We start from the raw sequence: 230,686 nt of genomic DNA on the forward strand, positions 1-230,686 counted from the left end.
CTTTGCAACTTCAACCACTTGCGCTGCGATCAACTCTTGAGATGCTCATCAGCGGGAGGCGAATTCTACAGCGTTACAACCGCGTGTCAAACTCTTTCTTCTCACCGCTGTCGATCAATCCAGACCCGACCTCTTTCCTCGCTGACTCTTAACTCTAAAACCTTGCAAACTATTGATCTACAAGGCTTTTTCGTTTCCGTCTGCGCCGGAAGTGGGGCGAATTATAGACACCTGACAGAGGGCGTCAACCGTTAATTTCAAAATCGCCGAAATTAACCTTAAAGGCCCCTTGGCTATATAGAAGAGCCCCTCGCAAACGCTTTCTTCTATATAGCTACAGCACCCCTGCCTCGCGCAGCAGAGTGAGCTCTTCCTCGCCAATCCCCAGCAGCGCCTGCAGCACTTGCACCGTATGCTCTCCCAGCAGCGGCGGCGCCCTTGTGTATTCGACCGGCGTCTCAGACAGCCGTATCGGGCTGGCTACCTGCGGAACACGCCCGGCCAGCGCATGAGGAAGCTCTATGGCCAGGCCACGCGCCACCACATGCGGATCGGCAAACACCTGGGCCAGGTCATTGACCGGCCCGCAAGGCACGCCGGCTGCCTCCAGCTCACTGACCCATTGCACAGTGGTCTTGAACACCGTCACCTGGCGAATCAACGGAATCAGCTCGGCACGATGAGCCACTCGCAGCTTGTTGGTCAGGAAGCGTGGATCCTCCGCCCACTGCGGCTGCCCCGCCACAGCGGCAAACTTCCTGAACTGACTGTCATTGCCGACGGTAAGGATCAGGTCGCCATCAGCCGTGGGGAAGTCCTGATAGGGCACGATGTTGGGATGAGCGTTTCCCAAGCGCTTGGGCGCTACCCCCGTCGTCAGGTAGTTCATGGCCTGATTGGCCAGGCAGGCTACTTGTACATCCAGCAGCGCCATATCGATGTACTGGCCGATATCGCTTTGATCACGATGCGCAAGAGCCGCGAGAATGGCCGTCGTCGAATACAGCCCCGTCAGAATGTCAGTCAATGCGACGCCGACCTTCACCGGCCCGGCTCCCTCTTCACCGTCCGGCAGACCGGTAAGGCTCATCAAGCCACCCAGCGCCTGGATCATGAAGTCGTAACCCGGACGCCGCGCATACGGCCCGCTTTGCCCGAAGCCGGTAATGGAGCAATAGATCAGCTTCGGGTTGACCGCCTTCAGCGACTCGTAATCCAGTCCGTAAGCCGCCAGCCCGTCGACCTTGAAGTTTTCGATCACGATGTCGGACTTTGCCGCCAACTCGCGCACCAGACTTTGCCCTTCAGGACGCGTGAAGTCGATGGTCACAGACTGCTTGTTGCGATTGGCGGACAGGTAATAAGCCGCCTCGCTGGTGTTCTGCCCCGCAGCATCCTGAAGGAATGGCGGCCCCCACGAGCGAGTGTCATCGCCACACCCAGGGCGCTCGACCTTGATGACGTCAGCGCCAAGGTCAGCAAGGATCTGCCCGGCCCATGGCCCGGCGAGGACTCTCGACAGGTCGAGCACCCGGATATGCGAAAGCGCCCCCATGATCAGTCCTCCTTAATAGAAAGCCTGAATGCCGGTCTGCGCACGCCCCAGAATCAACGCATGCACGTCGTGCGTGCCTTCGTAGGTATTCACAACCTCCAGGTTGACCAGATGCCTGGCGATGCCGAACTCGTCCGAGATGCCATTGCCGCCCAGCATGTCGCGGGCCAGACGCGCGATATCCAGCGACTTGCCGCACGAGTTGCGCTTCATGATCGAGGTGATCTCCACGGCAGCCGTACCTTCGTCCTTCATGCGCCCCAGACGCAGGCAACCCTGCAAGGCCAGAGTGATTTCGGTCTGCATGTCTGCCAGCTTCTTCTGGATCAACTGATTGGCCGCCAGCGGACGGCCGAATTGCTGGCGATCCAGGGTGTATTGCCGCGCGGTGTGCCAGCAGAACTCTGCGGCACCCAGCGCGCCCCAGGAGATACCGTACCGTGCCGAGTTGAGGCAGGTGAACGGCCCCTTCAGACCGCGCACATCGGGAAAGATGTTCTCTTCGGGCACGAACACGTTATCCATGACGATCTCGCCGGTGATCGATGCGCGCAAACCGACCTTGCCGTGAATGGCCGGAGCGCTCAGGCCTGCCCAGCCTTTTTCGAGAACGAAACCGCGAATATCGCCGGCATCGTCCTTGGCCCACACCACAAACACATCGGCGATCGGACTGTTGGTGATCCACATCTTGCTGCCGCTCAAGCGGTAACCACCCTCGACGCTCCGGGCACGGGTGATCATCGCTCCAGGGTCGGACCCATGATCGGGCTCGGTCAGGCCGAAGCAGCCGATCCATTCGCCAGAAGCCAGTTTGGGCAGGTACTTCTCTTTCTGGGCCTGCGTGCCGAACTCGTTGATCGGCACCATGACCAGCGAGGACTGCACACTCATCATCGAACGGTAGCCCGAATCGATACGCTCGACTTCACGCGCGATCAGCCCATAACACACGTAATTCAGGCCGCTGCCACCGAACTCTTCCGGGATGGTCGCCCCCAGCAGCCCCACCTCGCCCATCTCGCGAAAGATGGCCGGGTCGGTTTTCTCGTGACGGAATGCTTCCAGCACGCGCGGGGCCAGCTTGCTCTGGGCGAACTGCTCGGCCGTGTCGCGGACCATGCGCTCTTCTTCAGTGAGCTGTTGATCCAGCAACAAGGGGTCAATCCAGTTGAAGCCTGCCTTACCGCTCATGCCAGTTCCTCGCGCTCAGATGAAATCCTGCAGTGATCCTAGTCCTGGCCCATGCCAGCGACAAACGAGGTTTTATCAAGCATGTGTGGTAATTTCTCACTCCGTGACACAGAACTGCGCTCTAAAACAAAAATATCAGTGAGAATAAAGTACATGAGACGCAAGATACCCAGCACCACTGCACTGGTCAGTTTCGAGGCAGCCGCCCGTCACGAGAGCTTCACCAAGGCCGCTAACGAGCTCTCCCTCACGCAAGGCGCTGTGTGTCGGCAAATCGGCGGGCTGGAAGAGTTTCTCGGCGTCGAGTTGTTCCGGCGTTCGCGCAGGGGCGTAAAGCTCACGGAAGCCGGGCTGTCCTATAGTCGTCGTGTGTCCCAGCAACTGGACGCGGTCGAGCGCGACACACTGTCGGTCATGGGCCAGCAAGGTGCCAACGCCATCGAACTCGCCGTGGTGCCGACCTTCGGCACTCAGTGGCTGCTGCCGCGCCTGAAGGACTTCCAGCACAAACACCCCGACGTCACGGTCCACCTGACCAACCGCACCCGCCCGTTCCTGTTTGCCGACACCGACTTCGACGCCGCCATCTATTTTGGCGATGCCGACTGGTCCGGCACCCAGTCGCATCGTTTGATGAGCGAAAACTCCATGCCGGTCTGCAGCGCCTCTTTTCTTGAAGGTCGCGACAGCCTGACAGCACGCGAGCTGGCCGAACTGCCGCTGCTGCAACAGACCACCCGGCCCTACGCCTGGCGCCAATGGTTCAATGCGCAGGATCTGGATATCGCGCGCGACATGACCGGCCCGCGCTACGAACTGTTCTCCATGCTGGCGCAGGCGGCCATGCACGACATGGGCGTTGCTCTGATTCCACCCTTCCTCATTCAACGCGAACTGCAGGAAAAGCGTCTGGTGATCGCAAACCCCCGCTCACTGCCCGGCAGCAAGGCCTATCACCTGATGATTCCTGAGCGCAAAGTTGAATCGGCATCGCTGACTGCGTTTCGTGACTGGCTGATCGAACAGGCCCGTGCTTACCAGTTGCCCCAGGAAAAATTCGACCAATATCTCAGGTAGCCCATAGCTGCTGACACCTACAGATATAACCTTATGTCGCCCTGAAGTAACTTCCGATCGCTCACAAAAAACGGGACACAACCCTTTATTTATAGGGCCTATGGGTCGATACGGCGCATTTATCGGATTTTCGGCAGAAAAACTTTTATCACCTGTTTTTCGTAAGGAATATCACCACAGCCCTTACAGATAAAGGGCTCTATCGAATAAGTGCGACAATAGGTCACAGTGTGACTTGTAGTTCATCTATAGTTTCGTTACAGAATGTATTGAAGCCCGCAAACTTCGCCTGCAAAATGCCCCGCCCCTGCTGCAAAGGGGTGTGCTGATTGGCCAAGCCAGACGCACCAGCCGTAGTGCACTGGCCTACATACGAACGATAAAAAATCGCGCAGGAGATTTGTCGTGCACATTGGCGTTCCTCTCGAAACACAAGCGGGCGAAACCCGGGTAGCTGCTACCCCGGAAACCATCAAAAAGCTGATCAGCCAGGGTCACCGGGTTACCGTGCAAAGCGGCGCGGGCCTTCATGCCAGCGTTCCAGACAGCGCTTACGAGGCTGCTGGCGCAGTGATCGGTGACACCAACGAGACCTATGCGGCCGAACTGATTCTCAAGGTCGTCGCACCTGACGATGAGGCGCTGAACCTGATCAAAAGCGGCTCGGTGGTCGTCGGCATGCTCAACCCCTTCAACAACGAACTGATCGGCAAGATGGCCGCACGTGGCATTACCGCGTTCGCCCTGGAAGCCGCGCCGCGCACATCGCGGGCGCAAAGCCTTGATGTGCTGTCTTCGCAAGCCAACATTGCGGGCTATAAGGCAGTACTGCTCGCCGCGCATCACTACCCGCGCTTCATGCCCATGCTGATGACCGCTGCCGGTACCGTCAAAGCAGCACGGGTGCTGATCCTGGGCGCCGGCGTTGCCGGTCTGCAGGCCATTGCCACCGCCAAAAGGCTGGGCGCCGTGGTGGAAGCGTCGGATGTGCGTCCGGCAGTGAAGGAGCAGATCGAGTCGCTGGGCGCAAAATTCATCGATGTGCCCTACGAGACCGACGAAGAGCGCGAATGCGCCGAAGGCGTTGGCGGCTACGCACGCCCCATGCCGGCCAGCTGGATGCAACGCCAGGCCGCCGCCGTGCATGAGCGCGCGAAACTGTCGGACATCGTCATCACCACCGCGCTCATTCCCGGCCGCAAGGCCCCGGTACTGCTCGGCGCAGAAACCGTGGCGCAGATGAAGCCCGGCTCGGTGGTGATCGACCTGGCCGCTGCACAGGGCGGCAACTGCCCGCTGACCGTTGCCGATCAAGTGGTTGTCGAGCACGGCGTGACCATCGTCGGCCACACCAACCTGCCCGCTCTGGTCGCAGCCGATGCATCGGCGCTCTACGCCCGCAACCTGCTGGACTTCATGAAGCTGCTGTTCGACAAGGACGGCACATTCTCGATCAACCTCGAAGACGACATCGTCGCCGCATGCCTGATGTGCCGCGACGGGCAAGTTGTCCGCAAGAACGGCTGAGGACACACCAATGGAAGAGCTGATTTCCCCCGGCGTCTACAACCTGATCATTTTCGTATTGGCGATCTATGTCGGCTACCACGTGGTCTGGAATGTCACGCCTGCGCTGCACACGCCGCTCATGGCGGTCACCAATGCGATCTCCGCCATCGTCATCGTTGGCGCCATGCTCGCCGCTGCGCTCACGGTCACCCCGCTGGGCAAGACCATGGGCACGCTGGCGGTCGCACTGGCGGCCGTGAACGTGTTTGGCGGGTTTCTGGTCACTCGGCGGATGCTGGAAATGTTCAGGAAAAAGGCCCCCAAGGCAAAGGATGAGGCGCCCAAGTCATGAGCATGAATCTGGTTACCCTGCTGTACCTGATCGCATCGATCTGCTTCATCCAGGCACTCAAAGGCTTGTCGCACCCTACCACTTCGCGCCGTGGCAACCTGTTCGGCATGCTCGGCATGGGCCTGGCGGTCATCACCACGATCGGCCTGGTGTTCAAGCTCGCGGTGCTGTCTACTGCTGAAGGGACCAGCGCAGGCATCGGCTATATCGTAGTCGGCCTGCTGGTGGGCGGAACCGCTGGCTCGATCATGGCCAAGCGCGTCGAAATGACCAAAATGCCGGAGCTGGTGGCGTTCATGCACAGCATGATCGGCCTGGCGGCAGTGTTCATCGCTATCGCGGCGGTCGTCGAGCCTCAATCACTGGGCATCGTTCGCAATCTGGGCGATGCGATTCCGGCCGGCAACCGTCTGGAGCTGTTCCTCGGGGCAGCCATCGGTGCGATTACCTTCTCGGGCTCGGTCATCGCTTTCGGCAAACTCTCGGGCAAGTACAAATTTCGCCTCTTTCAAGGCGCACCGGTACAGTTTGCCGGCCAGCACACGCTCAATCTGGTCCTCGGCCTGGCCACGCTGTTCTTCGGCCTGACCTTTATGTTCACCGGCAGCCTCACTGCCTTTGCGATCATGCTGGCGCTGGCCTTCGTCATCGGTGTGCTGCTGATCATCCCGATTGGCGGGGCCGACATGCCGGTGGTGGTCTCGATGCTCAACAGCTATTCAGGCTGGGCAGCGGCCGGCATCGGCTTTTCGCTGAACAACTCGATGCTGATCATCGCGGGCTCACTGGTGGGTTCCTCGGGCGCGATCCTCTCCTACATCATGTGCAAGGCGATGAACCGCTCGTTCTTCAACGTGATCGGCGGTGGCTTTGGCGGCGCAACGGACTCGGCAGGCCCGGCGGGTGCGAAGGAAGCACGCCCGGTGAAATCCGGCTCGGCAGACGACGCCACCTTTTTGCTGACCAACGCCGACACCGTGATCATCGTGCCCGGCTACGGCCTGGCAGTGGCTCGTGCCCAGCACGCACTCAAGGAACTGACCGAGAAGCTCATCCACCGCGGCGTCACCGTGAAGTACGCCATTCACCCGGTGGCCGGACGCATGCCCGGGCACATGAACGTGCTGCTGGCCGAAGCCGAAGTGCCTTACGACCAGGTGTTCGAGATGGACGACATCAACTCCGAATTCGGTCAGGCCGATGTGGTGCTGGTGCTCGGTGCCAACGACGTGGTCAACCCGGCCGCCAAGAACGATCCGAAATCCCCTATCGCCGGGATGCCCATTCTGGAGGCGTTCAAGGCCAAGACCATCATCGTCAACAAACGCTCGATGGCCAGTGGTTACGCAGGTCTGGATAACGAATTGTTCTACCTGGATAAAACCATGATGGTCTTCGGAGACGCCAAAAAGGTGATCGAGGACATGGTGAAGGCCGTCGAAAACGCCTAGCCTGACCACGCTCCATTGAAGCCCCGGCTCGCTTGGCGACCGGGGCTTTTTACATTCCGCGTAACAGTGTTTTGCGCTGGAACCCGCTAATTAGAGCGGTCAAATGCGACCTTGGTAGCAGGACGAAGCTCGACCAAGGCTCTAGACTTGTCGTTCGCTTCTATCTACGAGACAGACCCATGTACCGTGACCGTATCCGCCGGCCCTCCCTGATGAGCAAGGTTATGAGCGCAGCCGACGCTGCCGCCTTGATTGAAGACGGCATGACCGTCGGCATGAGTGGCTTCACCCGTGCAGGCGAAGCCAAGGCCGTACCCCACGCGCTGGCCGAGCGCGCCAAAGTGACGCCGCTGAAAATCAGCCTGATGACCGGCGCCAGTCTGGGCAATGACCTGGACAAGCAACTGACCGAGTCCGGCGTACTGTCCCGGCGCATGCCCTTTCAGGTCGACAGCACGCTGCGCAAGGCGATCAACAACGGCACGGTGATGTTCATCGATCAGCATTTGTCCGATACGGTCGAGCTGCTGCGCAATCGGCAGATCAAGGCGGTGGACCTGGCTGTGATCGAATGCGTGGCGATCACTGAAGAGGGCCATCTGGTGCTGAGCACCTCCGTCGGTAACTCGGCCAGCTTCGCCATCCTGGCCAAACAGGTCATCGTGGAAATCAACCTGTCCCAGCCACTGGAGCTGGAAGGCCTGCACGACATCTATATACCCAGCTACAGGCCGACACGCCTGCCGATTCCGGTCCTGGAGGCCGATTCGCGTATCGGCAGCCACGCGGTGAAGATCGACCCGGCAAAAATAGTCGGCATTGTCATCAGCAACCAGCCTGACTCGCCCTCCACGGTCACACCACCTGATGCGGACACGCAGGCCATCGCCAATCATCTGGTGGAGTTCTTCAAGAAAGAAGTGCGCGAAGACCGGCTGACCGACAAGCTGATGCCACTGCAGGCCGGGATCGGCAACATTGCCAACGCGGTGATGCACGGTCTGCTGGCGTCGCCCTTCACGGACCTGACGATGTACTCCGAGGTGCTGCAGGACTCGACATTTGACCTGTTCGATGCAGGCAAACTGACCTTTGCCTCGGGCAGTTCCATGACCTTGTCGGCGGCCAAGCATGCCGAGGTCTTTGCCGACTTCAATCGCTACAAGTCCAGGCTGGTACTGCGCCCGCAGGAAATCTCCAACCACCCCGAGGTGATCCGTCGCCTGGGTATCATCGGGATCAATACCGCGCTGGAGTTCGACCTGTATGGCAATGTGAACTCCACCCACATCTGCGGGACTCGCATGATGAACGGCATTGGCGGCTCCGGAGACTTCTCGCGCAACGCGCACCTGGCGATCTTCGTCACCAAATCGATCGCCAAAGGTGGCGCGATCTCCAGCGTCGTGCCGATGGTCAGCCATGTCGACCACACCGAACACGATGTCGACATCCTGGTCACCGAGCAGGGCCTGGCGGACCTGCGCGGTCTGGCACCTCGCGAACGCGCCAGAGTAATCATCGATAACTGCGTGCATCCGGATTATCGCGATGCGCTGAACACCTATTTCAGTGCCGCTTGCGCCGTGGGCGGGCATACCCCACACATCCTGCGCGAAGCACTGAGTTGGCACATCAACCTGGAAGAAACCGGGCGCATGCTGCCAGCCTGAACAGGACAGTTGGAAGTGAGCAAGCGCTTTTCTGATTCACTTTCAGCTGGCACCCAAGGGCTTATGAAAAAACTGTACTGCTGTACCGGTCATAAAACTGTCTTGAAAGGTCAAAATCACCACAATCGATCACAAAATGCACCCTTAAAGTGCAGACCGGTACAGTTGCCCCATTTATGAACAAAACAGTGCCCAATCACAGTTAACTGAACCCTCACAATACAGGTGAACTGTGTCTATGGAAGCTGGACGCGCACGAGGAAAATGGGCACCAGTCAAGCAACTCACTTATCCCGCCACAAGCGGAAGGAAGTCACACCATGGAACGTACAATCAGTTCCGATCTGTTCAGCGAAAGCACCGTTACCACCGCAAAAGCCTCTCTGCCTCTGCGCGTATTCGCCAACCTGATGCTCTGGCAGCGTCGCCTGTCCAGCCGCCACCAGCTGGCCCGTCTGGATGCACGCCTGCTGGCTGACGCCGGTATCAGCGAATCCCAGCGTTACGAAGAGCTGAGCAAGCCGTTCTGGCGCTAAACAAGCGCCCGCTGGTCCTTGACCGTCAGGTCTCCTGCCAGCAATCCGAATTGCTTCATACAAGACCCGTCTCAGGCAACTGAGACGGGTTTTGTCGTTTCAGGGGGCGGATTCAGAGAGCCTTGGCTAAACCAGTACAGATTTAACAAAATCAAAATACGGCAGGTACAGTCATCAAATATTGCAAACTGTGTAAGTCGAAGCCGTCGACCTTCATGACAACTGCAGTATGGGTGGGATAGTCTAGCGCTCTACCTCAGCCCTTCGGCTTCGCAGGCAGTCTGTGCCCACTTGTCCACAACGGAACTCGATCATGTCTCTGCTACGTAACCTTGGCGCTGTCTTTCTGTTGACCGCCGCAGCCGGTGCAAACGCCTCCAGCTTCATCGTCACCACCGACGCAGTGGTCGATGCCGTCAATGCATCGACCCGCGCGACCTCCAACGTGTCCTCTTCCCTGAAAGACGACAAGATCGTTCTTGCCGCCCGTGACGACGCCGCCAGCTTCGTGGCCAGCTCCGGCGACATCCGCAGCGCTCGCCTTGAAGGCGCGTTGCAGCACATCCGCCAGGTCCTGCCTGAACTGCAAGCCAGCGACAGCCAGCTGGCTCAGGCCATTCTGGCCATCTGACCGCTGCGCCCCGGCTACGTGCCGGGGTAGCTCTGGCCCGCGCATTGCGCTAGCCTTGGAGCCTGTTTTGCCGGTTCGTGAAAGTCATGCGTTTAGTGCACCTTCTGTATATCGCTCCCTTTGCCAGCCTGACGTACGTCAGTCAGGTTCAAGCGTTCGATACGACCACGCAAGGCCTGGTCAAGACCGCCTATGCCACCAGCCAGGTCTCGACAGGACCGTTCGATAACAAACTGATCATGGCTGCCCGTGACGATGCTGCTGCATTCATCGCCAGCGACGGAGAAATGCGTGGCGCCCGGCTTGAGTCAGCGCTGCACGCCCTGCGTCAGGCAGATGCAAAACTTCATGCCAGCGACCTTGAACTGGCGCAGGCAATCCTCGTCCAATAGCCACTTTCCCCTCTTCGCGTAACTGGAGACGTCACTACATGCGTACCCCGCTGATTGCTGCTTCCCTTGGCCTGCTCTTGCTGGCCGATTTTGCCCAGGCCCAGACTGTTGTGGCCACGAGCAACATCATCGTTCGTGCGTTCGGCCGTACCATCGATTTCACTTCCGACACCACCACATCGATCCGCGACTCCAAGGTCGTTCTCCAGGCCAAAGACGATGCTGCCAGCTACGTTGCCACTGGTGGTGACATCCACGGCGCCCAACTGGATGCTGCGTTCGATACGCTGCGTACCCGCGTGCCGGAAGCGCGCAATGCAAGCGATCAGACCCTGGCTGAAGCAATCCTCGCATTGTGAGGCGGTTTCGCGCCTGGCTGCTTGCTGGCGCGCTGTCGCTGGTCGGTACGCATGCCTTTGCCAGCCTGAAGCTGGAACTGCACACCGACGGCCTCGATGCGCCCCAACAGCAAGCCAGCCAGGCGCTGCTCGACGAAGCCCTGCACGCACTACCGCCCAGCTTCGTCGAAGCACTGGACCGCACCGTCGAGGTAAGCTGGTCCGCTGACATGCCGCAGAACGCCTACGGTCAGGCCGCCGGGCCCTATCAGCTGTACCTCAACAGCCACCTGCTGGCCTCGTTGACGGACGGCTCGGCAGCCACGGCCCAGACCGGCCGGCCACACGGTACGGTGCGTCGTGAGTTGCTCGCCACTGTCCTGCATGAGCTGACCCACGTCTACGACCGCGCCCGCCTGTGGTCGCCCAGCGAGCGAGCGGCGATTTTTCGCTGTACCTCACGCAGCAGTTCGCTGGGCAAGGTCGGCCTGCCTGACAACTGCCGCGGCCAGACCGAGCGACGCTTCACCCTGAGTGACGATCCACGCCTGCTGGACCTGGCGGGATGGCAGCAATATGTCGGACGTCGCGGCGACCGCGAGGAACATAACGGCCAGGTCGCCCGCAGTCCGGACATCTACGAAACCACCAGCCCGCTGGAATTCGTGGCGGTGAACATGGAGTACTTTCTCCTTGATCCGGCCTACGCCTGCCGTCGCCCTGCCCTGTATGCGTATTACAAGGAGCGTTTCGGCTGGGCACCTGCAGCCCATAACGAATGCCCGAAGTTCTACCCCTACCTGAACGCCGGCAGCGACTTCGGCCGAGAGCCATTGGGCAAGCTGGACCCGGAGCGGGTCTATGCGGTGGATTATCTGCTGGCCGAGGCGAACCAGAACTGGGCAAGCCGCTGGGGCCACAGCATGTTGCGCCTGGTGATCTGCAAACCCGGCCGCCCGCGTGGTCCGGATTGCCGACTGGACCTCGATCAGCACCTGGTGCTGTCGTACCGGGCGTTTGTCGGCGACGTGCAGCTGTCCAGCTGGGACGGCCTGATGGGTGCCTACCCGTCGCGCCTGTTCGTCCTGCCACTGGCGCAGGTCATCGATGAATACACCAAGACCGAACTGCGCAGCCTGGCGTCGGTACCGATCAAGCTGTCGCGTCCGGAAATAGAAGGGCTGGTGCAGCACGCCGCCGAGATGCACTGGAGCTACGACGGCAACTACTACTTCCTCTCGAACAACTGCGCCGTTGAAAACCTCAAACTGCTGCGCGCCGGTACGCACAACCCCAAGCTCGTCGGCCTGGACAGTATTTTGCCCAACGGTTTGCTTGAAGTCCTCGAAGGCCGAGGGCTGGCTGATACCAGCGTACTGGACGATCCCAAGGAGGCGCTGCGTCTGGGCTATCGGTTCGACTCCTACCGCGACCGCTATCAGGCGATGTTCGAAGTGCTGAAGAAGCACTTGCCGATCAAACAGAACACCGTGGAAGACTGGATGGCGCTACCCGCCAGTGAGCGCAGCCAGTGGTTCGGCAAAGCCGATCTGCGTACCAGCGCTGCGATTCTGCTGCTGGAGCAGGCCAGCCTGCGCAGGCAACTGCTGTTGGCCCAGGATGAAGTGAAACAGAGCTATCTGGGTGCACGGGAATTGAAAGACGGCAAAGTCTCCAACGCCACCAAAACGCTGCAGGAAATCCTCGCCAGCAGCGGGTTCCTCAGCCGGCCTGCCGAGCTGCTGGGCAGCGACGGGTACGGTTTGCCACAGGCGGGTGAATGGCAGCGTCTTGAAGCAGAAAGCAGTCAGCGCCAGAAACAGCTCAAGCGCCTGACCGGCGATCTCGACAAGGAAGTGCGAGCCCTGCTGGAGCCTGAGCGCGCCAAAGAGATTGCCGCCAACGAAGCCAACCTCAAACAGGTGTCCGAGCACCTCAGGGCGTTGCACAAGGCTGCAGGCGGGCTGCAGTTGCCGTGATCAGGCCGCTTTCTTTCTCGGTTTAAGGTATTTGACCAGGCCCTGGAACCAGATCACCAGGGCCGGGTTGCCCTTGATCTGAATATCCTTGTCCTGAATGCCTTTCATGAACGCCAGCTGCTTGTTTTTCGCCTGAAGGGTATCAAAGCCGAAGGCTGCATCACGAAACACGATGGCAAACGCCGGCTCTGCAACCGTGCCGCTTGCACTGCGGATCCGCTGATCGTGGACCACGAAGTGACGTGCAACCTTGCCATCTGCCGTCTGCAGCTGAAAGGTCAGGTCTTTGCCAGCCAATTGCTGCTGGAACGCCGGATTGTTACGACTGGCGCGGGCCATCAGCAGGCCCAGCATCCACAACAGGAAACGAAATTTCATACATGGCCTCTGAACACGCAGGTTCCGACTCGGAATCGGCGTGGCAGTGTAGCGGGTTATCGGCGCAAAACCTTTAGGAAAAGAAAGGATTTCGAGGGAGATCGGCACAAAACAGTTACCGAACATGAGGATGCTGCTCCGCGTGGGAAGCAGCATCCCACTGGCATCAACGAATGCTGTTGATGCTGCCTTTGTTACCCGTGACCTTTACATCGACCTTCTTGAAGATGAAGTAGTCTTTGACGCTGACTTCGTAGCGCGGCGCGACGATCAGATCGGCGCCGGAGGATTTAACCGCCTTGAAAGCGGCTGCCGCTTTGGTCGTCGAGACCGGATCAGGCAACGCCAGACCCAGGCCGCCACCGCCACTTGCGCCACCGTAGGTCACGCCGTCGGCGAACTGATTATCGCCGCCGAAGCTCAGGAAATTGAACAGCACGTTGGTGGACGACTCGCCGCTGATGGTGCCGCCAACCTTGACGTCAGCCTTCAGGTCGGTTTTGACCGTGCCTTCCAGCGGTGCGCTTGGCTGGCTGACGTTGTAGCTCACACAACCGCTGGTCGTGGCGATCAGAGCCGCAACAGCAGCAAACTTCCATGGCTTTTTCATTCTGGATTTCCCAAGAGTAATTGAAGGGGTGCAGCAGGAACGGCACTCTAAGGGAATCAGCAACAAGAAAAAGTCAGGCAAAGCTGTGGCTTTGGAAGGCAATTACATGGAATGGAGTAGGACAATTCTCACAGGGAGCGAGAGGCATCATCGACGTCATACGACAGAAACAAGAAACGGGCACCCAATCCGATTGGTGTGCCCGCCTGTGGGTTGTGCGTCTCCCGCCGAGGCGCACAACAGGGTGTCAAGGATTGACGCTGTCTTTCAGGGCTTTCCCCGGTTTGAAGGCAACCGTGTTGCTTGCCTTGATTTTGACCGGCTCCCCGGTCTGTGGGTTCTTGCCAGTGCGGGCGCCACGGTGGCGTTGCAGAAAAGTACCGAAACCTACCAGCGTGACACTGTCCTTGCGGTTCAGTGCGCCAGTAATCTCTTCAAGGATGGCATTGAGAACGCGATTGGATTGTTCTTTGGTGAGATCCGCCTTTTCAGCGATGGCGGCTGCAACTTCTGGTTTACGCATATGAAGCCTCTTTTACGGTTTTTTGTTTTTATGTCCCGCGCCGCTTTTGTAAAAAAACGGCAACAAGGCGCCGCGACAGCTCTACGTAGCGGCAGACAAGACCGAGGATGGCATGCCGAACTGACCCGCGCCAGTGCATGAATGCGGTTTATTGGCAGAAATACAGGGTCAATCCGACAAAATGACGTGAAATCACGCCAATAACGCAGGTAACACCTTGTTGAGTGCGAGTTTTTCCATAACCGCTGCGCCTGTCAGGGCATAGCCCAGCAGATGGCCGTCGGCGTCGTGACACAGCGCCTTGATATCAGCGCCCTGCCCTTCGACACTCCAGTGGCCATCGCTGCCACGCGGCGGCGGCGAAACCACCAGCGGGCAGGCGGGCGTCTTCACGGTGATCGGCATGGGCCCGTATTTGACGGAAGTCGGGTTTCCGGCCAGCGTCTGGGCCAACGCACGAGCGCAGCTCATCAACGGCATCACGTAGAGCAGGTTCAGGCCATCGACTTCAGCGCAATCACCCAGCGCGTGGATGTTGGCGTGGGAGGTTTGCAACAGGCGGTCGACCAGAATGCCGCGCCCGGTCTGCAGGCCGGCAGCAGCGGCCAGCTCGATGCGAGGACGCAGGCCGATGGCTGACACCACCAGGTCGCAGTCCATCACCTGCCCGTCCGACAAGTGCGCTTGCAGGCCCTCACCATTGCGGTTCAGGCGGGTCAGCACCGGCCCCAGATGGAAACGTGCGCCCAGGCTTTCAAGACCGGACTTCACCGCAGCCGCCGCCTCAGGGGGCAACAGGGTCGGCATGACCTGTTCGCACGGCGCCACCAGGTCCACTTCATAGCCGCCCAGGATCAGGTCGTTGGCGAACTCACAGCCAATGAGTCCTGCGCCGAGAATCAACACCCGACGCTTGCCCGCCGCAGCCGCGCGGAAACGGGCGTAATCCTGAAGATCGTTGATCGGGAAAACGGCGTCGCCGGCGTCGCCGGCGTCGCCTTCCACCGGTACACGAATGGTTTCGGCGCCCCAGGCCAGCACCAGATCGCGGTAATACACCGCCTCTTCGCCGATCCACAGGCGTTTGTGACCGGCATCGATCCCGCTGATGCGCGTGTGCGTGCGGATCTCGGCCTTGAGCTGATCGGCCATGGCGCCGGCTTCAGCCATGCTCAGGCCGTCGGCTTCCTTGTTTTTGCCAAAGCCGGTAGAGAGCATCGGCTTGGAGTAGGAACGGCCATCGTCGGCCGTGATCAATAACAGCGGCGTGTCTGCGTCCAGCTTGCGAAACTCTCGAGCGAGGTTATACCCCGCAAGGCCGGTGCCGATGATGACGACAGGTGCGCTCATTGTTCTTCCCTATTTCACTGTGCCTGGTGCTCGTTGTTGCCAGCCCTTGTCTACGGGCAGCAATCAAGCGATTTCGATCATTTCAAAGTCCATTTTGCCCACGCCGCAATCCGGGCAGAGCCAGTCTTCCGGCACATCCTGCCAGAGGGTGCCGGGCGCAATTCCGTCATCCGGCCAGCCATCGGCTTCGTTATAGATCAGGCCGCAGACGATGCATTGCCACTTCTTCATGTCAGGTTCTCTCGTTTATCAGGCTCAATAGCGTACGACGGTCAGTTGCCGTCTTCTGAAGGGCGTTGTACTGATCGGCAGGCGCGGATGCAAGTCTGATTCTATAACCTGAGGTTCTGCCGACCGTCGGTCGAGACCGGCAATCATGCTAAGCTCGCGGCCTCGTTGGCTGCCGGAACTGGCTTATCGTGACCCAGCAATCCCCCGCATTCATTGGCCCTGCCTGGCTCGAGCGCGAGCAATTGATCGACGCGCCGGACCCGGTAATGCTCGACTGGTTGTTCAATCAGGACTCCCTTACTCGTCGCCTGGACCGTTTGTCTGACGGTCGTTTCAGCGTATTTCCGCAGTTTGAAGGCTGGCAGCCCTTGCGCCCTGACGAGTGCCTGGCGCTGGGCCTGCCAGAGGCGGGCGAAGGCTGGGTGCGCGAGGTGTACCTGCGCGGTAACGGCAACAACTGGGTGTTCGCGCGCAGTGTCGCTGCCCGCAGCGCCCTGCTGGATGGCGGCCTGAATATGGATGAGCTGGGCACTCGTTCGCTGGGTGAGTTGCTGTTCAGCGACCCGGCGTTCGTGCGCGGCACGCTTGAAGTGTGTCATTACCCCGAGGCCTGGCTGCCCGCTGCCGACGCAGCGCGCGGGCTGTGGGCACGCCGCTCGCGCTTCGATCGAGGCGCGTTGAGCGTGCTGGTCGCCGAAGTTTTCCTGCCCGCCCTGTGCACTGCGATTCACGACAAGGACCACGTCTGATGTACCTGTCCCTCCTCAAATCCCTCAATCGTCTGAGCCCACGCGCCTGGGACTTCATCCAGCTGACACGCATCGACAAGCCCATCGGCGTCTACCTGCTGCTGTGGCCGACCCTGTGGGCGGTCTGGATTGCAGGCAAGGGCGCGCCGTCGCTGCAGACCGTGTTCATTTTTGTGCTCGGCGTCTTTCTGATGCGGGCGGCAGGCTGTGTAATCAATGACTTCGCCGATCGCAAGGTGGACGGCCACGTCAAACGCACCGAGCAGCGTCCGCTGGTCAGCGGCAAAGTCAGCTCCCGGGAAGCGCTGGTGCTGTTTGCGGTGCTGGTCGGCCTGAGCTTTGTGCTGGTGCTGTTTACCAACGCGGCGACCATCTGGCTGTCGTTCGGCGGTCTCGCCCTGGCGGCCAGCTATCCGTTCATGAAGCGCTACACCTATTACCCGCAAGTGGTGCTGGGTGCTGCGTTCTCGTGGGGCATGCCGATGGCCTTCACTGCCGAAACCGGTGAGCTGCCCGCTGCAGCCTGGTTGCTGTACATCGCCAACCTGCTGTGGACCGTGGGCTACGACACTTACTACGCCATGGTCGATCGCGACGACGATCTGAAAATCGGCGTGAAATCCACGGCCGTCCTGTTCGGCGATGCCGACCGGGTCATCATCCTGACCCTGCAGGGGCTGGCACTGGGCTGCCTGATGCTGGCCGGTGCGCGCTTCGAACTGGGCGCGTGCTTCTACATCGGCCTGCTGGCAGCGGCGGGCTGCTTCGCCTGGGAATTCTGGAGCACCCGAGCGCGCGAGCGAGACGCCTGCTTCAAGGCCTTTCTGCACAATCACTGGGCCGGGCTGGCGATATTCCTGGGCATCGTCGCCAACTACGCGGTGCGCTGAGTACAGCCACCGCCAGCCTGCGCACGACTGAAATAAATTCAGGATCGCGAGGCCTGCGGGCCCCCACGGCCCGTCAGCGTGCTAGCCTCATTCAGACCTGTCACACGACTGCAATAATTCCGTTATCTAATGCGCCCCAAGACAGTTAAATGACAAGAGGTTCGAGCATGGCTGGCAGGAGCATCCTGATCGTTGACGACGAAGCGCCAATTCGCGAAATGATCGCCGTTGCGTTGGAAATGGCTGGATACGACTGTATTGAAGCCGAAAACTCTCAGCAGGCCCACGCGATCATCGTGGACCGCAAGCCTGACCTGATTCTGCTCGACTGGATGCTGCCAGGCACGTCCGGCATCGAACTGGCCCGGCGCCTCAAGCGTGACGAACTGACCGGGGACATCCCGATCATCATGCTCACCGCCAAGGGTGAAGAGGACAACAAGATCCAGGGCCTGGAAGTGGGCGCCGACGATTACATCACCAAGCCTTTCTCGCCGCGCGAGCTGGTGGCACGCCTCAAGGCCGTGCTGCGTCGCGCTGGCCCGACTGACGGCGAAGCGCCCATCGAAGTCGGCGGCCTGCTGCTCGACCCGATCAGCCACCGGGTCACCATCGATGGCAAACCCGCCGAAATGGGCCCGACCGAATACCGCCTGCTGCAGTTCTTCATGACCCATCAGGAGCGCGCCTACACACGCGGTCAGTTGCTGGATCAGGTGTGGGGCGGCAACGTCTACGTCGAAGAACGCACCGTCGATGTTCACATCCGCCGCCTGCGCAAGGCCTTGGGGGATGCGTATGAAAATCTGGTACAAACCGTGCGCGGCACTGGCTATCGTTTCTCGACCAAGAGCTGACAACCGCTGCGTCGACGCAGGGCAATGGCCGGTGCAGACCAGACAAGGATTTACCCCTAATTGAATCAAAATTGGCACGGCACTCTGATACGCCACATGTTGTTGCTGGTCACTGCCTGCCTGTTGGTCGGCCTGATCAGTGGGCAGTATGCCTGGAGCCTGGCCGCCGGGCTGGGACTGTATCTGGCCTGGACCCTCAAGCAGCTGTTACGCCTGCACGACTGGCTGAGCAGCCACAAGGCTGACGAGCCGCCTCCGGACGGTTACGGTCTGTGGGGCGAAGTCTTCGACAGCATCTACCACCTGCAACGTCGGGATCAGCGTGTCCGTGGCCGCCTTCAGGCCGTCATCGACCGCGTGCAGGAGTCCACCGCCGCGCTGCGCGATGCCGTGATCATGCTCGACAGCGACGGCAACCTGGAGTGGTGGAACCGTGCCGCTGAAACCCTGCTGGGTCTGAAGACGCCGCAGGACAGCGGGCAGCCGGTGACTAATCTGGTGCGGCATCCACGCTTCAAGGAATACTTTGCGCTGGGCGACTACAGCGAGCCGCTGGAAATCCCGTCGCCGACCAACGATCGCCTGCGCATTCAATTGCTGATCACTCGTTATGGCAACAATGAGCATCTGATGCTGGTGCGCGACGTGACGCGCATTCATCAGCTGGAGCAGATGCGCAAAGACTTCGTCGCCAACGTGTCTCACGAGTTGCGGACACCGCTCACAGTGATCTTCGGCTACCTGGAAACGCTGCTCGATAACGTGGACGAGGTCAATCCACGCTGGGTCCGTGCACTGCAACAGATGCACCAGCAAGGCGGGCGCATGCAGACGCTGCTCAACGACCTGCTGTTGCTGGCCAAGCTCGAGGCCACCGATTACCCCTCGGACAACCACCCGGTGATCGTCAATTCCCTGCTCAAGACCATCACCGCCGATGCCAACGCGCTGTCGGGCAGCAAGAACCAGCAGATCCACCTCAGCCTGGAAAGCAACATGCGCCTCAAGGGCAGCGAAAGCGAACTGCGCAGCGCGTTTTCCAACCTGATCTTCAATGCCGTCAAATACACCCCGGCCGAGGGCGTAATCCGTGTTCGCTGGTGGGCCGACGAACGGGGTGCGCACCTGAGCGTGCAGGATTCGGGGATCGGCATCGAGACCAAACACCTGCCGCGCCTGACCGAGCGCTTCTACCGGGTCGATACCAGCCGCGCGTCCAATACCGGCGGTACAGGGCTTGGTCTGGCCATCGTCAAACACGTGCTGCTGCGCCATCGGGGCAACCTCGAGATCAACAGTGTTCTTGGCAAGGGCAGTGTTTTTACCTGTCACTTTGCCAGCGGTCAGTTGTCCAAACCCGCGAGCGACGATTCAGACTACTAGGCAATCCTGCTTCGAGCCGCTACATTGCCGGGTTCATGGCGTCTTCTCTGGCGTGACACGACCCTCTTCCTGATTAATACGGACCCTGCAAAACCCCATCATGGACCCTTCCCCTAGCTTTAACCTGTCTTCACTCTTCGCCGATTTCGGCATGATTCTGTTTGCTTTGTTCCTGGTCCTGCTCAACGGTTTTTTCGTTGCGGCAGAGTTCGCCATGGTCAAACTGCGCTCGACCAAGGTTGAAGCCATTGCCGACAAGAACGGCTGGCGCGGGCACATTCTGCGCAAGGTCCATGGCCAGCTGGACGCCTACCTTTCGGCCTGTCAGCTGGGTATCACCCTCGCCTCTCTGGGCTTGGGCTGGGTCGGTGAACCGGCCTTCGCGCACCTGCTGGAGCCATTGCTCGCAGCGGTGGGCGTGGACACTCCGGAATTGATCAAGGGCGTGTCGTTCTTTACCGCCTTCTTCATCATTTCCTATCTGCACATCGTGATCGGCGAGCTGGCCCCCAAATCCTGGGCGATCCGCAAGCCGGAGCTGTTGTCGCTGTGGACGGCGGCGCCGTTGTACTTCTTCTACTGGTTGATGTACCCGGCCATCTACCTGCTCAACGCCAGCGCCAACGCCATTCTGCGCATCGCCGGCCAGGGTGAGCCCGGCCCGCACCATGAACACAGCTACAGCCGCGACGAACTGAAACTGATCCTGCACTCCAGCCGTGGCCAGGACCCAAGCGATCAGGGCATGCGCGTGCTGGCGTCGGCGGTGGAAATGGGCGAGCTGGAAGTGGTCGACTGGGCCAACTCCCGCGAAGACATGGTGTCACTGGACTTCAACGCGCCGCTCAAGGAAATCCTCGCCTTGTTCCGCCGTCACAAATTCAGCCGTTATCCGCTGTATGACGCTGAACGTGGCGAGTTCGTCGGCCTGCTGCACATCAAGGACCTGCTGCTGGAGCTGGCAGCGCTGGACCATATTCCGGAATCGTTCAACCTCGCCGAGCTGACCCGCCCGCTGGAACGTGTTTCCCGGCACATGCCGCTGTCGCAGTTGCTTGAGCAGTTCCGCAAGGGTGGCGCGCACTTCGCCGTGGTGGAAGAAGCCGACGGCAAGATCGTGGGCTACCTGACCATGGAAGACGTGCTCGAAGTACTGGTGGGCGACATCCAGGACGAACACCGCAAGGTGGAACGCGGCATTCTTGCCTATCAGCCGGGCAAACTGCTGGTGCGCGGAGATACGCCATTGTTCAAGATCGAGCGCCTGCTGGGCATCGACCTGGATCACATCGAAGCCGAGACACTGGCCGGCCTGATCTACGACACGCTCAAGCGCGTGCCGGAAGAAGAGGAACAGCTGGAAGTCGAAGGCCTGCGCATCATCATCAAAAAGATGAAAGGCCCGAAAATCGTCCTGGCCAAGGTGCTGAAACTGGACTGACCGATCAGCGCCGCCTGTTCAGGATCGGACGCAAGGTGTCCTCCCGGACGACTATCGTTCCTCACGCTCCAGCGTGGGAATGCATTTCGTGACGCTCCGCGTCACAGATCTGCGCCATACCACACAATCAGGAGAGGACGCAGAGCGTCCAGAACGGCATGCCCACGCTGGAGCATGGGCACGATGGTGATCTACCTGCCGCCTATCGTTCCTCACGCTCCAGCGTGACAATGCCTTGCGTGACGCTCCGCGTCACAGATCTGCGCCATACCACACAATCAGGAGAGGACGCAGAGCGTCCAGAACGGCATACCCACGCGGAGCATGGGCACGATAGTCATCTACCTGACGACTATCGTTCCTCACGCTCCAGCGTAGGAATGCCTTGCGTGACGCTCCGCGTCACAACTCTGTGCCGCGCCCCATGTTCAGGATAGGACGCGGAGCGTCCAGAACGGCATACCCACGCGGAGCATGGGCACGATAGGTGTTCTCCCGGACGACTATCGTTCCTCACGCTCCAGCGTGGGAATGCCTTGCGTGACACTCCGCGTCACAGGTCTGAGTTGCGCCCCATGCTCAGGATAGGACGCAGGGCGTGGGAGCAATGAATGGCCCCCTGCTCAATTCCCGCCGACGGCGAAGTTGGGCAGGCTCTGCACCGGTGTGGCGAATTCATAGGGGATCGAGATCAGTTCATTGCCCGAGTTGCGCTGCACGACGAAGTGCAGATGCGGGCCGGTGCTGTTGCCGGTGTTGCCCGACCGCGCCAGCGCTGTTCCGACGCTGACCCGTTGACCTTCCCTGACACTCACTGAGCCGCGCATGAGGTGCAGGTAGACGCCCATGGTGCCGTCGTCATGCAGGATGCGCACAAAGTTGCCTGACGCATTCGAGCCCCGCCCTGACTGGCTGTTTTCGATCTTCACCACCGTGCCGCCGCGCGCGGCAATGATCGGCGTTCCCTCGGGCATGGCGATGTCCATTGCATAGCGCCCCTTGACGCCGTAATGGCTGTATCTGCCATTCGGGCCCTGAGTCAGGCGAAACGGTCCACCAATCCACGGCAGCGGGTATTTGTAGGCCTGCACCGAGCCTCTGGGATCACCCAGGGTTGAACTCAGCACCGAGGCGTAGTTCATCGGCTTGCTGCCCACCTTGGGGCTCAAGACCACCACGCGCTGGTTGCTGCGCGCAGGGATCGTACGGCGTAGCGTCGCTGACGAGCCAGATACCCCCAGCACATTGGTCACACTGGAAAGCTTGAGTTCGACTTCAACCGGAGCGTACAGATCGTTGCGCACATACAGGCTGTGTACGCCCTTTTCCCGCCTGACACTCAAGTGCACCTGGCCGTCGATACGCTCGACCATGCGGTCGCGAAACACCATGACCGAAGCGCCGGGCGTCGGCCGGTCTGAAAAGGACACCACGCCATCGGCATCGGTGAACTTATAAATCGTGACAGCCCCGGCCGACTGCACAGTCAACGTCAGGGCAAACAGGATAAGCAGGCGTTCAAGCATCGGAGAGGGTCGGGTTCAAGGGCACTGGGTGCCAAGCCTAGCAGCCTTGCAGGCAGAAGAGGATGCAAGGGTATCAATCGGACATCAATGAAGCGTCAAGGAAGGCACGCCAGAGGCCCGGTACGCGGTGTCGTATGACACCGCGCGAGGCTGACTCGGTCAGGAGGCCTGATAAGGCTTGAGGTACGTCACGGAAAAGTGCGCCTCGGGAAAGTCGAGTTTCAAGCGGGGCAAAACGAATCCGCCACAAGAGCGGCAGGTTTCCATCACGGTGAACACCTTGATATGCGTCAGTCTGGTAGACGCCATATCTTCCTTGAAGATCGTCGCAATCAGCCTTTCAGAATCGAGGTGACGCCCGAATTTCCTGACCACCAGATGATCGACGTCCCTGATGACCGGCAAACTGGTAAAACCCGGATCAGGCTGACGCCCGGCCATGCGGGCCCTTGCATCACGGTAGATCACCCCGTCGATGACCCGCTCGGTTTGCTCGGCGACATCCGGCTGCAGCTTCAGGTCCCGGGCTTTTTTGCCTCCGGAAAGCGCGTAGTAGACGATCCGCTCGCCCGACTCGGTGTAAGCCTGCAGGAAAGACAGATTGGCGCCCCTGACCTGCTTCATTATTCGTTTGGGTGCATTGGGCATCACGATAGTTTCCAGGTTCAACCTCTCCCATTTGATCGGAGAACCCTGTGTCGGCAGCAGGTGATTGAGCACTTCGACAATATGCTGCTGTTCCGGCAGGCTTCGCTGGGTGATTTTTTTGAAATCTGGAATGCTGTTCCTGGCCAGCTCAACGAATTTCTTCTGAATATCCTCGCCAGACATGATATTCGCGGCAAATCGCAGGAGATCATTCGGCTTCTGATTAGCCATGCACCACTGCACATAGTCGTCGTAGTTCTTGACGGGTTCTGCCCAGGACACAAGCCATTCGTCGCGCGTGGAATCGTCCAGCAGGTCAAACAGCAGACGTGCAATATTTTCCTGGTCCTGCTCGGCATCGGGAAGCTCACGAACCAGTCGATACTGTTCGGAAACTCTGATGTACTCGTTGATCTGCGCCACATCGGTCACACGGGAAAACTTCAACTCGAGCCCACTCCCGGTGATGGCAGCCTTGTAGAAAACGCCCGTATCCGGCTCGATATAAATCCAGGGCACGCTCTCCGTATCCAGCCGGATACCACGCAGGGTTCGGGCATCTGCGATGCCCGATGCGATAGGCCCGAGCTCGATGACAGGTATATGCACATATATCCAGAAGGCGTCTTGCAACGGGAAGTTTTCCGGCAGCCCCAAAAGCCCTTTCTCCGTCAGCGCACCAGAAAACTCTGACAAGTAAACTGGCGTCTCGGGCAACGCAAAGAGCGCTCGCTCGGCGTCGGAAAGCGCTACGACCCCTTTTCCCGCAGGTGCTTGCGTCGAGGTGGAGGCGGAGGGTTCAGCGGTATCAGCCCATTTGCAGAACTTGCCTTCGTTGACGAAGACATCGATGTCCGGAATCGTGGAGTCGGCACCCAGCGACAGTCGGGCCAGGCCGAATTCGCGGGCGTCCATCGCATTACTCGGATATTTGCCAGTGCGTGTGGGGGACGTAGAGCCTTCGCTTATCGGCTCTGGCGCAGGCGTTATCAGCTTCACACCGTGGCTGCAGGGAGCCTGTATCAGGTTACGTCGAACCCGACAGACCGCTTCGGTTTCCTGCAACGAAGCGGAACGTCGAGAAAGCCTCTCGACCGCCAACGTGCGCAGCGCCGCATCGGGCGCGTGGGTGTCGAGGTGGTAGATCCGCTGATCCACGAGGATATCGAATACCCCCTCCTCCCTCTCGATGGCCTGCACCTTACAGCCTTCGACGATTCGTATCTCACAGGCCCCCTCACCGACCGGGATAACCGGCGCGATGGCCGGGTAATGCTCGGGGCCTATATGCTCCTGCGCTGAAAAAACTGAAAACTCCGTGAGATTGTTCTGCGACAGGGGCGTCAGTCTTTTCCCGAATACTGCGTCGGATCGCGGATCGCAAAGCCTGAAGTCCGGCTGTTGCGCAGTACCGACATCGCGTACAGCCACATCGCGTCTGCCATCGACCATCACGACCCTGTCCACAGACTCCACGTTCACCGGCCGTGGCGTGGCCACGCTGTCGGCGAGTCGATACATGCCTTTGTCCAGACCGAAGACGGTATCGAGCAGTGACTGAGATGAAAACACGGTGCGCAGCGACGGCACCTCCTCCAGCAGTGCAGACCAGCCACGCACGCCCAGTTTCAATCCACACCGCCCCAGGTCTCGCACGGCGAACACGGCACTCTGCTCTGCCAGGCCGCCGATCAATGTGCTGACCGCCTTGCCGGTGAGTCTGGCGACTGACTCGACACTCATTTCGCTAGCCCGCAGGATGATTCGAGCCGTCGAGCCGGCGAACTGTCCAAGCGGAATCAGCGCGAAAGCCAGATCCGTCACGCAGTCGAGGATCACGCTGCCAGACCGATCACCGCTGGCCAGGTCCTTGATGCAGCCATAAAAAGGAATGATCAGCCGCGCAGCCATGTCAGCGAACTCGCGCTCCCTGGCCCAGATTTTTTCCCATTCCGTCTCATGTAGATGCAGCGCCTTGCTTTGCTCGAGAAACCGGTCAAGCAAATGTGCTGCGGCCTTGTTCGCCAGATGTTCCAAAGCGCTTTGCTGATCGGCATCGGCCTGGAAGATCAAGTCGCCGGAGGGCACCAGCGTTCCTGGCTGCGGTCGGTGATAAGCGATCGCGGAGCGTGAAACGGTGCCGTTGAGGTAAGCGTCGCTGTCCATTGGCCATAAGGGCGTAACGCTGGCTTTTTCGATACGCCGCTGGTGAGCCTGTTTGCGGCTGAGCGCTTCGGTAATCGGAATAGTGCCCGACCACGTGACACCCTCGACCTCATAGGTGAAGGCTTGATGCACCTCACCGGCTACACCGGCTGCCGGTATCAGCTCGAAAAAACGCTCGTTCACCGAGTGACCGTGAAAGTCGCTGCGGTGGTCGCCTTGCTGGCATCGAATGAAGAGCCCCTGCGTGCCCTCTTGTGCGCCGAATCGCACCCGACTGACCTCGCAGGTCGAGTTCGACAGGGTATTTCGATGCTGCGCCTGCATTTCGGACAACAGTCGCCTGATGATGCTGGCTTGTGCACTGACCAGCGATTGCTGAAACCGATCAAAAGCACTGGCGTAGGCGTCGGGAATCGTCGGCTGCCCCTCGATATACACCTCGCCCATCATCAGCAGCTCGACCACCGTCGCTTGCGGCTTGCCAGCGGCTATCAAACGATCCAGGGAGTAGGATGCTGCCACCGTAAACCCGTGCGCCTGCAATATTGGCCAGTGATCGATCTTGATGCTCTGATCCCACAGCCGCTGATCGACGCCTGCTTTCTCCAGCATCTGGTGCGCCAGCTTCTTTCGGTCCGCAGGCTTTATTCCCAGCAGGCTGTTCAACTCCTCCGCATGCAACGACTGCTGAGTATTTAGAAAAGCCAGCGCCTGACTGATCTGCCCGGCGGTTGCCTGATGTACATCGTCAGTGCCAGCCCCTTGAATAACGCCCTGCGCAGTGGCGTAGCGCAAGGCCGGGACCACCAGCGTGCGCGCCCACAAGGCATGAATCCCGGCATCGCTCGACTGAGCCAGACCCGCACTGACCCTGACCAGCTCATCATAAGGTGCGATTTGCGACTGACCTGGCGTCAGCGCCTCGACCAGCGCAACGCTGTGAATCAGCGCCACACTTTGCAACGAGCGCCCGTATTGAAGATGATCGGGGACACTCGCCACCAGAAGCTCAGGCATCACCTCGCGTAAAAACAGGTAACACAGCATGTCGAGGGTGCTGGAACGCGCCTGCGGATAGTGCGCACGAATCAACTGACGAACCCTGTCGTAAAGCTGGACATGGCTGTATTCACACACCCAGCCGCGGCGCAGGGCAACGTCCAGCGGCTCGCCATCGAGCTGCACAGTCGCCGCAACCCGATCAGCGATCACTCGCCCGGCGAGCGCCTGCGTGATGCGCGGCGACGCCTGTTCTCCAGGCCGCCCTCCGTACCAGTCCATGTAACCCAGCAGCGGTGCGAAGAGCGATTTGAACTGGGCGGTCTGGCTCAAGGCAGACCAGGTGTCGTGGGGGCTGAACCGCAGATAGCTTTCCGTGGCATCAAGCTCGCACAGCAGCTCGATACCTGATTGTTGAAACAGGTAATCGAGATGCCGCACCGTGCTCCAGACCTCAAGCGCCGGGACATCCACATCAAGGCTATGAGCGCTGGGCAGCGACTTGTCCGGCTCGCTGCTTGAATGCAACGCCGGCATCAGCAAAAGCGCAGCAAGCGCTATCAGCGACTCGAATGATAATCCTGAATGCTCGGACCTGAGGCTGATCGCCAGAGAAAGCGTGCGCATGCCCGGTACCAGGGTGGCGTCGCGGATAGCGGCGTCCAGCCAGCGTGCGTTAACGGGATTGACCACATGGGCCGCGAGCCGGCGCAGATACTCGCCACGGGTAGCCAACGACATTGCCGTCGAAGGATCGACCTGCAGGTCACTGTCGGGCCATTCATTGGCGGGTATCGCCGCGAGTCTGAGCGCTACCGAGGCCTGTATGTCGGGCTTGGCCAGTCGCTCATCGAGCGAACTGAGCAGTGCGTTATCGCGGTATTCGGCATCCGGTGTCAGCCCGACAAGGGCTTCGCAGAACAGACGCAAGGCAGAGCGCCTGGTCACGACAGATGCGGGGTGGGCAGTTGCAGTGCCTGGGGTTGATTGCAGCGGGTTGAGCGTCATTGGGGGTTTTTCCAGTAGGTATTTGCATTTTCATGCGACTGGAAAAACTAAATAGAACCCTGCGCCACTGCGAAAGAAGCACATCTGTATCGAACAGGCAGGAAACAACGTCGCTGACTGTAAGCTGCACGCCAACGCAGCGTCGGCATGCCATTCAGATCAGCGGCAGGTGGAGGTCAGGCACCCGGGATGAAGTGCTTCTGCGCCGTACCACGAGCGATCAGACGCGACAGGTAATCGAGCTTCTGCGCGTCGTGATCGACAAAGCGGAAGGTCACTTGCAGCCATTCGCTGTCGGGCTTCTGCTCGAACGCGGCGACGGAGTGCAGGTAGCCGTTCAGGCGCGCAACCTCGTTGTCCTCGCCCTGCTCAAGGTCCAGCACCGCGCTGTCGAGTACCTGGGGCAGGTTTTCGCTGACGCGAATCACCAGTGTGGCGTCTTTCAGGGTGAGGGCCTTGATCACACACGACTGAGTGCCGTTGGGCAGGCGCAACTGGCCCTGGCCGCGACCGGTCGGCTCTGCCGATCTGACGGGTGCAGGAGCAGGCCTGGGGGCTGCGGCAGCGGCTGCAACAGGCCCGGCACGAACCACTTCGGCCTTGCCACCGGTCAATGCACTCAGGGAGTCATTGAGCGGCGAGTTCATGCGCGCCGGAGCTGTGGACATGACGGCGTCGAGCTTGCCGACTTTTGCCAGCGCTTTCTTGACCTTGGTCAGCAGCTGTTCATTGGTGAACGGCTTGCCGACAAAATCGGTCACACCGGCCTGAATGGCCTGCACGACGTTTTCCTTGTCGCCACGGCTGGTCACCATGATGAACGGAACGGTTCTCAGGTAATTGTCCTGCTCACGGCACCATGTCAACAGCTCCAGGCCGGACATTTCTGGCATTTCCCAGTCGCACAGAATCAGGTCGAACGCCTCTTTGCCCAGCAACGTCTGAGCCTTGCGACCATTGACCGCGTCCTCGGTATGAATCCCGGGGAAATAATTGCGCAGCCCTTTCTTGACCAAGTCGCGAATGAAAGTCGCGTCATCCACCACCAATACACTGACCTTACTCATCGACGCTCCTGCGGGCGTGTTCACCTGGAGGCGAACTGCGGTATGCCAACACGCCCTTTGTTTCGGCAAGCATAGCGTTGACTGGTAGCCAACTGCCATATTGATTGACTGCGCCGCGACATTTAATCCGCAGGCGACGGGAAATACTGATCTGCGCAACGAAAAACGCCCAGCGCGTGCTGGGCGTTTTTCTCGCAGGCAATCTTACTTATCGTCAGCGTTGCCCGGAACATTAGCGGTTTCGCTCGATATACCCTGCACTTCTTCCTTCATGCGCTTGAGGCCCATGTGCCGCACGTCGGTCCCGCGCACCAGATAGATCACCAGCTCGGAAATGTTGCGTGCATGGTCGCCGATTCGCTCCAGAGAGCGCAGCACCCAGATGACGTCCAGTACCCGGGAGATCGAGCGTGGATCTTCCATCATGTAGGTCGCCAGCTCGCGCAGGGCCGTCTTGTACTCGCGGTCGATGGTCTTGTCGTACTGCGCAACCGACAGGGCTAGTTCGGCGTCGAAACGGGCGAACGAGTCCAGCGCATCGCGCACCATGTTGCGCACCTGATCGCCGATATGACGCACTTCGACGTAGCCGCGCGGTGCCTCGCCCTCTTCGCAGAGCTTGATGGCACGGCGCGCGATCTTGGTCGCTTCATCACCAATGCGCTCCAGGTCGATCACCGACTTGGAAATGCTGATGATCAGGCGCAGGTCGGACGCTGCAGGCTGGCGACGCGCCAGAATGCGCAGGCATTCTTCGTCGATGCTGCGCTCCATCTGATTGATCCGGTCGTCGACCTCGCGAACACGCTGGGCAAGACCGGAGTCGGCCTCGATCAGCGCCGTGACCGAATCGTTCACCTGCTTCTCGACCAGGCCACCCATTTCGAGCAAATGGCTGCGAACGTCTTCGAGTTCAGCGTTGAACTGTTGGGAAATGTGATGCGTATGGCTGTCTTTGTGGATCATGCTGGGTGTCCTTGGAACGTCCGGTTAATTGCGAAAACGCAGCGGTGGTTCAGGGCTGACGAAGCACGTACTACCCGTAACGACCGGTGATGTAGTCTTCTGTCTGTTTTTTTGCCGGATTGGTGAACAAGGTATCCGTATCACCGAACTCGACAAGTTTGCCCATGTACATAAACGCGGTGTAATCCGACACCCGAGCCGCCTGCTGCATGTTGTGGGTAACGATCACAATGGTGTATTTCGATTTCAGTTCGTAGATCAGTTCTTCGACTTTAAGGGTCGAAATCGGATCGAGTGCCGAACAGGGTTCGTCGAGCAGCAGGACTTCCGGCTCCACGGCGATCGTTCGGGCAATGACCAGACGCTGCTGCTGCCCCCCGGATAAACCCAATGCCGACTCATGCAGTCGATCCTTGACTTCATCCCAGAGCGCAGCGGCTTTCAGCGCCCACTCGACAGCTTCATCGAGCACGCGCTTCTTGTTGATCCCCTGAATGCGCAGCCCGTAGACCACGTTTTCATAAATTGTCTTGGGGAACGGATTGGGCTTCTGAAACACCATGCCGACGCGGCGACGCAACTCGGCGACTTCCTCGCCCTTGGTGTAGATGTTGTGCCCGTACAGGTTGATCGCGCCCTCGACCCGGCAACCATCGACCAGGTCGTTCATGCGGTTGAAGCAGCGCAACAACGTCGATTTGCCACACCCGGACGGACCGATGAACGAGGTCACCTTCTGCTTCGGGATATTCAGGGCAATGTCGAACAGCGCCTGTTTGTCGCCATAGAACAGATTCAGGCCCGGCACTTCGATGGCCACGCTTTCGTCGGCCAGATCCAGGCGTTGCTTGTGACGCCTCAGGGCCGACATGTTCATGCCACTCGTCGGGCTTTCATGCTGCATGGATTGCTCCTGTGCGAACGGTTCGCGCCAGCGAACGGCCGCGTTTGCCAAAGGGCGAATTCGGGATCAATTGTCGAGCGCCTTGTACTTTTCCCGCAAATGGTTACGGATGCTCACCGCCGACAGATTGAGCAAGGCGATGACCAGTACCAGCAGCAGCGCGGTGGCATACACCAGCGGGCGTGCGGCCTCGACGTTGGGGCTCTGGAAGCCGACGTCGTAAATGTGGAAACCCAGATGCATGATCTTCTGATCGAGGTGCAGATAAGGATAGTTGCCGTCCAGCGGCAGCGACGGCGCCAGCTTGACGACGCCCACCAGCATCAAAGGCGCAACTTCCCCGGCCGCACGCGCCACCGCGAGGATCAGCCCGGTCATCATCGCCGGGCTGGCCATCGGCAGTACGATTTTCCACAGCGTCTCGGCCTTGGTTGCACCCAGTGCCAGCGAACCTTCACGCAGGGTCAGCGGAATGCGCGCCAGGCCTTCTTCCGTCGCCACAATCACCACCGGCACGGCGAGCAGTGCCAGCGTCAGCGAAGCCCATAACAGGCCCGGCGTACCGAACGTCGGAGCCGGCAGCGCTTCAGGAAAGAACAGCCGGTCCACCGAGCCGCCCAGCACATAGACGAAGAACCCCAGACCGAACACGCCGTAGACAATCGCAGGCACACCGGCGAGGTTGTTCACCGCGATGCGAATCAGCCGGGTAACCGGACCCTGGCGCGCGTACTCACGCAGGTAGACCGCCGCCAGCACACCGAACGGCGTGACGATCACGGCCATGATCAGGGTCATCATCACCGTGCCGAAGATCGCCGGGAAAATACCGCCTTCGGTATTGGCTTCGCGTGGGTCGGCGCTGAGAAACTCCCACAGCTTCTCGAAGTAGAAGCCAAGCTTGGTCACCGTGCCCATCGAATTGGGCTGATAGGCACGCACCACTTTGCCCAGGCTGAGTTCGATCTCTTTGCCGTTGCCATCACGCGCGGTCAGGCTGTCGCGGTCAAAGGCCTGATGCAGTCCGTCAAGACGCGCCTCGATGACCTTGTAACGCGCATCCAGCTCGGCCCGCTCGGCAGCCATGTCCGCTTGCGCGGCGGCATCCAGTCGGCCATCGAGTTCCAGCTTGCGGGCCTGCAGACGCAGGCGCTCGATTCCGTGATTAATGGCACCAATGTCTTTCTTTTCCAGGGTGTAGAGTTCGTCAGCCAGCTTTTCGACGCGCTCGATGCGCTCTTGCAGGGCCGGCCAGGCCGCGTCGCCTTCGGCCACGACCCGCCCGCCTTCCTTGACGTTGACCAGGTAGCCGTAGAAATTGCCCCACTCGCGACGCTCCAGCGTCATCAGGTCTGCAGGCCGGCTCTGCCCGGTCAGCCATTCGCCTACCACCCAGTTGAAGTCACTGGGGTTGATATCGCGATTGCCGACCTTGAACAGCTCGCGGGTCATGAACTCCGGCCCTTGATCAGGCACCGGCAGGCCCGCGCTTTTCAGGCGCGCACGAGGCACTTGCTCCTGCTCGACCCGCTCACCGACCAGAACGCTCGACTCCTGATTGGGGACTGCATACTGCGCGCTCACCAGATCGGCGGGCCAGAAATGCCCAAGGCCACGCACGGCGATCACCGCCAACAGGCCGATGGTCATGATCACAGCGATGGATACGGCACCCGCACTCATCCAGACGCCGGGGGCGCCACTTTTGAACCAGTTCCTGAGGGAGTTCCGCTTCACCAACGCCTACCTTCCTTACAGCGACGAGTATTGCTTGCGCAGACGCTGACGAATCAACTCTGCGAGGGTGTTCATCACGAAGGTGAACATCAACAGCACCAACGCCGCCAGAAACAGCACCCGATAATGGCTGCCGCCCACTTCCGACTCCGGCATCTCCACCGCGACGTTGGCCGCCAGCGTGCGCATGCCTTCAAACAGGTTCATGTCCATGATCGGCGTATTGCCGGTCGCCATCAGCACAATCATGGTTTCCCCCACGGCCCGGCCCATGCCGATCATCAAAGCGGAAAAGATGCCCGGGCTGGCGGTCAGGATCACCACCCGCGTCAGGGTCTGCCACGGCGTCGCGCCCAGTGCCAGCGAACCCAGCGTCAGGCTGCGCGGCACGCTGAACACGGCGTCTTCGGCAATCGAATAAATGTTGGGGATCACCGCGAACCCCATGGCGATGCCGACCACCAGCGCATTGCGCTGATCGTAGGTGATGCCCAGGTGGTCGCGAATCCAGGTGCTCATGTCCCCGGCGAAGAACCAGCTCTCCAGGTGCGGGCTCATGCTCAGCGAGAACCAGCCCACCAACAGCACGACCGGAATCAGAATCGCGCCTTCCCAACCATCGGGAATACGCAAGCGAAGCGAATCAGGCAGGCGGGTCCAGAAAAAGCCCGCCAGCAAAATGCCGATCGGCGTGAGCAGCAACAGGCTGAAGATGCCGGGCAGATGCCCTTCCAGATACGGGGCCAGAAACAATCCGGCAAAAAAGCCGAGAATCACCGTCGGCATCGCTTCCATCAATTCGATTACCGGCTTGACCTTGCGGCGCATGCCCGGGGCCATGAAGTAGGCGGTATAGATGGCGGCAGCCACGGCCAGCGGCGCGGCCAGCAGCATGGCGTAGAACGCCGCTTTCAGCGTGCCGTAGGTCAACGGCGCCAGGCTCAGCTTAGGTTCGAAGTCGGAGTTGGACGCCGTGGACTGCCAGATGTACTTGGGCTCATCGTAATTCTCGTACCAGACCTTGCCCCACAGCGAACTCCAGGAGACTTCCGGGTGCGGGTTGTCCAGCGTCAGCGGCAGCAGCTTGCCAGCACTTTCAATCAGAATCCGGTTGGCGCGTGGCGATAACGCCAGAATACCGGGCCCCTCGGCGACCTTGTCGATCAGCAGGGTGCGGTGCGCGGTGCTGTGAAATACGCCCAGCTTGCCGGAAGCATCCAGAGCGATGAAGCCCTTGCGGCGCTGCTCGGCCTTGATCTGCATGATAGGTGCGCTGCCCAGGCTGAAATCGCGGATGCGCATCAGGCGCTGCTCGCCGTCAGTGTCCCGGGCCATGAACCACTGGGACATACTGCCCTTGGAGTTGCCGATGATCAGCGAAATGCCGCCGACCAGTTGAGCGCTCGCCGTGATCTCGGCGTTGCCGTCTTCCAGCAATTTATAGCGGCCATTGAGGCTGCGATCGCGCAGGCTGAACACATCCGCCTGCGCGCGCCCGTTGATGACATACAACCATTGCTGGCGCGGGTCGATGTAGATCGCCTTGACCGCCGCGGACATCTGCGGCAACTCGACACGCGTCTGCTCGCGGGTCATCTCGCCGGTCATCATGTTTTCTTTCTGTTCAAGCGAGATGACATGCAACTGAGTGCCGGTCGACCCTGCCAGCTTGAGGCTGTCGCCATCCGAGCTGACGGTGACATGCTCGACCGCACGCCCGGCCTCATCCAGTACCAAAGGTGTTTCGCCGTAGGGCCAGGCCACGCTTGGGGTGATGGTTTTCTGATCGTTCGGGTAGGTCGTCAGGTACGAGTGCCTGAACACCAGCACCTGGCCGTTGGACAAACCCAGGGCTATCAATGGCGCGCCGGGCTGATCCTTGCCGATGGACGCGACGGACACGCCCGCGGGGAGCGGCAAGGCAATGCGCTGCAGCTCTGCGCCGTCCTCGATGTTGAAGAAGACCACTTCGCCCTTGTCGGAAATGCGCATGCCGATCTGGTTCTGCTCTTCGATGGTGATCATCAGCGGCGCACCAGCGTCCTGCAGCCAGGCAGCATTCAGTGCTGGCTCGGCGGTCAGGCTGGCGCCTTTGAAAAGCGGCGCAACCACATAGGCAAGGTAGAAGAAGATCAGCGTGATGGCCGCCAGCACGGCAAGGCCGCCGATGGCGACGTACCAGTGAGTGAGCCGGTCCTTCAACGCACGGACACGACGCTTTCGCACCATCGCTGGCGTATTGAAATCAATACGCGCTGGAGGCGAGCTCAGGTCCATCGTCGATTTGAACAGCTCATTCATGCGCACACACCGTAGACGCGTTGTATGACAGAAACATTACAGCAAGGTGACGCAAGAAAGCCCGCCGCCTGCGAAACCGGCGGCGGACTGTTCAATTTGTGTGCAGGCCAGTCCATTGAGCCTCACTCGCAACGCGTACGTGACTACTTTACCGCCACGCCGCTTGCGCCCTGCAGGCCAAGATCGGCCAGCGTCTTCTCCACGACCCGGGCGGGCAGCGGGATGTAACCGTCCTTTATCACCACTTCCTGGCCCTGTCTCGACAGCACCAGCTTCACAAATTCGGCCTCCAGCGGCGCCAAGGGCTGGTTCGGCGCCTTGTTCACGTACACATAAAGGAAGCGCGACAGTGGATAACTGCCGTTCAGGGTATTGGCTTCGCTGTCTTCGACAAACTCGCCCCCTTCCTTCTTCGCCAGCGGGACCGTCCTGACGTTTGATGTCTTGTAACCGATGCCCGAGTAACCGATGCCGTTAAGCGAATTGCTGATCGCGCTGACCACCGAAGCGGAGCCGGGCTGCTCGTTGACGTTGGCCTTGAAGTCGCCTTTGCACAGGGCTTCTTCCTTGAAGTAACCGTAAGTGCCCGACACCGAGTTACGACCGAACAACTGGATCGGTTTGCCTGCCAGATCGCCGGTCACGCCGACATCACCCCAGGTTTTCGCATCTGCCCTGGCGCCGCACAGGCGGGTCGCGGAAAAGATCGCGTCCACTTGCTGCAGGGTCAGGCCCTTGATCGGGTTGTCCTTGTGCACGAAAACCGCCAGGGCATCCACCGCGACCGGGATGGCGGTCGGCTTGTAGCCATGCTTCTGCTCGAAAGCCGACAGCTCGCCGTCTTTCATCTTGCGGCTCATCGGGCCCAGATTTGCCGTGCCCTCGGTCAACGCGGGTGGCGCCGTGGAGGAGCCGGCCGCTTGAATCTGGATGTTCACGCTCGGGTATTCTTTCTTGTAGGCCTCGGCCCACAGGGTCATCAGATTTGCCAGGGTATCGGAGCCGACACTGGAGAGATTGCCCGACACACCGGAGGTCTTGGTATAGGCCTTGATGGCAGGGTCGACCGCAGCCAGCGTATTGGCTGCCGTCACTCCGGCGGCAACCAAGGTCAGTGCAGTCATCAAACGCTTGAGTGTCATCCTTGCGCTCCTGGCAGGGTATGTAGGTGTCCACGAGCCTTTTTCGGCCAGTCTTATGACTACTCTATGAATTGATTATGACAATAAGATGAAAAGGCTATCGACCTGCGCAGGTAGATAGCCTTTGGCTGTAGCGGTGCCCGAGCGATTCAACAGCGGACGATGATCAGCGCTTTCGGCTCAGCAGAAACACACCGATGGCCATGCCAAGGCCGCAGAGGATCGCGACGTACCACGCAGGCCCCATCGGACTGCTCTTGAGCATGAAGGTCACGACCATCGGCGTCAGACCACCGAAGATCGCGTACGCCAGGTTGTAGGAGAACGACAGCCCCGAGAAGCGCACCACAGGCGGGAATGCCTTGACCATGACGTAAGGAACCGCGCCGATCGTACCGACGAACAGGCCCGTCACCGCATACAGCGGGAACAGCACATCCGGATGGCTGCCGAGGATGTGATAGAACGTCCAGGAACTGATCAGCAAACCTGCGCTGCCCAGCAGGAACACCCAGCCTGCGCCGAAACGATCCGCCAGTGCGCCCGCAGCGATACAGCCCACGCTCAGGAAGACAATGGCCAGGCTGTTGGCTTTCAGCGCCGTAGCAGCCGGAAAGCCATAAATGGTTTGCAGAATGGTCGGCGTCATCAGGATCACGACGATGATGCCGGCAGACAGCAACCAGGTCATCAGCATCGACAGCGCGACGGCGCCACGATGATCGCGCAGTACCGCCTTGAGCGGCACCTCCTCGGCCAGTGCCTTGCGCAGTTGCAGCTCGGCAAACACCGGCGTTTCATGCAGCAGGCGGCGCAGATACACCGACATCAGGCCGAACACGCCACCCAGCAGGAAAGGGATACGCCATGCGTAATCCGATACCTCGACCGGGGTATAGATGCTATTGATCGCCGTAGCTACCAGCGAGCCCAGCAGGATGCCCGCTGTCAGGCCGGCGGTCAGGGTGCCGCAGGCATACCCGACACGACGTGCAGGCACATGCTCGGACACGAACACCCAGGCGCCCGGCACTTCACCGCCAATGGCGGCCCCTTGAATAACGCGCATCAACAGCAGCAGAATCGGCGCCCACATGCCGATCTGCGCGTAGGTCGGCAGCAGACCCATGATCAGCGTCGGCACCGCCATCATGAAAATGCTCAGCGTGAACATTTTCTTGCGCCCCAGCAGATCGCCGAAGTGCGCCATGATAATGCCGCCCAGAGGCCTCGCCAGATAACCGGCGGCGAAAATGCCGAACGTCTGCATCATGCGCAGCCAGTCGGGCATGTCCACCGGGAAAAACAGTTTGCCGACCACCGCCGCGAAAAACACGAAAATGATGAAGTCGTAGAACTCCAGCGCACCACCCAGGGCCGACAGCGAAAGGGTTTTGTAATCGCTGCGAGTCAGAGGCCGCGCAGGCTGCGTGGAACTTGGAGGAACAGATGACATGACAAGGCTTCTCTTTGCTTGTTCTTTGAAAAGGGGCGAGCGACAGCAACGCTGGCTGCTGCGGGGTGCCGTGCAGAAGCGATTGTCGGGAGCAAAGGCGCAGATAGGCACCAAAATTGCGTGTACAGGCAGTCTTGTCACCTGTAGAGGTCCAGCAAGATAGCAAATTGCTACAAAAAACACATGGCAGAACTGCCACTGACACAAAATGAAGACCCACGGTCGTTCTATGACGCAACGCCCGATATACTCGCAAGTCGTCAACAGCCTTGGGAAGTTGTGCGAAAACGTCTGAATCAGCGGGTTTCGCAGAGTTTCCCTTTGGGCCACACCGGCGCTGAACACATAATGTTCATGCTCATGGTTTTGAATGGCACCTGTTAACCGCGACATACAATAATGAGAGTCATGGGTCAGAGGCACCCTAGGCATGATCGAGCTCGAACAAGAAGATCCAACCCCGCAAGGCGACCTTGCACTGCAAATCACCGCCCTTCCCCGCGAAACCAATGGCTTTGGCGACATCTTTGGCGGCTGGCTGGTGTCCCAGATGGACCTGGCAGGCACAGCGATGGCCAGCAAGGTCGCGGGTGGCCGTGTGGCGACCGTCGCCATCGATCGCATGGCGTTTCTGGTCCCGGTCGCGGTCGGCGAACAGCTTTCCTTCTATACCCGCACCCTGGAAGTCGGACGCACCTCGATCAAAATGATGGTCGAAGTGTGGAGCGACGACCCGCTCACCAGCGAATGGCGCAAGGTCACGGAGGCTGCGTTCGTGTTCGTCGCCATAGATGCCAGCGGCCGGACGCGCTCGGTTCCCGCGCGACGGTAATTTGTCGCTCGGTCACGGATTGGCTGCCGGTTAAACTCGTCTTGCGTGAAGCGGTCTATTTTCGTCACGGTCATTGAGTGAGAACTTTGCATGCCAACATCCCCGGTTGAACCCACCGTTGAATCCATCCTTTACGATGAGCTGAACTGCTGGCGTATTTGCCACGGCGAAGCTGAGCTGCTGGTTGCGCAACAAGGCGCACACATCCTCAGCTATCAAGTAGCCGGGCAGCCGCCGCTGGTGTGGCTGAACGAAGAGGCCGTTTTCAAACGCGGCAAACCCATTCGTGCAGGCATGCCGATCTGCTGGCCGTGGTTCGGCAATCTGGAGCGCAACCCGCAAAGCGTGCAGGCGATGCGCGACAGCAGCGAGCCTGCCAAGGCGCATGGCGAAGTGCGAGCGCTGGACTGGCAGTTGCTGGGTATTGGCGCAGATGGCGATGCACTGCTGGTGGAGTTCGTGCTTCCCGAGGCCGAAGGCCACTTGCCGGGCTGGCCGCACAACGTCGCCCTGAAACTGAGCATTCGTCTGGACCATGCACTGAATGTCAGTCTGGTCAGCTACAACTGCGGCACTGAACCTGTGGTGATCAGCCAGGCGCTGCACACCTATTTCGCCGTCAGCGATGTACGTCAGGTCAGCGTCGAAGGGCTCGACGGCCTGCGCTATATCGAAACCCTGGCAAACTGGGAAGAACGCGAGCAAGCCGGCGACCTGACCTTCACAGGCGAAACCGACCGCATCTACAAGGACACGCCAGGCGTGCTCAGCATTGTCGACCCGGAGTGGCAGCGACGCATCCACATCCGCAGCACGGGCTCTAACTCAGCCATTCTGTGGAACCCGTGGATCGAAAAGACCGGCAAGTTCACCGACATGGCAGCAGACGGCTGGCAGCGCATGGTCTGCGTCGAAACCGCCAACGTGCTGGACGACGTGGTCACGCTGGCACCGGACCAGATGCATGTTCTGGGTGTGAGCATCTGGAGCGAGGCGCTCTGATCAGTTATTGATCAAACCTATCAAAGGTCCGACTCAACCACCACGCGGACCTTTGAGGCATCCATCGCGTACGCTGCATCGGCCAGGTCATTACTGACCTTCTCGATTTTCAGGGTGCCTTCTACCCACAGCGGTGTGTAGATGTCATCCAGTTTCAGCCCCTTGGGGTAACGCACCAGCACCAGCTGGTTGGGCGGCGGTGGCGGCACGTGGATGCAGGCGCCTGGGTAAGGCACGATGAAGAACAGCGTGCTGCGGCCCTTGGCGTCGGTTTCGAGAGGCACAGGGTAGCCGCCGAGACGAATCGTCTTGCCGTTCATTGCCGGGACGGTTTTGGTCGAATACATGACTGCAGGCAGACCCTTGCTCTGCTTCAGCCCACCCTTGCTGTCGAACGTGCCCATGGCTTCCGGAGAATTGTGGTCAATCTCGGGCATGGCTTCGAGGGCTTTTTGATCGGACTTGGGCATCAGCTCAAGCCAGTCGGTTTCCGGCAACTGGGCGTATGCGGGACCGCAGAGCGCGAATAACAGCAGAAGAGTCATCAACAGGAAGCGACGCATGATAAAGCTCGGCAAAGGGGTGGACAGTTGCCGAGCATTCTAGCCCTCTGCGCACTGTAAAACAGAGGGCTGACGCATAAGCGTTATTTCTTTTTGATCATGCCGTAGATAACCAGCAGGATGATTGCACCTACCAGCGCGCCGAGGAAACCTGCACCCTCGCCTGCCTGATAGATACCCAGCGCCTGACCACCGTAAGTGGCTGCGAGCGAACCGGCGATACCCAGCACGATGGTCATGATCCAGCCCATGCTGTCGTCGCCCGGCTTCAGAAAGCGAGCCAACAGACCAACGATCAGGCCGATAAAGATGGTTCCAATGATACCCATGCCATTTCCCTCTGTATTAAGTGAATATGCCCGGGCTAATAGCAGCCCCGACCTACTGCTATCTGAGAACAGCGGCAGGGAATGGTTCCGGCGAAGTGGCCAGTTTGCTTCGGGGTGGAGAATTCTTCATGAATGACGGGGCTGAACCTACCTGAACCGAGGCCAGGCGTCTCGAACAGTGCTTCAACGCGAAACATAGGCACGACAGTTAGAAACGCTCGTTCCGCACGCTCTGCGTGGGAATGCAGTTCTCGACGCTCCGCGTCGCAAAAGGACGCGGAGTGTCCTGAAACTGCGTGCCAACGCGGAACATCAGCACGCTAGCCGTGGGCCTGATCAGCCCTTGATCAGCGCCTCTACCAGCTTCACCTGACGATCCAGCGTTGCGCGGTCTACGCTGCGGACCGTGGCGTGTCCGACCTTGCGGCCAGCCTTGAACGCCTTGCCGTAATGATGCAGGTGGCAGTCTTCGACGGCGACGACCTTGTCCACTGCCGGCACTTCGCCAATGAAGTTGAGCATGGCGCTTTCGCCGACCTTGGCTGTGGAGCCCAGCGGCAGACCGGCAACCGCCCGCAGGTGGTTTTCGAACTGGCTGCACTCTGCGCCTTCGGTGGTCCAGTGACCGGAGTTGTGCACGCGCGGCGCAATCTCGTTGGCCTTCAGGCCACCGTCGACCTCAAAGAATTCGAATGCCAGCACGCCCACGTAATCCAGCTGCTTCAGGACGCGGCCGGCGTAGTCTTCGGCCAGTGCCTGCAAAGGATGATCAGTGCTGGCGACGGACAGGCGCAGGATGCCGCTGTCATGCGTGTTGTGCACCAGCGGGTAGAACCGGGTCTCGCCATCACGCGCACGCACGGCAATCAACGACACTTCACCGCTGAACGGCACGAAGCCCTCCAGCAGGCACGGCACGCTGCCCAGCTCGGCGAATGTGTCGACCACATCGGCCGCTGAACGCAGGACCTTCTGGCCCTTGCCGTCATAACCCAGGGTGCGGGTCTTGAGCACGGCAGGCAGACCGATGCTGGCTACTGCGGCATCCAGGTCGGCCTGCGACTGGATATCGGCGAATGCCGGCGTCGGGATACCGAGGTCCTTGAACATGCTTTTTTCGAACCAGCGATCACGCGCAATGCGCAACGCTTCGGCGCTAGGATAGACCGGTACGAACTGTGACAGAAACGCCACGGTCTCGGCCGGAACGCTTTCAAACTCGAAGGTCACCAGATCGACTTCATCCGCCAACTGACGCAGATGATCCAGATCGCCGTAATCGGCACGCAGATGCTCGCCAAGTGCCGCAGCACAGGCATCCGGCGCGGGATCGAGAAAGGCGAAGTTCATGCCCAGCGGCGTACCTGCCAATGCCAACATGCGGCCCAGCTGGCCGCCACCGATTACACCGATCTTCATGGAAAAACCTCAGGCGTGGCGTGGGTCTGGATTGTCCAGGACGCTGTCTGTCTGTTCAGTGCGAAATTTCTTCAGCGCTGCGTGGAATTGCGGGTGCTTTGCGCCGAGGATGCTTGCTGAAAGCAGCGCTGCGTTGATTGCACCCGCCTTGCCGATGGCCAGGGTCGCGACCGGAATACCGGCCGGCATCTGCACGATCGACAACAGCGAATCGACACCCGAGAGCATTGAAGACTGCACCGGAACGCCCAGCACAGGCAGGTGGGTCTTGGCAGCGCACATGCCCGGCAAGTGAGCGGCACCGCCGGCACCGGCGATGATCACTTCAATGCCACGGCCTTCCGCTTCGTCGGCGTACTGGAACAGCAGATCCGGTGTGCGGTGAGCTGACACCACCTTGACCTCAAAAGGGATGCCGAGCTTTTCCAGCATATCGGCGGTGTGGCTAAGGGTGGACCAATCGGACTTGGAGCCCATGATCACGCCAACCAGTGCGCTCATCGTCGTGCCTCTCATCGGGCGCCCGCAGGCGCGTCTGAAAACAACAAGCCACGCGGGGGAACCGGCGTGGCTTGTTGTACGAATAATGACCGGCTTAACCGGCCAAAGGCCGCGCAGTATACCGCAAAGTTGCCTTTTTAAAGCACCCGCAATCACCTTCTGTCAGCGCGACGCGCAGGACGCGGGTGTCAGCAGCGCGGGCGGGTTTGAAGAGCGCCGGATAGCGGGCTCCGTTCGTCGATGCCTCTTACATCAAACCAGCGCCTGCCCTACTGCCTTTATCGCAATCGTCGGCTATTACGGCTTATCAGTATTTGCTTAACTGGCGCTGCGACATTGAAGTCGCCCTATCCATCCATATCTCAAGGACGAGAACGTATCAATGAAAAACACACTTAAAATCTGGCTGTTACTGGCGGCCTTTTCTTATCTGCCGTTTGCCAGCGCAGGTGGCCCGAACCTGGGGTTATTCCTGATCATGCACGACCAACTCACAAGCTATGAGCGCGCCGAACTGGCGGAAAAGTACCTGAATCCCCTGCTTGCCCAACTGGAAGAAATCACTGGGCGCAGGACAACCGTCACCTTTATCAAGGACGAACCCGGCCTGACCGACTTCGCCTATCGCGGGGACGACCTGGACAAGCTGCTATACCGGTTGTCAAAAGAGAGCATCCAGTATGCAAACGCAAAAAACCTGCCGGCACCATCGGAGCGGCATAAATATGTGCTGGTGACGTCCAATAAAATCAACGGTTCGGTACACGGCGTTACAGCAACCAACTATCACGTCGCAATGGCGTCCCTTAAAGCTTACAACACGCTGCCACACGAAGTCGGCCACCTGTTTGGTGCTGAGCATGAGGCGGCAACCGGTTTTCCATGCCAGACAACGATGTGGGAAAAATCCCATTCAACGATTATCCCCTGCTATTACTTCAGCGACGCCAACAAGCAACTGATTCGCGACTACGTCGACAACATACCCGGCGTTGAGTGAATGATCGGCCGGGCATGAATCATCATGCCCGGCCATCTTATGCTCAGCCCGCTGCCGCAGGGCTTTCAAGCTTGCGCCACAACAGGCGCACGTTGGCCTTGCGTACCAGTGCGCAGCGGTACAGGCGGATCTCCAGTGGCACATGCCACTGCGGTCCGCCACACACCACCAGTTCACCGCGCGCCAGTTCGGCGCGCACACTCAGTTGTGGCACCCAGGCAATCCCCAACCCTTCAAGCGCCATGCTTTTCAGGCTGTCGGCCATGGCCGTCTCGTAGACTGTGGTGAAGCGCAGATTACGTTGGCGCAGCAACAGGTTCACCGAACGCCCCAGAAAGGCCCCGGCGCTATAGGCAAGCAGCGGCACACTGCCCTCGCCTTCCATATCGAATAACGGCCGCCCCTCGGCATCGGCGGCACAGACCGGCAACATCTCGGTATGCCCCAAATGCAGCGAGGGAAAGATTTCGGCGTCCATCTGCAGCGCGGCATCGGGATCGTAGAACGCCAGCATCAGATCACAGCCACCTTCACGCAACGCATGCACCGCGTCACCGACGTTGGTCGCCACCAGCCGGGTCGCAATGTTCAGCCCTTCGTTGCGCAACTGGGCGATCCAGCGCGGAAAGAAGCCCAGCGCCAGGGAGTGCGCCGCAGCCACCTGCATGACCTCGCCCTGCCCGCCTTCCAGATGATGCAGATGGCGCACGACTTCGCCCAACTGCTCGACCACCGTCCGGGCCGTGACCAGAAACAATTGTCCGGCAGCGGTCAGCTCGATGGGTGTCCGCGAGCGATTGACCAGCGTCAGCCCCAGTGCCGACTCCAGACTGCGAATACGCCGGCTGAATGCCGGCTGGGTCACGAAGCGACGCTCGGCGGCCTGAGAAAAGCTGCGAGTGGCCGCCAGGGCGCTGAAATCCTCCAGCCATTTGCTTTCCAGATTCATCAGGTCCTCCCGGACAATGGATGACGGCTTCGACAGGCCATTGCGCATGCCCAATGGCACCGATTTGCAGCGTCCCGATAGGACGCCCGTCGAAGCAGTGCGGATACATGCCCGGGCGGCGCAGCAGCAGCGATCGAAGAAAGGCACCGGTGCGACATTTTGCCCCCTTTACGCACTGAACGGAATCCAGGTCACGCCCTGATTATGCCGTTCTTGCATAGGCCAGCGTTTAACAGCATTGGTCAATCGAGGGCGGCAAGCCCACTATTCGTGGCGTTCCGGCATTGTCCGTGCCTTTTGAGACTTTTTTTATCATGTCCTCGTCTGCATCATCGCGCATCGAAAAAGACCTGCTTGGTGTTCTCGAAGTACCTGCCAACGCGTATTACGGCATCCAGACCCTGCGAGCGGTGAACAACTTTCACCTCTCCGGCGTGCCGCTTTCGCACTACCCGAAACTGGTAGTCGCGCTGGCCATGGTCAAGCAGGCGGCAGCGGATGCAAACCATCAGCTCGGACACCTCAATGACGCCAAGCATGCGGCGATCAGCGAGGCCTGCGCCCGCCTGATTCGCGGCGACTTCCACGATCAGTTCGTGGTCGACATGATCCAGGGCGGCGCTGGCACGTCTACCAACATGAATGCCAACGAAGTCATCGCCAACATCGCTCTGGAAACCATGGGTTTCGAGAAAGGCGAGTACAAACACCTGCACCCCAACAACGATGTCAACATGGCGCAATCGACCAACGACGCCTACCCCACCGCGATCCGCTTGGGTCTGCTGCTGGGTCACGACGCTCTGCTCGCCAGCCTTTCCAGCCTGATTCAGGCCTTCGCCGCCAAGGGCGAAGAATTCAACCATGTGCTGAAGATGGGCCGCACCCAGTTGCAGGACGCCGTTCCAATGACCCTGGGTCAGGAATTCCGCGCCTTCGCCACCACCCTGACAGAAGACCTCAACCGCCTGCGCAGCCTGGCGCCGGAGCTGTTGACCGAAGTGAACCTGGGCGGAACCGCCATCGGCACCGGCATCAACGCCGACCCCGGCTATCAGAAGCTGGCGGTCGATCGTCTGGCGCTCATCAGCGGCCAGCCTCTGGTGCCTGCAGCCGACCTGATCGAAGCGACCTCCGACATGGGCGCCTTCGTGCTGTTCTCGGGCATGCTCAAGCGTACTGCGGTCAAGCTGTCGAAAATCTGCAACGACCTGCGCCTGCTGTCCAGCGGCCCACGCACCGGCATCAACGAGATCAACCTGCCGGCACGCCAGCCAGGCAGCTCGATCATGCCCGGCAAGGTCAACCCGGTGATCCCGGAAGCGGTCAATCAGGTTGCTTTCGAAATCATCGGCAACGACCTTTCGCTGACCATGGCTGCCGAAGGCGGACAATTGCAGCTCAACGTGATGGAGCCGCTGATCGCCTACAAGATCTTCGACTCGATCCGCCTGCTGCAGCGCGCCATGGACATGCTGCGCGAGCACTGCATCGTCGGCATCACAGCCAACGAACAGCGCTGCCGCGAGCTGGTCGAGCATTCGATCGGTCTGGTCACCGCACTGAACCCTTACATCGGTTACGAGAACTCCACCCGTATCGCCCGCATCGCGCTGGAAACCGGCCGCGGCGTGTTGGAACTGGTGCGTGAGGAAGGTCTGCTCGACGACGCCATGCTCGACGACATCCTGCGCCCGGAAAACATGATCGCTCCGCGTCTGGCCCCCTTGAAGGCCTGACCGGAATGACCTGCGCAACCTGCTCACCAGATTGAGGGCCTAGACACCCCTCAATTTTTTGAGGGTCTGGGAGTGATTCTCCAGACCCTTTTTTTTGCCTGCAGCAAAGGGCTCCGACACTGGACCCAGAGCCTTCGGCACCCCACTTTTGCGGAGCAACCCGTGGAAGTATTCATTCATCGTCGCGAATGAAGAATCAGCCGTACAAGAAAGCGACTACAGACGTAAAAACTTTGCACCGGTATAGTGCGCCCCCTCAAAAGTAGCGAGGAATAACAAAAATGCTGGAAATGATTAACGACTTTCTCTCCGGTAAGGTACTGATCGTACTTATCGTAGGCCTGGGTAGTTACTTCACGATCCGCTCGCGTTTCGTTCAGTTTCGACACTTTTTCCACATGTTCTCGGTTTTTCGCGACAGTCTGCGCAGCAGCGCCGGCCAGTTGAGTTCGTTTCAGGCCCTGATGCTCAGCCTTGCGGGCCGCGTCGGTGCCGGTAACATTGCAGGCGTCGGCATTGCCGTCACGCTCGGCGGTCCGGGTGCCGTGTTCTGGATGTGGGTGACCGCACTGGTCGGCATGGCCAGCAGCTTCATCGAGTGCTCACTCGCTCAGCTGTACAAACGCAAGGATTCCGAAGGCCAGTTCCGTGGCGGTCCGGCGTTCTATATTCAGTACGGCCTGGGCAAGCGCTGGCTGGGCATGGTCATGGCGGTATTGCTGCTGGTGACCTTCGGTTTTGCCTTCAACGGCCTGCAATCGCACGCGGTGACCGACTCGCTGAAAAGCGCGTTCAACGTCGACACCCGCACCACCGGCATCTGCCTGGTCGTGCTGCTGGGCCTGGCCTTCGTCGGCGGCATCAAGCGTATCGCGGCTATTTCCGACCTGCTGGTTCCGGTCAAGACCCTGATCTATATCGCGGTCACCATCTACGTCATCGCCCTGCAGATCGACCACGTTCCCGGCATGCTGATGACCATCGTCAAAAGCGCCTTCGGCCTTGATCCGGTATTCGGCGGCCTGATCGGCAGCGCGATCGTGATGGGCGTCAAGCGTGGCGTCTTCGCCAACGAAGCCGGTCTGGGTAGTGCGCCCAACGTGGCTGCCGTGGCACAGGTCGAGCACCCGGTGGCACAGGGCGTGGTTCAGGCATTCAGCGTGTTCCTCGATACCTTCGTAATCTGCACCTGCACCGCCTTGCTGATTCTTCTGTCCGGTATCTACGATATCGGCTACGACGGCAACGGTATCGTTCTGGCACAGAACTCGCTGGCAGCCGTGGTCGGTGACTGGGGCAGAGTCTTCATCAGCGTAGCGCTGGCACTGTTCGTCTTCACCTCGATTCTCTACAACTACTACCTGGGCGAAAACAGCCTGCGGTTCCTGTTTGGCGAGAAGATCCAGACCATCATCATCTACCGCATCGCGGTGCTGGTACTGATCATGTGGGGTGCAGTCGTCGACCTGAAGGATGTCCTGGCGTTCGCCGACATCACCATGACCATGCTGGCGTTCGTCAACCTGATCGCCCTCGCAATGCTGTTCAAAGTCGTCAAGCGCATTTTGAATGACTACGATGCGCAACGTCGGGCCGGGGTCAAGACGCCGGTGTTCGATTCCAGCCAGTTCCCTGATCTGGACCTGGACCGCAATGCATGGCCGGCCAATCCGACCCGTCAGTCGACACAGGATGCCGAAGCGGCAGCCAAGTCTGTACCCGAAGCACGATAATCACCGCGACACTACGCCGGAGAAGAGCCATGCCGCATGACGCACAACAACCCGCACAACGCGTGATGGTTCTTTACACCGGCGGCACCATCGGCATGCAGGCCAGCGCCAACGGCCTGGCACCGGCCTCCGGTTTCGAGGCGCGAATGGCCGGGCAACTGGCCGAGCATCCGGAACTGGTAGTGCCGCAGTGGCGCTTTCGCGAGATGTCGCCGCTGATCGACAGCGCCAACATGACCCCTTCCTACTGGTTGCGCCTGCGTGAGGCCGTGATCGAGGCGGTGGAAGTCGAAGGCTGCGATGCGGTGCTGGTCCTGCATGGCACCGACACCCTGGCGTACAGCGCAGCGGCGATGTGTTTCCAGTTGTTGGGGTTCAGTGCGCCGGTGCTGTTCACCGGGTCGATGCTGCCTGCCGGCGTGCAGGACAGCGATGCCTGGGAAAACGTCAACGGCGCCCTGCTGGCGCTGGGTTCGGGTCTGGTGTCAGGCGTGCAGCTGTATTTTCACGGGCAACTGATGACACCCGTACGCTGCGCGAAAATTCGCAGCTTCGGTCGTCAGCCGTTCGCACCGCTGCAACGCTCGCGTGGCGGCCATGCGGTGGTTTCGCTCCCTGACGCACTGAACTATCGCCAGACCAAGACACTGGCAGAGGTGGCGGTATTGCCGCTGTTTCCCGGTGTCGGTGCTGCCCAGCTGGACGGTCTGATCAACAGTGGTATCCGCGGTCTGGTGCTCGAATGCTTCGGCAGCGGCACCGGCCCGAGTGACGATCCGCAATTTCTGGCCAGTCTGGAGAACGCACGAGCGCTGGGTATCTGTGTGGTCGCGATTACCCAGTGCCATGAGGGCGGTGTCGAGCTGGATGTCTACGAAGCGGGCAGCCGTCTGCGCGGTGCAGGCGTGCTCTCCGGTGGTGGCATGACCCGTGAAGCAGCGCTGGGCAAACTGCATGCGCTGCTGGGCGCAGACCTGACGACCGAGGAAGTACGGCGCCTGGTCGAACTGGACCTGTGCGGCGAGCTGCGTTAAGCGGCTGCCTCTGCTTTACCCGAGGCGTCACGCAATCGCGCGACGCCTCACCCCTTCATGAAGCCTTGCATTCCTCCTGCGCGCCCCTGAGCATCGAATCCAGATTGCGCTCGATGTTTTCGCACAACGCCGTCATCTGAATCTCATGTTCACTGGCACGGAACGGGCTCTGCAGGTCAGTACCGATCTTCTCGATCGCCAACAGCATGAAACCCACCACTGTCGACGCCAGAGGCGTGAACCAGCCAAGGGTCTCCACCAGGCCAATCGGTACGATCAGGCAGAACAGCGTGATGAACAGGCGCGGAAAGGCCACGTACGGATAAGGCAACGGTGTATTGGCAATACGCTCCATGCCACCCTGGCAATTGGAGATATCCACCATGGTCGACTCCAGACGCGCCAGACGAATGCTGTCCAGCCGCCCGGCCTGATACTCCTTGGCCAATAGCGCAGCCGACGTATTGAGCAGGTCGTTAGGGAAGTTATTGGTGTCGTTACGACGTTCAAATTCCTCGCGAGGAATCAGCATCTGAACCTCATCACCACACTTGGCGCCCTTCAGGTGCGCAGACAGGCACTTCACATACGCGACATGGCGACGCAACAGTGTGGCCTTGACCGGGTTGATCCCGTCGTCATCCTCGACCAGCGTCAGCACTTGCCGAGCGAAACTGCGTGAACTGTTGACCAGCGCGCCCCATAGCGTCCGGGCTTCCCACCAGCGGTTATAGGCACTTGAATTGCGGAAGCTGGTCAGCACCACCAGCGCCGAGCCCAGCAGGGTCAACGGCATGGACGGCAAGGTGATCTTGCGCTCCAGGTAGAGCATGAAGTCGACGGTGACAATCACGTCCCAGATCAACAGCCAGAAAAGCGACCATCCTACATAGCCGATGGTCTTGCCGAGAAAACGGATTTTCGAAATGATCGTTTGCTGCAAAAGAACCACCCCATCGAAAAATAAGCGAACCGCATACGCACAGTTACCGCATGGCCTTTGAATACGAAACCGGCAGTTGGTTCGCAAGCGGCCCGCTTATCTCGGGGGATTAGACGTTTTCAGCAGCCATTAAGAGCCACCTGCGGACGCTCGCCGGTGAAGAAAATCGGCCGCAGGCGGACACCAACGACGTTGCCGGCGTAGGCCGCTATCAGCCACAGCCAGCCGTGCAGGCTGCCGGATGCGATACCACTGAAGTACGCACCGATGTTGCAGCCGTAGGCCAGGCGCGAGCCGTAGCCCAGCAGCAAGCCGCCGATGACCGCCGCCACCAGCGAGCGCGTGGGGATCTCGAGGCTGGGTGCAAAACGACCTGCCAGACCTGCAGCCAGCAAGGCACCGAGCATGATGCCGATGTCCATCACACTGGTGATGTCTTCCCACACCGGAGCCGCCAGCGCCTTGGCGTTCGCAGCGCTTTGCCAGAACACCCAACTGCCGACGTCCACGCCCAGCCCGCTGGCCGCTTTCGCGCCCCACAGCGCGAACGCCGAGGTGATGCCCCACGGACGACCGGCCAAGGCCAACGTTGCGTAATTGAGCAGCGCCAGCGCGACAGCGCCCCAGACCAGAACCCACGGCCCGCGCAGCACGCGACTCAGGCCGCGATGATCCGTGACTGGCGGCGCTTCAAGCTGGCCATGACGGCGCTTTTCGAGCTTGACGGTCACCAGCGCGATCAAGCCGAACAGCGCCAGATTGACCAGCAGCGCAGGCAGCACGCCGAAGGTCTTGACCACCGACACCGCCGGGAACGAAGGCAGGGCAAACCACCAGTCGACGTGATGGGTGGCAATCAGCGAGCCGAGGATGAAAAACAGCAGCGTCACCAGCATCCGCGCATTGCCACCACCGGCAGTGAACAATGTGCCGGACGCACAGCCGCCACCCAGCTGCATGCCGATGCCGAAAATGAACGCGCCGACGACGACCGAAATCCCGACCGGGGCAACCAGGCCAGTGACTGGCTGGCCGAACAGAGTGCCCGCACCGAGTGCCGGGAAAAACAGCACCACAGCGACCGCCAGCATGACCATTTGCGCACGCAGGCCAGCACCCCGCCGCTCGCGGATGAACACCCGCCACGCCGAGGTGAAACCAAATGCCGCGTGATACAGCGTTACGCCCAACGCCGCGCCGACGATCCACAGCATTACCTGGCGGGTGCCGACACTGAGCAGAAGGAACTGGGCGCCCATCAGCAGCAGGAACAGCGCGGCCAGCGGCGCGCCGAACTTGCGTCCGGGTGTTGCAGTAAGAGAGTTGTTCATGGGTATCTCAAGGACAGGTAACAGAAAGCGCAGATTATACGCCTGCCAACGGGACTACTCGGACCAGACCTCGCGCAGCCTGTTCAATGCCTCGACCATCTCGTCCTCGGGCACTGCGGCAAACCCAAGCACCAGCCCGGCGCGGTTATCCACAGGCTCGGTGGGATCAGGCAGCCAGTAATCACTCAGGGCATTCATTTCGACCCCGACGCCATTGGCCTTGGCAATCAGCGCCTGCTCACGCGCCACGCTGTCGAGCTTGACCATGACATGCAGCCCGGCAACCACTCTGGGCATTGCCGCGCATCCCGGAATATCGGCCGGCCAGTTATCCAGCAGCACATTGCGACGACTGAGCGCCGCGCGGCGCATGCGACGTATGTGTCGCTGGAAATGACCCGACGCAATGAATTGCGCCATGACCGCCTGAACCCCTACTTCGGTATGACGCATGTCCACGGCCTTGCGCTGACTGAACACCGGCACCAGTGGCTCTGGCAAAACCAGATACCCGAGGCGCAGCGCGGGAAAGGCGATTTTGCCGAACGTCCCGACGTAGAGCACACGCGCGTTGCGGTCGAGCGCAGCCAAGGGCGCCAAGGGTGAACCGCTGTAGCGATACTCACCGTCGTAATCATCCTCGACAATCCAGCCCTGGTGTTTCTCGGCCCAGGCCAGCAATTCCAGACGCCGCGCCAGGCTCATCACCACGCCGGTCGGGTATTGGTGCGAAGGCGTCACGTAGGCCAGCCGGCAGTCTGCCTGCTCAAGGTCTGCGCAACGCATGCCGTCGTTATCCACAGCCACGCCGTGCAATCGAGCACCTGCCAGGGCAAACGCATGACCGGCCGCCCGATACCCCGGATTCTCCACGGCGACGCCCTCGCCCGGAGCAAGAAGCAACTGTGCACAAAGGCTGATCGCGTGCTGTGCGCCACTGGTGATCACAATTTGCTCAGCACTGCAATGCAGCCCACGCGATGAGCGCAGGTAGACTGCAATCAGTTCACGTAACCGCGAGTCTCCCGCCGCCGACCCATAACCGAGCTGAGCAAGGTCCGGCTTGCGCCAAAAAGCGGCATACAGCTTGCCCCACAAGGCAAAGGGGAAAAGATCGAACGCCGGTACGCCTACCCGAAAGGCCCGCGGACGACCCGTCGGTGGTTCATGCAGATGATGTTTTTCCAGCAGCGCGAGCACCGGGCTGTGGATAACTTCACAGGAGGAATCTGACGGCATTTCAGCCGCGATTGTGGACAAACCTGTGCATAACCCTGTGGATACAGCTGTGGGTAAGTTGGTGGATAGTTTTTTGCGACCGGTCCGCCGAGGCGCAGCGCCTGGTTCAGAGAGCTGCGCCACATACGTACCGTCGCCGACACGTCCCTCGATGAAACCCTCGGCATACAGCTGGTCGTAGGCCCGGATCACGCTGTTACGGGAGATGCCGAGTGAATGCGCCAAATCGCGACTGGCTGGCAGGCGCGTGCCACTGCTCAGACGCCCATCGAGGACCTGCTGGCGCAACAGGCCATAAAGCTGCTTGCTCAGGCCCTGATTCGGGTCCAGCACGATACCGGTGAGTGTGGACGGAAACGCGACACTGAGATCAGGCATGCATTGGCCCTGTTAAAACGATCAAAAATGGATCTTACATCAGACCAATGCCTTGCCTACGATCCTGTTATCAGCCAAGGACATTCCCCATGTACATCCCTGCCGCTTTCAAGGACAACGACACACCGAGCCTGCACCAGCAGATGGAGCAGACGCGCCTGGCGATTCTGGTCACCGACGGCGCAGAGGGATTGCAGGCAACCCACCTGCCGCTGCTGTTGCGCCGCGATGAAGGTTCGTATGGCACGCTTTACGGGCATCTGGCCAAAGGCAATCCGCAGTGGCAGCAATTGAGCGCCGGCGCCGAAGCACTAGTGATTTTTCCTGGCGGCGATGCCTACGTGAGCCCCTCGTTCTATCCGAGCAAGAGGGAGCACGGCAAGGTCGTACCGACGTGGAATTATGTGGCCGTGCATGCTTATGGGCAGGCCGAGGTTTTTACCGATGCTGCGCAATTGCATCAGTTGCTGACTGACCTGACCCATCGCCATGAATCCGACCGGGCGCAACCCTGGTCCATTGACGATGCGCCGGCGGACTACATCGCAAAAATGCTCGGAGCGATTGTCGGCTTCGCCATTCCGGTACAGCGGCTACAGGGCAAACGTAAACTCAGTCAGAATCGCAGCGCTGCGGACATGGCCGGTGTGCGCGACGGCCTCGCCGCAAGCCAGGATGCAAATGACCAACACGTCGCTCGCTTGATGAGCGAAGGGAGCAGCTCATGACCGATGTGCGTATTCGCCCCGTTAATGTCGACGACCATCACGCGTGGCTGCCTCTGTGGCAGGCCTATCTGCGCTTCTACAACACCGAGCTGGCCGAAGGCGTCAGCGCCATCACCTGGCAACGCCTTGTGGACGCGAACGAACCGACTCACTCGGCGCTCGCCTGGCGGGGTGACGAGGCGGTGGGCATGGTGAATTTCATCTACCATCGCTCCAACTGGAGCATCAACAACGCCTGTTACCTGCAGGATCTGATCGTCGCCCCCGAAAAACGCGGGACAGGCATCGGCAGGCAACTGATCGAGTTTGTCTACGCCACGGCCAAGGCAGACGGTTGCGACAAGGTGCACTGGCTGACCCACGAAACCAACGCCACGGCCATTCAGTTGTACGAGCGAATCGCCGAACGGCCCGGCCTCATACAATTTCGTAAAGCACTCTGAAACAGGAAGTGACTGATGTCCGACACCCTGCTGGACTGGCAAGCCGCTGCAATGCCCACGGCCCATACACTGACAGGCCGTTTCATACGCCTGGAAAAACTCGATGCAGCGCGTCACGCCGATGACTTGTGGGCGGCACTCGAAGGCCCGAATGCGGACCCTAAGCTGTGGGATTATCTGCCCTACGGGCCGTTCAGCGACCGTAGCGCCTTCGATAGATGGCTGGCCGGGCATCAGGCGGCCACCGATCCGTGGTTTTACACCGTGGTCGATCAGCAGACCGATAAGGCCGAAGGCGTCATCAGCCTGATGTCGATCGTCGCTGCCCATGGGCGTATCGAGATAGGTCATGTGACCTTCAGCGCGGCCATGCAACGCACGCCCAAAGGCACCGAAGCCATTTACCTGCTGGCCAGAGAGATTTTCGCACTGGGCTATCGTCGCCTGGAGTGGAAATGCAACGCCAACAACGCCCGCTCCAAACGCGCTGCCGAGCGATTCGGCTTCAGCTACGAAGGCACCTTCCGCCAGCACATGGTGGTCAAAGGCCAGAGCCGGGATACCGAGTGGTATTCGATCCTCGACAGCGAATGGCCTGAGCGGCAGAACGCCTTTGAGCGCTGGCTGGGTGTGGATAACTTCAAAGAAGGGCAACAGATCAAGGGGCTTGAGGCGTTTCGGTGAACAAATGGGCCGGGCTACGCTGGATCAGTATGACGTCCGAATAACCACCATCGTGCGACGCAGAGCGTCGAGAACGGCATTCCCACGCTGGAGCGTGCGGAACGATAGTCGTGACCACTGGCCGCGCCTGCACAGGATAAAAAAAGGGAAGCCACGAGTGCTTCCCTGAGGTAAACCTTTGGAAGATGCGCAGGTGTCAGCTCAACCTTCGATCTCGATCAGCACTTCGCCCGGATTGACGCGGTCGCCCTTGGCGACGTGGATGGCGACGACCTTGCCTGCGACCGACGCCTGAACCTCGGTCTCCATCTTCATCGCTTCAGTGATCAGCACTGCCTGACCGGCCTTGACCACATCGCCCTCCTTGACCAGCACATCGACGATGTTGCCGGGCATGGTCGTGCTGACGTCGCCCGGTGCGTGAGCTTGTTTGCGTTTGCTGGCCCCGCCGCCGACGAATTCGTTGAGCGGCTCGAACACCACCTCTTCCGGCATGCCGTCTATGGTCAGGTAGAAGTGGCGCTTGCCCTCGGCCTTGACGCCCACACCGGTGATGTCGACCCGATAGGTTTCGCCGTGCACATCAATGACGAACTCGGTCGGTACGCCCTCACCGCCTGCCTTCGCCACGCTTCCGGCTTCGGGAATCGGCAGCAGCACTTCCGGCGCCAGTGTCCCGGCTGCACGTTCCTCGAGGAACTTGCGGCCAATGTCCGGGAACATGGCGAACGTCAGCACGTCCTCTTCGGACTTGGCCAGCGCGCCGATATCGGCCCGTAGCTTGGTCATCTCCGGCTTGAGCAGGTCGGCCGGACGCACATCGATCAGTTCTTCATTGCCGATCGCCTGACGACGCAGTTTTTCATCCACCAGACCCGGCGCCTTGCCGTAGCCGCCTTGCAGATAAAGCTTCACTTCATTGGTGATGGTTTTGTAACGCTCCCCGGCCAACACATTGAAGAACGCCTGAGTACCGACGATCTGCGAGGTCGGGGTTACCAGCGGCGGATAGCCGAGGTCTTTGCGCACGCGCGGAATTTCAGCCAGCACTTCGCTCATGCGGTTGAGTGCGCCCTGCTCCTTCAACTGATTGGCCAGGTTGGAAATCATCCCGCCCGGCACCTGATTAACCTGCACCCGAGTGTCGACTGCAGTAAATTCGCTCTCGAACTGATGGTATTTCTTACGCACCGCGTAGAAATACAGACCGATTTCCTGCAGCAGCTCCAGGTCCAGGCCGGTGTCGAATTCGCTGCCCTTGAGCGCAGCCACCATCGATTCGGTGCCCGGATGGCTGGTGCCCCAGGCAAAGCTGGAGATCGCCGTATCGATATGGTCCGCGCCGCTTTCGATCGCCTTGAGCTGACACATCGCGGCCAGACCGGCCGTGTCATGCGAGTGGATGAACACCGGCAGCGACTGCTCGGCCTTCAGCGCCTTGACCAGCTCACCCGTGGCATAAGGCGTCAACAGGCCGGCCATGTCCTTGATCGCCACCGAGTCACAGCCCATGGCTTCCATCTGCCGGGCCTGCGCCACGAAGGCCTCGATGGTGTGCACCGGGCTGGTGGTGTAAGCGATGGTGCCCTGTGCGTGTTTGCCCGCCGCTTTCACCGCCTCGATGGCAACCCGAAGGTTACGCACATCGTTCATGGCATCGAAAATACGGAACACATCAATACCGTTGACCGCCGCCTTGGCGACGAACGCCTTGACCACGTCATCGCTGTAATGCCGATAGCCCAGCAGGTTCTGGCCGCGCAGGAGCATCTGCAACCGGGTATTGGGCAAGGCCGCACGCAGCTGGCGCAGACGTTCCCACGGGTCTTCCTTGAGAAAACGCACGCAGGCATCGAAGGTAGCGCCGCCCCAGACTTCCAGCGACCAGTAGCCGACCTGGTCGAGCTTGTCGCAGATCGGCAGCATGTCTTCGGTACGCATGCGCGTCGCCAGCAACGATTGGTGAGCGTCACGCAGGATGGTGTCGGTTACGAAAATCTTCTTGGTCATGGGTAGTCCTTTCGAGCTGCAAGTTGTCAGCTGCAAGCTTCAAGTAAGAGCGACTCGGCTTTTACTTGCAGCTTGTAGCTTGAAACTTGCAGCTGCTTATTCATAAGCCTGCATGTGCGGCAATGGCGGCGGCGATGGCCAGGGCCAGCTCTTCGGGTTTGCGTTTGATCGAATAATTGGTCAGCTCGGGGTGGCTCTCGACAAAGCTGGTGTTGAACTCACCGCTGCGAAACTCCGGGTTGCGGAGGATTTCCTGGTAATAGGCAGCCGTGGTCTTGACCCCTTGCAGGCGCATGTCATCTAGCGCACGCAGGCCGCGGTCCATGGCCTCTTCCCAGGTCAACGCCCAGACAATCAGCTTCAGGCACATCGAGTCATAGAACGGCGGAATGGTGTAGCCGGTATAGATCGCCGTGTCGGTACGCACGCCAGGCCCGCCGGGCGCGTAATAACGGGTGATCTTGCCGAAGCTGGGCAGGAAGTTGTTCTTCGGGTCCTCGGCGTTGATCCGGAACTGCAGGGCAAAACCGCGATGGATGATGTCTTCCTGCTTGACCGACAACGGCAGACCGGAGGCGATACGGATCTGCTCGCGAACGATATCGATGCCGGTAATTTCTTCGGTGATGGTGTGCTCGACCTGCACACGGGTGTTCATTTCCATGAAGTACACCTCGCCCTCCGCGAGCAGAAACTCCACGGTGCCGGCGTTCTCGTAACCGACTGCCTTGGCCGCACGTACCGAAAGATCGCCGATGTAGGCGCGCTGTTCGGGCGTCAACTGCGGGCTTGGAGCGATTTCGATGAGCTTCTGGTTGCGTCGCTGAATCGAACAGTCGCGCTCGAACAGGTGCACCACGTTGCCGAAGCTGTCGCCCAGAATCTGCGCTTCAATGTGCTTGGGATTGACGATGCACTTCTCAAGAAAGACTTCTGCCGAGCCGAAGGCCTTGGTCGCTTCGGAAATCACGCGCGGGAAGGCCTGCTCGAGTTCTTCGCGGCTGTTGCAGCGACGGATACCCCGTCCACCGCCCCCGGAGGTGGCCTTGAGCATCACCGGGTAACCGATACGCTCGCCCTCGGCCAGCGCCTCGTCGATATCTGCCACGTTGCCTTCAGTACCGGGCGTGACCGGCACACCGGCCTTGATCATGCTGCGCCGGGCCTCGGTCTTGTCCCCCATGCGGCGAATCACTTCTGCGGAGGGACCGATGAATTTGATCCCTCGCTCGGCACAGATATCGGCCAGTTCGGCATTCTCGGAAAGAAAGCCATAGCCGGGATGCAACGCATCGCAGCCGGTTTCCACTGCCAGATTCACCAATTTACGCGGGTTCAGGTAACCCGCCAGAGGTTCGGCACCAATGCTGTAGGCTTCGTCGGCACGTTTGACATGCAAGGCATGCCGGTCCGCTTCGGAAAAGATCGCCACCGAGCGAATGCCCATCTCGGCGCATGCACGCACGATGCGAACGGCAATCTCCCCGCGGTTGGCGATCAGAATTTTTGTTATCACTGGCGTTTCCCTCGACCCACACTTGTAACCGTGTATGTGACTGAATGTCGCAGGGCCACCCTATGCCGAATCGAGGATTAACAAAAATGAGTAAAAGTTGGGAGGTGCATAAGTAAAAGCTTATAGTTGGCGCTTCAGTCGGATCGCGGAGCCGTTATAAATGCGTAAGTCATTGATGCGTATGACATTGCGTCAGCTGCGCATTTTCAATGAAGTGTGCGATCTGCGCTCATACAGCCGCGCGGCCGAAGAGATGTCGCTGACACAACCCGCTGTCAGCCTGCAGATTCGCCAGCTTGAAGAGCTGATCGGCCAGCCGCTGTTCGAATACGTCAGCAAAAAGCTCTACCTGACCGAAGCGGCGCAAGCGCTGCAACAGGCCAGCCGGGATATTTTCGGGCGCCTGGAAAGCCTCGACATGCAGCTTTCCGACATGCAGGGCTCGCTGCAAGGCCAGTTGAAGCTAGCCGTCGAGTCGAGCTGCAAGTACTTCATCCCTCACCTGTTCGCCGCCTTCAAGCGCCAGCACCCGGAAGTCAGCCTGAGCCTGATGGTGGTCAATCGCGCTCAAGTCATCAGACGCCTGGCGGATAACCGCGATGATCTAGTGGTGATGTCGGCAGTGCCGCTGGACATGGGCCTGGAGTTCTTGCCGTTCCTGAATAACCCGATTGTCGCCGTAGCGCCGCCTGACCATCCGCTGAGCAGCCGCGCGACGCTGAACCTGCAAGATCTGGAGCCATGGCCGTTGCTGACCCGGGAAACAGGATCGGGCACGCGTCGGGCCTGCGAGGAGTTTTTCAAGGAGAAGCGCGTGCATTTCACGCAGACGCTGGAAGTGTCCTCCAGCGAAGCACAACGTGAATGCGTGGTAGCCGGGCTGGGCCTGGCGGATGCTGACCCGACACGCAGTCTGCCAGGAACTCGCCACAGGCGCCCTGGTTGAGCTGCCCGTGGCGGAGTTGCCACTGTATCGAAGCTGGTGCGTGGCTCAGGCCGGGGACAAACGCCTTTCACCCGTGGCACATGCGTTTCTTGCGTTCATCCGCACCGAACGTGCGCAGATCAGCCAGCTTGTCGAGCGTTTCGACGGTCGACCGCGGGCAACTTGATCGTCTGCCAGACGGCGTTATCCATGCCATCCATGTAGTCACACAACTCCTGATTGAGCTGACGTGCCTCGCTGTAGCTTTCAATTGCCCGACGAAACTCCATGCGACGCTGATCTTCCTGCTGACGGCGGGTTTTCACGGTGCTGGTAGGTGAATCATCGTAATGCCGAGCCATGTCCTGTCTCCCAATACGTTTTGTGGGAGCACCAGAATGGATCGGGGCAATGACAATCAGGCGGCGGACACATGACAGCTTGGTTAAATTTTGAAACGTGACGGCCGGCCCGGACATGCGGAAAATATATATTTACCGCATCAACGTCGCCCCCTTCATGGAAACTGGCCCCGCAGGACGCAATTCATTCAATCAATGAAGTTATGGCAAGGAGCCAAACAATGACTATCGAAAGCAAAAACTGGCAGGCCCGCGACAGCCGCGTCAGCACTCTTCAGGTTTTCGGGACCGTAACCGTTCCTCAGACGAATTCGGTTCCAGTGCTCGTCAAAAGCGCCAGGCCAGCAGCCTTCAACCATCTGAGTCTGGATCTGATGGTCGAAACCCAGGGCATTGGCCTGCAGGTACTGACCGAGAAAGCAGTTGCTTATACCCAGCCAAGTGGCGCTGACATCACGGGTATCAGCATCTACTACAAGGACGAGTTGCTGGCGTCTATCGATACCGTAGAAGTTCCGATGTTCGCTGCTGAATGACGTAGCCTCTATGGACGCCTGCCAAGTGCCACAGGGTATTTGGCGGGCGTTTTGACGTCGCCGTTCAAATACAAACGGTGTCAGTCTTCGTGGGTCTTGATCGACTTTGGTGACAGGCGCAAGCCGCGCAGGCTGCGCTTGACGCTCTTGAGGTGGTTGACCAGGCCCGGGCCGCGCGCCATGGCGACGCCCATTGCCAGCACATCAATGACCACCAGGTGTGCAATACGGGAAGTCAGCGGCGTGTAGATTTCGGTGTCTTCGTGCACATCGATGGCCAGGTTGACCGACGACAGCTCGGCCAGCGGTGTCTGGCTAGGGCACAGAGTGACCAGCGTCGCGCCGCTCTCGCGAACCAGATTGGCGGTGATCAGCAAATCCTTCGAACGGCCTGACTGCGAAATGCACACCGCGACATCCGTCGGCTTGAGCGTAACGGCCGACATAGCCTGCATGTGCGGATCGGAATACGCCGCAGCGGTCAGCAGCAAACGAAAGAACTTGTGCTGCGCATCGGCGGCTACTGCGCCGGACGCGCCAAACCCGTAGAACTCGACCCGATTGGCACCCGCCATGGCCGTAACTGCCAGTTGCAAAGAATGGGGGTCGAGGTTTTCGCGCACTTCCATGAGCGTGTGCAGCGTAGTGTCGAAAATCTTCAGGCTGTAGTCGGCGACCGAATCGTCTTCGTGAATCGCGAACTGCCCAAAACTTGCGCCCGCTGCAAGGCTCTGCGCCAGCTTGAGCTTGAGATCCTGAAACCCGGTGCAGCCGATGGCGCGACAGAAACGCACGATGGTCGGCTCGCTGATACCGACGCTGTGCGCCAGGTCTGCCATGGAACTGTGCATCACGGCCGCAGGGTCGAGCAGCACATGGTCGGCTACCTTGAGCTCCGATTTGCGCAGCAAATTACGTGACTGGGCGATGTGTTGCAGCAGATTCAAGGGGCAGACTCGGCAAAAGAAGAGATGGGCTGGTTGTAGCTTTCTTGTAGTTATACTACATGACCCGCCAGCCGCCCAGTTAAACGAAGCTGGAACGTGCCGTGCGGGCGTTATCCGCGGCAATTGTGGGAATAATCCTACATTAGGCCCATTCGCCAGTCAGACCCTGCCTGTTCACCCATAAAGGTAGACGCAACGCATTCGCGCCCGACAACAGGCGACGACCGGTCGTCAGCGCCCCCGCTATTTTTATTGGCTGACGCAAAGCATGGTTTGCCCGTCATCGCGCGGCACCCTAGAATGCGCTGATGCGCGATGATCTCTCTCTTCTTCTGAATTCCCTCAACGATGCCCAACGTCAGGCCGTAGCCGCCTCTCTGGGTCGTCAGTTGGTCCTGGCTGGTGCTGGCTCCGGCAAAACCCGTGTGCTGGTGCATCGCATCGCATGGCTGATGCAGGTCGAGCAAGCCTCCCCGCATTCGGTCCTGTCGGTGACGTTCACCAACAAGGCGGCTGCCGAAATGCGCCACCGTATCGAGCAACTGATGGGCATCAGCCCGGCTGGCATGTGGGTGGGCACCTTCCACGGTCTGGCCCATCGACTGCTACGTGCGCACTGGCAGGAAGCCGGGCTGGTACAGACCTTCCAGATTCTCGACAGCGATGACCAGCAGCGTCTGGTAAAGCGCGTGATGCGCGAGCTGGGTCTGGACGAACAACGCTGGCCTGCACGTCAGGCCCAGTGGTTCATCAATGGTCAGAAAGACGAAGGCCTGCGCCCGAAACATATTCAGGCCAGCGGCGACCTGTTCCTGACCACCATGAAAAGCGTCTACGAAGCCTACGAGATCGCCTGCCAGCGGGCCGGCGTCATCGACTTCTCCGAACTGCTGCTGCGCGCACTCGACCTGTGGCGCGATAACCCGGGCTTGCTGGCGCATTATCAGCGCCGCTTCCGTCACGTCCTGGTGGACGAGTTCCAGGACACCAACGCTGTGCAGTACGCCTGGCTGCGCCTGCTCGCCCAGGGGGGCGACAGCCTGATGGTGGTCGGCGACGACGATCAGTCCATTTACGGCTGGCGCGGCGCGAAGATCGAGAACATCCACCAGTATTCCTCGGACTTCCCGGACACCGAAGTCATCCGCCTGGAGCAGAACTACCGCTCCACGGCGAGCATCCTCAAGGCCGCCAACGGCTTGATCATCAATAACAGTGGTCGCCTGGGCAAGGAATTGTGGACCGACGTCGGCGATGGCGAGCTGATCAATCTGTACGCGGCGTTCAACGAGCACGATGAAGCGCGTTACGTGGTCGAGACCATCGAAAGCGCGCTGAAAACCGGTATTTCGCGCAACGACATCGCCATTCTGTACCGCTCCAACGCCCAGTCGCGGGTGCTTGAAGAAGCCCTGCTGCGTGAGCGTATTCCGTACCGCATTTACGGCGGACAGCGCTTCTTCGAACGTGCCGAAATCAAGAACGCCATGGCCTACATGCGCTTGCTGGAAGGCCGTGGCAACGATGCGGCACTGGAGCGGGTGATCAACGTTCCGGCGCGCGGCATCGGCGAAAAGACCGTCGAAGCGATTCGCGAACATGCGCGCCATGCCGATGTGTCCATGTGGGAAGCCATGCGCCTGCTGGTTGCCAACAAGGGCCTGACCGGACGCGCCGCCACGGCCCTGGGCGGTTTCATCGAACTGATCGAGAACCTCGCGGCCAAGGTCATGGAAATGCCGCTGCACCTGATGACCCAGACGGTGATCGAACAGTCCGGGCTGATTACCTATCACGAGCAGGAAAAAGGCGAGAAAGGTCAGGCGCGGGTAGAAAACCTTGAGGAACTGGTCAGCGCTGCCCGTGCTTTCGAGAATCACGAAAGCGAAGAAGACCTGACGCCACTGGCAGCGTTTTTGGGGCATGTCTCGCTGGAAGCGGGCGACACCCAGGCGCAGGAGCATGAAGACAGCATTCAGCTGATGACCCTGCACAGCGCCAAGGGCCTGGAATTCCCGCACGTGTTCCTGGTAGGCATGGAGGAAGGGCTGTTCCCGCACAAGATGAGTCTGGAAGAACCGGGCCGTCTTGAAGAGGAGCGGCGTCTGGCCTATGTCGGCATCACCCGGGCCATGAAACAGCTGGTGATGACCTATGCCGAAACGCGTCGTCTGTACGGCAGCGAAACCTACAATAAGGTCTCGCGTTTCGTACGCGAGATCCCGCCGGCGCTGATTCAGGAAGTCCGGTTGTCCAACAGCGTCAACCGTCCGTTCGGCGGCACGCCGAAATTCAACAGCAGCAGTCTGTTCAACGGCACCGGCATTCCGGAAACCGAGTTCACCATGGGCCAGCGTGTCCAGCATGCGGTGTTCGGCGAAGGCGTGATCCTCAACTTCGAAGGCGCTGGCGCCCAGGCCCGGGTGCAGGTCAACTTCCCCGAGGGCAGCAAGTGGCTGATGATGGGCTACGCGAAGCTGGTACCGTTGTAGGATTCCGGGTTTGGGAAACGGTGCTCATACCACCATAGTTCCTGCTCCCCCGCTCAGCGTCATACACAAGTACGACTGAGGCATGCCTCTAAAGCGCTTTTCAACCGCGCTGGCACAGACGACGCAGAATGCGACGTAAGTGACGGCTGAGTTCTGGCGCTGATTCGGGGGTAGCCTGGCAGGACGCCAGGCTAGCCGCACCGCGCCATGGATGGCGCGTTGCGGCGCCCCCCGGATCAGTGACAGGGCGAAGGAACCCGACGAAGTCGGGCCGGAAACGGAGCCAGGGGCTTTGGTCACTTTGGCCCCTTCAAAGTGACTCGCCGAGGGGCGAAAAGGTGATCTGAGCCGTGCGCCAATCCACCTGACATCGCAGAACCGCTGTGTGACGCGGAGCGTGGGAACGATAGTCACGCCGTAGCGTGAGGAACGATAATCCTCGTACACATCTTACGAAGCGCGTAGAAAAGTCCTACGCTGTTTATGTAAAAGTCCGAAACACTAACGCGCTGGTCATGTCGCCATCCGCTGTGCAACATGGCGCGCGTGCAATCACAAAACGGGAATACCCTTATGCAACGTTTTCTAAGCATCGCGATGGCGCTGTGCATCGGGCTCACCATGAGCCTGGATGTGAACGCCGCGCGCTTCGGTGGCGGCAAGAGCATGGGCTCGGCGCCTACGCATCAGACACGTCAGGCCGCGCCTTCCACACCTGCGGCGGCGCCTAACGCTGCGGGTCGTCCTGCCGCTGCGGCAAGCGGTGCTTCGCGCTGGCTGGGCCCATTGGCCGGTATTGCTGCCGGTGGCCTGCTGGCATCGATGTTCATGGGTGACGGCTTCAACGGCCTGCAACTGTTCGACATCCTGATCATGGGCCTCATCGCCTTTCTGATCTTCCGCTTCATCGCGCGTCGTCGTCAGCAGCAACAGCCGAAAATGGCCGCTGCCGGTGCGCCGCCGTACCAGCGCGAAACCAGCCAGCCTGCGCAGAACCCGATCTTCGGCAGTTCTTCCCCGGCCTCCGCTGCGCCAGTGATCAATGCACCTGCCTGGTTCAATGAACAGCGCTTCCTGGACGCTGCTCGCGGCCACTTCCAGTCGCTGCAGCAGCACTGGGACGCCAACGAGATGGACAAGATCGCCGAGTTCGTCACCCCGCAAATGCTGCAGTTCCTGAAAAAGGAACGTGCGGACCTGGGCGACGGCTTCCAGTCGACCTTCATCGAAAACCTTCAGGTCCAGCTGGACGGTGTGGATGATCGTGCCGACAAGACCATCGCCACGCTGACGTTCTCGGGCGTGTCCAAGACGTCGCGTTTCGACCAGGGCGAAGTGTTCAGCGAAAGCTGGAACATGGAACGCCCGCAAGGCGATAACCAGCCCTGGCTGGTGGCAGGAATTCGCCAGAACGGTTGAACCAGAACCCGTTCTCGCGTTCAGAACCCCGGACATGTCCGGGGTTTTTGTTTATCCGTTCGGATAGTTATTTTGAGAAAGGCTTTACGCTACTGTATAACCCGCGCCATCAAGTGAGAGGATCTGTGTCGTGGAAGAAGTCATTGAACAACTGCGTGAAGCAAATGAACCGGTTCCGGTTCCGCTTGAGCTGCCTGACGAAGACCAGCTGGTCGAGATCGAGGAACAGCTGTTCATCAACATTCCGTTTGTCTTCAAGGAATTTCTCCTGACAGTCAGCGATGTGGTGTACGGCAGCCTTGAACCCGTCACCGTGACCGACCCGCAGTCGCACACTTACCTGCCAGACGTGGCCGCCACGGCATGGGATCTGGGCGTGCCACGCGAGCTGATCCCGATCTGTCAGGACGGTGACGACTACTACTGCGTCGAGGAAGACGGCACTGTATTGCTGTGGTCCGCCGAGGAAGAACTGGTCACCGAAGACAGCTGGGAATCGGTCTGGCACTGGGCTCGGGATGTCTGGCTGGAAAGCTGAGACACCTCTGCTGCGCAGTATTCAAGAATCTCCGGGCCTCAGTGCCCGGAGTTCTCTTGATGGTTACCCAGTGTTTCCAGTAACGCAATCTGCATCCGGGTATGCACACGGATCAGCCAGCGCCACAGCAATGCAGCGACCAGTGCAGCAACCAGAGCAACCACCAGCAGCAGTTCGTTGGCCGGCAGAATGCTTGCCGACAGCGCCGCCAGCATCACGAAAATCACCATCAGCGATAACAGCGGAATCACCTCGGCCACGACCTTGCGCACGCGCACGGTATGCCGGCCCGCCATCTCGGGCTTCACGCCCACCTCGGCCAGCAGCATCGACAGCGCCTTGAGCTTGCGATACGCGGCAATCAGAAACGGCAGTGACAGCAGCAGCGCCGCGCCGCAGACCCAGGCTTTCTGATGGCTGACATCGCCCACCCATTCGCTCATGTAGCCGCCAAGACGCTCGGCAAAATAGCCACCGCTGAAAAAGATCGCCATCACCAGTGCCAGGTTGACGCCGACCTGCAAGAGAATCCGCCTGATCATCCCGGCCAGCACTGCACTCTGGCCTTGCGGCTGAATGCTGCGCAGCCACTCGCCGTACATGCCGAACACCCGTGCAACGCGCCGGGGCATGATCGCCGCCAGCTTGAGCGACAACGGGTCTGCGCCGCGAATCAGATACGGTGTCAGCAGGGTGGTGATGGCGGATACGGCGACTGCCACCGGGTACAGAAAGTCGCTGGTGACCTGCAGGGTCATGCCCAGCGCCGCGATGATGAAGGAAAACTCGCCAATCTGTGACAGCCCCATGCCCACGCGCAGCGAGGTACGGCCATCGTTGCCTGCGATAAAGGCGCCCAGGCCGCAGGACAGCATCTTGCCCAGCACCACGGCAACGGTAATGACGGCGATCGGCCAGGCATATTGCAGCAGAATGCCCGGATCGATCATCAAACCGATGGCCACGAAAAAGATCGCGCTGAACATGTCGCGAACCGGCTCGATCAGGCGCTCGATCTTCAGCAACTCACGCGACTCGGCCATGATCGCGCCGATCAGGAAGGCGCCCAGGACCATGCTGTATTCCAGCTTGACCACCAACAGACAGAAGCCGAAACACAGGCCCAGCACAGTGATCAGCAGCATCTCGTTGCTTTCGAATCTGGCGACATAGGACAGCAGTCGAGGCACCACAAGGATGCCGACCACCAGCGCCACGATCATGAACAGCGACAGCTTGCCGACGGTGGAGAACACTTCCCCGGAACTGACCGAGCCGCTGACGGCGATGCCGGACAACAGCGCGATGATGCCGATACCGAGAATGTCCTCCACGATCAACACGCCGAAGATCAACTGGGCAAAGCGCTGGTTCTTCATCTTCAGGTCGTTGAGCGCCTTGACGATGATGGTGGTGGAGGAGATCGCCAGAATCGCGCCGAGAAACAGCGAGTCCATGGTTTTCCAGCCAAAGAACTGCCCGATCTCGTAACCGATCCAGATCATCAGGGCAATTTCCAGAAAGGCCGCGATGAACGCCGTGGCGCCGACCTTGAACAGCTTGCGCAGGCTGAACTCCAGCCCGAGGCAGAACATCAGGAAGATCACCCCCAGTTCGGCCAGAATTTTGATGGTGTCTTCGTCGTGGATCAGACTGAATGGCGGGGTGTGCGGACCGATGATGAACCCGGCAACGATATAGCCCAGTACGACCGGCTGCCGGAGGCGATGGAAGAGAATGGTCACCACACCGGCCACCAGCATGATCACTGCCAGATCCTGAATGAAATTGATGGCATGCATGATGGCGAAGCTCCTTGTGATGATGACGTTGCAAGCCGATATCGCCGTGCCCTTCAGGGCGACAGCTATCCTTTTCGTCACTAAAATCCGATAAAGACGTAGGAAAAAACCCGATCCACAGATTTTTGCAGGTTAACACCGCCCCCTTCGACATAAAGGCGGTGCAATATATGGAAACAGATAGTTATGACGCGTGACGGCCGCCTGCTGGCCAGCGTCCCGATAACTGTCGCAAGCCCCTTGAGCGCCAGCATAGGCGCCCCTTGAACACCTTGACCGTGTGAGTACGCTATGGAACCCGGAAACGCCCAGCTGTCGATGACTGTATTGATGACCCCGGACATGGCCAACTTCTCTGGCAACGTACACGGCGGCACGCTGCTCAAGTACCTGGACGAAGTGGCCTACGCGTGTGCCAGCCGCTACGCCGGACGCTACGTGGTGACGCTGTCGGTAGACCAGGTGATTTTCCGTGAGCCGGTGCACGTCGGTGAACTGGTGACCTTTCTCGCCTCGGTCAATTACACCGGCAACACCTCCATGGAGGTGGGCATCAAGGTGGTCACCGAAAATATCCGCGAGCGCTCGGTACGTCATTCCAACAGTTGCTTCTTCACCATGGTTGCCGTGGACGACAATCGCAAGCCCGCCAGCGTCCCGCCCCTGGAGCCCGAATCGGCCGATGCCAAGCGACGTTTCATCCAGGCGCAGCAACGCCGCCAGATTCGTCAGGAACTGGAAAAGCGTTATCAGGACATCAAGGAAGAAGCGTTGTAATTACCCGGCTCGGGCATTGATGCCCGAGCCTTTGATAGCAGATCTATTACAAACGCACGGCTTCGAACTTTACCCGTGGATGCGCGATGCGATCCTGAGCGCGCACCAGTTCCAGCTCATAGCTGCCACAGGCCTGGGTTTCCAGCAGCACTTCGTGGACGGCGGCCGCAGCGAACTCGAACGCTGCAACCAGATCGTCGCCGAGCAGCACACGCGACAGAAACAACCCGGAGGTCAGATCACCCACGCCGACCGGCTGACGCGGAAACGCCAGTAACGGGCGGCGCAGATGCCAGCTGGCCTCGGCAGTGACCAACAGCATTTCAAAACCATCGGCGGCCTTGCCGGGGTAATCGAGGTGTTTCACCACAATCGCCTTGGGACCACGCGCCAGCAAGGCCCGCGCCATCGCCAGGCAGTCGTGCAGTGATTCGGGCTTGCGCCCCGAGAAGCTGTCCAGCTCCAGTTGATTGGGGCACATGAAGTCCGCCATGGCCGCCGCTTCCTGCAGCAGGAAATCACTGACTTCGGGCGCAACGATGCAGCCTTTTTCAGGATGGCCCATCACCGGGTCGCAGAGGTACAGCGCTTTCGGATTGGCCGCCTTGATGCGTGCCACGCCCGTTAGGATCGCCCTGCCCTGCGCCGCACTGCCCAGATACCCCGACAGCACCGCATCGCAGTTGCCCAGCTCGCCGATGGCGGCAATCCCGTCGATCAGCGCAGGAATCTGCTGCGGAGCCAGCACTTCGCCGGTCCACTGCTTGTATTGCGTGTGGTTGGAGAACTGGACCGTGTTGAGCGGCCAGACGTTGACCCCGATACGCTGCATCGGGAACACCGCTGCGCTGTTGCCGGCGTGGCCGAATACCACATGGGACTGGATAGCGAGCAAATGAGGCGTACGTTTCATGGGGGGCGGAATCCTGAACACGATGCAAATGCAATAATGAGAAATATAAGTCGCGCAGTATGGCTGTAAATCACTCAGGACAGTTAAGCTGACGACTCCTACGCTGGAGCACTCCGTCATGCTGACCCTGGGAAACATCTTCGTGCTGATGCTGTTCGCGAGCGCCGCGGCCTGGTGGTGGCACGCCCATGGTCTGCGCGAAAAGGCGCTGGCACGCGTCAAGCAGCACTGCGAACGCCTTGAGCTGCAACTGCTGGACGACGCGGTGGCGCTGCGCCGCCTGACCTTCGCCCGCGACGCTCAGGGCCGCAAACGCCTGGCCCGCGTGTATGGCTTCGAGTTCACGGTGACCGGCGAGCAACGTCACCCTGGCACGATCACTATGTTCGGCGCGCACACTGCGCAAATCGAACTGGCACCCTACCCGTTTGAAATCAAAACACCACCGCCCAGCGCTGAAGTTATTCAGATGAGCGAATGGCGTCAATCGCATCAGAAATGGAAGCAGTAGCCGCGCACGACTCTTGTTGCCGCGATTCAGCGCTCATGTCCATGCGTAAGCCCGACTGACCATCGTGCCAATGCTCCGCGTTGGCATGCCGTCCCGGATGCTCTGCGTCCTGCCCTCAGCTATCAACTGGCACCTGTCACGCCAGACACTCCAGCATCTGCGCCTGCAACTTATCCACATCCTGCGCAGTGGAAAAGATCAACTCCAGGCGAGAGTCCTGACGCCATTCGCTGATGTGCCAGGCCAGCGGAGCCCCGTCGACCACGTTGCCGGAATACCAACCGCCCTCGCTGTGGATAACCATCTTCGCCCGCCGCCAATCAAGGCTTTCCAGCCAGTGCAGGATGCGCTGCAGATCGAAGCGCTGCGAGGGATGCCAGCGCCAGCCGATGCTCCAGCCTTCAGCACTCACCTGACTCAGACAGATCGGCACCTTCGGGTCGGTCCATAGCGCGGGCAAGTGGCCGACCCCGTTGGGCAGCATCAGCTTATCCACAGCCTGTTTATCCACAGCAGTACCGCTGGCAAACCCCGGCACACGGCTCAGAGGCAGCTCGCCGTGTCGGGTCCAGATCAAGGCATGCGGCAGCAACTGTTCGGTCAATGCCTGACGAGCCACGTCATCCAGTTGCTCGGACTTGTTCATGACCACCAGCCCTGCATGCGCCAGGGCTTCCTGCTGAGTACTCGGCAACGGTTGTCCGGCGAGCATTGCCTGCGCGTCCAGCACCACCACGCCGGGCTGGACATCCAGCACGCCGCGCCACGGCGCTTCGCGCAATTGCGTCATCAGTTGCGCGGGATGGCCCAGACCCGAAGGCTCGATCAACAGACGGTCCGGCCGCGCCTTGCGCAACAAACGCCCCAGGCCGATCTGGAATGGCACGCCATTGACGCAACACAGGCAGCCGCCAGCCACTTCGCCAAGTGCGATACCATCGGCATCCGTAGTCAGCAGCGCGGCGTCCAGGCCGATCTGCCCGAACTCGTTGATCAATATGGCCCAGCGCTCATGGGCAGGTTTCTGCGCCAGCAGGCGCTTGATCAGGCTGGTCTTGCCGGCGCCCAGCGGGCCACCGATGACATGCGTCGGTATGTTCTGCAGCATGAGATCACTTTTGGCGAATGCGTTGTTCATTGAAGAGCAAGGAAGGATAACGATGCAAGTAATGCGGCTGTCTGCCCGCCTGGCGTTGATGCTGCTGACAGTGTCTTCCAGCTCGGCGTGGGCCGAAGCGTGTCTGGTCCACAGCCAGGCCGAAAGGCTCGACGTGAAGGTCTGCCAGGAAAATATCAACATTCCGGCAAACCTGTTTCACGACAGCTTCTGCCAGCCGCAGCTCGCCGGGCAGAAGACCGAGACCACCTATTCGCAACAGTGCCCGGCAGGTGCGTTCGGCGTCTGCCGCAATGCGCAGGTTGCCAATATGCCGTATCGCGAGCACATCCACTATTACGGCGTCGCCGGTGACGCGCTGTACCTCAAGCCCTTTTGCGAAGGCCAGAGCAAGGGGCAGTGGATGACGCCTGACTGAGCATCACGCCAGCCAGTCCAGCGTCAGAATCAACCTGCGCTCGTTGCGCAGCAATTGCGGCGAGCGATGGATCAGGCCGAAACCCTCATTGCCGTGCCAGCGCTCGCCCTTGAGCAGCGCCACTTCACCACTGTTGATCTGCTGGATATAGGCAGCATCCGTCGGCTCGGCGTCCAGACGCCCCAGTTGTTTGCGGTCCATCACCCCTTCATGCAGCCATTGACTGCCCACCCCGCCGTAAGTGGTGATAAGACGCACCGGCACGTGGTCGACATGGAAGCGCGGGCACATGGCCTTGTCGAGCACCCGCAAGCGCAGACCAACGCATTCGGCACCCAGCAGACAGGCATAGGCGCCGACCAGCCAGGAAACGTCGGCAATGAAACCCTGATAGCCCAGCAGGTCGGAATAGCCCGATGTCAGCGCGCTCAGGTCAGGCTCGAGCTCGCCGCCCTGCACCTCCAGGGTCATGGATTCGGCTAAAGGCTCACCCATCGACAGCAGCAAGGCACCGAAGTCTTCTATGTGCGCAGGCAGTTGACGCTGCCAGAGCGCCAGGTTGACGCCGTCCTGCAGAATATCGCCCAACACGTCGGGTGTATCGCCCTGCGCCTGTCGAACTGCGGTTTCAGGTTTAAAACGATAAGCCAGCATCAGGCAGCCACCTCTTCATGCCAATCGCCAAACGGATCGGCCAGCGCACGCCAACGCTCGACACCCGCCTCCATCTCCGCATCAGTGAGCAGGCAGTTGTCCAGCTCTGCGGTCAGCCGCGCAAAATCAATGTTCTGGCCGATGAACACCAGCTCCTGCCGACAGTCGCCGGTTTCACTCGTCCAGTTCTCCAGAATGGACTTGACGCTCTCCTTGTCCTCGGGCCAGCTGTCGCGGTTCACGAAACGCCACCAACGCCCGGCAAAGCCATGGCGCATCAAACCGCCTGCTTGCGACCAGCTGCCCGCATCCTTGTATTTACTGGCCAGCCAGAAGAAGCCTTTGGAGCGCAACAGCTTGCCGTTGCTCCAGGGACGATTGATGAAATCGAAAAAGCGCTCCGGATGGAACGGTCGACGAGCACGATAGGCGGTTGATGCAATGCCGTACTCTTCGGTTTCCGGCATGTGTTCGCCGCGCATTTCCTTGAGCCAGCCCGGTGCCTGGGAAGCGCGCTGGAAGTCAAAGCGCCCGGTGTTGAGAATCGTCGCCAACGGCACCTGGCCCATCACCATCGGCACAATCTCGGCCTCCGGGTTGAGGCGCTTGAGGATCGCCATCAGCTCTTCACGCTCACTGGAGCTGATCAGGTCGATCTTGCTGAGCAGGATGACGTCGGCAAACTCGATCTGCTCGATCAGCAGGTCGGTAATCGAGCGATCATCGTCTTCACCCATGGTTTCACCGCGTGTGGACAAGCCTTCTGCCGCCTCGTAATCGAGCAGGAAGTTCACGCCGTCGACCACGGTGACCATGGTGTCCAGGCGCGCCAGATCCATCAGGCTTTTGCCGGCCTCGTCGCGGAAGGTGAAGGTTTCAGCCACGGGCAACGGCTCGGAGATTCCTGTGGATTCGATCAATAAGTAATCAAAACGACCATCCTGAGCCAGACGGCTGACCTCTTCGAGCAGATCCTCGCGCAGGGTGCAGCAAATGCAGCCATTGCTCATCTCGATCAGCTTTTCTTCGGCACGGTTCAGGCTGACATCACGCTGAACTTCGCTGCCGTCGATGTTGATCTCGCTCATGTCGTTGACGATCACCGCAACCCGCAGGTTTTCACGGTTGCGCAGTACGTAATTGAGTAAAGTGCTTTTTCCGGCGCCGAGAAAACCGGACAGTACGGTAACGGGTAGAAGATTTGCCATCAGGATTCTCCAGGCAGCTGCAAGGTTTGAACCTTGTTCATGTCGGCTGCGACGAATCCCTCTGGCAGCCAACTCTAATCACAACAGGATGTTATAGTATAACAACCGTAAATAGCTATGGCCTTGCTGAAGGGATCTTCATGAGAAGGGTTTCGACAGGTTTGATGGCGATGCTGATCAGCGCGCATTTGCTGGCTGCACCACCAAAGCCCTCCGCCGATCTCGCCACCTGCACGCGCAGTGCGACGCTGCTGGCGTGCAACGATGCGCACGGCAATAGCTACAGCGTAGCCACCGCCGGCTCAACGACCTGGTTGAAGGGTTACGAGGTACTCGACAAGCGCCGCTGGGCACAGACCAACAGTCGCTATGGCCAGTTGACGTTTTTTACCGGGCTGGCGTCTGATGGCGAGGCTTGGGTAGGCACTGTGCAGCGTGTGGGCTGGACGACAATCACTCGGGTATCCAGCTCAAGCGGCACGCGCAGCAAGATCACCTGCAGCCGCTTGAACGGCTGCCGCTAAGCCGGTCAGACCGGCTGTTCCTGCTTCTGCGCCTGCAGCCAAGCCATGTGCGAATCCACTGGCGGGTTACGCTGGAAATAGCGCTGCAGGCCATCGAACAGGCCATCGGCAACGGCCTGTTGATGACGCGCAGTGACCAGACGCTGGCTGTCGCGGCTGTTGGAGATGAAACCGGTTTCGACCAGAATCGACGGCACGTCCGGTGATTTGAGAACGGCGAACCCGGCCTGTTCAACACGCTTCTGATGCAGCGTGGTGATGCCTTCCAGACTGCCCAGCACGGTGTGACCCAGTTGCAGACTGGCCGCAATGGTGGCGTTCATCGACATGTCGAGAATCACCCCGGCAAGCATCGGGTCCTTGTCCTTCAGATTGAGCAGCGACGTGGCACCCAGCAGGTCCGCGCCGTTTTCCCGCTGAGCCATGAAGCGCGCCGTTGCCGAGGTTGCACCACCTTCGGAAAGAGCGAACACCGACGCACCCGAGGCCGTCAGACGAGGCGCAGCATCGGCGTGCACGGAAATGAACATGTCGGCGTTGGACTTGTGCGCGAACTCAACACGCTTGCGCAGCGGTACGAAAAAGTCATCGTTGCGCACCAGACGTACGTCGAAGCCTTTCTCGCGCTTCAAGCGTCGGGCCAGCAATTGAGCGATGGACAGCACCACATCTTTTTCGCGCTCACCCCGCGAACCCACGGCGCCAGGATCCTTGCCGCCATGACCGGCATCGACCACCACCATGATGTCGCGTCCGGTGTGCGCCTTGCTGGTCGGGATCGGCACAGGCACCGGCGGCGGCAACTCAGCCATCTGCACAGGCGCATGGGCCGTGGAGCTCATGTCCAGCACCAGCCGATGCCCCTGCCCGCCTTCCGGACCAAGCAGGAAACTGTTGAGCTGTACCGGGGCGGTGAGGTCCAGCACGATGCGCGTGTCGTCACCCTGGCCGTAGTGCCCGGAGCGAATCGATTTTATGACGGTACGGTCCAGCGCCAACTGGCTGAAGTCGCCGGTCAGCCGCGAACCGCTGACGTCGATGATCAGGCGGTCGGGGGCTGTCAGGGTGAAGGTCTTGTATTGCACCGGGCCGCTCAGGTCGAGAACCAGTCGCAGCTTGTCGTTGGTACGCCAAAGGCGGGCGTTACGAATCTGCGTGGCGAAGGCACCCAACGGCAACGTCAGGGCCGCGCTGGCCAGCAGCATGTTGAGCAACACTTGGCGTCGGTGCATGGAACGTCTCAAAGAGCAAATTGAGCATCCCGGCTCACGAAGGGTTCATCCACATCATTAGTAACAATATAACATGCAGTTACGGACGAAAGATGAGGCCCTTCATGAAGATTAAGTCATCTGAAACCTCGTCAGAGGTGACAAAAAATCATCACCTCTGCGCAGCGTGTTCCACGTGGAACATAACTCCATGAATTTGATCAGGTACGCGGGGCGACGTTGCCACATTGTGGCCCCAGCCACACGGCGCGGGTGTCCATGCTGCCGTTCTGTTGCTGACCGGTAGCGTTGAATGTACCCACAACATTGGTGGTGAACTCGCGATCACTCAGGAACTGCGCCTGCCCGGTGCCCTTGGCTTTCGGGCAGCTGAATTGGAAATTCCAGGTCTTGCCGTTGCGCGCAGTAATCTTTTGCGTGCATCCGGAGGCCGGGTCAGTCAGCGGAATGTCGTCCGACTGCACCTGCGCCTGAGTCAGGCAAGCCCTCACACCTTTGCCGCCCAGGGTGACGCCTTGCTTCTTCATCATCTGTTCCATCATTGCACGCTGCTCGGGCGGCAGATTCTGCAGCTGCCCCAGCATCAACTGCATGTCTGGCAGCTGCTGCCCGTCCACTTTCATATTGCTGGACGTCAGCTCCCACAACCCCGGTTGCAGCATCTGCGCCTGAGCCAAAGGAGCCGCCAGACAAAACATCCAAGCCAACATGCGTTTGTTCATTTCAAGATTCCTGATCGGGCATTGCGGATGAAAACGAGACTGGAATAATCCAGCCAAAAGATAAACCTTAGACGGCAGACATGTTGCCCAGTTGCACCCGGAATTAAATAGCGACATTCCTGTTCAGCTGTGGTCTGTTAGGCAGCAAAGGCGAGGAGCATTGTTCCACATGGATTATCACGACCCGTACTTTTTCGGTTACGTCCTGGGTTTCATTCATTTACTCGGTACAGGTGCCGCCATCCATGCATTGCTGACGGTGCGGACTTCCCAAGGCGCAATTGCCTGGGCGATGCCGCTGCTGTTCATTCCCTATTTCACCTTGCTGCCTTATCTGGTGTTCGGCCGAAGCTCATTCGACGCGTACATCAAGGCGCGCCGCCAGGCCAACCAGGAAATGCGGATCGCGATCGGCAGCCTCAACTGGCGCCCATGGATGGAAGAAGCTGTGGCTGCGCGTCGATCAGATGCCTATGCGGCACTGCGTGCGATGCCCAAGCTGGGCAACATGCCGGCGCTGGCCAACAACAAGGTCAAGTTGCTGATCAATGGCGAGGAAACCTTCGGGGCCATTTTTCAGGCCATCCGTGAAGCGAAAAAGACCATCCTGATTCAGTTCTTCATCATTCATGACGACAAACTCGGGCGCGAGCTGCAATCGCTGCTGCTGGAAAAAGCCGCCGAAGGCGTGGCGATCTTTGTACTTTACGACCGCATCGGCAGCCACGCTCTGCCAGGTGCCTATATCGATAAGCTGCGCGACGGTGGCGTGCAGATAAAAGCCTTCGCCACACGCGGCGGCTGGCTCAATCGCTTTCAGATCAACTTCCGCAACCACCGCAAGATCGTCGTCGTCGATGGCCTGAAAGGCTATATAGGCGGTCATAACGTGGGTGATGAATACATGGGCCTGAAGCCGCCGCTGGCCCCATGGCGCGATACTCATGTGCAAGTCATCGGCCCGGTGGTCGCCTGCTTGCAGGAGTCGTTCGCCGAAGACTGGTTCTGGGCCACCCGCGAACTACCACCGCTCAGCCTGCCTGATGAATTTCCCGAAGACGGTGTGCTTTGCCAGTTGCTGACCAGTGGCCCGGCTGATGCGCAGGAGACCTGCTCGCTGTTCTTCGTGGAAGCCATCCACGCGGCCGAAGAACGCGTGTGGATCACCAGCCCCTACTTCATCCCTGACGAAGCCGTCACCGCTGCGCTGACCCTGGCAGTGTTGCGCGGCGTGGACGTGCGCCTGCTGCTGCCGTCGCGCCCCGACCATTACGTGGTGTATGCCGCTTCAAGTCTGTACGCCTTCGATGCTGTGCGTGCCGGAGTGCGGGTATTCCGCTACGAACCGGGCTTCCTGCATCAAAAGGTCGTCCTGGTCGACAACGAGATTACCGCCATCGGCAGCGCCAACCTCGACAACCGCTCGTTCCGCCTCAACTTCGAATTGATGCTGCTGACGGTCGACAGCGACTTCTCCAGCCAGGTGGAATCCATGCTCACCGCTGACTTTAACCTCGCCCGCGAAATCTCCGTGCAGGAAAGCCACGAGACGCGACGTCTGCATCAACTGGGTATGCGCGTGGCGCGGCTGATTTCACCGATTCTGTGAAGATTAAGGCGTACGACTTGTTGCACCTCAACCATTGGATAACCAATGAGTTTTCACTAGAATTTTGGTAACCACGCGCATCGACGGATTTTACGAGGCTCAAGATGAAGGCGTCACTGCAGCAGGTGTTACAAGCTGATCGAATCGACGACCTGCAAAAACTCGGAACATTTATTGAAGTGAAGAGATGCATCGAAACTCAGTTGATGTTGAAGCTCGGGGTCAACGGCTGGGTTGCGTTATTCTCGAAACTGAATGTTCTGAAAACCGCACTCTGGACGAGTAAGACCTCCGTTCACATGGCTGCCCACGAGAACACCTTCAGGGACGCAAAACGTAAAATTTCAAAAAGCCTGGGTTTTCAAATAACGGCACACAATCAAGCGGAGCTCGACCGGCTGATACAAACATGCTCACTGTATGTTCTCGGTTTTACGGTCGACCCGCATAAGCGCTTTGAAGAGAAGAAACACAGAAATTTCATAAACAGTTCGAAACTGGAAGGAATCCACATACCCCCCACGGACGAGAAAACGTCTTTGGAGATGATACTGGCCAAGCACAGAAGATGATCAATGGACAGATACGATGCTTGTCATGACCACTATTGCTATCCCGCCTCACCGGTACTGAAAAACAAGCTGAACATTCAAGACATGGATGACCTTGAAGCAGCAGAACGAGACATCACGGCCATTACCGTTAATCGCGTCAAGTACGTCGCACCGCCTTACAGTCTCGATAATTTAAAACAGTTGCATCACCTGCTATTTTCCGACCTCTACGAGTGGGCCGGAAACCTCAGAAGTGTCGATATTTCAAAAGGTGGAACTCGCTTTTGTACCTGTGCACGAATTGAGGCGGAGGCGGCAAAAATTTTTGCCAGCCTTCAGAATAACAACTGGTTAGGCGCATTGGACAAAGACGCTTTTTGTGGAGGCTTGGCAGAGTATTACTGTGAGCTCAATATGATCCACCCCTTCCGCGAAGGCAACGGCAGGGTTCAGCGCATTCTCTTTGAGCACCTTGCCTTGTCTGCAGGCTATGAGCTCGATTGGGCAACCGTTAGCCAGGCGGAATGGGTAAGCGCCAATATCGATGGCGTCAACGTGAACTATGGCCCCATGAAAGACATATTCGAGCGCATCGTAACCCTCTGCTAATCGGCTTACGGAGGACGGACGCCGCCTTGCATGCTCAACACACTGAGTACTCTCAGATCCACCAGCCTCGGCGCTCGTAACTAAAGCTCACCCATAAATATCCTCACGCGTCAGCGGTAGCCCGGTCTTGCCGTCGGCGAAGGGTTTTACGGCGAGTATCTGGTGCAGGTTGATCCAGCCTTTGGTGAATCCATAGGCACAGCCTGCGAGGTATAGCCGCCAGATCCGCAGGGTCTGTTGGGGCACGATGCGCGCGGCTTCGTCGAGCCGGGCTTCCAGTCGTGCGCTCCAGTGCTCGAGGGTTTTCGCGTAGTGCGGGCGCAGGCTTTCGACGTCGACCACTTCAAGTCCGGCTTCGCTGATCTGGGCGCTGATCATGGCCAGGTGCGGCAGCTCGCCATTGGGGAAAACATAGCGGTCGATGAACTCGCCGGCACCACGCCCGACAGGACGACCGTCGGTGTGCCGCGCGGTGATGCCGTGATTCATCACCAGGCCGCCCTCCTTCACCGCGCCGAACAGGCGTTGCGCGTACAACGGCAGGTTGGCATGCCCGACGTGCTCGAACATGCCGACACTGACCACCTTGTCGAAGCGCGCATCCTGCGGCAGGTCACGGTAATCGAGCAGTTGCAGGTCGACCTTGTCCTGCAGACCTTCGGCTTGAACCCGCTCGCGGGCCAGCGCCAATTGTTGCTGGCTCAGGGTGATGCCGAAGACCTTCACGCCGTATTCGCGAGCAGCAAAACGCGCCAGCCCGCCCCAGCCGCAGCCAACGTCCAGCAGGTACTCACCGCGCTGGAGCCGCAACTTGCGGCACAGGTGGTGGAATTTATCCTGCTGCGCCTGCTCCAGCGATTCGTCGCCGGTCTTGAAATACGCGCAGGAGTAGACCATCTCTCTGTCGAGCCAGAGCTGGTAGAAGTCGTTGGAAACATCGTAGTGATAGGCAATCGACGCCGCATCAGTGTCCTTGTCATGCTCGACCCGGACCGGATTGCCTGCGCTGTCGTCATCGTCCACCAGCGCGTGGGTCAGTTCATCGCAGACCCGGACCACTTCGCTGATTGACCCCTCCAGCTCCAGCCGTCCCTCCACGAACGCGCTGCCGAGCAGGCCCAGGCTGGGGTGGCTGAAGTCGGAGACCAGTTGCGGATCCTTGACGACTATCGTGACGCTGGGCGAAGGCCCGAGGTCCATCTGATGACCGTCCCAGAGCCGCAGCCGCAACGGCAGATGAAGGTTCTGCAATGTCGTTGGAAGTTGTGTAAGCATTTCAAAATCACCCCCTTATCCAGAAACTCAAAAAAGAGTAATCCAGCAAGGGCCCCGCAAAAGGGCCCGAAAAGGCATTGGCGACGGCAAAACTGCTATGAATCAACTGCAGGGGAACAGCCTTGTGCCCTCTGATTCGAGCCGAGAGTCAGCCTGAATTTGGATCACGCAATGAAACATAGCGCTTAATCTGTAACAGAATTCGTCAAAGCTCAAGCCGTTTGACGCACTGATCATCAGCGCAGGCGTGAGACCTGATGCTGCACACCCGCGTCGTCGAGCTTGAGCAATGGCTCCTGAAAGCGCAGCAAACGTCCGGCGTTGCCCAATACCAACAGGGTGCTTAGATTGTGCAGGATAGCTGCGACCATCGCACCCGCAGCACCAAGCAGACCAAAGGCGGCCAGTGCCACGATCGCCAACGTCCAGCCCAGCCCGATGATGACGTTGACCTGCAGGGTCTGACGACACTGGCGGCTGAGTCGCACGCAGGTGCCCAGGCGGCGCAGATCGCTGCCGATCAGCACGATGTCGGCGGACGCCAGCGCGATATCCGCGCCACCCGCGCCCATCGCCACGCCGACCACGCCCGCCTTCAAGGCCAGCGAATCGTTGACCCCGTCGCCCACCACCATCGGCCGGAACCCGCTGGCAATCTCACCCATGACGCGATTGAGTTTGTCTTCAGGCAGCGCCTGCGCCTGCACGTCAGCGATGCCGATATCGTGCGCCAGGTTGTCGGCCACGCTCTGCCGATCACCGGTCAACAGCAATTGCCGCCCCAGGCCCAGGCCGCGCAACTCAAACAGTGCCGCCTGGGCTTCGGGTTTGACGCTGTCGGCCAGCAGCAGCCAGGCGAGAAAAACACCGTCCAGCGACAGCCCGGCCAGCGGGCCGTCATGTGCAGGGACGGCAGGCGTGACGATGCCCATCTGTGCGAACAACTCCGGGCGGCCCAATGCCGCATCGCCCTGCTCCGTCGACGCCACCACCCCCAGGCCCTGACGCTCACGGGTGTCGGTCAACGGCAGCAGCCGGGCGTTGTCCACCAGCCCGGCCAAAGCCCGGCTCACCGGGTGGCTGCTGGCCGACCCGAGGCTCGCGGCCAGCGCCAGCAATTGCGGATGCTGTGGACCGTCGGCCTGCACAGACTGCAGGCGCAGACGACCGTAGGTCAGGGTGCCAGTCTTGTCCACAACCAGTGAGTTGAGGTCAGCCAGTTCTTCAAGAAACGCCGAACTGCGGATCAGAATTCCGTGCCGTGCCGCAACCGCAATACCAGCAATGGCAGTGGCGGGTGCCGAAAGCACCAGCGCGCAGGGACAGGCCGCAACCAGCACCGCCAGCATCGCCTGCGCATCCTGAGTGATAAACCAGGTCAGCGCCGCGATCAGCAAGACCAGCACCATGTAACTGCCCGCGTAACGCTCCAGCAGACGCGTGATAGGCGGCTTGGAACGCTCTGCGCTCTGCATCAGCGCGATGACCTTGCCCAGCGTGGACTGATCGCCGATGCGGGTCACTTCAATGCGCAGCAGGCCGTCCAGATTGATGGCGCCACCGAACACCTCGACCCCGACGATGGCTTCCAGCGGGACCGATTCGCCGGTGATCGACGACGTATCCAGACTGGCTTGCCCGGACAGCACCCGACCGTCCGCCGGAACGCGGTCGCCCGCCCGTACCTCCACCTGATCGCCGGCTTTCAGCGTCGCGTTGTCGACCTCGCGCACACTGCCGTCGGCGCTCAGCAAACGCGCCTGGCTGCGGGTCAGGCGCCCCAGCGCTTCGATGGCCTCTTGCGAGCCGATCACACTGCGCTCTTCCAGCACATGGCCGAAGATCATGATGATCGGCAGCAAGGCGGCGGTCATCAGGTCACCGGTGGCCCAGGCACCGAGCATCGCCAGCGCGATCAACTGGTCGGTGATGCCGTGCAGGCTCGGATGCCGCAAGCTGTGCCAGCCGGCGCTGATCACCGGTATTGCCACCAACAGTGATGCAGCGCCCAAGAGCAACTGGCTGACACCTTCCTGCTCCGAGGCAAAAAACCGCCAGACCAGTCCCAATCCCAGCAAACCCAAGGCCAGCATCGCGAGGGTTAGCTGCCGGGCGGCACTGCGCTGTTCTGCGCTGCTCAGCAGACTGCCAGGCGCTTGCGGCTGGCCGGCTTCGTGGGTGTGAACGGCTTCGCCACTCATTGTGGTGCTCCCTGAATGATCAGGCGGGAATCGTCTTTGGGGTCGACCGTGGTTACCGAACCCGCCTGATGCAGAATGACCGGTACGCGTTCACGGTAGAGGCGTTGCATCAGACCGGGGTCGCTGCGGGTTTCGGCTGATTGGGTCAGGCTGACGACCGTTGCAGTGGCCGCCTGCGCCTTGGCCAGACGCTCGGACGCTTGTGCGTGCGCCACTTGCAGGGTTCGGTCGGCCTGTTGATTGGCGGTCTGGGTCAGCTTTTCGGCATCAGTCCGCGCGTTGGCCACGGCCTGATCGGCCTGCTGACTGGCCGTCAGCACGGCATTGAACGCATTGACTGCGGAGGTCGGCAGGCTCGATTGCACATCCACCCGAGCGACCTCGACACCGATGCCCATGCCGGTCGCCTTGAGCTCGGCCAGACGCTGATTGATGCCGCGCACCAGGTCACCACGCAGCCGCTCACGGCGCTCGGCAGCCTGGCTGTCAGCACCGATCAGCTCGGGACGGGCAACCAGAATGGTGTCCAGATCCCGCGCTGCCGTCAGCGCCACAGCGCTGCGATTGACCAACCGGTCCAGCGCGGGCAGTACATGCTCGCCTTGCAACACGAAGGCAGTAGGGTCAGTCACTTTGTAAAACACCGTGACGTCCAGTTGCACCACACCGGCATCGCCAGTCAGCAGAAAACCGGAGCCTGCCAGTGCATCGCTCATGGGTGCCGACAGGGTCGCGACTTCATCGGCCTTCAACGCGGCAGGCGAACGCAGCAGGGTTTCCACGCGCCGCTCGATCACCCGATCAGCCGAAGGCAGCAGCACCACCTGTTCGAACGGCTGTGGCCAGGCGACCAGCAATCCTGCGTTCTGAACCCGCTCGATCGCGCCGAAGTGCATGACCACCGCGCGGTTCTGTGGGTCGATCTGGCGCACGTTGGACGTCGCCCAGGCCAGCGCGGCGAGCAGTGTCACGCCATACAGCCCCATAAACGCCAGACGACTCGCCTGCAACCAGGGGCTGTTCACTGGCGGGCGCTGCGCCACGGCTTCGTCGACCGGCTGGCTCATGGCTGCGTTCCGCTCTTGCCATCCAGCGTCGGCGGGCCGTCCACCAGCACGCGGAACGGCGCGGCGTCGGTACGCAGTATCAGACGCGTGCCGGGCGTTACGATGGTGCCCAGCGTGTCCAGCGAGCGCAGCAGGTTGTAGAGCTGCGGCGAGCCCGCATAGGCACGGCCATAGATCTGCGCGGCTTCAACCCGCGACTGTGCTTCGATATCGGCCGCCTTGACCGTGGCATCGGCTTCGACAATCCGTGCGTCGCGCTCGGCGGCCGAACGAATCTGCGCCGCCTCTCGCTTGCCCACGGCGGTGCGCTCGGTGGCGATGGTCTCGCGCTCGGCGCGCATGCGGTCCACGGTAGCGTTGAGCGTCACCGAAGGCAGGGTCAGTCGTTCCACGCCGACCTGCAGGACACGCACCCCGTAAGTCGCCAGCAGTTGCTGATCGATCTGCTGGCGCAGCTGATTTTCGAAGGCGGTGATATTCACCTTGCTGGCGTCGGTATTCACCAGGCTGGAGAGGTCGAAACTGCTCGCCGTGGTTTCCAGCGCCGAACCGACAAAAGTGCGGATCTGCCGCGCCGCTTCGTCGGGCTGGTTCTGTACCGCGCGCATGAAGCGCTGCACGTTGTCGGCGTCGCCCTGCACCTGCCACGCCACGTAGGCCTGAACGATGATGCGCAAGCCATCGCGGGTACCGACGTCCTGCAGACCGCTGGAGGTGGTTCGCAGGCGCAGGTCCACCGGGATGGTCGCCTCGAACGGTGCCGGCCAGCGCCAGTTGAGGCCCGGCTCCAGCAGGACGCGGGACGGGTTGCCGAAGCGCGTGACGACAGTCGCCTCGCCCGAACGCACCTGCACCAGGCTCGCTGCCGCAATCGCAAACGCGATCAGCAGCGCAGCCAGGCTTGCCCGGCGCCAGGGGAACGCTGCCGGGCCGCTCGCGCCATGATGATGGTGGTGATGACCGTGGCCGCCATGGCCGTGACTGTCATGGCTATCGTGGTCGGCGTGATCGTGATGATGATGAAACAGACTCAAGGGACGACTCCTTACTGAACGGCTTTACGCGGCGCCGTTGGGTCTGCCGGTGGGGTGAAGGTACGCAGGTCGATGGTCGGCGCACTGTCGCCGCCCAGACGATGATCCAGTATCAGCAACTTCGCATTGCCCAGGCCCTCGGTCAGTTGGGCCAGGTATTGCTCCAGCAAAAACGCCTGGCCTGCCTTGGCATAGGCCTGACGTTCAGCACTGAAGCGCAGGTCTGCACCCTGTGCGCCGGCCAGAATTTCGCGGGCGGCGGCACTGGCCTGATCACGCGCCACGCTGGCATTGAGTTGCGCCTGATTGGCCTTGTCGCTGGCCGCGCCGCGTTCGCGGGAGATCAGCGCCTGTGCACCGATCTGCGCAGCCTGAACAGCATGATAGGCGTTGGCAGCTCCGGCGGGCGGGTGGATGGCTTCAACCACCGTGGCGAGCAATTCGACGCCGCTGTCCAGACGCTGCAAATCGGCCTGCACGGCCTTGCCGATGTCATCGGCCAGCTCGCTACGCTGTTCGCCGAGCAGTTCATCCAGCGTGCGCGAAGCAAAATCATGCACCAGCACCCGGCTGGCCGTGCTGCGAATCAAGGCCGGAATGTCAGCGCTGTTATAGGTCGACGCCATGGCTGCGGCATCTGTCAGGCCGATGCGATAGACGAACCGCACGTCCATGTTGACGATCTGAAAGCTCTGCTTGTCGCCGGCACTGCTGGCAATGACCTGGGATTTTTCGTTGATATGGCTGGCATCCCACAGACGGTTGGCGCTGCCCGGTGGCGGGCCTTCGGCCGGGTCCAGCGTTTGCTCGAAAGTGTCGGCGGCAGAAACGCTGGTCGCCAGCTCATGAACCACGCCGTTTTCAACCGCCAGCACGCGCCCGAACGGCCAGGGCAACCCCACATGCAGACCGGGACCGAATACGTCGACCGGCTTGCCAAAGCGTTCATAAATGCCCCGTCCCTGCATGGGGATTTCATGCACGCCACTCAGCACCCAGCCCAGCGCTGCGACCACCGCCAGCACCGGCAAAAAGGCGCGACGCATGTAGGTAAAGGCCCAGATCTGGCGCAGATCGATGCCGAAACGGTTGTGCAGTTCGTGCTGCAGGGCGAGCAGCGGGCGCGGCGGCCAGCGCAACAGGTCAGCGATGAAACTGGCGGCCAGCAGGCGCGGTTCGCTGCGTGGGTTGCGCGGGCTGAACACCGACAGCACAGCGCGCAGCAGGAACTCCAGCGCCACGCCAAGCGGCAGCAGGCCCATCAACACCGCCAGCCGCGCGGGCCAGACACGTTCTGCACTGGAGAAAAACAGGCACAGCGCGCCGATCAGCAGGACGATCAGCGTCATGCGCACCAGTTGCGCCAGCGCACCGGCCTCCGGCGACTGACTGTCGGACTCGCTGCTCAATTGCCGCTCGATGACCAGCAGCCCGAACGCCAACAGCAGCATAACGCTGCCGGCCAGGCTACCGGCGGTGGAGAGGTCGGCGCCGGACAGCGCCAGGTTCCAGAAGGCGCGAACGACGATCAACGCCAGCACCGCCCAACCGGCAAGCCACAGGGCCGAGCTGCCCACGTGCCTGACCAGCGATTTGCCGGAGTCACTCAGCCGTTCAAGCAGGCGCTCGTACCAGCCGCTCTCGTCGCCAGCAGACAGGTTTTCATTGAGCGTGTCCGCATCCGGCGAACGCAGCGCGCGAGCCCGCCACAGCGCGACATGCCGCGCCGACTGCAAGCCCGCCGTGAGCAGAAACAACGCCACCGAGGCGTTGCACAGCACAGCCATCCACAAAGAGCCGGGGGAAAACAGATCGATGGACAACGCCAGCAGCAGCCCGAACGCTCCTGCCCCACCGGTCACATACATCAATCGTCCCAGACGCCGAACCTGTTGCACCGCCATTTGAAAACGCGGCAGGCCTTCAAGGCCTTCGTGCTCATCCAAATCAACCCGCATCACTACCCCGGCACCCGCTTATTTATCGCCCTTTGGAGAGCCCTGCATTGGCATCTGAATGCCAGTGAATCATAGCGTTACGATATAACACGCGGAGTGAAACTTTCGTCAGGACTATTAGCTGAACGAATGTGCGATAGCGGCGCTGCCCAACGGGAAAATCGAGCTGAAGTCGTGCAGGTCGTGGGCCCGCACGCCAGCAAAATGATTGCTGAATATTGCTTGGCAAAAAAGTTTTTAGCGTCGGCCGAAGGCATCGAGTTGATCGGTGCTTCTGGCCCCGATCGTCTGAAAGCCTTGCGCCAAGCGGCGATGCGCTTAATCGATTAGTCTAAAGCGAGGAAAAAAACAGCGTTATAGCCGTCAATACGCCGGATTCATTACCCATGATCGGCGTTTTTTTTTGGCCGATTTCCGAACCGTATCTCGTCTTTGTTATCTGTTGTGGGTAGTTTGCGTTCGGCAAGGAGTCGTTGGCGCGCCATTTTTTGTGCAGGACGCACAGAATTACTCAGAGGCTTCACCTTTATGAATCGCAGAAATCTCCTGAAAGCGTCCGTGGCGTTGGCCGCCTACGGCAGCGTATCGGCCTCAGGGCTTTTTGCTGCGCGCGCACTGGCCGCCGCAGCCGATGGCGAGATCGAACACTTCGATTTTGCAGAGTTGCAGGCGCATGCCAAGAAGCTTGCGAGCAAAGGGTATGTGAGCAACAAGCAGGTGCTGCCACCGGTACTTGCGAACATGACGCCGCAGCAATTCAATGCCATCCGCTACGACCCGAATCACTCGCTGTGGAAAGACGTCCATGGCCAGCTCGACGTGCATTTCTTCCACGTCGGCATGGGCTTCAAGACGCCCGTACGCATGTACAGCGTCGATCCGCAGAGCAAGCAGGCGCGCGAAGTGCACTTCCGCCATGACCTGTTCAACTACGAGAACAGCGGCATCGACAAGAACCTGGTCAAGGGCGACCTGGGCTTTGCCGGTTTCAAACTGTTCAAGGCGCCTGAAATCGCCATCAATGACGTCGTCTCGTTCCTCGGCGCCAGCTACTTCCGTGCTGTGGACAGCAACAAGCAATACGGCCTCTCGGCCCGCGGCCTGGCCATCGACAGTTACGCCAAGCGTCAGGAAGAATTCCCGGACTTCACCAAGTTCTGGTTCGAAACGCCGGACAAGAACGCGACACGCTTCGTGGTTTACGCACTGCTCGATTCGCCGAGCGCGACCGGTGCCTACCGTTTCGATATCGACTGTCAGGCTGGCCAGGTGGTCATGGAAATCGACGCGCACGTCAATGCGCGTACCGATATCCAGCAGCTGGGCATTTCACCGATGACCAGCATGTTCAGCTGCGGCACTCACGAACGCCGCATGTGCGACACCATCCACCCGCAAATCCACGACTCGGATCGCCTGTCGATGTGGCGCGGCAACGGTGAGTGGATCTGCCGTCCGCTGAACAACCCGGCCAAACCACAATTCAGTGCGTTCTCCGACACCGATCCGAAAGGCTTCGGGCTGGTGCAGAGCGATCACGAATTCTCCAGCTATCAGGACACGGTCGTCTGGTACAGCCGCCGTCCAAGCCTGTGGGTCGAGCCGATCACGGCGTGGGGCGAAGGCGAAGTCAGCCTGCTGGAGCTGCCGACCACCGGCGAGACGATGGACAACATCGTGGTGTTCTGGACACCGAAGACGCCGGTCAAGGCCGGGGATTCGATGAACTACGGCTACAAGCTGTTCTGGAGCCCGCTGCCGCCGGTGAGCACGCCGCTGGCACAGGTCCACGCGACACGTTCAGGCATGGGCGGCTTCCTCGAAGGCTGGGCACCGGGCGAGCATTACCCGAAAACCTGGGCCCGCCGCTTCGCGGTGGACTTCAACGGCGGCGGCCTGGATCGCTTGCCGGAAGGCACCGGGATCGAACCCATCGTCACGGTCACTCATGGCAAGGTGCAGGACTTCAACATCCTCGTGCTGCCGGACATCAAGGGCTACCGCGTCACCTTCGACTGGGTACCGGACAGCGACTCGGTCGAGCCGGTCGAAATGCGCATGTTCATCCGCACTGGCGACCGTACGCTGAGCGAGACCTGGCTCTATCAGTACTTCCCGCCTGCACCGGACAAACGTAAATACCCGTAGTCCGCAGATGGGTGACGGAGAGCGTCACGAAGGGCACTCCCACGCGGAGCGTGAGGAACGATAAGTGTCTGGGCTGGAGCGTGAGGAGCGGTAGGGGTTCTCAGGAACACTATGGTGCCCATGCTCCAGCGTGGGCATGCCGTTCCGGACGCTCCGCGTCCTGTCCCGGGCACCGGGCGTGCGGCGCATAACCACTAATCCTGACTAATTAATTGACAGTTGCCCCAACTGCGACTGATATACCTGTTGTCATGCCGTTGCGAGCGTCCGCTCCAGACCCCCATCTCCCAAAGCCTGCCTGTGTCGACACGTTCCCGTGATCGTCGGGCGGTAGCTTTGTCCGCGCAATTCCCCTTACGTATTTCACAAGGCAGCCAGCATGGCGATGAATACTGCGAACGGCGTCGACGCCAGGTCGTCGTTGATGTCCTTTGACAAGTCCACGGTGGTGGTGTGGGTCGCCATCAGCCTGATGCTGGTCGAGACCTTCTCTGGGGCCTTGCGCTTCTACTTCGATCAGGCAGGCCTCAGTCCCCTGCTCTATCTGCCCAAAGCCGCCTGCATCCTGCTGTTTGCGCTCGAACTGCGCACCTTCAGGGCAGGAAAGCTGTTCTGGACATTCACGATCCTGTGGCTGCTTTCCGGGCTGCTGGCCATGCTGCATCGCGCCAGCGTGCACAACCTGGCGTTCAGCCTGTTCGCGCTGAGCCCGCTGGTGTTCGGCCTGGTATGTGGCCGGCACCTGCTGTATCGCCGCAAGCTGTTGTACCGCGCCATTGCGTTCTGCCTGCTGGCTTCGCTGCTGGGGATTGCCCTGGACAAGCTCACCTCTGTGCCATGGAAGGGCTACAGCTACAGCGTCGGTGAAACCCAGTTGAGCGCCAATACCTCATGGAGTGCGGACGAGGTGGATCGCATTGCCGGTTTCGCCAGAGTGTCCAACGTGCTGTCGATCATGATCGCCTTCTACACGCTGTACCTGATCATGTTCCTGCGCTCGCGCCTGATGATGTTGTTGCTGAGTGCGGTGGCGCTTTACGCCATCGTGCTGACCACCAGCAAAGCGCCAGCCGCGGCCTTCGCGCTGACCATGGTGCTGCTGTTGTTGCGGAGGATGAGCTGGACCTGCAGGACAGTGTGCACCGTGGTGGTAGGCATCGGTCTGCTGTTGCCGGCACTGGGCCTGATTGTGAGCCCTGATGCCTACGCGGTCAGCAGCGGCGGCTCTCTGGCCTCGCTGTATGACCGGATGATCAACACCTGGCCCGGCCTGATCAATGCGATGAGTCGCGAAGGCTGGATGATCAGCGGCGCAGGCTTCGGCATGGTCGGCAGCACGATGGGGCTGTTTCCGGTGGACGGTGCCGGGGTCTTTCTCGGTATGGACAGCTCCGCCCTGTACCTCTGGGCAATGCTGGGCGTGCTCGGTTTGCTGCTGTATGCGCTGCAGATTCCGCTGTTGTTCCGACTGATCGATGATCAGACCCGTGTCGGCCATATGCTGCTGGCGATCAGCTTCTGCTGGTGCCTGATCAGCTGGACCACCGACATGTTCGAGGTCGCTGCCGCCAACCTGTTCATCGGCCTGGCCATTGGTCATGTGATTGCCGGCAGACAACCTTCTGCGAGCCATACGCCCGGACTGTCATCGACTGCCCGCTGACCGCCACCGCATCACCACCACGCTGGCCGCCGACAAGTTTCGGCTGATCTCCGGCCCCTCTTCCTCACGATCAGTCAACGGATGGCTTTCTCCAATGGACTTCAGAAAAGACATCAATGGCCTGCGCGCCATCGCGGTGATTGCGGTGCTGCTCTTCCACTTCCACCCTGACTGGCTGCCTGGCGGCTTTGCCGGTGTGGATGTGTTTTTCGTGATCTCGGGGTATCTGATCACAGGGATCATCCTGCGCGGCTTGAGGAGCGGTAAATTCAGGCTGGCGGCGTTCTATACGTCACGGGCCAGACGCATCGTCCCGGCCCTCGCTGTGCTGTGTTTTGCCTTGCTGCTGCTGGGCTGGTTTTCCCTGCTACCGCTGGACTACCGCGCGCTGGGCACACACGTGGCGAGCAGCCTGGGGTTCGTTTCCAACATTGTCTATTGGCGTGAGGCGGGGTATTTCACCGCCAGTGCCCATGAGAAATGGCTGCTGCACACCTGGTCGCTGTCGGTGGAATGGCAGTTCTACCTGCTGTACCCGATTGCGCTGCTGATGCTCAGTCGCTTCGTCGCGCTGCACAACCTGCGCTGGTGGGTACTGGGCGCAAGCCTGACAGGCTTTGTGGCGTGCGTGTCGGCCTCCTCGCAATGGCCGGAGGCAGCGTTTTACCTGCTGCCGACCCGCGCCTGGGAGTTGCTGGCAGGTGGCGTCGCCTGCCTGTTCCCACTGCAATTGAAGGCCCTGCAGCAGCGCGTTCTGGAACACATCGGACTGACGCTGATCGTGGCCGGTTTCTTTCTGCTGTCCGTGCAGGACACATGGCCGGGTTATCTGGTGCTGATGCCGGTGCTGGGGACGTTCGCGGTGATCGTCGCCGCACGCAACGACTCGCTGCTGACCTGTAACCCGCTGGCCCAATGGACCGGCACACGGTCGTACTCGCTGTACCTGTGGCACTGGCCGGTGGTGGTGTGGATGAATGACGCCGGGTTACTGGGCGAGACCCGCACCGTGTTGGTGGGCATCGGCGTGGCCGTGACGCTGGGTATGGTTTCATGGCGGCTGATCGAGCAGCCCGCCAGCAGACCGTCGTCTGATCAGCGCAGCAGACGTAACGCGTTCGGCACGCTGATCGCTCTGCTGTTCGTCGGCGGAACACTGGTGAGTGCGACTGGCGGCGTGGTATCGCCCCTGCGCCCGGTCAGCGTTTCGGACAAGGCACGTTTCATTCAGGAATACGCTGATCGCCAGCACAACCTGTACGAGCCTTACTGGCTGAAATGTGATGCCTTCTCTGCCCTGACCCAGCGCGGCCAGTCAGCCATCGACGAAGCCTGCACCCGCAAACAGGGGGTGGGTGGCGTGTTCCTGTGGGGCGATTCTCACGCACAGGCGCTGTCGCTCGGCTTGCGTACCTTGCTGACGCACAGTACGCCCTTCTATCAGGTCGCCTCGGCCAGTTGCCGCCCCGCTCTGAGTGACCATCAAGGACGCACATCGGCGACCAGCAGGGCCTGTGACTATTCCAACAGAACGGCCCTGCAGGGCATCGGAAGGCTGCGTCCGGACATCGTGGTCATCGCGCAGAAGGACGGGCACGACAAGACCGACTGGACGCAGATCGCGACCCGGCTCAAGAGCCTTGGCGTGAAGCATATCGTGCTGATCGGCCCGGTCCCGCAGTGGAACCCGTCGCTGCCCAGTGTCATCGCCAACCGTCATTGGGGGCTGAGCGAATCGCACATCCGCGATCCGGCTCTGGATCAAAGCGTCATGCTGGTGGATCAGGCAACCCGCGCACTGGCCGCATCGGCAGGCATCCAGTTCGTGTCACTGATCGACAAACTGTGCGTCGCCGATGCCTGCCGGGTACGCCTGGAAGACAACCGCTCTCTGCTGCAGATCGACTCGGGGCACTTGAGCGCAGAAGGCTCGTTGTACGTGGTGCGCAACTACGTACTGCCGCAGTTGGTGAACTAGTGAGCTGCTGAGTACAAACGTCCTGTTTATGGAGGCTGTAGCGGCCTCCGGCCAGAATCAAAAGCGGACTTGTGTATAACGATGAGGGCTCGGTGTGAGTCGTCGATCAGTGCAGCTCTTTGAGGCGCTCGGCGAACTTGACGAGGTCGGCCAGGGAATCGGCTTCCATCTTGCGCATCACCGAACCACGGCGGACCTTGACGGTGATTTCACTCACGTTCAGCCGGGCTGCAATCTGTTTGTTGAGCAGGCCGCTGACCACCAGCTCCATCACCTGGTGCTCACCGAGATTGAGGCTGGCGTGGCGGCGCTGCAATTCGGCTTCGACGGCGGCACTCTGGCGCCGGCTGCGATCCTGCGCCAACCCCTGCTGAATGGCGTCGAGCAAGTCCTGATCACGGAAGGGCTTGGTCAGAAACTCCACCGCACCGGCCTTCATGGCCCGCACGGACATGGGAATGTCGCCATGCCCGGTGATGAAAATGACCGGCAGGGAAATCCCTGACCTGGCCATATGCTCCTGAAAATCCAGGCCACTCATGCCCGGCATGCGGATGTCCAGAATCAGGCAGCCCGGCGCATCAGGGCGCGGGGTGTCCAGAAACTCGCGGGTCGAGCCGAACAGCATGCTGCGCAATCCGACCGAGGCCAGCAGGTCCTCCAGCGAGGAGCGCACCGACAGGTCGTCATCGAGGACGTAGATGATCGGCTCTTCGGTCGGTGAGGCGGTGGCGGCTGTGCTCATCAGGTTTCCATCTTTCCGGTGGGCAGGGTGAAGTGAAACGTAGCACCGATTGCAGGGTTGGGCGTGACCCAGATGCGTCCGCCATGAGCTTCGATGATCGAACGACTGATCGCCAGACCGATCCCCATGCCTTCCTCCTTGGTGGTGTAGAACGCGTCGAACAACCGATGGATGTTTTCCGGCTGCACGCCGATACCACTGTCGCTGACCGCAAATCCGATATCGCCGCCGTCATGCCAGCCCACCCGAATCTCCAGTTGCGCCTGATCCGCCTCGAGCTTTTTCATCGCATCGACGCCGTTGAGCATCAGGTTCAGCAACACTTGCTGGATCTGCACCCGATCAGCCAGCAGCGGCGGCAGGCCCTCCGGAACGTCGACCAGAAGTGCGACGCCCTGCCCCTCTATCTCGCTGTGTGCCAGCGCCACGATCTCGGCGACGGTATCGGCCACGCTGATCCACTCCTTGTGAGTGGACGAACGCTTCGCCAGGGCGCGCACCCGCACGATGATGTCGCCTGCGCGGTTCGCGTCACTGATCATGCGGTCGACGGCCTGCCGGGCCTTTTCCAGATTGACCGGCTCGGTGGCCAGCCAGCGCTGACAGGCATTGCCGCTGGTGACAATGGCCGACAGCGGCTGATTGACCTCGTGGGCAATGGACGCCGTCAGTTCACCCAGTTGATTGACCCGTGCGATCCGCGCCAGCTGTGAGCGCGCCTCATGTACCGAGCGGATGGCCAGCGCCATGCGCAGCGCCAGCCAGGTGGTCATGGCGATGGCCGCCAGGCTGATAATGCAATTGATCAGCCCGGACGCCTCACTGCCTCTGGAGGTCGTCATCTCGTAACTGATCACGGTCAGCACCATGCACAGCAACGCCATCGCGATAACGCCTGTGGCCGGCAGGAACCTGACCGCCAGCAGCACCACAACAATCTGGAATACGCCCACGGCGATTTCCAGGTCGGTCAAGGTGTCGGCAACCGCAATGACCAGCGCCAGCATCAGCAACGCGATCAGCCGCACCGCCATAGCGGCCTTGCCGTAGGATTCCGGTTCACGCATGCGCATCATCCCGCTGGTTGCAAAAGGCCCGTTGAGTATGTCCTACAAACCTCAGGACGGGTTGTCCAGGCTGAACTGATCGGCCAGTTCGTCATAGGCAAACAACTCCGCGTAGCGCCCCCATTGAATCACTGCGTTGAGGGTCTGCATGGCATCGCTTTCAGACATGAAGTCTTCGAGTTGATCGCGAAAGCGCCGTGCCGGTGCTGTGTGCGTGGGACGATCATCCAGCACCCGCCGAATGTGCGCCACCAGCGGCACGAAGCTCAGCAGGTGCTGGGCGAACAGTTGCTTGCGCTCGTCGACATCCGCCAGCGCATAGCGATTGGCGGCTGGCAGCAGGCGAATGTCGCCGCCCTTCAGTTCAGCGAAGCGCAGTAGTTGCAGCACCTCGGCAATCGGGAACAGCTCGTCGGCATTGTAGTGCAGCGCAGCGGCCAGTTCCGGCAGGTCGGCCTTCAGGCTGTAGGGCGGCGCGTGAATCGCCTCGATCAGCCCGGCCAGTGCGTTGGTGGAAACCTGCGGCAACACCATTCCCAGCCCGGTGCCCGGAAACACGCCCTGACGAATCTCGCCGGCGTCGTTGTCCTGGGTCATCAGCACGTAGATTTCTTCCACCAGCGCCCGGAAGATCGGGTCCTGGCGGTTGCGCGGTTGAGGCAGGTCGACTTTTATCTCGCTGATTACCCGCCCAGGATTGGAGGAGAACAGCAGGATGCGGTCGCACATCAGCACGGCTTCGGCGATGTTATGCGTCACCATCAGGATCGACTTGATGGGCATGCGCCCTTCGCTCCACATGTCCAGCAAGTCAGTGCGCAGGGTTTCGGCGGTGAGCACGTCGAGCGCGGAAAACGGTTCGTCCATCAACAGCACGTCAGGATCGATGACCAGCGCGCGCGCCATACCCACCCGCTGACGCATGCCTCCGGAGAGCTCCTTGGGGTAAGCGCTCTCGAAACCGTCCAGGCCGATCAGATCGATGGCCGCCAGTGCGCGCTTGCGGCGTACCGCAGCGGGCACACCTTGTGCTTCAAGGCCGACTTCGACGTTTTCCAGCACGGTCAGCCAGGGAAACAGCGCAAAGCTCTGGAACACCATGCCCACCGACATCGCCCGCCCTTGCGCACGACGCGGGAAATTCACCTCACCTTCGGTGGGCACCACCAGCCCGGCGATGGAGCGCAACAGGGTCGACTTGCCCGAGCCGGACCGGCCCAGCAGGCCCACTATTTCGTTCTCGTTGAGCGTCAGTGTCACGTCATCCAGCACCAGGCGCTCTTTGCTGCCTTTGCCGTACACATGTCGGACTTTCTGAACATCTACCAGGCAACGCGTTTCGACAGCCATCATGATGGCGCCCTCCCCTTACACAAGATCAGACAAGACTCAGACGTCGCTCGGCAAACCCGTACAGCGGGCGCCACAGCAACCGGTTGAACGCAATCACGAAGACCGACATGACCACGATGCCCAGCGCAACGCGCGGAAAGTCACCCGCCTGGGTCGCATTGGCGATGTATGACCCCAGGCCTGCCGCTTCCAGATGCTGATCGCCCCAGGAAACCGCTTCGGCGACGATACTGGCGTTCCACGAACCACCCGACGCGGTCAGCGCACCGGTGATGTAGTAGGGAAACACGCCGGGCAGCGCGACACGGCGCCACCACTGCCAGCCGCGCATGTTGAACATGGTCGCCGCTTCGCGCAGGTCAGTCGGCAAGGCACTGGCCCCGGCGATCACGTTGAACAGGATGTACCACTGGGTGCCGAGCACCATCAGCGGCGACAGCCAGATGTCCGGGTTCAGGTGCAGGCCGACAATCGCGATCACCGCAAAAGGAAACAGAACGTTGGCCGGGAACGCCGCCATGAACTGCGCGATTGGCTGCAAGCGTTCAGCCCAGACCGGACGCAGGCCGATCCAGATACCGACGGGGACCCAGATCAGGCTTGCGATAACGATCAGTACGATCACACGCACCATCGTCGCCAGGCCCAGACCAAAGGCCGTGACCATGTCGCTGGCGCCCAGTGACGCCTCGATGAACCTGAACAGGTACACACTGCCAGCCAGGCAGGCAGCCATGACCAGCCCCAGCCACACGTAGTCGAGCACACGGGCGACGCCTGGGGTGAGCTTCACTTTCCACAGCCGGGAGAACACGCGCCAGTCGATCAGCATCAGGCACTTCCACGGTGCAGCCAGGACCGAACCCAGCATCGGTGCCACACGGGAACGGCCCAGCAGGCTGTACATCCATGAGCGCGGACGCTTCGACGATGCGGTTTGCTCGAAGCGGAATTTGTCCGCCCAGGCGACGATAGGCCTGAACAGCAATTGGTCATAGGCCAGAATCACCAGCGCCATTGCGCCCACTGCCCAGGCAATCGCGGTCAGGTTTTTCTGCTCGATGGCCAGCGCCAGCCAGGAACCGATACCCGGCAGATTGACCGTGGTGTCGCCGACCGAAATGGCCTCGCAGGCGACCACGAAAAACCAGCCGCCGGACATCGACATCATCATGTTCCACACCAGTCCCGGAATGGCGAATGGCAGTTCCAGGCGAGTGAAGCGCAGTACTGCAGACAGCCCGAACTGACGGCTGACTTCGTTCAGGTCACTGGGCACAGTACGCAGTGACTGATAGAAACTGAACGCGAGGTTCCAGGCCTGGCTGGTGAAGATGGCAAAGATCGCTGCGCATTCGACGCCCATCTGCCGACCGGGGAACAGGCCCATGAAGAAGGTCACGGTGAACGTCAGAAAACCCAGCACCGGCACCGACTGAAGAATATCCAGCGCCGGGATGATCACCTGCTCGGCCTTGCGACTTTTGGCGGCCAGCGTGGCCACGACAAAAGTGAAGATCAACGAAGCGCCCAGCGCGATGAACATACGTAGCGTGGTGCGCAAGGCATATTCGGGCAGGCGCGCCGGGTCGAGGCTCATGGGGCTGGAATTCAGCACGGTCAGCGGCTGCATCATCTGGCCAAGGCCATAAATGAACAGGCCAATGAACAGCGTCAGAATGGCCAGGCAAATACCATCGGCCCAATAAGGCGTGCGTGCACCGGGTTTTACGAAACGGGGCGTCCGCAGGCTTTTACCGAATTCAAATATCGAATGCATTGCTCACCTCGAGCCGGCCGCGCAGACGCAGACCCACCCGTTTTATAAGCAAACAGGCAGTCAGCGATAACAGATAAAGGCCGTGAGTTAATAGTTGCCGGACAGTGAGGTAAAGCTTATAGCGTTTCGATCAACAGTAGAAACCTGCAAAAGTAGCTCATGTTTATCTGTAAGTATGAGTGAGGTATACCAACGTATAGTTATATAACTATCGCCCCGTTATTCAGGCCAGTTTAGCGTCGCGCAAAAGAACATTATCGTGCCCACGCTGGAGCGTGAGGAACGACAGGTGTCCGTTCCACCATCGTGCGACGCTCCGCGTCGCATGCCGTTCTGGACGCTCTGCGTCCTCTCTTGAGAAAGCGGTGCGGCCTGGAGATGTAACGCGCAGCGGCACGAAATACATCCCCACGCTGGAGCGTGCGCAACGACAGTGTCCGTCTGCTCCGCGTGGGCATGACCGTCAGATGGATCACACCCGGAAGTGGCTGACCATCATCTGCAGCTGGCCACCGAGGCGTGCCAGTTCGACGCTGGAGGCTGCGGTTTCTTCGCTGGCTTCGGCGGTCTGTTCGGAGACGTCGCGAACGTTGACGATGCTGCGGCTGATTTCGTCGGCCACCGAGCTTTGCTGTTCGGCGGCGGCGGCGATCTGCTGGTTCATCGCCTGAATGCTCGACACCGTACGGGTGATGCTCTCAAGCGACGTACCGGCCCTGCGCGTCAGTTCGACACTGCTGTCTGTCAGCGTGCGGCTGCCGAGCATGATGCCCGACACCTGACGCGTGCCATTCTGCAATGCCGACACCAGCCCTTCGATTTCTTCGGTGGACTGCTGGGTACGTTGCGCCAGACCGCGAACTTCGTCGGCCACCACGGCAAAACCCCGGCCGGCTTCCCCGGCGCGCGCGGCTTCGATGGCGGCGTTGAGGGCCAGCAGGTTGGTCTGTTCGGCGACCGCCTTGATCACATCCATGACCTTGCCGATCTTGTCACTTTCCTGCTCAAGCACGTTCATTGCGTCAGATGAGCGAACCACCTCGGCGGCCAGTCGTTCGATCTGCTGGATGGCCTCGCCTACGACCTTGTCGCCTTCACGCGCCTGCTTGTCGGCATCGGAAGCCGCCACGGACGCCTGCTCGGCATTGCGCGCCACTTCGTGCACGGTCGCCGACATTTCATGCATGGCGGTGGCCACCTGGTCGGTCTCGACCTTCTGGCTGTTGACCCCTGCACTGGTCTGCTCGGTAACCGCCGACAGTTCTTCGGCCGCGCTGGCAATCTGCGTGACGCCATCGCGAATACCAGAGATCAGTTCACGCAGCGTCGTACCCATGCGCTGGATGCCTTGCTGCAAGACGCCCAGTTCATCGCGTCGGGTGACCGCTTCGGTATGGGTCAGGTCGCCGGAGGCAATACGTTCAACGATGGCCAGCGTATCGCGCAATGGGCGAGTGATCTGACGCGTGATGACCACAGCGGCGAGAATGCCCAGCAGCATGACCAACACCACACACCCCATCTGCAGGCTGCGCGCGTGAGCGGTGTCTTCCTTGCCCATCTGCATCTGCAGGCCGTACAACTCTTCGCCCAGTTTGACGATGGTGGCGCCTTGAGTGGTCAGATCCTTGCGCACGCTCGCAGCTGTCTGAGTGGTTGCCTTGAAGGCATCGACCGAGCTGCGGTAATTGCGCAGAGCGCTTTCAAACTGTGCGATCTGTTCGCGGTTGGCAGTGCCAAAAGCGGCTTTGAGCCTGTCCAGATGACTGATCGCGCTATCGAGCTGCTGGAAGGCTGCTGTCTCGGTCTTGTCGTTCGGATTGCCGGTATAACCGCGCACTTCATAACGCACCAGAACCAGGTCTTGCCGAGCGCTGTTTGCCAACTGGGCCAGATCGAAGCGTGCCGGATCAGAAGGATCGATCTGCATGACCGCATTGTTCAACGACTCGACGGCCTGCATCGCTGCTGTACCATTGGCGGTCATCTCGTTGCGCACTTTGGCCCCGGCCTGGTACGCCGCGCGCATGCTGTTCAGGGATGCTTCATAGTCGCGAGTGACATCGGCCAGTTCGCGCAGCGGCTTGAGGTTGACCGGGTTGTTGAAGCTGACGAGCAGTGATTGCTGCTGCGCCTTGAACACATCCAGCTTGCTTTGCATGTTCTGTGCTGCGGTTTCATCGCGGTCCGTCAGCATGTATTGCAGACGCGCGACTCGCAGAGTGGTCAGGTTGTCACTCAGCCTGGTGATATCGCCGATTCGGTCGGTGCGATAGATGAGCTTGTCGAGGCTGGTCCAGCCCACAAGGGCGAGGACAGCCGTGAAGAAAAGAACGGTCCCAAAGCCCAATGCCAACTTCATGTTGACGCTGATATTCGCAAATCTGCTGTTCATAAAATCTCCTGAAAATGCTTTTTTGTGCGCAACGAAAGAGCTGAGATTTGTTTTTATGGACAGCAAACCCGCGCGCCAGAGCTATCGGCCGCAGAAGAGCAAAACTTGATCGGAAAAAGGCAATCCGCGCGAGCGCGCCGATTAGGGAGGGAAATCGGGGGCTGAACAGCCCCCGATTCAATCAGGCAGTCAGCTTGAAACGCGCCACGACATTGCGCATGTCGCTGGCGACCCGCGCCAGCTCATCGGCGGTGACCGCATTGTTATCGATACCCAGCATCAACGTCCCGGAGCTGTTACGAATCTCCATGACATTGCGGTTGATGTCTTCGGAAACCGCATGCTGCTGCACGGCAGCACTGGCGATCTGCGTGTTCATCTCGACAATACGCTCCACGCCCTGACTGATGCTCGACAGGCTGCCCGAAGCATCACTGGCGGCACTGATGCACGCATGAGCCTTCTGCTGGCCGGCCTGCATCTGCTGCACGGCAGCATCGGTCGCACCTTGCAGTTGCTGGATGATGCCGCGAATTTCTTCGGTCGACGCCTGAGTGCGCGAAGCCAGCGTGCGGACTTCATCAGCCACCACGGCAAACCCGCGACCCTGCTCGCCCGCCCGTGCAGCTTCGATGGCGGCATTGAGGGCCAACAGGTTGGTCTGATCGGCAATGGTGCTGATGACCTGGATAACGCCACCAATCGACTGACTGTGCAGGGCCAGCGCCTGGACTTTCTGGGCACTGACTTCGACTTCTTCGGCCAGCGCCTGAATGGTCGAGTGTGCCTGGTGCATGATGCGCAGACCGTTACGTGACGCGGTGTTCGCTTCATCGGCGGCCAGTGCGGCACCTTCGGTGTTCTGCGCCACGTCGGCGACGCTCGCGGTCATCTCGTTGATCGCGGTCGCCACTTGCTCCGTTTCAGCCTGCTGCGCGTTCATGGATTGCTTGGCCAGGCCGATGGATGCGCCCAGCCGGGACGCGACATCAGTCAGTTCGTAAGAGGTACGGTCCATGTGCGAGATGGAACTGGCGAAGGCGTCGGCCATCAGGTTCAGGCCGTTGGCGATATCCGCCACTTCGTCCTTGCTGACGACCGCTACGCGTGCACTCAGATCGCCCTCGCCCAGACGGCGGGTTACGCCCAGCAGGCTGTCGATGGTCAGGCGCAAGGCGCGGTAGATACTGCAGAACGCATAGAGCAGCAACAAACCCATAACCACGCACATGGCAATGACGATTTCGCGTTGCAGCACCAGGGCGTCGTAGCGCGTATTCAACTCATCCTGAAGCGCAGTCTGAATTTCGTCCTGAGCCTTGTAGAGGCCCGAGACAACGACGTTGCCGCGCGCACTCAGCGCCTGCCCCTGCTGCACCGAAAACTCTGTGCCTTTTACGTACGCGTGCAGGTCGCCGCGAAAGCTGTCCATCGCTGCAGTAGAGGCAGTGATCGGATCACTGATGCGCGCGGCCAGTTCTGGCGAACGGCGCTTGAGCAGTCGAATGCTTTGCTCCAGCTCCGCACGAAATTGCAGTTCGATCTTCAGCAGGCTCTCCAGCGAGCCAAGCATCGATACACTCAGCCCCTGACCGGTTATCAAACCTGCCGTAATACCACGGATCTGACCGGCAACGTTGATTTCCCGGGGCATACGTATGGTGCTCAGGTCGATCAGAAACAGCGAGGCGTAATCTTCGTCCAGCACCATGCCCGAGGTCGCCGAGACGTAGTAGATAAAGTTGAGTGTCTGGGCCAGTTGCTCATTCCACTGGGCGAACACTTCATCCTGCGACAGGCCTGGCTTGATACTGTCCATCAGGGAGCGGGTGCTTTCACGCAGGCGCTGTACGCGGTTCTCGGTTTCCAGCTGCTGCCCTTGTCGCGCATCCATGTCGGCAAGGTTAGCAAGAGCAGTCTCGAGCTGAGCGCGGTTGCTGGTTATATCCTGAGCGGCAGAGGCATCGCCGGCCAGCAGACGGTTACTGGCCGCACGCTGGAGCATGGAAAGTCGCAGAACGGGCGTGGTCAATTGCAGGTACTCACGGCCAACGCGCTCTTGCGCGACCGTGTCGATGCTTGCATTCAGGCTGTTGAAAACCCGAAGACCGAGAACGATCAGCGGGATGACGATAATGATGGCTAAAACGGCAAACTTGGCAGGAAAACGCAGGCGGTTGGTCAGGTAGATACCAGGCGAAAGGATGTTCATAGTGTTCTCTTTTTAATTAGGGTGTCCGATCCGGGCGGAAAAGCTCCTTTCTTTGCATCACGGGTAGTACGGGGCAGCTGTGCCGTGCTGAACGAGGTCATCCATTCAGATAGAGGCACATTGACATCACTTGAGAGCAGTGGGCTATCAGGAAGTTCAATGGGTGCTATAGCCTGATACTCGGGCTATCGACCAAGCCACGGTTAACGTGAGGTCAGAATCCTCGGGCGAATCGCGGGCGAGAGCGCTTTGCCGGCATGACGCTTGCGGCAGGCATGATTCGAATGAGGGTGTTAAGGTCAATCAGGCGGGAAACAACCGTTCATCTGACAGTCGGGCGACCGTAGACTTTGCAAAAGGGTAATACCGTCGTGCGGCATCGTGACGCACGACGGTAAGCGTCGTATCGAGGTGATCGAGGGCTATTCAAGCCCTCGCCCACTCCACGTTCGACAGACCGAGCTTTTCAGCCTGAGGCTTGCTCAGCTTCGGCACCGGATCGGAACGGTACTTGGGGATCGCACCGAACCCGGCATCCACTGAAGCCCAGTGCCAGGCCTCTTTATTATCCATGGCGCCTGCCCTTATGTAGAACGTCTTGTAACTGCCATGCAGCAGGTAATCGATACGGTAGTGTTTTTCATCAGCCATTGTGGTGCTCCTGCTTTGTCGACTCGCAAAACAGATCGCAGCAGTTTCAAAAAATTCAAAATATTAATGCCATAATCTAAATGATGTCATGTGGCCACATGTTGATGTATCCTTATAACTGTACTCTAGGGTTTAGTGATTGATAGAGTTTGTTTATAACTGCACTTTTCAGCCTGTTTCCTGTGTAAAACAGTGATGGTCGCCAGGCCGGTTCAAGCAGGCTTCTCCGCGACGATGAACGAACATTCAACCACGCAAGGGGAATAATAAAATTCTATTGAACTGCCGTTTAAACACCGTCGGTCCTCTTTAAAAAAGTTAGCAGTAACGATCATGTTCCACAGTCCCTCATAACCTGTGACTGCGTTGAATCGAGCCCATGCACATGGGTTGACGCTTCCCGAGAGATCAAAGCCTGAGGATACGACATGTTCATGTATAACAAGCGACTTCAATATACCGTACGTGTAGCAAGACCCAATCCTGGACTGGCCAACCTTCTGCTTGAGCAGTTTGGCGGGGCTCAGGGTGAACTGGCTGCAGCCGGACGCTATTTCACTCAAGGGTTGAGCGAAGAAGATCCAGGCCGTAAAGACCTGCTGATGGATATCGCCACCGAAGAACTGAGCCACCTTGAAATTGTGGGGTCCATTATTGTCATGCTCAATAAGGGCGCCAAAGGTCAATTGGCTGAAGGCATCGAAGAAGAAGGCGAGTTGTATCGCTCTATCAACGGTAACGGCAATGACTCACATATCACCAGCCTGCTCTATGGCTCCGGTGCGCCATTGACCAACTCTGCCGGCGTGCCCTTTACAGCGGCTTATATCGATACGATCGGCGAGCCGACAGCGGACTTCCGTTCCAACATCGCCGCAGAATCCAGAGCCAAGATTGTTTACGAGCGATTGATGAACGTGACGGATGACCCGGGCGTTAAAGAAGCGCTGGGCTTTCTCATGACTCGCGAAATTGCACACCAGTTGTCTTTTGAAAAAGCCCTGCACGCCATCCAGCCCAACTTCCCGCAGGGCAAACTGCCGGGCATGCCGGAATTCACCAACAAGTACTTCAACATGTCCGGCGAACCCAATGTACGCGGCGCCTGGAATCAGGGCGGTGACTGGGAGTATGTGGAATCGCCACAAGCGGCTGTCGATGGCGGCGATGGTACGGCCTCGGTCACGCTGGATGAAAAAGATACAGAAGTGCTGGAAATGATGAAGGAACGGACCCAGTCCGACCCGGCCGCCAACCCGATTACCGGTGCCGACCTGGGCTCTGGTTTTGTCCAGGGCAAAGACGCCTGAAACGGCAACCCTTGTTTTGATCAGGAGAATGGAATCATGAAAAAACTCAGCTCCAGTCAATCTCTCACGCCCCGCGACCAGCTGGATAGCGCGTTGACCAACAGGGTGTTTGTAAAAGGACTTCGTGCCTTCGAGGCGCAGGCGCTGCTTGCACGCCGAGGTTTCGAAGCGGGGATGGCGACAAGGTCCTTCGGGGCTGGAAGCTCGCTTGACAATGACCCGTCGAAGCGCTGATGGCTTGATCGCTTGATCGTTGTTGCATCACGAAATAACGGCCTTAACCAAGAGTGCCGCCGATCAGTGCCCTAAAAAATACGCTGAATTTACCCGGGTCGCGGCACTCACTTATCTACGTTGCATAGAAAAACAGAAAGCCCCGAATGACCGCGTCAACGTGATGTTCAACTGCCGAGGTACGATTTTCATGACGTCTCTTCAAGTGATGACCGGCGATGCCGTCGTCAAAACCGTCGTTGAAGAAGCCTGTTCAAAAACCGTCTATCAATCATGGATGAATGAACGTGCTCCTGAACATCAACACGATGCGGTCCTGTTTCTGAATCACTGCCTGGCCCTGGCCGAGCGCGAACACTGCGACCTTCCGGCACAGCCTGAAGCGCTTGAACAGTGGATGGAGCAGAACGTAGGGGTCGTGGCTGATCAATACGCGCTCTATCTCGAGCAACGCCGCGCCGGAAAACCACGACGGTTTTTCAAGAGCAAAGCGCACGCCATGTATTTCATTCAGCAGGTCGCACCGACCAAAATGGTCGACGGCGCCTGGCTATACGGATTGCTGCCACGCTGGGCAGACTACCGCTTTCACGGCCTGATTCGTACGTACCTTGAAGAACTCGGTGACGGCGAACAGGCGCAGAATCACGTCTCTCTGTACCGGAAACTGCTGGCGGATCTGGACTGCGATACCAGCGCGCCACTGGCAGACGACGCCTACCTGCAAGGCGCCATTCAGCTCTCACTGGGGCAGTTGAGCGAGCAATACCTTCCCGAGGTCATTGGTTACAACCTGGGCTATGAACAGCTGCCACTGCACTTGCTCATCACATCATTCGAGCTGAATGAACTGGGCATTGACCCTTACTACTTCACCCTGCATGTGACGATCGATAACGCCAGCACCGGTCATGCGCGCAAGGCTGCGCAGAGCGTCCTTGAGTTGATGCCGGTCGGCCAGGAGCGCGACGAGTTTTATCGTCGTGTCGCCAGTGGTTATCGCCTCAATGAGCTGGGCATGGGCTCAACTCAGGTGATCCAGTCGTTCGACCTGGAGCAGGAAGTGATCGCCATGCTCGAGCGTAAGCGTACGTTCGGTCAGCACATGCATTCCGATTACTGCCGTCTCGACGGCAAGACCGTCAACGAGTGGCTCGCCGAGCCCGATCAGATCCCGGAATTTCTTGCCGTACTGGAGAACAGAGGCTGGATCAAGCGTCACGAAGACCCTCTGCACAGTCGCTTCTGGAAACTGTTCGAAGGCGCCGGTGCACCGATGTTCGGCGTCTTCAACGGTTATGAAAAGCAACTCGTGCACGATTGGATCGCCGGCGAGTGGCTGTCGGATGGCAGCGCTCAACCCACAGTCGGCAAACGGCTTCCGGAAGCCTTTCGCGCGCGCTTCCGCAACCTGCAGGACGGCGCTCAGCCCTCCCCCGCGCTTGCGGTGCCTGCCTCGGCGGATGCTGATCCGGACGTGCGCGAACTGCACATGAAACTGGAATCTGCGCCCGCCTCGGAGAAGATGTCCACGTTGATCGAAAGCATGTCGCCAGCAAGACACGCAACGGCCGCCGGCCTGCACGCGACGCGTCTGTTTGTGAGCAGCATGGCCGAGCGTATGACAGGAGCCCACGCATGAGTCTTCCCCTCCCCGACAGCGCCGCGCTGATTGCCCTGGCGCAGCGCCTTGAGACCAGTGGCTATCGCTTTGTCACGCCCACACCTCTGACCCATCGACACGTCAATCAACGCCCGGAAAACCGTACTGCCGCATCACTGCGCGATGTCTTTGGCTGGAGTCGGCTGATACCGGAGTCCATGCTGCCGGTCGAAGAGGCTCAAGGGCTGCTGGCTGCCGGTATTCTGGAACGCAAGGAAGACGGCCTGAAAAGCCGGGTGAGATTTTCCAGCCTGAATGACCTGCTGCTGGTGCATTCCGCGTTCCCTACCGCAGATGAAGACTCGGTATTTTTCGGTCCGGATACCTATCGCTTCGCGCAGTCCATCAATCGTCATCTGCAAGGCACGTCGCACCCGATCAACCGCGCCGTCGACATCGGCTGCGGTACGGGCGCCGGTGCCATGTTGATCGCGGTCGCCCGTCCGCAGGCTCAGGTGCATGCCGTCGACATCAACCCCAAGGCGCTGCATTTCGCGCAGACCAATGCCGCGGTCGCCGGACTGAAGAATATGGAGTGCTGCCACAGCGATATTCTCTCGGGCCTGAGCGGAAATTTCGACCTGATCGTCGCCAACCCGCCCTACATGAAAGACACCAAGCGCCGCGCCTACCGCCACGGTGGTGATGCATTGGGCGCGGACCTGTCCGTGCGCATCCTGCGCGAATCACTGGACCGCCTCACGCCGGGCGGCTCGCTGGTGCTTTACACCGGCGTGGCCATGGTGGGCGAGCACGATCCGTTTTTCGAGGCGGTGCAAGCCGATATCGACCATGCGGCACTGGCATGGACCTACCGTGAACTGGACCCGGATGTCTTCGGCGAAGAGCTGCTTGAAGAGGGCTATGAGGACGTCGACCGTATTGCAGCGGTGGAGCTGGTGGTCACCCGACGGCCCGCATGACCCACCGAAATATCTTCAATAGTTCATGCTTATAGCGCGCATAAGAACCGAGCATTGGTCAGCCAGTCAGCATCCCGGTGAAACTTGCCACGAGCCATCGATCAACACCTTGCTGTTGATCGATGCAGGCTCGTAGCGCACCGAAAAGGATGACGACACATGCCACGCCTGAACAGGATTATCGAAACAGCCCTCTACGTAGAAGATCTGGCGAACGCCAGGAAATTCTATTCCGACACCCTTGAACTGGAAGTGATGTTCGAAAGCGCGACATTGGTGGCCTTCAATGTCGGCGGCGTGAGCACTCTGTTGCTGTTCAAGCGCGGCGCGTCACTGCAGACGCAGTACCTGAGCGGCGGAGAGATACCACCCCACGATGCACAGGGCCGGATTCATGTGTGCTTCGCCATCAATGCCGACGAGATGCAACCCTGGGCTGATCGCCTTGCCAAAGCCAGCGTCGCCATAGAAGGCCGCACCGAATGGCCCAAGGGCGGATCAAGTATCTACTTCCGCGACCCTGACGAAAATCTCGTCGAACTCCTCACGCCAGGCTGCTGGGCGATTTACTGAATCGCCAAGGTCACACGTTGTTCTGCAAAGGTGGGTCAATAAAGCGGGCAATCGAATGTTGATACGCTAGTGTGCTGGGCCTCAATTGTTATGTTATAACAATTGAGCGTTTTTAACTCAGCCTTCCCTAGCGATCTTCCCACGCCATGATCAAGCCTGTTTCCCAATCCTTTCCAGTCACCACAAAGCACGCCTTGCAGGTCGGTCAGCACGCTTGGCAATGGATACCGGGTGAGCCGCCCTCGCGGCACGTCACTGTAGGCCCGCGTGTTTGATGCTGACGCTAGAACGCCTCGCGTGGGCACCGGAACAGACGTCAGTCTGCACGCACGAACACTTTGCCTTGAAGGATATCGACCTGCAGATCGCCGCAGGCGAGTTCGTCGGCCTGATCGGACCCAATGGCAGCGGCAAAACCAGCCTGCTGCGTTGCGCATTCCGCTACAGCCGCCCGCACAGCGGCAAGGTCGCCATCAATGCCCGCGATATCTGGTCGTGCAGCCCGCGCTGGTGCGCCCGGCACGTGGCAGTGGTTGCCCAGGAGTTTCCCGATGCATTCGGCCTGACGCTGCTGGATGTGGCAAACATGGGTCGCGCGCCCCATCAAGGGTTCTTTGCCGCAGACAGTGACCACGACCGCGCGATTGTACAAAACGCGCTGAACGCTGTTGGGCTGGCGGGCTATGAGCAGCATCGGTTCGACACGCTTTCCGGCGGCGAAAAGCAGCGTTGTCTGCTGGCGCGGGCGCTGGTGCAAGAACCCCGATTGATGGTGCTGGACGAGCCCACCAACCACCTCGACCCGCGCCATCAACTGGAATTGCTCGGGCTGGTCAAACAGCTCGGCATGGCCACGCTGGCCAGTATCCATGACCTGAACCTGGCGGCGGCATTCTGTGATCGCCTGTGTGTCATTCATCACGGCCGGCTCATTGCGCAAGGCACGCCCCGGGAGGTGCTGACCCCGGAAATGCTGCTCAACGTGTTCGGCGCCAAGGCGCTGGTCGACAGCCACCCTCTGCGTGACTACCCACGCATCACCTGGATACCCTGACATGAACTGCCTGTCCGTCCGCCTGGCTTTTGCCGCGTTGCTATGCAGCCCGATGGCGCATGCCGCCTACCCCGTCACCGTGCAAAGCTGCGACCGCTTGGTGACGTTCACGGCTGCGCCGCAGCGTACCGTCAGCAACGATGTGAACCTCACCAAAATGATGGTTGCCCTGGGTTTGCAATCGCACATGGTCGGCTACAGCGGCATCACCGGCTGGAACAAGCCCGACCAGGCGCTGTTGCGCGAGCTGGGCAAGCTGCCCGAGCTGTCCAGTAAATATCCGTCTCTGGAAACGCTGCTCAATGCCAACGCCGACTTCTATTTTGCCGGCTGGAACTATGGCATGCGCGTGGGTGGAGATGTCACGCCGCAAAGTCTGGCACCGCTGGGTATCCAGGCCTATGAACTGACCGAATCCTGCGCCCAGATAATGCCCCGCGCCGAGGCGACGCTGGAGGATGTCTACAACGACCTGCTCAATCTGGGTCGGATATTCGATGTGCAGACCCGCGCCGAAAAGCTGGTTGCACAGATGCGCCGCAGTGTGAGCGACGTCGAGAAAAGCGTGGCAGGCAAATCGCCGCCCAGGGTATTCCTGTATGACAGCGGCGAAGACCGGCCGATGACCGCCGGGCGCCTGGCCATTCCCCAGGCGCTGATCAGCGCTGCGGGCGGCCGCAATGTCATGGGCGACGTCGCGGCCAGCTGGACCCACGTCAATTGGGAGTCGGTCGTGCAAAGCGATCCCGAAGTGATCGTCATCGTTGACTACGGCGAAGTCAGCGCTGCGCAGAAACAGCACTTTCTTGAAAGCAATCCGGCACTGCAAGCCGTCGACGCGATCCGCAACCGGCGTTATGTCGTGCTGCCCTATGTGGCGGTGACGCCCGGCATCGACAATGTCACGGCCATCGAGACGCTTGCAGCGGCATTTCATGACGTGAAGCGATGACGCTGGCGCAGTGGCTGACCGAACGGCCGCGTCGTTACCTGGGCCTGTTGATCGCTCTGACGCTTTTGCTGCTGACGTCGTGCCTGGTGTGCATCACCTTCGGCGCGGCCCCCGTGCCCTTGAGCCGGGTGATGGGTATCCTGATGTTCAAGCTCTCCGGTACTGCCGAACACTCACCGCTCTGGACAGCGGGTCAGGAAACCATCGTCTGGCTGATACGCACGCCCCGCGTACTGCTGGGCGCGCTTGCAGGCGCAGGGCTGGCGCTGATTGGCTGTGTTCTGCAAGCCGCGACCCGCAATCCGCTGGCCGATCCGCATTTGCTGGGAGCGACCTCGGGCGCCACGCTTGGCGCAGTGATCGTGGTCATGCATGTGGGCGAAGTGTTTGGCATGCTGACATTGCCACTGGCCGCTTTTGTCGGCTCGCTGGTCAGCCTGTGCCTGGTGTTGTGGCTGGCCAGTCACCAAGGCCGCCTGGACAGCCAGCGCCTGCTGCTCGGCGGCGTGGCCGTGTCCTTCGTGATGATGGCAATCGCCAATCTGTCGTTGTTTCTGGGCGACCACCGCGCCAGTTCCTCCGTGCTGTTCTGGATGCTCGGTGGGCTGGGTCTGGCCCGCTGGGAATTGCTTGCGGTGCCGTTTATCACGGTGCTGTGCGGTTGGGTCCTGCTGCAAGGGCTGGGTCGCTCACTGAACGCGCTGATGGGCGGCGACCAGACCGCCGTGAGCCTTGGCCTGCAAGTGCGCAACGTGCGCCTGCTGGTTTTTCTGATCGCCTCACTGATGACCGGCGTACTGGTCGCCCTGTGCGGCTCCATCGGTTTTGTCGGCCTGATGGTGCCGCACATGGCCAGACGTCTGGTGGGCTCGGAGCATCGACGATTGTTGCCTGTCGCCACCCTTCTGGGCGCATTGTTGATGGTCTGGGTCGACGTCATCTCCCGCACGCTGATCGCCCCCGAAGACCTGCCGATAGGCATTACGACCGCCTTGTTAGGAGGGCTGTTTTTCATTTTCATGATGAAGCGCGGTCAGTAATTGGCAACGTGTTTGCTCCAGGCAAACAGGACTGACCGCGACCCTTCTGGCTACATGACAAACTCGTGTCATCGTTTCTTAACACCTTTATGACATTTATTTTGCGCTGGTTATTTCAGGCTGCCGAGGCACTTGAATACAAACTGGCTCATCCATTCATGTCATGAAGCGGAAGGAGCGGCACTTGAAAGTGACAGTGTTCGGAACCGGTTATGTGGGACTTACCCTTGCCGCCTGCCTGGCGGAAGTAGGCCATACCGTTTGTTGCATGGATGTCGACAGCAAGCGCATTGATGCGCTGCGCGAAGGCATATGTCCGATATTCGAGCCCGGTCTTGGCGAACTTCTGCGCAATGGTCTGGACTGCAAGAGACTAAGTTTCACGACCGATGAAGTACACGCCAGTCGCTTTGCAGAGTTGCTATTCATCGCCGTCGGTACGCCAGCGCAAGCCGACGGCAAGGCGGACCTGAGCCAGGTGCTTGCCGTACTGCGCTGCGTGATCAGACACGCCGAAAGTGCCCCGATCATTGTCAACAAATCGACCTCGCCAGTCGGCACCGTTGACCGCCTGCTCGTTGAGATCGCTGCCAGTGCGCGACGCGATGACGGCTTTGAAGTGATCAGCAACCCTGAGTTTTTCAAGGAAGGCTGCGCGGTCAGCGATTGCCTGCGTCCGGATCGCATTATCGTCGGCGGGGCCAGCCCGCGAGCGCTGGAGCAGATGCGCGAGTTGTATCAGCCGTTCAGTCGCAACCGCGAGAAGTTCGTGGTCATGGATGCGCGCAGCGCAGAGCTGTCCAAATACGCTGCCAACTGCCTGCTGGCGACCAAGATTTCGTTCATCAACGAGATCGCCAACCTCGCTGAACAAGTAGGTGCCGACATAGAACAGGTGCGGCTAGGCATCGGCTCCGACCCGCGCATTGGCTATGACTTCATTTACCCGGGCTGCGGCTTCGGCGGCTCATGCTTTCCCAAGGACTTGCAGGCGCTGATCGGCACAGCCAGCGAGCACGGCGTGGAAACGGCGTTGCTCAATGCTGTGGAACAAGTCAATCGCCGTCAGAAGCACCGCTTGTTTGAAAATATCCATACGCATTATCACGGTGATCTCAGGGGCAAGGTCTTCGCCGTCTGGGGACTGGCCTTCAAGCCCAATACCGATGACATTCGCGAAGCCTCCAGCCATACCCTGCTCAAAGCACTCTGGGCAGCCGGTGCCAGGGTTCAAGCGCACGACCCTCAAGCAATAGAAGCGGTCAGGCATCATTACGGCGAGCGAAACGACCTGCAACTGGTGCAGTGCAAGCATGATGCTCTGGAAGGCGCAGACGCTCTGGTGGTGGTGACCGAGTGGCAGGACTACCGGGTGCTGGATCTGGACGCGCTCGGCGAAAAGCTCGGTGATCGCGTGGTGTTCGATGGCCGCAACCTGTTCGACCCGTCGCAGCTGCGTGAAGCGGGCTTTACCTACTACGGCATTGGTCGTGGCCAGGCGACGCCGCCATGACGGTACTGGTGACAGGTGCTGCGGGGTTCATCGGCTTTCATGTCGCCAGGCGTCTGTGCGAACTCGGTGTGGAGGTCGTCGGTATCGACAACCTCAACGATTACTACAGCGTCGAGCTCAAGCAATCGCGCCTTGCCATACTGCAGCGCCTGCCAGGTTTCACGTTCCACAGGCTGGACATCACCGATGCCGAAGGTCTGTCCGCGCTCTTCGCGCAAAATGGCTTCGAACAGGTCATTCATCTGGCGGCGCAGGCCGGTGTGCGTTATTCGCTTGAACAGCCGAATGTTTACGCCCAATCCAATCTGGTCGGCTTTATCAACGTGCTTGAGGCCTGTCGGCAGTATCGACCCGCGCACCTGATCTACGCGTCGAGCAGCTCGGTGTACGGCGCCAATACGCGCATGCCGTTTCAGGTAGAGGATGCCGTCGACCGGCCGCTGTCCCTGTATGCCGCCACCAAGCGCGCCAACGAACTCACCGCCTACAGCTATTGCCACTTGTACGGCCTGCGCGCCACAGGGCTGCGCTTTTTCACCGTCTACGGCCCCTGGGGCCGGCCGGACATGGCGCTGTTCAAGTTCACAAAAGCCATGCTCGCCGGCCAGCCTGTGGATATCTACAACCACGGCGAAATGGCGCGGGACTTCACCTACATCGACGACATTGTCGAAAGCATCCTGCGCCTGCGTCTGCTGCCTCCCGACAACGTTGGTAGAGAGCCGCCCCATCAACTCTTCAACATCGGCCGGGGTCAGCCCGTCAAGCTGCTGGAGTTCGTCGATTGCCTGGAGGCCGCGCTAGGCCTGCGCGCAGAGCGGCGCTACCTGCCCTTGCAAGCGGGCGACGTGCTGCAAACCTGGGCGGACGTCAGTGCGCTGAGCCAATGGATCGACTTTCAACCACAGGTCTCGGTCGACACCGGCGTCAGGGCCTTCGTCGACTGGTATCGGGAGCACTATCAGGCCCGGATCTGTGCGCCACTTCAATAACAAGGACTTCCATGACCACGCCCACTTTTCTCTCCGTCGTGATCCCGGCCAAAAACGAAGCCGACAACCTGCCCAGCCTGATAAAAGAGATTTGCACAGCGCTGGACGGGGAACGCTACGAGATTCTGGTCGTTGATGACGGCAGCACAGACGACACCTTGAAAGTGCTGACTCACCTCAAAGACAGCGGATTGACCTTGTTGCGGATCCTGCACCACGAGCGATCGCTCGGGCAGAGCACCTCGGTCTATCACGCAGCACTGGCGGCCAACGGCACCTGGCTGGCGACCCTGGACGGTGACGGTCAGAACGACCCGGCGGACATTCCGGGGATGTTGGCGCTGGTACGCGCTCACGCAGCAGGCTCCGGGGCGATTCAGCTGGTGGCCGGTCACCGGGTGAATCGGCGCGATACCGCCAGCAAACGCTGGGCCTCGCGCTTTGCCAACGGCTTGCGCAGCCGGCTTCTCAAAGACTCGACTCCAGACACCGGGTGCGGCCTGAAACTGATCGAGCGGGCCGCGTTTCTGCGCCTGCCGTACTTCGACCATATGCACCGGTTCATTCCAGCGCTGATTCAGCGACATAACGGCCGTATGGTCACGCACCCCGTCAACCACCGCCATCGCCAGGCCGGTGTGTCCAAGTACGGCAACCTGGACCGCGCGCTGGTGGGCATTCTTGATCTGGTCGGCGTCTGGTGGCTGATCCGCCGAACTCGGCTGGAGGTTCAGGCACAGGAACTGCGGCCATGAAGCCGGATAACGAGACTTTCTGGCTGATCCTCGGCTTTGTCGGGCAGGCGGTTTTTACCGGCCGCTTTGTCCTGCAATGGCTGTACAGCGAATTCAAGAAGCGCAGCATCATCCCGGTAGGCTTCTGGTACCTGAGCATGTTGGGCAGCACGATCCTGCTGGCCTACGCCATTTATCGACAGGACCCGGTTTTCATCGCCGGCCAGGCCTTTGGCCTGCTGGTGTACATGCGCAACCTGCAGCTGATCAGCCGACAAGCCAAGACACCAGAGGAGCAATGACGGTGCGAACTCACCTTTCGCCTCGCCTCGAGGGATGGCTACTGGTCGCGCTGGCCGTTTTACTGGTCGGGGGCGGCCTGGGCTTGCGTCTGCCGCAGAACGTGGACGAAGAGCGGTTTCTCGGCGTTGCCTTGGAAATGCTGCAGAACGGCTCATGGTTCGTCCCGCACCGGGCCGCGCAGATCTACGCCGACAAACCGCCGCTGTTCATGTGGGCGACGGCATTCTTCATTTGGCTGACGGGCAGCCCGAACATCGCGCTGTACCTGCCCGGGCTGCTCTCCGCAGGCGCGACCACCGCAGTCCTCTACGATCTGGGCACCCGCCTCTGGAACCGACGCATCGGTCGGTACGCCGCACTGTTGTTCCTGGCCACCTATCAGACCTACAGCATCCTGCGCACCGGGCAGATCGACAGTTTTCTGTGCCTGTGGATTGCGCTGGGCTTCTTCGGTCTGGTTCGCCACGTGTTGCTCGGGCCGGCCTGGGGCTGGTTCTATTTCAGCTGTGCGGCCATGGGCCTGGGCATTATCACCAAGGGCGTCGGTTTTGTTCCCGCGTTGATGTTGATCCCTTACGCCTATGCCGCGCGTAAAGGTTGGCACGGTGTGGTGGCCATGCCTGGACAGGCCGCGCGCTGGGCGCTGGGTCTGCTGGTGTTATTGCTGGCCTGCTGCCTGTGGCTGGTGCCGATGATTATCTCGGTCGTGCGTGACGGCGGCCCGGAAGGGTTCGCCTATGTGCAGGAAATACTCTTGCACCAGACGGCCAATCGCTACGCCAGCGCCTGGGACCATCGCGAGCCCTTCTGGTATTTCTTCGTCAAAGTCATCCCGCAGTATTGGCTGCCGCTGGTGTTGGTGCTGCCCTGGCTGATCCCGGCCTGGCGCCGACAGTTGAGCAAGCACGATGGCCGGGTGTTGGTACTGCTCGGCTGGGTGTTGCTGGTGCTGCTGTTCTTCAGCCTCTCCAGTGGCAAACGCAAGATCTACATCTTTCCGGCGCTGCCCGGCCTGGTATTGGTGGCTGCCCCCTTGCTGCCCTGGTTGTTGAAACGCTGGTTCCATGACCGCGTCAGGGCCCGGCAAATCGTCCCGGTGGTGGTGGTTGTCTGGCTTGGTCTGTGGTTCGCCAGAGGGTTCGTCGAACCCGTCATAGAGGGCCAAAACCCACACAAGGAACTGATGGAACAGGCCGCGTACGTCACTCAAGGTGCCGATCTGGTGCTGGTCAACTGGCGCGAGGGGCACTGGCTCTATGCACGCCAACCCATTGTGCATTTCGGTTTTGCCAAGCCGTCGGCAACCGAACAGGCCGCCCGTTGGCTAAGAGAACACCCCGGCACCTTTGCGCTGGTGCCAGGCGAGCAACTGGTCAATTGCTTCTTGCCGGAAAAAGCCCGGCCGCTGGGTCAGACCTCCAGAGCTGACTGGTTCATCGTCGATGCCGATGCCGACAACGGCCTGTGTAAACCGGAAAGTCCGATGCAGGCCTATCGCTTCGCCTGGCAGCAAAATGTTGATTAATCCCCCGCCCAGCCGCCCAACACGCGGGAGTGAATGAAACCATGCAGCTGGAAACGATCAAGGCAAAGCGCCTGACGTGGTCGAACGTCGCACGAAAGCAGGTATCACTCGCACAACTCGTGCTGAGTGCAGCTGCTCTCGGGCTGCTGATCCTGGCCTATGCCGTGTCGACACACTTCCAAGTCCACCAACAGCTGTACCAATACGGTCGCACCTGGTTAAAGGGCAATACGGCAGCCGACAAGAATATCTGGCTGCCGGATTTCCATGTGGTTATCGACGCCAAACCACTTGCCCCGGACGTTGCCAATATCTCCGGGATCACCTACGACTACGACAATGACCGACTGCTGGCAGTGACCAACAAAGGCCCCATGCAACTGCTGGCGCTGAACGTGAACGGCGACATAATCGCCCGCTACCCATTGATCGGTTTCGACGACACCGAAGGTGTGGCTTATCTGGGCAACGGTCGCATCGTGCTGTGCGATGAAGATCTCCAGCAACTGGACATCATCACGTTGCCGCCGCAGGCACGCCCCATCCACGTCGAAGAAGCTCAGTTCATTGCGCTACTGATCAACCCCAGTATTCATAACAAGGGATTCGAAGGCGTAACCTACGATCCCGCCAACGACCGCCTGTTCGCGATCAAAGAGCGCGATCCACGGCAGATGTTCGAGGTTTCCGGCGTCCTGCGCTCCATCGATCAGGGCCGCTTGCAGATCAAAATTGCCGACCGGCTGGACTGGATCACGAAAAGTGTCGCTGCACGCGACCTTTCAGACGGCTACTACGACCCGCGAACCGGCCATTTACTGCTGCTCAGCGACCAGTCGCGCTCGATCACGGAACTGGACAGCAAGGGACGATTCGTCAGCATTCGATCACTGCTGGGTACCTTCTCCGACCTCAAGCACAGCGCCCCCCAACCCGAAGGCCTGACCATGGATCGTGCAGGCAACCTGTACGTCGTGAGCGAGCCGAATCTGTTTTACAAGTTTTCGAAAGTGCCGGAATAGGTAGTGAAGAAACCTGGTCTTGAGGATGACTTTCGGGGAGTGGGGGCAGGGTCTGTTTTGGGAGTATCGCTGGTCGAGTTGATCAGCGAGTTGCGAGGGTTTATCCACAGGGGGTGGTTTTGAGTTTTGAAAAGCCAAAACCTCACCCCTGTGGATAACTCACTCCACCGTCACAGACTTCGCCAGATTCCGCGGTTGATCCACATCCGTCCCCTTCAACACAGCCACGTAATACGAAAGCAACTGCAGCGGGATGGTGTAAAGAATCGGTGCCAGGGCATCGATAATGTGTGGCATGGCGATGACGTGTGTGCCTTCGCCGTTCTTCATGCCGGCTTGCTCGTCGGCGAATACGATCAACTCGCCGCCGCGTGCGCGCACTTCCTGCAGGTTGGATTTGAGTTTCTCCAGCAGTTCGTTGTTTGGTGCGACGGTGACGACTGGCATGTCGGCATCGACTAGCGCCAGCGGGCCATGCTTGAGTTCGCCGGCCGGGTAGGCTTCGGCGTGGATGTAGGAGATTTCTTTGAGCTTGAGCGCACCTTCCATTGCCACCGGAAACTGTGCGCCGCGCCCGAGGAACAGGGTGTGGTGCTTCTCGGCGAACAGTTCGGCGATTTTCTCGACCGTGCCATCCATTGCCAGCGCTTCGCCGAGGCGGGTTGGCAGGCGACGCAGTTCTTCGACGAGTTGCGCTTCGACGCCCTGCTCCAGCGAACCCTTGACCTGACCCAGCGACAGGGTCAGCAGCAACAAGGCGACCAGCTGGGTGGTGAAAGCTTTGGTCGATGCCACGCCGATTTCCGGACCGGCCTGGGTCAGCAGGGTCAGGTCGGACTCGCGCACCAGTGAGCTGATGCCCACGTTACAGATCGCCAGGCTGGCCAGAAAGCCCAGTTCCTTGGCGTTGCGCAGCGCTGCCAGGGTGTCGGCGGTTTCACCGGACTGCGAGATCGAGACGAACAGGGTGTCCGGCTGAACCACCACCTTGCGATAGCGGAACTCGCTGGCCACTTCGACCTGGCAAGGGATGCCGGCGAGGCCTTCAAGCCAGTAACGCGCGACCATGCCGGCGTGGTAGCTGGTGCCACAGGCCACGATCTGAACATTTCGTACTTTGGCGAACAGCTCGGCAGCCTGTGGGCCGAATGCGTGGACCAGCACTTGCTGCTGCCCCAGACGACCTTCGAGGGTGCGCTGTACGACCTTGGGCTGCTCGTGAATTTCCTTGAGCATGAAGTGGCGGTACTCGCCCTTGTCGGCGGCTTCGGCGCCTTCGTGGTATTGCACCACTTCGCGCTCGACCGACACCCCGTCGACGTTCCAGATCTGCACGCTGTCGCGACGGATCTCGGCGATGTCGCCCTCTTCCAGGTACATGAAACGGTCGGTGACCTGACGCAGCGCCAGTTGGTCAGAGGCCAGGAAGTTTTCACCCAGGCCTATGCCGACAACCAGCGGGCTGCCGCTGCGGGCGGCCAGCAGGCGGTCCGGCTGCGCGGCATTGATGACCGCAAGACCATAGGCGCCGTGAAGTTCTTTCACCGCAGCCTTCAGGGCAACCGCCAGATCGGCGGTGTCCTTGAGCTTGTGGTGCAGCAGGTGGACGATGACTTCAGTGTCAGTATCGGATGCGAATACGTAACCCAGGCCTTTCAGCTGTTCACGCAGCGCTTCGTGATTCTCGATGATGCCGTTGTGGACAACTGCCAGCGTGCTGGCCGAGAAATGTGGATGGGCGTTACGCTCACACGGGGCACCGTGGGTCGCCCAACGCGTATGGGCAATACCCAGACGGCCGATCAGCGGCTCGCCGGCAAGTGCCTGTTCCAGCTCACTGACCTTGCCGGAGCGACGACGGCGCTCAAGGGTGCCTTCGTTACTGAAGACTGCTACGCCCGCGCTGTCATAACCGCGGTATTCAAGGCGCTTGAGGCCTTCGAGCAAAATGGCCGTGATATTACGTTCAGCAACGGCGCCGACGATTCCACACATGGTTATCTCCTAGCTGACAGCAGCACAAATCAGATTGATGCCGCGGGCCTGTATCTGATCGCGTGCCTCACTGGACAGGCGATCATCAGTAATAAGGGTGTGGATACTGCTCCAGGGCAGCTCCAGATTGGGGATCTTGCGACCGACCTTGTCGGCTTCGACCATGACCACCACTTCCCGGGCGACTTCCGCCATTACCCGGCTCAAGCCCAGCAGCTCGTTGAAAGTGGTGGTGCCACGAACCAGATCAATGCCGTCGGCACCGATGAACAACTGATCAAAATCGTAGGAGCGCAGTACCTGCTCCGCGACTTGCCCCTGAAAGGACTCCGAGTGTGGGTCCCACGTTCCGCCCGTCATCAACAGGACCGGTTCGTGTTCCAGCTCGGTCAGGGCGCGCGCAACATGCAGGGAATTGGTCATGACCACCAGGCCGGGTTGCTGGCCCAGCTCAGGGATCAATGCAGCCGTGGTGCTGCCGCTGTCGACGATGATTCTGGCGTGCTCGCGAATTCTCGAGACCGCAGCGCGAGCGATGGCCTGTTTGTAACGGGAAACCGGCTGACTGCCGTCGTTTATAAGCTCGTGAGGAAGCGGCACTGCGCCCCCGTAACGACGCAACAGCAGACCGTTGGTTTCAAGCGCAGCCAGGTCCTTTCGAATCGTAACTTCAGAAGTTTCAAAGCGTCTGGCCAAGTCGTCCACACTGACTTCGCCTTGCTCGTTGAGCAGGGCGAGAATGTTATGGCGGCGTTGTGGTGTATTGCGCTTCGACATGACTGCCTTAAGTTTCGTTTCGAAAGATAACGAAGGCAATCAAAACCTATTTTGGGGGTTTGGTCAAGGTTTCGGGATGGGGCGGCGCAATTTCTATCGGATACTCGTGACACCGGCTTTTGAGCCTGGGGTTTGACGCGGAGCGTCAAGAACGGCATTCCTACGCTTGAGCGTGAGGAACGATAGGTGTGTGAAGGAACGCTCGTACCCATGCTCCGCGTGGGTATGCGGTTCTGGACGCTCTGCGTCCTGGCTTGAGTGTCAGGTGTGGATAGTTATGGACGCGTGCCAATGTTGAGCATTGGCATGCGGGTCATAAGGGCTGTGGATAACTCAGTCTTTCCTGATTTTCACCGGCCGCTTCCAGCCTTCGATGTTTCGTTGGCGGGCGCGGGCCACACCGAGTTGTTCAGCAGGCACGTTCTGGGTGATGGTCGAACCGGCTGCAGTCGTCGCGCCGTCCAGGATATCCACAGGCGCAACCAGAGAGTTGTTGGAACCGATGAAGACGTCTGCACCCAACGTGGTCTTGTGCTTGTTGGCACCATCGTAGTTACAGGTAATGGTGCCGGCACCGATATTGGTGCGCGCGCCAACTTCGGCGTCGCCCAGATAAGTCAGGTGGCCGACCTTAGCACCCTCGCCCAGGTTCGCATTCTTGAGCTCGACAAAGTTACCCACATGCGCCTTGGCACCCAGCACGCTGCCTGGTCGCAGGCGTGCAAACGGACCTGCGTCACTGCCCTCACCCAGAATTGCGCCTTCGATGTGGCTGTTGGCTTTAACGACGACACCCTTGCGCAAGGTGCTGTCCTTGATGACGCAGTTCGGACCGATGACCACGTCATCCTCGATCACGACCTTGCCTTCAAGAATCACATTGATATCGATCAGCACGTCGCGCCCGACGCTGACTTCACCGCGCACATCGAAGCGCGCAGGGTCGCGCAGGGTCACGCCAGCCGCCATCAGACGACGGGCTTCGCGCATCTGGTAATGACGTTCCAGCTCGGAAAGCTGCTTGCGATCATTGGCGCCCTGCACTTCCATCGCGTCGTGGGGCTGCTCTGTGGCAACCACCAGGCCGTCGTTAGCCGCCATGGCGATCACGTCGGTGAGGTAATACTCACCCTGGGCATTGTTGTTGGACAGCCGCCCCAGCCAGTCAGCGAGATGAGCGGCAGGCACCGCGAGAATTCCGGTATTGCCTTCGGTGATAGCCTTCTGCGCGTCGCTCGCGTCCTTATGCTCGACGATGGCACAGACACGATTCTGATCGTCGCGAACGATACGGCCGTAACCGGTAGGGTCATCCAGCGTGACGGTCAGCAGACCCAGTTGCTGCGGGTTAACCAGTTCGAGCAGACGCGAAAGCGTTTCCACTTCGATCAACGGTACATCGCCATAAAGAATCAACACGGTGTCAGCCGTCAGCGCGGGCAGCGCCTGAGCAACCGCATGGCCGGTACCGAGTTGCTTGTCCTGCATCACGAAATTCAAGTCATCGGCTGCCAGCTGTTCACGCACGGCATCAGCGCCGTGGCCGATCACGACGTGTATTCCACTTGGGGATAACTGACGTGCGCTGTGGATAACATGACCCAGCATGGAATTGCCGGCCACGGGGTGCAGAACCTTCGGCAGCGCGGAACGCATCCGGGTACCTTGGCCAGCAGCGAGAATAACGATATCGAGAGACATGATAGGACTACCAACTGAGCGGCAACCGGACCGAAGACGGGCTGACTTGAAAGAGGAAATCTGAAAAAAGAAAAAGGGTAGCCGAGGCTACCCTTTTTCTCAATCGCGCATCGAGTGCAGCAGGGTTAGCCGCCGAACTTCTTGCGAATTTGCTGAACGGTGCGCAGCTGAGCTGCAGCCTCGGCCAGACGAGCAGTTGCAGATCCGTAATCGAAATCTGCGCCCTTCTCGTTCAGGGCCTTCTCTGCAGCCAGTACGGCCGCCTGAGCAGAAGCTTCATCCAGGTCGGCAGCACGTTGCACAGTATCGGCAAGCACCTTGACCATGTTCGGCTGAACTTCAAGGAAACCACCGGAGATGTAGAACACCTCGGCTTCCCCACCCTGCTTGATCAAGCGGATCGGGCCCGGCTTCAGATCAGTGATCAGCGGCGCGTGGCCTGGAGCGATACCGATATCACCCAGGTTGCCGTGCGCAATCACCATCTCGACCAGACCGGAGAAGATTTCCCCTTCCGCGCTGACGATGTCGCAATGGACTGTCATAGCCATTTGCTTGCCTCAACCTAATAGCGCCCGTTGCCGGGCGCCGGGATTACAGTTTCTTGGCTTTCTCGATCGCTTCTTCGATGCCGCCGACCATGTAGAACGCTTGTTCTGGCAGGTGGTCGTAGTCACCGTTGAGGATGCCTTTGAAGCCAGCAATGGTGTCTTTCAGGGAAACGTATTTACCCGAAGCACCGGTGAAGACTTCTGCCACGAAGAAAGGCTGGGACAGGAAGCGCTGGATCTTACGAGCACGGTTAACCAACTGCTTGTCGGTCTCCGACAGCTCGTCCATACCCAGGATCGCGATGATGTCTTTCAGCTCTTTGTAGCGCTGCAACACGTACTGAACGCCGCGAGCGGTGTCGTAGTGTTCCTGGCCAATGACGTTCGGGTCCAGCTGGCGCGAAGTCGAGTCCAGTGGATCTACCGCCGGGTAGATACCCAGGGAGGCGATGTCACGGGACAGTACGACGGTGGCGTCCAAGTGGGCAAACGTGGTCGCTGGCGATGGGTCAGTCAAGTCATCCGCTGGTACGTATACGGCCTGGATCGAGGTGATCGAACCATTCTTGGTGGAAGTGATGCGCTCTTGCAGAGTGCCCATCTCTTCAGCCAGGGTCGGCTGGTAACCTACTGCGGAAGGCATACGGCCCAGCAGTGCGGATACTTCAGTACCGGCCAGGGTGTAACGATAGATGTTGTCGACGAACAGCAGAACGTCGTTACCTTCGTCACGGAACTTCTCGGCCATGGTCAGGCCGGTCAGTGCTACGCGCAGACGGTTACCCGGCGGCTCGTTCATCTGACCGTAAACCAGTGCCACTTTGTCCAGAACGTTGGAGTCCTTCATCTCGTGGTAGAAGTCGTTACCCTCACGAGTACGCTCACCCACACCGGCGAACACGGAATAACCGCTGTGCTCGATGGCGATGTTACGGATCAGTTCCATCATGTTTACGGTCTTGCCGACACCGGCACCACCGAACAGACCGACTTTACCGCCTTTGGCGAACGGGCAGACCAGGTCGATAACCTTGATGCCGGTTTCCAGAAGGTCGTTGCCGCCTGCCTGCTCAGCGAAGGACGGTGCAGGACGGTGAATGCCCCAGCGCTCTTCGGTGGCGATCGGGCCAGCTTCGTCGATCGGGTTGCCCAGCACGTCCATGATCCGGCCCAGCGTCGCTTTACCGACCGGTACGGAAATGGCTGCGCCAGAGTCTGTTACTTCCAGACCACGCTTCAAGCCCTCGGTGGAGCCCATCGCAATGGTACGAACCACGCCGTCGCCCAGCTGCTGCTGAACTTCCAGAGTGGTTCCTGCCGCGCTCTGAACTTCCAGCGCGTTGTAGATACTCGGTACGCTATCGCGTGGGAATTCCACGTCGATCACGGCGCCGATGATTTGAACGATACGTCCGCTACTCATTAGCTGGTTCCTCTAATATTTGAACCGTTAAACCGCGGCAGCGCCGCCGACGATTTCCGAGATCTCTTGGGTGATCGCTGCCTGACGCGCCTTGTTGTAGATCAGCTGCAAATCGCTGATCAAATCACCGGCGTTGTCTGTGGCGTTCTTCATCGCGATCATCCGCGCTGCTTGTTCAGCTGCGTTGTTCTCGACCACCGCCTGGTACACCTGCGATTCCACGTAGCGAACCATAAGGCCGTCTAGCAGCTCTTTGGCATCGGGTTCGTAGAGATAGTCCCAGTGGTGCTTGAGCCCTTGATCCGGGGTTGCCACCAGCGGAATCAATTGCTCCACTGTTGGTTGCTGGGTCATGGTGTTGATGAACTTGTTGGATACCACGGACAGGCGATCAATACGGCCATCCAGGTAGGCATCCAGCATCACCTTGACGCTGCCGATCAAGTCGTTGATCGACGGCTCTTCGCCCAGGTGGCTGATCGCAGCGACGACGTTACCGCCGAAGTTGCGGAAAAATGCCGCACCTTTGCTGCCGACCACGCACAGATCGATCTCTACACCGTTTTCACGGTTCACCGCCATGTCCTTGACCAGAGTCTTGAACAGGTTGGTATTCAAGCCACCACACAGACCACGGTCACTGCTCACTACGACATAACCGACGCGCTTCACAGGGCGCTCGATCATGAACGGGTGGCGGTACTCCGGGTTGGCGTTTGCCAGATGACCAATCACCTGACGAATGCGCTCCGCGTAAGGACGGCTAGCAGCCATGCGCATTTGAGCCTTGCGCATTTTGCTGACCGCCACTTTTTCCATGGCGCTGGTGATCTTTTGCGTGCTTTTGATGCTCGCAATCTTGCTGCGAATCTCTTTTGCGCCTGCCATGTAACACCTATCAGGTTAGCAAGCGGGAGCCTTGCGGCCCCCGCTGCGGCTTACCAGGTTTGGGTGGCCTTGAACTTCTCGATGCCGGCTTTCATGCCAGAATCGATTTCGTCATTGAAGTCACCCTTCACGTTGATCTTCGCCATCAAATCGGCGTGATCGCGGTTGAAGTAAGCAATCAGCGCTTGTTCAAAGCTGCCGATCTTGGTGATTTCGACGTCAGTCAGGAACCCACGCTCAGCGGCATACAGCGACAGCGCCATGTCAGCGATCGACATTGGTGCGTATTGCTTCTGCTTCATCAGCTCGGTAACGCGCTGACCATGCTCAAGTTGCTTGCGGGTCGCCTCGTCCAGGTCAGAAGCGAACTGGGCGAATGCCGCCAGTTCACGGTACTGAGCCAGAGCGGTACGGATACCACCGGAAAGCTTCTTGATGATCTTGGTCTGAGCGGCACCACCCACACGGGATACCGAAACACCGGCGTTCACAGCCGGACGGATGCCGGAGTTGAACATGGCCGATTCCAGGAAGATCTGACCGTCGGTGATGGAAATCACGTTGGTCGGAACGAACGCGGAAACGTCGCCAGCCTGGGTTTCAATGATCGGCAGTGCGGTCAGGGAACCGGTTTTGCCGGTCACTGCGCCGTTGGTGAACTTCTCTACGTACTCTTCGGAAACACGCGATGCGCGCTCCAGCAGACGGGAGTGGAGATAGAACACGTCGCCTGGGTAAGCTTCACGGCCTGGTGGACGGCGCAGCAGCAGGGAAATCTGGCGGTAAGCCACTGCTTGCTTGGACAGATCGTCATAAACGATCAGCGCGTCTTCACCGCGGTCGCGGAAGAACTCGCCCATGGTGCAACCCGAGTACGGTGCAAGGAACTGCAGCGCAGCGGATTCGGAAGCACTTGCAGCCACGACGATGGTGTTAGCCAGTGCGCCGTTTTCTTCGAGCTTGCGAACAACGTTGGCGATGGTCGATTGCTTCTGACCGATCGCTACGTAGACGCAGAAGATGCCGCTGTTCTTCTGGTTGATGATTGCGTCGATGGCCAGAGCGGTTTTACCGATCTGACGGTCACCGATGATCAGCTCACGCTGGCCACGGCCGACAGGAATCATGGCATCGACAGCCTTGTAGCCAGTCTGTACAGGCTGGTCTACCGACTTACGCCAGATCACGCCTGGAGCAACTTTCTCGACCGCATCGGTCTCGGTGTTGTTCAGCGGACCTTTGCCGTCAACTGGGTTACCCAGTGCATCGACAACGCGACCCAGCAGTTCCTTACCCACCGGAACCTCGAGGATGCGGCCAGTGCACTTGGCGCTCATGCCTTCAGCCAGAGTCGTGTAAGCGCCCAGTACAACGGCACCCACGGAGTCTTGCTCAAGGTTCAGCGCCATACCGTAGACGCCGCCCGGAAACTCGATCATTTCGCCGTACATTACGTCGGCCAGACCATGAATCCGCACGATACCGTCAGACACGCTGACGACTGTGCCTTCGTTACGGGCTTGGGAGGTTACATCGAGCTTGTCGATGCGACCCTTGATGATTTCACTTATTTCGGAAGGATTGAGTTGCTGCATTGCTCTGCTGCCCCTTCAAACTCAAGATTTCAATGCTTCGGCTAGTTTCGCGATCTTGCCACGAACTGAGCCATCGATAACCAGGTCGCCGGCGCGGATGACGACACCCCCTATAAGAGAGGCATCCTCCGCAGCATGCAGGCGCACTTCCCGGCCGAGCCGTGCACTGAGAACCTTGGCGAGTTTGTCTTGCTGTTCTTGGTTCAATGCGAAAGCACTGGTGACATCCACATCGACCGATTTTTCCTGCTCGGCCTTGTACAGGTCGAACAGTTCGGCGATCTCCGGCAAGAGCGGGAGGCGGTCGTTTTCAGCAACGACGTGAATGAAATTCTGTGCCTTGGCATCGAACTTTTCGCCACACACTTCAATAAAAGTGGTGGCCTTTTGTGCGCTCGTCAGTCGCGGGGCCTTGAGCATGCGCTGCATGGTGTCATCTTGTGACACCGCAGCAGCCAGGCCGAGCATGGCTGACCAATTGGCCAGCTGCTGGTGGGCCTGCGCATGCTCGAAGGCCGCCTTCGCGTAAGGTCGGGCCAACGTGGTCAGTTCTGCCATGATCGCCCTCGCTTAAATTTCAGCAGCCAGTTTGTTAACCAGCTCCGCGTGCGCGTTTTGATCGATTGTGGCACCCAGGATCTTCTCTGCGCCATTGACTGCCAGGCTACCCAACTGGGCGCGCAAGGCGTCTTTGACACCGTTCAGTTCCTGCTCGATCTCGGCATGAGCCTGAGCCTTCACACGGTCAGCTTCAACGCGTGCCGTTTCACGGGCTTCGTCGACAATCTGAGTACCGCGTTTCTTGGCTTGCTCAATGATCTCGGCTGCTTGAGCTTTAGCTTCGCGCAGTTGTTGACCCGCTTTTTCTTGGGCCAGCTCCAGGTCGCGAGCTGCTCGGGAAGCAGCGTCCAGTCCATCCGCGATCTTCTTCTGACGTTCGTGCAAAGCCGCGATGACCGGAGGCCACACGAACTTCATGCAGAAAATCACAAAAATGAAGAACGCAACGGACTGGCCAATCAGGGTTGCATTAATGTTCACGCCAACACCTCGCTCGTTCGTTGTCCATCACACCAATCAACTCGAAAATTCGAGTGATCAGCCAGCGAGTTGACCAACGAAGGGGTTCGCAAAAGTGAAGAACAGAGCGATACCAACACCGATCATGGTCACGGCGTCGAGCAAGCCCGCAACGATGAACATTTTAACTTGCAGCATTGGAACCATTTCCGGCTGACGCGCTGCGCCTTCCAGGAACTTGCCGCCCAACAGGCCGAAACCGATTGCAGTACCCAGTGCGCCCAGGCCGATCAACAGTGCAACAGCGATAGCGGTTAGACCAACTACAGTTTCCATCTTTCCTCCCGACTTTTACGTCGTATTGGTTAGGTTTTTTTAATTGAAGCGGTAAAACAAAATCGTTTCTACATCAGCCCTTGCGGGCACCGCCTCGCCAGTGGCGAGACGGTCATCAGACGCGTCCTGAGACGAATCTCAATGGTTATCTTCGTGAGCCATCGACAGGTAGACGATGGTCAGCATCATGAAGATGAACGCTTGCAGGGTGATGATCAGGATGTGGAACACAGCCCACGCCCACTGCAGCACTACACCCAGACCGCTGAGCCACAACAGACCGCTGCCGAACATCACGGCGATCAGAATGAAGACCAGCTCGCCAGCATACATGTTGCCGAACAGACGCAGAGCCAGGGAAATCGGCTTGGCGATGAGCGTCACGAATTCCAGCAGGAAGTTGACCGGGATCAACAGCGCCTGAACGAACAGGTTCTTGCTGCCAAACGGGTGAAGGGTCAGCTCGCCGATGAAACCGCCGATGCCCTTGACCTTGATGCTGTAGAAAATGATCAGTGCGAACACGGACAGGGCCATGCCCAGCGTGGCGTTCGGGTCAGTGGTCGACACGGCACGGAACGGAATGTGCGAGTCACCCGAGATCATCATCGCCAGCTGTGGAATCCAGTCCACCGGTACCAGGTCGACCGCGTTCATCAGGAAGACCCAGACGAAAATGGTCAACGCCAGTGGCGCGATGACCGCGCTGCGGCCGTGGAAGCTGTCTTTCACGCTGCCGTCGACGAACTCGACCAGAACTTCGACGAAGTTCTGCAGTGCGCCAGGCTGACCGGAAGTTGCCTTCTTGGCCGCCATGCGGAAGATCAGAACGAAAATCAGACCCAACGCAACCGACCAGCCGAGGGTATCGACGTGGAAGGCCCAGAAACCCATTTCCTTGGCTTCCGCTGCGGTGTGGGCAAAGCCCCATTCGCCATTGGGCAGGTGCCCGAATGTAAGGTTCTGCAAGTGGTGCTGGATATAGCCCGAAGCTGTTTGCTCTGCCATGGTTGCCTCAAACGCCCTAAGGTCTCGAAAGTCTTGTTCTCGTAAGCAGGGGAGCGAACCAGTTGACCACCTGGATCAACATGAACACGCCGAATACAGCCAGCGGCGCCAAAGGCTTCACACCTGCGAACGTCAATGCAAAAAGCACTGCCGTGAAAATCAGTTTGCCTGCCTCGCCGGCGTAGAACGACCGAACGATGGCTTGCGCTGCTCTGGCCCCGGAAAACCGGAATGCCTTGTGAGCAAAGTATAAATTGGGTAGCCAGGCTATCAGGCCTCCGCAGAGTCCCGAATATCCTGCAACGACTCCTTGCCACTGCCACAGCACCAATGCGGCCATGAGCAGCACGATCAATTGAGCCAGCAAAAGCGGGAAAACCGCCAGGCGATAGAACGGCAAGCGGTCTGGCATGCGGGATTCCATCGCAACTGCTCCTTTGATGTCGGTCGCCATAATCAATAACTTGGCATAATTTGTGCCGACAAAATGCGCGCAGAGTATAGGGGCGGTTAAGCCCCTATTCAACAGTCGGGTAGTGATTTCCGACTATACGCTACAGAGCAATTGTTTCAGCGGATGTGAGCGAGCACTCCCTGAAGCTCGTCCAGCGAGTTGTAACGGATGACCAATTGCCCTTTGCCCTTCTGACCGTGACGAATCTGCACTGCAGAGCCCAGACGCTCGGCCAGGCGCTGTTCGAGGCGGCTGATGTCCGGGTCGGTCTTCACCGGCTCGGCGGCCTCTGCCTTGCCACTCAGCCACTGCCTGACCAGTGCTTCGGTCTGGCGCACGGTAAGCCCGCGTGCGACAACATGTCGCGCACCTTCGACCTGCCGATCTTCGCCCAATCCGAGCAAGGCACGCGCATGGCCCATTTCCAGATCGCCATGAGACAGCATGGTCTTGATGGCCTCCGGCAGGGCAATCAGCCGTAACAGGTTGGCGACACTGACTCGCGACTTGCCGACGGCATCAGCCACCTGCTGCTGGGTCAGTTGAAACTCCTGCTGCAAGCGCTGCAGCGCCATGGCCTCTTCGATCGGATTGAGATCCTCACGCTGGATGTTCTCGATCAGCGCCATCGCAATCGCGGTTTCGTCCGGTACATCGCGGACCATCGCCGGGATCGTCTCGACTCCCGCCTGCTGGCTGGCACGCCAGCGACGCTCGCCCGCAATGATCTCGAAGCGGTTGTCACCGATAGGACGCACCACGATCGGCTGCATCACGCCCTGCGACTTGATCGACTGCGCAAGTTCTTCAAGTGCCTGCGGGTCCATGTCACGACGCGGCTGGTACTTGCCGCGCTGGATCAGATCCAGCGGCACATGCTGCAACTCACTTGGCGGGGCCTTGACGGCCTGTTCTTCAAGCGAACTGACGGTTGGACTGCTCAGAAGTGCGTCCAACCCACGTCCGAGACCTCGTTTCTTGACGGCCATGGGAATTCCTTAGGTTGGCTGAGCGGTTTTTGCGCCGCGACGTTGACGACGAACCAGTTCACTTGCCAGGGCCAGATAGGCCAGCGCACCACGAGACGACTTGTCATACGCCAGCACGGGCATGCCGAAACTCGGTGCCTCGGCCAGGCGGATGTTCCTCGGTATCACGGTGTCGTACAGCTGCTCGCCGAAGTGTTCCTTGAGCTGCGCCGAAACGTCGTTGATCAGGCTCAGCCGCGGATCATACATGGTGCGCAGCAGGCCTTCGATTTTCAGCTGCGGGTTGAGCAGTTCAGCAATACGCTTGATGTTATCCACAAGGTCACTGAGACCTTCGAGTGCAAAGTACTCGCACTGCATGGGGATAATTACGCCGTCTGCCGCGACCAGTGCGTTCAGGGTCAGCATCGACAGCGAAGGTGGGCAATCGATGAGAATGTAATCGTAATTCTCGCGGATAGGCGCCAGCGCATTGCGCAGACGACTCTCTTTCATCTGCATTTCCAGCAGAACCACTTCGCCCGCCGTCAGATCACGGTTGGCCGGAAGCAGTTGATAACCACCGTGCTCGGAAAACTGCATGGCCTCGCCCAGATCGCATTCGCCGATCAACAGGTCGTAGACGGAGTTTTCCAGGTTGTGTTTATCCACACCGCTGCCCATGGTCGCATTGCCCTGGGGATCGAGATCGATCAACAGCACACGGCGCTTGGTCGCGACCAGTGACGCGGCGAGGTTGATGCATGTGGTGGTCTTGCCGACCCCACCTTTCTGGTTCGCTATCGCGAATACCTTAGCCATTCTTGCTTGTGTTCCCAGTCATGCCGTGCGGCGCAGTATCAGCAGATGGCGTTGGCCTTGGCAACCCGGAACGGTCAAGGCGTGTGCGCTATCGAGGTGAAAATCCGAGGGCAATGCTACCAGCTCATCGTCAGGATGCAGCCCTTTCATTGCCAGCCAGCGTGTATTGACGTCGCCCATGTGACGCGTCCAGCCGGTGAAGTCTTCCAGGCTGCTGAACGCACGGGAGATGATCCCGTCGAAAGGCACTTCGGGCTGATAACTTTCTGCACGGCTGTGGATAACTTCAAGATTATCCAGTTTCAGCTCAAGTTTGACCTGGGTCTGAAACCGGGTTTTCTTGCCATTGCTGTCCAGCAGCGCCACTTTACGCTCCGGAAACAGGATGGCCATGGGAATGCCGGGCATCCCACCGCCGCTGCCGACGTCGATCCAGCGTGTAACTTCGATGAAGGGCACCACACTGAGACTGTCGAGCAGATGCCTCGATACCATTTCGTCCGGGTTGCGTACCGCAGTCAGGTTGTAGGCCTTGTTCCACTTGATCAACAACGCCAGATACGCCAGCAATTGCTCGTGCTGGGCCGGGCTGAGGTCAATCCCCAATTCCCGGGCACCGGTGGATAACTCTTGGGCGTGTTGCGGGGTGACCATAGAACTCAAGCGCTTTGCTCCAACTGACGGCCCGCGCCGCGTTTTTTCAAATGGATCATCAACAGCGATATCGCTGCAGGCGTAACGCCGGGGATGCGCGAGGCCTGTCCGAGTGTTTGCGGACGAGTTATCCCCAGCTTGCTCTGGATTTCTTTCGACAGGCCGGAGATCGCGGCGTAGTCGATGTCTTCCGGCAGACCAGTGTCTTCACTGGCGCGCAGACGGGCAATTTCGTCCTGTTGGCGGTCAATGTAACCGGCATATTTTGTCTTGATCTCGACCTGCTCGGCTACCTGGGGATCGATGCAGCCCTGGCCAGTTATTGAAATCAGGCTGGCGTAGTCGATTTCCGGACGAGTCAGCAGGTTGAGCAAATTGTATTCGTGGGTCAGCGGCGTGCCGAAGTGTGCAGCAATCGCATCGCCCTGCTCGGTACCGGGACGCACCCAGGTACTTTTCAAACGCTGTTCTTCCAGCTCGATGCTTTCACGCTTGGTGCAGAACGCAGCCCAGCGGGCGTCGTCGACCAGGCCCAGTTCGCGGCCCTTTTCGGTAAGTCGCAGGTCAGCGTTGTCTTCGCGCAGGATCAAACGGTATTCGGCCCTGGAGGTGAACATCCGGTAAGGCTCTTGCGTACCAAGGGTGATCAGGTCGTCGACCAGAACGCCGATGTACGCTTCATCGCGACGCGGGCACCAGCTGTCTCGGCCCTGTGCGCGCAGCGCGGCATTGGTCCCAGCCAGCAAACCCTGGGCGCCGGCCTCTTCGTAACCGGTCGTGCCGTTGATCTGGCCAGCGAAGAACAGACCGCCGATGACCTTGGTTTCCAGGCTGTATTTCAGATCACGCGGGTCGAAATAGTCGTATTCGATGGCGTAACCAGGGCGAACGATGTGTGCGTTCTCCATGCCGCGAATCGACTGGACGATCCGCAATTGCACGTCGAATGGCAACGACGTGGAAATACCGTTCGGGTACAGCTCGTGCGTGGTCAACCCTTCCGGCTCGATGAAGACCTGATGGCTTTCCTTGTCGGCAAACCGGTGGATCTTGTCTTCGATCGACGGGCAGTAACGCGGACCAATACCTTCGATAACACCCGAATACATCGGCGAGCGATCGAGGTTGGACGCAATGATTTCGTGAGTCCGCGCGTTGGTGTGCGTAATCCAGCAGCTGACCTGCGGCGGATGCTGTTCCTTGTTGCCCAGGAACGACATGACCGGGATCGGTGTGTCACCTGGCTGCTCGGTCATCACCGAGAAATCCACAGAACGCCCGTCAATGCGTGGCGGGGTCCCGGTTTTCAGGCGGCCGACGCGCAGCGGCAGTTCACGCAGTCGTTGCGCCAGTGCGATCGAGGGAGGATCACCTGCCCGACCGCCCGAGTAATTTTGCATACCGATGTGGATAAGTCCGCCAAGGAACGTACCTGTGGTCAACACCACGGAATCGGCAAATATGCGCATACCCATCTGGGTCACGACGCCGCGCACTTGATCCTGTTCGACGATCAGGTCATCGCAGGCTTGCTGAAATATCCACAGATTCGGCTGGTTTTCCAGGGTTTCGCGGATGGCTGCCTTGTACAGCACGCGATCAGCCTGTGCACGGGTGGCTCGTACTGCCGGCCCCTTGCGGCTGTTCAGCACGCGGAACTGGATACCGCCCTTGTCAGTAGCCATGGCCATGGCACCGCCCAAGGCGTCGATTTCCTTGACCAGATGGCTTTTACCGATACCACCGATGGCCGGGTTGCAACTCATCTGGCCGAGTGTTTCCACGTTGTGGGTCAGCAACAGGGTTTTGACACCCATACGTGCCGACGCCAGTGCGGCCTCGGTACCGGCATGACCGCCACCGATGACGATCACTTCAAAACGGGAAGGGAAATCCACCACGCACCTCGTGCCTGTTGTCGATGAGAAATTGGGATAGCTGACAAGTATAGGGACTTACCCCACCTGAATGAAACCCGTTGGACAAAATTTAACCAGCTGTGGAAAACTCGCGAATAAAGAAAATAAAAAGGAAAGAAAGTTTATAAAGCCTTGTTTTTATGTTTATTCTTACTGAGCCACCTTTCTGTGGATAGATCTCTACAGGCCTTTATTTTCAATGTGTACAGAGATTCAAAAGCCTGTGTTCATGTGGGGATGAGGGGGTTGGATAACCGTCCTGAGCCTGTTGATAAGATAGCCACTTGTCCACAGGGGCATTTATCTTCAGGTTTGCACCCTGCTTACCCACCGAGCTGAAGGGCAGTTATTCACAGGGCTTAATCCACAAAAAAACGGCTATTCAGCAAAAATCAGGCACAGAAAATCCCTCTCTCGGGCATGTCTGCTCGTCAGATTCAGGTGTCGAGGCACAGTTGAAGGAGGAAATGGCGGAGTATGTGGATAACGCTGCCGCTGAAAGAGGCATCTTGTGGTGCTTGAAGGCATGACCCAGGGCGGGCCATGCCAGGAGGTTTACTTACCGATGCAGAAGCTGGAGAAGATTCTGCCAAGCAGGTCGTCGGAACTGAATGCGCCGGTAATCTCGCCAAGCGCTTGCTGTGCCTGACGCAGGTCTTCGGCCAGTAGCTCTCCAGCGCCCGCCAGGGTGAGTTGAGCCCTGCCGTGTTCCAGCGAGTCACTGGCATGGCGCAGCGCCTCAAGATGGCGTCGACGCGCGCTGAAGCTGCTTTCCGAGGTTTGTTCATAGCCCATGCAGGCCTTGAGATGCTCGCGCAGCAGTTCAAGCCCTTCGCCACCAGACCTGGCGCTCAGGCTGATGGTGACGTGGCCATCAACGCTGGTCTGCAGATCGACGGGGTCTCCACTCAGATCTGCCTTGTTGCGTATCAGCGTGACTTTCGACGGGTCCGGGCGCTGCTCGAGGAATTCGGGCCACAGTGCGAACGGGTCTGCTGCCTCCGGCGCGGTCGCATCCACCACCAGCAGAATCCGGTCAGCTTCGCCGATGGCCTTGAGTGCGCGCTGCACGCCGATCATTTCCACCTGGTCTTGAGTATCCCGCAGCCCTGCAGTGTCGACGACGTGCAACGGCATTCCATCTATGTGGATATGTTCACGCAGTACATCGCGGGTTGTGCCGGCGATCTCGGTGACAATTGCCGCCTCCCTGCCCGCCAGAGCGTTCAGCAGACTGGATTTGCCCGCATTGGGACGTCCGGCAATCACCACGGTCATGCCGTCGCGTAACAAGGCACCCTGCCCGGCTTCACGCAGCACTGTGGATAACTCGGCACGCACGTCATCGAGCATGTTCAGAACGTGGCCATCGGCAAGGAAGTCGATTTCCTCTTCGGGGAAGTCGATTGCAGCCTCTACGTAGATACGCAGACTGATCAATTTCTCGGTCAAGTTATCCACACGCCGCGAGAAAGCGCCCTGCAGCGAGCGCAGTGCATTGCGCGCTGCCTGTGCAGAACTCGCCTCGATCAGGTCGGCAATCGCTTCTGCCTGGGCAAGATCGAGTTTGTCATTGAGAAAGGCGCGCTCACTGAACTCGCCCGGACGAGCCAGTCGGCTGCCCAGTTGCAGGCAGCGTTGCAGCAGCATGTCCAGAACGATGGGACCACCGTGACCCTGAAGTTCCAGCACGTCTTCGCCGGTGAATGAGTTAGGTCCCGGAAAATACAGCGCGATGCCTTCGTCGAGTACCTGCCCTGCATCGTCGACAAAGGGGCCGTAGTGGGCAAATCGGGGCTTGAGGGTCCGGCCGATAATGGCTTCGGCGGCCTTGCCCGCCAGAGGACCTGACACCCGGACGATACCGACACCGCCACGCCCTTGGGCTGTGGCGATGGCGGCAATGGTTTCACGAGGAACGTTCATGCTCCGGCTCCCGGGCAAATGACGGATAGCAAAACGCCCCACTAGGGGGCGTCTTGTAGAACTTATTCACAGGTTAGATCAGGCAGCTGCTTTCTTGGTAGCCGCTTCGATCTTGCGAGTGATGTAAGCCTGCTGAGCGATCGACAGGGTGTTGTTCACAACCCAGTACAGAACCAGACCGGCAGGGAACCACAGGAAGAAGAACGTGAAAATGATCGGCATCATTTTCATGACCTTGGCCTGCATCGGATCCGGCGGAGTCGGGTTCAGACGCTGCTGAATGAACATGGTCGCGCCCATGATGATCGGCAGGATAAAGAACGGGTCCTTGATCGACAGGTCGGTTATCCACAGGATCCATGGTGCCTGACGCATTTCCACGCTTTCCAGGAGTACCCAGTACAGCGAAAGGAAAACCGGCATTTGCACAAGAATCGGCAAGCATCCACCCAACGGGTTGATCTTCTCTTTCTTGTACAGCTCCATCATTGCCTGGGACATCTTCTGACGATCATCGCCATGCTGCTCTTTCAGCAATGCAAGCTTCGGAGCCACGGCGCGCATGCGTGCCATCGACTTGTAGCTGGCTGCGGAAAGCGGGAAGAACAGGCCTTTGATCAGCATGGTCAGAACAATGATCGACCAGCCCCAGTTACCGAGAATGGCGTGGATATGTTGCAGCAGCCAGAAGATAGGCTGGGCAATGAACCACAGGAAACCATAATCGACGGTCAGCTCCAGGCCTGGGGATAACTCTTTGAGTACCGCCTGGCTTTTCGGACCTGCGTACAGGGTGGCACTGGTTTCACCTTGTGCACCAGGTGCAACCGACAGAGTCGGACTGGTGAAGCCGATGATGTAGTTGCCCTGGCTGTCTTTGCGGGTCTGAACGGCGTTGGTTGCGTTGTGATCCGGAATCCACGCAGTCACGAAGTAGTGCTGCAACCATGCAACCCAACCGCCCTGGACAGTTTCCTTGACCTGGCCCTTGTCGATATCTTTCATCGACACTTTCTTGTACGGCTCGGCCGCAGTCCACAGGGCAGCGCCCAGATAGGTAGCGGTGCCGGTAGCAGTCGTCGAAGAAGGATCGGAGCTGGCATCGCGCTTCAATTGCGCGAACAGATTACCGGACCAGGGTTGTGCGCTCTGGTTATCCACAACGTAAGTCATGACCAGATCGTACAGACCCCGCTTGAAGGTGAAGCGCTTGATGTAATTGACGCCGTTTTCCGAGAATTTCAGATCCACGACCATCGTGTCCTGGCCATCAGCCAGTTGATAAGTCTTTTGTGTGGAGGTGTAAACCGGACGACCGGCAGCGCGTGCATCAGGACCATTGGTCCCGGTCAGGCCGCTTTGTGCCAGAAAAGTACGCTCGCCGCCGTTGTCGAACAACTGGAACGGAACGTCAGGACGATCCTGACGACGCGGGTACAGAGGCAAACGAAGCTGAACGACGTCGCCACCCACCGGATCGATCGCCAGATCGAGCACATCGGTCTTGACGTGGATAAGGTCTTTGCTGGCTACGGCCGGAGTTTCAAGAGGTGCTGCAGCCGTATTGGCCGTAGCGTTTGCGCTTGGAACATCGGCACTTGCAGAACCATTAGTACCAGCGGCCGTATCCGGAATACCCGGTGCGGTGGTGCTGGCTGCAACATTCTGGGTCGGCATGGCAGCCTGGCCATAGTCTTGGTTCCATTTCAGAACCCCGACGTAGGTCACGATTGCCAGGGCGACGATCAGGATCGTGCGTTTAATATCCATGATTACTCGGCCATCGAAGAAGAACGGGAGGTGGGGACAGCTGGAACCGGGTCATAACCACCGGGATTCCATGGGTGACAGCGACCAAGACGACGAATTGACAGCCAGCCACCGCGCAAAAGGCCATGATTTTCGATGGCTTCATACGCGTAGCAGGAGCAACTGGGGTAGAAACGACAGTGACTGGCCATCAGCGGGCTAATGGCATAGCGATAGAACTGGATCGGAACGAGTGCCAGTTTACGCATCTGGACTGTCTACCCCTGCAGGTTCGGATTTTTCTTCCGGAATGGGTCGGCTACGCGCCAGACGTTTCCAGAGCTTGCCGAAATGCTGAATCAGTTCAGGGTTTTCTACGTCACCCAAGCCTTTACGCGCGACGATCACGATATCCCAACCGACCAAACTGTCTTGGTGTTGGCGAAATGATTCGCGCATCAGGCGTTTCAAACGATTGCGCTCGACGGAGAGCTTCACGCTCTTTTTACCTATCACAAGCCCCAGGCGGGGATGATCGAGGTCGTTGTTGCGCGCAAGGAGCAGGAGATTTTTCCCCGGAACCTTGCCGGTAGGGGAGTCAAAGACTGCCTTGAAATGCCGGGGAGTGAGCAAACGCTTTTCCCGACTGAAGTCTCGACTCACCTCCTGTGCCGATTTATCAAACTGCCAGACGCTTACGGCCTTTGGCACGACGACGCGAAAGAACTGCGCGGCCGTTTTTGGTGGCCATACGTGCACGGAAACCGTGGGTGCGGGCGCGCTTGATAGTGCTGGGTTGGAAAGTACGTTTCATGGCGTGTTACCTGGTTCGTCCACTACGGGCCGGAATGGCCCCCGTTTTAAGAGACCGGGGATTCTAGAGAAAGCGGGCCCGCAGGTCAATTTCCAACCAGCTTTTCTTCATAGGCGTCTTTTTATAGCTGAACGTCCTCTTCCTCTCATTCACCGCTACCCTAATCCGCTCCGGTTATAGAAATAAAAAGAAGAGAGTATTTAAAGCTTCTTTATAAAGCTTATAACTCTTATGCAGATATTTTCTGTGGATAACAGCTCACAGCCCTTGTTATTCAATGTGTACAGAGGTCAGAAAGGTTGTCGAGAAACGGTGCCCTGCCTGTGTCGGACCTTCGGAAAAGCTGTGCATGGAACGCTGTTTTATCCACAGGCGAGTTATGCACAGAGTTCAAGCCTGACTTATGCAATGGGCTGAAGATGGGTTATCCACAGAGCTTACGCGTTGACCGTTTGTCGTGTGGTTCATGCATAAATCGTTGATTTATAGCTCTCTGTGAGCAACCTACATGTGGATAAGTCGCCTCTGGGTCGTTACAATGGCGGCTGTTTTTGCCTCACCGGCTTTCAACTCAGGGGATATCCGTGTCAGTGGAACTTTGGCAGCAGTGCGTGGAGCTTTTGCGCGACGAGCTGCCTGCCCAACAATTCAACACTTGGATCCGTCCGCTACAGGTCGAAGCCGAAGGCGACGAGTTGCGTGTGTATGCACCCAATCGTTTTGTTCTCGACTGGGTCAACGAAAAGTACCTTGGTCGTTTGCTCGAGCTTCTTGGCGAACACGGTCAAGGCATGGCCCCTGCTCTTTCCTTATTAATAGGAAGCAAGCGCAGCTCAGCACCCCGTGCCGCTCCGAATGCGCCATTGGCCGCTGCAGCCTCCCAGGCGCTGTCTGCCAATTCGGTGAGCAGCGTCTCGGCACCGGCTCCTGCCACGGCGGCGCCAGCTGCTGCCGTAGCGACGCCGGCACCGGTCCAGAACGTTGCAGCACACAACGAGCCGTCGCGTGACAGCTTTGATCCGATGGCGGGTGCCAGCTCGCAACAAGCGCCCGCTCGCGCAGAACAGCGCACCGTCCAGGTAGAAGGTGCGCTCAAGCACACCAGTTACCTGAACCGTACGTTCACGTTCGAGAATTTCGTTGAGGGTAAGTCCAACCAGCTGGCACGTGCTGCCGCCTGGCAGGTTGCCGACAACCCCAAGCATGGCTACAACCCGTTGTTCCTTTATGGCGGCGTCGGTCTTGGTAAAACTCACTTGATGCATGCTGTGGGTAACCACCTGCTGAAGAAGAATCCGAACGCCAAGGTCGTGTACCTGCATTCGGAGCGCTTCGTTGCGGATATGGTCAAGGCCTTGCAGCTCAATGCAATCAACGAGTTCAAGCGCTTCTACCGCTCAGTCGATGCGCTGCTGATCGATGACATCCAGTTTTTTGCTCGCAAGGAACGCTCGCAGGAAGAGTTTTTCCACACGTTCAACGCGCTGCTGGAAGGCGGGCAACAGGTCATTCTGACCAGCGACCGCTATCCCAAGGAAATCGAAGGTCTTGAAGAGCGACTCAAGTCGCGTTTCGGCTGGGGCCTGACAGTTGCCGTCGAGCCTCCGGAGCTGGAAACCCGCGTCGCGATCCTCATGAAGAAAGCAGATCAGGCGAAGGTTGATCTGCCTCATGACGCAGCGTTCTTCATTGCCCAGCGAATCCGCTCCAACGTCCGTGAGCTGGAAGGTGCGCTCAAGCGCGTCATCGCTCACTCGCACTTCATGGGCCGCGACATCACCATCGAGCTGATTCGCGAGTCGCTGAAGGACTTGCTGGCGTTGCAGGACAAGCTGGTCAGTGTGGATAACATTCAGCGCACCGTCGCCGAGTACTACAAGATCAAGATCTCCGATCTGTTGTCCAAGCGTCGTTCCCGCTCTGTCGCCCGGCCTCGCCAGGTCGCGATGGCGCTCTCCAAGGAACTCACCAACCACAGTCTTCCGGAAATCGGTGACGTGTTTGGTGGCCGTGACCACACGACCGTCTTGCACGCATGCCGAAAGATCAACGAGCTCAAGGAATCCGATGCGGATATCCGCGAGGACTACAAGAACCTGCTGCGCACTCTGACTACGTGATAACGCCAGTGCAGCTCATCAAGGCAAGGGACTAGACCATGCATTTCACCATTCAACGCGAAGCCCTGTTGAAACCCCTGCAATTGGTCGCCGGCGTCGTCGAACGCCGCCAGACCTTGCCGGTTCTTTCCAATGTTCTCCTGGTCGTCGAAGGTCAGCAACTTTCGCTGACCGGTACGGATCTGGAAGTCGAACTGGTTGGCCGCGTCCAGCTGGAAGAGCCTGCCGAACCTGGAGAGATCACGGTTCCTGCGCGCAAGCTCATGGACATTTGCAAGAGCCTGTCGAACGACGCGCTGATCGACATCAAGCTCGACGACTCGAAACTGATCGTCAAGGCCGGTCGTAGCCGCTTCACCCTGTCGACCTTGCCTGCCAATGACTTCCCTACTGTTGAGGAAGGTCCGGGCTCGCTGACGTTCACTCTGGTGCAGAGCAAACTGCGCCGCTTGATCGAGCGCACCAGCTTTGCGATGGCCCAGCAGGACGTTCGTTACTACCTCAATGGCATGTTGCTGGAAGTAAGCGCCGGTATCTTGCGCGCAGTGGCTACCGACGGCCACCGCCTGGCCATGTGCTCGATGTCTGCCGATATCGAACATGCCGATCGCCATCAGGTGATCGTTCCACGTAAAGGTATTCTTGAAATGGCGCGCCTGCTGACCGAACAGGACGGCACGGTCAGTATCGTTCTGGGTCAGCATCACATCCGTGCGACCACTGGCGAATTCACCTTCACCTCTAAACTGGTGGATGGCAAGTTCCCGGACTACGAGCGCGTGCTGCCTAAAGGTGGTGACAAGCTGGTGCTCGGTGACCGTCAGGCACTGCGTGAGGCGTTCAGCCGTACGGCGATTCTGTCCAACGAAAAGTACCGCGGCATCCGTCTGCAACTGGCCAGCGGTCAATTGAAGATTCAGGCCAACAACCCTGAGCAGGAAGAAGCAGAAGAAGAAATCAGCGTCGAGTACAACGGTGACTCGCTGGAGATCGGTTTCAACGTGAGCTACCTGCTCGACGTGCTGGGCGTCATGACCACCGAGCAGGTGCGCCTGATTCTGTCTGACTCCAATAGCAGCGCTCTGGTGCAAGAGTCCGATAACGACGACTCCGCCTACGTTGTCATGCCGATGCGTCTGTAACTTCATGTCCAGCGCAACCTAGATGTCTCTTAGTCGCGTCTCGGTCACCGGGGTGCGCAATCTGCACCCGGTGACCCTCTCCCCCTCCCCGCGTATCAATATCCTCTACGGCGCAAACGGCAGTGGCAAAACCAGCGTGCTGGAAGCTATCCATCTGCTGGGCATTGCCCGCTCGTTTCGTAGCAGTCGCCTGCTTCCGGTCATTCAGTACGAACAGCCGTCATGTACGGTTTTCGGGCAGGTCGATCTTGCGCAAGGTGGACACAGCAATCTGGGTGTTTCACGTGACCGCCAAGGCGAGTTCCAGATTCGTATCGACGGGCAGAACGCCAGAAGCGCCGCGCAGCTTGCAGAAATTCTGCCGCTGCAGCTCATCAACCCCGACAGCTTCCGATTGCTCGAAGGTGCACCGAAGATACGCAGGCAGTTTCTGGATTGGGGAGTGTTCCACGTGGAACCTCGCTTTATGGCCACGTGGCAGCGCCTGCAGAAGGCCCTCAAGCAGCGAAACTCGTGGCTTCGGCATGGTACACTTGACGCCGCTTCACAGGCGGCATGGGACCGTGAGCTGTGCTCGGCAAGTGACGAGATCGACGAGTTCCGCCGGGCTTATATCAAGGCATTGAAGCCAGTCTTTGAACAGACTTTGAGCGAACTTGTTGAGCTTGAAGGTTTGACCCTGAGCTACTACCGGGGATGGGACAAGGAAAAAGAGCTAAGTACAGTGCTTGCCTCTTCCCTCCACCGCGACCAGCAAATGGGCCACACCCAGGCCGGACCACAGCGAGCTGACCTGCGCCTTAGATTAGGCGCGCACAATGCGGCAGATATTCTGTCTCGCGGTCAGCAAAAGCTGGTGGTCTGCGCACTGCGTATTGCTCAGGGACATCTGGTCAGCCAGGTACGTCGAGGCCAGTGTATTTACCTGGTAGATGATTTGCCCTCCGAACTGGATGACAACCATCGACGCGCGCTTTGCCGCTTGCTGGAAGAATTACGCTGCCAGGTGTTTATCACCTGTGTAGATCAAGAATTTTTGAGGGAAGGCTGGCAGACGGAAACGCCAGTCGCTTTGTTCCACGTGGAACAAGGCCGTATCACCCAGACCCACGACCATCGGGAGTGATTGCATGAGCGAAAACCAAACGTACGACTCGTCCAGCATTAAGGTGCTGAAAGGACTTGATGCCGTACGCAAGCGTCCCGGAATGTACATCGGTGATACAGACGATGGCAGCGGTCTGCACCACATGGTGTTCGAGGTGGTTGATAACTCGATCGACGAAGCATTGGCAGGCCATTGCGACGACATCAGCATCATCATCCATCCAGACGAATCTATCACCGTGCGCGACAACGGCCGCGGTATTCCGGTAGACGTGCATAAAGAAGAAGGCGTGTCGGCAGCCGAGGTCATCATGACCGTGCTCCACGCTGGCGGTAAGTTTGATGACAACTCCTACAAAGTATCCGGTGGTTTGCACGGTGTAGGTGTCTCTGTAGTTAACGCCCTTTCAGAGCTTCTGTTGCTGACGGTTCGCCGTAGCGGCAAGATCTGGGAACAGACCTATGTTCATGGTGTTCCACAGGAACCGATGAAGATCGTCGGTGAAAGTGACAGCACAGGCACTCAGATCCACTTCAAGCCTTCCGCTGAAACGTTCAAGAACATCCACTTCAGCTGGGACATCCTGGCCAAGCGGATTCGTGAGCTGTCCTTCCTGAACTCCGGTGTCGGCATTGTCCTCAAGGATGAGCGCAGCGGTAAGGAAGAATTGTTCAAATACGAAGGCGGTCTGCGCGCGTTCGTTGAGTACCTGAACACCAACAAAACACCGGTTAACGAAGTGTTCCACTTCAACATCCAGCGTGATGACGGTATCGGTGTCGAGATTGCTTTGCAGTGGAACGACAGCTTCAACGAGAACCTGCTGTGCTTCACCAACAACATTCCGCAGCGTGATGGCGGTACTCACCTTGTGGGTTTCCGTTCTGCGCTGACGCGTAACCTGAACAACTACATCGAGCAGGAAGGTCTGGCTAAGAAGCACAAGGTCGCGACCACTGGCGATGATGCGCGTGAAGGTCTGACTGCGATCATTTCGGTCAAGGTGCCTGATCCAAAGTTCAGCTCGCAGACCAAGGACAAGCTGGTTTCGTCCGAAGTCAAAACGGCTGTCGAACAGGAAATGGGCAAGTACTTCTCCGACTTCCTGTTGGAAAATCCGAACGAAGCCAAAGCGGTTGTCGGCAAGATGATCGACGCAGCCCGTGCCCGTGAAGCTGCGCGCAAGGCGCGTGAGATGACCCGTCGTAAAGGCGCACTGGATATCGCTGGCTTGCCGGGCAAACTGGCGGACTGCCAAGAGAAAGACCCTGCCCTCTCCGAACTGTACCTGGTGGAAGGGGACTCTGCTGGCGGATCAGCCAAGCAGGGGCGTAATCGTAGAACCCAGGCCATCCTGCCGCTCAAGGGCAAGATCCTGAACGTTGAAAAAGCGCGTTTCGACAAGATGATCTCTTCGCAGGAAGTGGGCACCTTGATCACTGCGCTGGGCTGCGGTATTGGCCGTGAAGAGTACAACATCGACAAGTTGCGTTATCATAACATCATCATCATGACCGATGCTGACGTCGACGGCTCGCACATCCGTACCCTGCTGCTGACGTTCTTCTTCCGTCAGTTACCCGAGCTGATCGAGCGTGGCTACATCTATATCGCTCAGCCGCCGCTGTACAAGGTCAAGAAAGGCAAGCTGGAGCAGTACATCAAGGACGACGAGGCCATGGAAGAATACATGACCCAGTCGGCCCTTGAAGACGCCAGCCTGCACCTCAGCGAATCGGCACCGGGTATCTCCGGTACTGCGCTGGAGAAGCTGGTCAACGACTTCCGCATGGTCATGAAGACCCTCAAGCGCCTGTCGCGTCTGTACCCACAGGAACTGACCGAGCACTTCGTCTACCTGCCGCCGATCACCCTCGAGCAACTGTCGGATCACGAGGGCATGCAAGCCTGGCTGGCACTGTTCGACGCGCGTCTGCGCACCGGCGAGAAGTCTGGTCTGGTCTACAAGGCCAGCCTGCGTGAAGACCGTGAACGTAATGTCTGGCTTCCAGAGGTCGAACTGATCTCCCACGGCCTGTCGAACTACGTCACCTTCAACCGCGACTTCTTCGGCAGCAACGACTACAAGACCGTTACCGCCCTGGGCGCGCAGATCAGCACGCTTCTGGAAGAAGGTGCCTACGTGCAACGTGGCGAGCGCAAGAAGCCCGTCAACGAGTTCAAGGAAGCCCTCGCCTGGCTGATGGCGGAAAGCACCAAGCGCCACACCATCCAGCGCTACAAAGGTCTGGGTGAAATGAACCCGGACCAGCTGTGGGAAACCACCATGGACCCGAGTGTGCGCCGCATGCTGAAGGTCACCATCGAAGACGCCATCGGCGCTGACCAGATCTTCAACACCCTCATGGGTGATGCGGTCGAGCCACGCCGTGACTTCATCGAGAGCAATGCGCTGGCAGTGTCCAACCTGGACTTCTGATCAGTTGTCGACGGGCAAGTTAATTGTCATGACGAAAAGTGTCACTACCCCGGCCTAGCGCCGGGGTTTTTTATTTTGGTTGAAGGCGTTACACATAGCACTGGACTGCCTGAAGGCGCGCCAAGCCTTGCACACCGACCAAGCCAGCAGCCTCTTCAACGACGCCAACGACTGAGCCACCGAAACGATGGACAACTCCAAGTACCCTATGGAGCTGTTCCAGCGTGTTGTCTCAGTGGGCCTGGAAAACCCAAAAATCGTTAACTCACTTCTGGCAATGGATATTGCTTAAAAGTCACTGCAGCTCGATTTAAAGCACTGATAAGGATTTCAAGATGCAACCGAGCAAAACAACAGTTACAGGCCTGTTCAACAGTCCACACCAATATCAGATTCCCATTTTCCAACGGGGATATAACTTCGATCAGCAATGGCCCCTTTGCCCACACCCTGGGTGTAGAGGGTGAACACGTTCTGGGCAAACGATCTCGACCAGGTCAAAGATGTCCTGATCTGATCCTTTGATCGTTCGTTAAAGAGAGACGTTGTATTGGCTAGCGAAGGAGAGACGTACTGTCATCAGCGATATCGGATTGTTCCACGTGGAACTGATTACCGTAGAGAGGGTTTGAGCTTTTCTCCGCGTCGAGTGGAATAGGCCCGATCCAGAAGACTTTGACTCACGAGCGTTTCAAGGGACGCTTGCCTCCATTTGTTGAGCCTGTACAAGCCAATTCGAGTCCTGCATGCCAACCCCCCACGCATAAAAAAACCGACCTCTTACAGGTCGGTTTCTGATCCATCATCAAAACTTATGCACGTTTTTCCGGTTTTTATAGCCTGAAAAAATATGTATACGAATGAACAGGTTAAGCAGTCTTTTTCAGCGATCTCGGAAAAACCGTACACAGGTTATCCACAAAATCACGCGGGGACTTTTTCGGGGGTTGCTGCAGGCTCGACAGGCGAACCCATCGCGCGTTGTGTGTCTTCATTCCAGGTCTGTACACGGTCATTCAACGCAGCGATGGCGCGTGGGCCTGTGCCTTCTGCATACATCGGCTCGCCGATAACCACTTGAATGGTGCCTGGTTTTTTCGCCCAGCCGTCGCGAGGCCAGTACTTGCCTGCGTTGTGCGCGACAGGCAGCACAGGCAGATCAGCGTTCACTGCCAGTGCAGTACCACCGCGAGAGAATTTGCCGACCTGGCCGTAAGGCACGCGTGTGCCCTCCGGGAAGATCAATACCCAGACGCCATCCTTGAGCAGCTCGTCGCCCTTCTTGGCAATTTCCCTGAGTGCGGCTTTCGGGTTTTCGCGGTCGATGGCGATCGGGCGCAGCATTGCCATCGCCCAGCCAAAGAACGGCACGTACAGCAGTTCACGCTTGAGGACCTGACTCATCGGCTCGAAATACGCCGACAGAAAGAAGGTCTCCCAGGTGCTCTGATGGTTGGAGATGATCACGCAAGGGGTTTTCGGGACGTTTTCAGCGCCAGTCACTTCGACCTTGATGTTCAGAAACACCTTGGTCAGCCAGATGGCGCAGCGGCACCAGTAGACGTTAATGAAGCGATAGCGGGCTTTGAACGGCAGAAAAGGCGCAATGAAAAAACTCAACGTGCACCACAACAGCGAGCTGGTGCCCAGCAACAGGTAAAAGAAGAAGGTCCTGATTGCCTGCATGATCGACATAGTTACGTTTACCGTACGGGCAGGTGCCCGCTCCTTGAGCGTCCTGAACCTGAAGAGCTGACTGTTCAGTGAGCGCTGTTGTGGATAAGTTCTGCGGCAACTGCCGCCAGATCGTCAAAAATCAATGTGCCTGCCGGCACTCCGCCTTCCATCGTCTTGCGTCCTTTGCCGGTCATCACCAGCACAGGCTGAGAATCGACGGCCAATGCGGCCTGCAGGTCACCCTTGCTGTCGCCCACGAACCAGAGACCTTTGAGGTCCGCTGCGTAATGACGGGCGATGGCCTGCAGCATGCCGGGTTTTGGCTTGCGGCAGGTACAGCCATCGTCTGGCCCATGCGGGCAGTAGACGATCAAACCGAGCTCGCCGCGCTGCTCTGCCACCAGCTTGCGCAAGCGCACGTGCATGGCATCCAGAGTGGCCAGATCGTAATAACCTCGGGCAATGCCCGACTGGTTGGTGGCGACGGCCACCGTCCAGCCGGCCTTGCTCAGCGCTGCGATAGCTTCGATCGAGCCAGGAATGGGCAGCCACTCCGCCACCGACTTTATGTAAGTGTCGGAATCATGATTGATCACGCCATCCCGATCGAGTATCAGCAGTTTCACAGCGACTCCTTGTCAGCCCAGCAGCGAGATGTCGGCGACGCCGAGGAACAGGCCGCGCAAACGCGACAACAGGGCATAACGGTTGGCACGCACGTTGGCGTCTTCCGCGTTGACCATCACGGCTTCGAAGAACGCATCGACAGGCTCACGCAACATCGCCAGACGCGCCAGCGATTCGCTGTACTGACGCTCGGCAGCCATAGGCTGGATCGCGTGATCGGCCTGCTGGATGGCCGAGTACAGCGAGAACTCGTTGGCGTTGTCGAAATACTTGGGCTCGACGGTCTGGGCAATGCTGCCCTCGGCCTTGCTCAAGAGGTTCGATACACGCTTGTTCACTGCGGCCAGTGCAGCGGCCTGTGGCAGTTTGCGGAAGGCCTGGACCGCCTGGACGCGCTGATCGAAATCCAGCGCCGAAGCCGGTTGCAGTGCACGTACCGAGAGGTACACCGCCACGTCGACGCCTTCGTCTTCGTAACGCGCGCGCAGACGATCGAAGATGAAGTCGAGCACCTGCTCTGCCAGACCGGCCGGCTTGATCTTCGCGCCGAACTGCGTGACAGCGAATTTCACTGTTTCGACCAGATTCAGGTCGAGCTTCTTCTCGATCAGGATACGCAGGATGCCCAGTGCTGCACGACGCAGGGCGTACGGGTCCTTGCTGCCGGTGGGCAGCATGCCGATACCGAAGATCCCGACCAGCGTGTCGAGCTTGTCGGCAATGGCCACCGCAGCGCCGGTCAGCGTGGTCGGCAGCTCAGCACCTGCGCCACGTGGCATGTACTGCTCGTTGAGCGCCAGTGCGACGTCTTCAGGTTCGCCGTCGGCCTTGGCGTAGTAGTAACCGGCAATGCCCTGCATTTCCGGAAACTCGCCGACCATCTCGCTCGACAGGTCGCACTTGGACAGCAGACCGGCCCGGGCAGCACGCTGGGCGTCGCCGCCGATGCGCGGTGCGATGTAAGCGGCCAGTTTCGACACACGCTCGGCCTTGTCGAACACGCTGCCCAACTGCGCCTGGAACACGACGTTCTTCAGGCGATCGTTGAAGGTTTCCAGCTTCTGCTTCTTGTCCTGCTTGAAGAAAAACTCGGCGTCGGTCAGGCGTGGACGAACCACCTTCTCGTTACCGGCGATGATCTGTGCCGGGTCCTTGCTCTCGATGTTGGCCACGGTGATGAAGCGCGGCAGCAGCTTGCCGTCGACATCCAGCAGGCAGAAATATTTCTGGTTGTCCTGCATGGTGGTAATCAAGGCTTCCTGAGGGACTTCCAGAAAGCGCTCTTCGAACGAGCACACCAGCGGCACCGGCCACTCGACCAGGCCGGCCACTTCGTCCAGCAGGGTTGGCGGCACGATGGCGGTGCCTTCCTGCTGGGTGGCCAGTTCGTCGACGCGCTTGCTGATGATCTGGCGACGTTCGTTGAAGTCGGCCAGTACATGAGCGGCGCGCAGGTCACTGAGGTAACCGGCAGGCGAGGAAATGCGCACATCTTGCGGATGATGGAAGCGATGACCGCGGGAATGACGACCTGCGCTCTGGGCGAGGATCGTGCAATCGACGACCTGATCACCGAACAGCATCACCAGCCACTGTGTCGGCCGCACGAACTCTTCCTTGCGAGCACCCCAGCGCATGCGCTTGGCAATCGGCAGGTCGTTCAGCGAGTCTTCGACGATGGTTGGCAACAGCGACGTCGTCGGCTTGCCGAGGATGGTCTGGCTGTAGCGCAGTTTCGGGCCGCTCTGATCGATTTCGCTCAGGTCGACGCCGCACTTCTTGGCGAAGCCCAGGGCGGCCTGAGTCGGGTTGCCGTCGGCATCGAACGCTGCCTGACGCGGCGGGCCGTCGAGGTTGACGCTGCGATCCGGTTGCTGCGTGGCCAGTGCGGTAATCAGCACGGCCAGACGGCGCGGTGCGGCGTAGACCTGTTTGGCGCTGTAGGTCAGACCTGCGCCAGCGAGGCCTTTTTCAATGCCGGCGAGAAATGCATCGGCCAGTGAGACGAGGGTCTTGGGTGGCAGTTCTTCGGTGCCCAGTTCGACCAGAAAATCTTGAGCACTCATTGCGCTGCCTCCAGCTTGGCCAACACTTCATCGCGTAGATCGGGCGGCGCCATCGGGAAGCCGAGACGGGCCCGGGCCTGCAGGTAGGCTTGAGCCACCGAACGGGCCAGCGTGCGTACGCGCAGGATGTATTGCTGACGCGCCGTCACGGAAATCGCGCGACGGGCATCCAGCAGGTTGAAGGTGTGCGAGGCCTTGAGGACCATTTCGTAGCCGGGCAATGGCAGCTCCAGCTCGATCAGGCGTGCGGCTTCGCTTTCGTAGAAGTCGAACAGCTCGAACAGCTTGTCGACGTTGGCGTGTTCGAAGTTGTAGGTCGACTGCTCCACCTCGTTCTGGTGGAACACGTCGCCGTAGGTCACTTTGCCGAACGGGCCGTCAGCCCAGACCAGGTCGTAGACCGAGTCCACGCCCTGCTGGTACATCGCCAGACGCTCGAGGCCGTAGGTGATTTCGCCGGTGACCGGGTAGCACTCCAGACCACCGACCTGCTGGAAGTAGGTGAACTGCGAGACTTCCATGCCGTTGAGCCAGATCTCCCAGCCCAGACCCCAGGCGCCCAGCGTCGGCGATTCCCAGTTGTCTTCGACGAAGCGCACGTCGTGCACCAGCGGATCGAGGCCGATGTGCTTGAGCGAGCCCAGGTACAGTTCCTGGAAGTTGTCCGGGTTCGGCTTGAGAATCACCTGAAACTGGTAATAGTGCTGCAGGCGGTTCGGGTTTTCGCCGTAGCGGCCGTCAGTCGGGCGACGGCTTGGCTGTACGTAAGCGGCGTTCCAGGTTTCCGGGCCTACGGCGCGCAGAAACGTGGCAGTGTGGAACGTGCCGGCGCCTACTTCCATATCGTAGGGCTGAAGTACCACGCAACCTTGTTCTGCCCAGTATTGCTGGAGGGCGAGGATCAAGTCTTGGAAGGTACGCACGGCTGGCGTAGGCTGGCTCACAAATTTCACCTGTGCTGGGCTGCGATTCAAAGAGCGGGAGTATACCCGATTCGGCCGCACGTCCACTCCTTGGGAGCCCTATGACACGCTGCTTTTGGTGCAACGAAGACCCCCTGTACATCGCATATCACGATCAGGAGTGGGGAGTGCCGCTGCGCGATGCGCAGAAGCTCTTCGAGTTGCTTTTGCTCGAAGGGTTCCAGGCCGGGCTGTCGTGGATCACGATTCTCAAGCGGCGGGCGCGTTATCGCGAAGTGCTGCACGGCTTTGACGTCGAGCGCCTGGCGCAGCTGAGCGATGCCGAAATAGAGACGCTGATGCTTGATCCGAGCATCATCCGCAACCGCCTCAAACTCAAGGCGGTGCGCACCAATGCGCGGGCCTGGCTGGCACTGGAAGACCCGATCGCGCTGCTCTGGTCGTTTGTCGGCGGCACCCCGAAGATCAATCACTTCAAGGACCGCAGCGAAGTCCCGGCGATTACCGCCGAGGCCGAAGCGATGAGCAAGGCACTGAAAAAGGCCGGTTTCACCTTTGTCGGCCCGACCATCTGTTACGCCTACATGCAGGCCAGCGGCATGGTCATGGACCACACCGTCGATTGCGATCGGTATGCGATCCTGAGCCGCTGACGGTTACACTACCCGCCTCGAGAATCTGGGAGTCATCTGTGGATAAGTTCAAAGGCGCCGTAATGGTCGGGGCGTTGCGATTGTTTGCGCTGTTGCCGTGGCGCGCGGTGCAGTGGACAGGCACCGCGATTGGCTGGCTGATGTGGAAGCTGCCCAACCGTTCGCGGGAAGTGGCACGGATCAATCTGTCCAAGTGCTTCCCCGAGTTGAGCGAGCCGGAGCTTGAAAAGCTCGTCGGCCGCAGCCTCATGGACATCGGCAAGACCCTGACCGAAAGCGCCTGTGCGTGGATCTGGCCGGCACAGAAATCGATCGACCTGGTGCGTGAAGTCGAAGGGCTCGATGTGCTCAAGGACGCGCTGGCGTCCGGCAAGGGCGTGGTCGGCATCACCAGTCACCTGGGCAACTGGGAAGTGCTCAATCACTTCTACTGCAGCCAGTGCAAGCCGATCATTTTCTATCGTCCACCCAAGCTGAAAGCCGTGGACGACCTGTTGCGCAAGCAGCGTGTGCAGTTGGGCAACCGGGTGGCGGCGTCAACCAAGGAAGGCATTCTCAGTGTCATCAAGGAAGTGCGCAAAGGCGGCTCGGTGGGTATTCCGGCCGATCCGGAGCCGGCCGAATCAGCCGGCATCTTCGTGCCCTTCTGCGGCACCATGGCCCTGACCAGCAAGTTCGTGCCGAACATGCTGGCCGGTGGCAAGGCAGTCGGCGTATTCCTGCACGCAATGCGCCTGCCGGACGGCTCGGGTTACAAAGTGATACTCGAAGCGGCTCCGGAAGCCATGTACAGCACCGACACCGAAACCTCGGCAGCGGCGATGAGTAAAGTGGTCGAGAAATACGTGCGGGCTTACCCGAGCCAGTACATGTGGACCATGAAGCGCTTCAAGAAACGCCCGGCAGGCGAAGCGCGCTGGTACTAGAAAGGACTGGACGCGGAGCGTCCGGAACGGCGTGCCTACGCGGGAGCATGGGCACGATAGTGTTCCTGCAGACGCCTATCGTTCCTCACGCTCCAGCGTGGGAATGCCGTGCGTGACGCTCTGCGTCACAAATCTGCGCCGCGCCACAGTTCTCAGGATAGGACGCAGAGCGTCCGGAACGGCGTGCCCACGCTGGAGCATGGGCACGACAGTGTTCCTGCAGACGCCTATCGTTCCTCACGCTCCGCATGGGCACGATAGTATTTCCCTCAACTGGCCGCCGCAATCAATCCGCGTCGCTCCAGCGCCACCTGAGTCCCTTCCGGACTCATTCGTATCAGGTTCACCGGGATGGATTTGGCTGCAGGGGTGTTGCCGTGTTTATCCCGGTTGGCCAGTGGCAGCAGGCCGTTGGTTTCCGGGTAGTACGCTGCGCAGCAACCCTGTGGCACGTCGTAGGGTATGACCTTGAAACCCGCTGCGCGCCGCGCCGTGGTCGGGTCGAGCGCCGTCTGAAACTCGATGTAGTCCCCGGCCTTCAGTCCCAGGCGTTCGATGTCCTGCGGGTTGAGCATCACCACCATGCGGTCGCCAAAGATGTCCCGATAACGGTCATCGTTGGAATACACCGTGGTGTTGAACTGGTCATGGCTGCGGATCGTCATCAACTGCAGATGCTCGGCGCCCGGCGGCGTGTCGTCTTCGTCGTAGATGCCTTCGGGAAAGAGGAAGTTGGCCTTGCCCGACTCGGTGTCCCACCTGCGCTCACTGGCGGCATTGGGCAAACGGAAACCTCCGGGTTCGAGGATGCGCTGATTGAAATCGTAAAACTGCTCAGGCAGTACTTCTTCGATCTTGTCGCGAATCCTTGAGTAGTCGCCCACATAGCTGTCCCAGTCCACCTTGGGATTGGGCGCAAGCGTCGCTTTGGCGATACCGGCAATGATCGCCACTTCGGAAATCAGATGTTTCGACGCAGGCTCGAGCATGCCGGTCGAGCCGTGCACCATCGACATTGAGTCCTCCACCGTAATGGTTTGCGCCACGCCGTTCTGCAGGTCGCGCTCCGAACGCGCCACGCACGGCAGCAGAAAGGCCTTCTGCCCATGTACCGTCGCACTGCGGTTGAGCTTGGTGTTCACCAGCACCGTCATTTTCAGACGGCTGACGGTCGGGCAGATCACATCGGTGTCTGGAATGGCACGGAAGAAATTGCCGCCCATGGAAATGAGCGCCTCCACCTCGCCACGCAGCAGGGCTTCGCAGGTCTCGGCCACGGCATGGCCTTTTTTTCGGGACGCTTCGAAACCGAACACCTTGCTCATGCTGGCCAGAAACGGTTCGCCGGCCTTTTCATAGATGCCCATCGTCCTGTCGCCCTGTACGTTGGAGTGTCCACGTACCGGGCAAGCGCCCGCACCGAGCTTGCCGATGTTGCCGCGCAACAGCAGCAGGTTGATGATCTGCTGCATGGCATCACCGCCACGCTTGTGCTGAGTGACGCCCATCCCCCAGCAGCAGATGACCCCCTTCGAGCGCTTATAAACCGCAGCCACCTCTTCGATGGCCTGACGCGTCAAACCAGAATGGCGCTCGATGATGTCCCAGGGCAACTGCCGGCAATAATCGGCGTACTGCTCAAAACCATGGGTGTGTCCTTCAATGAACGCCACATCGAGTACACGCGGCAGGTTTTCACGCTGCGCCACGTCATCGGCTTCGATCACGGCCTTGCAAACGCCTTGCAGGGCGATCATGTCGCCGCCGATCCTGACCTGATGGTACTGCGAGCTGATTTCCACCCCATGCAGACTGAGCATGTCGCGCGGGTCCTGCGGCGCCGCAAAACGTACCAGCGCCCTCTCCCGCAGCGGGTTGAAGGAAATGATGCTCGCGCCCCGGCGCGCGGCGGCGTGCAGCTCGGACATCATGCGCGGGCTGTTGGTCCCAGGGTTCTGGCCGATGATGAAAATCGCGTCGGCGTTCTCGAAATCTTCCAGCGTCGTGGTGCCTTTGCCGACCCCGATCGACTCGGGCAGCGCCGCTGTGGTGGTCTCATGGCACATGTTCGAGCAGTCAGGGAAGTTGGCCATGCCGTACAGGCGACCGAACAACTGATAGAGAAAGGCGGCTTCGTTTGACGTGCGCCCGGAGGTGTACAGCTCCAGCTTCCACGGATCGCTCAGGCCGCGCAGTTCTTCGCCGATCTCGGCGAACGCCTCGTCCCAGGTGACCGGCAGGTATTTGTCACTGGCGGCGTCGTAGCGCATCGGCTCGGTGATACGGCCTTCTGCTTCCAGCTGGTGATCGCTCCAGGTCGCCAGTTCGCTGACCGTATGCCGGGCGAAAAACTCAGGGGTCACGCGTTTCTTGGTCGATTCCCAGGCCAGTGCCTTGGCACCGTTTTCGCAGTATTCAAAGGTGTGCGGCTTCTTTGGGTCCGGCCAGGAGCAACTGGGGCAGTCGAAGCCGCCAGGCTTGTTCATGGACATCAGCGTGCGGTTGCCCTTGATCAGCACATGCTGGTGCAACAGGTGCTTGTTGACCGCACTGAGCGCGGGCCAGCCACCCGCCGGCGTGCCGTCGGTCTGTGATCCCTGAAGCGGGGCCTGGGAATTTTCCGATTCGGACATGGGGTGTGTTCTCTCTCATAAAGCCCGTGAAGGCATGAAGCTCGTGTGTCTGAGATACACGGGCTCAGAGAGAATTCGCCCGAGTCGACGAGCGTTGCCGACAGGGCGCGTCGGCAAGAGGTTCAGTCAGGGTCATACCCTGTTCAGGAGCGGTTCAGAAAAAGCTCAGGCCGACCTGAAACAGCCGCTCGACATCGCGAATGCACTTCTTGTCCACAAGGAACATGATCACATGGTCACCGGACTCGATCACGGTGATGTCATGGGCGATAAGCACCTGTTCGTCGCGGATCACTGCGCCGATTGCCGTACCGGTCGGCAGGTTGATGTCCTTGATCGCACGGCCGACGACCTTGCTGGATTTCGAGTCGCCGTGAGCGACGATCTCGATGGCTTCGGCTGCACCGCGTCGCAGCGAATGCACGCTGACGATATCGCCGCGGCGCACGTGGGCCAGCAGCGTGCCGATGGTTGCCAGTTGCGGACTGACCGCAACGTCGATTTCGCCACCCTGCACCAGATCGACATAGGCCGGGTTATTGATCAGCGTCATCACCTTGCGTGCGCCCAGACGCTTGGCCAGCAGCGACGACATGATGTTGGCTTCGTCGTCGTTGGTCAGCGCCAGGAACAGGTCGGTGTTGCCGATGTTTTCTTCCAGCAGCAGGTCGCGGTCCGATGAGCTGCCCTGCAGCACCACTGTGCTGTCCAGGTGCTCCGACAGATAGCGGCAGCGCGCCGGGCTCACTTCGATGATCTTCACCTGATAGCGGCTTTCGATGGCCTCAGCCAGGCGCTCGCCGATGTTGCCGCCACCGGCGATGACGATACGTTTGTAGTTCTCGTCCAGGCGCCGTAGCTCGCCCATCACGGCGCGAATATCAGCCTTGGCGGCGATGAAGAACACCTCGTCGTCGGCCTCGATGACCGTGTCGCCATTCGGCAGTATCGCCCGGTCGCGGCGATAGATCGCCGCGATGCGCGTTTCGACATTCGGCATGTGCGCTCGTAGCTGGCGCAGCGGTTGACCGACCAGCGCGCCGCCGTAGTAGGCTTTGACCGCGACCAGTTGCGCTTTGCCTTCGGCGAAGTCGATCACCTGCAGCGCACCGGGGTACTCGATCAGACGCTTGATGTAGTTGGTGACGACCTGCTCCGGACTGATCAGCACGTCGACCGGGATCGCGTTTTTATCGAACAGGCCTGCGCGTGTCAGGTACGCCGCTTCACGGATGCGCGCAATCTTGGTCGGCGTATGGAACAGCGTGTGGGCCACCTGGCAGGCGATCATGTTGGCTTCGTCGCTGCTGGTCACCGCGACCAGCATGTCGGCGTCGTCCGCGCCGGCCTGACGCAACACCGCCGGGTAGGAGCCCTTGCCCTGCACGGTGCGAATGTCCAGGCGGTCGCCCAGATCGCGCAACCGGTCGCCGTCAGTGTCGACCACGGTGATGTCGTTGGCTTCGCCCGCCAGATGCTCGGCCAGCGTACCGCCTACCTGCCCTGCACCCAGAATGATGATTTTCACGCGCTTACTCCCGCGCCGCCGCGATCTTGATCCGCGATCTTGATCAGTTTGGCGTAGTAGAAACCGTCGTGGCCGCCTTGCTGGGCCAGCAGCTGGCGACCGTGGGCTTGCTTGATACCCGCGGGCGGCTGTCCGGCCTGCCCGGCGATGTCCAGCTCTCTGGCCCCGGAGGTGCGCGCCAGAAACGCCTCGATGACGTCGGTGTTTTCGGTCGGCAGTGTCGAGCAGGTCGCGTACACCAGCATGCCGCCTACCTGCAGCGTAGGCCACAACGCATCGAGCAACTCGCCCTGCAAGGCCGCCAGCGCGGCGATGTCGTCTGCCTGACGAGTCAGTTTGATGTCCGGATGACGACGAATCACACCGGTCGCCGAGCACGGTGCGTCGAGCAGGATGCGCTGGAACGGTTTGCCGTCCCACCACTGCGCTGTCTCGCGTGCATCGGCGGCAATCAGCTCGGCATCCAGACCCAGGCGATCAAGGTTTTCACGCACGCGCACCAGACGCTTGGCTTCCAGATCCACCGCCACCACGCCGCTCAGTTGCGGCTGCACTTCCAGCAAATGGCAGGTCTTGCCGCCCGGTGCGCAGCAGGCATCGAGTACCCGTTGCCCGGGGGCCAGCTCCAGCAGGTCGGCGGCCAGTTGCGCGGCTTCGTCCTGCACGCTGATCCAGCCTTCGGCAAAACCGGGCAGCGAGCGCACATCGCACGGCTCGGCGAGGACGATGCCGTCCTGACTGAAGGTGCACGCACTGGCCTGCAGGCCGGCAGTGTTGAGCAGTTCGAGGTATTGATCGCGACGGTGATGGCGTCGGTTGACGCGCAAGATCATCGGCGGGTGCGCATTGTTCGCCGCGCAGATGGCTTCCCACTGCTCTGGCCAGGCGGCTTTCAGGGCTTTCTGCAGCCAGCGCGGGTGGGCCGTACGCACCACCGGGTCGTGCTCCAGCTCGATCAGCAGCGCCTCGCCATCACGTTGCGCATTGCGCAGCACGGCGTTGAGCAAGCCTTTGGCCCAGGGCTTTTTCAACTTGTCGGCGCAGCCCACGGTTTCGCCGATGGCGGCGTGGGCCGGAATGCGGCTGTAGAACAGCTGATAAAGGCCGACCAGCAACAAGGCTTCAACGTCGGCGTCGGCGGCCTTGAAGGGTTTCTGCAGCAGCTTGGCCGCCAGTGCCGACAGGCGTGGCTGCCAGCGCGCGGTGCCGAATGCCAGGTCCTGCGTCAGGCCACGATCACGCACCTCGACCTTGTCCAGTTGAGTCGGCAACGAGCTGTTCAACGAGGCCTTGCCGCTGAGCACAGCAGCCAGTGCCTTGGCGGCGGCCAGACGCGGGTTCATTGGCCCAGCACCGTGCCGATGGCAAATTTCTCGCGGCGGCTGTTGAACAGGTCGGTGAAGTTCAGTGGCTTGCCGCCCGGCAATTGCAGACGGGTCAGGCGCAGCGCGTTCTGCCCGCAGGCGACGATCAGGCCATCCTTGCTGGCACTGAGAATCGTCCCCGGCGCGCCCTGCCCTTCGGCCAGATCGGCGGCGAGGACTTTCAGGGTTTCTTCGTTCAGCGTGCTGTGGCAGATCGGCCAGGGGTTGAAGGCGCGGACCAGACGCTCAAGCTCATCAGCCGGACGTGTCCAGTCCAGACGCGCTTCGTCCTTGTTCAGTTTGTGGGCGTAGTTGGCCAGGCTGTCATCCTGAACCTCGCCGACCAGCGAGCCGTCCGCCAGACCGGCAATGGCCTGCAACACAGCAGGCGGACCGAGTTCGGCCAGGCGATCATGCAGCGTGCCGCCCGTGTCCTGCGCGGTAATCGGGGTGACGGCCTTGAGCAGCATCGGCCCGGTGTCCAGGCCCGCTTCCATGCGCATCACGGTCACGCCGCTCTCGGCATCACCGGCCTGCACCGCGCGCTGAATCGGCGCCGCACCGCGCCAGCGCGGCAGCAGCGACGCATGGCTGTTGATGCAGCCCAGGCGCGGAATATCCAGCACCACTTGCGGCAGGATCAGGCCGTAGGCGACGACCACCATCAAATCCGGTTGCAGCGCTGCCAGTTCAGCCTGCGCAGCAGGATCGCGCAGTGTGGGCGGCTGCATGACCGGTACGTCGTGTTGCAGCGCCAGTTGCTTGACCGGGCTGGGCATCAGCTTTTGTCCACGACCGGCCGGGCGATCGGGCTGGGTGTACACGGCAACGATCTGGTGAGGGCTGTCGAGCAGGGCCTTGAGGTGTTCGGCGGCGAATTCCGGGGTGCCGGCGAAGACGATGCGCAGTGGCTCAGTCATGGAGTTCTCATTATAAAAAAAGGCCTGTTCAGGCCTTTTGGGGTAACGACGGATCAGGCGTTGAGCTTGTGCTGCTTTTCGAGCTTCTTCTTGATCCGGTCACGCTTGAGGTTGGACAGGTAATCGACGAACAGCTTGCCGTTCAGGTGATCGCATTCATGCTGGATACAGATGGCGAGCAGGCCCTCGGCAACCAGTTCATAAGGCTTGCCGTCACGGTCCAGCGCCTTGACGCGGACCTTTTGCGGACGGTCGACGTTCTCGTAGAAGCCGGGAACCGACAGGCAGCCTTCCTGATACTGATCCATTTCATCGGTCAGTTTTTCGATTTCAGGATTGATGAGGACCATCGGTTCGCTGCGGTCTTCGCTCAGGTCCATGACGACCACGCGCTTGTGGACGTTGACCTGAGTCGCGGCCAGGCCAATGCCTGGCGCTTCGTACATGGTTTCAAACATGTCGTCGACCAACTGGCGAATGCCTTCGTCTACCATCGCCACAGGTTTGGCGATGGTGCGCAGGCGCGAATCGGGAAATTCGAGGATGTTTAGAATGGCCATATACGTAAGAGCTGCACTGTTAAGGTAAAGTCAATGTTGGGTGCCGGGCCCGGGAGTTCAAGGCAGGCAGCCCAGGACAGGACTCTAGGGTTCGCGTGAGGCAACATGATAAAGGGATTCACCGCATGAGGAAATCACTACTCGCCCTGCTGCTCCTGACTGCCAGCGGTCTTGCGCAGGCGCAAGTGCAACTCAGGGAAGGCTATCCGCAGAGCTACACCGTTGTCGCCGGGGACACACTCTGGGATATTTCCGGCAAGTTCTTGCGTGAACCGTGGAAATGGCGCGAGATCTGGCGGGCCAATCCGCAGGTCCATGATCCCGACCTGATCTACCCTGGTGACACCCTTGCGCTGACCTGGGTCGATGGTCAGCCGCGTGTGACGCTCAATCGCGGCGAATCGCGTGGCACCATCAAATTGTCACCGCGTGTGCGCAGTACGCCGATGGTCGAGGCCATTCCGAGCATTCCGTTGGGCGCGATCAACGCCTTCCTGATCAACAATCGGATTGTCGACAGCGTCGAGCAGTTCGAAAAAGCGCCCTACATCGTTGCGGGCAATGCCGAGCGCGTGCTCAGTGGCAACGGTGATCGCGCCTATGCACGGGGCGCGCTGGACCCGGCGCACAGCGTCTACGGCATCTTCCGTCAGGGCAAGACCTACATTGATCCAGAGACCAAGGAAGTACTGGGTATCAACGCCGATGATGTCGGCAGCGCCGAGGTGGTTGCCACCGAAGGTGACGTCTCGACCCTGATTCTGCAGCGCTCCACGCAGGAAGTGCGTCTGGGCGATCGTTTGTTCAGCAGCGAAGAGCGGGCTATCAACTCGACGTTTTTGCCCAGCGCTCCGCAGGCGCCGATAGAAGGTTTGATTCTGGATGTGCCACGCGGCGTCACTCAGGTCAGCGTGCTGGATGTGGTCACGCTCGACAAGGGCAAACGCGACGGCCTGACCGAGGGCAACGTGCTGGCGATCTACAAGACCAGCGAAACCGTGCGCGACCGAATCACCGGTGAGCTGGTAAAAATCCCCGACGAACGGGCCGGCCTGCTGATGGTTTTCCGTACCTACGACAAGCTTAGTTACGCCTTGGTCCTGCAAGCCAACCGATCTTTGGCCATCATGGACAAGGTTCGCAACCCGTAGACGCATGTTTCAGATCTGACACGGATTTGTGTGACGAACCAGACACTTATCAAATTGTTGTCAACAGAGTTATCCACAGGTTTGTGCATCATTCGGGATGCACGATGGATCAGGGACGATCTCATGCCATTGTTCGAAAATGCCCCCTCTTCGCCCGCAGAGCTGGAAGCGCGTTTGCGCATGCACCGCTTGCCCGAGATAGGGCCGAAACGCTTTTCCAGGCTGATCGAAGCCTTCGGTTCGGCCTCGTCGGCGCTCAGTGCGCCGGCCAGCGCATGGCGTGCACTGGGCATTCCTGGTGCCTGTGCCGAGGCGCGTCGTGATCCATTAGTACGTGATGGCGCCAGTGCCGCACTGGCTTGGCTGGAGCGTCCGGGCCAGCATTTGCTGATGTGGGACGACGCTGGCTACCCCGCATTGCTGGCGCAGATCGCTGATCCACCGCCGCTGATCTTCATTGCCGGCGACCCTTCGATCCTCGAGCGTCCGCAGTTGGGAATGGTCGGCAGTCGTCGCGCCTCCCGACCCGGGCTGGACACCGCCAGCGCTTTTGCGCGCAGCCTTGCGGCTGCTGGTTTTGTGATCACCAGCGGTCTGGCGCGAGGTATTGACGGCGCCGCGCATCAGGGCGCATTGGATGTCGGTGGGCTTACAATCGGCGTGCTTGGCACCGGGCTCGAAAAACTTTATCCACAGCAGCATCGCGCCCTCGCCGTGCAGATGGCGGCCCAGGGCGGCGCAGTGATTTCCGAGTTCCCGCTGGACGCCGAACCGCAGGCCAGCAACTTCCCGCGACGTAACCGAATCATCAGCGGCCTGTCGCTTGGCATACTGGTGGTCGAGGCCAGTGTCGCCAGCGGCTCGTTGATTACCGCGCGACTGGCCGCCGAGCATGGACGAGAGGTGTACGCGATACCCGGCTCGATTCATCACCCTGGCGCCAAGGGCTGTCATCAGTTGATACGTGACGGCGCGACACTGGTCGAGACCGTCGAGCACATTCTTGAAGGCCTGCAGCACTGGAAACGTGTTGCGCCCAGCGTCGATCCCGTCACGCAGGCGAAGCCTGCCCCTTGCGATCATCCACTGTTGGCGCTGCTGCACGCTGCACCGCACACCAGCGAGGGCCTGTCGGCGTCATGCGGCTGGCCGTTGCCCAAGGTATTGGCAGGCCTGACCGAGCTGGAACTGGACGGACGCATAAGCTGTGAAGCAGGACGATGGTTCGCCAGAGCGCCCTGAGGTTAAACTGCCGCCAGGATTCAGTGGAGAGACAAACAATGGTCAGCAGTTGGCGAGTGCAACAAGCCGCTCAGGATATTCGAGCCGGTGCGGTGATTGCCTACCCGACCGAGGCAGTCTGGGGGCTGGGGTGCGATCCATGGGATGAAGAAGCGGTCTATCGTCTGCTGGCGATCAAGTCACGGCCGGTGGAAAAAGGCCTGATCCTGATTGCCGACAACATTCGCCAGTTCGACTTCCTGTTCGAAGACTTCCCCGAATTGTGGCTCGACCGCATGGCCAGCACCTGGCCTGGGCCCAATACCTGGCTGGTACCCCATCAGAACCTGCTGCCCGAATGGATCACCGGCATTCACGAAACCGTGGCGCTGCGTGTTACCGATCACCCGACCGTGCGTGAACTGTGCGCGCTGGTCGGTCCGTTGATCTCCACCTCCGCCAACCCGGCGGGTCGCCCTGCCGCGCGTTCGAGATTACGCGTCGAGCAGTACTTCCGCGGGCAGATCGACGGGGTTCTCAGCGGCAGCCTGGGCGGGCGTCGAAACCCCAGCGTGATACGCGACATCGCGACCGCGCAGATCGTGCGCGCCGGCTGACGCTGGCGCACACAGCGCGGGTTCAGTGGTAGATCAAGGGATCAGAATGGTCGAGCCAGTGGTGCGCCGGGCCGACAGCTCGGTCTGCGCCTTGGCGGCGTCCTTCAGGGCGTACTGCTGAATGCCGTCGACCTTCAGCTTGCCGCTGGCGAGCATGTCGAACAGCTCGTCAGCCATGGCCTGCAGGTTCTGCGCATTGTTGGCGTAAGAGCCCAGCGTCGGGCGGGTGACATACACCGAGCCCTTTTGCGCCAGAATCCCGAGATTCACGCCCGAGACCGGCCCGGACGCATTGCCGAAGCTCACCACCAGCCCGCGTGGCGCCACGCAGTCGAGCGACGTCAGCCAGGTGTCCTGGCCCACCCCGTCGTAGACCACCGGGCATTTCTTGCCGTCAGTCAGTTCCAGCACGCGCCTGGCGACGTCTTCGTGGCTGTAGTCGATGGTTTCCCAGGCACCCAGCGCCTTGGCGTGCGCGGCCTTCTCCGGCGAACTGACCGTGCCGATCAGTTTGGCGCCCAGCGCCTTGACCCATTGGCAAGTCAGTGAGCCCACACCCCCCGCGGCGGCGTGAAACAGAATGATCTCGCCCGGCTTCACCTGATACGTCTGACGCAGCAGATACTGCACCGTCAGGCCCTTGAGCATCAGGGCTGCGGCCTGCTCGAAACTGATCGAGTCAGCCAGCTTCACCAGATTCGCTTCAGGCAGCACGTGCACTTCGCTGTACGCCCCCAGCGGCCCGGTGCCGTAAGCGACACGATCACCGACCTTGAAGCGCGTCACCTCGGCCCCCACCGCCTCGACCACCCCCGCCCCTTCTGCACCGAGGCCGGAAGGCAGCGACGGCGCCGGATACAGCCCGCTGCGGTAATAGGTATCGATGAAATTCAGGCCAATGGCCTTGTTACGCACCACCACCGCCTGCGGCCCCGGAGCCTCCGGCTCGAAATCGACATATTCAAGAACCTCGGGTCCTCCGACAGCGCTGAACTGGATACGCTTTGCCATGTGCTCTCTCCTTGATGGTTAAAACAAGCCACGAAAGCCCCATCGGACTCCATCCCCGGACCTTCGTCAACTGCCAGCCCGCGCCGCCGATGGTATGCTACGCGCCAATTTGCCTGCGCCTCTTTTGCTGCGGGGGCTCAGCCGTTTGACGTCAGCCGTAAGGGATCCTCATGAGTACCCGTACCGAGGCCGTAAAAGCCTACCTGCTCGACCTGCAAGACCGTATCTGCACTGCGCTTGAACAGGAAGATGGCAGCGCACACTTCATGGAAGATGCCTGGACGCGTCCGGCGGGCGGCGGTGGTCGCACGCGGGTGATCGAGAATGGCACGGTCATCGAGAAAGGCGGTGTCAATTTTTCCCATGTTTTCGGCAGCAATCTGCCGCCGTCTGCCAGCGCTCATCGGCCTGAACTGGCCGGGCGTGGTTTCGAGGCGCTGGGCGTTTCGCTGGTGATACATCCGCACAACCCGCATGTGCCGACGTCCCACGCCAACGTACGCTTCTTCATTGCCGAGAAGGAAGGTGAAGAGGCCGTCTGGTGGTTCGGTGGCGGTTTCGACCTGACGCCTTATTACGGCGTCGAGGAAGACTGCGTGCACTGGCACCGGGTTGCCGAGCGCGCCTGTGCGCCCTTCGGTGAGGATGTCTACCCGCGCTACAAGGCCTGGTGCGACAGTTACTTCCACCTCAAACATCGCGATGAACCGCGCGGTATCGGTGGTCTGTTTTTCGATGACGTGAACCAGTGGGATTTCGACACCAGCTTCGCCTTCATCCGCGCCATCGGTGATGCGTTCATCAATGCGTATCTGCCGATCGTCCGGCGGCGCAAGGCAGCGGCCTATACGGTGCAGCAGCGTGAGTTTCAGGAATTTCGTCGTGGTCGCTACGTCGAGTTCAACCTGGTGTATGACCGCGGCACGTTGTTCGGTCTGCAATCGGGTGGGCGTACCGAATCGATCCTCATGTCGCTGCCGCCGCAAGTGCGCTGGGGTTATGACTGGAAGGCCGCGCCGGGCAGCGAAGAGGCGCGCCTGACCGAGTATTTCCTGACCGATCGCGACTGGCTGGCGGAAAACTGATGGACCAGTACGTCGTCTTCGGTAATCCCATCGGCCATAGCAAGTCGCCGTTGATTCATCGCCTGTTTGCCGAGCAAACCGGGCAAACGCTGGATTACCAAACCTTGCTGGCACCGCTGGATGATTTCACCGCGTTCGCCCAGGCGTTTTTCCTGGTCGGGCGTGGCGCCAACGTCACCGTACCGTTCAAGGAAGAAGCCTGGCGCCTGGCCGACAGCCTCACCCAACGTGCGCAGCGCGCCGGGGCGGTCAACACCCTGAGCAAGCTCGACGACGGAACTCTGCTGGGCGATAACACTGACGGTGCGGGGCTGGTACGTGATCTGACGGTCAACTGCGCGCGCAGCCTGCGTGGTCAGCGCATTCTGTTGCTGGGCGCAGGCGGTGCGGTGCGTGGCGCGCTGGAGCCGTTGCTTGCGCAACAGCCCGCTGCGTTGGTGATCGCCAATCGCACGGTCGAGAAAGCCGAGCGACTGGCGCAGGAGTTCGCCGACCTCGGGCCGGTATTCGCCAGCAGCTTCGACTGGCTTGAAGAGTCGGTGGACGTGATCATCAATGCCACCTCGGCCAGCCTGGCCGGAGAGCTGCCGCCCATTGCGCCCAGCCTGATCCAGCCGGGAGTGACCTTCTGCTACGACATGATGTACAGCAACGAGCCCACTGCTTTTTGCCGTTGGGCCACCGAGCACGGCGCGGCGCAGGCGGTGGATGGTCTGGGCATGCTGGTCGAGCAGGCGGCAGAAGCCTTCCTGTTGTGGCGCGGCGTGCGCCCGGATTCAGCGCCTGTATTGGCGGAGTTGCGCAGATTGCTGGCTGCGGGTTGATCGGCTATCTGCGGACTATCGTGCCAATGCTCCGAGTTATACACAAGTCCGCTTTTGATTCTGCCCGAAGGCCGTGGAAGCGAACCGGGCGACGCTTCGCTTGTTCGCGAAGGCGGTATTTCAGATGATGTATTTTCGGCGATTATACCTGCCCTTTCGCGAACAAGTTCGCTCCCACGCCCTCCGGGCAGAAGCCAAATCTACGGGCTTATCGGGACCTTTGTAGAACGCAGAGCGTCGCGGCGATGAGTTACAACTCAATCCTCAAACAGAATCGGGCACTTCTCCGCCCCTTCCAGCTTGTGCAGTTCTTCGATTACCTGCGGCCTGGCATTGCGCAGGACCAGCACTCTGCCCTGGCGGCCCAGACGTCTGGCTTCCTGATGAAGCATCTCCACGCCTGAGTAATCGATGAAGTTGATCTGCTGCGCATCGATCACCACTCGCACACCTTCGGTACGTTGCAGGCGGGTCTGCAGGTAGTGGCTGGCGCCGAAGAAGATCGATCCGCCGACCCGCAGGACCTCCTCGTCGCCCTCGCGCCACTGCTGGACGCGCGGTTGCGAGGTGCGCTTGAGGTAGAAGAACAGCGAGGCCAGTACACCGGCGTAGATCGCGGTTTGCAGCTCCAGCAACAAGGTGGCCAGACAGGTCAGCGCCATCACGAAAAACTCGGCGCGGCTGACGCGGAACAGCGCACGAATGCCTCGACGATCCACCAGCCCCCAACAGATCAGCAGAATTGAGGCGGCCATGGCCGGGATCGGAATGTGCGATATCAACGAGGCACCGGCGACCGCAAACAACGCCACCCACAACGCAGAAAACACCCCCGCCAACGGCGAGCGCGCACCTGCCTCGTAACTCAATGCCGCACGGGTAAAAGACCCGGCTGACAGGTAGCCGGAGAACAGCGAGCCGACCATGTTCGACAGCCCCTGGGCACGCACTTCCTGATTGGCATTGAGCATCTGCTGCGAACGAGCCGACAGCGAGCGGGCAATCGACAGGCTGTTGACCAGCCCGAGCATGCCCACCGCCACGGCGGTCGGCAGCAGCTTGAGGATCAGCTCGAGGTCCAGCGGCAACGGGCTGAAGGGCGGCAAATGGCCGACGAAGGCGCTGACCACACGGACATGGCCGAACATCGCCGGCCACAGCCACACCAGCAGGCTGCTCGACACCAGTGCGATCAATAGCGTCGGCCAGCGAGGCACCAGAAGCTTGAGTCCGATGCCCAGTGCCAGGGTCAACAGACCGAGCATCAGCGAAGACAGATCGACTTCATGCCGATGCTCGAGCACGGCGCTCAGGCTTTTGAGGGCGGTGGTCTGACTCGGCAGATCGATGCCCAGCAGATTGGGCATCTGCCCCAGCGCAATCACCACCGCAGCGCCCAGCGTGAAACCCAGCACCACCGAATGCGAAACGAAATTTACCAGCGCACCGAAGCGCATCATCCCCAGCAACAACTGAAACACACCGGCGATGAAGGTCAGCAGCAGGATCAACATGATGTAGTCCTGACTGGCCGGGACGGCGAGCGGACTGACACTGGCATACAGCACGATGGATATAGCCGCAGTCGGCCCGCAGATCAGGTGCCAGGAAGATCCCCACAGACAGGCCACGAGGACTGGAACAATCGCAGCGTACAGACCGTACTCAGGCGGCAGCCCGGCGATCAGTGCGTAAGCGATGGATTGCGGCAGCGCCAGAATGGCGCCACTCAGGCCCACCAGCGCATCACGCCCGACGCTGGCGCGATTCTGCTGCGGCAGCCAGGCGAGAAAGGGTAGAAATTTATGGCGATTGAGCCAGCGCATCGGTCCCTCGGGTGAATTGAACGTAGAGGACGCAGAGCGTCCAGAACGGCACGCGGAGCATGGGCACGATAGTTGGCTGGCTATCGTTCCTCACGCTCCAGCGTAGGAATGCCTTGGGCGACGCTGCGCGTCACAGACCTTCGTCACGCAGCGCACTCAAGGCTTTACGCCTACAACCTGGCCTTCACCGCCGCCAGACCGTCCTTGCCATCAACGGTCTGTACGCCCTCCAGCCACTTGTCCAGCACCGCCGGGTTGGCCTTGATCCAGGCCTTTGCCGCCTCGCCGTTGCTGACCTTCTTGTTGACCACCTCGGCCATGATGCTGTTTTCCATGTCCAGGGTGAAGCTCAGATTGGTCAGCAGCTTGCCGACGTTCGGGCAGGCTTGAGCATAACCCTTGCGGGTCAGTGTAAAGACCGAGCCGGTGTCACCAAAGTATTTCTCGCCGCCCTTGAGGTAGTGCATGCCCTCGATCTGCACGTTCATCGGGTGCGGCGTCCAGCCGAGGAACACCACAAAGGCCTTTTTCTTCACGTTGCGATTGACCTCGGCAAGCATCGCGGTCTCGCTGGATTCCACCAGCTTCCATTTGCCCAAATCGAATTCGTTCTTCTTGATGATCTCCTGCAACGACAGGTTGGCAGGTGCGCCGGAACCGATGCCGTAGATCTTCTTGTCGAACTTGTCAGCGAATTTATTCAGGTCGGCAAAGTTATGCACACCCGCTTCCCAGACGTAATCCGGCACGGCCAGGGTGAATTCGGTGCCCTCCAGGTTTTTCGCCAGTTGCGTCACATCTCCGGTGGCCACGAACTTGTCGTAAAAGCCCTGCTGCGCCGGCATCCAGTTACCCAGAAACACGTCCAGCTTGCCGTCTTTCAAACCGCCATAGGCAATCGGCACGGCCAGGGTATCGACCTTGGGCTTGTAGCCCAGACCCTCGAGTACCACGCTGGTAATGGCGTTGGTGGCCGCAATGTCACTCCAGCCGGGATCGGCCAGCTTCACGGTACTGCAACTGGCGTCCTCTGCCTGCGCTGCAAGGCTGCCGAGGGTCATGACCGCGACCGCAACGGCTGTGGATAACTTCTTCATTGATGTACCCCTTTGGTTTTTTTGGTGTGGGCAGGGTCAAGGTTGCGGAAAACGTGCCTTGCGCTCCAGATCGTCCAGATCAATGTGGTTGCGCATGTACTGCTGACTGGCGTCGACCAGTGGCTGGTGATCCCAACTCTTCAGCTTGCCGGTTGCCAGCGATTTGGCGACGAAGCGCCTTCTGCGCTGACTGGCGAGCACCTGTTGGTGTATCGCCGGGATGTCCCACTTGGCCCGAGCTTCGGCCAGGAAGTCAGTGAACAGCTTTTCATGGGTGGGTGACTGGCTCAGGTCCTTCTGCTCTTTCGGGTCCTTCTTCACATCGAACAGCAGGCACGGGTCCTGTTCCGAATAGATGAATTTGTACGCGCCACGACGGATCATCATCAGCGGGCTGGTGGTGCCTTCGGCCATGTACTCGCCGAAGACCTCATCGTGCCCGCCCTTGCGTTTCAAATGCGGCATCAGCGAGCGTCCGTCCAATGGCAAACCGGCGTCCAGTTTGCCTTTGGCCATTTCGACGAAGGTCGGCAGCAAGTCGGCAGTCGACACCGACGCACTGACCCGTCCCGGCTTGAATTGCCCCGGCGCGTACACCACCAGCGGCACGCGGGCGGCCATTTCGAACCAGTGCATTTTGTACCAGAGGCCCTTCTCGCCGAGCATGTCGCCGTGATCGCCGGAGAACACCACGATGGTGTCTTCCGCCAACCCGACTTCATCGAGGGTCTGCATCAGTTTGCCGACGTTGAGGTCAATGTAGCTGCACGCACCGAAGTAGGCGCGGCGAGCATCACGAATCTTGTCGGTCGGCATGGGCTTGTCCCACAGGTCGTAGACCTTGAGCAGCCGCTGCGAATGCGGGTCCAGCGCGGCCTGATTGGCGTGCGGCGGCGGCATCGGGATCTCTTCATCGGCGTACAGGTCCCAGAACGGCATGGGAATGGTGTACGGATCATGAGGATGAGTCATGGAAACGGTCAGGCAGAACGGCGCATCACCGTCCTGGCGCACGTGGTCGTACAGATACTGCTGGGACTTGAACAGCACCTCTTCATCGAAGTCCAGCTGGTTGGTACGAATGCACGGACCGGCCTGCAATACCGAAGACATGTTGTGATACCAGCTTGGCCGCACGTCCGGCTCGTCCCAGTTGACCGACCAGCCGTAGTCGGCCGGGTAGATGTCACTGGTCAGGCGTTCTTCGTAGCCATGCAACTGGTCCGGCCCGCAGAAATGCATCTTGCCTGCCAGGGCGGTCTTGTAACCCAGCGCACGCAGGTAGTGGGCATAAGTCGGAATATCGGCCGGGAAGTCGGCTGCGTTGTCGTACGCACCGATCCTGCTCGGCAACTGGCCGCTGACCAGGGTGAAGCGCGACGGTGCGCATAGCGGGCTGTTGCAATACGCCGAGTCGAACACTACGCCGTTGGCAGCCATGCGGCTAAGGTTCGGCATCAGAATCGGGGACCGGGCGTAAAACGGCAACATTGGCGCGGCCATTTGATCGGCCATGATGAACAGAATATTTTTGCGCTTCATGTAATCGCTGCGTCCCATTGTGAAAAGTTATGCGAAAGTGCCGGGTATGAGAATGGAGTCCATACGTTTCAGGGTAAAGCCCATACACAGCAATGCCTAGGATAAGCCCAGCTAATGTTTGAATCTTTCGGCGATGTGTCACTTGACCTGCTGCGTGCCTTTGAGGTCGCGGCGCGCTTGCGCAGCTTCACAGCGGCAGCCCTCGAACTGGGCACGACACAGCCCGCTGTCAGCCAGCAGATCAAGCGCCTCGAAGAGCAACTCGCTACACGCCTGTTCGACCGCATCTACCGTGGCATCGAATTGACCGACGCCGGTGAAGTGCTGTTCAGCCATGTGCAGGCCGGACTGCAATCCATCGACAGCGGATTGATAGCGATCACCGAACACCATCAGCACGAAGTGCTTCAAGTGGCGACCGACTTCGCCTTCGCCGCCTACTGGCTGATGCCGCGTCTGCATCGTTTCCACAAGGTCAACCCGGACGTGGACGTCAGCCTGGTCACCAGCGAGCGTACCCACAGCATGTTACGCGCCGACATCGACGTTGCCGTGCTGTTCGGTGACGGGCGCTTCAAACAGGGCGAAAGCCACTGGCTGTTCAGCGAAGAGGTCTTCCCGGTGTGCAGCCCGCAATTGGTCGCCGGTCGCCAGACGCCGCTGCCCAACGACGCGCTGCGCGACTTCCCACTCCTGCATCTGCGTGGCGAAAGCATCAACCACTGGTTTGACTGGGCGGGTGTATTCCGCGCCCTGGACATCCCCCAGGCCCCCGCGCCCGGCCAGTTGCGCTTCGACAACTACACCCTGCTGATCCAGGCGGCCATCGGCGGACAAGGCATCGCCATCGGCTGGCGTCACCTGGTCGACGACCTTCTCGACCAAGGCCTGCTCTGCCGCCCTATCGCCGGCGCGGCGATTTCCGGCCAGGGCTATTACGTGGTCCTGCCCCAGCGCAAACGCCGCGTGCAGATCGTTCAGCAGTTCGTGGACTGGCTGGCCAGCGAGCAGGCGTTGAGCGGGGTTTCGCTGGCGGGTAGGCCATTGCCGTCGATTGCGGTTTAGGGACGCGGTGTTCAAGGTTGAATTAAATATAAGTTCGAAGCAACTAGTGGTTAGATAGGATATTTCTTACAAGTTTTACGGACGTAAGCGGGTTTACTTTTGTTCTCATATAGCATTACTTAGGTTGTGTATTAGATGGCGGCTGCATCTGGAATGACTTTAAGTTATGGCTTTCTCAAATAGACGTGTGTGACGCGATTTGATAATTTCAATCATCATGGATCCTGCTTAAAAGCGTATAAAGCGAGTATTTGAGATTTAACTTATAGATCAGTTTAAGTGCTCCTAAATAGAGCGCTTTGCCCATGCCGTATCAATACTGACCAGTTTATGGCATGCAGCGAGTGATCATAGGCCCAAAAATCTATATCAAATCAATAAGGCTGTGGAAGGCTGCTATGAGCTTTGCTTTTTACTATTTAAGATAATGGATGGATTTAACGTGCTTGGAAAAAAGAAAAACAATATTATGAGAGTTTTGCTGTTTGGCGCGCTATTGGGAAGTCAGCTTGGACATTCTGAAGAGTTAGAGCCTACGCCGTATGATTTAGCACCGAAGAAAAATCGTGGTCTGGTTTCTAATGCGGTTGACAGCGTTGACCCTTGGTCCGGGAATCTCAAAGTCAGTCATATTGATTTAAGTATTCCTGGGACGGCAGGCATGGATATCAATATTCATCGAAGCTACGACCTACAGCGTTTAACCGCCGGGCTTGCTGCGCCATATAGGCAAAGTACGGAATGGACCGCTTTAGGACCCGGTTGGACAATTGCGGCAGCGCCGAAGATTTATCATGCCACCAATTATCATCTTCGTGATCGTAGCGGGACACCTAACTATTACATGAACTCAACTTTTCAGTTGTGTAACAATCAAGGTGAACGTCCCAGTGCCCGATTTAATTTAAGACTTCCGGATGGTAGTAGCGAAAAATTTTATCGTGTTGCACCTTATGAAGACAGAACCAAATCAAATTGGCGTTTACGTTGCGATTCAATGGTGCTTACGCTAACGTCGCCATCTGGAATTAGGTATGACATGGGGCGTGCCGATGTAGATATGAAATTTAGTGCTTCAGTTACATCGTTTCCTATGGAAGATCCAGATTTTACAGAATCTATTTTTCTGACAAAAAAGGCAACTGACCTTAATGGTAACTGGATTGCTTACGACTATACTCAATTTGGCCCCCCTTTAAGCGTTCCAATTTCAGGGAGTGTTTATATTGACCACTGTCTTCAAACCAACCTTGAAGACGCCGCCAACTGCGAAAAGTCCGATATGCTTTTATCTAGGATAACGTCCAGTGACGGCAGAGCTGTTGATTTTAATTACGACCCTGCGACAGGCCGCCTTCTTTCGCTGGTCGATAATAATCAGCGCATGGTTCAGTATGGATACACCGCGAAAGACCATCTGAACTCTCAGGCCCTGTCTCAGGTAACTGGACCTACTGGAGAAGTCTGGAAGTATGCCTATCACCCTGGAGAATGGTTTCAGATAGCAGTTTCCAATGAAAGTTATGCGAATGATCAAAGAGCCGCCGCTCGCAAACTTATATCGATTGAGCAGCCCAGCGGTGGAAAAACGACATATGAATACTCATATGTGGATCTAGAAGGCCGCCTTGGTGGAGGCTTTGTCTGGTCGCGTTTCGAGCGTATAAGCCGCAAAGTTGATGCAGCCGGAAATCACTGGGCTTATGCCTATAATCGTGGAAATATTGGACAATACGATAGTACAGTTATCACCGGGCCGGATGGCACAACCCTCCATGAGTTTATTGGCCCTGGATACAGTATTGCTACAGATGGAAACACTATAAATAATACCGTGTGGAGTATAGGAAGTCCGGTTAAAATTACCCGACCGGACGGGAGTTATGAAACATACAAGTGGCAGCAACGGTTTATTTCGCATGGAAGAGAATATGTGTTTGAACTCGGTGTAGTCACGGACGATACAATCTGGGCAGCTGACCTTCAAGAGCGAACTTTTGTCCGTGATGGCGCAACCTACAGTAGTCACTACTCTAACTACGATGCTTATGGCAATCCTGGAATATTGACTGAAACAGGTCCTAATAGTGATGGTCGAACTACCACGCTGACTTGGTATAATAATACTGATAAATGGATAATAGGTCGCCCTATAGATCAGATGTCACCTGATAGTTCTGTACATCGTATCTACGATGAGAACGGTAAGCTAATCAATTACAATCGCGATGGTGTTGCGACTGCGTATACCTACGATGCTCAAGGTAATCAAGCGACGCAAATTCGCCCGGGTGATCGTCATTACAGCTACATGAATTATAAACTCGGTACTCCGCAAACTGAGGTTCAGCCAGAGGGTATTACTATTTCGCGTGCAGTCGACGACGCTGGCAATGTTACCTCTGAGACCAACGGTGAAGGCCACACAACACACTACGAATACGACAGGTTGAATCGCGTAACCTCTATCACTCCGCCGCAAGGCGCTGGTCAAAAAATAATATACACACCCACCAGCAAGACAAATCTGCGCGGCAATCTGTCCGAGATAGCTCAATATGATCTGTCTGGTCGTGTCTCCAGTATTGTTAGAGGTGATATAACAACCACCTATGCGTACGATGCCTATGGCCGCGTAACGTTTACTTCAGACCCTAACTCAAGTATGGGAACCAGTTATCAGTATGATGCGCTGGGTCGCGTCATTCGGATCACCCATGCGGACGGTACCTACCAGAGCACTGCCTACGGTTTTGCCCACAAAGTCATAACTGACGAACGAGGCAATTCCACTACTTATAACTATCGTGGCTATGGCGACCCCGAAAAATTGTCTCTGATGTCATTTCAGCCGTCGGATCCGGCAGCCAGTATAACCTTGACTCGAAATGGTCGCGAACAAGTGACGTCGGTTACACAAGGCAATTTCACACGCCATTACGGCTATAACGCAAATGGTTATTTGATCTCGGTCAGCAATCCCGAAACGGGAGACACCGTCTACGGTCGAGACATTGCAGGCAATATGACTTCAAAGCAGGTGGGGCAGTCAGATGTTACAACGTACACATACGACGGGCAGAATCGACAAACTGCAATCGATTATGCGCAAGGCACTCCCGCTATCAAAAATACTTATGATAAACAAAATCATCTGCTAATAGCGGACAGCAGTACGGGTATTCGAAGCTTTACATACAATCCTGCAGGGTTCGTCATAACGGAAAGCCTTTCTATTGAAGGTAAGCTGTTTGAGCTTTCTTATGGCTACGATGAAAATGATCGGCTGAAAAGCCTCACTTATAATCCGTCTGGTCGCATAGTTGAATATGCGCCAGACGTATTAGGCAGGCCCACAATGGTATCGGGCTACGTTAGCAATATTGCTTATTGGCTGAACGGTATGATTAAACAGGTCATCTATGCCAACGGTGCGGCGGTCAGTTACGAACAAAATAGTCGTCTCTGGCCAGCTTCTTTCAACATTACCTCACCCGCTGGAGTCGATTACCTGAAAAGCATGTACGACTATGATGGTGCGGGTAACTTGTTGACCATCAGGGACGGCGTGGACAACAGCATGGACCGTACCCTTGCTTACGACAGCCTTGATCGTTTGGTGAGTGCTGATGGTTTCTGGGGGGGAGGAACCCTCGCCTACGACGGTGTAGGAAACTTGACCCAAAAAACGTTTGGCGATTCAAGCCTGAACTATAACTACGATATACAAAACCGCCTGACTTCTGTCGATGGACCGCGCATTGATAGTATAAACTACGATGCTTATGGCAACGTCAGCAGTAGTGCTGACAACGCTTACCTTTATAATAATGTTCCCAATCTTGTATGCGTTAACTGCGCGAGTCCCGACAAAAAAGTTGAATATCAGTACGATGGTTTGAATCAACGCAGTTCCGTCAGTTCTGCGGGCAACAAAATATACGAGATGCAAGATGCCGATGGAAGGTTACGGATGGAACTCGAGGGAGACAAGCTAACCGAGTATTTCTATTTGGGTGACCAGCGCATTGCACAGCAGGTAAGCCCATGATCGGGTGTCAAGGAAACCGAACCATGCAAATTATAAAAAAGCTATTTCGCAAAGTCAGTGTCGCGATGCTGGCACTCGTGGTGACTCATGCCGCTTCGGCAAATACCGTTACCTATTTTCATAATGATATATCCGGCAGCCCTATGGTTGCGACCGATGAAACTGGCAATCTACTCTGGAAGGAAAGTTATAAACCGTATGGAGAAAAACTAAACCAAACGAGTCCAGTCAGTAGCAACAAGGTCGGTTTTCATGGAAAAGTATTTGACGATAATACCGGCCTTTCTTACATGGGGGCACGGTATTACGATCCCCTGCTCGGTCGCTTCATGGGTGCTGATCCGGTCGACTTTCAGGAAAGTAATCTGCATAGCTTTAATCGATATGCTTATGCAAATAATAATCCATATAAGTTTTCTGATCCTAGCGGTTTGTACGCTGACCTCATTATCGAGACGATGAGCTTAGCGGTGGGGATGGCCAGTTTTCATCAGAATGTAAAAGAGGGGAATTATGGTGCTGCTGCCTTAGATGGTGTCGGTATCGCTGCAGATGGGGTACTCGCTGCGATTCCCATGGTACCTGGAGCAGCAGGTTTGGCCATTCAGGGAGCACGAGGGCTGGAAAGGGCATCCGATATACGTCCGCATGTCGACACCGCTACATCATCCGCAGCTCCTGACTTCTTGATATCACCGAATGGTACTGTTTTTCCTGTACCCAAGGGGGCGACGGGCCCATCGCCTAATATGAATCGTGCAGGAAATATCACAGGTTCTGCTTTTATTAATGGTAAAGGTGGTGATAATGGTCAAGTTAGTGTGTTGCGCCTCATGAATCCGACACGTCCAATAGGTAAGAGCCCAGGTTATAAAAATGGTTATATTAAGTATACTAATAAAATGGGTCAAGGCGTCGATCCTTACACGGGACGGACTTTGTCGCACTCCAAAAATCATTTCCCGATTGAATAATGGAGTATTATGATGAGCGTACTTGCCAGCATCATTGGAAGTAATGTTTTGACCGCGTGTAGAGTGCATGACTATATTCAGATTTTCTTTGCTGAAGACGTTATATTAAATATAAATAACTCATATTGTATTCTTGGCTCGACAGTGGAAGGTCTACGGGGGAAAAAGCTAATAGATTTTTCAGAAAGCGAGCAAGAGATTGAGCTGGTTTTTGAAGGCTCAGCAAAAATTAGAGTTGATATGAGTCCGAATGGTTTTCATGGCCCGGAGGCTATGGAGCTTTTGAGACCAGGATTTCCTCTGGTCATATGGGATTAGCACGTCTTGGTTTAAGAGACATGGGCTTGTATCTCTATGTACAAGCTCTGTTTTGCTAGCCGCAAATGGGTTACGAGTTTCTACGCCGCGTCTAGAGGAATAGTCGGTGAAGATGAATTCTTGTATACGTCGATATGGACTGGTACTAAAAACCGATGGACTTCTACGAAAGTGCGGTTACGAAATAAATGTTCAGATTTATGGTGAGGATTTAGAGGTGCTTGCAATTGAGCTTGTTGAGGCAGTTGCCCGCTATCTCGAAACGGAATATGAAATTTTACCAAATGAAACTTTAGGCTATGGCTCATGGATAACAAAAATCCAGCTCAATGATTGTCAGGAGCTAATGTTCTTTGAGCAAGTTCCTTTAACAGGCGACTATGTGCTTGGAATTACGACTACTCTAAAAATATGGGTCGAGCAGCATGCGATATGCGCAAAAATGTGCGTCAAGCATTCCGTCCCACTTCACGATCAGCTGATAGTCATTTCTGATGGTGTGTTCGAGGGCGACGCCGTTGAGGGCGTTCGTTATCCGTCGCCCGAGCATATGTCTGGCTGGTGGATAACCACAGACCGGTATAACGGCGATACACAAACGCTAAAGACGGTTCACGCACACCATGTGGCAGAGCATCGTCCTGACCTTGTGAAGTTTTTAGCCTTGCCCTTTGGTTACCGGTTCCATGAGGCAAGCGGTGATGTATGGAAAGATAAAAATCAGACGGATATATAGCTACTTCGATAATTTTTCAATATGAGCGATGGGTGGGGGATGTCAATTTTCTTAGCAGCCCCCGCTTTGAGCGAAAGGAGATGTTATGAGTCTATGGGATATTTTAGTAGAGGCTACGATTGATTCGATTCATGTATTTTCAACCGAAAAAGAAATTCGCATACACGTGACAAGTCCGTGGCAAGGCAAAAAGCGTTATCAAAATAATTGCTAAGGGTGTCGATGATTTTAGCCTGAATGGTATGAGGGTTTTGAATATTGTCGACCGCGTAAATTTTCTCGATGTCAGTAACGATCAAGAAATCGAAGCTGCACATTGTTTGTTTTTCCTGATGAAAGGACGCGATCCTCAATCAGACGACTTAAACAGCGCTGGCTTTTTACAGAACTGGACCTCGTTCGCACCGGCAAGCTTGTATTGTTTGAGCTCGAGGCTGTCTGCGGTGCAGCGTGTATTTTATTGGCAAAGAGCGTCGTTTTGGAGCCGCTCGATGCTGTGAGATTTCACACGTAAGACGGCTATGAGGCTTTCTCCACCATCATGCAGGACCTACTATCGGTCTACACACGAGAAAAAATGATCAAGGCTGACGACACACCCGCATCAGTCAGGCCTTCAGCCGAGAAAGGAGCCTCTAAAGCAATGCAAGACATCCACGGCTACCACGCTCACATCTATTTCAACGCCCAAACCCTCGATCAGGCGCGAGCGTTGTGCGAAGCCGCGACCGAGAAATTTGCCGTGCAGATGGGGCGCGTCCATCAAAAGCTGGTTGGGCCGCATCCGGACTGGAGTTGTCAGTTGGCGTTCGGGCATGAGCAGTTGGCTGACGTTACGTTGTGGCTCGCGCTGAATCGCGATGGGCTGGTGGTGTTTCTGCATCCTCTGACGGGCGATGAGCTGCGCGACCATACCGATCATGCCATCTGGATGGGCGCGGTCAGGCCTCTGAATTTGAGCTCGCTGGCTGGCTGATAGCCAGCTTCCTGGCCATTTTCCTTCTGCGGTTACTAGCGCATCCATCGTTGAAAAGATCGATGTAAGATAGCTCCGCTGAAAAATGACCGCTAGGTCCGTTACAGCGCAAACTTCCACAAGATGGTCATGCATACGCTTCAACATGATAATTCGCCTGCTACGGGCGGCTTGAATCGAATGCTGAAAGACCAGAATAGAGGATCATCAGAAATGCCGGATCTACTCATCGACGGTAAGACACTTCACTATTCCGACCAAGGCACCGGCCCGGTGGTATTGCTCGGTCACAGCTATCTCTGGGACAAGGCGATGTGGAGTGCGCAGATTGATACGCTGGCCAGCCAGTATCGGGTGATCGTGCCGGATCTGTGGGGTCATGGCGATTCCAGCGGGTTTCCTGAGGGCACTCGCAATCTCGATGACCTGGCGCGGCATGCGCTGGCGCTGCTGGATCATTTGAATATCGAGCGTTGCAGCATCGTCGGGCTGTCGGTTGGCGGTATGTGGGGCGCAATCGCTGCACTGCTCGCGCCAGAGCGCATCACCGGGCTGGTGCTGATGGACACCTATCTGGGCAAAGAGACCGAGGCCAAGAAAGCCTACTATTTTTCGTTGCTCGACAAGCTGGAAGAAGTTGGGAGCTTTCCTGAGCCGCTGCTGGATATTGTCGTACCGATCTTCTTCCGTCCCGGGATTGATCCGCAGTCGCCTGTGTACACGTCGTTTCGTGCAGCGCTTGCTGGCATGAATGCCGAGCAGTTGCGTCAGTCCGTGGTACCGCTGGGAAGAATGATTTTCGGTCGTGATGACCGGCTCGGGTTGATCGAACAGCTGAATGCCGACACCACGCTGGTGATGTGTGGTGATGCAGACATTCCGCGCCCGCCCGAGGAGACGCGTGAAATGGCGAACCTGATCGGCTGCCCTTACGTGCTGGTGCCTGAGGCAGGGCATATCGCCAATCTGGAAAATCCGGATTTTGTGTCAGGGGCGCTGATGACGTTTTTGGCGCGGGTTAACCAGAAGCAGGGTTGAGCTGAGCCGCGCCTTCAGGGACGGATGCAGACCCTCCGGAGCGGCGCTACCACGCTGTAGTGCTCACTTTTATACACAGAGCCGGGAATGCAGCGCTTTCAGGCTTCTGCCCGAAGGGCGTGGGAGCGAAGCGTCGCCCGGTTCGCTTCCACGGCCTTCGGCCAGAATCAAAAGCGGACTTGTGTATAACGATGAGGAATGCCTTGCGTGACGCTCCGTGTCACACGTTTGCGCGTCGCCGCGCATTCAAGGACCTCAGCACCCCATCAATTCAACACACCATCCAGAATCGCGTACACAACCCCCGAACCCACGGCGATCAGCACGACGTCGGTGCCCAGGCGGCGCCATTCGTAGCCGTCATACTGTGGCAGGTATTGCAGCGAGCGGCTGTCCAGGCGTTTGCCGTAACCAGGTGGCAACGGACGGCCCTTGGCGATGTGTACGCCCGGCGGCAGTGGCTGGCCCCGGCCGATGACGTCGCGGTGTTGCTGGAAGGTCTCGCGTACCGGGCCGAAATCCTGCGGTGGGCGGTTGCCGCCGCGGTTGTCCTGATGCGCCTGTCTGCCTGGCGGGTTGGCCGGGCCTTTGTCGGGACCCCTGCCATTGTCATTGCCCGGTCCACGGTCATTGCCACGCTCGTTATGCCCGCCATTGTTCTGCGGCCCCGGCTGTTGAACGCCACGGTTGTCGTCCGGGCCATCACCACGCTGATCAGGTGGTGCAGCTTGCAGCAGCGGACTGGCGCTAATCATCAAGATACCCAGTCCGGTGATAAAACGGTTTGGCAGTTTCATGGTGCTTCCTCGGCTTCACGCGATGCAGCAAAAAGGGGTTCATGACGTTGGTCATGAACCCCTTGTGTCTTGCTACATAGAGCCGCCGCTCAGGCTTTGATTCCTCTGTATCAGAAACTTTACCCTCAGCAACGAGCGCTACGTACGCCCTCGGCCAGTGCCGCGCACAGCGTCAGTACGCCGTCGATGGCGTGCTCCGGCGACTCGGCGCTGGCGATCTTGTCGACGAAGGCCGAGCCCACGACCACGCCGTCTGCCAGACGCGCAATCGCCGCGGCCTGCTCGGGGGTGCGGATACCGAAACCGACGCTGATCGGCAGGTCGGTGTGGCGGCGCAAGCGAGCGATGGCCTCAGTGACGTGCTCGGTGGTGGCCGAGCCAGCACCGGTCACACCGGCAACCGACACGTAGTAGACGAACCCGGAGCTGCGCTCCAGCACACGCGGCAGACGCGCATCGTCGGTGGTCGGCGTGGTCAGACGGATGAAGTCGATGCCGGATGCCTGTGCAGGCGTCGCCAGCTCGGCGTCGTGCTCGGGTGGCAGGTCAACGATGATCAGACCGTCAACGCCTGCTTCTTTTGCCTGCGCCACGAAGGCTTCGACGCCAAAGCGGTGGATCGGGTTGTAGTAACCCATCAGCACAATCGGTGTGGTTTGATCGTCGACACGGAACTCGCTGACCATCTGCAGAGTTTTCTGCAGGGTCTGGCCAGCGTCCAGAGCACGCAGCGTCGCCAGCTGAATCGCCACGCCGTCGGCCATCGGATCGGTGAACGGCATACCCAGCTCGATCACGTCAGCACCTGCAGCAGGCAATCCTTTCAGGACTTTCAGCGACGTGTCGTAGCCAGGGTCACCGGCGGTGATGAAGGTGACCAGCGCCGCACGACCTTCGGTTTTAAGCTGGGCGAAACGATGTTCTAGACGGCTCATACCAGCTGCTCCTGAGTGTGTTCGGCGGCGGCCATGTGGTTCATGACGGTTTGCATGTCTTTGTCACCGCGCCCGGACAGGCACACGACCATCAGGTGGTCATCGCGCAGGTTGGTCGCGCGCTTCATGGCTTCGGCCAGGGCGTGAGCGGTTTCCAGCGCCGGGATGATGCCTTCGAGCAGGCAGCACTGATGGAAAGCGTCCAGCGCTTCATCATCGGTAATGCTGACGTATTCGACGCGCTTCACTTCGTGCAGGAATGCGTGTTCCGGGCCGATGCCTGGATAGTCCAGGCCGGCAGAGATCGAGTGCGCATCGGTGATTTGTCCGTCGCCGTCCTGCAGCAGGTAGGTACGGTTGCCGTGCAGCACGCCCGGTACGCCGCCGTTCAGGCTGGCCGCGTGCTTGTCGGTGCTGACGCCATGACCGCCCGCTTCAACGCCGATGATTTCCACGCTGGCGTCATCCAGGAACGGATGGAACAGGCCCATGGCGTTGGAACCGCCACCGACACAGGCGACCAGGCTGTCCGGCAGGCGACCTTCCTTCTCCAGCATCTGCTCTTTGGTTTCCTTGCCGATGATGGCCTGGAAATCACGGACCATCGCCGGGTAAGGGTGCGGTCCTGCAACGGTGCCGATCAGGTAGAAGGTGTCTTCAACGTTGGTCACCCAGTCACGCAGCGCTTCGTTCATCGCATCTTTCAGGGTGCCGGTGCCGGAAGTGACCGGAACGATTTCAGCGCCCAGCAGCCTCATGCGGAACACGTTGGCCTGCTGACGCTCGATGTCGGTAGCACCCATGTAGATCACACAAGGCAGGCCGAAACGTGCAGCAACGGTAGCAGTGGCAACGCCGTGCATGCCGGCGCCGGTTTCGGCGATCAGGCGTTTTTTGCCCATGCGCTTGGCCAGCAGCACTTGGCCGATGCAGTTGTTGATCTTGTGCGCGCCGGTGTGATTGAGCTCTTCGCGCTTGAAGTAGATCTTCGCGCCGCCGCAGAACTCGGTCAGGCGTTCAGCGAAGTACAGCGGGTTCGGACGGCCCACGTAATCGCGCTGGAAGTAGGCCATTTCCTTGATGAATTCCGGATCTACCTTGGCCGCTTCGTACTCGCGGTTGAGGTCGAGCACCAGCGGCATCAGGGTTTCAGCCACGTAGCGGCCGCCGAATGAGCCGAACAGGCCGTTGGCGTCGGGGCCGCTGCGGAAATTGGTCTGGGTCATGAAGTGCTCCAGTTGCAGTATTGGGCGAATAGGTTGAGCCGTATTGGCAATGGGTCCACTTTAACCAGCGCAAGGCCGGATGAAAACCGATAAGATCGCTGCAACCTGTCAGGAAAACTCACAGATCATGAGCCGCGACCTCCCTCCCCTCAATGCATTGCGCGCCTTCGAAAGCACTGCCCGGCTTGGCAGTGTCAGTCAGGCGGCGGAACAGCTGAACGTCACACATGGCGCTGTCAGTCGCCAATTGAAAGTGCTTGAAGAGCACCTGGGTGTAAGCCTGTTCAGCAAGGACGGACGAGGCTTGAAACTCACAGATGCAGGTATTCGTCTACGCGATGTCAGCGGCGAGGCGTTCGACCGGCTGCGCGGCGTGTGCGCAGAGCTGAGCAAGGGCAGCGCAGATGCGCCGTTCGTGCTGGGGTGCTCGGGCAGCCTGCTGGCGCGCTGGTTTATCCCGCGCTTGAGCCGCCTGAATGCCGAGCTGCCGGACCTGCGTCTGCACTTGTCGGCAGGCGAAGGTGATCTTGACCCGCGTCGGCCAGGGCTTGATGCCCTGCTGATCTTTGCCGAGCCGCCGTGGCCGGCAGACATGCAGGTATTCGAACTGGCAAGCGAGCGGATCGGACCGGTGTTGAGCCCACGCTTCGCGCGATTCGAGCGGCTGTGCGATGCACCTGTCGAGGCGCTGCTGGAAGAATCATTGCTGCAAACCACATCGCGTCCGCAGGCGTGGCCAAGCTGGGCGCAGCAGAACGGTATCGACCCGCAGTCATTGCGTTACGGGCAGGGTTTCGAGCATTTGTATTATTTGCTGGAGGCGGCCGTGGCGGGCCTTGGCATCGCGATTGCGCCGGAACCTCTGGTCATCGATGACCTGAAAGCCGGTCGCCTGGCTGCGCCTTGGGGATTCAGTGAAACCCCGGCGCAGCTGGCGCTTTGGGTACCCAGACGTGCGGCCGATGGACGGGCGCAGCAGCTTGCTCAGTGGTTAAAAAATGAGCTGAAGCGGTCCGGGGAACCGATCAGAAACTGATCAGTTACCGCGCTTGAACAGCATGTAGGCAGCGATCAGGCCGATGGCACCTACCGCAACGCCAGCGGTGGTCCAAGGGTGTTCCTGAGCGTAGTCACGGGTTGCCAGTGCGTTTTCGCGGGTTTTCTCTTTGACGTCTTCGTAGACATCGCTGAGCAGGCTGCGCGAGTGGCTCAGCGCGCTTTCAGCGTTGGCTTTCAGATTCTTCAGAGTCTTGCGCGACTCGTCGGTAGCATCGGCTTTCAGGCCCTCGAGGGACTTCAGGAGGCTCTCGATTTCAGCTTCCATACTCTGCAACGAGGCTTTGCGAAGTGACGTAGTAGCCATGGTGTTTCTCCTGCAATGATGAGTGGGCGTGTTGTTTCGGACTCCGGGCTTTTTGGAAAGTGCGATGGGATTTTTGCAAAGGTCTGAACTTTTGCGCGCCTTCCCCTGACAGAAGCAGGGAGCGCGCGCTATATCGCGTCTTTTTCAGACCTCAGGAGAACTGCCATGTCGGATCATCACACGTACAAGAAAGTTGAAATCGTAGGCTCTTCCACGACCACCATCGAAGACGCCATCAACAATGCCCTGGCTGAAGCCAGCAAAAGCCTCGATCTGATGGAATGGTTCGAAGTGACCGAGACCCGCGGCCATATCGAAAACGGCAAAGTCGCGCACTTCCAGGTGACGTTGAAAGTGGGCTTCCGCATCACCAACAGCTGAGGGTGATCTGAACCTTTCGGCTGGCCCATTGCCATAACTTGCGCTACACGCAGATGTGGCCACGCGTTCGCTGTGTGGGCGTGGGGATTTCAATGGGCGCCTGTTCCAATGGCGTCTTCATTTGGCCGGACGAGAGGGATTACCCATGAAGAAGTTTTTGTTGGCTGTAGGCTTGCTGAGCATTGCAGGCACTGCCCTCGCGGCAGGCAAGCCATGTGAAGAGTTGAAAAGTGAACTCGATGCAAGACTCCAGGCGAAGGGCGTAACGTCCTACACGCTGGAAGTGGTCGAGAAAGGCAGCGCAGAGGCCGGCAAGGAAGTGGTCGGCACCTGCGAAGGCGGCACCAAGGAAATCGTTTACAAGCGCGGTTGATTGCCAACCGGGCTCGGCTCAGGCCGGTTTGCCCGGTTAATCCCGTTTGCAGGTTTCACGAACAGAATCGCCCCGGACTGTCATCCAGTCCGGGGCGATTCTGTTTGTGGCTGCTTTTCCCGATTCGGAAAATCGCTTAGCCGTGTGCGACCTGCGCGAGGATCTCGTATGAGCGCAGTCGATCCTCGTGCTCGTACATGTCGCAGGTGAAGATCAACTCATCAGCGTCGGTCTGCTCGAGCAGCACATCCAGTTTGGCGCGGATCTTGTCCGGGCCACCCACCATCGCCAGCCCGAGGAAGCTTGCTACGGCCTCACGCTCGTGTGGCAACCACAGACCGTCCATCGATTCGACAGGCGGACGCTGCATCAGGCTGTGCCCACGCATCAGCGCCAGAATGCGCTGATAGACCGATGTCGCCAGGTATTCGGCATGCTCGTCCGTGTCGGCTGCCGACAGGGGCACGCCGAGCATTACGTAAGGCTTGTCGAGCACTTCCGATGGCTGGAAGTGATTGCGATACACGCGAATCGCCTCGTGCATGTAACGCGGCGCAAAGTGCGAGGCGAAGGCATACGGCAAGCCGCGCATGCCTGCCAGCTGGGCGCTGAACAGGCTCGAGCCGAGCAGCCAGATCGGCACGTTGGTGTTTGAACCGGGTACGGCGATCACTTTTTGATCAGGCGTGCGCGGGCCCAAATATTCCATCAGCTCGGTGACATCATCCGGAAAATCATCGGCACTGCCGGAGCGCTCGCGGCGCAAGGCACGCGCAGTCATCTGGTCGGAGCCCGGTGCGCGGCCCAGTCCCAGGTCGATGCGACCTGGATACAGGCTGGCCAGGGTGCCGAACTGCTCGGCAATCACCAGCGGCGCGTGGTTAGGCAGCATGATCCCGCCCGCCCCGACACGAATGGTCGACGTGCCGCCTGCCAGGTAGGCGAGCAGCACCGCGGTCGCTGAACTGGCGATGCCGTCCATGTTGTGGTGTTCGGCCACCCAGAAGCGGTTGTAACCGAGCTTTTCGACATGCTGGGCGAGGTTGAGCGAGTTGCGCAGCGATTCGGCGGGCCCTTTGTCATGGCGCACGGGCACCAGATCAAGGGTGGAAATTTTTACATCTGCCAGACGTTTCATAGGCCGGGGGAGCTCCTCGAATTGTGATGGGCCGGCTGCTGGAGCTGCCCACGATGAAACAGCAGTGCGGGCGCAAGTCCGGCTTTTCAATGGGGCAGTGTAGAAAAACCTACTGAAATGGTAGGTCTTTCCGACGGTTGAACTTTCCAGAGCCGTCTATCCTCAGAATGCTGTAACAGCAACGATCCAAATTCATTCCAAAAGGAGCCACTATGAGCATCGTCAAGAAAGCATCCGCCCACTGGGAAGGTGATCTGAAAAGCGGTATCGGCAGCATCTCCACGGAAACCGGCGTGTTGCGCGAAGCACCTTACGGCTTCAAGGCACGTTTTGAAGGCGGCAAAGGCACCAACCCGGAAGAACTGATCGGTGCAGCCCACGCAGGCTGTTTCTCCATGGCCTTGTCCATGATCCTCGGAGACGCAGGCCTCAAGGCTGAAAGCATCGATACTCAGGCTGAGGTGTCGCTGGATCAGGTAGAAGGCGGTTTCGCGATCAGCGCTGTGCATTTGACCCTCAAGGCCAAAGTGCCAGGCGCCACCCAGGATCAGTTCGACGAACTGACCAAAAAGGCCAAAGAAGGCTGCCCTGTTTCCAAGGTACTGAACGCTAAGATCACCCTGGACGCGACATTGCTGAGCTGATTCACAGCCAGCCTTGCGGGGGCGCCTTGTGCGCTCCTGTATCTGCTGTATAAAGCTGGCTTGCTTCATCGGTCATGCGTTGGTTGACGCATGGTTTGATTATGATCAGGAGTCGAGCATGAAACGTTTTATTCTGGCAGCGACCTGCACCCTGCTGGCAACCAGCGCCTTTGCGGCACCGAAGTCCTGCGAAGAGCTCAAGGCTGAAATCGAAGCCAAGATTCAGGCCAACAACGTCACGTCCTACACGCTGGAAATCGTGAGCAACGAAGAAGCCACCGATCCAAGCATGATCGTCGGCAGTTGCGACAACGGTACGAAAAAGATTATCTATCAGCTCAACGGACGCTGATCAGATGCAGTGCACCCCGCCCTCTTCTTCCTCCTCGGCCACCACCTTGCGCTCTGCATCGTAAAGCCAGGCATCGACACTGTTCGCCAGTGAGCGTACCTCCAGCACATAGCGCTGCCCGGCAGCGAAGTGGTCGTAACGAACACTGACGTAACAGGTGATCTCGGTGTACTCATCGCCGATCATCCCCATGCCGCCCGAGCGGTACTCATAGTCATAACGCACCTGCAACTCATGGCTGCCCGGCGTGACCTGAAAGTAGCGCCCGTCGTAAGTGTTCTTGCCATCGAGCTTGTCGCCCATGATCAACTGGCCGGTGATGGTGCGCATGTCGACCCACGCCATGTCCGGATTGACGGCAGGCAAGGGACCGGCGCATCCGGCGAGGGTGGCGAGTACAAGTGCGATCGGCAGTGTCGTGAAGCGCATCATGTGGGTGGTTCCGGATTTTGTGGATTGAGCATAGCCTGCCACACCCGTCCGGCATAACATCACTTTCTCCAAGCCACCAAAGCCCTTCCCTTCATGGCCACACACCCTCTGCCACGCCTTCACCACCTCCTAGCGCTGACGGCCGCCACGCTGCTTGCCGGCTGCTCCAGCGTTTCCTACTACGGCCAGTTGGCTCAAGGGCAGTGGCAGTTGCTGCAGGCGCGCGAGCCGGTGGAGAAGATCGTGGCTGATCCGACTCGGGATGCGGGTTTGCGCGAGCATCTGGCCCGGTCGCAGTTGGCGCGCACGTTTGCCAGTGAGCATTTGCATCTGCCGGACAACAAGAGTTACCGCCTGTATGCGGATCTGGGCCGCCCTTATGTGGTGTGGAATGTGTTCGCGACGGATGAGTTCTCGCTGGAGCCGGTCACGCATTGTTTTCCGATTGCCGGGTGTGTCGCGTATCGCGGTTATTACAGCCCTGGCGGGGCGCGTGGCGAGGCGGCGTTGCAGCGGCAGGCGGGCAAGGATGTGTATTTGAGTGGCGTGGAAGCCTATTCGACGCTGGGTTGGTTCAATGATCCGATTCTCAGTTCGATGATGGGCTGGGGTGACGAGCGTCTGGCCACGCTGATTTTTCATGAATTGGCGCATCAGCGTTTTTACGTGAAGGACGACACGGAGTTCAACGAGTCCTACGCCAGTTTCGTCGAGCAGGAAGGTACGCGGCAATGGCGTGCGGCGCGGGGATTACCGCCGGAGAGTGTTTCGCAGTCGGCGCGGCGTGATCAGTTTACCCGGTTGGTGCTCGACACCCGGGAGCGACTCAAGGCGCTTTATCGTCAGCCGCTGTCGGCCGAGGTGATGCGCGCGCGCAAGGCTGAAGCATTCGAGCGGATGCGCCGTGACTACCGCGCGTTGCGGGATGAGCAGTGGGCTGGCGACAAGCGTTTCGATGCCTGGATCAACAGCCCGATGAACAACGCCAAGCTGCTGCCTTTTGGTCTTTACGATCAATGGGTGCCAGCGTTCGAGGCGTTGTTCAGGCAGGTGAATGGCGACTGGCAGGCGTTTTATCGCGCTGTGGAGACGTTGGGCGCGATGCCGGTCGAGGCGCGCAAGGCGGCGCTGCGGGCGTTGATGCCTTGAAGCTCCTGTGGGAGCGAGCTTGCTCGCGAAGAGGTCGGTACAGCGCCCACACAAAGGGCGTTTGAACCGCGGTCTGCGCGAACAAGCGAAGCGTCGCCCCGGCTCGCTCCTACGGCCTTCGGCCAGAATTGAAGGCCGATTGAGTGCAGAGCGCAGTATTAATAGCGGGCCTCAACCCTTATCAAACCCCTCAGCCAGGTGCTGATCCTTGAGCTTCACGTAATTAGTCGCGCTGTACGGGAAGAAGGCGATTTCCTTTTCGGTGAGTGCGCGCACCTGTTTGACCGGGCGACCGACGTACAGAAAGCCGCTTTCCAGCACTTTGCCCGGCGGCACCAGGCTGCCGGCGCCGATGATCACTTCGTCTTCGACGACCGCGCCATCCATGATGGTGGTGCCCATGCCGACCAGGATGCGATTGCCGATTGTGCAGCCGTGCAGCATGGCCTTGTGGCCGATGGTCACTTCATCGCCGATCAGCAGCGGAAAACCGTCCGGGTTGAAGGGGCCGGCGTGGGTGATGTGCAGCACGCTGCCGTCCTGCACGCTGGTGCGGGCGCCGATGCGGATGCGGTGCATGTCGCCGCGCACCACGGTCAGCGGCCAGACGGAGCTGTCGGCGCCGATTTCGACGTCACCGATTACCACCGCTGAATGATCGACAAAGGCCCGTTCGCCGAGGGCTGGGGTGTGCTCCTGAAACTTGCGAATGGCCACGATAGGCTCCTTCTTTGGCAGTGATAGGCGTGTAGAGCGGGTTTGGTTGCTGCGGTCGGCGTCGATTGTAATTAAGATGGCTGAGTGTTTCTTCAAGGCAAGGTGCAAAACCGTGAGCGCGAACAACCCTCTTCTGCAATCGTACGACCTGCCACCCTTTTCGGCGATTCGTGCCGAGCATGTCAAACCTGCTATCGAACAGATCCTGGCGGATAACCGTGCCGCGATTGCCGACATCCTCGCCAAACAGGGTTCGACACCGACCTGGGCCGGGCTGGTGCTGACCATGGACGAGCTGAACGACCGCCTGGGCGCTGCCTGGAGCCCCGTCAGCCACCTCAATGCCGTGTGCAACAGCGCCGAACTGCGCGAAGCGTATGAATCGTGCCTGCCGGCCTTGAGTGCCTACTCCACCGAGATGGGCCAGAACCGCGCGCTGTTCCAGGCCTATGAAGCCCTGGCCAATGGCCCCGAGGCCGCCAGTTTCGACGTTGGCCAGAAGACCATTCTGGAGCAATCGCTGCGTGACTTCCGCCTGTCCGGTATCGATCTGCCGCCCGAGCAGCAGAAGCGCTATGCCGAAGTGCAGAGCAAGCTGTCGGAGCTGGGCAGCCAGTTTTCCAACCAATTGCTCGATGCCACTCAGGCCTGGACCAAGCTGGTCGCCGATGAGTCCGCCCTCGCCGGCCTGACCGATTCTGCCAAACAGCAGATGGCCGCCGCGGCCAAGGCCAAGGATTTGGAAGGCTATCTGATCACGCTAGAATTCCCGAGCTACTACGCGGTGATGACCTACGCCGAAGACCGCGCACTGCGCGAAGAAGTCTATGCGGCATATGCCACCCGCGCGTCGGACCAAGGCCCGAACGCGGGCAAGAACGACAACACGCCGGTCATGGAGCAGATCCTCGACCTGCGTCAGGAACTCGCGCAATTGCTCGGCTATGCCAACTACGCCGAGCTGAGCCTGGCGACCAAGATGGCCGAGTCCAGCGATCAGGTGCTGAGCTTCCTGCGTGATCTGGCCAAGCGCAGCAAGCCTTTTGCTGCCCAGGATCTGGAGCAGCTCAAGGCTTATGCCGCCGAACAGGGCTGCCCGGATCTGCAAAGCTGGGACAGCGGTTTCTACGGCGAGAAGCTGCGTGAGCAGCGCTACAGCGTTTCCCAGGAAATCCTGCGTGCCTACTTCCCTGTCGATAAGGTGCTCGGCGGCCTGTTCACCATCGTTCAGCGCCTGTATGGCATCGAGATTGCCGAGCAGAAAGGCTTCGACACCTGGCATCCGGATGTTCGTCTGTTCGAGATCAAGGAAAACGGCCAGCACGTCGGGCGCTTCTTCTTCGATCTGTACGCCCGCGCCAACAAGCGTGGTGGTGCCTGGATGGACGGTGCGCGTGACCGTCGCCGTACGGCGCAAGGCACGTTGCAAAGCCCGGTGGCCAATCTGGTGTGCAACTTCACACCTGCTGTTGCCGGCAAGCCTGCGCTGCTGACCCACGACGAAGTGACCACGCTGTTCCACGAATTCGGTCATGGCCTGCATCACCTGCTGACCCGCGTCGAGCATGCCGGTGTATCCGGTATCAACGGCGTGGCCTGGGACGCCGTCGAGTTGCCGAGCCAGTTCATGGAAAACTGGTGCTGGGAGCCTGAAGGCCTGGCGCTGATTTCCGGTCATTACGAAACCGGCGAGCCACTGCCGCAGGATCTGCTGGAGAAGATGCTCGCTGCCAAGAACTTTCAGTCCGGCCTGATGATGGTGCGTCAGCTGGAGTTCTCGATGTTCGATTTCGAGCTGCACGCCACTCACGGTGACGGCCGCAGCGTGCTTGAAGTTCTGGAAGGCGTTCGTGATGAAGTCTCGGTGATGCGTCCGCCTGCCTACAACCGTTTCCCGAACAGCTTCGCGCACATCTTCGCAGGCGGTTACGCCGCCGGCTATTACAGCTACAAGTGGGCTGAAGTGCTGTCCGCCGATGCGTTCTCGAAATTCGAGGAAGATGGCGTGCTCAACGCTGAAACCGGACGCGCCTTCCGCGAAGCCATTCTGGCCCGTGGCGGTTCGCAGGCACCGATGGTGCTGTTCGTCGACTTCCGCGGACGCGAGCCGTCGATTGACGCATTGTTGCGCCACAGTGGCTTGAGTGAGGACGCGGCAGCATGACCGATACACCGGTAGTCATTACCAAGAAACGCTTTATCGCCGGGGCGGTGTGCCCGGCGTGCAGCGAGCCTGACAAACTGATGATGTGGAACGAAAACGACGTGCCGCATCGCGAGTGCGTGAGTTGCGGCTACAGCGATACGCTCAACGAGCAGGGTATTTCGATACCGAAGGAGTTGGGTACGCGGGTCAACAAGGCGGTGGTCAAACCGGCGGATCCGAAGGTGCAGGGTGTGCAGTTCTTCCCGAATCCGAAGTTGAAGAAGCCGGTTGATCTGGGGTGACTTTAATACGAGCCAATGTGTTCAGGGGCGCACAAGCGCCCCTCTTCTCGTATAGCGATCAACTCGGTCTCTTTACTTTCTTGTGTTTTATCAGTGTATCTATTCCAACAAATGCGTTGGCGAGTGCTATCAGTAACGTGTTGTCCCGAGCATCCATCATGCCGTCCCCATCGGCGTCTACCTCGCTTCGTACGGTGTCGTAACCCTTACCTGTACCCGAAGATGTAACGAAGCTGGCGAATGCAGTGCCCCCTTTGTCCCCTTTGCCATGTTTAAGTTTGCTATCCCAGAACACCACCATCACTTCAGGACTGCTGTCACCCATCAGTTCATCAGTAGACAATCTGATTTCATAGTTAGCCATTTTCCAAGCCTCTTTAATTAATAAAGATATCGGTATACCAACGCGTGCTGGCAGCTGTTTACATAAAATCTCGTTGCATACATGGATCAGACTTCACCAATCGGCCAACTCAGCCACCTTCTTCCTGAAGGCCAGCGCCAGCGCCGTCAGCACTTCCTCATCCCTGCCCAGTTCGCCGCGAATCTTATGTTTTCCCTGCGGGTGCAGCCTGACCCAGGCGTGTTCCTGCAGGTCATCGTTTTCGTAAAATTCAATGGCTATTTCAGGATGGTCATGTTCCTCAATGTCTTCAGCCCACAACCGAATCTCATACTTGGCCATCACCCACCCCGTCGTCAGGTAAATGCGCCAGTACCCGATAGCCGAGTTGGCGTTTCGCTACACTAGGCCTGAAGAAAAAGGGCGTCTACTGGCAGAAGTAACAGGTGGTTTTTTGTACAGGGCGGGAAGGTAAGACGCAGAATCGCAACAATGCTACGGGGGAAGCAGGGACAAGTGGCGAGCACCACTTGCCCCTGGCAGGCAAAACGTCAGTCTGCCGTCTGCAGCCTGCGCTTCTCGGCCAGACGACTTCTGCCGTACAGCGCTGCAATGGCGATCAGAGCGATCGCCTGTGCGCCGAGCGAGTACAGGTCGGCGTGAATGCCCAGCCAGTCGAACTCGAAGAACGGCACCGGCCGTGTGCCGAATATGCCCGCCTCCTGCAGCGCCTTGACGCCGTGACCGGCAAACACCACGGACAGTGCGCAGAGCAGCGCAGCATTGATGCCGAAGAACAGCGACAGCGGCAGCTTCGCCGAACCGCGCAGGATGACCCACGCCAGGCCCACGAGCAGCACCAGCGCCGTGGCACCGCCCGCCAGCACGGCATCGTGCCCGGCAGGGCCAGCCTGCAGCCACAGGGTTTCGTAGAACAGGATGACTTCGAACAACTCGCGATACACCGAGAAGAACGCCAGCAGCGCGAAGCCGAAACGACCGCCGCCGCCGACCAGGCTGCTTTTGATGTAGTCCTGCCACGCAGCAGCGTGACGACGGTCGTGCATCCACACCCCCAGCCAGAGCACCATCACACTGGCGAACAGCGCGGTGGCGCCTTCCAGCAATTCCCGTTGTGCGCCGCTGACGTCGATGACATACGCCGCGAGCGCCCAGGTGGCCAGCCCGGCCAGCAGCGCCAGGCCCCAGCCGATGTTGACGCTGCGGACGGCAGACTGCTGGCCGGTGTTACGCAGAAACGCCAGAATCGCCGCCAGTACCAGAATCGCTTCCAGCCCTTCACGCAGCAAGATCAGCAGGCCCGAAATATAGCTCAGCGACAGGCTCAGGCCGTCGCTGCCCAACAGGTCCGCCGACTCCTTGAGCTTGCCTTTGGCTGCTTCCAGCTTCTGCGCAACCTGAGGTAGCGGCATGCTGTCCTGCAAGGACTGCCGGTAAGCCATGAGGCTCTTTTCAGTGTCCTTGCGCACATTGGCGTCGACGTTATCCAGCGAGCTTTCGACCAGCTCGAAACCCTCCAGATACGCCGCGACCGACAAATCGTAGGCCTGTTCGCGATCACCGGCCTTGTAGGCTGCCAGGCTCTTGTCCAGCGTTACACTGGTGTAATCCAGCAGTTGCGCCGGGCCGCGCTGTACCTGTGGTGGCTGCGCACGCTGGGCCCGGAAGGTGGCGGTAGCGTCCGGACCTTCGGCAGCCTGGATTTCGGCCGGCGTCTGGCGAGCCAGATCAGCGAGGTTGAAGGTCTTGGCAGGCTGGGCGACAGGTTGTGCGCTGAAGCTGGCGATATAGGTCGCGATGTCCCAGCGCTGGCGATCGTCCAGCTGGTCGGCGAACGCGGGCATATCGGTGCCGGCAATCCCCAGTCCGGTCGCGTTGTACAGATCGTAGAGACTCAGGCGATCCAGCCGCGCGGTATCCCGCAGGTTCGAGGGTGGCGGTTCCAGGCCGATACCTGCCGGTCCATCCCCTGCACCGCTGTCGCCATGGCACACCGAACAATGCTGAGCGTACAGGGGCGCGCCACGGGCGGGGTCGGGCGTAATGGCCGGGGCCTGACTGACCTCATAGGCAAGCGCGAGCTTCGCACTCAACTGCCGCGCCTGACGCGTGACCTGCGCAGCGTCCTGTCGACCCGCCACCGCGCTTTTCAGCTGGGTTACCGCCTGCTCCAGAGCATCACGCTCGGCACGCTGTGGCAAGGCAACGACCAGGCCCTGCAACGCAGCCAGGTTATCGACCTGTTGCTGATACTTGACGGTGTCCACAACCTTGCCGTCTGCCACGGTCGCCGGGTAATCGGCCCCCAGGTAATCGAGCAGATGCAGCGCCTGGGCTGCACCCTCGACCGGGTCGGCCAGCGCAATGCAGCTGCCCAGCGCCAGGAGCGGCAACAGTAACCAGGCAAGAAAACGAGAATGGACGGGCATTGCAGAATCTCGACGGGAATGCGAAGCGTTGCATTGTTAACGCCGCAACGGCACTACTCAATAGTCGAGGTCCATTTTTGTTACAGAATCTTACATTCAGCCTTCAGTTGCCCTGAGCAAAGCGGGTGTCTGCTCAAGGCTCGAGACCGACACGTTTCAGGCCGTACCGCGATGTAACGTCGCGAGGAAACCTGCCGCGCCCACGAACAGGCTGGCGAAGGTGCGATTCATGCGACGTTGCTGGCGAGGCGTCTTGAGCAGGCGCAGCACTTTGGAGGCCAGCCCGGTGTAGCCCGCCATCACGATCAGATCGACCACCACCATGGTCGCCGCGATGATCGCGTACTGGATGAGCAGCGGAGCGGCCGTGTCGATGAACTGTGGCAGGATCGCCAGAATGAAAATCAGCGCCTTGGGGTTGCTGATATTCACCAGAAAACCACGCAATACCAGCGTCATCGGTTTGCCCACCGGGCGCACGGCAGATTCATCGGCCAGGTCGGCTGGCAGGGCGCGCCATTGCTTGATGCCGAGATAGACCAGATACGCGACGCCAAACCATTTGATCAGCGTGAACGCCATATCGGAGGCCGCCAGCACTGCACCCAGACCTGCCGCGACAATGGCGATCTGTGCCACCAACGCAATCTGCAAGCCCAGGGCATTCCAGTAGCCACGCCAGAAGCCGTATTGCAGGCCGCAGGACATCGAAGCGATGGCGCCCGCGCCGGGAGACAGACTGATAATCCAGCAGGCCGCAAAAAAGCCCAGCCACGTTTCAAGCGCCATCGTGCACCTCAAGCAAAGTCGAATGCTCAGTAAATTAATGCGGGTTGCTTTGGAACGCTAACGATTTCTAATCCTGCTCATCCGGCTGCTTTGCAACCACCATCTGCGGAAACAGATCGCTGCCGCGCCAGCGGCGCACCGACTTCTGGAAAAACTGGCTGTTGGGCACCTGGACCAGCGCGCCACCGGCCTCTGGGGTCTCGATCAGCGTGGTGAACATCAGATTGATGGCGACCACCCGCCCCTTCACGCCCGGCTTGTCCAGCGTATCGACCAGCTCGACCATGTCACCGATACGGAACGGGCCGATGGTGAAGATCAGAATGGCGCAGAGCAGGTTCGACAGCACGCTCCACATGGCGAAGAACGCCACTGCCGCAACGGCGACGAAGCCGGACAGTGCCGTCCACAACACCGTGGCCGACACCCCGAGTCGGCCCAGGACGAGGACAAAGGCGCTGCCCATAATGAACCAGCGCAGGCCGCCGCGAACCGGGACCAGCAACTCTGGCGGCAACGGATAGCGCTCGCCCAGACCGGTCAGAAAACCACCGACGATGCGTTGCAGCACGTAACCGGCCAACAGGATCAGCAGAATCTGCGCACCCACCAGCAGCGGTTCAAGCCAGTATGCGGATACTGGCAAGCCCAACATGTCCATCACTTGCCTGCCTCGCTCACGACAATGCTTCCAGTTCGGCCTGCATTGATTCCAGCAGTTCCAGCGCTTGCATCCAGGCGTCCTCCAGCTCGGATTCACGCACTTTCAGCTTCGCCTGTTCGGCCAGCAGATCGCGCAGCTTGTCCTTGTTGGCCGCCTCGTAGTTGGTGCTGTCAGCCAGTGCTTCTTCGACCTTGGCGAGCTTTTCATTCACCAGTCCGAGATCACGCTCCAGCTTGTCGGCTTCGCGCTTGTGCGGCGCCAGTTGCTGACGCAAGGCCGCTGCCTGCTGGCGCTGGGCTTTCTTGTCGGTCTTGTCGGCGTTGACGGGCGTGTTGCTGACCGGCGCGTTGCGCAGCCGGTAATCGGCCAGCCAGCGCGTGTAGTCATCCAGATCGCCGTCGAACTCCTGCACGCGACCGTCAGCCACCAGCAGGAAGTCATCGGTCGTGCTCTTGAGCAAGTGCCGATCGTGAGACACCACCAGCACCGCGCCACCGAACTCCTGCAAGGCCATGGTCAGCGCCAGGCGCATCTCCAGGTCGAGGTGGTTGGTCGGTTCGTCGAGCAGCAACAGGTTGGGCTTTTCCCAGGCGATCAGTGCCAGCGCCAGACGGGCTTTCTCGCCACCGGAAAAATTCAGCACCGGCTCATCCAGGCGCGCACCACGGAAGTCGAAACCGCCAAGGAAATCGCGCAGCGTCTGTTCACGCTCGGTCGGTGCCAGGCGCTGCAAGTGCAGCAACGGCGTCGCCTTGGCGTCCAGTGAGTCGAGCTGATGCTGGGCAAAGTAGCCCACGGTGAGGTTTTCGCCACGCACCAGCCGACCGCTTTGCGGCTCGAGCTCGCCGGCGAGGTTTTTGATCAGCGTCGACTTGCCTGCGCCGTTCGGACCCAGCAGGCCGATGCGTGCACCGGGCGTGAGTTGCAGCTTGACCTTCCCGAGGATGGTCTTGTCGCCGTAACCCAGGCGCGCGTCGGACAGGTCCAGCAATGGGCTGGAGATCTTGTCGGACTCACGGAAAACGAAGTTGAACGGTGAGTCGACATGCGCGGCGGACAGCTCTTCCATGCGCTCCAGCGCCTTGATCCGGCTTTGTGCCTGACGGGCCTTGGTGGCCTGGGCCTTGAAGCGCGCGATGTACTTTTCCATGTGCGCACGTTGCGCCTGTTGCTTCTCGTAGGCCTGTTGCTGCTGGGCCAGACGTTCGGCACGAGCCCGCTCGAACGCGCTGTAGCCGCCGCGATAGAGAGTGATTTTGCGTTGCTCGACATGGGCGATGTGATCGACCACGGCATCCAGAAAATCCCGGTCGTGGGAAATCAGCAGCAAGGTGCCGGGGTAACTCTTGAGCCAGTCTTCAAGCCACAGAATGGCGTCGAGGTCCAAGTGGTTGGTCGGTTCGTCGAGCAGCAGCAGGTCCGAGGGGCACATCAATGCCTGCGCCAGGTTCAGGCGCATACGCCAGCCACCGGAGAAACTGCCGACCTGACGCTCCATCTGCTCGTTGGTGAAGCCCAACCCGGCCAGCAGCTTGCGAGCGCGTGCGTCGGCGGTATAACCGTCGGCGCTGTCGAGCTCCGAATGCAGACGTGCCTGAGCGGCGCCGTCCTGCGCGGCTTCGGCCTCGGCCAGCGAGCTCTGCACTTCCCGCAGGCGCTCGTCGCCATCGAGCACGTAATCCACGGCCAGGCGTTCGAGCGTGTCGACCTCCTGGCGCATGTGCGCGATACGCCAGTCGGCGGGCAGCAGGCAGTCGCCGGCATCCGGCGTCAGCTCTCCACGCAGCAGGGCAAACAGGCTGGATTTACCGGCGCCATTGGCACCGATCAGACCGGCTTTATGGCCGGCGTGCAGAGTCAGCTCGGCGTCTTCTAGCAGACGTTGCGGACCACGCTGTAAGGTAAGGCTTTGAAGTCGAATCATAATGGCGGCGGAGTCTACCAGCTTCGTCCTGAACAGGTGGATCACTATGCCTTCAGCGCTCTGGAGTTTCACCCTCGATTTCTACGCCCGGCCGGGTGTGGAACAGGCTTGTCTGACGCTGCAAGCCAACGGGGCCAACGTGTGCATGGTGCTTTGCGGGGTGTGGCTGGGCACGCGCGACGTGGCATGCGACGCTCAGCGAGTGGCGCAAATAAAACAGTTGGCGACACCCTGGCATGACGATGTGGTGCGTCCGCTGCGGGATTTGCGTAACCAATGGCGTAATGCGGCGCTTGAAGATGCGTTGCTCACCCCATTACGGATGAAGGTCAAGGCGCTGGAACTGGAGGCCGAACAGGGTCTGATGATGAAGCTTGAGGCACTGACCGGGGATTGGCCGGCAGGTGAGGCGAGGAATGCAGAGGAGTGGCTGCTCGAGCTTGCCGAAGGGGACGCAGAAAAAAACCGCGATGCGCTGCATGTGCTGCGCATCGCGGTTGGACTTGCCGTCGACCAGACTTAGGAAGCGCTGGTTGGCGTTGCGCCATTGGCAGGTGTTGCCGGTGCGGCGGCTGGCGCAGCAGGTGCAGGCGTTGTCGGCTTGGCAGCAGCAGGCGCTGGCGTGGCCGGTTTGGCGGCGGCTGGCTTCGCGGCAGGCTTGACCGCAGGTTTGGCGACAGGCTTGGCTGCTGCTTTCACAGGTGCCTTGGCAGGTGCTTTGGCCGGTGCCTTGACGGGCGCTTTCACAGGCGCTTTCGCCGCAGGTTTGGCGGCCGCCGCTTTTGCTGCTGCTGGTTTGGCAGCGCTGCTGGCGGTGGGCTTGGCAGCCGGCGCCTTGGTGGCAGCAGGCTTGGCCGCAGCCGGTTTGGCGGCAGTTGTCTTCGCTGCGACAGGCTTGGCTGCTGCAGTCGTGCGAGCGGCCGGTTTGGCGGCGGCTTTTGCCGGGGCCTTGGCAGCAGCGGTTTTGACCGCTGGCTTGGCAACTGCGGAAGGCTTGGCTGCGGCTTTGGCGACTGGCTTGGCGGCGGCCGCTTTAACCGGCGCTTTGGCTGCGGTTTTTGCGGGAGCTTTGGCAGCGGGTGTCTTGGCAACAGGTGCCTTGGCGGCGGCTTTAGGCGCGACAGGCTTGGCGTCGCGAGTGGTCAGGATCTTGCCGACCGCCTCTTTCACGCGGCCAATACCCTGGGCCAGTTTCAGGCTTTCCTGGGCATCACGCTTGAGGTGCAGGATGTAAGTGCGGGTTTCGGTCTGACGATCCTTGAGAGCGTCCAGCAACTCTTCCAGCTCGGACACGGCACCTTTGGCCTTGGCCTGCGCCTTGGATTTTCCGGCGGCGGCAGCATCCTGCAGCTTGATGCGGGAGTTGTGCAGTTTTTCCTGCGCCTTGCCGCGTTGTTTCTCGAGCTTGGCGAGCAGTTTCTCGGCATCAGCCAAGGCTTGGGAACAGGCGTCTTCCAGATGTTCAAGCAAGCTGCCCGATAATTGTTGGAGCAAATGCAACGGAGTATTTACTGGCTTCTTTTTGGCCGACATGACTTACCTCCTGGGTGACGAAATTGCGGCTCATACTAGGCTTCTGCGCGCATCGCCGCTAGGGCATCTTGACAGCATCCATGGGTCCCTGTTGCATACTGAGAGAAATGATTGCTCGACACGATGCAAAGGCATTGTGAAATTCACGTCACAAGACTCGTCACTACTCGCGCTGGCGCAGGCATAATCGCTGCCTTCCCAGGCCGGAGAGCATTAATGTCGCGCTACCTGTTAACGTCGTTGTTCCTCTTGCTTCCCCTGGCTCAGGCCGCCGAGGCGCCACCGGCGTCCAGTGACGGCCATGACCTTGCCTACAGCCTGGGTGCAAGCCTTGGCGAGCGGTTGCATCAGGAAGTCCCTGATCTGGACCTCAAGGCGTTGGTAGAAGGCTTGCAGCAGGCTTACCAGGGCAAGCCGCTGGCGCTCAAGCAGGACCGCATCGACCAGATTCTGCGCGAGCATGACGCCGCTATCGCCCAGGCCGAGACTGCCGGTACGGACGCGCCGACCGAGGCGGCCCTCAAGGCCGAGCGCACGTTCATGGACAGCGAGAAGGCCAAACCGGGTGTGAAGGTGCTGGCTGACGGCATTCTCATGACCGAGCTGACCTCGGGTACCGGCCCCAAGCCCAGTGCCGATGGCCGGGTTGAAGTGCGTTATGTCGGTCGTTTGCCGGACGGCACGATCTTCGATCAGAGCACTCAGCCCCAGTGGTTCCGACTCGACAGTGTGATCAGCGGCTGGACCAGCGCCTTGCAGAACATGCCGACCGGCGCGAAGTGGCGGCTGGTGATCCCATCGGATCAAGCCTATGGTGCCGAGGGTGCTGGCGATCTGATCGACCCGTTTACCCCGCTGGTATTTGAAATCGAACTGGTTGCGGTTTCACAGTAAGCGGGCGTAAAGCCGGCGTTCAGACATGCGAAAGGGTGCAATAAGCACCCTTGGCGTGTCGCGCTTGCACCAACAAGGTCACGCCTGAGCGGCGATCTCTTCCTTGTGCGAGTTGTGCAGCACTTCGATCAGGCAGTCTTCCAGCTCGAAACGCTCGTGCAGCAGTTGCCCCAGCTGATTGAATTCCCGGGCTACCACCGCCGCATCCGAGCAATCGCCCTTTTCGCAGCGATCATTGAACGTCAGGGCAAACTTGGTGATGACGTCCAGACGTGGATAGATCGTGTCTGCCAGTTCGAGCCCACGCTCGTCATTAAACGCCCGGGCTTCATCACCCAGTTGTTCGTAGACTTCAAAGTGCCCGGCAGAGACGTAATCCACAAGAATCCCGCAGAAGTTCTGCAGGCCTTCGAGGTCGGCTGCCAGCGCTTCGGGCGTGTCGCCCAGCGCATCGTAGGCTTCGACCAGTTCGAGACGGCTTTGAAGCCAGCGATCGATCAGCTTGTTCACTCCGCCCCAGCGTTCCTGAGCATTCTGACAACTTTCCAGCATGGTCTTCTCTCTTCCCTTCAGGGGCATGCAGTCCTGTGCCGGTCCGGGTTATTGGCCGGGACCTGGCCTGATAGATGCGTCAGGACAGCATATTTCCAGTGACGCGTGCGGCCCAGATTATGCCCGCTCGACAAGGCCATCAAGGTACGCAGGAGATAAAGTTCATACAAGCGTTTAATAGCCGCCCCGATCTCTGGTCGCCAGCCAGTGGCTGAATTCGCTGAAAAGAGGATACAGCGGCAACAGCGCCAGACCCGTAAATCCCAGCAGACTCCACTCCGGCAGGCTGATACCGAACAGTGTCCAGGTGATTTCGGCGCAAAACAGCGCGTCGCTTCGCAGCCGGTCGATGCACATGTCCAGAGAGAGCAGGCTCAATAAATGCTCCAGTCTGGTAATAACAGGTATCAATTGATCGGCCGAAGCGGTTTGCAACCACACTTGTATGCCTGCTGTGGCAAGCCCGGCCAGGGCGACCAGCAGAAGCGCCAGGCTGTAGCGCCGCGTGCCAACCGGGCCAGGGGCGTGGCAGGCAGCACAGAGCGCCAGCACGCCACAGACGATGAATGCAGCCCGTTGCACCATGCACAGGGCGCAAGGGTCGAGACCGACAGTTTGCTGCAGGTAAAAGGCGACGCCAATGATTGATGCACAGGCCAGCGATGCCAGGAAAAACAGGAAGCGTGTGCGAGCCAGATACATGGCAAATCCGTAACAAAGGACGAGACGATTACGGTAGAGGAAAGGGTGCGGCGCATTCAAGGTGGCGGCGTACGGATACGTCGCTGTTTACCGAGGAAAAAGAACACACCGCTGCGTGGTTCTTTTACACATGTATGTAGGACGATTCTCACGCATTGATCTGACTGGCTGGCGAGGCAGCACGGAGAGCCCTCACCGAGGACTCTCCGCTGGATTCACGTCTTGGTCAGCACCGGCAAGGGCCGCGACAGGAGTCGCTCGTCGAGCAGGCCCAGGCCTTCCTGAAACAGCTTATTGCTGCGATCCGTCTCACCCAGTTGGCCCAGCAGACGAGCCAGCTCGGCGCAGGTTTCGGGATTGCGTTCCATGCGCAGACTGCTCTCCAGATAATCCCGCGCCTTGCCCCACAGGCGGCCTTGCAGACAGATACGTCCCAGGCTTAGCAACAGGCTTGGATCAGCAGGATGATGCTTGAGCCAGCCTTCCGCCGTTTGCAGCTGCTTCAGCGGGTCGCTACCGCGAACCAGCCCGTACAGACGCGCCAGATGACTGTTGTACTCGCGCTTGAGGGCGCTACGAAGCACCTCTTCAGCCTGAGCTTCGGCACCCAGACGGCGCAATTGATCGGCATACGCCAGCACCAGTTGCGGCTCCTGGCGTTGCGCAGAACCCAGTCCCTGCCAGGCGCTTTCCAGGGAAGGCAGACCGGTCGGTGCGCCTTCGATGCCCTCGCGGTACGCCGCCAGGCTCAGGTTCTCGCCCCAGGCGCGGCGTTCCAGCTCGGCCAGCTCCTTGGGTGGCAGGACCTTGTCCTTGCGCAGCTCCGGCATCAGGCGTACCACATCGGACCAGTCACCACGCTGCTGATACAAGCGTTGCAGTTGACGAAGCACCTGTGGGTTGTGCGGGTGACGCTCTTTCATGGCCAGCAGTGTGGTCAGCGCACCTTCGGTGTCGCCACGGTCCTGCTGCAGTTGAGCGTGATTCAGTGCAATCGCCAGCTCGGCTTGTGGCTGACGCTCGAGCGCGCGCTCCAGCAAGGCGTCGCAATCTTCGTAACGACCCTGCTCGTTGGCAGCGCGTGCGGCGCCGATGTAGTAGAGCAGCGGATGAGTGTCGGCTTCAGCCGCGCGTTGCAGATGACGCTGGGCGCTGGACCAGCGTCCCTCGGCAAGGTCCATCTGACCTTGCTCGATAGCTATTTGCACGCGGCGACGGCGGTTGCGGCGCGACCATGGGTTGACCACGCGGCCTGAGGTCGTCAACAGGGTGATCAGCAGCCTCAGCAGCGCGATCACCAGCAGTGCAACGACCAGCAACGCCAGGGTCGCCCACAGGCTCGATTCATAGCGGAAGTTTTGATAGGCGATCAGGACATAGCCGGAATGCTCGGCGATGGCGACCCCGATCAGCGCCGCAGCGGCGATCGCGATGAATAACAGCACATAGAAGCGCTTCATCGGCTGGTCCCCTGTTGCGCCTCGGCTGGCTGGCCGGCAGCGTGACGGCGTTCAAGGTAGGCCTGCACGGCGCTCAGGGTCGGTGCCAGATCCGGTGTCTTCACCGATACCGGCTGGCTGGCAACGGCATCAAGCCCTTGGCCGAGCGCCTTGCCCTGTGGGTCGTCCTGATCGAAGTTGGCTTTCAGAACGCTTTGCGCTTCGGTGATGGCCTTGGAATAAACCTCGGGCTCGCCGTTAAGCGCTGCCCACTGCGCCTGCTCCAGCGCCAGGCTCAGGGCCAGACGCACCTGCGAAAGGCTCTGGCCGGCGAGTACCGGGCGGATGTCCTTGTCGGCGTTGAAATCAATGCGGAAGTAATGGGAGATCTCGTCCCACCACTGTGACCAGCGGCTGGTTTCGGTCTTGTCGGCGGTCAGCCCCAACAGTGACTCGCCTTTGTCTTCGTATTCGGGAGCCAGCTTGTTGAGCTGCACAGCCTGCTCACGCAGAGCGGCCAGTTGCAGAAACAGCCCGGTACGGTCCGGCTGCTCGACGCTGCGCAGGGCGGCAAGGCTCTTGGCCAGTTGCTCACGGGCCGCGAAGGAGCCCGGATCATCCTGCTCGCGCAGAATTTCGTCGGCACCCTGAACCAGCGCCTGCGCGCTGTTGATGTCCTGCAGCGCTGACAGGCGCAGGCTGGCCAGACGCAGCAGATGCTCGGCCTCGGCCAGACGCCAGTCCTTGCGGCTCGCCCCCAGTACGGTTTCGAGTCGCTGGCTGAGGCGCTGCTGATCGCCTTGCAGTTGCGCGACCAGACGTCGACTGTCTTCCAGCTGATTGGCGGGCGGGAATTGCGCGATGCGTGCGCTCAGTTGCTGGTCATTCTGCGCCAGCACCAGGGTCTGTTCCGCGATGTCCTCGACCTGTCCGCGCTGTTGCTGGTGCCCGGCCTGCAACATGCGCAGTTGCCAGACTCCCCAGCCGGCGACGGCGATACCGGCAATTGCCAGCAGCAAGGCCAGGAACACCAGGCCACTGTTGCGGCTGCCGGTGCGCTCGGTGCGGACTGGCTCAGGCTTGGATGCAGGCGTTTTCAACACCGATTCTTCGTCTTTAGGCAAGGCTGTTTCGCTCACGTATCCCATCCTTTGCATTTTGGCGTAATAGCGTAAACGACAGGTGTCGATCATTACGCCTTGACGGCAGGCTGAGGTTGTTCCCGCAACGCTGCCAGCAATGCCGTGGCGCTGGCGCCACGACAATCAATAACGGTCCTTGCTCCGGCTGCCCGCGCAATGCTGGCAACCCTGGGGCTCGGTACAAACAGCGGCAGATCGGCCAGGTCCGGCCATGAATCCCCCGCCAACTGAAGCAAATGTTCAAAACCCTGCCCACTGCTGACCACCAGCCCGTTCAAGCGTTCCACCGCGACACGTTGCGCCAGGGCGCCGGGCGCATGCTGCGGCAGATAGCGACGATACAGCGGCAGGTAATCAACGCCCACCCCCAGCGCGCGCAGTTGCTCGGCCAACAGCTCGCGCCCCTCGTCGCCGCGCATGATCAACACACGGCTTCCCGGTACGGCAATCGCCTGCTTGAGGCGCGGCAGTTCGAGCAAGGCTTCGCTGTCGTCGCCCTGCTCCGGCCAGCTCGCATCAAGCCCGTAATCGAGCAGTATCTGCCCGGTTGCTGAACCCACACTGAACCAGGGTTGCAAGGGCGGTTGCGGCCATACTTCGTCGATCAGTTCGATGGCCAGTCGCGCGGCAGGTTTGCTGACCACGATCACTGCACAATAATTGAGCAGCTCGAAAATGATCGAACGCTGTGCAGGCGTCAAGGGCAACGGCTCGGTTTCAAGCAGGGGCAGGCTGCTGCTGAAGATACCGTCCTCGGCCAGCACCCTGGCCAGCCCTGCCGACTCTTCGGCCGGGCGGGTCAGCAGCAGACGCCAGCCATTCATTCGTTATTGGCCTCGCCGTAGACCGCTTTCAGGATGTCGGCGGCGCCCTGCTCCAGCAGCGCTTCGGCCACCTGCACACCCAGTGCCTGGGCGGATGTCTGAGGTGCCCGGGCATCCGCGTGCAGCAACACGCTGCCGGACGGATCGCCCACCAGGCCGCGCAACCAGACGTCATCGCCTTCCAGCACGGCGTAGCAAGCGATCGGTACCTGGCAGCCGCCGTTGAGGTGCTTGTTCAGCGAACGCTCGGCAATCACGCGCACGGCGGTGTCTTCGTGATGCAGAGGGGCAAGCAGTGCATGAATTTCGGCGTCGACGCTGCGGCATTCGATACCCACCGCGCCCTGGCCACCGGCTGGCAGGCTGTCATCGACGCTGATCGCCGAGGTGATGCGGTCTTCGAAACCCAGGCGGATCAGGCCAGCGGCAGCGAGGATGATGGCGTCGTATTCGCCGGCATCCAGCTTGGCCAGACGGGTATTGACGTTGCCGCGCAGGAAACGGATCTGCAGATCGGGTCGACGCGCGAGCAACTGGGCCTGACGGCGCAGGCTGGAGGTGCCGACAATGCTGCCCGCCGGCAACTGGTCCAGGCTGGCGAAGGTGTTGGAGACGAATGCATCGCGCGGGTCTTCACGCTCGCAGATGCAGAACAGGCCCAGGCCTTGTGGAAAATCCATCGGCACGTCTTTCATCGAATGCACGGCGATGTCGGCGTTGTTTTCCAGGAGCGCGGTTTCCAGCTCCTTGACGAACAGCCCTTTGCCACCGATTTTCGACAGCGGAGAGTCGAGCAGTTTGTCGCCACGGCTGACCATGGGCACCAGCGTCACGAGCAGGCCGGGGTGGGCCTGTTCCAGGCGGGCCTTGACGTATTCTGCCTGCCAGAGTGCCAGCGCGCTTTTGCGAGTGGCGATGCGGATTTCGCGAGAGGACATTGAACAATCCGTACTGAGTGAATGCGACGGATAATAACAGCTCAATCCTGGTCAGGGCGGCTTCAGCGCTGATTGGAACTTGCGTCAGACACCAAGCCGATCAATCAATCGGCAGTGCCTGAGGGGCGCATGGGAAAGGCTGCCCGCAGGCCCGCCGAAAAACACATGCATCCGGGATTCTCCCCGTTCCATGCATCGGCCTGGGCGCAGAGGCTCCAGCGCGATGAAGCGCTAGAGCTGCTGCATCATTTTGCGGACACCGGCGACGTGGCGGCGGCTGACGATCAACGCATCGCCATTGAGCCCTCTGAGGAACAGCTGGAAATGTCCCAGCGGGGTGCGCTGCAACCGTTCTATTCGCTCGCGGGCCACCAGCGCATTGCGGTGAATGCGCACGAAGCGGTCGCCGAACTCGTCTTCCAGCGCCTTTAGCGGTTCGTCCAGCAGCACTTCGCCGCCCTCGTGGCGCAAGGTCACGTACTTGTGATCGGCGATAAAGTAGATCACCTGATCCAGGGGAATCAGCTCGATGCCTTTGCGGGTACGCGCGCTGATATGGCTGCGTGGCCCTGATCCGCTTTCGGCAGCCGGGCGGGTCAACGCCGCCAGTTGCACACGGTTGGGCCGCTCGGCTTTGCGCAACGCTTCGACAAGGTGCTCGGAACGCACGGGCTTGACCAGATAGCCCACCGCACTGACCTGGAAAGCTTCCAGGGCGAACTCATCATGGGCGGTGCAAAAGACCACTGCAGGCGGTGCTTCCCGCTCGCACAGCCGCGCTGCGACCTGGAGGCCATCGAGACCCGGCATGCGGATATCGAGCAGTACTACGTCCGGTTTGTGGGTTTCGATCAGCGCCAAGGCTTCTTCGCCATTGGAAGCGCTGGGTTCCAGTACTCGATAACCCTCGATTTCATTGACCATGCGGCTCAATCGCTCGCGGGCCAGGGGTTCGTCATCAACGATCAGGACATTCATATAGCTCTGGCTTCCTGCGTGAGTCTCGCACAAGGATAGCGTAGACAGGTGTAGTGACGACCGTCACGGCGCTCCACGCTCAGACTGGCGTGCGGGCCAAAAAGTGCCGCAATTCGTGCGCCTATATTCGTCAAAGCCTGCTGAGTACCGTTGGAAGTCTGCCGATTGGCAACTTCTTCATAGGGATTGCTGACGCTCAATATGAACTCTCCCCCTTCATAGTTCGCTTCGACTGTTACAACGCCCCCTTCGACCCGCGGAGCAATGCCATAAATCAAAGCGTTTTCAAGTAATGGCTGCAAGGTTAGCTGGGGGATTGGCAAGTCATCGGGAATTGCGCTCACCCTCCAGTCCAACTGTAGACGCTCGCCAAGACGATATTGCTCAATCGATAAATATCGTTTTGCCAATGCCAGCTCTTCACCCCATGTCACCAGGCTGCCCGGCTTGGCCAGACTGGCACGAAAAAGGTCCGAAAGATCCAGCACCGCCTGCTCGGCCTTGACCGGGTTGCTGGCCACCAGACTGGCGATACTGTTGAGTGTGTTGAAGAGGAAATGCGGGCGGATGCGCGCCTGCAGCGATTCGATCCTGGCGCGCAGTTCGCCCTGTTGCTGCTTGCGCCACTGACTCTGCAGATAGAAGTAGCGCAGCATCAGGGCGGACATGATCAGGGCAATCGTCGAGTAGCGCAGATAACGCTCGACCATGCCACTGACCGAAATTCGCCCGGTAAGCTGACAGACATCGGTAACGGCTGTGCACAGCAGCGTCAGGCCGACCACCAAAAGGCAGCTGAGCATGCCCGCCAGGCCCGGCGTCAATCGCGCCAGCCAGGGCCGCAACCCGCACAGCAGCGCCGCGGACAGTAGCACGATCCATTGTACGAACAGCGACATCAACGCCAGGCGTACCCAGTCGAAGCCGCTGCGCATCGGTTCTACCAGCACCAGAACCAGTACCAGCAGCTCCGCCAGAACGACGAGCACCAGCAATGCCTGCGGCAGGCACAGCTCAGGGAGGAAAAAGTCTTTGCCGGGCGCGGGCCGGGCATCGTGTTTCACAGGTTCGATTCGCATGGCTCCAGTCTCTGCCCTGGCCTTGTCAGCGGCAAGCTGTCCGGGGATAAAAATGCATCAACCCTGTTATCATCGCGTTCGTTCTTGTGCCAGGTATCGGGCACGTCACTTTCAGTCAGCAACGAGCGAATCCATGAGCACCGACAAGACCAACCAGTCCTGGGGCGGCCGCTTCAGTGAACCCGTCGACGCGTTTGTCGCGCGTTTCACCGCCTCCGTCACCTTCGATCAACGCCTGTATCGCCATGACATCATGGGCTCCATCGCCCACGCCACAATGCTGGCCAAGGTGGGCGTACTGACCGACGCCGAGCGCGATACCATCGTTGACGGCCTGAACACCATCCAGGCCGAGATCGAGGCTGGCCAGTTCGACTGGCGCGTCGATCTGGAAGACGTGCACATGAACATTGAAGCACGCCTGACCGACCGCATCGGTATCACCGGCAAGAAGCTGCACACCGGTCGCAGCCGCAACGATCAGGTCGCCACCGATATCCGTCTGTGGCTGCGCGACGAAATCGACCTGATCCTCAGCGAAATCACCCGTCTGCAGCAAGGCCTGCTGGGCCAGGCCGAGCGTGAAGCTGAAACCATCATGCCTGGCTTCACCCACTTGCAGACGGCCCAGCCGGTAACATTCGGTCACCATATGCTGGCCTGGTTCGAAATGCTCAGCCGCGACTACGAGCGTCTGGTCGACTGCCGCAAGCGTCTCAACCGCATGCCGTTGGGCAGTGCTGCACTGGCGGGCACCACCTACCCGATCGACCGCGAGCTGACCTGCACATTGCTGGGCTTCGACGTGGTGGGCGGCAACTCGCTGGACGGCGTATCGGATCGCGACTTCGCCATCGAATTCTGCTCGGCTGCGTCCATCGCGATGATGCACCTGTCGCGCTTTTCGGAAGAGCTGGTGCTGTGGACCAGTGCGCAGTTCCAGTTCATCGACCTGCCGGATCGCTTCTGCACCGGCAGCTCGATCATGCCGCAAAAGAAAAACCCCGATGTCCCTGAGCTGGTTCGCGGCAAGAGCGGCCGTGTGTTCGGTGCCTTGATGGGCCTGCTGACCCTGATGAAAGGCCAGCCGCTGGCTTACAACAAGGACAATCAGGAAGACAAGGAACCGCTGTTCGACGCCGCCGACACCCTGCGTGATTCGTTGCGTGCGTTCGCCGACATGATCCCTGCGATCAAGCCCAGGCACGCAATGATGCGTGAAGCGGCGCTGCGCGGCTTTTCGACCGCCACCGATCTGGCCGACTACCTGGTCCGCCGTGGCCTGCCGTTCCGTGACTGCCATGAAATCGTTGGTCACGCGGTGAAATACGGTGTGGAAACCGGCAAGGACCTGGCAGAGATGAGCCTGGAAGAGCTGCGTCAGTTCAGCAACCAGATCGAACAGGACGTCTTCGCCGTGCTGACCCTGGAAGGCTCGGTGAATGCCCGTAACCACATCGGCGGCACCGCCCCCGAACAGGTCCGCGCCGCCGTCGTTCGCGGCCAGGAACTGCTGGCCGGGCGCTGAACATACCCCGCACAGCCCCTGATGACGCGGAGCATTGGCACGATGGAAATCTCAAGGTTTTCATCGTTCCCATGCTCCGCGTGGGAATGCCGTTCTGGACGCTCTGCGTCCTATCCTGAGCGTGCGTAGCGCAACGGATATGTGACGCAGAGCGTCACGACCTGCATGCCAACGCAGGGCATTGGCACGATAGTGATCTCAAGGTTTCATCGTTCCCATGCTCCGCGTGGGAATGCCGTTCTGGACGCTCCGCGTCCTGTCCTGAGCGTGCGTAGCGCAACGGATATGTGACGCAGAGCGTCACGACCTGCATGCCAACGCAGAGCGTCACAAAACGACCGTGTTCTCGTGCACCTATCGTTCCTACAACTCTTTCAGCACCTGCCGATTTCCCTCCAGCGCACCCCGCCGCTATCATCCCCGCTTCTTGTGGGGGACTTATCCGATGCTCAATGGCCTGTGGCTTGGTTTTTTTGTCGTGGCGACGATTTCCGCGCTGGTGCAGTGGCTGGTAGGCGGCAACGCCGGCATTTTTGCCGCGATGGTCGAAAGTATCTTTGCCATGGCCAAGCTGTCGGTCGAAGTTATGGTGCTGCTGTTCGGCACACTGACCCTATGGCTGGGCTTTTTGCGCATCGCCGAGAAGGCCGGCATCGTCGACTGGCTGGCCAAGGTCCTCGGGCCGCTGTTTCTGCGCTTGATGCCCGAAGTGCCGCCCGGCCACCCTGCGCTGGGGCTGATCACCCTCAACTTCGCCGCCAATGCGCTGGGGCTCGACAACGCCGCCACGCCGATCGGCCTGAAGGCCATGCGCTCGCTGCAGGAACTCAACCCCAGCAAGACCGCCGCCAGTAACGCGCAGATCCTGTTTCTGGTGCTCAACGCCTCATCCCTGACCCTACTGCCGGTAACGATCTTCATGTACCGCGCCCAGCAAGGTGCGCCTGACCCGACCCTGGTATTCCTGCCGATCCTGCTGGCCACCAGTGTCTCGACCATCGTCGGCCTGCTGTCGGTCGCGTTAATGCAGCGTCTGCGTCTGTGGGACCCGGTGGTGCTCGCCTACCTCATCCCCGGCGCCCTGCTGCTGGGCACCTTCATGGCCTTTCTCGGCACGTTGTCGGCGGCTGCGCTGGCGGGTCTGTCGTCGATTCTGGGCAACCTCACGCTGTTCGGCCTGATCATGATGTTTCTGATCATCGGCACGCTACGCAAGGTGCTGGTCTACGAGGCCTTCGTCGAAGGTGCGAAGGAAGGTTTCGACGTCGCCAAGAGCCTGTTGCCTTATCTGGTGGCGATGCTCTGTGCGGTGGGCGTGCTGCGCGCATCCGGCGCGCTGGACTTTGGTCTGGAAGGCATTCGGCATCTGGTGCAGTGGCTGGGGCTGGACACGCGCTTCGTCGATGCGCTGCCGACTGCGATGGTCAAACCCTTCTCGGGCAGCGCCGCCCGTGCCCTGTTGATCGAAACCATGCAGACCCAAGGCGTGGACAGCTTCGCTGCATTGGCCGCTGCCACGATTCAGGGCAGCACCGAGACCACGTTCTACGTACTTGCCGTGTACTTCGGCGCCGTGGGCATTCAGCGCGCTCGCCATGCGGTGGGCTGCGCGCTGCTGGCCGAGTTTTCCGGCGTCGTGGCCGCGATCTTCGTCTGCTACTGGTTCTTCGGCGCGACCGCCACCTGAAACATTACTGCGCCGGAGCCTGAGGCACAGATTCAGCGGGGGCAGGCTGCTCAGGTGCCGGCGCAGCCTCCTGCTTCTCCTGCTTCGGCTCATCAGCCGGCGCGGATTCAGGTGTGGTCTGGTCGGCCGAGTCGCCGCCCGGCTTGAGCTTGATTATCCGCCCGGTAGGTCGCTTCACTGCCGGTTGATCATCGTCGGTGACGACAAAACGCAGCACGCCGATCATCTGGCCGTCCTCGGTCAGCACCCTCACCTGCCAGCGTCCTGTCACGTCCTCCGGGAAGTTCTGCTTGCGTGTCCAGGCGCGATAGCCTTCCTTGCGTCCGCCGTGGATATCCAGCGCGATGCGGTCCATCTCTTCGCCTTCATGCCACCACACATGGTAGATACGCTCGTCCAGGCCACGCGGCGCGTTGATCGCGGTGTACGCATACAGGCCGCCGTTGCGCAGCTGCTTGGCGCTGATCAGCGAAATACTGTCGCCCGGCGTACGGTTCTTGTTATCGAAGTCCGGGCTCACCGCCACTTCGGTCAACCACAGCGTCGCAGGCGGCACCCAGGAGCGCAGCAACCAGCCCGCCGCGCCGATGGCCAGGATGATGCTGATCACGGCCAGTGCGCTGCGCCAGGTGTTGAGCGGAAAGTTCGACATCAGGCTGGGCGCCGACAGCAGCATCGCCACGCCCAGGGCCAGTTTGTAACTCTCGGCGGTGGTCAGGTGCAGGATGATCGGCAGCGCCGTCAGCAGTGCGGCGAACAGCGTCAGGGTGTGCAGCGTCATGAACAGCCAGCGCCTGGGCGCCAGCCATTTGTAGTAGAGAGGGTCGATGATCGAGATCAGCCCGGCGGCCCCGAGCACCGCAGTGAACACTGCCTGACCACTGTTCCAGGTGGTGGTAATGAAAAAGAATGGCAGCACGAAGAACAGGCTTTCCTGGTGGATCATCTGCGTGCCGTAGCGCAGCAAACCCTGCGGGATCTCGCGGCCCAGCGCCTTGTTGAGTAACCCGACCATGGTGTTTTCGACCATCAGCCACAGCCAGCTGATCAGCATCACCACCGCGATCCAGGTGGCCAGCCCTGCCTGGCGATCGACCAGAATGAAACTGGCGATACCGGAAACGAAACCAAACGCTGCAATGAGCCCCGGATAGCGCTGCATCAAGTTGAGCACGGGTGTCACATAGCGATTCACGTCAAGCATCGGAGGGGTCACTCGGTTCTGTTCATACAAAAAAACGCGCAGCGTAACAACGCGGCGCGGAGCCTGCACCCTGGGTGCAGTTCGGCGTCAGGATTCTATTTGCTGCGTGCACGCCAGCGCCACAGGGCCAGCAGTGCGATGAAACCCAGTACCCCGCCAATCAGCCAATACAGACCGTCATAACTGAACAGCGGCTTTTCAATGCGCATGTAACCCGGCTGGGCAAGCAACTGGCGCATCGCCTGATTGGCGGTTTCCAGCTTCACCGCCTTGATCCGTTTGGCCGGATCCTCAAAGCGCCCGTTTTCATAATCGTTGAGCGCGCTCCAATAGTAGTCGGCCAGCGCACTATTGCCTTGAGTGGCCCAAGATTGCCGGTCTATGGCGAGCTGTTGCAGCCGCGCAAACGTAGCGGGCTGCATGCCGTCTTTTTGCAGGCGCTCGACCAGGCCGCGAATGTCGCGCTCGGCTTCATCGGTATCGTCACGCTCGACATCGGCATTCAGGCTCAGAAACCCGACATCGCCGAACACTTCGCGCTCTGCGGAGGGGCCGTAGGACAAACTGTGTTTCAGGCGCAGCTCAGTGTAGAGCGTCCAGTCCAGATAGGCTTTGACCAACTCCCAGGTTTCGTCGTGCTGGTCGTCGAGCTGCGGCTCGGGGTAGATCAGGTGCAGCTTGGCACTCTCGCCCAGCCCGCCGCGTTCAAGCTCGCGGCGCGGTTCGGCCGAGCCGTTGCCTTGCGCCAGTGGCGGGTGGTCGATGGGGTCGGTGGGGGCGAGCTTGCCGTAGGTGCGCTCCAGATAGGCGGGCAGCAGCTTGTCCAGATCACCCACCACAATCAGCGTCATGTTGTTGGGTGCGTACCAGTTGGCGAAGATGTCTTCGATGTGCTCCAGCTCGATGCCGTCCACCTCGGGACGCTCGGCGCATTTGAGGCCCATTTCCACGGCCAGCTGGCTGCTGGCGCTGCGCCCTGAATCACGCCGGTCAAGCAGGCGCTGCAAGTGCGAAAAGTGCCCGCCATCTTCACGCTCGACCACGCGTTTGACGCCGTCCAGCCGCGCCTGGCTCAGCTCGGTTTTGGTCATGATTTCCAGCAACAGGTCGAGCACCTTGCGCTGGTTGCGCGCAGGCGCTTCGATCACGAAGGTGGTGTCGGCGTTGCTGGTGAAGGCGTTCCACTCGCCGCCCAACGCCTGCATACGCTCTTCCAGCCCGCCTTCACCGCTGTCATCCACGCCGCTGAACAGCAAGTGTTCCAGCAGATGCGGCAGTTCCTTGTCCTGACACGGGAAATCATCGAAGCCGATACCCACCACCAGGCGGATGGCGACGTGACCCTTGTCGTAACCGGGTTTGAGAATGACTTGCAAACCATTGGGCAGCAGGTAGCCCTCGACCTGAGGACGATCAAGGGCGAATGAGGGGAGTGAACCGAGGAGCAGACAAGCGAACAGCAGGCAACGCATAAAACAGCTTTCCTGGCGGGCCGGTATGTTTAACAGACTTCACCTCGGCCCTTACGTTCATAGTGATCTGTCGGCCTCGACCTCGCTCGACAAGGCTCCTGTGTCAGCGGTTTCCAGCACCACGTAGGCGCTGCTGCAAAACAGCGAGTTCAGACGCTTCATGTCGGCAATCAGTTCCAGGTGCAGCGAACTGGTTTCGATGCTCTGGACCACCTTGTTGCGCAAACGGCTGACGTGGGCGTGCGCCAGGCGTCGCTCCTCGGCCCTGAACTGGCGTTTTTCGCGCAATAACTGACGTGCGCTTTCGTGATCGCCGCTGAGGAACACAGAGAGGCCCAGGCGCAGGTTCGACTGTAACTGGATCTGCAGATCGGCAAGTTCTTCAAGTCCGACTTCAGAGAACGACCGGCGATGCGCTGTCTTCTGCTGCTGGATCTTGCGCAGCATGCGTTCGATCAGGCCGCTGGCCAGTTCCAAGTTGATGGTCAGCTCGATGATCTCGGCCCAGCGCCGGTTATCGTGCTCGCCGAGGTCTTCACGCGGCATCTGCGCCAGGTACAGCTTGATCGCGCTGTACAGCGCTTCGACGTCGTCGTTGAGGCGGCGCACTTCCTGGGTCACCGCCGTTTGCGTGCCGCGCAGTACCGCCAGCATCGAGGCGAGCATGCTTTCGATCAGATCGCCCATGCGCAGGGTTTCACGCACCGCGTTGGCCAGCGCGAGGCTGGGTGTCGACAGCGCGGTCAGGTCCAGGTGACGCGGCTTGGCCAGGCCGCCGACTTCGTTCTGCTGCGGCAGCAGATACGAGCACAACCGCGCCATCGGGGCCACGGTTGGCAGCATGATCAGGCAGCGCACCGTGTTGTAGAGCAGGTGAAAGCCGATGACCAGTTCCTGCGGGCGATAGCCCAGCGTGTCGATCCAGGCAACCAGCGGGTCGAGCACCGGAAAGATCAGCAGCAGGCCGAACAGCTTGTACAGCAGACTGCCCAGCGCCACCTGCCGACCGGCAACGTTCTGCATGCTGGTACTGAGGAAGGCCAGCAGACCGCTGCCGATGTTGGCGCCGATCACCAGGCCGATCGCCACCGGCAAGCCAATGACTTCGGTGCCCGCCAGTGTCGCCGTCAGCAGCACCGCCGCCAGACTGGAATAAGAGATCAGCGCGAACATGGCGCCCACCAGCGCATCCAGCAGCAGGTCGCCGGTCAGCGAGGCGAACAGCACCTTGACCCCTGCGGCCTGGGTGATCGGTGCGGCAGCCTCGACGATCAACTGCAAGGCCAGCACGATCAGGCCCAGGCCGATACCGACCCGCCCCAGTTGACCGGCACGGGTCTGCTTGCGCGACAGGAAAAACACTACGCCAAGGAAGATCAGCAACGGCGACAGCCATGACAGATCGAAAGTCAGCACGCGAGACATCAGGGCGGTGCCGACATCGGCGCCGAGCATGATCACCAGCGCAGGCGTCAGCGTCATCAGCCCCTGGCCGACAAACGATGTCACCAGCATGGCGGTGGCGTTACTGCTTTGCACCAGCGCCGTCACCAGAATGCCGGCGATGAACGCGAGCGGTCGTTTGGACATGTTCTGGCTGAGCACACGACGAAGTTGTGTGCCGTAAACACGAAGGATGCCAGTGCGCACGATATGCGTGCCCCAGATCAGCAGGGCGACGGCAGATAGCAAATCGAGCAGGGTCAGCATGCGAAAAGCCCCCTGAGGTTTGCCCATACAGGCGATGAATTGAAAGATGCAGCGTGTAGAGCGGGGATGGGTGTAACGCTCTACTAGGCTCTGTACGAAAAGTGGCTGCGCTCGGTGATGCTTCGTTAAAAACAGGCTCGGAATGCTCATTTACAACACGTAGACTCCGCTTCCTCGCCTGTTTTTGCCTCGCCTGACCTTCGCTCGCCGACTTTTCGTACAGAGCCTAAGCTTTTAGTCGGCCACGGGCCTTGGCGCCAGCATCGCACAGCGCGGATTTCATTGAAATAAAAGTGTCATAAATCAGTATTTTGAAATCGCTCGGGCATCCGCCATGGACCCGTCGCACGCGTCTCATGGCTGTTCACCCGACATGCCGCCCGCAGAAGGCGGAAACGTTACCGGGTCAATCCATAGTGAACGCAACATTGGGCTCGAGTTTCATGCCGACGGCTTTTGCGACGTGCATGCCTTTTTCATACGAAAACGATTTATCTGCTGTGGGCTGGAAGAACTCCACGAAATCCAGGCTGCGGCGACTGAACACGAACCCGCCGATGAGCGGCTGATTGACTGCATACAGGTGCGGACACAGCGCCATCATCGACGAAGCAGGCACGCCGATCAGGTGTTCCTCAAGATCGCCGGTCTGTTGAGTTTCTTGCGGGTAAAACCACAGTGGCGTGCTGATGAACAGATAGGCATCCGCCCCCAGGCTGGAAAGCAACGTGCGCACCAGCCATCTCGCCGTATCGGCCGTCAAGTGCTCGACTACATCCAGCAGACAGATTATCCGGTACTGGGCCAGCCGCTCGGATGACAGCTCTTGAGCCAGGCCGTGCCAGATGTTGCGGTAGGTAGCGTTCTCATGCAGCTGCGAATTCTGGCAATTGGCTTCCCAGCCATCGATGCCGTCCACCGACCAGTGCGCCGTGTCCGGGTTTGCCTTGATCAACGCGCCCAGTGTTCCAGAGCCGAACCCGATATCCAGCACTTCAACATCGCTGCTGAGGTCTTTCAGGATATGGAAAATCATCGCCTTAGGAGAGACCGAGTCGCCTTCCACATGGCCGGTTGCAGGCGCGAAGCCTTCTGTAGGCTGATAGTTTTCAACATATTGCTTCATTGTCTGGATCCTTGACGATGGTTAGGGAGACGGGGTTTACCGTAGATCCTGTTGAAGCATCCGCATTGGGGTGTAGGAACAGTATAGGGGGTTTGAGTGCCTGGCCTTTAATCCTGCAAACTGACCAGAAACGCTTGGTGACACGAGTGGCGCCTGTAGCGGCATAGCAGGCTTTGGCGGGTATTCAGAACCTGACGCAAGCGTCTGGAACAGCGTGCCAACGCCGAGCATTGGCACACTGTTCGGTCAGTCTTATCGGAACCGGTCAACCTCGTGACGCAGTTCTGTCGCCAGGCCATTCAGCTCCTGGGCAGTGATGGCCAGGTTGGACATGACCTGGCGCTGTTCGCTGTTGGCCATGGCGATGCTTTGCAGGTTGCTGCTGAGCATGGTCGCGGTGCTGCTTTGTTCCTGGGTGGCGGTGGTGATGGCGGCGAACTGGTGACCGGCCGAGCGGCTTTGCTCGTCGATCTGCGCCAGTGCGGAGGCCACTTTGGCGTTGAGCGACAGGCCTTCCTGCATCAGTGTGTTGCCCTGCTGCATGGTGCTGATGGCGTTGCCGGTTTCCTGCTGGATGCTGGCGATCATGCCGGAAATCTCATCCGTGGCTTCACGGGTGCGCGAGGCCAGGCTGCGGACTTCGTCAGCCACCACGGCAAAGCCGCGACCCTGCTCACCGGCGCGTGCGGCCTCGATGGCAGCGTTGAGCGCGAGCAGGTTGGTCTGGTCGGCAATCGAGGTAATCACCCCGACGATACTGCCGATTTCCTGCGAGCGTTGGCCCAGCGTGTCGATGACTTTCGCGGTGCTGCTCAGCGAAGTGGCGATCTGTTGCAGCGACGAAGATGCCTCTTCCATCGAGGTGCGACCGATGCGTGTCTGCTGGGCATTTTCCTGTGCCAGTCGTTCGGTATTGCCCATGTTGTCGGCGATGTTCATCGACGTGGCGCTGAACTCTTCGACGGCACCGGCCATGCTGGTGATCTCGCCGGATTGCTGCTCCATGCCCTCGAACGCGCCGCCCGACAGGCCGGACAGCGCGTTGGCGCGGGAGCTGACTTCCTGCGCCGCGGTACGGATATGCGCCACCATCGATGACAGTGCTTCGCTCATCTTGTTGAAGCTGCCCGATAACTGCCCGATCTCGTCATTGCTGGTCACATTCAGGCGTACGCTCAGGTCGCCTGCACCCAGTGCGTCGGCCTGGCGTACCAATTCGGACAGTGGGCGAAGCTTGCTGCGCAGCAGCCAGATGGCGCTGACCACCGCGATGATCATGGCCAGCAGACTGCCGATCGCCAATTGTGTGCCGACGTGCCAGGTCACTTCGCTGATTTCCTTGCGCGGCATGCTGGCGATGACGGTCCAGGGGCCGCCAGCGAACGGCTGGCCGACGCTGTAATAGTTGTCATCCCCGTCATCCCAGAACTGCGCCTTGCCTGGTTTGCTGGCGAGCTCTGCAACTGACTTCGCGGCACCGTCCAGGGATTTGACGCCTGCCGGTGGCACCAGCCAGGTGCCCTTTTCGTCGAGCAGTGCCAGTGAGCCGGTAGAGCCGATACGGAAGTTCTTGAGGTTATCGAACTGAGTCTTCTGCGCATCGGTGTAATCGAACCCTACGAACAGCGCCGCAATGATCTTGCCGCTGCTGTCGCGGACCGGGCTGTACTGGGTCATGTAATAGCGATCGAACAATACCGCTTTGCCGACATAGCTCTGCCCGGCGATCAGGCGCTCGTAGGCTGCGCCCTTGCGGTCCAGCACGGTGCCGATGGCGCGGGTGCCATCCTGCTTGCTCAGGGAGGTGCTGATCCGGATGAAGTCGTCGCCGCTGCGCACGAAAATGGTCGCGACGCCAGCGGTCATCGAGCGGAATTCATCGACTTCGGTGAAGTCGTTATTCAGCGCGGCATCACGCAGGAACAGGCCTGGCGTGGACGTGCCCGCCACCGTGACCGGCTTGTCGGCTTGCAGGCTCAGGCCATCGGCGAAGCGTTTCTCGAACAGGCCACTCAAGCGCTGAGTGCTGTCGCGCAACGTGCTGTGGAAAGTGTTGAGCTGGTCAGCGAGGAGCCTGGCTTCACTCGACATGTGCTCTTCACGAATGACCAGGTTGGACGCGTCCAGGGACCTTAACGCGAACAGGGTACTACCGCTGATAACCACCGCCAGGATCACGGCCAGAGCAATACCAAGTTGCGAAGCAATTCGGGTACGAGGCTTGGACATAGAGACTCCGTGCCGAATGATTGGAGTCGCCGGGTCCGTGGCTTACCATTCAGCTGATAGATTTAGTTGGTGTTTTTACGCCGTATGAACGAGCAATCTTCAAGCAATGCTTCGGCCTTCAAGGTCGTTACTTGAGAGCGCAGCGAGACATTTACAAATGATGGCAGTTCAATACTAAACTAAATTTTAATAGAGTACTTCAACTAACGGCAACTGCATGGCGCCCACCTCCGCCTGAAGAAAATCGCTGAGGCGTCGCAACCGCTCTGCGCCGGGCCTTGTACGCGGCCAGACCAGATAATAGTTTTCGCCACTGAACACCGCCGTGCGCCACGGCAGGCTCAGACGGGCCTGCGCCACGTCCTCGGCGACCATCAGCAGGTCACCCATCGACACACCATAGCCGCGTGCTGCGGCAATCATGCCCAGCTCCAGAGTGTCGAAGACCTGCCCGCCTTTGAGCGACACCTGATCGGCCAGACCCATGCGGTTCAACCAGGTGCGCCAGTCACGGCGATCAGGGGTGGGATGCAGCAATTCAGCCTTTGCCAGGCGTTCGACATCCCATGGCGGGTCCTTCAACAAGGTGGGCGCACCAACCGGAATCAGTAATTCGGGAAACAGCAGTGTGGCTTCCCAGTCCGACGGGAAATGTCCCTGGCTGAGCAGAATCGCGCAGTCAAAAGGCTCCTGGGTAAAGTCCACCGCATCGATTTCCATCCACGCGCTGGTCAGTTGCACCTCGTTGCCCACCTGCAGATGACGAAAACGGCTGAGCCGCGCGAGCAGCCAGCGCATGGTCAGGGTCGACGGGGCTTTCATGCGCAGAATGCCCTCGTCGGTCTGCAAGGTGCTGCAAGCGCGCTCCAGTGCCAGGAACCCATCGCGTACGCCGGGCAACAGCGCGCGTGCCGATTCGGTGAGCTGCAAGTTACGCCCGTTGCGCTGAAACAAGCGGCAGGCAAAGTGCTCTTCCAGCGTACGAATATGCCGGCTTACTGCACTTTGGGTGATCGAAAGTTCCTCGGCCGCGCGGGTAAACGAGGTATGCCGCGCAGCCGCTTCAAAAGCCCTTAGTGCATAAAGAGGAGGGAGGCTACGGGGCATGGGGCGCTTCCTGCGGACGATGAACGGTTACTTTACTGCAAATGCTGAAAATAGCTTCAGATGAGTTTTAGTCATGCTGAGCATCGGATTTATCGTTTTGTGTTTAGTCGAGCAACTGCCCAGAATACGTCGCTCATTCGTCCCTTTGCCGTAGAGCACCGTCACCATGCAGCCGTCCGCCCTCAAAGAACTCTGGATCATCCTGCGCCTGGCGGGGCCGCTGATTGCGTCACAGATGGCGCACATGCTGATGGTCTTCACCGACACCGTGATGATGGGCAAGATCGGCCCGGAGGCCTTGGCCGGCGGTGGTCTGGGCGCTGCCACGTACAGCTTCGTGTCGTTCTTTTGCGTCGGCGTGATGGCCGCGGTCGGTACGCTGGTTTCGATCCGTCACGGTGCCGGCGACACCGAAGGCGCGACCCGTCTGACCCAGGCCGGTCTGTGGCTGGCCTGGGGCATGGCGCTGGTTGCCGCGCTGTTGCTGTGGAACCTCGAACCCATCCTGTTGCAGTTCGGTCAGGCCGAAGCCAACGTGCATATGGCGGCTCAATTTCTGATCACCCTGCCCTTCGCCCTGCCCGGCCTGCTCAGCTTTATGGCATTGCGCGGCTTCACCAGCGCACTGGGTCGCGCGGGGCCGGTGATGACCATCAGCCTGGCCGGTGCGGCAGCCAACTTCGTGCTCAATTACGCATTGATCCATCAATGGCTGGGGCTGCCCAACCTGGGGCTGATGGGCATCGGGCTGGTCACCGCGATCGTCACCAACTGCATGGCCCTCGCGCTGGCGCTGCATATCAGGCGGCATCCGGCCTACGCGGCGTACCCGATCAGAAAAGGGCTTTCGAAACTGTCACGCAGTCACCTGGGCGAGCTGTGGCGTCTCGGTTTGCCGATTGGCGGCACCTATGCAGTGGAAGTCGGGCTGTTCACTTTTGCGGCGTTCTGCATGGGCGCGATGGGCAGCACGCAGATGGCGGCGCACCAGATCGCCCTTCAGACCGTGTCCATGGCGTTCATGGTTCCGGTGGGGATGTCCTACGCGGTCACCATGCGTATCGGCCAGCATTATGGAGCAGGCAACCTGTTGATGGTGCGCATGGCCGGGCGTCTGGGCATCGGTTTTGGCGGCTGTGTGATGCTCATGTTCGGGCTGCTGTTCTGGCTGGCACCGCACCTGGTCATCGGGCTGTTTCTGGACATCAATGACCCGGCGTTTGCCGAGATCGTGGTACTGGCGACAAAACTGCTGGCGATTGCCGCCCTGTTCGAGTTTTTCGACGGCACCCAGACCATCGCCATGGGTGCCATTCGGGGGCTCAAGGATGCACGCACCACCTTCCTGATCGGCCTGGGCTGCTACTGGCTGATCGCCGCGCCTGCCGCGTGGTTGCTCGGCTTCTCTACCGATGCCGGCGCCTCGGGCGTGTGGTGGGGGCTGGCGCTGGGCCTGTTCTGCTCGGCCGTGGCGCTGACCTATGCGTTTGAATGGAAGACGGCTCGGCTGTTGCGCAGGGATGCGGCCGGGGTAGCGGTGCCGGGCTGATCCGGCGCACCGTCACCCGGACCTGGATGTACCTGCGTGCGCGGCTTGCGAACGCAGATAGGTCACCAGCTCTTCCACCGGCAGCGGCCGACTGATCAGATAGCCTTGCACCTGATTGCAGCCAAAACTGCGCAGCAACTCCAGCTGCCCGGCGGTTTCCACACCCTCGGCGACCACTTCCAGGTTCAAGTTGTGCGCCAGATTGATCATGGCGTTGACCAGCTTGCGGTTCTCTTCGCGTAACTCCATCTGCCCGACGAAGCCCATGTCGATCTTGAGCAGCGCGATGGGCAGGCTGTTGAGGTGCATGAACGACGAATAGCCGGTGCCGAAATCATCCAGCGAAAAGCGCACGCCCAGTTGCCGCAATGCATCCATGGTCTGCCTGACCTGATCGCTGCGCCGCATGACCGCGGTTTCGGTCAGCTCGAACTCCAGCCAGCGCGCATCGACATCGTGTTCTGCGATCAGACGAGTCAAGGTCGGCAGCAACTGGCTGTCCTGAAACTGCCGGAACGACAGGTTGATCGCCATGTGCAGCGGGGCAAAGCCTTGTTCGCGCAGGGCCTGCATGTCACGCAGTGCGCGGAAGATGACCCAATAGCCGAGCGGCACGATCAGGCCACTTTGCTCGGCCAGTGGCACGAACTCGCTGGGTGGCAGCAGCCCACGTTCCTGATGACGCCAGCGCACCAGTGCTTCCAGGCCGACGATACGTCCGCTGTCCAGGCACAGACGCGGCTGGTAATGCAGTTCCAGCTCATCGCGGCGCAAGGCGCGTCGCAGTTCACCTTCCAGGTCGGCGAGGCTGCGGGCGTTGCGGTTGATGCGCTCGTCGAACAGGTGATAGGTGCAGCCCTGCATGCTCTTGGCCTGACGCATGGCGATATGCGCATGCCACATCAGCGGGTCGGCTTCGGGCTGGGCCTGGGAGTGAGCGATGCCCAGGCTGCAACCCAGCAGCAGGCTTTCGCCATCGACCCAATAGGGTTCGGCCAGCACGTCAGTGATACGTTCGGCCATTTGCAGAGCGCGTTCGGGGGTTGTTCGGGTGTCGATCAACAGGGCGAATTCGTCGCCCCCCAGACGGGCGATCTGATCACCGGCATCGAGCTGGTTTTTCAAGCGCGCCACGACTTGCAGGATCAGTCGATCACCGGCCTGATGACCCAGTGAATCGTTGGCGCGGCGAAAGTTGTCCAGGTCCAGATGCCCCAGCGCCACGCTGCCGCCTTCGCTCAGGCGAGCCGAGAGCAGCGCCTGAAAACCCTGGCGGTTGGCGATGCCGGTCAACGGGTCCTGGCCGACCAGGCGTCGCAGGCTGTCTTCCAGGCGACTGCGCTCGTGGACATAGCGCAGGCAGCGCCGAAGCGTGTCACCGGTCAAGGCATCGCGCACCAGCCAGTCACTGACGCCAGTCGGCCCGACCAGTGGTTCGGTCTCGAGCAGCACCACGGTAGGCAACAGGCAGGCCCCGGTCCTGGGCTGCAGATCAGGCGTGGTCAGCAGCACGGTATTGCGCTCGTTAGCGTAGCGGGCACTGAAAACGTCCCAGTTCGCGCCATGCAGAAGTATTACGTTGCTTCCCGGCGCAGTGAGGCAGCCGCTAAGCAGCGCCTGCCAGAAGGGCTCGTGCGCCAAAAGCAGCAATCGCAAGGGTTCGACAGGTGTAGGCAATCTAACTTCCTAAGTGCAAAGGAAAAACCGGTGGCCGCTCTCTCGCAGGAGCGCGACAAATACACGTATCGCGCGTCGCGGCGCAAATGTAACAAAAACAGAAGAATTAGATAGCAGTCACTGTCTGACGACGATGAGCACTGCACAAAACCGTGGGCCTGTTAAAATGCCCGACCTTTTTTACAGACGACTCTTCATACCGCCATGTCCCGACTCAATCCCCGGCAGCAGGAAGCCGTGAACTACGTCGGCGGCCCTCTTTTGGTGCTCGCCGGTGCCGGTTCCGGCAAGACCAGCGTGATCACCCGCAAGATCGCGCATCTGATCCAGAACTGCGGTATTCGCGCCCAGTACATCGTCGCCATGACCTTCACCAACAAGGCCGCGCGCGAGATGAAGGAGCGGGTCGGCACGCTGCTCAGGGGCAGCGAAGGACGCGGCCTGACGGTCTCGACCTTCCACAACCTGGGTCTGAACATCATCCGCAAGGAGCACACGCGGCTGGGCTACAAACCGGGCTTCTCGATCTTTGACGAAACCGACGTCAAGGCACTGATGACTGACATCATGCAGAAAGAGTATTCCGGCGACGACGGTGTCGACGAAATCAAGAACATGATCGGCTCATGGAAAAACGACCTGATCCTGCCCGCCGAGGCGCTGGAAAACGCCCGCAACCCCAAGGAACAGACCGCCGCCATCGTCTACACCCACTATCAGCGCACGCTCAAGGCGTACAACGCGGTGGACTTCGACGATCTGATTCTCTTGCCGGTCAAGCTGTTTCAGGAACACGCCGACATCCTGGAAAAGTGGCAGAACAAGGTGCGTTACCTGCTGGTCGACGAATATCAGGACACCAACGCCAGCCAGTACCTGCTGGTGAAGCTGCTGATCGGCACGCGCCATCAGTTCACCGTAGTGGGCGACGACGACCAGTCGATCTACGCCTGGCGTGGCGCGCGGCCGGAAAACCTCATGCTGCTCAAGGACGACTACCCGTCGTTGAAAGTGGTGATGCTTGAGCAGAACTACCGTTCGACGAGCCGTATCCTGCGCTGCGCCAACGTGCTGATCTCCAACAACCCGCACGCCTTCGAAAAACAACTGTGGTCCGAGATGGGCCACGGCGACGAGATCCGCGTGATCCGCTGCCGCAACGAAGACGCCGAGGCCGAGCGGGTGGCCATGGAAATCCTCACCCTGCACCTGCGCACCGACCGCCCGTACAGCGATTTCGCCATCCTCTATCGCGGCAACTACCAGGCCAAGCTGATCGAGCTGAAATTGCAGCACCATCAGGTGCCGTATCGACTGTCGGGCGGCAACAGTTTCTTCGGCCGCCAGGAAGTGAAGGACCTGATGGCTTATTTCCGTCTGCTGGTGAACCCGGACGACGACAACGCCTTCCTGCGGGTGATCAACGTTCCGCGTCGCGAGATCGGCTCGACCACGCTGGAAAAGCTCGGTAATTACGCCACCGAGCGCAAGGTGTCGATGTACGCCGCCACCGACGAGATCGGCCTGGGCGAGCACCTGGACAGCCGATTCACCGACCGTTTACAGCGCTTCAAGCGCTGGATGGACGGGGTGCGCCAGCAGTGCGCGCAGAACGATCCCATCGCCGCGCTGCGCAGCATGGTCATGGACATCGACTACGAGAACTGGCTGCGGCAGAACAGCTCCAGCGAAAAGGCCGCCGATTACCGGATGAGCAACGTCTGGTTCCTGATCGAGGCGTTGAAAAACACGCTGGAGAAGGACGAAGAAGGTGGCATGACCATCGAGGAAGCCATCGGCAAGCTGGTCCTGCGCGACATGCTCGAACGTCAGCAGGAAGAGGAAGACGGTGCCGAAGGCGTGCAGATGATGACCTTGCACGCCTCCAAGGGCCTGGAATTCCCTTATGTGTTCATCATGGGCATGGAAGAAGAAATCCTGCCGCACCGCTCCAGCATCGAAGCCGACACCATCGAAGAAGAGCGCCGCCTGGCCTACGTGGGCATCACCCGCGCACGGCAGACCCTGGCCTTCACCTTCGCCGCCAAGCGCAAGCAGTACGGTGAAATCATCGACTGCGCGCCAAGCCGCTTTCTGGATGAGCTGCCCCCGGACGACCTGGCCTGGGAAGGCAATGACGACACCCCGACGGAAGTCAAAGCGGTGCGCGGCAACACCGCGCTTGCCGACATTCGCGCCATGCTGAAACGCTAGCCGACACCCTATTGATCATTTATTGCGCAATGGCGCAGCCAAGGAATTGAAGTGGAAGCACTGCACAAGAAAATTCGCGAAGAAGGCATCGTGTTGTCCGATCAGGTGCTGAAGGTCGATGCGTTCCTCAACCATCAGATCGATCCGGCCCTGATGAAGGAAATCGGCGACGAATTCGCCCGACTGTTCGCCGACGCTGGCGTGACCAAGATCGTGACCATCGAAGCGTCCGGCATCGCGCCGGCAGTCATGGCGGGCTTGAACATGGGCGTGCCGGTGATCTTCGCCCGCAAGCACCAGTCCCTGACCCTGACCGAAAACCTGCTGTCGGCGACCGTGTACTCGTTCACCAAGCAGGTGGAAAGCACTGTGGCCATCTCGCCGCGTCATCTGAGCAGCGACGACAAGGTGCTGATCATCGATGACTTCCTGGCCAACGGCAAAGCCTCGCAGGCGCTGATCTCGATCATCAAACAGGCCGGCGCCACGGTGGCCGGACTGGGCATCGTGATCGAGAAATCCTTCCAGGGCGGCCGCGCCGAACTGGACGCCCAGGGCTATCGCGTCGAATCCCTGGCGCGGGTCGAATCCCTGGCCGGTGGGGTCGTGACGTTCAAGTAAGGCCCCCGAGGGCGGACGCGGAGCGCCCGGAAAGGCATACGACGCGGAGCGCCGCACGATAGTTGTGATGATCGTTCCGCACGCTCCAGCGTGGGAATGCAGTTCGCGACGCTCTGCGTCGTCGGGAGGACGCAGAGCGTCCGGAAAGGCATGCGACGCAGAGCGCCGCACGATCACGCTCCAGCGTGGGAATGCCGTTCTCGACGCTCTGCGTCGTCGGGAGGACGCAGAGCGTCCAGAAAGGCATGCGACGCGGAGCGTCGCACGATAGTTGCGATGATCGTTCCGCACGCTCCAGCGTGGGGGAATGCCGTTCACGACGCTCTGCGTCGCCAGAGGACGCAGAGCGTCCGGAAAGGCATACGACGCGGAGCGCCGCACGATAGTTGAGATGATCGTTCCTCACGCTCCAGCGTGGGAATGCCGTTCTCGACGCTCTGCGTCGTCAAGAGGACGCGGAGCGTCCGGAAAGGCACGCGACGCGGAGCGCCGCACGATAGTTACGATGATCGTTCCGCACGCTCCAGCGTGGGAATGCAGTTCACGACGCTCTGCGTCGTCAAGAGGACGCGGAGCGTCCGGAAAGGTATACGACGCGGAGAGCCGCACGATAGTTGAGATGATCGTTCCGCACGCTCCAGCGTGGGAATGCAGTTCGTGACGCTCTGCGTCATAGCGTCCGTGCGTCAGCGCGGAATCCCCAAGGCACGCAAACGTCGGTACAGGGTGCGTTCGCTCAGTCCCAGTTCTCTGGCCAGTTCGCTGCGCGAGCCGTTGAACACTCGCAGCGCATGGGCGAGTTTTTCCAGGCTGTCGTCCTGCTGGCGGTACGTCACGCCACCCGCCTCGCCCTGTCCGCGTACTTCGTCGGGCAAATCCTGCGCGCGAATGATGCCGTCATCGGTAAATAAACGGGCACGTTCGAGTATGTTGCGCAGCTCGCGAATGTTGCCGGGGTAGCTGTACAGACTCAGCAGCTTCATGGCCTCGGCGTCGACACGCGGCGCGGCGCCAGGCGCGATGCGTTGCAGCAGGCTGTCGATCAGCAGCGGCAGGTCGTCGCTGCGTTCACGCAGGGCCGGCAGGCGAATCGGAAAGGCGCTGATACGGTAGAACAAATCCTGGCGAAAGCTGCCGTCGGCGACCATCTCCCTGAGCGGTTTGTGGGTTGCCACCACCAGCCGAAAATCCGAGTGCACCGTGCGCAGACTGCCCACCGGACGAAAACTGCCCGATTCGATCAGCCGCAACAGCTTGACCTGCATGGCCAGCGGCACCTCACCAATCTCATCAAGAAACAACGTCCCGCCATGAGCGGCTTCGGCCAGACCGGTCTTGCGCTGCAATGCGCCAGTGAACGCGCCCTTCTCATAGCCGAACAGCTCGCTTTCCAGCAGGGTTTCGGTAAGCCCGGTGCAATCGACCACCACCAGCGGTCCGGCGGACCTGGCGCTGCTGGCGTGCAGTGCGCGCGCGAACAGTTCCTTGCCGGTACCCGACTCGCCCTGCAGTAACACCGGAATCTGCGCGGGCGCAGCGCGTTGCAGAGCGCTCAGCACTTCTTTGAACGCCGCCGAGCGCCCCACCAGCCCATGTTGCTGCGGCTGGACGGAGGCCACCGCCACCGAGCTCAGTCGCTCGACATAAGCGATCACCTCACCCTGATCGTCGAGAATCGGCCGCAGCTCGACATCCACATGCTCGGGGCCGCGCGGCGTGTGATGAATGTGCAGCAGACGCTCCGGGAGCCGCGTTTCATGGGCCTTGCGCATCGGGCAATGCTCACCGGCCTGATCACACGGCACCGCAAACTGATGCGACACCCGATAACACTTCTCGCCCACATGCGGCGTGCCTTCGACGCCGAACTGGCGCTGGTAGGCGGTGTTGGCGGCAATGATGTTGTAGTCGGTGTCGAGCACGATGGTCGGTCGCAGATCATGTTCGAGGTATGACACCAGCGACTGCATGCGACTGCCGGGAAAATCGGTGGCGATGAGGTTCATGGGTGCTCCTGTGGACTGGGCGCAGCTTAACCCATTCGCCTGCCAGCTTGTGCCACGGACTGCCAAATGACTGCCAGAATGTGGCAGTCAGCGAGCTGTGGCAGGCCATCGAGGTGTTTTGCAAAACCCAAAAACGCCCTGTGTTTATTAGCCTGAACAGGCTTTGCCGTGATTGGCATGGTTATTGAGACATCATGGCAACGACTGCCAACCGTCCGGCCTGGCCAAACGGGCCTTGAGGCGATTTACAGCCACAGGAATTGCACATGATCATCGGTGAAAAACTCCATGTCGAAGCGCTCTTCGACACGCATACCTGGACCATCAGCTATCTGGTGATGGACCTGCGCAGCAAGCAATGTGCGCTGATCGACAGCGTGCTCGATTACGATCCCAAGTCCGGCCGTACCAGGACCGAGTCTGCCGACCGGATGATCGAACGGGCGCAGGCGCTGGGCGCCTCGGTGCAGTGGATTTTCGAAACCCACGTGCACGCCGATCACCTCTCGGCAGCGCCGTATCTGAAACAGAGATTGGGTGGGCAAATTGTCATCGGCAGCCATATCACTGCCGTGCAGGAAACCTTCGGCACGCTGTTCAACGCGCCGTCTGACTTTGCGCGCAATGGCAGCCAGTTCGATGTGCTGCTGGAAGACAACGCCTCGTTCGCCCTCGGCACGCTTGAGGTCAAGGCCATGCACACGCCCGGGCACACGCCGGCGTGCATGAGTTACCTGGTGCAAGTCGGTGACGCCACGGTCGCGTTTGTCGGCGATACGCTGTTCATGCCTGATTACGGCACCGCTCGTTGCGACTTCCCGGGTGCCGATGCGCGCACGCTGTATCGCTCGATCAAGAAGCTGCTGGCACTGCCGCCGGAGACCCTGCTGTTCATGTGCCACGACTACCTGCCCAATGGCCGTGAGTTGAAATACATGACCACGGTTGCCGAACAGCGCACCAGCAACATCCATGTGCACGACGGGGTGGATGAGGACGCGTTCGTCGGCATGCGCGAAGCCCGTGACGCAACGCTGGACATGCCGGTGCTGATGCTGCCTGCGGTGCAGGTCAACATGCGCTGCGGACACTTTCCCGAGCAGGAAGACAACGGCATCGTCTACCTGAAGATCCCGCTCAATGCCCTTTGACCGCTGCCCGCCCTGGAAAACCCTGTGATGAATGCTCCGACAACAACCTGTCAGATCCTGATCGTCGGTGGCGGTGCTGCCGGTATCGCCACCGCCGCAAGCCTGCTGGCCCGCGACGCCACCCTGCAGATCACCCTGGTCGACCCCGCCGATACCCATTATTACCAGCCCGGCTGGACCATGGTCGGTGCGGGGATCTTCACGCCGCAGTCGACGGCGCGCAGCATGGCCTCGCTGATTCCCAAAGGCGTGCAGTGGATCAAGGCTACGGTGGCGACCTTCGAGCCGCAGCACAACACGCTGACGCTGGCCGACGGCCGCGTGCTTGGTTATCAGCAACTGGTGGTCTGCCCCGGCCTGAAGCTGGACTGGTCGGCTATCGACGGGCTAGTCGAAACGCTCGGGGCCAATGGCGTGACCTCCAACTATCGCTATGACCTGGCGCCCTACACCTGGAAGCTGGTACAGAACCTGAAACAGGGCCGCGCGCTGTTTACCCAGCCGCCCATGCCGATCAAATGCGCCGGTGCGCCGCAGAAGGCCATGTACCTGTCCTGCGATCACTGGTTGAAAAGCGGCCGTCTCGCGCAGATCGATACGCAGTTCTACAACGCCGGTGGCGTGCTGTTCGGTGTCGCCGACTATGTGCCGGCGCTGATGAAGTACGTCGAGCGCTACGCCATCGGCCTCAAGTTCAGCCATCGACTGGTGGCCGTCGACGGGCCTGGCAAGCGCGCGACGTTCATTCGCACGCAAGCCGATGGCAGCAGCGAGACCGTCGAGCAAAGCTTCGAAATGTTGCACGTAGTGCCGCCGCAGATTGCCCCGGACTTCATCCGCAGCAGCCCGCTGGCCGATGCCGCAGGCTGGGTGGATGTCGACCCTGCCACGCTGAAGCACCGGCAGTTCGCCAATGTTCATGGTCTGGGCGACGTCACCAATACCAGCAATGCCAAGACCGCCGCAGCGGCACGCAAGCAGGCGCCGGTAGTGGCCAACAACGTGCTGGTAGCGCTGGGTCGTCGGGATGGGGCAGCTGTGTATGACGGTTACGGCTCGTGCCCGCTGACGGTCGAGAAAGGCCGCATCGTGCTGGCCGAATTTACCTATGGCGGCAAGGTTGCGCCGAGCTTTCCGCGCTGGCTGCTGGAGGGTCGCCAGCCGACCCGACTGGCCTGGTGGTTGAAAGCGCGAGTGCTGCCCGCGCTTTATTGGCATGGCATGCTCAAGGGTCGAGAGTGGCTGGCCAAACCGCAAAAGGCTGACACCCGGCATGGATGAGCATCAGTTGCTGGGCGTTGGTCTGGGGGCCATCATCGGCATGGTGCTGGCGTTGACCGGCGCGGGCGGCGGCATTCTCGCCGTGCCGCTGCTGGTCTTCGGTCTCGGTCTGTCGATCGTCGAAGCCGCGCCTGTCGGTCTTTTGGCCGTAGGGCTGGCGGCGGGGATCGGTGCGGTACTGGGGCTGCGTCAGGGCATCGTCCGCTATCGCGCGGCCGGGTACATCGCGTCCATCGGTGTACTGATGGCGCCTCTGGGCCTGTGGCTCGCTCATCGACTGCCCAATACGCCGCTGGCTTTGGTCTTTTCGGTCGTGCTGCTGTACGCCTGTGGACGCATGTTCATCAGGGCCAGCCGCGAATTGCGCCATGGCAAGCCGGCGCCGCGTGCGGAAATACTGCCCTGCGTGCTTAACCCGCTGCAGGGCCGCCTGCGCTGGACCATGCCCTGCCTGCGCGCACTGACGCTGACCGGGGTGGGCTCCGGGTTGCTGTCCGGGTTGTTGGGGGTGGGCGGCGGGTTCGTAATCATTCCGGCACTGACCCGCTACAGCGACCTGGACATGAAGAGTGTCGTGGCGACGTCACTGGCGGTGATCGCCCTGGTCTCGACGGGCAGCGTTATTACCGCGTCACTGAGCGGGGTGATGCATTGGTCCGTTGGCGCGCCGTTTGCGCTGGGTGCCGTCATCGGCCTGATCATCGGCAGACAAGTCGCCCGCTACCTCGCCGGCCCACGCCTGCAACAACTGTTCGCCGTATGCGGCATCGTCGCGGCGTTCATGCTGGCGTTGTCCGTGCGATAACAGCACGAGGACGCAGAGCGTCCAGAAAGGCATTCCCACGCGGAGCATGGGAACGATAAAAATCGTGAAGCGACTATCGTGCCAATGCTCCGCGTTGGCATGCAGTTCGTGACGCTCTGCGTCACATGCCCGTGCTGACACCGCGCACTCAAGATCTGACGCAGAGCGTCCAGAAAGGCGTTCCCACGCGGAGCATGGGAACGATAGCCGGAGGCTGGGCTTTAAAGCTTCTGCCAGACCTTCGGTTTAAAGAACAGCGTTTCGCCCTTGGCCAGGCCCACCAGGCTGTCGTGGTCTTTCACCACTTCGGCCTCGATCAGTTCGCTCTGCCCTTCCACTTTCAACGTGACCCGCGTCGTCGCGCCCAGCGGGCGGATGTCGCGGACTTCGGCGGCGTGGTGGTCTTCGATTTCCTGGCGGGACAGCGACACCTCATGCGGACGGAACAGCAGGTGACCCTCCTCGCCCAGGCTCAGGCGATTGGAGTCGCCGAGGAAGTGGTAGACGAAGTCGTTGGACGGGTTCTCGTAGACCTCGCCCGGCGAGCCGATCTGTTCGATCACACCCTTGTTCATCACCACGATGCGATCAGCCACTTCCATGGCCTCTTCCTGATCGTGAGTCACGAACACCGAGGTCAGGTTGATGTCCTCGTGCAGGCGCGCCAGCCAGCGACGCAGCTCTTTGCGGACCTTGGCGTCCAGCGCGCCGAACGGCTCGTCCAGCAGCAGCACTTTTGGCTCGACCGCCAGGGCGCGGGCCAGGGCAATGCGCTGGCGCTGTCCACCCGACAGCTGCTCCGGATAACGGTCGGCCAGCCAGTCCAGCTGCACCATGTTCAATAGCTCATGGACCTTCTCGGCGATCCGTGTTTCGTTCGGGCGCTCGCGTTTGGGCTTCATGCGCAGGCCGAACGCGACGTTGTCGAACACCGTCATGTGGCGGAACAGCGCGTAATGCTGGAACACGAACCCGACATTGCGATCACGCACGTCATGCCCGGACACATCTTCGCCATGGAACACGATGCTGCCGTCATCCGGGGTTTCCAGACCGGCAATGATGCGCAGCAGCGTGGTCTTGCCGCAGCCTGACGGGCCGAGCAAAGCCACCAGCTCGCCACTCTGGATGTCCAGACTGATGTTGTTCAGGGCCTTGAAGGCGTTGAAGTTCTTGCTGACGTTACGGACTTCGATCGACATGATTATTCCTCCGCCGCGTTGTGGCGCAGACGGTTAATGCGGGATTCGCTCCACTGCTTGAGCAGCAGGATGAACAGCGCCAGGATCAGCAACAGGCTCGCCACGGCAAAGGCGGCAACGTGGTTGTACTCGTTGTAGAGAATTTCGACGTGCAGCGGCAGGGTGTTGGTGACGCCGCGAATGTGCCCGGAAACCACCGACACCGCGCCAAACTCACCCATCGCCCGCGCCGTACACAGCACCACGCCGTAGATCAGGCCCCATTTGATGTTCGGCACCGTGACGTGCCAGAACATCTGCCAGCCGTTGGCGCCCAGCAGCCGCGCGGCCTCTTCTTCCTGAGTGCCCTGCTCCTGCATCAGCGGGATCAGCTCACGCGCAACGAAGGGCACAGTGACGAAGATGGTCGCCAGCACGATGCCCGGCAGGGCAAAGACGATCTGGATGTCGTGATCCTGCAACCACGGCCCGAACAGCCCCTGCGCACCGAACATCAGCACGTAGACCAGACCGGCGATGACCGGCGATACCGAGAACGGCAGGTCGATCAGCGTGACCAGAATGCTCTTGCCGCGGAACGAGTATTTGCTCACGCACCAGGCGGCGCTGACGCCGAACACCAGGTTGAGCGGTACCGAGATCAGTACCGCAATGACCGTCAGCTTCAGCGCCGACAGCGCGTCCGGCTCGAGGATCGCGGTGAAGAACGCGCCCAGACCGTTTTTCAGGCCCTGGGACACCACGATGAACAGCGGCAGGCCCAGAAACAGGACGAACACCAGCCAGCACAGGCCAATCAGGATACGTCGCGACACCGCGCTGCCACGACGGGCGGCGTTGGCAGAGGCGGCGGCTGAAACAGATGAATAAGACATGTTCTGCGCCTCCTCAGGATGGGGTTTCAATGCGCCGCTGCAGCAGGTTGATCAGCAGCAGCAGAATGAAGGACACCACCAGCATCATCACGCCGATAGCGGTTGCGCCGGTGTAGTCGTACTGGTCGAGCTTGACCATGATCAGCAGCGGCAGGATCTCGGTTTTCATCGGCATGTTGCCGGCGATGAAAATCACCGAACCGTACTCGCCCACGCCACGGGCAAACGCCAGGGCGAAGCCGGTCAGCCAGGCAGGCAGCAACGCCGGCACGAGGATGTGGCGGAACACCTGCAGGGGACGTGCGCCCAGGCAGGCAGCGGCCTCTTCGACTTCGCGGGGGATGTCGGCCAGCACAGGCTGCACGGTGCGCACCACGAACGGCAGGGTGACGAAGGTCAGCGCCAGGGTTATGCCCAGCGGGGTGTAGGCGATCTTGAAGCCCAGATCAGCTGCGAACTGGCCGACCCAGCCGTTGGGCGCGTACAGCGCGGTCAGGGCGATGCCGGCCACGGCGGTCGGCAGGGCGAAGGGCAAATCGATCATCGCATCGATGATCTTGCGGCCGGGGAAGGTGTAGCGCACCAGCACCCAGGCCAGCAGTGTGCCGATCACCCCGTTGATGAGGGCTGCGTAAAAGGCGGTGCCGAAACTCAGCTTGAGTGCCGCGATCACGCGAGGGGCCGTGATGATGGTCCAGAACTGATCCCAGGTGAGCTGCGCAGCATGTACGAACATGGCGGCCAGCGGTATTAGCACAATCAGACTGAGGTACACCAAGGTGTAGCCCAGCGTCAGCCCGAAGCCGGGTATGACGGGGGAGATACGACGCGACATAAAAGTCCCTGGTTTCACTTGCACGAAGCCCGGACGTCAATCCGGGCTGTTTGGCCAAACCTGCGATGCCGCTCGTGCGGCATCCTCATTCGGCTTACTGCGCCTGATAAATCTGGTCGAACACGCCGCCATCATTGAAAAACTTCGGCTGCGCAGTTTTCCAGCCACCAAAGTCTTTGTCGATGGTCACCAGATCGAGTTTCGGGAATTGCTTCTCGTACTTGGCGGCCACTTCGGCATCACGTGGGCGATAGAAGTTTTTCGCCGCAATTTCCTGACCTTCCTTGCTGTACAGGTGCTTGAGGTATTCAGTCGCGATTTCGCTGTTGCCTTTCCGCTCGGCATTCTTGTCGACCACGGCAACCGGAGGTTCGGCAAGGATCGACAGCGACGGTACAACGATGTCGAACTTGTCCTTGCCGCCGTCTTCTTTCAACGCCAGGAACGCTTCGTTTTCCCACGCCAGCAGCACGTCACCCTGACCGTTGTTGACGAAGGTGATGGTCGAACCGCGTGCGCCGGTATCCAGAATCGGCACGTGCTTGAACAGCGTCTGCACGTATTCCTTGGCCTTGGCTTCGTCACCGCCGCCTGCTTTCAGGCCATAGGCCCAGGCGGCCAGGAAGTTCCAGCGCGCACCGCCCGAGGTTTTCGGGTTGGGCGTGATCACCGAGACGCCTTCCTTGGTCAGGTCGCCCCAGTCCTTGATGCCTTTCGGGTTGCCCTTGCGCACCAGAAACACGATGGTCGAGGTGT

The 230,686-nt window shown here is 59.6% G+C and carries 204 protein-coding genes and 4 pseudogenes (1 of these 208 cut by a window edge); 91 read left to right on the forward strand and 117 right to left on the reverse strand.

Features of this window, described 5'->3' with window-relative positions:
- Positions 1-334: 334 nt before the first annotated feature.
- Positions 335-1,558, reverse strand: a complete 1,224-nt coding sequence (locus tag GE543_RS08180; protein WP_371927132.1) for a CaiB/BaiF CoA transferase family protein — start codon at positions 1,556-1,558, stop codon at positions 335-337.
- Positions 1,559-1,567: 9 nt separating this feature from the next.
- Positions 1,568-2,749 (reverse strand): acyl-CoA dehydrogenase, encoded by a 1,182-nt coding sequence (locus GE543_RS08185; protein WP_153221186.1) that lies wholly within the window; start codon positions 2,747-2,749, stop codon positions 1,568-1,570.
- A 153-nt stretch (positions 2,750-2,902) separates the two neighbouring features.
- Between GE543_RS08185 and GE543_RS08190 the strand changes: the two genes are divergently transcribed.
- The 10 genes from GE543_RS08190 (at position 2,903) to GE543_RS08235 (ending at position 12,687) form a co-directional block, all read left to right on the forward strand.
- A complete protein-coding gene (locus GE543_RS08190; protein ID WP_178118565.1) occupies positions 2,903-3,826 on the forward strand; it encodes a LysR family transcriptional regulator in 924 nt (307 codons plus the stop codon).
- A gap of 405 nt (positions 3,827-4,231) precedes the next feature.
- A complete protein-coding gene (locus GE543_RS08195) occupies positions 4,232-5,353 on the forward strand; it encodes a Re/Si-specific NAD(P)(+) transhydrogenase subunit alpha (protein ID WP_065093361.1) in 1,122 nt (373 codons plus the stop codon).
- A gap of 10 nt (positions 5,354-5,363) precedes the next feature.
- Positions 5,364-5,687 (forward strand): NAD(P) transhydrogenase subunit alpha, encoded by a 324-nt coding sequence (locus tag GE543_RS08200; RefSeq protein WP_002555867.1) that lies wholly within the window; start codon positions 5,364-5,366, stop codon positions 5,685-5,687.
- Positions 5,684-7,138 (forward strand): NAD(P)(+) transhydrogenase (Re/Si-specific) subunit beta, encoded by a 1,455-nt coding sequence (locus tag GE543_RS08205; protein WP_153221188.1) that lies wholly within the window; start codon positions 5,684-5,686, stop codon positions 7,136-7,138. The genes GE543_RS08200 and GE543_RS08205 overlap by 4 nt, the downstream gene beginning before the upstream one ends.
- Positions 7,139-7,317: 179 nt before the next feature.
- Positions 7,318-8,811 carry an acetyl-CoA hydrolase/transferase family protein gene (locus GE543_RS08210; protein WP_003368016.1) on the forward strand — a complete coding sequence of 498 codons (1,494 nt, stop codon included), beginning with the start codon at positions 7,318-7,320 and terminating at the stop codon, positions 8,809-8,811.
- A gap of 320 nt (positions 8,812-9,131) precedes the next feature.
- Positions 9,132-9,347, forward strand: coding sequence for a DUF1127 domain-containing protein (locus tag GE543_RS08215; RefSeq protein WP_002555870.1), 216 nt, complete (start codon positions 9,132-9,134; stop codon positions 9,345-9,347).
- A gap of 313 nt (positions 9,348-9,660) precedes the next feature.
- Positions 9,661-9,978 carry a DUF2388 domain-containing protein gene (locus GE543_RS08220; protein ID WP_003368015.1) on the forward strand — a complete coding sequence of 106 codons (318 nt, stop codon included), beginning with the start codon at positions 9,661-9,663 and terminating at the stop codon, positions 9,976-9,978.
- An 86-nt stretch (positions 9,979-10,064) separates the two neighbouring features.
- The gene (locus tag GE543_RS08225; protein WP_153221189.1) at positions 10,065-10,370 is read left to right on the forward strand and encodes a DUF2388 domain-containing protein; all 306 of its coding nucleotides are present in this window, start codon (positions 10,065-10,067) and stop codon (positions 10,368-10,370) included.
- Between the two features lie 38 nt (positions 10,371-10,408).
- Positions 10,409-10,729 carry a DUF2388 domain-containing protein gene (locus tag GE543_RS08230; protein ID WP_003340359.1) on the forward strand — a complete coding sequence of 107 codons (321 nt, stop codon included), beginning with the start codon at positions 10,409-10,411 and terminating at the stop codon, positions 10,727-10,729.
- On the forward strand, positions 10,726-12,687 hold the full coding sequence (locus tag GE543_RS08235; protein ID WP_024649912.1) for a DUF4105 domain-containing protein: 1,962 nt from the start codon (positions 10,726-10,728) through the stop codon (positions 12,685-12,687). Before GE543_RS08230 ends, GE543_RS08235 begins: the two co-directional genes overlap by 4 nt.
- Here the strand turns inward: GE543_RS08235 and GE543_RS08240 are convergent, their stop codons facing one another.
- The 5 genes from GE543_RS08240 to GE543_RS08260 form a co-directional block, all read right to left on the reverse strand.
- Positions 12,688-13,065, reverse strand: a complete 378-nt coding sequence (locus tag GE543_RS08240) for a helicase (protein WP_024639003.1) — start codon at positions 13,063-13,065, stop codon at positions 12,688-12,690.
- A 166-nt stretch (positions 13,066-13,231) separates the two neighbouring features.
- The gene (locus GE543_RS08245; protein WP_003401233.1) at positions 13,232-13,675 is read right to left on the reverse strand and encodes a hypothetical protein; all 444 of its coding nucleotides are present in this window, start codon (positions 13,673-13,675) and stop codon (positions 13,232-13,234) included.
- A 247-nt stretch (positions 13,676-13,922) separates the two neighbouring features.
- The gene (locus GE543_RS08250; protein WP_003316110.1) at positions 13,923-14,198 is read right to left on the reverse strand and encodes an HU family DNA-binding protein; all 276 of its coding nucleotides are present in this window, start codon (positions 14,196-14,198) and stop codon (positions 13,923-13,925) included.
- Positions 14,199-14,390: 192 nt separating this feature from the next.
- Entirely contained in the window at positions 14,391-15,548 is a 1,158-nt protein-coding gene (locus GE543_RS08255; RefSeq protein WP_153221190.1) for an NAD(P)/FAD-dependent oxidoreductase, read from the reverse strand.
- Positions 15,549-15,611: 63 nt separating this feature from the next.
- Entirely contained in the window at positions 15,612-15,779 is a 168-nt protein-coding gene (locus GE543_RS08260; protein WP_054986759.1) for a rubredoxin, read from the reverse strand.
- A gap of 188 nt (positions 15,780-15,967) precedes the next feature.
- Between GE543_RS08260 and GE543_RS08265 the strand changes: the two genes are divergently transcribed.
- From GE543_RS08265 to GE543_RS08285, 5 genes are all read left to right on the forward strand, one after another.
- The gene (locus GE543_RS08265; RefSeq protein ID WP_371927120.1) at positions 15,968-16,528 is read left to right on the forward strand and encodes a chorismate lyase; all 561 of its coding nucleotides are present in this window, start codon (positions 15,968-15,970) and stop codon (positions 16,526-16,528) included.
- Positions 16,528-17,418, forward strand: a complete 891-nt coding sequence (ubiA, locus tag GE543_RS08270; RefSeq protein WP_153221191.1) for a 4-hydroxybenzoate octaprenyltransferase — start codon at positions 16,528-16,530, stop codon at positions 17,416-17,418. The genes GE543_RS08265 and ubiA overlap by 1 nt, the downstream gene beginning before the upstream one ends.
- Positions 17,419-17,585: 167 nt before the next feature.
- Complete coding sequence (gene phoB, locus GE543_RS08275; protein WP_002555882.1) at positions 17,586-18,275, forward strand: phosphate regulon transcriptional regulator PhoB; 690 nt, start codon at positions 17,586-17,588, stop codon at positions 18,273-18,275.
- Positions 18,276-18,371: 96 nt separating this feature from the next.
- Positions 18,372-19,658 carry a phosphate regulon sensor histidine kinase PhoR gene (phoR, locus tag GE543_RS08280; protein ID WP_003316098.1) on the forward strand — a complete coding sequence of 429 codons (1,287 nt, stop codon included), beginning with the start codon at positions 18,372-18,374 and terminating at the stop codon, positions 19,656-19,658.
- A 100-nt stretch (positions 19,659-19,758) separates the two neighbouring features.
- Positions 19,759-21,099 carry a hemolysin family protein gene (locus tag GE543_RS08285; RefSeq protein ID WP_003316097.1) on the forward strand — a complete coding sequence of 447 codons (1,341 nt, stop codon included), beginning with the start codon at positions 19,759-19,761 and terminating at the stop codon, positions 21,097-21,099.
- 623 nt (positions 21,100-21,722) lie between these two features.
- On the opposite strand, the gene GE543_RS08300 is transcribed toward GE543_RS08285, so the two are convergent.
- From GE543_RS08300 to GE543_RS08340, 9 genes are all read right to left on the reverse strand, one after another.
- Positions 21,723-22,625: a M23 family metallopeptidase gene (locus GE543_RS08300; RefSeq protein WP_046237626.1), complete on the reverse strand. Its 903-nt coding sequence runs from the start codon at positions 22,623-22,625 to the stop codon at positions 21,723-21,725.
- Positions 22,626-22,784: 159 nt separating this feature from the next.
- Complete coding sequence (locus tag GE543_RS08305; protein ID WP_153221192.1) at positions 22,785-27,446, reverse strand: deaminase domain-containing protein; 4,662 nt, start codon at positions 27,444-27,446, stop codon at positions 22,785-22,787.
- A gap of 176 nt (positions 27,447-27,622) precedes the next feature.
- Positions 27,623-28,513 carry a response regulator gene (locus tag GE543_RS08310; protein WP_046237624.1) on the reverse strand — a complete coding sequence of 297 codons (891 nt, stop codon included), beginning with the start codon at positions 28,511-28,513 and terminating at the stop codon, positions 27,623-27,625.
- A 204-nt stretch (positions 28,514-28,717) separates the two neighbouring features.
- A complete protein-coding gene (gene phoU / locus GE543_RS08315; protein WP_003340338.1) occupies positions 28,718-29,479 on the reverse strand; it encodes a phosphate signaling complex protein PhoU in 762 nt (253 codons plus the stop codon).
- Between the two features lie 70 nt (positions 29,480-29,549).
- Positions 29,550-30,383: a phosphate ABC transporter ATP-binding protein PstB gene (pstB, locus tag GE543_RS08320; protein WP_003401255.1), complete on the reverse strand. Its 834-nt coding sequence runs from the start codon at positions 30,381-30,383 to the stop codon at positions 29,550-29,552.
- Between the two features lie 66 nt (positions 30,384-30,449).
- Entirely contained in the window at positions 30,450-32,066 is a 1,617-nt protein-coding gene (gene pstA, locus GE543_RS08325) for a phosphate ABC transporter permease PstA (RefSeq protein WP_178118576.1), read from the reverse strand.
- A gap of 69 nt (positions 32,067-32,135) precedes the next feature.
- A complete protein-coding gene (locus tag GE543_RS08330; protein WP_178118566.1) occupies positions 32,136-34,421 on the reverse strand; it encodes an ABC transporter permease subunit in 2,286 nt (761 codons plus the stop codon).
- Between the two features lie 143 nt (positions 34,422-34,564).
- Positions 34,565-35,563, reverse strand: a complete 999-nt coding sequence (locus tag GE543_RS08335; RefSeq protein ID WP_153221194.1) for a phosphate ABC transporter substrate-binding protein PstS — start codon at positions 35,561-35,563, stop codon at positions 34,565-34,567.
- A 166-nt stretch (positions 35,564-35,729) separates the two neighbouring features.
- Complete coding sequence (locus GE543_RS08340) at positions 35,730-37,019, reverse strand: MFS transporter (RefSeq protein WP_024663069.1); 1,290 nt, start codon at positions 37,017-37,019, stop codon at positions 35,730-35,732.
- Between the two features lie 430 nt (positions 37,020-37,449).
- Between GE543_RS08340 and GE543_RS08345 the strand changes: the two genes are divergently transcribed.
- Together GE543_RS08345 and GE543_RS08350 are read left to right on the forward strand one after the other, a co-directional pair.
- A complete protein-coding gene (locus GE543_RS08345; RefSeq protein WP_003316086.1) occupies positions 37,450-37,851 on the forward strand; it encodes an acyl-CoA thioesterase in 402 nt (133 codons plus the stop codon).
- A 90-nt stretch (positions 37,852-37,941) separates the two neighbouring features.
- On the forward strand, positions 37,942-38,853 hold the full coding sequence (locus GE543_RS08350) for a D-hexose-6-phosphate mutarotase (RefSeq protein WP_153221195.1): 912 nt from the start codon (positions 37,942-37,944) through the stop codon (positions 38,851-38,853).
- A gap of 20 nt (positions 38,854-38,873) precedes the next feature.
- Here GE543_RS08350 and GE543_RS08355 read toward each other — a convergent pair whose 3' ends face one another.
- The 4 genes from GE543_RS08355 to purE all read right to left on the reverse strand — a co-directional run bounded on the left by GE543_RS08355 (position 38,874) and on the right by purE (position 41,665).
- Entirely contained in the window at positions 38,874-39,416 is a 543-nt protein-coding gene (locus GE543_RS08355) for a DUF3299 domain-containing protein (RefSeq protein ID WP_153221196.1), read from the reverse strand.
- Between the two features lie 83 nt (positions 39,417-39,499).
- Entirely contained in the window at positions 39,500-39,745 is a 246-nt protein-coding gene (locus GE543_RS08360; protein ID WP_002555896.1) for a GlsB/YeaQ/YmgE family stress response membrane protein, read from the reverse strand.
- Between the two features lie 336 nt (positions 39,746-40,081).
- The gene (locus tag GE543_RS08365; protein WP_153221197.1) at positions 40,082-41,164 is read right to left on the reverse strand and encodes a 5-(carboxyamino)imidazole ribonucleotide synthase; all 1,083 of its coding nucleotides are present in this window, start codon (positions 41,162-41,164) and stop codon (positions 40,082-40,084) included.
- Between the two features lie 9 nt (positions 41,165-41,173).
- On the reverse strand, positions 41,174-41,665 hold the full coding sequence (purE, locus tag GE543_RS08370; RefSeq protein ID WP_003340324.1) for a 5-(carboxyamino)imidazole ribonucleotide mutase: 492 nt from the start codon (positions 41,663-41,665) through the stop codon (positions 41,174-41,176).
- Positions 41,666-42,047: 382 nt separating this feature from the next.
- Here purE and GE543_RS08375 point away from each other — a divergent pair, with 382 nt between their 5' ends.
- Positions 42,048-42,665 (forward strand): reprolysin-like metallopeptidase, encoded by a 618-nt coding sequence (locus GE543_RS08375; RefSeq protein WP_103696187.1) that lies wholly within the window; start codon positions 42,048-42,050, stop codon positions 42,663-42,665.
- 43 nt (positions 42,666-42,708) lie between these two features.
- Here GE543_RS08375 and GE543_RS08380 read toward each other — a convergent pair whose 3' ends face one another.
- Positions 42,709-43,614, reverse strand: a complete 906-nt coding sequence (locus GE543_RS08380) for a LysR substrate-binding domain-containing protein (RefSeq protein WP_046237616.1) — start codon at positions 43,612-43,614, stop codon at positions 42,709-42,711.
- Between the two features lie 314 nt (positions 43,615-43,928).
- Here GE543_RS08380 and aspA point away from each other — a divergent pair, with 314 nt between their 5' ends.
- From aspA to GE543_RS08395, 3 genes are all read left to right on the forward strand, one after another.
- Positions 43,929-45,353, forward strand: a complete 1,425-nt coding sequence (gene aspA / locus GE543_RS08385) for an aspartate ammonia-lyase (protein WP_046237615.1) — start codon at positions 43,929-43,931, stop codon at positions 45,351-45,353.
- Positions 45,354-45,634: 281 nt separating this feature from the next.
- Positions 45,635-47,086 (forward strand): sodium:alanine symporter family protein, encoded by a 1,452-nt coding sequence (locus GE543_RS08390; protein WP_046237614.1) that lies wholly within the window; start codon positions 45,635-45,637, stop codon positions 47,084-47,086.
- Positions 47,087-47,115: 29 nt separating this feature from the next.
- Complete coding sequence (locus tag GE543_RS08395; RefSeq protein ID WP_153221198.1) at positions 47,116-48,120, forward strand: asparaginase; 1,005 nt, start codon at positions 47,116-47,118, stop codon at positions 48,118-48,120.
- Between the two features lie 55 nt (positions 48,121-48,175).
- Here the strand turns inward: GE543_RS08395 and GE543_RS08400 are convergent, their stop codons facing one another.
- From GE543_RS08400 to GE543_RS08410, 3 genes are all read right to left on the reverse strand, one after another.
- Complete coding sequence (locus GE543_RS08400; protein ID WP_153221199.1) at positions 48,176-49,063, reverse strand: bestrophin family protein; 888 nt, start codon at positions 49,061-49,063, stop codon at positions 48,176-48,178.
- Between the two features lie 119 nt (positions 49,064-49,182).
- Positions 49,183-50,394, reverse strand: coding sequence for a YeeE/YedE family protein (locus GE543_RS08405; protein ID WP_153221200.1), 1,212 nt, complete (start codon positions 50,392-50,394; stop codon positions 49,183-49,185).
- A gap of 54 nt (positions 50,395-50,448) precedes the next feature.
- Positions 50,449-52,011, reverse strand: a complete 1,563-nt coding sequence (locus tag GE543_RS08410; RefSeq protein ID WP_153221201.1) for a PLP-dependent aminotransferase family protein — start codon at positions 52,009-52,011, stop codon at positions 50,449-50,451.
- A gap of 89 nt (positions 52,012-52,100) precedes the next feature.
- On the opposite strand from GE543_RS08410, the gene GE543_RS08415 reads away from it, so the two are divergent.
- From GE543_RS08415 to GE543_RS08425, 3 genes are read left to right on the forward strand one after another with little or no spacing between them, the layout of a single operon-like run.
- On the forward strand, positions 52,101-52,739 hold the full coding sequence (locus GE543_RS08415; RefSeq protein WP_153221202.1) for an FMN-binding negative transcriptional regulator: 639 nt from the start codon (positions 52,101-52,103) through the stop codon (positions 52,737-52,739).
- Positions 52,736-53,182: a GNAT family N-acetyltransferase gene (locus tag GE543_RS08420; RefSeq protein WP_046271304.1), complete on the forward strand. Its 447-nt coding sequence runs from the start codon at positions 52,736-52,738 to the stop codon at positions 53,180-53,182. Before GE543_RS08415 ends, GE543_RS08420 begins: the two co-directional genes overlap by 4 nt.
- A 15-nt stretch (positions 53,183-53,197) precedes the next feature.
- Positions 53,198-53,866, forward strand: coding sequence for a GNAT family N-acetyltransferase (locus GE543_RS08425; RefSeq protein ID WP_153221203.1), 669 nt, complete (start codon positions 53,198-53,200; stop codon positions 53,864-53,866).
- Positions 53,867-54,067: 201 nt separating this feature from the next.
- Here GE543_RS08425 and oadA read toward each other — a convergent pair whose 3' ends face one another.
- Positions 54,068-55,876, reverse strand: coding sequence for a sodium-extruding oxaloacetate decarboxylase subunit alpha (gene oadA / locus GE543_RS08435; protein WP_153221204.1), 1,809 nt, complete (start codon positions 55,874-55,876; stop codon positions 54,068-54,070).
- 100 nt (positions 55,877-55,976) lie between these two features.
- A complete protein-coding gene (locus tag GE543_RS08440) occupies positions 55,977-57,392 on the reverse strand; it encodes an acetyl-CoA carboxylase biotin carboxylase subunit (RefSeq protein WP_003401293.1) in 1,416 nt (471 codons plus the stop codon).
- 160 nt (positions 57,393-57,552) lie between these two features.
- Between GE543_RS08440 and GE543_RS08445 the strand changes: the two are divergent.
- Positions 57,553-58,504: pseudogene (locus GE543_RS08445) on the forward strand (LysR family transcriptional regulator).
- Here the strand turns inward: GE543_RS08445 and GE543_RS08450 are convergent.
- A complete protein-coding gene (locus GE543_RS08450; protein WP_003316061.1) occupies positions 58,458-58,643 on the reverse strand; it encodes a PA3496 family putative envelope integrity protein in 186 nt (61 codons plus the stop codon). The pseudogene GE543_RS08445 and the gene GE543_RS08450 overlap by 47 nt on opposite strands.
- A gap of 257 nt (positions 58,644-58,900) precedes the next feature.
- Between GE543_RS08450 and GE543_RS08455 the strand changes: the two genes are divergently transcribed.
- On the forward strand, positions 58,901-59,215 hold the full coding sequence (locus GE543_RS08455) for a hypothetical protein (protein WP_046237606.1): 315 nt from the start codon (positions 58,901-58,903) through the stop codon (positions 59,213-59,215).
- An 80-nt stretch (positions 59,216-59,295) separates the two neighbouring features.
- On the opposite strand, the gene hexR is transcribed toward GE543_RS08455, so the two are convergent.
- Positions 59,296-60,162 carry a transcriptional regulator HexR gene (hexR, locus tag GE543_RS08460; protein ID WP_153221206.1) on the reverse strand — a complete coding sequence of 289 codons (867 nt, stop codon included), beginning with the start codon at positions 60,160-60,162 and terminating at the stop codon, positions 59,296-59,298.
- A gap of 308 nt (positions 60,163-60,470) precedes the next feature.
- Here hexR and uvrD point away from each other — a divergent pair, with 308 nt between their 5' ends.
- The 3 genes from uvrD to GE543_RS08475 all read left to right on the forward strand — a co-directional run bounded on the left by uvrD (position 60,471) and on the right by GE543_RS08475 (position 64,611).
- Positions 60,471-62,654 carry a DNA helicase II gene (gene uvrD, locus GE543_RS08465; RefSeq protein ID WP_153221207.1) on the forward strand — a complete coding sequence of 728 codons (2,184 nt, stop codon included), beginning with the start codon at positions 60,471-60,473 and terminating at the stop codon, positions 62,652-62,654.
- A gap of 573 nt (positions 62,655-63,227) precedes the next feature.
- Positions 63,228-64,073: a Tim44 domain-containing protein gene (locus tag GE543_RS08470; protein WP_046236540.1), complete on the forward strand. Its 846-nt coding sequence runs from the start codon at positions 63,228-63,230 to the stop codon at positions 64,071-64,073.
- 130 nt (positions 64,074-64,203) lie between these two features.
- The gene (locus GE543_RS08475) at positions 64,204-64,611 is read left to right on the forward strand and encodes an SMI1/KNR4 family protein (protein ID WP_003316056.1); all 408 of its coding nucleotides are present in this window, start codon (positions 64,204-64,206) and stop codon (positions 64,609-64,611) included.
- 38 nt (positions 64,612-64,649) lie between these two features.
- Here the strand turns inward: GE543_RS08475 and GE543_RS08480 are convergent, their stop codons facing one another.
- A complete protein-coding gene (locus GE543_RS08480; protein WP_153221208.1) occupies positions 64,650-66,413 on the reverse strand; it encodes a cation:proton antiporter in 1,764 nt (587 codons plus the stop codon).
- Between the two features lie 291 nt (positions 66,414-66,704).
- On the opposite strand from GE543_RS08480, the gene GE543_RS08485 reads away from it, so the two are divergent.
- Positions 66,705-67,190 (forward strand): acyl-CoA thioesterase, encoded by a 486-nt coding sequence (locus GE543_RS08485; protein ID WP_003316052.1) that lies wholly within the window; start codon positions 66,705-66,707, stop codon positions 67,188-67,190.
- A gap of 46 nt (positions 67,191-67,236) precedes the next feature.
- On the opposite strand, the gene pdxY is transcribed toward GE543_RS08485, so the two are convergent.
- Complete coding sequence (gene pdxY, locus GE543_RS08490) at positions 67,237-68,103, reverse strand: pyridoxal kinase PdxY (RefSeq protein WP_003340274.1); 867 nt, start codon at positions 68,101-68,103, stop codon at positions 67,237-67,239.
- 118 nt (positions 68,104-68,221) lie between these two features.
- Here pdxY and GE543_RS08495 point away from each other — a divergent pair, with 118 nt between their 5' ends.
- Complete coding sequence (locus GE543_RS08495) at positions 68,222-68,614, forward strand: DUF3301 domain-containing protein (RefSeq protein WP_003316050.1); 393 nt, start codon at positions 68,222-68,224, stop codon at positions 68,612-68,614.
- Positions 68,615-68,750: 136 nt separating this feature from the next.
- Here GE543_RS08495 and GE543_RS08500 read toward each other — a convergent pair whose 3' ends face one another.
- Positions 68,751-69,722, reverse strand: a complete 972-nt coding sequence (locus GE543_RS08500; RefSeq protein ID WP_046271148.1) for a GTP-binding protein — start codon at positions 69,720-69,722, stop codon at positions 68,751-68,753.
- A 52-nt stretch (positions 69,723-69,774) separates the two neighbouring features.
- On the opposite strand from GE543_RS08500, the gene GE543_RS08505 reads away from it, so the two are divergent.
- Positions 69,775-70,149 carry an NADH:ubiquinone oxidoreductase gene (locus tag GE543_RS08505; protein WP_153221209.1) on the forward strand — a complete coding sequence of 125 codons (375 nt, stop codon included), beginning with the start codon at positions 69,775-69,777 and terminating at the stop codon, positions 70,147-70,149.
- Positions 70,150-70,152: 3 nt separating this feature from the next.
- On the opposite strand, the gene GE543_RS08510 is transcribed toward GE543_RS08505, so the two are convergent.
- Both GE543_RS08510 and zigA read right to left on the reverse strand, forming a co-directional pair.
- Complete coding sequence (locus tag GE543_RS08510) at positions 70,153-70,803, reverse strand: DUF1826 domain-containing protein (RefSeq protein WP_153221210.1); 651 nt, start codon at positions 70,801-70,803, stop codon at positions 70,153-70,155.
- Positions 70,803-72,011 (reverse strand): zinc metallochaperone GTPase ZigA, encoded by a 1,209-nt coding sequence (zigA, locus tag GE543_RS08515; RefSeq protein WP_153221211.1) that lies wholly within the window; start codon positions 72,009-72,011, stop codon positions 70,803-70,805. Before zigA ends, GE543_RS08510 begins: the two co-directional genes overlap by 1 nt.
- A gap of 140 nt (positions 72,012-72,151) precedes the next feature.
- Here zigA and GE543_RS08520 point away from each other — a divergent pair, with 140 nt between their 5' ends.
- On the forward strand, positions 72,152-72,535 hold the full coding sequence (locus tag GE543_RS08520) for a glutamine synthetase (RefSeq protein WP_153221212.1): 384 nt from the start codon (positions 72,152-72,154) through the stop codon (positions 72,533-72,535).
- A gap of 5 nt (positions 72,536-72,540) precedes the next feature.
- Here the strand turns inward: GE543_RS08520 and GE543_RS08525 are convergent, their stop codons facing one another.
- Both GE543_RS08525 and GE543_RS08530 read right to left on the reverse strand, forming a co-directional pair.
- Positions 72,541-73,767: an N-acetylmuramoyl-L-alanine amidase gene (locus tag GE543_RS08525; RefSeq protein WP_003340262.1), complete on the reverse strand. Its 1,227-nt coding sequence runs from the start codon at positions 73,765-73,767 to the stop codon at positions 72,541-72,543.
- A gap of 200 nt (positions 73,768-73,967) precedes the next feature.
- Positions 73,968-74,489, reverse strand: a complete 522-nt coding sequence (locus GE543_RS08530; protein WP_003316040.1) for a DUF3617 domain-containing protein — start codon at positions 74,487-74,489, stop codon at positions 73,968-73,970.
- 169 nt (positions 74,490-74,658) lie between these two features.
- Here GE543_RS08530 and cls point away from each other — a divergent pair, with 169 nt between their 5' ends.
- The 3 genes from cls to GE543_RS08545 all read left to right on the forward strand — a co-directional run bounded on the left by cls (position 74,659) and on the right by GE543_RS08545 (position 77,261).
- Complete coding sequence (gene cls / locus GE543_RS08535; RefSeq protein ID WP_100073155.1) at positions 74,659-76,098, forward strand: cardiolipin synthase; 1,440 nt, start codon at positions 74,659-74,661, stop codon at positions 76,096-76,098.
- Positions 76,099-76,202: 104 nt separating this feature from the next.
- Positions 76,203-76,670, forward strand: coding sequence for a YhfG family protein (locus GE543_RS08540; protein ID WP_153221213.1), 468 nt, complete (start codon positions 76,203-76,205; stop codon positions 76,668-76,670).
- Positions 76,671-76,673: 3 nt separating this feature from the next.
- A complete protein-coding gene (locus GE543_RS08545; protein ID WP_046271137.1) occupies positions 76,674-77,261 on the forward strand; it encodes a putative adenosine monophosphate-protein transferase Fic in 588 nt (195 codons plus the stop codon).
- An 87-nt stretch (positions 77,262-77,348) separates the two neighbouring features.
- On the opposite strand, the gene cfaB is transcribed toward GE543_RS08545, so the two are convergent.
- The 5 genes from cfaB to hflK (GE543_RS08570) form a co-directional block, all read right to left on the reverse strand.
- On the reverse strand, positions 77,349-78,536 hold the full coding sequence (gene cfaB / locus GE543_RS08550; protein ID WP_153221214.1) for a C17 cyclopropane fatty acid synthase CfaB: 1,188 nt from the start codon (positions 78,534-78,536) through the stop codon (positions 77,349-77,351).
- A 236-nt stretch (positions 78,537-78,772) separates the two neighbouring features.
- Positions 78,773-80,737, reverse strand: coding sequence for a heavy metal translocating P-type ATPase (locus tag GE543_RS08555; RefSeq protein ID WP_153221215.1), 1,965 nt, complete (start codon positions 80,735-80,737; stop codon positions 78,773-78,775).
- Positions 80,734-81,804: a protease modulator HflK gene (gene hflK / locus GE543_RS08560; RefSeq protein ID WP_046271140.1), complete on the reverse strand. Its 1,071-nt coding sequence runs from the start codon at positions 81,802-81,804 to the stop codon at positions 80,734-80,736. The genes GE543_RS08555 and hflK (GE543_RS08560) overlap by 4 nt, the downstream gene beginning before the upstream one ends.
- A complete protein-coding gene (hflC, locus tag GE543_RS08565; RefSeq protein ID WP_011269416.1) occupies positions 81,801-82,838 on the reverse strand; it encodes a protease modulator HflC in 1,038 nt (345 codons plus the stop codon). Before hflC ends, hflK (GE543_RS08560) begins: the two co-directional genes overlap by 4 nt.
- An 11-nt stretch (positions 82,839-82,849) precedes the next feature.
- The gene (gene hflK, locus GE543_RS08570; RefSeq protein WP_153221216.1) at positions 82,850-84,796 is read right to left on the reverse strand and encodes a protease modulator HflK; all 1,947 of its coding nucleotides are present in this window, start codon (positions 84,794-84,796) and stop codon (positions 82,850-82,852) included.
- A gap of 174 nt (positions 84,797-84,970) precedes the next feature.
- On the opposite strand from hflK (GE543_RS08570), the gene GE543_RS08575 reads away from it, so the two are divergent.
- From GE543_RS08575 to GE543_RS08590, 4 genes are all read left to right on the forward strand, one after another.
- Entirely contained in the window at positions 84,971-85,126 is a 156-nt protein-coding gene (locus tag GE543_RS08575; RefSeq protein WP_162885373.1) for a hypothetical protein, read from the forward strand.
- A 198-nt stretch (positions 85,127-85,324) separates the two neighbouring features.
- Positions 85,325-86,944 (forward strand): glucan biosynthesis protein D, encoded by a 1,620-nt coding sequence (locus GE543_RS08580; RefSeq protein ID WP_153221218.1) that lies wholly within the window; start codon positions 85,325-85,327, stop codon positions 86,942-86,944.
- Between the two features lie 379 nt (positions 86,945-87,323).
- The gene (locus tag GE543_RS08585; protein WP_178118567.1) at positions 87,324-88,607 is read left to right on the forward strand and encodes a hypothetical protein; all 1,284 of its coding nucleotides are present in this window, start codon (positions 87,324-87,326) and stop codon (positions 88,605-88,607) included.
- Positions 88,608-88,701: 94 nt separating this feature from the next.
- The gene (locus GE543_RS08590; RefSeq protein WP_153221219.1) at positions 88,702-90,585 is read left to right on the forward strand and encodes an acyltransferase family protein; all 1,884 of its coding nucleotides are present in this window, start codon (positions 88,702-88,704) and stop codon (positions 90,583-90,585) included.
- 106 nt (positions 90,586-90,691) lie between these two features.
- Here the strand turns inward: GE543_RS08590 and GE543_RS08595 are convergent, their stop codons facing one another.
- The 8 genes and pseudogenes from GE543_RS08595 to GE543_RS08630 all read right to left on the reverse strand — a co-directional run bounded on the left by GE543_RS08595 (position 90,692) and on the right by GE543_RS08630 (position 100,788).
- The gene (locus tag GE543_RS08595) at positions 90,692-91,330 is read right to left on the reverse strand and encodes a response regulator transcription factor (protein ID WP_153221220.1); all 639 of its coding nucleotides are present in this window, start codon (positions 91,328-91,330) and stop codon (positions 90,692-90,694) included.
- A complete protein-coding gene (locus tag GE543_RS08600) occupies positions 91,330-92,397 on the reverse strand; it encodes a sensor histidine kinase (RefSeq protein WP_024665760.1) in 1,068 nt (355 codons plus the stop codon). Before GE543_RS08600 ends, GE543_RS08595 begins: the two co-directional genes overlap by 1 nt.
- A 51-nt stretch (positions 92,398-92,448) precedes the next feature.
- The gene (locus tag GE543_RS08605) at positions 92,449-93,753 is read right to left on the reverse strand and encodes an AAA-associated domain-containing protein (RefSeq protein WP_024649883.1); all 1,305 of its coding nucleotides are present in this window, start codon (positions 93,751-93,753) and stop codon (positions 92,449-92,451) included.
- A 22-nt stretch (positions 93,754-93,775) separates the two neighbouring features.
- Complete coding sequence (locus GE543_RS08610) at positions 93,776-95,530, reverse strand: ABC transporter permease subunit (RefSeq protein WP_153221221.1); 1,755 nt, start codon at positions 95,528-95,530, stop codon at positions 93,776-93,778.
- Between the two features lie 472 nt (positions 95,531-96,002).
- Entirely contained in the window at positions 96,003-96,866 is an 864-nt protein-coding gene (locus GE543_RS27780) for a methyl-accepting chemotaxis protein (protein ID WP_370737590.1), read from the reverse strand.
- Between the two features lie 39 nt (positions 96,867-96,905).
- Positions 96,906-97,925 (reverse strand): annotated as a pseudogene (locus GE543_RS27785) (methyl-accepting chemotaxis protein); the annotation flags it as partial.
- A 181-nt stretch (positions 97,926-98,106) separates the two neighbouring features.
- Entirely contained in the window at positions 98,107-100,137 is a 2,031-nt protein-coding gene (locus GE543_RS08625) for a methyl-accepting chemotaxis protein (protein ID WP_153221223.1), read from the reverse strand.
- 426 nt (positions 100,138-100,563) lie between these two features.
- Positions 100,564-100,788: a DUF6555 family protein gene (locus tag GE543_RS08630; protein WP_003316018.1), complete on the reverse strand. Its 225-nt coding sequence runs from the start codon at positions 100,786-100,788 to the stop codon at positions 100,564-100,566.
- A 428-nt stretch (positions 100,789-101,216) separates the two neighbouring features.
- On the opposite strand from GE543_RS08630, the gene GE543_RS08635 reads away from it, so the two are divergent.
- From GE543_RS08635 to GE543_RS08700, 14 genes are all read left to right on the forward strand, one after another.
- Positions 101,217-102,098: a manganese catalase family protein gene (locus GE543_RS08635; RefSeq protein WP_003340229.1), complete on the forward strand. Its 882-nt coding sequence runs from the start codon at positions 101,217-101,219 to the stop codon at positions 102,096-102,098.
- A gap of 36 nt (positions 102,099-102,134) precedes the next feature.
- Positions 102,135-102,332 carry a hypothetical protein gene (locus GE543_RS08640; RefSeq protein WP_103696160.1) on the forward strand — a complete coding sequence of 66 codons (198 nt, stop codon included), beginning with the start codon at positions 102,135-102,137 and terminating at the stop codon, positions 102,330-102,332.
- A gap of 190 nt (positions 102,333-102,522) precedes the next feature.
- Complete coding sequence (locus GE543_RS08645; protein WP_024665764.1) at positions 102,523-103,974, forward strand: iron-containing redox enzyme family protein; 1,452 nt, start codon at positions 102,523-102,525, stop codon at positions 103,972-103,974.
- Positions 103,971-104,918 (forward strand): class I SAM-dependent methyltransferase, encoded by a 948-nt coding sequence (locus GE543_RS08650; RefSeq protein WP_046271059.1) that lies wholly within the window; start codon positions 103,971-103,973, stop codon positions 104,916-104,918. The genes GE543_RS08645 and GE543_RS08650 overlap by 4 nt, the downstream gene beginning before the upstream one ends.
- A 159-nt stretch (positions 104,919-105,077) precedes the next feature.
- Positions 105,078-105,491, forward strand: coding sequence for a VOC family protein (locus GE543_RS08655; RefSeq protein ID WP_046271060.1), 414 nt, complete (start codon positions 105,078-105,080; stop codon positions 105,489-105,491).
- 274 nt (positions 105,492-105,765) lie between these two features.
- Positions 105,766-106,545: an ABC transporter ATP-binding protein gene (locus tag GE543_RS08660; RefSeq protein WP_153221224.1), complete on the forward strand. Its 780-nt coding sequence runs from the start codon at positions 105,766-105,768 to the stop codon at positions 106,543-106,545.
- Between the two features lies 1 nt (position 106,546).
- A complete protein-coding gene (locus tag GE543_RS08665; protein ID WP_153221225.1) occupies positions 106,547-107,497 on the forward strand; it encodes an ABC transporter substrate-binding protein in 951 nt (316 codons plus the stop codon).
- The gene (locus GE543_RS08670; RefSeq protein WP_003408238.1) at positions 107,494-108,537 is read left to right on the forward strand and encodes an iron ABC transporter permease; all 1,044 of its coding nucleotides are present in this window, start codon (positions 107,494-107,496) and stop codon (positions 108,535-108,537) included. The genes GE543_RS08665 and GE543_RS08670 overlap by 4 nt, the downstream gene beginning before the upstream one ends.
- Positions 108,538-108,721: 184 nt before the next feature.
- Positions 108,722-110,050, forward strand: coding sequence for a UDP-glucose/GDP-mannose dehydrogenase family protein (locus GE543_RS08675; RefSeq protein ID WP_178118568.1), 1,329 nt, complete (start codon positions 108,722-108,724; stop codon positions 110,048-110,050).
- A complete protein-coding gene (locus GE543_RS08680) occupies positions 110,047-111,042 on the forward strand; it encodes an NAD-dependent epimerase (RefSeq protein ID WP_153221227.1) in 996 nt (331 codons plus the stop codon). Before GE543_RS08675 ends, GE543_RS08680 begins: the two co-directional genes overlap by 4 nt.
- Before the next feature lie 11 nt (positions 111,043-111,053).
- Positions 111,054-111,797 carry a glycosyltransferase family 2 protein gene (locus tag GE543_RS08685; RefSeq protein ID WP_153221228.1) on the forward strand — a complete coding sequence of 248 codons (744 nt, stop codon included), beginning with the start codon at positions 111,054-111,056 and terminating at the stop codon, positions 111,795-111,797.
- Positions 111,794-112,078, forward strand: coding sequence for a lipid-A-disaccharide synthase N-terminal domain-containing protein (locus GE543_RS08690; RefSeq protein ID WP_003367870.1), 285 nt, complete (start codon positions 111,794-111,796; stop codon positions 112,076-112,078). Before GE543_RS08685 ends, GE543_RS08690 begins: the two co-directional genes overlap by 4 nt.
- Positions 112,075-113,604 carry a glycosyltransferase family 39 protein gene (locus GE543_RS08695; RefSeq protein WP_153221229.1) on the forward strand — a complete coding sequence of 510 codons (1,530 nt, stop codon included), beginning with the start codon at positions 112,075-112,077 and terminating at the stop codon, positions 113,602-113,604. The genes GE543_RS08690 and GE543_RS08695 overlap by 4 nt, the downstream gene beginning before the upstream one ends.
- Before the next feature lie 41 nt (positions 113,605-113,645).
- A complete protein-coding gene (locus tag GE543_RS08700) occupies positions 113,646-114,626 on the forward strand; it encodes an SdiA-regulated domain-containing protein (protein WP_153221230.1) in 981 nt (326 codons plus the stop codon).
- 159 nt (positions 114,627-114,785) lie between these two features.
- On the opposite strand, the gene glmS is transcribed toward GE543_RS08700, so the two are convergent.
- The 21 genes from glmS to rpmH form a co-directional block, all read right to left on the reverse strand.
- Positions 114,786-116,621, reverse strand: coding sequence for a glutamine--fructose-6-phosphate transaminase (isomerizing) (gene glmS / locus GE543_RS08705; protein WP_153221231.1), 1,836 nt, complete (start codon positions 116,619-116,621; stop codon positions 114,786-114,788).
- A gap of 9 nt (positions 116,622-116,630) precedes the next feature.
- A complete protein-coding gene (locus tag GE543_RS08710) occupies positions 116,631-117,398 on the reverse strand; it encodes a DeoR/GlpR family DNA-binding transcription regulator (protein ID WP_010428458.1) in 768 nt (255 codons plus the stop codon).
- A 333-nt stretch (positions 117,399-117,731) separates the two neighbouring features.
- The gene (gene glmU / locus GE543_RS08720; protein WP_004403369.1) at positions 117,732-119,099 is read right to left on the reverse strand and encodes a bifunctional UDP-N-acetylglucosamine diphosphorylase/glucosamine-1-phosphate N-acetyltransferase GlmU; all 1,368 of its coding nucleotides are present in this window, start codon (positions 119,097-119,099) and stop codon (positions 117,732-117,734) included.
- A 125-nt stretch (positions 119,100-119,224) separates the two neighbouring features.
- A complete protein-coding gene (locus tag GE543_RS08725; protein WP_003413751.1) occupies positions 119,225-119,650 on the reverse strand; it encodes a F0F1 ATP synthase subunit epsilon in 426 nt (141 codons plus the stop codon).
- Between the two features lie 43 nt (positions 119,651-119,693).
- Entirely contained in the window at positions 119,694-121,073 is a 1,380-nt protein-coding gene (atpD, locus tag GE543_RS08730; RefSeq protein WP_002555982.1) for a F0F1 ATP synthase subunit beta, read from the reverse strand.
- Between the two features lie 27 nt (positions 121,074-121,100).
- Entirely contained in the window at positions 121,101-121,961 is an 861-nt protein-coding gene (gene atpG / locus GE543_RS08735) for a F0F1 ATP synthase subunit gamma (protein ID WP_003367855.1), read from the reverse strand.
- A gap of 50 nt (positions 121,962-122,011) precedes the next feature.
- Positions 122,012-123,556: a F0F1 ATP synthase subunit alpha gene (gene atpA / locus GE543_RS08740; RefSeq protein WP_003315957.1), complete on the reverse strand. Its 1,545-nt coding sequence runs from the start codon at positions 123,554-123,556 to the stop codon at positions 122,012-122,014.
- A gap of 21 nt (positions 123,557-123,577) precedes the next feature.
- The gene (locus GE543_RS08745) at positions 123,578-124,114 is read right to left on the reverse strand and encodes a F0F1 ATP synthase subunit delta (protein ID WP_003315956.1); all 537 of its coding nucleotides are present in this window, start codon (positions 124,112-124,114) and stop codon (positions 123,578-123,580) included.
- 12 nt (positions 124,115-124,126) lie between these two features.
- Positions 124,127-124,597, reverse strand: coding sequence for a F0F1 ATP synthase subunit B (locus tag GE543_RS08750; protein ID WP_003315955.1), 471 nt, complete (start codon positions 124,595-124,597; stop codon positions 124,127-124,129).
- 57 nt (positions 124,598-124,654) lie between these two features.
- Positions 124,655-124,912 carry a F0F1 ATP synthase subunit C gene (atpE, locus tag GE543_RS08755; protein WP_002555987.1) on the reverse strand — a complete coding sequence of 86 codons (258 nt, stop codon included), beginning with the start codon at positions 124,910-124,912 and terminating at the stop codon, positions 124,655-124,657.
- Between the two features lie 138 nt (positions 124,913-125,050).
- Positions 125,051-125,920 (reverse strand): F0F1 ATP synthase subunit A, encoded by an 870-nt coding sequence (gene atpB / locus GE543_RS08760; protein WP_003315954.1) that lies wholly within the window; start codon positions 125,918-125,920, stop codon positions 125,051-125,053.
- A gap of 16 nt (positions 125,921-125,936) precedes the next feature.
- Positions 125,937-126,344, reverse strand: a complete 408-nt coding sequence (locus GE543_RS08765; RefSeq protein WP_002555989.1) for a F0F1 ATP synthase subunit I — start codon at positions 126,342-126,344, stop codon at positions 125,937-125,939.
- A gap of 146 nt (positions 126,345-126,490) precedes the next feature.
- Positions 126,491-127,363 carry a ParB/RepB/Spo0J family partition protein gene (locus GE543_RS08770; protein ID WP_003315951.1) on the reverse strand — a complete coding sequence of 291 codons (873 nt, stop codon included), beginning with the start codon at positions 127,361-127,363 and terminating at the stop codon, positions 126,491-126,493.
- Positions 127,364-127,372: 9 nt separating this feature from the next.
- Positions 127,373-128,164 carry a ParA family protein gene (locus tag GE543_RS08775; RefSeq protein WP_002555991.1) on the reverse strand — a complete coding sequence of 264 codons (792 nt, stop codon included), beginning with the start codon at positions 128,162-128,164 and terminating at the stop codon, positions 127,373-127,375.
- Between the two features lie 18 nt (positions 128,165-128,182).
- Positions 128,183-128,827 (reverse strand): 16S rRNA (guanine(527)-N(7))-methyltransferase RsmG, encoded by a 645-nt coding sequence (gene rsmG, locus GE543_RS08780; RefSeq protein WP_178118569.1) that lies wholly within the window; start codon positions 128,825-128,827, stop codon positions 128,183-128,185.
- A complete protein-coding gene (gene mnmG, locus GE543_RS08785; protein WP_371927122.1) occupies positions 128,824-130,716 on the reverse strand; it encodes a tRNA uridine-5-carboxymethylaminomethyl(34) synthesis enzyme MnmG in 1,893 nt (630 codons plus the stop codon). The genes rsmG and mnmG overlap by 4 nt, the downstream gene beginning before the upstream one ends.
- Positions 130,717-131,292: 576 nt before the next feature.
- A complete protein-coding gene (gene mnmE, locus GE543_RS08790) occupies positions 131,293-132,663 on the reverse strand; it encodes a tRNA uridine-5-carboxymethylaminomethyl(34) synthesis GTPase MnmE (RefSeq protein ID WP_017279505.1) in 1,371 nt (456 codons plus the stop codon).
- 78 nt (positions 132,664-132,741) lie between these two features.
- Positions 132,742-134,433: a membrane protein insertase YidC gene (yidC, locus tag GE543_RS08795; RefSeq protein ID WP_003315945.1), complete on the reverse strand. Its 1,692-nt coding sequence runs from the start codon at positions 134,431-134,433 to the stop codon at positions 132,742-132,744.
- Positions 134,434-134,435: 2 nt separating this feature from the next.
- Positions 134,436-134,681, reverse strand: coding sequence for a membrane protein insertion efficiency factor YidD (yidD, locus tag GE543_RS08800; RefSeq protein WP_002551313.1), 246 nt, complete (start codon positions 134,679-134,681; stop codon positions 134,436-134,438).
- Positions 134,674-135,075 (reverse strand): ribonuclease P protein component, encoded by a 402-nt coding sequence (gene rnpA, locus GE543_RS08805; protein WP_002551314.1) that lies wholly within the window; start codon positions 135,073-135,075, stop codon positions 134,674-134,676. The genes yidD and rnpA overlap by 8 nt, the downstream gene beginning before the upstream one ends.
- Positions 135,076-135,091: 16 nt before the next feature.
- The gene (rpmH, locus tag GE543_RS08810) at positions 135,092-135,226 is read right to left on the reverse strand and encodes a 50S ribosomal protein L34 (protein WP_002551315.1); all 135 of its coding nucleotides are present in this window, start codon (positions 135,224-135,226) and stop codon (positions 135,092-135,094) included.
- A gap of 584 nt (positions 135,227-135,810) precedes the next feature.
- On the opposite strand from rpmH, the gene dnaA reads away from it, so the two are divergent.
- Genes dnaA through gyrB form a run of 4 tightly spaced genes read left to right on the forward strand, consistent with a single transcriptional unit; the run spans position 135,811 to position 142,036 of the window.
- Entirely contained in the window at positions 135,811-137,346 is a 1,536-nt protein-coding gene (gene dnaA, locus GE543_RS08815) for a chromosomal replication initiator protein DnaA (protein WP_003437057.1), read from the forward strand.
- 38 nt (positions 137,347-137,384) lie between these two features.
- Positions 137,385-138,488, forward strand: a complete 1,104-nt coding sequence (gene dnaN / locus GE543_RS08820; protein WP_003421522.1) for a DNA polymerase III subunit beta — start codon at positions 137,385-137,387, stop codon at positions 138,486-138,488.
- Between the two features lie 22 nt (positions 138,489-138,510).
- On the forward strand, positions 138,511-139,614 hold the full coding sequence (recF, locus tag GE543_RS08825; RefSeq protein WP_003340176.1) for a DNA replication/repair protein RecF: 1,104 nt from the start codon (positions 138,511-138,513) through the stop codon (positions 139,612-139,614).
- 4 nt (positions 139,615-139,618) lie between these two features.
- Positions 139,619-142,036 carry a DNA topoisomerase (ATP-hydrolyzing) subunit B gene (gyrB, locus tag GE543_RS08830; protein ID WP_153221233.1) on the forward strand — a complete coding sequence of 806 codons (2,418 nt, stop codon included), beginning with the start codon at positions 139,619-139,621 and terminating at the stop codon, positions 142,034-142,036.
- A gap of 924 nt (positions 142,037-142,960) precedes the next feature.
- Here gyrB and GE543_RS08835 read toward each other — a convergent pair.
- From GE543_RS08835 to glyQ, 4 genes are all read right to left on the reverse strand, one after another.
- A complete protein-coding gene (locus GE543_RS08835) occupies positions 142,961-143,731 on the reverse strand; it encodes a 1-acyl-sn-glycerol-3-phosphate acyltransferase (RefSeq protein ID WP_003315938.1) in 771 nt (256 codons plus the stop codon).
- A 65-nt stretch (positions 143,732-143,796) separates the two neighbouring features.
- A complete protein-coding gene (gene gmhB / locus GE543_RS08840) occupies positions 143,797-144,339 on the reverse strand; it encodes a D-glycero-beta-D-manno-heptose 1,7-bisphosphate 7-phosphatase (protein ID WP_371927123.1) in 543 nt (180 codons plus the stop codon).
- Positions 144,340-144,351: 12 nt separating this feature from the next.
- Positions 144,352-146,406 (reverse strand): glycine--tRNA ligase subunit beta, encoded by a 2,055-nt coding sequence (gene glyS, locus GE543_RS08845; RefSeq protein WP_153221234.1) that lies wholly within the window; start codon positions 146,404-146,406, stop codon positions 144,352-144,354.
- Complete coding sequence (gene glyQ, locus GE543_RS08850; RefSeq protein WP_002551326.1) at positions 146,403-147,350, reverse strand: glycine--tRNA ligase subunit alpha; 948 nt, start codon at positions 147,348-147,350, stop codon at positions 146,403-146,405. The genes glyS and glyQ overlap by 4 nt, the downstream gene beginning before the upstream one ends.
- Positions 147,351-147,430: 80 nt before the next feature.
- Between glyQ and GE543_RS08855 the strand changes: the two genes are divergently transcribed.
- Positions 147,431-147,982, forward strand: coding sequence for a DNA-3-methyladenine glycosylase I (locus GE543_RS08855; protein ID WP_153221236.1), 552 nt, complete (start codon positions 147,431-147,433; stop codon positions 147,980-147,982).
- A 38-nt stretch (positions 147,983-148,020) separates the two neighbouring features.
- The gene (locus tag GE543_RS08860) at positions 148,021-148,908 is read left to right on the forward strand and encodes a lysophospholipid acyltransferase (RefSeq protein WP_371927124.1); all 888 of its coding nucleotides are present in this window, start codon (positions 148,021-148,023) and stop codon (positions 148,906-148,908) included.
- Between the two features lie 269 nt (positions 148,909-149,177).
- On the opposite strand, the gene GE543_RS08870 is transcribed toward GE543_RS08860, so the two are convergent.
- The 5 genes from GE543_RS08870 to def form a co-directional block, all read right to left on the reverse strand.
- Positions 149,178-151,541, reverse strand: coding sequence for an FdhF/YdeP family oxidoreductase (locus GE543_RS08870; RefSeq protein ID WP_153221237.1), 2,364 nt, complete (start codon positions 151,539-151,541; stop codon positions 149,178-149,180).
- 154 nt (positions 151,542-151,695) lie between these two features.
- The gene (gene trkA, locus GE543_RS08875) at positions 151,696-153,069 is read right to left on the reverse strand and encodes a Trk system potassium transporter TrkA (protein WP_003413782.1); all 1,374 of its coding nucleotides are present in this window, start codon (positions 153,067-153,069) and stop codon (positions 151,696-151,698) included.
- Positions 153,066-154,412 carry a 16S rRNA (cytosine(967)-C(5))-methyltransferase RsmB gene (gene rsmB / locus GE543_RS08880; RefSeq protein ID WP_153221238.1) on the reverse strand — a complete coding sequence of 449 codons (1,347 nt, stop codon included), beginning with the start codon at positions 154,410-154,412 and terminating at the stop codon, positions 153,066-153,068. The genes trkA and rsmB overlap by 4 nt, the downstream gene beginning before the upstream one ends.
- The gene (gene fmt, locus GE543_RS08885; RefSeq protein WP_003421533.1) at positions 154,409-155,353 is read right to left on the reverse strand and encodes a methionyl-tRNA formyltransferase; all 945 of its coding nucleotides are present in this window, start codon (positions 155,351-155,353) and stop codon (positions 154,409-154,411) included. The genes rsmB and fmt overlap by 4 nt, the downstream gene beginning before the upstream one ends.
- A 53-nt stretch (positions 155,354-155,406) precedes the next feature.
- Positions 155,407-155,913, reverse strand: coding sequence for a peptide deformylase (gene def, locus GE543_RS08890; RefSeq protein WP_003318474.1), 507 nt, complete (start codon positions 155,911-155,913; stop codon positions 155,407-155,409).
- 125 nt (positions 155,914-156,038) lie between these two features.
- Here def and GE543_RS08895 point away from each other — a divergent pair, with 125 nt between their 5' ends.
- From GE543_RS08895 to GE543_RS08905, 3 genes are all read left to right on the forward strand, one after another.
- Positions 156,039-157,064: a LysM peptidoglycan-binding domain-containing protein gene (locus GE543_RS08895; RefSeq protein ID WP_003413790.1), complete on the forward strand. Its 1,026-nt coding sequence runs from the start codon at positions 156,039-156,041 to the stop codon at positions 157,062-157,064.
- Between the two features lie 123 nt (positions 157,065-157,187).
- Positions 157,188-158,306, forward strand: a complete 1,119-nt coding sequence (gene dprA / locus GE543_RS08900) for a DNA-processing protein DprA (RefSeq protein WP_153221239.1) — start codon at positions 157,188-157,190, stop codon at positions 158,304-158,306.
- 38 nt (positions 158,307-158,344) lie between these two features.
- A complete protein-coding gene (locus GE543_RS08905) occupies positions 158,345-158,902 on the forward strand; it encodes an L-threonylcarbamoyladenylate synthase (protein WP_004408744.1) in 558 nt (185 codons plus the stop codon).
- Positions 158,903-158,935: 33 nt separating this feature from the next.
- Here GE543_RS08905 and GE543_RS08910 read toward each other — a convergent pair whose 3' ends face one another.
- Positions 158,936-159,913, reverse strand: a complete 978-nt coding sequence (locus GE543_RS08910; protein ID WP_153221240.1) for an NADPH:quinone reductase — start codon at positions 159,911-159,913, stop codon at positions 158,936-158,938.
- A 170-nt stretch (positions 159,914-160,083) separates the two neighbouring features.
- On the opposite strand from GE543_RS08910, the gene hemF reads away from it, so the two are divergent.
- Both hemF and aroE read left to right on the forward strand, forming a co-directional pair.
- Positions 160,084-160,998, forward strand: a complete 915-nt coding sequence (hemF, locus tag GE543_RS08915; RefSeq protein ID WP_003401477.1) for an oxygen-dependent coproporphyrinogen oxidase — start codon at positions 160,084-160,086, stop codon at positions 160,996-160,998.
- Positions 160,998-161,822 (forward strand): shikimate dehydrogenase, encoded by an 825-nt coding sequence (gene aroE, locus GE543_RS08920; RefSeq protein ID WP_153221241.1) that lies wholly within the window; start codon positions 160,998-161,000, stop codon positions 161,820-161,822. Before hemF ends, aroE begins: the two co-directional genes overlap by 1 nt.
- A 257-nt stretch (positions 161,823-162,079) precedes the next feature.
- Here aroE and GE543_RS08925 read toward each other — a convergent pair whose 3' ends face one another.
- The 3 genes from GE543_RS08925 to betC all read right to left on the reverse strand — a co-directional run bounded on the left by GE543_RS08925 (position 162,080) and on the right by betC (position 166,287).
- Complete coding sequence (locus GE543_RS08925; RefSeq protein ID WP_046235662.1) at positions 162,080-163,648, reverse strand: SulP family inorganic anion transporter; 1,569 nt, start codon at positions 163,646-163,648, stop codon at positions 162,080-162,082.
- A gap of 170 nt (positions 163,649-163,818) precedes the next feature.
- A complete protein-coding gene (locus tag GE543_RS08935) occupies positions 163,819-164,745 on the reverse strand; it encodes a choline ABC transporter substrate-binding protein (protein ID WP_153221242.1) in 927 nt (308 codons plus the stop codon).
- Positions 164,746-164,781: 36 nt separating this feature from the next.
- Positions 164,782-166,287 (reverse strand): choline-sulfatase, encoded by a 1,506-nt coding sequence (gene betC, locus GE543_RS08940; RefSeq protein WP_024649842.1) that lies wholly within the window; start codon positions 166,285-166,287, stop codon positions 164,782-164,784.
- Positions 166,288-166,401: 114 nt separating this feature from the next.
- Here betC and GE543_RS08945 point away from each other — a divergent pair, with 114 nt between their 5' ends.
- The 8 genes and pseudogenes from GE543_RS08945 (at position 166,402) to GE543_RS08975 (ending at position 175,445) form a co-directional block, all read left to right on the forward strand.
- The gene (locus GE543_RS08945) at positions 166,402-167,352 is read left to right on the forward strand and encodes a LysR family transcriptional regulator (RefSeq protein WP_003421557.1); all 951 of its coding nucleotides are present in this window, start codon (positions 166,402-166,404) and stop codon (positions 167,350-167,352) included.
- Positions 167,353-167,794: 442 nt separating this feature from the next.
- Positions 167,795-171,403: a hypothetical protein gene (locus GE543_RS27790; RefSeq protein WP_371927127.1), complete on the forward strand. Its 3,609-nt coding sequence runs from the start codon at positions 167,795-167,797 to the stop codon at positions 171,401-171,403.
- A gap of 23 nt (positions 171,404-171,426) precedes the next feature.
- A complete protein-coding gene (locus GE543_RS08955; protein WP_153221243.1) occupies positions 171,427-172,377 on the forward strand; it encodes an RHS repeat domain-containing protein in 951 nt (316 codons plus the stop codon).
- A gap of 12 nt (positions 172,378-172,389) precedes the next feature.
- A complete protein-coding gene (locus tag GE543_RS08960; RefSeq protein ID WP_046271081.1) occupies positions 172,390-172,695 on the forward strand; it encodes a hypothetical protein in 306 nt (101 codons plus the stop codon).
- 112 nt (positions 172,696-172,807) lie between these two features.
- Positions 172,808-173,431: a hypothetical protein gene (locus GE543_RS08965; RefSeq protein WP_153221292.1), complete on the forward strand. Its 624-nt coding sequence runs from the start codon at positions 172,808-172,810 to the stop codon at positions 173,429-173,431.
- A gap of 85 nt (positions 173,432-173,516) precedes the next feature.
- A pseudogene (locus GE543_RS27095) lies at positions 173,517-173,945 on the forward strand (hypothetical protein).
- Between the two features lie 129 nt (positions 173,946-174,074).
- Positions 174,075-174,407: a DOPA 4,5-dioxygenase family protein gene (locus GE543_RS08970; RefSeq protein ID WP_024649837.1), complete on the forward strand. Its 333-nt coding sequence runs from the start codon at positions 174,075-174,077 to the stop codon at positions 174,405-174,407.
- Positions 174,408-174,620: 213 nt separating this feature from the next.
- Complete coding sequence (locus GE543_RS08975; RefSeq protein WP_153221244.1) at positions 174,621-175,445, forward strand: alpha/beta fold hydrolase; 825 nt, start codon at positions 174,621-174,623, stop codon at positions 175,443-175,445.
- 266 nt (positions 175,446-175,711) lie between these two features.
- Here GE543_RS08975 and GE543_RS08980 read toward each other — a convergent pair whose 3' ends face one another.
- The 3 genes from GE543_RS08980 to trpB form a co-directional block, all read right to left on the reverse strand.
- Positions 175,712-176,242, reverse strand: coding sequence for an anti-virulence regulator CigR family protein (locus GE543_RS08980; protein ID WP_153221245.1), 531 nt, complete (start codon positions 176,240-176,242; stop codon positions 175,712-175,714).
- A 125-nt stretch (positions 176,243-176,367) separates the two neighbouring features.
- Complete coding sequence (gene trpA / locus GE543_RS08985) at positions 176,368-177,177, reverse strand: tryptophan synthase subunit alpha (protein WP_153221246.1); 810 nt, start codon at positions 177,175-177,177, stop codon at positions 176,368-176,370.
- Positions 177,174-178,403, reverse strand: coding sequence for a tryptophan synthase subunit beta (gene trpB / locus GE543_RS08990; protein ID WP_003318458.1), 1,230 nt, complete (start codon positions 178,401-178,403; stop codon positions 177,174-177,176). Before trpB ends, trpA begins: the two co-directional genes overlap by 4 nt.
- Positions 178,404-178,482: 79 nt before the next feature.
- Between trpB and GE543_RS08995 the strand changes: the two genes are divergently transcribed.
- Positions 178,483-179,439: a LysR family transcriptional regulator gene (locus tag GE543_RS08995; protein WP_153221247.1), complete on the forward strand. Its 957-nt coding sequence runs from the start codon at positions 178,483-178,485 to the stop codon at positions 179,437-179,439.
- On the opposite strand, the gene GE543_RS09000 is transcribed toward GE543_RS08995, so the two are convergent.
- Positions 179,440-179,766, reverse strand: coding sequence for a YqjD family protein (locus GE543_RS09000; RefSeq protein ID WP_003318456.1), 327 nt, complete (start codon positions 179,764-179,766; stop codon positions 179,440-179,442). It abuts the gene before it with no gap.
- Between the two features lie 165 nt (positions 179,767-179,931).
- On the opposite strand from GE543_RS09000, the gene GE543_RS09005 reads away from it, so the two are divergent.
- Positions 179,932-180,147, forward strand: a complete 216-nt coding sequence (locus GE543_RS09005; protein ID WP_003318455.1) for a dodecin — start codon at positions 179,932-179,934, stop codon at positions 180,145-180,147.
- Positions 180,148-180,292: 145 nt separating this feature from the next.
- Positions 180,293-180,520, forward strand: a complete 228-nt coding sequence (locus tag GE543_RS09010) for a DUF1161 domain-containing protein (RefSeq protein WP_153221248.1) — start codon at positions 180,293-180,295, stop codon at positions 180,518-180,520.
- Positions 180,521-180,656: 136 nt separating this feature from the next.
- On the opposite strand, the gene GE543_RS09015 is transcribed toward GE543_RS09010, so the two are convergent.
- Positions 180,657-181,658: an LLM class flavin-dependent oxidoreductase gene (locus tag GE543_RS09015; RefSeq protein WP_153221249.1), complete on the reverse strand. Its 1,002-nt coding sequence runs from the start codon at positions 181,656-181,658 to the stop codon at positions 180,657-180,659.
- 212 nt (positions 181,659-181,870) lie between these two features.
- Here GE543_RS09015 and GE543_RS09020 point away from each other — a divergent pair, with 212 nt between their 5' ends.
- Complete coding sequence (locus tag GE543_RS09020) at positions 181,871-182,302, forward strand: OsmC family protein (protein WP_029571825.1); 432 nt, start codon at positions 181,871-181,873, stop codon at positions 182,300-182,302.
- 118 nt (positions 182,303-182,420) lie between these two features.
- Positions 182,421-182,654 carry a DUF1161 domain-containing protein gene (locus GE543_RS09025; protein WP_153221250.1) on the forward strand — a complete coding sequence of 78 codons (234 nt, stop codon included), beginning with the start codon at positions 182,421-182,423 and terminating at the stop codon, positions 182,652-182,654.
- Here GE543_RS09025 and GE543_RS09030 read toward each other — a convergent pair whose 3' ends face one another.
- A complete protein-coding gene (locus GE543_RS09030) occupies positions 182,655-183,020 on the reverse strand; it encodes a hypothetical protein (protein WP_004408777.1) in 366 nt (121 codons plus the stop codon).
- A 159-nt stretch (positions 183,021-183,179) separates the two neighbouring features.
- Here GE543_RS09030 and GE543_RS09035 point away from each other — a divergent pair, with 159 nt between their 5' ends.
- Positions 183,180-184,235, forward strand: coding sequence for an aminopeptidase (locus GE543_RS09035; RefSeq protein WP_153221252.1), 1,056 nt, complete (start codon positions 183,180-183,182; stop codon positions 184,233-184,235).
- 171 nt (positions 184,236-184,406) lie between these two features.
- On the opposite strand, the gene GE543_RS09040 is transcribed toward GE543_RS09035, so the two are convergent.
- A complete protein-coding gene (locus GE543_RS09040; protein ID WP_003401536.1) occupies positions 184,407-184,952 on the reverse strand; it encodes a gamma carbonic anhydrase family protein in 546 nt (181 codons plus the stop codon).
- A gap of 76 nt (positions 184,953-185,028) precedes the next feature.
- On the opposite strand from GE543_RS09040, the gene prlC reads away from it, so the two are divergent.
- Together prlC and GE543_RS09050 are read left to right on the forward strand one after the other, a co-directional pair.
- Positions 185,029-187,116: an oligopeptidase A gene (gene prlC / locus GE543_RS09045; protein ID WP_153221253.1), complete on the forward strand. Its 2,088-nt coding sequence runs from the start codon at positions 185,029-185,031 to the stop codon at positions 187,114-187,116.
- Complete coding sequence (locus GE543_RS09050; protein WP_003340062.1) at positions 187,113-187,400, forward strand: YheV family putative zinc ribbon protein; 288 nt, start codon at positions 187,113-187,115, stop codon at positions 187,398-187,400. The genes prlC and GE543_RS09050 overlap by 4 nt, the downstream gene beginning before the upstream one ends.
- Positions 187,401-187,458: 58 nt before the next feature.
- Here the strand turns inward: GE543_RS09050 and GE543_RS09055 are convergent, their stop codons facing one another.
- The 6 genes from GE543_RS09055 to GE543_RS09080 form a co-directional block, all read right to left on the reverse strand.
- On the reverse strand, positions 187,459-187,764 hold the full coding sequence (locus tag GE543_RS09055; protein ID WP_032697467.1) for a hypothetical protein: 306 nt from the start codon (positions 187,762-187,764) through the stop codon (positions 187,459-187,461).
- Positions 187,765-187,857: 93 nt separating this feature from the next.
- Positions 187,858-188,085 carry a hypothetical protein gene (locus tag GE543_RS09060; protein ID WP_003367743.1) on the reverse strand — a complete coding sequence of 76 codons (228 nt, stop codon included), beginning with the start codon at positions 188,083-188,085 and terminating at the stop codon, positions 187,858-187,860.
- A 209-nt stretch (positions 188,086-188,294) separates the two neighbouring features.
- Positions 188,295-190,193, reverse strand: a complete 1,899-nt coding sequence (locus GE543_RS09065; protein WP_153221254.1) for a cytochrome c/FTR1 family iron permease — start codon at positions 190,191-190,193, stop codon at positions 188,295-188,297.
- A gap of 156 nt (positions 190,194-190,349) precedes the next feature.
- The gene (locus GE543_RS09070; RefSeq protein WP_003421569.1) at positions 190,350-190,982 is read right to left on the reverse strand and encodes a LysE family transporter; all 633 of its coding nucleotides are present in this window, start codon (positions 190,980-190,982) and stop codon (positions 190,350-190,352) included.
- 67 nt (positions 190,983-191,049) lie between these two features.
- The gene (locus GE543_RS09075; protein ID WP_003421571.1) at positions 191,050-191,643 is read right to left on the reverse strand and encodes a mechanosensitive ion channel family protein; all 594 of its coding nucleotides are present in this window, start codon (positions 191,641-191,643) and stop codon (positions 191,050-191,052) included.
- 16 nt (positions 191,644-191,659) lie between these two features.
- A complete protein-coding gene (locus GE543_RS09080) occupies positions 191,660-193,570 on the reverse strand; it encodes an ATP-binding cassette domain-containing protein (RefSeq protein WP_153221255.1) in 1,911 nt (636 codons plus the stop codon).
- A gap of 46 nt (positions 193,571-193,616) precedes the next feature.
- On the opposite strand from GE543_RS09080, the gene GE543_RS09085 reads away from it, so the two are divergent.
- Positions 193,617-194,093, forward strand: coding sequence for a TIGR02444 family protein (locus GE543_RS09085; protein WP_004408787.1), 477 nt, complete (start codon positions 193,617-193,619; stop codon positions 194,091-194,093).
- On the opposite strand, the gene GE543_RS09090 is transcribed toward GE543_RS09085, so the two are convergent.
- Positions 194,090-195,103, reverse strand: coding sequence for an AlgP family protein (locus tag GE543_RS09090; protein WP_153221256.1), 1,014 nt, complete (start codon positions 195,101-195,103; stop codon positions 194,090-194,092). The two genes, GE543_RS09085 and GE543_RS09090, sit on opposite strands and share 4 nt — an antisense overlap.
- A 216-nt stretch (positions 195,104-195,319) precedes the next feature.
- On the opposite strand from GE543_RS09090, the gene GE543_RS09095 reads away from it, so the two are divergent.
- Positions 195,320-195,997 carry an FKBP-type peptidyl-prolyl cis-trans isomerase gene (locus GE543_RS09095; RefSeq protein ID WP_004408792.1) on the forward strand — a complete coding sequence of 226 codons (678 nt, stop codon included), beginning with the start codon at positions 195,320-195,322 and terminating at the stop codon, positions 195,995-195,997.
- Between the two features lie 78 nt (positions 195,998-196,075).
- On the opposite strand, the gene GE543_RS09100 is transcribed toward GE543_RS09095, so the two are convergent.
- The 8 genes from GE543_RS09100 to GE543_RS09140 all read right to left on the reverse strand — a co-directional run bounded on the left by GE543_RS09100 (position 196,076) and on the right by GE543_RS09140 (position 203,651).
- On the reverse strand, positions 196,076-196,549 hold the full coding sequence (locus GE543_RS09100; protein WP_003340038.1) for an Rsd/AlgQ family anti-sigma factor: 474 nt from the start codon (positions 196,547-196,549) through the stop codon (positions 196,076-196,078).
- Between the two features lie 174 nt (positions 196,550-196,723).
- Positions 196,724-197,251, reverse strand: a complete 528-nt coding sequence (locus GE543_RS09110) for a disulfide bond formation protein B (protein ID WP_103689331.1) — start codon at positions 197,249-197,251, stop codon at positions 196,724-196,726.
- A gap of 215 nt (positions 197,252-197,466) precedes the next feature.
- Positions 197,467-198,711 carry a heme biosynthesis protein HemY gene (locus GE543_RS09115; RefSeq protein ID WP_004408794.1) on the reverse strand — a complete coding sequence of 415 codons (1,245 nt, stop codon included), beginning with the start codon at positions 198,709-198,711 and terminating at the stop codon, positions 197,467-197,469.
- Positions 198,708-199,829 (reverse strand): uroporphyrinogen-III C-methyltransferase, encoded by a 1,122-nt coding sequence (locus GE543_RS09120; protein ID WP_046269508.1) that lies wholly within the window; start codon positions 199,827-199,829, stop codon positions 198,708-198,710. The genes GE543_RS09115 and GE543_RS09120 overlap by 4 nt, the downstream gene beginning before the upstream one ends.
- 53 nt (positions 199,830-199,882) lie before the next feature.
- Entirely contained in the window at positions 199,883-200,656 is a 774-nt protein-coding gene (locus tag GE543_RS09125) for a uroporphyrinogen-III synthase (RefSeq protein ID WP_046269502.1), read from the reverse strand.
- Entirely contained in the window at positions 200,653-201,594 is a 942-nt protein-coding gene (hemC, locus tag GE543_RS09130) for a hydroxymethylbilane synthase (RefSeq protein WP_003318426.1), read from the reverse strand. The genes GE543_RS09125 and hemC overlap by 4 nt, the downstream gene beginning before the upstream one ends.
- Before the next feature lie 231 nt (positions 201,595-201,825).
- Positions 201,826-202,572 (reverse strand): LytTR family DNA-binding domain-containing protein, encoded by a 747-nt coding sequence (locus tag GE543_RS09135; RefSeq protein ID WP_002551374.1) that lies wholly within the window; start codon positions 202,570-202,572, stop codon positions 201,826-201,828.
- A complete protein-coding gene (locus GE543_RS09140; protein ID WP_003318424.1) occupies positions 202,569-203,651 on the reverse strand; it encodes a sensor histidine kinase in 1,083 nt (360 codons plus the stop codon). The genes GE543_RS09135 and GE543_RS09140 overlap by 4 nt, the downstream gene beginning before the upstream one ends.
- Before the next feature lie 133 nt (positions 203,652-203,784).
- Here GE543_RS09140 and argH point away from each other — a divergent pair, with 133 nt between their 5' ends.
- Both argH and GE543_RS09160 read left to right on the forward strand, forming a co-directional pair.
- Positions 203,785-205,179: an argininosuccinate lyase gene (gene argH / locus GE543_RS09145; protein ID WP_003340027.1), complete on the forward strand. Its 1,395-nt coding sequence runs from the start codon at positions 203,785-203,787 to the stop codon at positions 205,177-205,179.
- A gap of 445 nt (positions 205,180-205,624) precedes the next feature.
- Positions 205,625-206,866: a nucleoside recognition domain-containing protein gene (locus tag GE543_RS09160; protein ID WP_046269503.1), complete on the forward strand. Its 1,242-nt coding sequence runs from the start codon at positions 205,625-205,627 to the stop codon at positions 206,864-206,866.
- A 4-nt stretch (positions 206,867-206,870) separates the two neighbouring features.
- Here GE543_RS09160 and GE543_RS09165 read toward each other — a convergent pair whose 3' ends face one another.
- The 7 genes and pseudogenes from GE543_RS09165 to GE543_RS09190 form a co-directional block, all read right to left on the reverse strand.
- Positions 206,871-208,070, reverse strand: a complete 1,200-nt coding sequence (locus GE543_RS09165; RefSeq protein WP_046269504.1) for a DUF5924 family protein — start codon at positions 208,068-208,070, stop codon at positions 206,871-206,873.
- Positions 208,071-208,165: 95 nt separating this feature from the next.
- Complete coding sequence (locus GE543_RS09170) at positions 208,166-209,542, reverse strand: pitrilysin family protein (RefSeq protein WP_153221258.1); 1,377 nt, start codon at positions 209,540-209,542, stop codon at positions 208,166-208,168.
- Between the two features lie 57 nt (positions 209,543-209,599).
- A complete protein-coding gene (locus GE543_RS09175) occupies positions 209,600-211,252 on the reverse strand; it encodes a Na/Pi cotransporter family protein (protein ID WP_046235682.1) in 1,653 nt (550 codons plus the stop codon).
- A 406-nt stretch (positions 211,253-211,658) separates the two neighbouring features.
- Positions 211,659-212,378: a bifunctional 2-polyprenyl-6-hydroxyphenol methylase/3-demethylubiquinol 3-O-methyltransferase UbiG gene (locus GE543_RS09180; RefSeq protein WP_153221259.1), complete on the reverse strand. Its 720-nt coding sequence runs from the start codon at positions 212,376-212,378 to the stop codon at positions 211,659-211,661.
- A gap of 252 nt (positions 212,379-212,630) precedes the next feature.
- Positions 212,631-213,491, reverse strand: coding sequence for a methyl-accepting chemotaxis protein (locus tag GE543_RS27795; RefSeq protein WP_370737591.1), 861 nt, complete (start codon positions 213,489-213,491; stop codon positions 212,631-212,633).
- Positions 213,486-214,607 (reverse strand): annotated as a pseudogene (locus tag GE543_RS27800) (Cache 3/Cache 2 fusion domain-containing protein); the annotation flags it as partial. The pseudogene GE543_RS27800 and the gene GE543_RS27795, both read right to left, overlap by 6 nt.
- A gap of 186 nt (positions 214,608-214,793) precedes the next feature.
- Positions 214,794-215,714 (reverse strand): LysR substrate-binding domain-containing protein, encoded by a 921-nt coding sequence (locus GE543_RS09190; RefSeq protein ID WP_153221261.1) that lies wholly within the window; start codon positions 215,712-215,714, stop codon positions 214,794-214,796.
- 166 nt (positions 215,715-215,880) lie between these two features.
- On the opposite strand from GE543_RS09190, the gene GE543_RS09195 reads away from it, so the two are divergent.
- Positions 215,881-217,263, forward strand: a complete 1,383-nt coding sequence (locus tag GE543_RS09195; RefSeq protein ID WP_003421587.1) for a NorM family multidrug efflux MATE transporter — start codon at positions 215,881-215,883, stop codon at positions 217,261-217,263.
- Between the two features lie 12 nt (positions 217,264-217,275).
- Here the strand turns inward: GE543_RS09195 and GE543_RS09200 are convergent, their stop codons facing one another.
- Positions 217,276-218,940, reverse strand: a complete 1,665-nt coding sequence (locus GE543_RS09200) for a bifunctional diguanylate cyclase/phosphodiesterase (protein WP_100073094.1) — start codon at positions 218,938-218,940, stop codon at positions 217,276-217,278.
- Between the two features lie 204 nt (positions 218,941-219,144).
- Between GE543_RS09200 and rep the strand changes: the two genes are divergently transcribed.
- Together rep and GE543_RS09210 are read left to right on the forward strand one after the other, a co-directional pair.
- Positions 219,145-221,154 carry a DNA helicase Rep gene (rep, locus tag GE543_RS09205; RefSeq protein ID WP_003318412.1) on the forward strand — a complete coding sequence of 670 codons (2,010 nt, stop codon included), beginning with the start codon at positions 219,145-219,147 and terminating at the stop codon, positions 221,152-221,154.
- Between the two features lie 51 nt (positions 221,155-221,205).
- Complete coding sequence (locus GE543_RS09210) at positions 221,206-221,775, forward strand: xanthine phosphoribosyltransferase (RefSeq protein WP_003318411.1); 570 nt, start codon at positions 221,206-221,208, stop codon at positions 221,773-221,775.
- A gap of 686 nt (positions 221,776-222,461) precedes the next feature.
- On the opposite strand, the gene GE543_RS09235 is transcribed toward GE543_RS09210, so the two are convergent.
- A complete protein-coding gene (locus tag GE543_RS09235) occupies positions 222,462-223,781 on the reverse strand; it encodes a sigma-54-dependent Fis family transcriptional regulator (RefSeq protein ID WP_153221262.1) in 1,320 nt (439 codons plus the stop codon).
- 266 nt (positions 223,782-224,047) lie between these two features.
- Here GE543_RS09235 and GE543_RS09240 point away from each other — a divergent pair, with 266 nt between their 5' ends.
- The 3 genes from GE543_RS09240 to GE543_RS09250 are packed head-to-tail and all read left to right on the forward strand — an operon-like array spanning position 224,048 to position 227,018.
- Entirely contained in the window at positions 224,048-224,932 is an 885-nt protein-coding gene (locus GE543_RS09240) for an MBL fold metallo-hydrolase (RefSeq protein ID WP_153221263.1), read from the forward strand.
- A gap of 27 nt (positions 224,933-224,959) precedes the next feature.
- Complete coding sequence (locus GE543_RS09245) at positions 224,960-226,213, forward strand: FAD/NAD(P)-binding oxidoreductase (RefSeq protein WP_153221264.1); 1,254 nt, start codon at positions 224,960-224,962, stop codon at positions 226,211-226,213.
- Positions 226,206-227,018, forward strand: a complete 813-nt coding sequence (locus tag GE543_RS09250; RefSeq protein WP_103689341.1) for a sulfite exporter TauE/SafE family protein — start codon at positions 226,206-226,208, stop codon at positions 227,016-227,018. Before GE543_RS09245 ends, GE543_RS09250 begins: the two co-directional genes overlap by 8 nt.
- Positions 227,019-227,239: 221 nt before the next feature.
- Here the strand turns inward: GE543_RS09250 and GE543_RS09255 are convergent, their stop codons facing one another.
- The 4 genes from GE543_RS09255 to GE543_RS09270 all read right to left on the reverse strand — a co-directional run.
- Entirely contained in the window at positions 227,240-228,220 is a 981-nt protein-coding gene (locus tag GE543_RS09255) for a sulfate/molybdate ABC transporter ATP-binding protein (protein WP_002551393.1), read from the reverse strand.
- A 2-nt stretch (positions 228,221-228,222) separates the two neighbouring features.
- Positions 228,223-229,095, reverse strand: a complete 873-nt coding sequence (gene cysW / locus GE543_RS09260) for a sulfate ABC transporter permease subunit CysW (protein ID WP_002551394.1) — start codon at positions 229,093-229,095, stop codon at positions 228,223-228,225.
- 13 nt (positions 229,096-229,108) lie between these two features.
- Entirely contained in the window at positions 229,109-229,930 is an 822-nt protein-coding gene (cysT, locus tag GE543_RS09265; protein ID WP_003421596.1) for a sulfate ABC transporter permease subunit CysT, read from the reverse strand.
- A 94-nt stretch (positions 229,931-230,024) separates the two neighbouring features.
- On the reverse strand, positions 230,025-230,686 hold the 3' portion of the coding sequence (locus GE543_RS09270) for a sulfate ABC transporter substrate-binding protein (protein ID WP_103696631.1). The gene runs 349 nt beyond the window's last position; only the last 662 of its 1,011 coding nucleotides appear in the window; its start codon lies beyond the right edge, outside the window — the gene reads right to left on this strand; it ends in the stop codon at positions 230,025-230,027.

This window comes from Pseudomonas sp. SZ57 (assembly GCF_009495975.1).
Taxonomy (GTDB): Bacteria; Pseudomonadota; Gammaproteobacteria; order Pseudomonadales; family Pseudomonadaceae; genus Aquipseudomonas; species Aquipseudomonas syringae.

What these genes read in the sequence shown, in the direction of transcription:
- GE543_RS08185 (WP_153221186.1), bottom strand. Translation starts at nt 2,749, where the DNA reads ATGAGCGGTAAGGCAGGCTTCAACTGGATTGACCCCTTGTTGCTGGAT.
- GE543_RS08190 (WP_178118565.1), top strand. Translation starts at nt 2,903, where the DNA reads ATGAGACGCAAGATACCCAGCACCACTGCACTGGTCAGTTTCGAGGCA.
- GE543_RS08200 (WP_002555867.1), top strand. Translation starts at nt 5,364, where the DNA reads ATGGAAGAGCTGATTTCCCCCGGCGTCTACAACCTGATCATTTTCGTA.
- GE543_RS08205 (WP_153221188.1), top strand. Translation starts at nt 5,684, where the DNA reads ATGAGCATGAATCTGGTTACCCTGCTGTACCTGATCGCATCGATCTGC.
- GE543_RS08210 (WP_003368016.1), top strand. Translation starts at nt 7,318, where the DNA reads ATGTACCGTGACCGTATCCGCCGGCCCTCCCTGATGAGCAAGGTTATG.
- GE543_RS08215 (WP_002555870.1), top strand. Translation starts at nt 9,132, where the DNA reads ATGGAACGTACAATCAGTTCCGATCTGTTCAGCGAAAGCACCGTTACC.
- GE543_RS08220 (WP_003368015.1), top strand. Translation starts at nt 9,661, where the DNA reads ATGTCTCTGCTACGTAACCTTGGCGCTGTCTTTCTGTTGACCGCCGCA.
- GE543_RS08225 (WP_153221189.1), top strand. Translation starts at nt 10,065, where the DNA reads ATGCGTTTAGTGCACCTTCTGTATATCGCTCCCTTTGCCAGCCTGACG.
- GE543_RS08230 (WP_003340359.1), top strand. Translation starts at nt 10,409, where the DNA reads ATGCGTACCCCGCTGATTGCTGCTTCCCTTGGCCTGCTCTTGCTGGCC.
- GE543_RS08240 (WP_024639003.1), bottom strand. Translation starts at nt 13,065, where the DNA reads ATGAAATTTCGTTTCCTGTTGTGGATGCTGGGCCTGCTGATGGCCCGC.
- GE543_RS08245 (WP_003401233.1), bottom strand. Translation starts at nt 13,675, where the DNA reads ATGAAAAAGCCATGGAAGTTTGCTGCTGTTGCGGCTCTGATCGCCACG.
- GE543_RS08250 (WP_003316110.1), bottom strand. Translation starts at nt 14,198, where the DNA reads ATGCGTAAACCAGAAGTTGCAGCCGCCATCGCTGAAAAGGCGGATCTC.
- GE543_RS08255 (WP_153221190.1), bottom strand. Translation starts at nt 15,548, where the DNA reads ATGAGCGCACCTGTCGTCATCATCGGCACCGGCCTTGCGGGGTATAAC.
- GE543_RS08260 (WP_054986759.1), bottom strand. Translation starts at nt 15,779, where the DNA reads ATGAAGAAGTGGCAATGCATCGTCTGCGGCCTGATCTATAACGAAGCC.
- ubiA (WP_153221191.1), top strand. Translation starts at nt 16,528, where the DNA reads ATGTACCTGTCCCTCCTCAAATCCCTCAATCGTCTGAGCCCACGCGCC.
- phoB (WP_002555882.1), top strand. Translation starts at nt 17,586, where the DNA reads ATGGCTGGCAGGAGCATCCTGATCGTTGACGACGAAGCGCCAATTCGC.
- phoR (WP_003316098.1), top strand. Translation starts at nt 18,372, where the DNA reads ATGTTGTTGCTGGTCACTGCCTGCCTGTTGGTCGGCCTGATCAGTGGG.
- GE543_RS08285 (WP_003316097.1), top strand. Translation starts at nt 19,759, where the DNA reads ATGGACCCTTCCCCTAGCTTTAACCTGTCTTCACTCTTCGCCGATTTC.
- GE543_RS08300 (WP_046237626.1), bottom strand. Translation starts at nt 22,625, where the DNA reads ATGCTTGAACGCCTGCTTATCCTGTTTGCCCTGACGTTGACTGTGCAG.
- GE543_RS08305 (WP_153221192.1), bottom strand. Translation starts at nt 27,446, where the DNA reads ATGACGCTCAACCCGCTGCAATCAACCCCAGGCACTGCAACTGCCCAC.
- GE543_RS08310 (WP_046237624.1), bottom strand. Translation starts at nt 28,513, where the DNA reads ATGAGTAAGGTCAGTGTATTGGTGGTGGATGACGCGACTTTCATTCGC.
- phoU (WP_003340338.1), bottom strand. Translation starts at nt 29,479, where the DNA reads ATGATCCACAAAGACAGCCATACGCATCACATTTCCCAACAGTTCAAC.
- pstB (WP_003401255.1), bottom strand. Translation starts at nt 30,383, where the DNA reads ATGCAGCATGAAAGCCCGACGAGTGGCATGAACATGTCGGCCCTGAGG.
- pstA (WP_178118576.1), bottom strand. Translation starts at nt 32,066, where the DNA reads ATGAGTGCGGGTGCCGTATCCATCGCTGTGATCATGACCATCGGCCTG.
- GE543_RS08330 (WP_178118566.1), bottom strand. Translation starts at nt 34,421, where the DNA reads ATGAATGAGCTGTTCAAATCGACGATGGACCTGAGCTCGCCTCCAGCG.
- GE543_RS08335 (WP_153221194.1), bottom strand. Translation starts at nt 35,563, where the DNA reads ATGACACTCAAGCGTTTGATGACTGCACTGACCTTGGTTGCCGCCGGA.
- GE543_RS08340 (WP_024663069.1), bottom strand. Translation starts at nt 37,019, where the DNA reads ATGTCATCTGTTCCTCCAAGTTCCACGCAGCCTGCGCGGCCTCTGACT.
- GE543_RS08345 (WP_003316086.1), top strand. Translation starts at nt 37,450, where the DNA reads ATGATCGAGCTCGAACAAGAAGATCCAACCCCGCAAGGCGACCTTGCA.
- GE543_RS08350 (WP_153221195.1), top strand. Translation starts at nt 37,942, where the DNA reads ATGCCAACATCCCCGGTTGAACCCACCGTTGAATCCATCCTTTACGAT.
- GE543_RS08355 (WP_153221196.1), bottom strand. Translation starts at nt 39,416, where the DNA reads ATGCGTCGCTTCCTGTTGATGACTCTTCTGCTGTTATTCGCGCTCTGC.
- GE543_RS08360 (WP_002555896.1), bottom strand. Translation starts at nt 39,745, where the DNA reads ATGGGTATCATTGGAACCATCTTTATCGGCCTGATCGTTGGTCTGTTG.
- GE543_RS08365 (WP_153221197.1), bottom strand. Translation starts at nt 41,164, where the DNA reads ATGAAGATCGGTGTAATCGGTGGCGGCCAGCTGGGCCGCATGTTGGCA.
- purE (WP_003340324.1), bottom strand. Translation starts at nt 41,665, where the DNA reads ATGAGCGCACTGGTTGGCGTGATCATGGGCTCCAAGTCCGATTGGTCC.
- GE543_RS08375 (WP_103696187.1), top strand. Translation starts at nt 42,048, where the DNA reads ATGAAAAACACACTTAAAATCTGGCTGTTACTGGCGGCCTTTTCTTAT.
- GE543_RS08380 (WP_046237616.1), bottom strand. Translation starts at nt 43,614, where the DNA reads ATGAATCTGGAAAGCAAATGGCTGGAGGATTTCAGCGCCCTGGCGGCC.
- aspA (WP_046237615.1), top strand. Translation starts at nt 43,929, where the DNA reads ATGTCCTCGTCTGCATCATCGCGCATCGAAAAAGACCTGCTTGGTGTT.
- GE543_RS08390 (WP_046237614.1), top strand. Translation starts at nt 45,635, where the DNA reads ATGCTGGAAATGATTAACGACTTTCTCTCCGGTAAGGTACTGATCGTA.
- GE543_RS08395 (WP_153221198.1), top strand. Translation starts at nt 47,116, where the DNA reads ATGCCGCATGACGCACAACAACCCGCACAACGCGTGATGGTTCTTTAC.
- GE543_RS08405 (WP_153221200.1), bottom strand. Translation starts at nt 50,394, where the DNA reads ATGAACAACTCTCTTACTGCAACACCCGGACGCAAGTTCGGCGCGCCG.
- GE543_RS08410 (WP_153221201.1), bottom strand. Translation starts at nt 52,011, where the DNA reads ATGCCTGATCTCAGTGTCGCGTTTCCGTCCACACTCACCGGTATCGTG.
- GE543_RS08415 (WP_153221202.1), top strand. Translation starts at nt 52,101, where the DNA reads ATGTACATCCCTGCCGCTTTCAAGGACAACGACACACCGAGCCTGCAC.
- GE543_RS08420 (WP_046271304.1), top strand. Translation starts at nt 52,736, where the DNA reads ATGACCGATGTGCGTATTCGCCCCGTTAATGTCGACGACCATCACGCG.
- GE543_RS08425 (WP_153221203.1), top strand. Translation starts at nt 53,198, where the DNA reads ATGTCCGACACCCTGCTGGACTGGCAAGCCGCTGCAATGCCCACGGCC.
- oadA (WP_153221204.1), bottom strand. Translation starts at nt 55,876, where the DNA reads ATGACCAAGAAGATTTTCGTAACCGACACCATCCTGCGTGACGCTCAC.
- GE543_RS08455 (WP_046237606.1), top strand. Translation starts at nt 58,901, where the DNA reads ATGACTATCGAAAGCAAAAACTGGCAGGCCCGCGACAGCCGCGTCAGC.
- uvrD (WP_153221207.1), top strand. Translation starts at nt 60,471, where the DNA reads ATGCGCGATGATCTCTCTCTTCTTCTGAATTCCCTCAACGATGCCCAA.
- GE543_RS08470 (WP_046236540.1), top strand. Translation starts at nt 63,228, where the DNA reads ATGCAACGTTTTCTAAGCATCGCGATGGCGCTGTGCATCGGGCTCACC.
- GE543_RS08480 (WP_153221208.1), bottom strand. Translation starts at nt 66,413, where the DNA reads ATGCATGCCATCAATTTCATTCAGGATCTGGCAGTGATCATGCTGGTG.
- GE543_RS08485 (WP_003316052.1), top strand. Translation starts at nt 66,705, where the DNA reads ATGGAACCCGGAAACGCCCAGCTGTCGATGACTGTATTGATGACCCCG.
- pdxY (WP_003340274.1), bottom strand. Translation starts at nt 68,103, where the DNA reads ATGAAACGTACGCCTCATTTGCTCGCTATCCAGTCCCATGTGGTATTC.
- GE543_RS08495 (WP_003316050.1), top strand. Translation starts at nt 68,222, where the DNA reads ATGCTGACCCTGGGAAACATCTTCGTGCTGATGCTGTTCGCGAGCGCC.
- GE543_RS08500 (WP_046271148.1), bottom strand. Translation starts at nt 69,722, where the DNA reads ATGCTGCAGAACATACCGACGCATGTCATCGGTGGCCCGCTGGGCGCC.
- GE543_RS08505 (WP_153221209.1), top strand. Translation starts at nt 69,775, where the DNA reads ATGCAAGTAATGCGGCTGTCTGCCCGCCTGGCGTTGATGCTGCTGACA.
- GE543_RS08510 (WP_153221210.1), bottom strand. Translation starts at nt 70,803, where the DNA reads ATGCTGGCTTATCGTTTTAAACCTGAAACCGCAGTTCGACAGGCGCAG.
- zigA (WP_153221211.1), bottom strand. Translation starts at nt 72,011, where the DNA reads ATGGCAAATCTTCTACCCGTTACCGTACTGTCCGGTTTTCTCGGCGCC.
- GE543_RS08520 (WP_153221212.1), top strand. Translation starts at nt 72,152, where the DNA reads ATGAGAAGGGTTTCGACAGGTTTGATGGCGATGCTGATCAGCGCGCAT.
- GE543_RS08525 (WP_003340262.1), bottom strand. Translation starts at nt 73,767, where the DNA reads ATGCACCGACGCCAAGTGTTGCTCAACATGCTGCTGGCCAGCGCGGCC.
- GE543_RS08530 (WP_003316040.1), bottom strand. Translation starts at nt 74,489, where the DNA reads ATGAACAAACGCATGTTGGCTTGGATGTTTTGTCTGGCGGCTCCTTTG.
- cls (WP_100073155.1), top strand. Translation starts at nt 74,659, where the DNA reads ATGGATTATCACGACCCGTACTTTTTCGGTTACGTCCTGGGTTTCATT.
- GE543_RS08540 (WP_153221213.1), top strand. Translation starts at nt 76,203, where the DNA reads ATGAAGGCGTCACTGCAGCAGGTGTTACAAGCTGATCGAATCGACGAC.
- GE543_RS08545 (WP_046271137.1), top strand. Translation starts at nt 76,674, where the DNA reads ATGGACAGATACGATGCTTGTCATGACCACTATTGCTATCCCGCCTCA.
- cfaB (WP_153221214.1), bottom strand. Translation starts at nt 78,536, where the DNA reads ATGCTTACACAACTTCCAACGACATTGCAGAACCTTCATCTGCCGTTG.
- GE543_RS08555 (WP_153221215.1), bottom strand. Translation starts at nt 80,737, where the DNA reads ATGAGTGGCGAAGCCGTTCACACCCACGAAGCCGGCCAGCCGCAAGCG.
- hflK (WP_046271140.1), bottom strand. Translation starts at nt 81,804, where the DNA reads ATGAGCCAGCCGGTCGACGAAGCCGTGGCGCAGCGCCCGCCAGTGAAC.
- hflK (WP_153221216.1), bottom strand. Translation starts at nt 84,796, where the DNA reads ATGCGGGTTGATTTGGATGAGCACGAAGGCCTTGAAGGCCTGCCGCGT.
- GE543_RS08580 (WP_153221218.1), top strand. Translation starts at nt 85,325, where the DNA reads ATGAATCGCAGAAATCTCCTGAAAGCGTCCGTGGCGTTGGCCGCCTAC.
- GE543_RS08585 (WP_178118567.1), top strand. Translation starts at nt 87,324, where the DNA reads ATGGCGATGAATACTGCGAACGGCGTCGACGCCAGGTCGTCGTTGATG.
- GE543_RS08590 (WP_153221219.1), top strand. Translation starts at nt 88,702, where the DNA reads ATGGACTTCAGAAAAGACATCAATGGCCTGCGCGCCATCGCGGTGATT.
- GE543_RS08595 (WP_153221220.1), bottom strand. Translation starts at nt 91,330, where the DNA reads ATGAGCACAGCCGCCACCGCCTCACCGACCGAAGAGCCGATCATCTAC.
- GE543_RS08600 (WP_024665760.1), bottom strand. Translation starts at nt 92,397, where the DNA reads ATGCGTGAACCGGAATCCTACGGCAAGGCCGCTATGGCGGTGCGGCTG.
- GE543_RS08610 (WP_153221221.1), bottom strand. Translation starts at nt 95,530, where the DNA reads ATGCATTCGATATTTGAATTCGGTAAAAGCCTGCGGACGCCCCGTTTC.
- GE543_RS27780 (WP_370737590.1), bottom strand. Translation starts at nt 96,866, where the DNA reads ATGGGTACGACGCTGCGTGAACTGATCTCTGGTATTCGCGATGGCGTC.
- GE543_RS08625 (WP_153221223.1), bottom strand. Translation starts at nt 100,137, where the DNA reads ATGAACATCCTTTCGCCTGGTATCTACCTGACCAACCGCCTGCGTTTT.
- GE543_RS08630 (WP_003316018.1), bottom strand. Translation starts at nt 100,788, where the DNA reads ATGGCTGATGAAAAACACTACCGTATCGATTACCTGCTGCATGGCAGT.
- GE543_RS08635 (WP_003340229.1), top strand. Translation starts at nt 101,217, where the DNA reads ATGTTCATGTATAACAAGCGACTTCAATATACCGTACGTGTAGCAAGA.
- GE543_RS08640 (WP_103696160.1), top strand. Translation starts at nt 102,135, where the DNA reads ATGAAAAAACTCAGCTCCAGTCAATCTCTCACGCCCCGCGACCAGCTG.
- GE543_RS08645 (WP_024665764.1), top strand. Translation starts at nt 102,523, where the DNA reads ATGACGTCTCTTCAAGTGATGACCGGCGATGCCGTCGTCAAAACCGTC.
- GE543_RS08650 (WP_046271059.1), top strand. Translation starts at nt 103,971, where the DNA reads ATGAGTCTTCCCCTCCCCGACAGCGCCGCGCTGATTGCCCTGGCGCAG.
- GE543_RS08655 (WP_046271060.1), top strand. Translation starts at nt 105,078, where the DNA reads ATGCCACGCCTGAACAGGATTATCGAAACAGCCCTCTACGTAGAAGAT.
- GE543_RS08660 (WP_153221224.1), top strand. Translation starts at nt 105,766, where the DNA reads ATGCTGACGCTAGAACGCCTCGCGTGGGCACCGGAACAGACGTCAGTC.
- GE543_RS08665 (WP_153221225.1), top strand. Translation starts at nt 106,547, where the DNA reads ATGAACTGCCTGTCCGTCCGCCTGGCTTTTGCCGCGTTGCTATGCAGC.
- GE543_RS08670 (WP_003408238.1), top strand. Translation starts at nt 107,494, where the DNA reads ATGACGCTGGCGCAGTGGCTGACCGAACGGCCGCGTCGTTACCTGGGC.
- GE543_RS08680 (WP_153221227.1), top strand. Translation starts at nt 110,047, where the DNA reads ATGACGGTACTGGTGACAGGTGCTGCGGGGTTCATCGGCTTTCATGTC.
- GE543_RS08685 (WP_153221228.1), top strand. Translation starts at nt 111,054, where the DNA reads ATGACCACGCCCACTTTTCTCTCCGTCGTGATCCCGGCCAAAAACGAA.
- GE543_RS08690 (WP_003367870.1), top strand. Translation starts at nt 111,794, where the DNA reads ATGAAGCCGGATAACGAGACTTTCTGGCTGATCCTCGGCTTTGTCGGG.
- GE543_RS08695 (WP_153221229.1), top strand. Translation starts at nt 112,075, where the DNA reads ATGACGGTGCGAACTCACCTTTCGCCTCGCCTCGAGGGATGGCTACTG.
- GE543_RS08700 (WP_153221230.1), top strand. Translation starts at nt 113,646, where the DNA reads ATGCAGCTGGAAACGATCAAGGCAAAGCGCCTGACGTGGTCGAACGTC.
- glmS (WP_153221231.1), bottom strand. Translation starts at nt 116,621, where the DNA reads ATGTGTGGAATCGTCGGCGCCGTTGCTGAACGTAATATCACGGCCATT.
- GE543_RS08710 (WP_010428458.1), bottom strand. Translation starts at nt 117,398, where the DNA reads ATGTCGAAGCGCAATACACCACAACGCCGCCATAACATTCTCGCCCTG.
- glmU (WP_004403369.1), bottom strand. Translation starts at nt 119,099, where the DNA reads ATGTCTCTCGATATCGTTATTCTCGCTGCTGGCCAAGGTACCCGGATG.
- GE543_RS08725 (WP_003413751.1), bottom strand. Translation starts at nt 119,650, where the DNA reads ATGGCTATGACAGTCCATTGCGACATCGTCAGCGCGGAAGGGGAAATC.
- atpD (WP_002555982.1), bottom strand. Translation starts at nt 121,073, where the DNA reads ATGAGTAGCGGACGTATCGTTCAAATCATCGGCGCCGTGATCGACGTG.
- atpG (WP_003367855.1), bottom strand. Translation starts at nt 121,961, where the DNA reads ATGGCAGGCGCAAAAGAGATTCGCAGCAAGATTGCGAGCATCAAAAGC.
- atpA (WP_003315957.1), bottom strand. Translation starts at nt 123,556, where the DNA reads ATGCAGCAACTCAATCCTTCCGAAATAAGTGAAATCATCAAGGGTCGC.
- GE543_RS08745 (WP_003315956.1), bottom strand. Translation starts at nt 124,114, where the DNA reads ATGGCAGAACTGACCACGTTGGCCCGACCTTACGCGAAGGCGGCCTTC.
- atpE (WP_002555987.1), bottom strand. Translation starts at nt 124,912, where the DNA reads ATGGAAACTGTAGTTGGTCTAACCGCTATCGCTGTTGCACTGTTGATC.
- atpB (WP_003315954.1), bottom strand. Translation starts at nt 125,920, where the DNA reads ATGGCAGAGCAAACAGCTTCGGGCTATATCCAGCACCACTTGCAGAAC.
- GE543_RS08765 (WP_002555989.1), bottom strand. Translation starts at nt 126,344, where the DNA reads ATGGAATCCCGCATGCCAGACCGCTTGCCGTTCTATCGCCTGGCGGTT.
- GE543_RS08770 (WP_003315951.1), bottom strand. Translation starts at nt 127,363, where the DNA reads ATGGCCGTCAAGAAACGAGGTCTCGGACGTGGGTTGGACGCACTTCTG.
- GE543_RS08775 (WP_002555991.1), bottom strand. Translation starts at nt 128,164, where the DNA reads ATGGCTAAGGTATTCGCGATAGCGAACCAGAAAGGTGGGGTCGGCAAG.
- mnmE (WP_017279505.1), bottom strand. Translation starts at nt 132,663, where the DNA reads ATGAACGTTCCTCGTGAAACCATTGCCGCCATCGCCACAGCCCAAGGG.
- yidC (WP_003315945.1), bottom strand. Translation starts at nt 134,433, where the DNA reads ATGGATATTAAACGCACGATCCTGATCGTCGCCCTGGCAATCGTGACC.
- yidD (WP_002551313.1), bottom strand. Translation starts at nt 134,681, where the DNA reads ATGCGTAAACTGGCACTCGTTCCGATCCAGTTCTATCGCTATGCCATT.
- rpmH (WP_002551315.1), bottom strand. Translation starts at nt 135,226, where the DNA reads ATGAAACGTACTTTCCAACCCAGCACTATCAAGCGCGCCCGCACCCAC.
- dnaN (WP_003421522.1), top strand. Translation starts at nt 137,385, where the DNA reads ATGCATTTCACCATTCAACGCGAAGCCCTGTTGAAACCCCTGCAATTG.
- recF (WP_003340176.1), top strand. Translation starts at nt 138,511, where the DNA reads ATGTCTCTTAGTCGCGTCTCGGTCACCGGGGTGCGCAATCTGCACCCG.
- gyrB (WP_153221233.1), top strand. Translation starts at nt 139,619, where the DNA reads ATGAGCGAAAACCAAACGTACGACTCGTCCAGCATTAAGGTGCTGAAA.
- GE543_RS08835 (WP_003315938.1), bottom strand. Translation starts at nt 143,731, where the DNA reads ATGTCGATCATGCAGGCAATCAGGACCTTCTTCTTTTACCTGTTGCTG.
- glyS (WP_153221234.1), bottom strand. Translation starts at nt 146,406, where the DNA reads ATGAGTGCTCAAGATTTTCTGGTCGAACTGGGCACCGAAGAACTGCCA.
- GE543_RS08855 (WP_153221236.1), top strand. Translation starts at nt 147,431, where the DNA reads ATGACACGCTGCTTTTGGTGCAACGAAGACCCCCTGTACATCGCATAT.
- GE543_RS08870 (WP_153221237.1), bottom strand. Translation starts at nt 151,541, where the DNA reads ATGTCCGAATCGGAAAATTCCCAGGCCCCGCTTCAGGGATCACAGACC.
- rsmB (WP_153221238.1), bottom strand. Translation starts at nt 154,412, where the DNA reads ATGAACCCGCGTCTGGCCGCCGCCAAGGCACTGGCTGCTGTGCTCAGC.
- fmt (WP_003421533.1), bottom strand. Translation starts at nt 155,353, where the DNA reads ATGACTGAGCCACTGCGCATCGTCTTCGCCGGCACCCCGGAATTCGCC.
- def (WP_003318474.1), bottom strand. Translation starts at nt 155,913, where the DNA reads ATGGCCATTCTAAACATCCTCGAATTTCCCGATTCGCGCCTGCGCACC.
- GE543_RS08895 (WP_003413790.1), top strand. Translation starts at nt 156,039, where the DNA reads ATGAGGAAATCACTACTCGCCCTGCTGCTCCTGACTGCCAGCGGTCTT.
- dprA (WP_153221239.1), top strand. Translation starts at nt 157,188, where the DNA reads ATGCCATTGTTCGAAAATGCCCCCTCTTCGCCCGCAGAGCTGGAAGCG.
- GE543_RS08905 (WP_004408744.1), top strand. Translation starts at nt 158,345, where the DNA reads ATGGTCAGCAGTTGGCGAGTGCAACAAGCCGCTCAGGATATTCGAGCC.
- GE543_RS08910 (WP_153221240.1), bottom strand. Translation starts at nt 159,913, where the DNA reads ATGGCAAAGCGTATCCAGTTCAGCGCTGTCGGAGGACCCGAGGTTCTT.
- hemF (WP_003401477.1), top strand. Translation starts at nt 160,084, where the DNA reads ATGAGTACCCGTACCGAGGCCGTAAAAGCCTACCTGCTCGACCTGCAA.
- aroE (WP_153221241.1), top strand. Translation starts at nt 160,998, where the DNA reads ATGGACCAGTACGTCGTCTTCGGTAATCCCATCGGCCATAGCAAGTCG.
- GE543_RS08925 (WP_046235662.1), bottom strand. Translation starts at nt 163,648, where the DNA reads ATGCGCTGGCTCAATCGCCATAAATTTCTACCCTTTCTCGCCTGGCTG.
- GE543_RS08935 (WP_153221242.1), bottom strand. Translation starts at nt 164,745, where the DNA reads ATGAAGAAGTTATCCACAGCCGTTGCGGTCGCGGTCATGACCCTCGGC.
- betC (WP_024649842.1), bottom strand. Translation starts at nt 166,287, where the DNA reads ATGAAGCGCAAAAATATTCTGTTCATCATGGCCGATCAAATGGCCGCG.
- GE543_RS08945 (WP_003421557.1), top strand. Translation starts at nt 166,402, where the DNA reads ATGTTTGAATCTTTCGGCGATGTGTCACTTGACCTGCTGCGTGCCTTT.
- GE543_RS08955 (WP_153221243.1), top strand. Translation starts at nt 171,427, where the DNA reads ATGCAAATTATAAAAAAGCTATTTCGCAAAGTCAGTGTCGCGATGCTG.
- GE543_RS08960 (WP_046271081.1), top strand. Translation starts at nt 172,390, where the DNA reads ATGAGCGTACTTGCCAGCATCATTGGAAGTAATGTTTTGACCGCGTGT.
- GE543_RS08965 (WP_153221292.1), top strand. Translation starts at nt 172,808, where the DNA reads ATGAATTCTTGTATACGTCGATATGGACTGGTACTAAAAACCGATGGA.
- GE543_RS08970 (WP_024649837.1), top strand. Translation starts at nt 174,075, where the DNA reads ATGCAAGACATCCACGGCTACCACGCTCACATCTATTTCAACGCCCAA.
- GE543_RS08975 (WP_153221244.1), top strand. Translation starts at nt 174,621, where the DNA reads ATGCCGGATCTACTCATCGACGGTAAGACACTTCACTATTCCGACCAA.
- GE543_RS08980 (WP_153221245.1), bottom strand. Translation starts at nt 176,242, where the DNA reads ATGAAACTGCCAAACCGTTTTATCACCGGACTGGGTATCTTGATGATT.
- trpA (WP_153221246.1), bottom strand. Translation starts at nt 177,177, where the DNA reads ATGAGCCGTCTAGAACATCGTTTCGCCCAGCTTAAAACCGAAGGTCGT.
- trpB (WP_003318458.1), bottom strand. Translation starts at nt 178,403, where the DNA reads ATGACCCAGACCAATTTCCGCAGCGGCCCCGACGCCAACGGCCTGTTC.
- GE543_RS08995 (WP_153221247.1), top strand. Translation starts at nt 178,483, where the DNA reads ATGAAAACCGATAAGATCGCTGCAACCTGTCAGGAAAACTCACAGATC.
- GE543_RS09000 (WP_003318456.1), bottom strand. Translation starts at nt 179,766, where the DNA reads ATGGCTACTACGTCACTTCGCAAAGCCTCGTTGCAGAGTATGGAAGCT.
- GE543_RS09005 (WP_003318455.1), top strand. Translation starts at nt 179,932, where the DNA reads ATGTCGGATCATCACACGTACAAGAAAGTTGAAATCGTAGGCTCTTCC.
- GE543_RS09010 (WP_153221248.1), top strand. Translation starts at nt 180,293, where the DNA reads ATGAAGAAGTTTTTGTTGGCTGTAGGCTTGCTGAGCATTGCAGGCACT.
- GE543_RS09015 (WP_153221249.1), bottom strand. Translation starts at nt 181,658, where the DNA reads ATGAAACGTCTGGCAGATGTAAAAATTTCCACCCTTGATCTGGTGCCC.
- GE543_RS09020 (WP_029571825.1), top strand. Translation starts at nt 181,871, where the DNA reads ATGAGCATCGTCAAGAAAGCATCCGCCCACTGGGAAGGTGATCTGAAA.
- GE543_RS09025 (WP_153221250.1), top strand. Translation starts at nt 182,421, where the DNA reads ATGAAACGTTTTATTCTGGCAGCGACCTGCACCCTGCTGGCAACCAGC.
- GE543_RS09035 (WP_153221252.1), top strand. Translation starts at nt 183,180, where the DNA reads ATGGCCACACACCCTCTGCCACGCCTTCACCACCTCCTAGCGCTGACG.
- prlC (WP_153221253.1), top strand. Translation starts at nt 185,029, where the DNA reads ATGGCTGAGTGTTTCTTCAAGGCAAGGTGCAAAACCGTGAGCGCGAAC.
- GE543_RS09050 (WP_003340062.1), top strand. Translation starts at nt 187,113, where the DNA reads ATGACCGATACACCGGTAGTCATTACCAAGAAACGCTTTATCGCCGGG.
- GE543_RS09055 (WP_032697467.1), bottom strand. Translation starts at nt 187,764, where the DNA reads ATGGCTAACTATGAAATCAGATTGTCTACTGATGAACTGATGGGTGAC.
- GE543_RS09060 (WP_003367743.1), bottom strand. Translation starts at nt 188,085, where the DNA reads ATGGCCAAGTATGAGATTCGGTTGTGGGCTGAAGACATTGAGGAACAT.
- GE543_RS09065 (WP_153221254.1), bottom strand. Translation starts at nt 190,193, where the DNA reads ATGCCCGTCCATTCTCGTTTTCTTGCCTGGTTACTGTTGCCGCTCCTG.
- GE543_RS09070 (WP_003421569.1), bottom strand. Translation starts at nt 190,982, where the DNA reads ATGGCGCTTGAAACGTGGCTGGGCTTTTTTGCGGCCTGCTGGATTATC.
- GE543_RS09075 (WP_003421571.1), bottom strand. Translation starts at nt 191,643, where the DNA reads ATGGACATGTTGGGCTTGCCAGTATCCGCATACTGGCTTGAACCGCTG.
- GE543_RS09080 (WP_153221255.1), bottom strand. Translation starts at nt 193,570, where the DNA reads ATGATTCGACTTCAAAGCCTTACCTTACAGCGTGGTCCGCAACGTCTG.
- GE543_RS09085 (WP_004408787.1), top strand. Translation starts at nt 193,617, where the DNA reads ATGCCTTCAGCGCTCTGGAGTTTCACCCTCGATTTCTACGCCCGGCCG.
- GE543_RS09090 (WP_153221256.1), bottom strand. Translation starts at nt 195,103, where the DNA reads ATGTCGGCCAAAAAGAAGCCAGTAAATACTCCGTTGCATTTGCTCCAA.
- GE543_RS09095 (WP_004408792.1), top strand. Translation starts at nt 195,320, where the DNA reads ATGTCGCGCTACCTGTTAACGTCGTTGTTCCTCTTGCTTCCCCTGGCT.
- GE543_RS09100 (WP_003340038.1), bottom strand. Translation starts at nt 196,549, where the DNA reads ATGCTGGAAAGTTGTCAGAATGCTCAGGAACGCTGGGGCGGAGTGAAC.
- GE543_RS09110 (WP_103689331.1), bottom strand. Translation starts at nt 197,251, where the DNA reads ATGTATCTGGCTCGCACACGCTTCCTGTTTTTCCTGGCATCGCTGGCC.
- GE543_RS09115 (WP_004408794.1), bottom strand. Translation starts at nt 198,711, where the DNA reads ATGAAGCGCTTCTATGTGCTGTTATTCATCGCGATCGCCGCTGCGGCG.
- GE543_RS09125 (WP_046269502.1), bottom strand. Translation starts at nt 200,656, where the DNA reads ATGAATGGCTGGCGTCTGCTGCTGACCCGCCCGGCCGAAGAGTCGGCA.
- hemC (WP_003318426.1), bottom strand. Translation starts at nt 201,594, where the DNA reads ATGTCCTCTCGCGAAATCCGCATCGCCACTCGCAAAAGCGCGCTGGCA.
- GE543_RS09135 (WP_002551374.1), bottom strand. Translation starts at nt 202,572, where the DNA reads ATGAATGTCCTGATCGTTGATGACGAACCCCTGGCCCGCGAGCGATTG.
- GE543_RS09140 (WP_003318424.1), bottom strand. Translation starts at nt 203,651, where the DNA reads ATGCGAATCGAACCTGTGAAACACGATGCCCGGCCCGCGCCCGGCAAA.
- argH (WP_003340027.1), top strand. Translation starts at nt 203,785, where the DNA reads ATGAGCACCGACAAGACCAACCAGTCCTGGGGCGGCCGCTTCAGTGAA.
- GE543_RS09160 (WP_046269503.1), top strand. Translation starts at nt 205,625, where the DNA reads ATGCTCAATGGCCTGTGGCTTGGTTTTTTTGTCGTGGCGACGATTTCC.
- GE543_RS09165 (WP_046269504.1), bottom strand. Translation starts at nt 208,070, where the DNA reads ATGCTTGACGTGAATCGCTATGTGACACCCGTGCTCAACTTGATGCAG.
- GE543_RS09170 (WP_153221258.1), bottom strand. Translation starts at nt 209,542, where the DNA reads ATGCGTTGCCTGCTGTTCGCTTGTCTGCTCCTCGGTTCACTCCCCTCA.
- GE543_RS09175 (WP_046235682.1), bottom strand. Translation starts at nt 211,252, where the DNA reads ATGCTGACCCTGCTCGATTTGCTATCTGCCGTCGCCCTGCTGATCTGG.
- GE543_RS09180 (WP_153221259.1), bottom strand. Translation starts at nt 212,378, where the DNA reads ATGAAGCAATATGTTGAAAACTATCAGCCTACAGAAGGCTTCGCGCCT.
- GE543_RS27795 (WP_370737591.1), bottom strand. Translation starts at nt 213,491, where the DNA reads ATGAGCGAAGCACTGTCATCGATGGTGGCGCATATCCGTACCGCGGCG.
- GE543_RS09190 (WP_153221261.1), bottom strand. Translation starts at nt 215,714, where the DNA reads ATGCCCCGTAGCCTCCCTCCTCTTTATGCACTAAGGGCTTTTGAAGCG.
- GE543_RS09195 (WP_003421587.1), top strand. Translation starts at nt 215,881, where the DNA reads ATGCAGCCGTCCGCCCTCAAAGAACTCTGGATCATCCTGCGCCTGGCG.
- rep (WP_003318412.1), top strand. Translation starts at nt 219,145, where the DNA reads ATGTCCCGACTCAATCCCCGGCAGCAGGAAGCCGTGAACTACGTCGGC.
- GE543_RS09235 (WP_153221262.1), bottom strand. Translation starts at nt 223,781, where the DNA reads ATGAACCTCATCGCCACCGATTTTCCCGGCAGTCGCATGCAGTCGCTG.
- GE543_RS09240 (WP_153221263.1), top strand. Translation starts at nt 224,048, where the DNA reads ATGATCATCGGTGAAAAACTCCATGTCGAAGCGCTCTTCGACACGCAT.
- GE543_RS09245 (WP_153221264.1), top strand. Translation starts at nt 224,960, where the DNA reads ATGAATGCTCCGACAACAACCTGTCAGATCCTGATCGTCGGTGGCGGT.
- GE543_RS09250 (WP_103689341.1), top strand. Translation starts at nt 226,206, where the DNA reads ATGGATGAGCATCAGTTGCTGGGCGTTGGTCTGGGGGCCATCATCGGC.
- GE543_RS09255 (WP_002551393.1), bottom strand. Translation starts at nt 228,220, where the DNA reads ATGTCGATCGAAGTCCGTAACGTCAGCAAGAACTTCAACGCCTTCAAG.
- cysW (WP_002551394.1), bottom strand. Translation starts at nt 229,095, where the DNA reads ATGTCTTATTCATCTGTTTCAGCCGCCGCCTCTGCCAACGCCGCCCGT.
- cysT (WP_003421596.1), bottom strand. Translation starts at nt 229,930, where the DNA reads ATGTCGCGTCGTATCTCCCCCGTCATACCCGGCTTCGGGCTGACGCTG.